Raw genomic sequence first — 230686 nt, 5'->3', positions numbered from 1 at the left:
AGAATCTGATGATAGCGGATACGAAAGAATCGCCCCGAACTCGCGAGTGGCCGGACAGCATAAACTCCGGGACAATCACCCCAAGGTGCTGGAATTCTTTTTTGGAAATAAACCGTTCTTTAGTTTATCATTTTAAAGATTCATATCTGGATGGGCCAAAGAGATACTCATATTTCAAAAATAGCGGGTTAAGAAAAAGGGAAACCGTTGATGTGCCGGTTTCCCTTTTTTCACTTAACTTTTAATTTTTCTTTGTCAATGCCTGTTTTTGTTTTTCATTATTGTAATAACGCATCACGTGATCGACGTAGAAGGGATCCCCATAGCGTCCCCAGCCAAGCTCCTTTGCTTTCCATTCAGAAAATTTCATGGCCAGCGTGGGCGTGAATTTACCGCCGTGCTGCCTGACATAGTCCGTAAACCCGATCCCGAAGTTATAGCTTTGCAGCGCGAGGCGGACATTGCCTCCGGATCGTTCCATCGCCCTTTTAAAATAACTCGTTCCTGCTTTGATGCTTGTCTCCGGACTGTTAATCGAGTTTCTGGGAAGACCCTGACTTTCCGATGCCTGCATGATGTCGGGCGATCGCCCTTTTGACTCTTGCATCGCCAAAGCCATCAACAGGTCAGTATACTGCCCGATGCCGTTTGCCTCGGCGTACTTTTGAAAAATCGGCCGATAGTTTTCAATCGCCGGGCTGATAACCCGGTTATCATTTAAGAGAGGGACATGATCGGCCTGGGGACTGTACATACTGGAAATAATGAAAAGCACAAAATAAGAGATGCCGATCACGGAAAGCAGGGAGAAAAGCAGGGTGAAAAATTTTTTCATGCCAACATCCCTCTGTAGCAAAATAACGATACGCACTCATTATAGCATTCATCGGCAAATTCAGTTTTTGGTCCGTACCTGTCTACAATAACTATTCTGCCAATAAGTTCCGGGCCGGTAATTAAAAGGGGCCATCCGTTCTGTTAACCGAAATCGTTTAACAAAGGGGGGAACAAGGGCTATTGTTGGATACTAAGAGATTATCACTCCAAAGTGCGGAACAATCATTCCGAACGCAAAGATTATCGGCGAAGAGCGATATAATCTGCTGAGCGTCGATATATTTTCGTGAAGGGCGATAAAATCTGCTGAGCGTCGATATATTTTCGTGAAGGGCGATAAAATCTGCTGAGCGTCGATATATTTTCGTGAAGGGCGATATAATCTGCTGAGCGTCGATATATTTTCGTGAAGAGCGATAAAATCTGCTGAGCGTCGATATATTTTCGTGAAGAGCGATAAAATCTGCTGAGCGTCGATATATTTTCACGAAGGGCGATAAAATCTGCTGAGCGTCGATATATTTTCGTGAAGGGCGATAAAATCTGCTGGGCGTCGATATATTTTCATGAAGGGCGATAAAATCTGCTGAGCGTCGATATATTTTCGTGAAGGGCGATAAAATCCGGTGAGCGTCGATATATTTTCGTGAAGGGCGATAAAATCTGCTGAACGTCGATATATTTTCGCGAAGAGCGATAAAATCTGCTGAGCGTCGATATATTTTCGTGAAGGGCGATAAAATCTGCTGGGCGTCGATATATTTTCGTGAAGGGCGATAAAATCTGCTGAGCGTCGATATATTTTCGCGAAGGGCGATATAATTCACTGAGCGTCGATATATTTTCGCGAAGGGCGATAAAATCTGCTGAGCGTCGATATATTTTCGCGAAGGGCGATAAAATCTGCTGGGCGTCGATATATTTTCGTGAAGGGCGATAAAATCTGCTGAACGTCGATATATTTTCACGAAGGGCGATAAAATCTGCTGAGCGTCGATATATTTTTGTGAAGGGCGATAAAATCTGCTGAACGTCGATATATTTTCGCGAAGGGCGATAAAATCCGCTGAGCGTCGATATATTTTCGTGAAGGGCGATAAAATCTGCTGGGCGTCGATATATTTTCGCGAAGGGCGATAAAATCTGCTGAGCGTCGATATATTTTCGTGAAGGGCGATAAAATCTGCTGGGCGTCGATATATTTTCGTGAAGGGCGATAAAATCTGCTGAGCGTCGATATATCTTCGTGAAGGGCGATAAAATCTGCTGAGCGTCGATATATTTTCGTGAAGGGCGATAAAATCTGCTGAGCGTCGATATAATTTCGCGAAGGGCGATAAAATCTGCTGGGCCCCATGATGTGGAAGAATTGCCCTAAACTAAGAAATTACCGACCTAGATACAGAAAAATTATTTAAAAAAAAACATTCTACAGATTATCCTATCTGTATGAGCTATAAAATAATAAATCACCCGAAATAGCAGCAAAGCTGCCCGAAAAACTCAGGCAGCTCTGCTCATCTGAACCGGCTTACTTATCCGAATGTCCCTTTGCTCTCTTATCTGCTGCATCCGCCCGCTTTTGCGCTTCTCGATCATCGGTATCTGCCAGTTCAGATGAGTATTTCTCATATACTCCGTCAGTTTCATTTAATGCTTTCTTGAAAAAATGATCATCATGTTTTTTATTCATGTTTGTGCTCCTATCCTCGAATGATTATTTTCTTCCGGCCGCTCGGTCAGTTCTTTAAAATTATCTCGCATATGTAATCTCTCGCATTTTTTTCAGGCTAAATTATACCTGTCCATTTTCTTTTTATATGCCGAATGATTCACTCCCTGCGTAGTTGGATTTCTTCTAAAGGGTATCCTTAATTCATTGGTTTGATACGCTAACATAAATACCGAATTTAGGGGTCGAATGCGTTTACTTAATGACTGGGATTCTTTGTCATTAATAAAATTGACTTGTTTTTATATCTGGTTTTTCATTTTTCAAGCAAAATTTTACTCCCAAACTGCGGTTTCATTTCCTCAAAACTGACAACTTTATTGCCGCCGCTTATTCTAGGGCATTTTATTTTCAGGGCATCATAAAGAGACTGCCGTCTGCGATAAAAGAGTCAGACAGGATTCATCTTTAATTTGCAGCAGGTTTTCTCACGCGCCCAGAGGTTTTGCATACGATGTTAAGCAGACGGTGGTCAATGAGGATAAGAAAGGATGACCTGAATGTGCGGAATTACAGGCTGGATTGACTGGCGAAAAGATTTGAGAAGCGAAGGAAAGATCATTGAAAAAATGGCACGGACGATGGAACATCGCGGTCCGGACGATCTGAATATCTGGTTGTCACCGAAAGTTGCACTCGGGCATGCGCGGCTGGTGGTCGTTGATCCTGAAGGAGGCGGTCAGCCGATGCAGAAAACGGTAGATGGGCGCGAATTTGTCCTCGTTTATAACGGTGAGCTTTACAATACGGAAGAGATACGGGCGGATTTGTTAAAAGAGGGTTACCGGTTCAAAGGACATTCAGACACAGAAGTGCTCCTGACCGCCTATATTGCATGGCGTGAGGACTGTCTTTACCGTTTTAACGGTATCTTTGCATTCGCTATCTGGGATGAGCAGGAAGAGAAACTGTTTGCGGCCCGGGACCGACTCGGTGTCAAGCCATTCTTTTACAGTGAAAAGGACGGCCGGCTGCTGTTCGGATCGGAGCTGAAGTCGCTTCTGGCGCATCCGGATATGAAGGCATCCATTGACCGGGAAGGGCTGTCTGAAGTATTCGGGCTTGGCCCGTCGAAGACGCCGGGACATGGGATATATACGGGAATCCATGATTTGAGACCGGCGCATGCGCTCACCTTTGCAAAAGACGGTCTGAAAGCGTGGCGCTACTGGAACGTGAGAAGCGAGCCGCACACGGATAATTTAGAAGAAACGATCACCCATATCCGTTATCTTTTAAAAGACGCGGTTGAAAGGCAGTTGTATGCCGACGTCCCGGTAACGACCTTCCTTTCCGGCGGACTGGATTCGAGCGGAATTTCCGCCCTTGCTTCCGCGTATTTTAAAAAGGAACAGCGACCGCCGCTGCATACTTATTCGATCGACTACAAGGAAAATGATCAGTATTTTCACACGAGCAAGTTTCAGCCGAACAGCGATGCTCCGTTTATCAAAGAAGTTTCAGAGTATCTTGGAACGGTGCATCATGATCTGGTGATCGACAATGAACACTTGGTCGCCTATTTGAAAAAAGCGATCGTGGTCCGCGATATGCCGGGCTATGCCGATGTGGATTCGTCACTGCTCTGGTTCTGTGAGGGAATAAAAAAAGAGTTTACTGTGGCTTTGTCCGGTGAATGCGCTGATGAAATTTTCGGCGGCTACCCGTGGTTTCACAGCCCGGAAACCTCCGCAAAAGAAGGCTTTCCATGGATGCGCTCGATCGATGAACGCCAGGCTCTGCTGAACGACAAGTGGGGCAGCATGCTGAGCCTGAAAGACTACGCGCTGACCCGTTTCAATGAGACAATCGCCGAAACGCCCCGGCTGGACCATGAGTCTGCGGTCGACGCCAAACGACGGGAACTGTTCTATCTGAACATGAACTGGTTCATGACGGCGCTGCTTGACCGGAAGGACCGGATGAGCATGGGAGCAAGCCTTGAAGTGCGCGTGCCGTTTGCCGACCACAGAATTGTCGAGTATTTGTGGAATGTACCGTGGGAGATGAAGATGCTGGACGGACGCGAAAAGGGCATTCTTAGAGCCGCCCTGAAAGGCTTTCTGCCTGATGACGTCCTGTACCGGAAAAAGAGCCCGTACCCCAAGACGTATCACCCTAAATATACTGAAGCTGTCTCAGCCTGGCTGCAGCAGGTGGTCGATAATCCGAGCGCTCCTCTGCTCGAATTCGCCGACAAAAATAAACTGCAGTCGATTATTGACACAAAAGGCGCATCGTTTAAGGTACCGTGGTTCGGCCAGCTCATGAGCGGACCCCAGCTGATCGCACACCTTGCTCAAATGAACGAATGGCTTGAGACCTATAACGTTAATGTTGTCGACAACTGAACGAGGCTTTCCCTGCAGGTTTTTTACCGAAGGGCAAAAAGCCGGGCGCAAAGCCGCCCGGCCTTTTCATTTTTAAATTGAAACGCACGATTATTGATTGCTGAAAGCACTGTCCAGCTTTGTGAAATCAATCGTGCCAAGACCTGTCGCCTGATTGTAAAGCGTTCCCTGGGTTCCGGTATAGAACAGGTTGTCGTCGCTTGCACCCGTTGTGTTCAATGGATGGAATGGTGAATCGTTTTCTTTAGCAAAACGGTAAATCTGATCGTTCCAAAAACCGATTCGTGCGGATTTTCCGCTGTTCATCAAGGCCGTCAGCCCGGCCAGCTGAGGCGAAACGACACTTGTTCCTCCAAAAGTCAAAAAACCTGAATGGGTTCCGGGTGTGCCCGGATCGGATATAAAGACTTTGTAGCCGGTATACGGATCCGCATTCAGTGCAACATCAGGCAGGTTGCGGCCGCTGCCGGTTCCTGTGACGAGTTCCGGTTCTGCCGGCCTTGCGACTGATCCAAAATCGGAACTTGGCTGCCACACTTTGACGGCGGTGAAATGGTTCACGCCGGAGATGCCGTTCTGATAATCCGGCGTCGGGAAGATCGAACTGAAACCGCCGCCTCCTCCGACAAAATAATAATTCAGCCAGCCGTCCGGATTATTCAGTCCGAGCGAATCAAAATACGGATAAAGATAATCCCATCCCCAGGCGCGCTCGGCCGCAACGTCAATCTGTACATTGGTACGCGTCGTGTAAGACCATGGAAGCGTTGTTCCGCCGGCCGCCGTAATGTAAGGGCTATCGGCCGGATTGTCGATGGCCAGATTATACGTATTCGCATCGCGTGTCGCATCGTAGGATCCGGCGTCGCCGGCGGACGCAAACATGGAAATGCCCTGAGCGGCTGCCTGTTCAAAGAGCTGGTTAAACACGAGCGCATAGGCCGGATCTTCCGTCTGGTTCTGAACGGCCGATTGAATGGCCGTTTCGCTCAGCCCCCAGCTGACAGAAAGCTGAGCGGCCTTATTCTCGTTTATGGCGGTGGCAAATGCGTCGACAAATCCGGCATCCGTATTCGGTCCGACATAGACATTGATGTCGGACTGGGGGGCAAGGGCACCTGATTGCTGGACATCGAGAGTCGTTTCTTCATACCCGGTATAATCGGATCCGCCGTCAATCGGTTTGACACTGATCCGTCCGGGTTTTGTTGCAATGCCCTCATCTTTCCAGAAAGTATAGGCGTCTTCCGGATTGAAGTTTGCCAGGGTGACGATGCCAATTGTCTGGCCCCGCCCCTGATCGCCTTTATCATAGAGAGGCGAAACATTGTACTGTTTCATGAAATCAGAAGGATTGAGATTAAGCGGACCGCTGCCGTTTTTGGGTGTTATTTTTATCGGCTGTCGGACGGCCCGCGGTGTGAAATTTGAATAGTTGCTTAAACCGAGAACAGCCAGAATGTTTTTGGCAATATACTTAGGAACTTTAGGCCCTTTTTTTGTTGCATGAAATGCTTTCCCTTTATACTTTGCTCTCTGAATCGTCACATTGAAAGCCTGATTGAAGGCGCCAACGGTTCCATTTGCCGTGATGACCAGATTATCGGGATAGACTTTCGTATCAATCCGGTATTTTTTCAGATAATCTGTGATGTCCGACACTGTCGCCGGTAAGGCGCCAAAATTCTTGCTGAATTCACCGACACTTAAGTACGCGTGGTACGATTTACTTTTGGGATCAACCGTATGGTCAATGACCTGCTGCAGATTATTCTCATTGCGTGCTTTCAGAATAATGTCAACTGTTATTGGCGTACTATCGGGCAGATTGCCGAAATAGCTTGCGTTGTCAAGAACGGCAGTTCCTGTTCCCTGACTGACAGGAGCGAGCTGCTGATCATTTGTTGTCAATGAAGGCGCGGCCAAAGCGGGCACTGAAGCAAAAACGAGGAACAGTGAGAGAACGATTGATGATAAATGTCTGAGCGTTTTTTTCACTGGTGATAGTCTCCCTTCTGATGTTGAAAAAGAAAAACAGCATAGAAGCGCTAGAATACGAGATTATCACTCTCCTTTAAAAAAAAAGAGAATATATTGTCAACAATGTTCATCATACCCCGACAAAGTATATCCGTGAAGTTGATATAAAAAGAAAATTTCGATAGTATTTGCCGCATGTCGAAAAATCAGTAAAATTATACTAAACAAAATAGGTTCTTAGACTCTGTATAACTTCCTATTTCACAAAAACAGGCATCTTTTGGTAGAAAAAGGGTGAAAAAGTCCCTCGGAACAAAATTTTCCGCGGGAGCCGACCCTACCGTAGAAAAGGATTAGATTGATTCAAGAAGGACTGCCGCTTATCCGGCTCGCTAATTAAGACAAACCCGGCATTTATGATTAAATAAAAGCGTTTACTAAAACAATGTTATAATAAAAAACAGAGACATCACCTCATGAAAGCGAGGCTTCGCAGGTGGCAACCCTATCGGATATTGCAAAAAAAGCAGCTGTATCTAAGATGACCGTTTCAAGAGTCATCAATCATCCGGAAAAAGTATCGGCCGAGTTAAGGAAGCTCGTCCTGACTGCCATGCGAGAACTGAACTACGTCCCGAACTATGCGGCCCGCGCTTTGGTGAAAAACCGCACTCAAGTGATTAAACTTTTAATCCTTGAGGAGATGGACACAACTGAGCCCTACTATATGAATCTGCTGTCGGGGATTGCCATTGAACTTGATAAACACCATTATGCGCTTCAGCTTGTGACCCGGAATTCGCGTGCAATCGGCAATTGCGACGGCCTGATCATCACCGGTATGCGCGCCGGGGACTATGACGAAATTATCGATCAAATGGACCGTCCTTTCATTCTGTTCGGGCAAAATGACAGGGGTTATGACTATGTCGATGTTGACAATGAAGAAGGGACGGAATTGACAACAAAGCATCTGATTCATCTTGGCTTTAAACGTATTTTATTTTTCGGCATCGATTTGAAAGAACCGTTCATGCTTGCCAGAGCAGCAGGCTATAAAAAAACAATGAGCGCCTCTGGACTTGGCCCGGAGCTCTTTTTCATGAAAAATAGTTCACATGTTGCCCAGGAAGAAGCGGCAAAACAGCTGACAGGCCGCTGCCCCAAGACTGCTGTTGTATGCGCTTCCGATAGGATCGCTATTGGTGTTGTCCGTGCCGGCCTGGCACTTGGCCTGCATATTCCGGACGAGGCTGCAATTACAGGGTTTGACGGTGTTTTCCTTGACCGCATTTCCTGCCCAAAGATAACGACCATCCGCCAGCCTATTATAGAAATGGGAAAGGTTTGTGCCAGACGGCTTTTACAAAAGATACATCAGGGAGGGGACAAAATAGGGAACTTAACATTCGAACCTGAACTTATCATACGGGAATCAACAATAAAGAAACCTAATCTCCATTAAATTGGTCCGTCAAAACGGTATTCCGGGAATGACTAAGATTTCACAACCTTTTTCTGTTTCTGCCGGTTTTCAGGCCGAATTCCAAAGTAAAGATGGGTTGAAATGTTGTTACCGATAACATGTGATAAAGTGGTTGCTTCCGAGCGTTTAAAATGCTAATTTCAAATTGTAGGATTTGAAAGCGGTTACAGCGACACAACCCTTTCATGCTATTTAAGAAAACCAATTTAACAGAAAGAGAGTGAGGTTTCAATGAAGAAAAAGTGGTTTGTAGCGATGTTGAGCCTTTTCCTGATTTTCGCACTCAGCGCCTGTTCATCAAGCGGTTCAGGGAGCAGCGGCGGAAAGGTAACTGTCGATGTATTCCAATACAAGGTTGAATTTAAAAACCAGTTTGCACATCTGGTCTCGCAATACAAAAAAGTGCATCCGAATGTCACCATTAATGTTACAACGGTCGGAGGCGGCAGTGATTATGGAGCGGCACTGAAATCCAAATTTGCCTCAGGCAGCGAACCGGCCATTTATAATATTGGCGGTCCGCAGGATTTGCATGACTGGAAGGGAAAACTTGCCGATCTTTCGGACACACAGGCTGCAAAAGATGCTTTGCCGGGAACTTTGGCCGGAGTGACGGAAGGCAAGGTGGTATACGGCCTTCCTTATAACGAGGAAGGTTACGGCCTGTTATATAACAAAGATGTCTTTAAAAAAGCGGGGATCGATCCTGCGTCCATTAAATCTTCCGCAGATCTGGCCAATGTCGCGGCCGAGCTGGATCAGAAAAAAGCTCAATTAGGCATTCAAGCTGTCTTTGCTTTTCCGGTGAAAGAGCAGTGGGTAACCGGTCTGCACTCGTCGAATGTCTTCCTTTCTCCTGAATTTGGCGAAAATGTTTCTAATGCTTATAAATCGAAGACAGTGTCGTTCAAATACGGGCAGCAGTTTAAACAATATATTGATCTGCAGCAGAAGTACTCGGTTCAGCCAACGGCAAGCATGGATTACGCAACCCAGGTTGAACAACTTTTCTCAAATGGCAAGGTGGCTATGATTCAGCAAGGCGACTGGGTTTCAACAACGATTCAGGGCATTGATAAAAATTTTGAAAAGAATAATGTCGGACTCCTTCCGATTCCTATAGACGGATATAAGACCGACAGCATTCCGGTGGGCGTTCCGATGTATTGGGCGGTGAACTCCAATAAGGATGCCAACACGATCAAGGCTGCGAAGGATTTTCTCGACTGGATGAATACATCCTCTCAGGGTAAATCGATTGTGCTGAATGATTTCCAGTTTATCCCGGCCTACAAGGGGTATGACGCGTCTAAGATCCAGGACTCAATTGCCAAAGAAGTATATAGCTACGCCCAGAAAAAGAAAACAATCGGCTGGATATTTATGGGTTATCCGACGGGGTGGGGAATGAATACACTCGGAGCGGACATTCAGCAATATACAAGCGGCAAGATGTCGTGGAACGCCCTTGAGAAAGACGCGGAGAATGCCTGGAAGACAAACCGCGGTCAGTAAATTGCCGGGCGGAGCGGGATCTTTTCGCTCCGCCTTTTTATCACCATAGAAAAGTATAAAATTTAAAAAATTAGAGTGTAAGCGGTCAAACATAAGCGCCGCGTCCTGCGGCATGTTCGGCATTAGGCCGTCCTGGCCCCCGCAACTAAGGCTCAGCCAGTGCCAAGGGCTTGGCTTTATCAAGTTTTTCTTATAAAGTCCTGGTGAGAGGGGACGATTGAGATGAAGAAGAGTAACACCTGGTTTTGGCTTTTCCTTGCGCCGGTGCTGTTCGCACTGTTCGCTGTTGTTCTTTTGCCTCTGATTTATGGTATCTATTACTCCTTTACGGATTGGAACGGCATTACTTCTTCCCAGTTTGTCGGGCTGAAAAATTATATGAACGTGTTTCAAACCGATAGTTTTATGAACGCGCTTTGGTTTACCGTTAAATTCGCCGTGCTGTCCGTCATTTCCACGAATGTGATCGGCCTTGGCCTGGCGCTTATTGTCACACAAAAGTTCAAGGGAAACAATTTTCTCAGGACTGTCTTTTTTATGCCGAATCTGATTGGCGGATTGATTCTGGGTTTTATCTGGCAGTTTATCTACATTAAAGCGTTCGCGGCAGTCGGAAATATGCTTGACGTGGCTTCTTTGAAAACATGGCTGGCAACACCCGGCACTGGGTTCTGGGGTCTTGTGATTCTTATGAGCTGGCAATACTCGGGTTATATAATGGTCATTTATATCGCCTATCTGGAAAATGTCGACCGAGAGCTTATCGAAGCGGCGGAAATTGACGGAGCGAATATATGGCAGCGGTTCATTCACATTACATTACCGATGATTGCTCCGGCGTTCACGGTTAATTTATTTCTGACTTTATCCAATTCGTTCAAGCTCTATGATCAGAACTTGTCTTTAACAGCAGGCGGTCCGTACAACTCGACACAGATGCTTGCCATGGATATTTATAATACAGCATTCAGCTCAAATCAGATGGCGCTGGCTCAGGCGAAAGCGGTCATATTTTTTGCGATCGTTGCAGCCATCTCGCTAACGCAGGTTTATTTCAGCAAGAAACGTGAGGTGGAATTGTGATGAAGACAAAAAGAAGAACGCGCATATTCTGGGCTGTCGTCGGATTTGTTCTTGCAGCAGGTTGGCTTGTTCCGTTTTACCTGATGCTTACTAATTCTTTAAAGACGCAGAAGGATATCTTCACCAATACGTTGAGTCTGCCCCATCCCCCGACAGTAAGCAACTATCCAATGGCGATGCAGGAGCTGGATTTTATCCGGTCACTCTTCAATTCGCTTCTGATTACGGTGGTCAGTGTGGCGATCATCATTGTTTTTTCGGCGCTCGCTGCCTATGCCCTTGTACGGACGAAGCGAAGAATAAGCGGAATTATTTTTCTCACTTTTGCCGCGGCCATGCTGATCCCTTTTCAGTCGGTCATGATTCCGCTTATCGCGGTTTTTGGTAAAGTCCACATGCTGAATCGTATTGGGCTGATGTTTATGTACCTCGGCTTTGGATCCAGTCTGTCCATCTTTCTGTATCATGGTACACTAAAATCCATCCCGGTGGCTTTGGATGAGGCGGCCCGTATCGACGGGTGCAATCGCTGGCAGACTTTTTGGTATGTCATCTTCCCGATTCTGAAACCGATGACCGTCACAGTGGCTATTCTGAACGCAATTTGGATCTGGAACGATTATCTGCTTCCGTCACTTGTTATTAATCAGCCGGGAATACAGACGATTCCGCTGAAGATGTTTTTCTTCTTCGGAGAATATACAAAACAGTGGAATCTTGCTCTCGCGGGCCTGACGATTTCGATCATTCCGATCATCGTTTTCTATTTCTTTGCTCAAAAACAAATCATAAAAGGGATAACCCAAGGATCAGTTAAATAAGGTGACAGAGATGAATAAACGATTATTTAATATTGACGCATGGAAGCTGGCCACAGACAAACTGCACAAAGAAAATATGCGTTTACAGGAGAGTCTGACTTCGATCGGTAACGAATATATGGGTATGCGCGGAAACTTTGAAGAAACCTATTCGGGTGACCATCATCAGGGAACCTATATCGCCGGCGTTTGGTATCCCGACAAGACACGGGTCGGCTGGTGGAAGAACGGCTATCCGGATTATTTCGGCAAAGTTGTGAATGCCATGAATCTCATTGGCCTGCACGTGTCTATCGACGGAGACGAAGTGGATCTTTACCGTGACAAGATTGACGATTTCCATCTTGAATTGGATATGCAAAAAGGAATATTAACGCATGCCTATGTTGTGACGAAAAACAACAAACAAGCGAGGATCAGCATTGAACGTTTCGTCAGTATTGTGAACAAAGAAATATGTGCTGTGCGTTTTCAAATCACTAGTCTGTCCAAAAGTATGAAGGTGACGCTCGTCCCTTTTTTGGACGGCAATGTCAAAAACGAGGATGCAAATTATGAAGACTGCTTCTGGCTTGAGACGGACAGATGCATAACAGAAAGACACTCCTGCCTCGTTGCGCGCACGATCGATAACCCGTTCGGCGTCCCTGTATTTACGGTGGCCGCATCCATGGGTGTATGCGCGGATCGGGCAGCAAGCATCTCAAGCGAGCAAAGGCCTCTGTATGTCGCCCAATCCTATGAATATGAATTGGCGGACAGAAAAACGATCACTCTCGATAAGATCGTAGCCGTGACAACAAGCAGAGACTATGAATTATCCTGTTTGGAGGAAAAGGCATCCGAACTCCTCGATCAGGCGATTGAGAGCGGATACAGTGAGCTGAAGATGGAACATGTCTCGGCATGGGAGAGAAGATGGGCAAAAGCAAATATCACGATTGAGGGTGATGACGAAGCTCAGCAAGGAATCCGCTTCAATCTTTTTCAACTGTTTTCTACTTATTACGGTGAAGACGAGCGGCTCAACATCGGGCCGAAAGGTTTTACGGGAGAAAAATACGGCGGAGCTACGTACTGGGACACGGAAGCCTATGCCGTACCGCTGTATCTGGCTGTTTCCGATCCGCATGTGACCAGACAGCTGCTGCTTTATCGTTACCATCAGCTTAAAGGAGCTTTCTATAATGCCAGACGGCAGGGATTAAAGGGCGCCTTGTATCCGATGGTCACTTTTACCGGCATCGAATGCCACAATGAATGGGAGATCACATTTGAGGAAATTCACCGGAACGCGGCCATCGCCTATGCGATCTATAACTATGTCAATTATACGGGAGACAAAGCCTATCTTAAAGAATACGGCATCGATGTTCTTGTCGGGATCAGCCGTTTTTGGGCCGATCGGGTTCACTTCTCGGAACGAAAGCAAAAATATATGATCCATGGCGTGACCGGGCCCAATGAGTATGAAAATAACGTCAATAACAACTGGTATACGAATAAAATGGCCGCATGGACACTGAACTATACCCTTCAGGCGCTGAACGAAGTTGATGATGGGAAATATGAGTCGCTTGGTCTGTCCCCGGAAGAAGTCAGCCATTGGCGGGATATCATCGATCAAATGTATCTGCCCTTTGATGAGACACTGGGTATTTTTGTACAACACGATACATTCCTGGACAAAGCTATCCGGCCGGTATCCGAAATTCCTGAAGGTGAGCGGCCGCTTAATCAGCACTGGTCATGGGATAAGATTTTACGTTCCTGCTACATCAAACAGGCAGATGTTCTGCAAGGATTCTATTTCCTTAATGATCAGTTTACATTTGAGGAAAAAAAGCGCAATTTCGAGTTTTATGAACCGCTGACTGTGCATGAATCCAGCCTTTCGGCATCTGTGCACTCGGTTTTGGCGTCGGAATTGAAATTAAAAGACAAAGCACTGGAACTTTATAAAAGAACGGCCAGGCTTGATCTTGACAATTACAATAATGACACGGACGATGGACTGCATATTACCTCAATGACAGGAAGCTGGCTGGCTATCGTCCAGGGTTTTGCCGGAATGAGGACTTTTAATGAAACACTTTCCTTTGCACCGTATTTGCCTGACGGATGGAAAGCCTACTCGTTTAAGGTTAACTATCGGGGACGGCTCATTGAACTCTGCGTTGAAAACGAAGAGGTGTCTCTGAATCTATTGTCCGGAGATCCGGTACATTTGAAACTGTTTGACCGTCCGATTGTTCTTGAGCATCATTTTTCCGAAAAGCTCTCAACCAGTTAAAAGCCGAACACTCGCTGGGACAATGACAGGATCCATGCCGTAAAAAGATCTATAATTAAATTAGAAAACTTGGCGAAGCCAAGCCCTGGCGCAGCCTGAGCCTTAGTTGTGACGGCCAGGACGGCCTAATGCCGAACATGCCGCAGGACGCGGCGATTTGTTCGGTCCCTTACACTATAATCCTTAAAATTTTTATACTTTCCTATAGTGTAAAATAAGACTGTTGGGACCTTCGGAAATTACATGGCGAAAGGGTGGTTAATAGGATGTCTGATTGGTGGAAAAAGGCGGTTGTCTATCAGATCTATCCGCGCAGTTTTAAAGATACAGACGGCGATGGTTTCGGGGATCTGAACGGTGTGATTGAGAAACTGGACTATTTGAAATTTCTTGGTGTTGATGCCGTCTGGCTGAGCCCCGTCTATCAATCGCCGCAGAAGGATAACGGCTATGATATCAGCGATTATCGCAGAATCGATCCCCGCTTTGGGTCCAATGAGGATATGTACAGGCTGATCGATGAGGCTCATCAGCAAGGCATACGGATCGTAATGGATCTTGTCGTCAATCATACGTCCAATCAGCACGAATGGTTTCGGGAGAGCCGCAAATCCAGGGACAATCCTTACCGGGATTATTATTTCTGGCGGGATCCGAAACCGGACGGGTCGGAGCCGAATAACTGGGGCTCGCACTTTTCCGGGTCGGCATGGACCTTCGACAAGGAGACCGGGCAGTACTATTTGCATTATTTTGCTAAGGAACAGCCTGATCTCAATTGGGAAAACGAGAAGGTTCGACGGGAAGTATACGATCTCATGAAGTTCTGGATGGACAAAGGCGTTGACGGATGGCGGATGGACGTCATTGGCGGCATTTCCAAGTATACCGATTTTCCGGAATACAAGGAAACAGGCGGGCAAAAATATTTCATTGGCAAATACCACGCGAACGGTCCTCGCCTCCACGAATTTATTCAGGAGATGAACCGTGAAGTGCTGTCAAAATATGATTGCATGACGGTCGGCGAGGCGAACGGTTCGGATATTGAAGCTGCCAGGAAATATACCGACCCCGGACGGCATGAACTGAATATGGTGTTCAGTTTTGACCACATGAATGCCGATCACCGCCCCGGCACCCCGGCGGGAAAATGGGCACTGAAGCCTTTTGATCTGCTTGAATTAAAGAGAGTATTAACGGATTGGCAGAGGGCGCTTTCCGAAAACGGCTGGAACACCCTTTACTTTGAAAATCATGATCAGGGAAGGGTCATCTCCCGCTATGGCAATGATACGACGTATCGGGTGGAATGTGCCAAAGCGTTCGCTACGGTCCTTCACGGACTTAAGGGGACGCCCTATGTGTATCAGGGCGAAGAGATCGGTATGATTAACTGCGATTACGACTTGGCTGATTATCGCGATGTGGAAACACTCAATGCTTATCACGATCTTGTGATGAATAACCGGATTCTGTCAGAAAGAGCATTTCTCGATGTGGTCAGGAAGATCGGACGGGATAATGCGAGGACACCGATGCAGTGGGACGGCGGTCCGAATTCAGGATTTACAGCAGGTACGCCATGGATCAAAGTGAACCCCAGCTATAAAGAAATCAATGTCGCGCAGGCTTTAAAGGATTCCGACTCCATTTTTTACTATTACAAAAAGCTGATCCAGCTGCGCCATACGCACGACGTGTTCACGGATGGCGATTATCAGCTGCTGCTCGCGGATGATCCGAGTCTCTTTGTTTATACCCGCCATTCAGAGCCTGAAGATCTGCTGATCGTCGCCAACCTCAGCGAACGGGAAGAAAAGTTTGACGACCGTTCAAAAGAGTGGCAGCTTTTATTGGCCAGCTATCCGGATACACCATCAGCACCGGTGGACATGAGTCTGCGGCCCTATGAAACAGCAATTTATCATTGTGTGAATAGGTAAAATAACGATGAAGTGTTCCGGCTTTTCCGCCGGTTGGAGGGGCTGACGCCTGAACCGGGGGGAACCGGAGCACTTTTTATGATCAGAAAGTGTAAAGTTTCCCCGGGTTATCGTATGAGTGCAGCTTAAGCTCAGCCTATGCGCAAGAAGCTTGGCTTTGTCTCAGACTGTGCTTGAAAACTTGCCAATCGGCAAGGCGTTCAATAACAGCCGAACTCGCAGAATCAGAGATAGGCTTGTCGCTATGGCAACAAGTGCCGGGAGGGTGTCGTCTGTGGATGTGAAACGGTTCAAGAAGCATTATCCGGGAACGAGGATTGAGAAAAATCCGTTCGTGCCTGAGAGAGACATGCTGTATTTTTATGAAGATCCTTATTATATCGGCGTTCCTTGCCGCTGTCTGACAGATCGTGAGCAAGCCATGCTCAAGACCTTGCTGAGTCAGGAAATTCCTCCGAAAGTTTCCGAACGGGCCCGTCTGTGGTATGATGTGCTTTTCAATGGGAAAGTGCTGGAACATCCTGACCGGTCGGTAAAAATCAGAATGATCCAGTTTCGGGTCGCCGGCAGTCTCTCGCAAAGTGATCTGTCGGAATGGCGGGAGGCGCTTGAAGCTTTTTTTAAACCATCAGCCTGCTTTATTTATTTATCTTCAAAACAGGGGTTAATTATCGAAGAACAGATGTCGGTTTCAGAGGAGTCACTCCGCGCCATCGCCAATACGTTGGAAAATGATTTCTCGGTTAAATCCCATTTTCAGATCGGCTTGCGCTATCCTGTTTCCGAATGGCTTCCAGAAGCGTATCGGGAAGAAAATCAATTATTCCGCCAGCATATTGCCGGTTCCGGCTCCAAAGAAGTTACAAGTGTCGAATCCAATTTTTTCACCTTGCTCAAACCCTTGGCAAACGAATGGGCTATTCTTGGAGAGTCTCGTGCGATGATTGCGGAAGATACAAGCTGGATTTCCATTATCAGAGCTCTGTGGAACAATCAGGGCAACGTCAGCCTTGCGGCAAAGCATCTGTTCATGCATCGGAACACGCTGCATTACCGGATCGACAAGTTTTACGAACTGACCGGGATTTCGTTGAAAAAAATGGACGGACTGACGATAGCCTATCTGTCAACGTTGTAAGAATCGGAGAAAGAAAGATCCCCGGCAGGCAGTTCCGGGGATCCCTTTTTAGGTTCGGCTGCTTAGCCGGCAGTCAGGCATTTTTCAGTTTCTGGGTCAAAGAAGTGCGTCTTATTGACATTGAAGGACAGCGTAATCTTGTCGAGGGCGTGATAAGGGTTTCGGGCGTCAACGCGGGCAATGAAAGGATGGCTGCCGACTTTAGAATGTAGTATGAACTCCGCACCGGTCAGTTCTGCGATAACGATCTCCGCATGAATCACGCTTTTGGGATTGGACTCGATAGCCACAGGTTCATCGTGAATATCTTCAGGGCGGATCCCCATAATAATCGGCTTGTCGATAAACGCCTTGCTGCGAAGTGTCTTCAGTTTTCCTTCGGGAATCTCCAGATCGATATCGTCGCCTTTAAAATGATTGCCTTCCAATCGGCCATGGAAGAAGTTCATAGGCGGCGAGCCGATAAAACCGCCGACAAACAGGTTGGCCGGATTGTCATAAACTTTTTTAGGTGTGCCGACCTGCTGGATGATCCCGTCTTTCATGATGACGATACGGGTTGCCATGGTCATTGCTTCCGTCTGATCATGGGTGACGTAGATCATGGTTGCCTTAAGATTCTGATGCAGCTTTCCGATTTCCGAACGCATCTGAACGCGCAGTTTGGCGTCAAGATTTGACAGTGGTTCATCCATTAGGAAGACCTTGGCGTCACGTACAATCGCCCGTCCCAGAGCGACACGCTGCCGCTGTCCGCCTGACAGCGCTTTTGGTTTCCGGTCGAGGTAATCTTTAATGCCGAGAATTTCGGCGGCATGTTCAACACGGTTCTTGATCTCGTTTTTTGGAACTTTGCGCAGCTTCAGTCCGAAGGCCATATTGTCATAGACGGTCATGTGCGGATATAGGGCGTAGTTTTGAAAAACCATGGCAATATCACGATCTTTTGGCGCGACATCGTTCATTTTTTTACCGTCAATGTACAGTTCACCCTTTGAAATTTCTTCCAGACCGGCGATCATCCGCAGCGTGGTGGATTTGCCGCATCCGGATGGGCCGACGAAGACAATGAATTCCTTATCGGCAATGTCCAGATTAAAATCGGACACGGCGGTCACATTATGATCATAAACTTTGTACATATGTTTTAAAGACAACTCGGCCATTTTTTCATTCCTCCTTCTTATTGAATAACACCATTATAATGAAAACGCTATCATTTTTATATGGCCGAATGCTGTTGAAATGACTCCGGGTTTTGTGCAGAATGCCGAACCTGTACCAAGCGATTGAAAGTCCGCACATTACTCTTTATAGTTTTCTATCGCTGATCATTTTCGAGTAGTTTTTGAATGAGCGGCAGAAGGTCGTCCCATTGAGACGATGACACCTTATTCACCGTTATAAAATCGTTAATGCCGAACAGGCTGTCTACGCCTTCAACAGCAATCAGCTGCGCGAGCAGTTCGGAGTCAGGCGTATCCCCTTTTTTGACTTCGATCCGTTTTTTAAAAAGCGGGGCGGTAAAAGTGAATTTTATCGCGTTCGGGTTAGGTGTTGCGCTTGATTTGAACGGCATGATTCCGGTCCCTTCTATTATAATTGGCGACGCCTCTTTAATGGATCGTGCCGTACTATTATAACATGGCGGTCCTCATCGGGACAGAGGAGGGGGATAAGAGACGTGACCGGGATAATGCCCGTCCTGATGCAGCGTTAAAGATGAAATCCCGGAGGCAATCGGTTATACTGTAAAAGATCAGGATCAAGGAAGGAGGAGTCTCAATGCCTGAGAATGAGAAGGATGAATTGAAAGACCGGGTGCTTGAAGCACTGGAAGATGTCATTGATCCGGAACTTGGCGTTGATATTGTCAATTTGGGCCTTGTATATGGAGTGGATATAGATGAAGAAAATAACGTCGTTGTCACGATGACTTTGACCTTCATGGGCTGTCCGCTTTCCGCGTCGCTTTCCTACGACGTGAAACGCGCGCTTGGAGAAATTGAAGAAGTAAAGGAAGTCGAAGTGAATTTTGTCTGGGATCCGCCGTGGACGAAGGAGCGGATGTCCCGATACGCAAGAATAGCTTTAGGACTTTCCGAGTGAAGCATCCCGCTGACGGGGTGCTTTTTTCCTTTATCAATCATGATCCTGTAGCAAAAAGCATAATCTTTCTTTAGTGCAATTTGAAGGGCGGGAGAAAGACGTATGGAACGGGCGCTAATTTTCGGCGGGCTGTCGCCGCAGGGATTTCCGCTTTCGGAAGTTCTAATGGAAAAAGGCTTGCAAGTAATCTCGCTGAGTACCGCTTTAAATGAAGATGAAAAACAATCCGAGGAAGAGAGAGAATTTTTTCTAGGCAGAAATTCTCTTTTCCGGGTCGTAAAGGCTGTTCCTGCGGAGCCGTTTGATTATCTGTTTTTGGCGGATACCATTCGGACCTCTCCCGCCGACAAGATCCGCCTTAAAGAAAGATGGAATAGAATGTTTTTTCCGTACAAATTAGCCGGGGCGAAATCGTTCGTCTTTTTGTCATCTCTTGAGATTTGCGGAGGCGAAGAAGGGAGACTGTCGGAAACGATGTCCACGCATCCCCGAACAGCTATAGGAAAAGCCGCAGACGAGATGGAGGCATGCTTTGCCCGTGAACTGAGCAGGGCTGGCGATATCAAAGCGGTCATCTTTCGGACCGACCTTGAGAACTTTGCGGACAGGCGAAAGGGACGGAGAATCGCAGAACTGATGTCGGAACTTGCTTTCGCCGATTTCCCGGGTTTAGAGGTCATTCATTTTATTGACGGTCCAGAGGGGGACACGACATTGAACCGCAAGATAAAAGCAATTTTACGAGGAAAGGTCAGCTGGCTCTGACTCCTGAATCCATTTAATAAAAAGCAAAAAAATCAAGACGAACAGTCGTCTCGATTTTTTAGTATCCAGAATGATTTTCAATCGGGACCGGAAAGATCAAGGCCGTTTGAAAAATTTCAGCAGCGGGGACAACTGTTTCACCGCGGGAGCTGTCTGCTTGATGACGGTGACAAGCTGTGTCGCTCCGTTCATCATTTTTCCAGTATCGAAATGTCCGTTCGGATCGAGAAACGGTTTGAGAAAACCGGGACGCTGGGGCGGCTGCGTGCCGCTTGCCTGCCAGCTGTTGTTCTGATAAAATTCATGTGGCGGCTGAACCGGAGGCCGCTGAGAGCCAAACATGAAATGTGTAAAGGGATCAAACTCACCATCTCTTCTGTTCGGACCGTATTGTACCAAGAATCTCACTCCTTTTGTATTGATCATTTCACGGTAATCAGAACTTTTGACACTGCATTTTATGCCGCAGCAAGGCAACAGGTGATGCTCATCAGCCCGGGTCGGAATTTATGCACGTTTGTGCCGAGACGGGAATCGGAAGCGGGCGGATACCCGGATTGTTAGACAAAGGGTAATTGTAGTATTATATTGTTACCAAGTCATTATATATACTGTTAAGATCTGAGAGGAGAATTGCGGATGTCCGCAGGAATACTGGGAATTGGAAAGTACATTCCCGAGCGTGTGCTCACAAATTTTGATCTGGAAAAAATGATGGATACTTCAGATGAATGGATTCGAACAAGAACTGGGATCGAGGAAAGAAGAATCGCCGATGACAAGACAAACACTTCCGATATGGCTTTCATGGCTGCCGAGAAAGCGATCGAAAATGCCGGACTGAAGGCATCGGACATCGACATGATTCTGGTCGCAACGGTGACACCGGATCAGCCTTTTCCCACTGTCGCCTGCATGCTTCAGGACCGGCTTGGAGCCAGGCATATACCGGCTATGGACATCAGCGCCGCGTGCTCAGGGTTCATCTACGGCATGGTGACGGCTAAACAATTTATTGATTCGGGCACTTATAAGCATATTCTCGTAGTCGGCGTGGAAAAATTGTCAGGGATTACAAACTGGGAGGATCGGACGACGGCCGTGCTTTTTGGGGATGCCGCCGCCGCCGCCGTGCTTGGACCCGTATCCGAAGGAAGAGGAATCCTTTCTTTTGAGCTTGGATCAGATGGAAGCGGCGGAAAAAATTTGTATCAGGATGGAAACATCATCAAGATGAACGGCCGGGAAGTGTTTAAATTTGCCGTACGGCAGATGGGCGAGTCGGCAGTCCATGTCGTTGAAAAAGCTGGCCTGAAAAAAGAGGACATCGATTTTCTGATTCCCCATCAGGCAAATATACGGATCATGGAGGCTTCGAGAGAAAGACTGGGTATTCCCGAAGAAAAGATGATTAAGACGATTCAAAAGTATGGGAATACATCGGCTTCCTCCATTCCGCTTGCCCTTACGGATGCCCTGGAGAACGGGGTCGTCAAAGACGGCGATCTCATCGTCATGGTCGGCTTCGGCGGCGGCCTGACTTGGGGTGCCCTGACTTTACGGTGGGGGAAATAACAGATTTACAATCTATAATATTTTAAGGCATATACGGTTTAAACGTTACCTGTTCTGCTTTATGATTTTACTGGTTAAAGGAGAGAACGCAATGATGAGAAGAGTCGTCGTTACCGGGCTAGGTGCAGTGACACCTCTTGGCAATGATGTGGCAACTACGTGGGAAAACGCAGTTGCCGGAAAGTCCGGCATTGATATCGTTACGCGTGTTAATCCTGATGATTTTCGCGCTAAAGTGGCAGGCGAAGTGAAAGATTTCGACCCTGAGGTTTTTATCGACAGGAAAGAGGTCCTGAGGATGGACCGCTTTGCCCAGTTTGCGGTCGCTGCCTCGAAAATGGCAGTCAAAGATGCGGATTACACAATAGATGATTCAAATGCTTATCGTACCGGTGTCTGGATCGGCTCGGGCATTGGCGGGATGGAAACTTACGAAAAAGAATTGCGAACGGCGATCGAAAAAGGCTACCGCCGTGTCAGCCCCTTTTTTGTTCCGATGATGATTCCAGATATGGCTTCCGGCCAGGTCTCTATCTTATTGGGGACAAAGGGTGTCAATTCCTGCACGGTTACGGCCTGCGCGACAGGAACCGATTCAATCGGAAATGCATATAAAATGATTCAGCGCGGTGACAATGATGCGATTCTATGCGGCGGATCTGAAGCGCCTCTGACCAACATGTCGTTTGCCGGATTCAGTTCTTCCCGCGCCTTGTCGACAAACCCTGACCCGAAAACAGCTTGCCGGCCGTTCGATAAAAACCGTGATGGTTTTGTTATGGGTGAAGGCGCAGGGGTACTGCTGCTTGAATCCCTCGAATCAGCTGTCAAACGCGGCGCAAAAATTTATGCTGAAGTGGCCGGTTACGGCGTGACAAGTGATGCCTATCATGTCACAGCACCCGATCCGGACGGGACAGGTGCGATCCGTGCGATGAAAATGGCGCTTGAAGACGGAGAACTGTCGACCGATCAGGTGGACTACGTCAACGCGCACGGGACAAGCACGAAAATGAATGATTCATCCGAAACCAAAGCGGTTAAAGCGGTGTTCGGCGATCACGCATACCGGCTTGCCATCAGCTCTACTAAATCGATGACCGGACACCTGCTTGGCGCTTCCGGCGGAGTTGAAGCGATTCTGTCCGTCAAAGCGATTGCAGAAGGCGTCATTCCGCCAACGATTAATTACGAAACTCCTGATGAGGAATGTGATCTCGATTACGTCACCAATGGTGCTGTCAGGCGAACTGTAAATGTCGCTATGAGCAATTCTTTTGGATTCGGGGGACACAATGCGACCCTCGTTTTCAAGAAATACGAAGCCTGAATGGAATTAATTAATAAAAAAGACGAAAGCATCATTTTTGCCCGGAGGTGACTCCGGGTTTTTTGTTCTATAAGAAAGTATAGAATTTTTAAGGATTATCAGTATAAGCGACCGAACAAATCGCCGCGTCCTGCGGCATGTTCGACATTAGGCCATCCTGGCCGTCACAACTAAGGCAACGCCCATACCAAGGGCTTGGCGAAGCCAAGTTTTCTAATATATAAAATTTTTAATGATTATAGCATAAGCTGCCGAACCTAGGCGCCGCACCCTGCGATATGTTCGGCGTTTGGCCGTCCTGTTCTCCGCAACTAAGTCAAACGCCTGCGCCTAAGGCTTGCCGAAGCCAAGTTCTAAGGGGGTGGTGCGGACAGAAGATCACGAGAATAGAATGGGATGGACGAGCATAGAGATAATCAAAGAACAAATTCCGGATGTTGAAAAATAGCGCGGAGTCAGAATAAAATCTTTTATCGATGACCATAATGTTTTCAAATCAAAAAAGAGGGGACGAAGCGTTCATGGAGATCATCAGCGATGTCTGGGTCAATTGGTTTGAAGGCGAAGAAAATAGCTACAATGTCTGCGAGTTTTACGAATGGCGCAAGCACGATTTTATCGAATTGCTGGATCAGGTTCCGCTCGTCAAAATAGAAAAATCTCTGTTCGACTACATTGAAAATGACTTGCAGGATTTACCTGGGGATTTGCTGAAGGATGTGCGGAACAAGAGTGTCATCTGCAAGAATAACCAGCGGGAGATCATTGAATACTGTTTCTTGGCGACAGACGGGGAACGCTGTCTTGCCGCGGACACGCTGGGTTATGCGATACCCGTCCGAAAAAGCAGACTGATACCTCGTCAGGAAAACCTAATCCTTGAAAAGGCGGAACAAATGACAGCCGCTCAGTATCCGATTCCGCATGGAGGAAACTGTAAAGCTTATCATCTGCTTTCCTTGAATCCCGCCCTGATGGTCGGACTGACAAGAAAAGAACGCCAAGTGAAGCAGCTTCTGTTTATGGCGCTTGATCAGCTGCATTCGACAGGCAGCGTAGAAGAGATGCGTTATTGGTACACGGAGTGGTTTCCCACACAATATACCGAAAGCCGGCGGATGAGTTTCGAAGAGGCTTGGAACGGGCTCGTTGAAGGAATGAAACAAGGATGGTCGGAAAAACACAGCGACATTTGTGAGCGTTTGATTAAAGGACAATCCTATTTTGAAAAACTGTGGGACTTGGAACACGGCCCGAAAGTTCAGTAATCCCAAGATAGGGAAGGGTTAAATCCAGGCAGTTGATTAAACGTGTCTTGGATGATCGGAATAGAATAGAAGTTTCTATCAACCGGGCATGGATGAGCCCGGTCCTTTACTTTTTCTGGAAAATATGAAAATCGGAGGTACGGTCTGACCCCGCTGATCACAGGGAATGGTGTGTTGAACATCAAGTGAACCAGGCGGATCGTTTCTATATCAGGAATTGAATGCCAAAAAGCTGAGAAACGATTCGCGACGACTGATAAAATCGAGCTGACGACCGATAAAAGCCCGCAACGGCCGGTAAACAGCGCGCGACGACTGATAATTGTGGTGACGACCGATAAACAGCGCGCGACGACTGATAAAATCGAGCTGACGACCGGTAAACAGCGCGCGACGACCGATAAAATCGAGCTGACGACCGGTAAACAGCGCGCGACGACTGATAATTGTGGTGACGACCGATAAACAGCGCGCGACGACCGGTAAAATCGAGCTGACGACCGATAAACAGCGCACGACGACTGATAAAATCGAGCTGACGACCGGTAAACAGCGCGCGACGACTGATAATTGTGGTGACGACCGATAAACAGCGCGCAATGACCGATAAAGTCAAGGTGACGACCGATAAACAGCGCGCGACGACTGATAAAATCGAGCTGACGACCGATAAACAGCGCACGACGACTGATAATTGTGCTAACGACCGATAAACAGCGCGCGACGACTGATAATTGTGGTGACGACCGATAAACAGCGCACGACGACTGATAAAATCGAGCTGACGACCGGTAAACAGCGCGCGACGACTGATAATTGTGGTGACGACCGATAAACAGCGCACGACGACTGATAAAATCGAGCTGACGACCGGTAAACAGCCTGCAACGACCGGTAAACAGCCTGAAGATTGGTTAATTGGACGCCGGGTTTAGGGTTGGATATAGTCAGTTTCTTTTCGCAAGTCCGTAAAATTGTATTATTTTTTTGTCCGCGTTTTCAGTTTAATGAATTCGAAATTTTCTCTTCCATTATTATAAAAAGTGCAAAAAAAGCGGAGCAGTCAAATCATGCTCCGCTTTATTGCCTGTTACCGGCAAATTAATGTCTGCTGATTCGTCCGATGCCCAGCGCCTTTTCTGCCTTTTTCAGTGTTTGCTGGGCGATATCGTAGGCTCTCTCAGCGCCTTCATCGAGAACCTCGTCCAGTTCAGATGATTCAATCAGATTATTGTATCGCTCACGGATCGGTCTCAGCGTACCCGAAACAGCTTCGGCAACATCCGTTTTAAATTCGCCGTAGCCTTTGCCCTGATAGGCGTTCACCAGTTCCTCCACGGAGCGGCCGGAACAAATGGAGAAGATATCCAGCAAGTTGGAGATCCCAGGTTTTTTTTCACGGTCGTAGCGGATCTCGGCCTCGTCATCGGTAGTCGCGCCTTTGATTTTTTTGATAATATCCTTTTCACTGTCAAGTGTGAAAATCGTTGCTTTCCTGTTTGTGTCCGATTTGCTCATTTTCTTTTCAGGTTCTGCCAGGGACATGATTCTCGCACCGACTGGAGGAATATAGGGCTCCGGAATGACGAAAACATCTCCGTACTTGTTATTGAAGCGTTCAGCCAGATTCCGGGTCAGTTCAAGATGCTGTTTCTGGTCCGCACCGACCGGGACTAGTTCTGTGTTGTAGAGCAGGATATCTGCGGCCATTAGAGGCGGGTAAGTGAGAAGTCCGGCAGGAACCGAGGTTTTCCCTTTTGATTTATCTTTGAACTGCGTCATTCGCTCAAGCTCACCCATATAGCTGACGCACTGCATGATCCAGCCGAGCTGTGCGTGACAGGGGACTTCCGATTGAATGAAAAGAATGGAGCGCTTTGGATCGATGCCCATTGCAAGATAAAGCGCCGCCAGATTGCGGATGTTCCGCTGTATTTCGCCTGGATCCTGAGGCAGGGTAATAGCGTGTTCATCCACGATGCAGTAAATGCACTCATTACCGTCTTGGAGCGTGACAAAGTTGCGCATCGCGCCTAAATAGTTGCCAAGATGAGGAATCGAGGTCGGCTGTACGCCGGAAAAAATTTTAGCCAAAATGTTCACCTTCCTGTGATTTACGGATATGATCGGAAAAAGTACCTGTGTTAAAAAAATGTATAAAAAAAGCCCTTCATCCCAAAGGGACGAAAAGACCGTGGTGCCACCCTAATTATTCCCGAATGATCTCAGGAACATCTCTGCCTGATTTTACAGCTTTGCTGCCAATCAGTTCCGCTTTAACGGGCGGAACACGTCAATTCCTACTGTTTCATCATAATTGGTGAGGTTTCGGATTGCACTCAAAAGCCCATTCGGCAGCCATCCGCCGCCCGGTTCGCAGCTTCTCCGGGCTCTCTTCGGACTTCTTGCTGCCTACTCTTCTTCATCATCGTTTTCAGATTTAACTGTGCCGCAACGGAAAGTTATGTGCGGCTTTCAGTGCCATTAATTATACCCAATCCAAGAAGCAAAAGCAAATAACACAGAGCGGCTTTCCAAGGAAGAGTCGACAAATCTATTAAATGAAAACAGACAAAACCAATGACAGACAGAAAAGGAAAAAACTGATCCAGATGAGAGGCCACGTCAGCGGTGGTCGCTGACCGTCACGTTTCCTGTATTCGGCCAGAGGCGCTTCGGCATCGGCTTCGCCAAGCCGGTTTTTACGGATATCCCTTGAGAATCTTTTGAAACTGTACACAATACCGTCAAAAAATCCTCCATGAATAACAAAAATTACCAATCCTATTGTCAGAAAAACAAGGCTGACAACCGAAAGTGCGTTGATAATCGCTATCAAAGAAAATGGCTGCACGGAAAGAAGCTGCGCAAATAGAGTTAATAATAATTCGACAATTATAATAACAAGATAAGAAATTTGCCGCCTTTTTAATTGAATCTTCATAAGAAACACCTCCAGATTATCATAACGGAGCACTGTTGATCCGGCAACCGGAAGTGTAAGAAATTATGACATATACGAAAAAATTTTTTCACGGGAAAATAGCTTATTTACAAGAAATATAGCAAGCAATCGACACGAGCTGAGCTTTACACACAAAAAAAGAATGCACATTGTGAGAATAACTTGTATAATAGCCCATGTAGGTTAATTCCGTCTTCTAAGGAGACCGAAGAATTTTCCAAAAAAAAGATAATATTTATGGGGAGGTCATTGCTTTATGAGGAGTAAGGCAAAATGGTCGTTAGTGCTATCATTTGTTTTGGCACTAAGCCTTGTGCTTTCCGCTTGCGGAAGCTCAAGCAGCAGCGGCAGCAGTGGCAGCAGCAATACGCTGGCCAAAAATCAAGTGTTGAATTTAGCCATCAGTCAGGATATTCCGACGCTTGATCCGACTCAGGCTACGGATACCACATCAACCAACGCAATCGATGAGATGATGTCCGGACTGACAAGAATGCACAACGACAAGTATGAGTGGGATCTTGCGGCGGGCTCACCGAAAGTCAGTGCAGACAAAAAGACGATTACGTTCACGCTCCGCGACTCTAAATGGTCCGACGGCAAGCCGGTAACGGCACAGGACTTTGTTTACGGCTGGCAGCATCAGAACGATCCGGCTGCAAAACCGCAATATAATTATTTGTTTGCTTCGACAGGTATCAAAAATGCGGCAGCTATCGAAGATCCGACAAACAAAGCAATGTATGGCAAGTTCCAACAATTGGGTGTCAAGGCGCTTGACAGCAAAACGCTTCAAGTAACGCTGGATGAACCGATGCCTTCGTTCTTCTACAGCATTCTATCCCAGGCGCAGTTCCTACCTCAGCGCGAAGATTTTGTTAAAGCACAGGGCAAGAACTATGCAGCAGGACCTCAAAATCTTCTCTACAACGGACCTTTTAAACTGACATCCTGGAATAAAGGTGTAGGCTGGACCTATAAGAAAAATCCGGATTACTGGAACGCAAAGTCAATCAAACTTCAAACGGTTAATTTCCAGGTTCAGAAAGACATTGGAACTGAAGTTAACCTGTACAAAACGGGTAAGATCGATACGGCCTTCACTCTGACAGGCGACTATGTCACTTCAATGAAACAAAGCAATCCGAGCGATCTCAAAAACAACCTGACTTCAGGAACGTTCTTCCTCTACATCAATCAGAAGACAAACAAAAACCTGGCGAACCTGAATCTGCGTAAGGCACTTAATGCGGCTATCGACCGCAACAGCTTTGTGAAGGTTCTCTTTAACAACGGATCAATTGGATCGAACTTTGTTGTTCCTAAGGGCTTTACAAAGGGTCCCGACGGCAAAGATTTCCGCGGAGGCAATCCGGTCGACGGGTTCCCTGCGGGCAATGCTTCCAACGCAAAAACGTATTGGAACAAAGCGAAACAGGAACTGGGCATCAAGACTTTGAACCTGAACTTCCTGAGCCCGGATACCGCTCAATACAAGCAATGGGATCAATACCTTGCAAACCAGATTGAAAAGAATCTGCCGGGTGTTACGGTGACAATCAACCAGCAGCCATGGTCGAACTACCTGCAGCTGAATCAGTCGTTTAAATTTGATCTTGCATTCAGCGGCTGGTTCCCTGATTATCAGGATCCGATGACTTATCTCGATATGTGGACGACCGGCAATCCGCAAAACACGACCGGATGGTCAAACAAGACGTTTGATGATCTGATTACTGCCGCCAAGGCTGAAACCGGTCAGCCGCAGAAACGCTGGAACGATATGCTTAAAGCAGAAAAAGTCATGATGGCCGACTATCCGATCGTTCCGGTTTACCAAGAAGGTACTGCCTGGGCACAGAAGCCATATGTAAAAGGGTTGGAACTGCCTTCTTACGGCCCTCAATATGATTTTTCACAAGCTTATATACTCCAACATTAAGGTGAGTATGTGCAACTCTCAAAATGTCAGTAAAATTTTTGTGGGAGGAGAGTATATGTCGGTTCCGGCATATACTCTCTTTTCAATTAAAATCTGTTTATGTAGAAAATTATATGATTTATGAATAATTGTTGTACCGACTATTCTGGAACAAAGCATAGATATATCAAAAAACAGGAGGAAATGGACCAATGGGACGATATGTCTTGAAACGGATCGGATACATGTTCGCCACTTTGTATGTGGTCATTACGCTGACCTTTCTGTCGATGAAATTGCTGCCTGGAACTCCGTTCAAAAACGCCAATCGACTTTCTCCCGTTCAGCTTAACCAGTTGAAACACTTTTACGGGCTGGATCAGCCGATTCCCGTTCAATATGTGAAATACATGTGGAATTTTATCCATGGAGATATGGGCGGGTCTTTTCAATTCGGCATGCAGCCGGTTTCACAGCTCCTTATGGCTAAATTCCCCGTCTCGCTCGATCTTGGATTTGAAGCGATTATTGTTGGGACATTATTAGGTATTCTTCTCGGTATTGTCGCGGGCCTGCATCGCGGCAAAGCACTCGACTGGGGAACAATGGCCGTTTCAATTTTCGGAATCTCCATTCCATCATTTATTTTTGCAGGAATATTGCAGTATCTGTTTGGCGTTCAGGTGCGCTGGTTTCCGGTTGCCGGATGGAGCGGTTTTGCTTCGCATGTTCTGCCGGTAATTTCACTCGCGGTTTATGTACTTGCTCTAGTAGCAAGATTCATGCGATCGGAAATGGTTGAGGTCATGAGTCAGGACTATATTGTGACGGCAGAGGCAAAGGGATTGTCCACTTCTGCCGTTGTCTTTAAGCATGCCGTGCGTAATGCGCTCATACCTGTTATAACAATTCTTGGCCCTCTGACAGCCATGATTATTACGGGGTCGCTCGTTGTTGAGGAAATTTTCGGCATACCGGGAATTGGTGCCCAGTTCGTGGATTCTGTTGTGACCAATGATTATCCGATGATCATGGGAACGACGGAGCTGTACGCTGCTCTCTTTATTATCACCATGCTCATTGTCGATATACTTTATGGAATTATTGATCCGAGAATCCGTTTGTCAGAAGGAGGGCAATCCTGATGGCGATGTCAAATGAAGAACTGACAAAAGAATTGTTTACACCCGCCGATATCAGTCATGCGGCAAGCGAGAAGCTTTCCAGTGAAGTGGTCAGCGCCTGGAAGGACGCATTTCGCCGTTTATTCCGGAATAAAGGTGCCATGATATCACTTGTTATTCTAATCATCATCATCGGGATGTCTATCATTGGGCCGATGACGAGCAAGTACAGCGCTGATGACCAGAGTCTGATACGCTCCAATCTGCCCCCGAAGGTAACCGCATTGTCCTGGCTGCCGTTTCTTAACGGAAAGGAAAATGGGGTTGACATGTATCAGGAACGTGGGGTAAAGCAGGACTTTTGGTTTGGGACGGACACGCTCGGAAGAGATCAATGGACAAGAACGTGGGACGGTACGCGAATTTCTTTGCTTATCGCCCTGATTGCCGCACTTGCCGACATGTTCATTGGTGTGGTTTATGGAGGAATTTCCGGATATTTCGGCGGCGCGATTGACAACGTCATGCAGCGTATTGTAGAAATCATCTCAGGCATACCGTATCTTGTTTGGGTCATTTTGCTCATCTTAATCCTTCAGCCCGGATTGCTGACCATCACGATCGCAATTCTGGCGACCAACTGGATTGCGATGTCGCGTATTGTCCGAGGGGAGATGCTTAAGTTCAAAAATCAGGAGTTTGTGCTTGCTTCAAGAACGCTCGGCGCCGGCAATGGCCGAATAATCTTCCGCCACCTGATCCCCAATTCACTGGGTATGATTATCGTCAATACGATGTTTTCAGTACCAAACGCCATTTTCTTTGAGGCATTTCTCAGTTTCATCGGGCTCGGAATCCGTGATCCGCAGGCTTCGCTCGGTTCCCTGCTGAGCAGCGCTTACACGGTTCTGCAACTTCATCCTTATCAGACATTGTATCCCGGACTGGTGATCAGTCTTCTGCTGATCTGCTTCAATATTCTTGGCGACGGATTACGAGACGCGTTTGATCCAAAATTACGGCGTTAATCAGGAGGTGAGAAAATGGGTAATTTACTCGAAATTAAAAATTTAAATGTTCAATTTGACATTTTTGGTGCTCATGTTCAGGCTGTTCGTGGGGTCAGCTTTGAGCTTAATGTGGGAGAGACACTGGCCATTGTCGGTGAATCGGGTTCGGGAAAATCCGTGACATCCAAAGCGATCATGGGACTGATTCCGAATCCTCCGGGAAAGATTACATCGGGGGAAATATTTTTTGACGGAAGCGACCTCGTTAAATATAGCCAGAAACAAATGCAGAAAATCAGGGGAAAAGACATTTCCATGATTTTTCAGGATCCGATGACCGCCCTGAATCCGACCATGAAGATTGGAAAGCAGATTATGGAGGGCCTGATCAAGCATCAGAATCTCTCAAAGAACGAGGCGAAAACCAAAGCAGCGGAACTTCTGAAACTGGTCGGCATCCCGAACCCGGACAAACGTTTGGATGAATATCCCCATCAGTTTTCCGGCGGTATGAGGCAGCGTGTGGTGATTGCGATCGCACTGGCCTGCAATCCGAAAATTCTGATTGCCGACGAACCGACAACCGCGCTGGATGTCACGATTCAGGCCCAGATTCTTGACCTGATGCGCGACATTCAGAAAAAGACCGGTACGGCGATTATTCTGATCACTCATGATCTGGGGGTTGTTGCCAACCTCGCGCAGCGCGTAGCCGTCATGTACGGAGGAAAGATCGTTGAAACCGGAACGCTTGAAGAAATCTTTTATAATCCGAAACATCCGTATACTTGGGGGCTGCTTTCCTCGATGCCTAAGCTGCATGCGAAGACAGACAAACTGCTGGCCATCCCAGGGACTCCACCCGATTTAAGCGATCCACCGAAAGGATGCCCGTTTGCTCCGAGATGTCCTCATGCGATGAAGGTATGTGTGGATCACATGCCGGATTACACGAAGCTGTCGGCAACGCAGAAAACAGCCTGCTGGCTGCTTGATGAACGGGCGCCGAAAGTCGATCCGCCGGCAACGATAGGTGTAGGGGGAGAATAACACATGGATGAATCAAGAGAAAAGCTTCTTCAGGTTAAAAATCTGAAAAAATATTTCAAGGTCTCCAGAAAAGACACACTGAAAGCAGTCGACGACGTGACGTTCGATGTATATAAAGGCGAGACATTCGGCCTTGTAGGGGAATCAGGCTGCGGGAAGTCAACGACAGGACGAACGATCATCCGTCTGTATGAACCGACAGAAGGGGAAGTTCTTTTTGACGGCGAAGAAATCGGCGGTAAACTTTCCACTAAAGCGAAGAAAAATCTGAGCAGGCGTATGCAGATGATTTTCCAGGATCCATACGCATCTTTGAATCCGAGGATGATGGTTAAGGATATTATCGCAGAGGGGCTCGATATTCATCATCTTGTCAAATCGGATAAGGAAAGAATGGATCGTGTCTATCATTTGCTGGAGACAGTCGGACTCAACCGCGAACATGCCAATCGGTATCCTCATGAATTCAGCGGCGGACAAAGGCAAAGAATTGGTATTGCCAGGGCACTCGCCGTTGATCCGGATTTTATCATCGCTGATGAACCGATCTCAGCGCTTGACGTATCGATTCAGGCACAGGTCGTCAACCTTCTTCAGGAGTTACAGGAACAACAAGGTCTGACCTTCTTGTTCATCGCCCATGATCTTTCGATGGTCAAGCATATCAGCGACCGCGTGGGCGTCATGTACCTGGGCAATATGGCGGAACTCGCACCAAGCGATGAGCTTTATGATCATCCGCTTCATCCCTATACACAGGCGTTGCTGTCGGCAATCCCTGTGGCTGATCCGAAAGTTGAACGTACCCGCGAACGAATCATTCTTCAAGGGGATGTGCCGAGTCCGGTTGATCCTCCGAGCGGCTGCCGATTCCGGACGCGATGCCCTTTCGCCATGGAAATCTGCGCCAAAGCCAGGCCGAAGTGGCATGAAGCGGGAAAAGGGCATTGGGTATCCTGCCATCTTCATGATGATGGATTAAAAAAATAAATGAAATGAGAAAATAGCAGGGCATACAGATGTTAACGAAAAAGAACAGGCCAATGGACGAAATTCTCTATTGGCCTGTTCTTTTCAATTTCGGTATTTGCCGGCTATATGGATCAAGTAGAGCAAAATGGTTAGGACAAGAAGGATGTCAATCAGCAAATCGCTGAACAGATGAAAATAGTACCGCAAAATAATCGCTCCGGTAAGAACGCCTGCAGCAAACATAGTTAGTCGGCGCATCATTCGCGAAGTCATCCTCTCAAATAAAATTTTCACTTTTGCAATCATGACAAGCAAAAAGCTGCATACTTTTTCGCTGCGTTACGTACATTATATAGGAAGGATCCTCTCATCGGACATGCTGAGAGAAAAAAGAGGAAAACAAGGATACAAAACATGTCCGAAATCAGAAGAAGTTATTCGAAAAGCAGTTTCAAATGGAAAGAAGCCAATCGACAATATTCGACGCTTATTGAGAAAATGTGACTGCCTTTGAGAGAAGATCTTTAAGGAACCCTTGACAAGTGCGGCAGGCGGGGTTGACAATAAGAAGAGAAAAAGAAACAATTAGAATGGTGTGGTTGGGCGACCGAGAGAATTTAACACGGTTAAAGGAGGCGAGAACCTGTGAAACCTAAGGATGTTAGGCGCAGGCGTAAACATTCCATCCGGAGATGGCTCAAGGAAACGCTGGGTCAATTGCAGCCAAAATCCAAGGATGCGCCAACAGCAAATCTTAAATTACCTGCGTAACACATAGAAATGAAAGGCATTTCTCACAATAACAATACTTGAGGTTTAGGAGCTTCTTTCGGATCGGGAAGTTCCTTTTTGCTATATAAATACTGTAGGAAAAAACGTTTCAATTGCGGCCGTAAATTGTCGAAAATTAAAGGTGGAAAATGGAGAACAGGAAAATATGGTCTTAAAATGAAGAAAAATGAAAAATTATTTTACTGAAAAAGGGGTATGAAAATTAGAAGTATTATTATATAATAAAATAAGCAACAGAGAATGAGAAGTTGTTATTATCCAAAGGAGGGTGAAAAATGGTCACATTATATACATCTCCAAGCTGCACGTCATGCAGAAAGGCTAAGGCTTGGCTTAAGTCTCATGACATACCTTTCAAAGAACGGAATATCTTCTCAGAACCACTGTCTATTGAAGAAATAAAAGATATTCTTCGGATGACCGAAGATGGAACAGACGAAATCATTTCAACGCGTTCAAAGGCATTTCAGGAGTTGAATATACAGCTTGAAACGATGTCGATTCAAGACTTGTTTGAATTAATCAGAGAAAACCCGGGGTTGCTTCGTCGTCCGATTCTGCTCGATGACAAGCGTCTTCAGGTTGGTTACAATGATGATGAAATACGCCGTTTTCTGCCGAGAAAAGTTCGTACTTTTCAATTGCAGGAAGCCCAGCGGCTGGTTAACTGAGATCCGTTCTGTACAGGTAACGAAAGAACGACAGGGTATCCCGGAAAAAGGGAGTACCCTGTTTTTTATTTGAAGAGCAAGTATCCATTTTAGCAGGCTCAGGCAAATCTATTAATTAGTTTGAATGTTTAAGACTTTCCGGTCATCCGGTTAGAAGAAAATAGATTGGATAGCCAGCCTAAAGCAACCACTGAGACGATCAACAGCGGAGAAAAATAAAACATCAGTTTTTGATAGTTCATGAAAAAGGGTTGGAGCATAGGTTCACCCAAAATCATTTCCGATGCCGTGTAAACAAGTACACCTCCGCCTACATAAATGAGAAGCGGGAGATGCTCCATAGCAATAAGGATCAGTTTACTTCCCCAGACGATAATCGGAACTGAGAAGAACAGCCCGACGGCAATGAAACCAATGTGTCCTTTGGATGCTCCAGCTATCGCGAGCATGTTGTCCAGGCCCATGACAACGTCCGCAAAGACAATCGTGCGTACGGCAGTAAAAAGAGACGTTCCTGCTTTGACATCATGCTTCTCTTCCTTGTTTGTAATCAGACGGAGGGCAATAAGGATCAGAAAAACACCGCCAGCCAGCAGAAGATAGGGGATATTCAGAAGAGAAACAACCATGGCCGTCAATCCGATCCTGAGTATGACGGCCAGACCGGTTCCAATGAATATAGCCCGGTTTCTCTGTCTCTCAGGGAGTCTCCGGCATGCGAGCGCAATCACAACCGCGTTATCGCCTCCGAGGATAATGTCAATGATAATAATTTTCAGGATGGAGATCAGGATGCCGAGATCAAAGGACATACAAGAAAACCCCTTTCGTCTGTTCCGTTTCAGCTTATGCGGACTTGTCCCGGATCATTCCGCAGCTTTTATTTTGGATCTGTACGGGCCGCCCGAGCTAAAAAATCCAACCCAAAAAACCGGATTTTTGATCGTCGCATGCATAATTAAGTGAGCCGGTCAGTAGGATGATAGAAACTTATCCGGACTGTGGGCAAGTGTGGAATATTGGAAAGACCATGCTTTTTTTATTTCATTCGCTAATGATTTGTCATACAATAAAAGTACGAGTAACAAGTTGTCTCATTTATAGACGGTCACTCCCCATGCCATGGACGAAGAAGGGAGAGATAGCGATGAAAATAGAACGGATTAATGAAAATACCCTTAAGTTTTATATCAGTTATCTAGATATTGAGGACCGCGGATTTGACCGCGAAGAAATCTGGTACAATCGTGACAGAAGCGAAGAACTTTTCTGGCAGATGATGGATGAGGCCCACAGTCAGGAATCCTTTTCACTCGAAGGACCATTGTGGATACAGGTTCAGGCGCTTGAAAAGGGCATGGAAATCATTGTCACACGGGCGCAGATCTCGAAAGACGGTTCCAATTTGCAGCTTCCTGTTTCTACAGATAAACAACCGGACAGTCTGAATGAAAACAGTGAGACAGATCCGGATGATCGTTTGCCTGGCGGCGAGGGGGAACAGGAGAAAAGAGAAACATACCTAAAACCGAGACACAATCGTACGACTGTTCACGGAAAAGAGGGTGACGATCGTTCATTTGTCATCGAGTTTGAAGATATAGAAGATTTGATTTTGCTCAGTCATGCTTTTGAGAGCCATGAGGGCGTAGACACGGCCTTGTTCGCCTACGATGAAAAGTATTACCTCAATGTGCTGTTTTCAGAAGAGCTCTCAGACGATCGCCAGGATGACGACTTGAGCACAATGCTGGAGTTTGGTATTGAAACAAACCTGACCTGCTTCACGCTTCAGGAATATGGTAAAGAACTGATCGGAACGCAGGCACTTAAAACGATCAAGTCTCATTTTCCTTTGATTCCCTGAGCTAATCATGTATGAGAGGGAACAAAACGCCCTCAAGGCGTGGAGAAGTCCGTCATGACCGTTGTCTGTTTTCGTATTCTAAGAGGCTGTCCCGTCAGTCGAGTTTTCTTTCGACAATGGAACAGCCTTTTTTCTATTTATATTCCTGATAGAGCAGCATTCTGAAATTTTTGATTTGAATAGCTTATCTCACGTTTTTTTGTTTGGGCAGAAAAAACGTCCGGGTGAATTCATGACCTCGTTATAATTAACTCAACTTTCGCAGCTCAAATTTGGTAGATAAGCCTTGATATAATTAGGTAAATGGCTGATCCATTGCTGGAGTTGACGGGTCACTAACTCTTTGATTGCCTTTTTCGTCTTGGTTAAAGCGTCCTGCAGAATAGCTATTGGGTAAAGATCAGACGAAAAACAAGTTGGGAGAGATAACCGCAGGAGAAGCCAAAAGATTTAACGATGCCTGCCTGACGAAGATGTTTCAAGACGTGAAGTTTATCAAATTGGACTTTAATTTCTTCAGGGAGTTGATTCTTTTGTATGTGATTCGCTATCATGTAGAGGATACCTTTTCTATTTGGTAGTGCATTGCGACAGATTCACTATACCAAAAAGCAAGGTGTCTTTCTATTTAATCAAGCCCCTTAAATGACAACCAATGGATCCCGTGATGCACAGCGTTCGACTCGATTTTTAGACTGCGAAAGTTGAGTAATTAAAAAATGATTATTCCGTTAGCTCATGATCAATCATTGTCTGTGTTGTTGAATGCCGGTACGCAGGTGATAGAAAAGTTCTACAACGCCTTAAGCCTATAGGGAATCAGCCAAAGTGTAGAAGAATCATTCCGAACGCAAAGATCATCGGCGAAGGGCGATATAATCCGCTGATCGTCGATATATTTTCGTGAAGGGCGATATAATCTGCTGAGCGTCGATATATTTTCGCGAAGGGCGATATAATCCGCTGAGCGTCGATATATTTTCGTGAAGGGCGATATAATCTGCTGGGCGTCGATATATTTTCGTGAAGGGCGATATAATCTGCTGGGCGTCGATATATTTTCGTGAAGGGCGATATAATCCGCTGAGCGTCGATATATTTTCGCAAAGGGCGATATAATCTGCTGGGCGTCGATATATTTTCGTGAAGGGCGATATAATCTGCTGAGCGTCGATATATTTTCGCGAAGGGCGATATAATCTGCTGGGCGTCGATATATTTTCGTGAAGGGCGATATAATCTGCTGAGCGTCGATATATTTTCGTGAAGGGCGATATAATCCGCTGAGCGTCGATATATTTTCGCAAAGGGCGATATAATCTGCTGAGCGTCGATATATTTTCGTGAAGGGCGATATAATCTGCTGAACCCCATGAAAGGAAGAGTCGTCCTAAACTTAGAATTTATCGACCTTAGATACAGAAAAAATATATTCTACAGATTATCCCATCTGCATGAATTAAAGGGAACTTACAAAATAAAAAAGCACCTTTCGCAGACAGGAAAAAATTTCTTTTTGTCGAAATATATATCCATGAATAACAAAGATGAAGGTTGTGATGAAATGCTCATTGCCGCAATGGATGACGGACGCCTGATTTCTCTTGTTTCTCCTGACTTTACTAGGAGTGAGCTGAATCTGCTGAGAAACAGGAAGCGGTTCTATTGTCCGGTGTGCCGCTCACCGGTTCGTCTGAGACTCGGAAGTAAAAAAAAGTGGCATTTTTCCCACCACCCGAAATATCCTTGCATTATTGAAACAGAACCGGAATCAACGGCACACTTGAGCGGAAAAGAAGATTTATTTCAATGGACCAAAGCAAATGGCCGTACGCCTGAACTGGAGCATTATATCCCGGAGATCCACCAGAGGCCTGATATTTATCTCCCGGGCATTCATCCGATTGCTCTTGAATATCAGTGCAGCACTATCTCAGAAGAGAAGCTTCACGCGCGCACATGTGGGTACATGAGCGTGGGCATCCGTCCGATCTGGATACTTGGAGGCGCGCGGCAGAAGAAAATCAGATGTCTTGCCAGATTATCGGGCTTTGAGTCTCAGACGATTCAGTTTTCCAATCGAAATGCCCCCAGCCATCCCTTTTTCTCTCCTTATTATGTCAGTTACTACTACCCCGCCGAAAAAAGAATCTGTTTCGCCGGCCACCTTCATCCCGTCTCAAAAACCATGTACATTACCCAGGAAATAAACCATATGATTCCTTCAGCCAGACCTCATCAGTTGATCATGCCCGCCCTTCCCTTTTCACCGGAATCTTTCAAACAGGATTGGGCAGACTGCAAGAGACGCTATCGCCTGAGTGTCCCATCTCATCTTTCACGTGAAGAATACTGGCTGCGCCAGCAAGCCTACCGGTTGAGGATGAACTATTCCGGCTTTCCTTCTTTTGTCGGTCTCCCGCATCGCGATTATATTCATTTTTCCCTTCCGCCCTGCCTGTGGCAGATGTGGATTTATTTTGTAATGACCCACAGTCCGCCCGATTTGTGGCTCACACCGGACATGCTGATGCGAACTGGAAAAATAGGAGGAACTGAGACCGTTTTTTTGAGAAGGAGCCTCCCGCTCTGTCCGAAACGATCACTCGCCGGAGTGATAAAAACTTATCTTGAACAGCTCGTTAAGCTGAATAAGGCAGAAGGGAAAGAAGGAGCCTATCGCTTTCGGGCCTCTCGGATAGCCGGCGACCTGCCTCTGGATCAGCTTCTGAAACAAGACCGGCTTGTTCTCGATTCACTGGAACGCGTTCATGGTCAGATGAATAAATGATGCTTTACCTGGTTTTTGCGCAAAATAAGAAAAAGAAGTACGATAGAATTGGTTTTTATTCAACGGTTAAAAACGTATAAGCATATGGAGGTGGCGTAATGGCCGGCGAAAACACAACAGCCCTTCCGAAAAGGGAGGACATTCCAAAAGAAGAGACATGGGATCTTGAGGCGATTTTTCCTGATATCGGATCCTGGGAAAAAGCTTTTCAGAAAGTTAAAGATTTAGTTCCTGAGATAGAGGCCTTTAAGGGAAAACTGCAGGAATCTTCGGAAACCTTGTTTGCAATGTTAAAGAAACAGGACGAACTGACAGAAATTTTGTACAAAGTATACGTCTACGCCCACATGAAATCCGATGAAGATACGGCGAATTCGACCTACCAGGCTCTTCATGACAGAGCGGGAAATCTGGCTACTGTGGTTGGAAGCAAGCTGGCTTTTGTCACGCCTGAAATATTGGCCATTGATCCGGAAAAGCTGGACAGTTTTCTGAACGAGAACAAGGAGCTTCAGCTCTACCGGCACGCCATTGATGAAATCACAAGGACGAGACCGCATGTGCTTGATGCGGAAAAAGAAGCGCTTTTGGCTGCAGCGGGAGATGTGACGGACGCTTCGTCTGCTACTTTCGGCATGCTGAACAATGCCGATCTGAAATTCCCGAAAATTAAGGACGAAAACGGCGATGACGTGGAAATTACGCATGGCCGTTACGGAAAACTTATGGAAAGCGAGGACAGGCGGGTACGCAAGGAAACTTTTGAAGACACTTATGCGGTTTATGGCGCTTTTAAAAATACATTGGCTTCAACGCTCAGCGGCCAGATCAAGCGCGACAATTTTTACGCGGCGGCGAGGCACTATAAATCGGCACGCAAGGCGGCTCTTTTCGGCAACAATATTCCCGAATCGGTCTATGACAATTTGATAAAAACCATTCATGATCACCTGCCTTTGATGTACCGTTATGTAGCGCTGCGCAAGAAAGCGCTGAAAGTCGATGAACTGCATATGTATGATCTTTATGCACCGCTTGTTCAGAATGCAAAAATCAAAGTAACCTATGAGGAAGCGAAGGAACTTGTTTTGAAGGGGCTCGCCCCGCTCGGCGAAGATTATCTGGATGTGATCCGGGAGGGTTTCAAAAAGCGCTGGATTGATGTCAGGGAAACTCAGAACAAGAGAAGCGGCGGCTATTCAGGAGGGGCATTCGGTACGATGCCGTATATTTTGCTTAATTGGCAGGACAACATCAACAGTGTGTTTACCCTGGCTCACGAACTTGGACACTCTATGCACAGCTATTATTCACGTACCTGCCAGCCGTACCCCTATTCGGATTATTCGATTTTTGTCGCGGAAGTGGCTTCGACGTGCAATGAAGCGCTGCTTAATCATTATCTGCTTGAAACGACGGATGATAAAAAGAAGAAATTATATTTGCTGAATAATCAGCTTGAAGGCTTCAAGGCAACGGTTTTCCGCCAGACAATGTTTGCGGAATTCGAGCATATGATTCATGAAAAAGCCCGAGACGGGGAAGCGCTGACGGCCGATCTGCTGACCGGCATCTATTACGACCTTAATAAAACGTATTTTGGCGGGGAGATTGTTGTCGACAAACCGATCGGACTCGAATGGGCGAGAATCCCTCATTTTTATTATAACTATTACGTTTATCAATACGCGACCGGATACAGCGCGGCCTCGGCTCTCTCGAAGCAGATCCTCGAAGAAGGAACCCCTGCGGTTGAGAGATACAAAAATTATCTGAAGTCAGGCAGTTCCGACTATCCGATTGAAGTTCTGAAGAAAGCGGGCGTCGATATGGCTGAACCGAAGCCGGTTCAGCAGGCAATGGAAGTGTTCGGACAGGTGCTGGATGAAATGGAGCAGTTGATGTTCGGGTGAAACACGGATAAAAAAAACAGCACAAAAAAAGCGGCAAGTCCGAATCCGCTTTTTTTGTGCTGTCATTTGTTTCTCGGCCGAACGGTAAGAAAACGGATCAGCAGAAAAATGATCAGAAACATGAGCCCGCCGGACAAAATGAGTGAATGAAGATGCATCAGACCAAGAAGGTAGTAGAAAAAACAAAGGCCGGCCATGACAGCCAGCGACAGTGCGGTCAGCGGCTTCATATGAATCCATCCTTTAAAATGAATTGTTACAAGCCTATGAGCGCTTAATCCGCAATATACTTCCAGTACGTTCCGCTTCTCAATACGACCGGTTCAATGACCTGCTGCAGCTGGAGTTTGCGAAGTTCCTTCAAAGCATCCTCTTCCGGCAGATCATAGACCACCGAGACTTCTTTGGTTGCGAGAAAACCTTGCTGTTTAAAATACTCTTTCAGAGAAGGAGGGGGGCTGGCAACAGGCGTTTCGCCAAGCAGCTCCGTCAGTATCTGAACGTAAACATCATAGGCATAACGTCCGTTGACCTTGATGGCCTCAGAATCGCCGTCCGCCGTGGAAAAGACAAGAGACGGCAGTTCAGTGATCGACATCTCGTTTGCCAGCCGGCGGTCACACTGCAGCGATTTAATCGGACGGCAGGAATGAAAGTCGCTGTTGAACTCGTCAATGTCCAATTCAGCAAGGCGTGCGACTTCAAGCAGTTCGTGAAATTGATTCATTCCCCTTTTGCGGAAAAAAATCTGCTCTCTTATCCGCCTTAGAAAACGATTGCCGGCGGCCTTTCCCTGAAATTCGGCGGCCTTAATAGATAAGGCGACAGCATAAGGGGAAGGAGGATTTTCAAACCAGACATCGCTGTCGCAGCACATACCTGTCAAGTGAGCGTACTTATCCCATTCCTCAGCAATCTTCTTAGCCTGGTTAAATTGGCAGCGGTTTGCCGTATCATGTTTTGTCGTCAGCAAAAAACGAAAAGTGAAGTAGTCATGATATTCCAGAAAGAATTTTTTCATCAACGGCTCAAGACCCCAGCATTCTGCGCAGAGGGGATCGATAAAAGCCAGAATCTCCACTCGGCGACTATTTCTGGAGTGATTGTACAGTGAACATATCGTGTGGCCCGGTGTTCCCTCACATGTCGATCGGTCATCGTAAAATATCACGGGAAATCACCCCTCCGAGATGATTAATAGCAGGCTGATTGATCATATGATGCGCTGTTTTCGACAATCTTTCGAAGATGATTTTCCGATATTCAGGATCCAGACCAATATCATTCATTGCATGGTCCATACAGGTCAGCCAGGCGTCAGCTTCCTCCGCTCCAATTTTAAAATGAAGGTGGCGTGCGCGGAGCATCGGATGGCCATGTTCCATGGAATACAGCTGGGGGCCTCCCAGCAGCTGAGTCAGAAACTGCTTTTGTTTCCGAACCGTCTCACTCATGTCGTCAGGGAAGAGAGAAGAAATAACCGGATGAAGCTTCACATGATGGTAAAATGCCTCTACGAGCCTGTTTACGGTTTTTTCTCCGCCAATCGCTTCAAACAACGGCAGCCCACTCTTATTCATAATAATAAAATTCAACCTTCCTTTTTTTATTTTATCTATAATCTGTCCAGCAACATGTTTAAGAAAGAACGAAGTCCTCTCCAACATGACGGTTGCACTGGTTTGTTCCGCTGATCGGTTTGAGTATTCGTTTTAAACCAGAGCAGCTTAACGGAAGCCCCGGAAACTTTCTATATTGTAACAAGACTGGATGGCATAGGGCAACTAATCCATACTTTCAGCCGCTTCTTCCGACTTTTTTCAGGAAACACCTTTAAAGATTGAAAAGTTTGTTTCGTCTTATGAATGAAAAAAATAAGACATTTCAACAGGGGGTTGAATCCGATTCGGAAAGTGCTATAATTTGAAACCCCTGGAAGAATGTTCGCCGTTTAATGGGCTTGAGGCCCGTTATACTAAGTACTGATATAATATTATGTCAAGGGAAGACGGAAAGTATGAATACGACGGTTTTGAGAGAACTAGCTAAAAAGTTGCTGATTGCGGTTTGTGCGGCTTTTCTGTGTGCAATGAGTATGAATTTCTTTCTTGTCCCTGCCAAAGTCTATGCGTCCGGAATTAATGGCGCGGCCCAGCTGATTACCGATGTATTGCGCGATTATCTGCACCTGAGCCTGTCAATCGGAGTCCTTGTTCTCCTCTTGAATCTGCCTATTGCCCTGCTCGGATGGTTTAAAGTTGGAAAAAGCTTTACTTTTTTCAGCTTTATTACAGTATTGTTTACTTCATTCTTTTTGTCTGTCATTCCGGTTCATCCGTTGTCGCGCGATATTCTGCTGAATGCGATCTTCGGGGGAATGATTTCAGCGGTTGGCGTCGGTGTGGCGCTCAAATACGGAATTTCAACAGGAGGACTTGATATCATTGCGATTTACCTGACAAGAAAGAACCGCAACGCGTCATCGGGTAAATATTTTTTGATTCTGAACGGTATCATCATTGTTATTGCCGGGGCGGTGTATGAATGGCAATATGCACTGTACACGCTCATATCAAGGTTTGTCAACAGCTATGTGATTGATATGATCCATACAAAATATCAGAAGCTGACGGTGATTACAGTGACAGATCAAGCGGATAAGCTGGTTAGTGCGATGCAGGATCAGTTTGACCGCGGGGCGACGATCATCCCGTCTTACGGAGGCTTTACGAAAAAAAAGCGCTTTTCGGTCATGATTGTCATCAGCCATTATGAACTCTATAAGATGGAGCAGCTGATCAAAGAAGTCGATCCGAATTCCTTTACGAATATCCTGGAAACAAATAAAATTATCGGCATTTTTCACACTGAGGAACAGCAGCGTGCCATCCAGGCGATGAAACATGGAGAAGAATCCGAGAGGGCCAGACATACGCTCGGAGACGAAGATTACCATCGTTTTGAACAATTGTTTCATACAAAGACAAATGTAACGATACCCGGCCGCTTTCCGTTTCAGGATGAATAAAAAAGGACGGTGCCTGTTGTAGGAGCACCGTCCTTTTTTATTCAGCAGACTTTATAATGAGAAAACACAAAACTCTTGAATCGTGAAGCGGCAGGAGAAAGGTAACGATCTTCATACCATGACAGTCCGATCTGACGTTCGCAGCTGGGCCAGCTCACGTGAATCTTAGCGACTCTGCTGCTGTCAATATCCTTTTGGTCAGGCAGCAGTGCGACGCCGAGACCTGCGGCGACAAGACCGGCAAGCGTCGTCACTTCTTCACCCTCAAAAGTAATGTTTGGCGTAAAGTTTGCTTTTCTGCAGAGTTTGTCGGCTATTTTGCGCAGTTCAAATCCCGGCTTGTATGAAATGAACGGTTCGGACTGAATTTCATCCAAGGTGATCGACCCTCTCTTTGCCAGAGGATGGGACGCCGGAACCATGATAAAAAGTTCTTCATTCCATAGTTTTTCCCATTGAATGTGAGGAATATCAAAGGTGTGATGCACGAGACAGAGATCGATTTCACCCGCTTGCAATTGCCTGAGCAAAGACACATTATTGTTTTGGTAAAGCTTGATTTTTGTATTCGGGTGGTTGCACTGAAACGCGCTCAAAATATCGGGAATCATATTGATGCCTAAAGTATGCAGAAAGCCAAGCGAAACTTCGCCATACTCAGGATCAAGAAGTGCCTGAATCTCTTTTTTTGTCTCATCAAACTCCTTAAGAATCCGATTGGCATGCTTCAGAAACAGCTTGCCGTACTGATTGAGAATGATGTTTCGTCCCTGCCTCTCGAAAAGGCCGACGCCAAGCTCTTCTTCCAGGCGGGCAATGGACCTGCTGAGGGCAGGCTGCGAGATGGAAAGTGCTTCGGCCGCCTGGGTCATGTGCTGAAGCCGGGCGACCATCTGGAAATATTCGATTTGTTGCCACTCCATATCAATCACTCCTTGGATGGGTGGGACAGCAGTGATTCGTAAGTAAGAGGGGCTTCTTTCAGAAGAGCTGCTTCCCTTGCCCCCCATATATAAGATACCACAATATGACTGCTGTGCATGAATGGTATGCAAATTATATATTAGACATCATAAATGATTTGTCATAGTATGAAAAATACCAACAAAAGTGAAGGGATGAACATCTCATGGGTTATCTTTCACCAGAGAACAAGGCGTTTAGAAAAACATTGATTGCCTTGTTTCTGGGAAGCTTCATCATGTATGCGGATTTATACAGTACACAGCCGGTGATCGCTGTCATCGCCGAACAATTTCATGTTCCTCCCGCAACAGCGAGCCTGACCCTTTCCGCAGCTACCGGCGCGCTTGCTATTTTCTTATTCTTTGTATCTTTTACTTCAGGTATGTTTGATCGAAAAAAGATCATGACACTTGCACTTGGCTCGTCAGCCGTCCTTTGTTTTGCCGTTGGCTTTATCCACTATCTTCCGCTTCTGATTGCTGTCCGGTTTATGCAGGGCGCACTGCTGGCCGGTTATCCATCTATCGCCATGGCTTATGTCAACGAAGAATTTGATAAACGCTGTCTCGGCTATGTCATCGGAATCTATGTCAGCGGCAACAGTCTCGGAGGGCTGACGGGACGCCTGATTGTCGGCACCTTGAGCGATGCATACTCATGGAATGTGGCCATCGGATTTCTCGGGTTACTGAATATGGTCATGTGTGCGTTGTTTATTATATTTCTTCCCAAATCACGGCATTTTGACGCGAATAAAGTGTCTTTGAAAAGGACGACGGTAGGTTTCATTGAAAATATTGAGTCGCCCGCGCTTGTGCTTATCTATTGTCTTGGGTTTATTTTGATGGGCGGATTTGTAACGGTTTATAACTATATAGGCATTCCATTGATGCAGCCTCCATACAATCTGAGCCAGACTTTTATCGGTTTTATCTTTCTTATCTTTCTGGTCGGCACATTCAGTTCAACCTGGATGGGCAAACTGTCCGATCGCATGAGCCGAACAGGAGTGGTCGCGTTCTGTCTGTCTATGATGGTGACCGGTCTTCTGGTCACGATGAGTGCACCACTCATTCTGAAAGTAATCGGCCTGGCCCTTTTTACCTTCGGCTTTTTCGGCGGTCATTCTGTCGCCAGCAGCTGGGTCGGTATTCTTGCCAATCGACGGGAAAAGGCACAGTCTTCGTCTCTTTATCTTTTGTTCTATTATGTTGGCTCCAGTGTTGAAGGTTCTGTCGGGGGAATTTTTCTCGACCGTTTCGGCTGGGCGGGAGTCGTATCCATGGTTGCGTCTATCTGTTCGATCGGGATCATCCTCGCTTTCACTGTCAGCAAGGTGATTGTTTACAAGGCACAGCATCCTCGCCATCGCAGGCACCATCAGCGAAAAATCGCCGGACAGCACGTTTAATGCACGGAACTTTCACTCCGCCAGGCCGGAAGACCACAGCGGTTTTTTTGTGTTATAGGAAAGTATAAAAATTTTAAGGATTATAATGTAAGCGACCGAACAGATCGCCGCGTCCTGCGGCATGTTCGGCATTAGGCCGCCCTGGCCCCCAACTAAGGCTCAGCCTGCGCCAAAGGCCCCGCTTCGCCAAGTTTTCTAATATAATATAAGGTAATAAGGGTTTTGGGAAGCCAAAAATAAGTGGTTCCGGAGCATATCTTCCTTATTGGACGAACCCGCGGACAGTACATGAGGTTTTTGAAACTTATGTAATCATGAACAAAGAGGTGTTTTTATTGACGACATTTGAAGAGTATAAGTATGAACGGCCGGATGTCGGATCATACGAGAAAGCGTTCGAAGCGGCTTTCGATGAGTTCAGTGCCGCAGGCTCAGCGGCCGAAGCCGAAAGCGCGGCAGAAAAAATCAATGCACTGCGCAAGCATCTTGATACGATGTTTAATCTTGTTGAAATCAGGCATACCGTGAATACGGACGATCCATTTTATAAAGCTGAAAATGATTTTATGGATGAGACCATGCCGATTTTTGAAGGAAAGACGACGGAGTATTACCGGCGGCTTTTAAATTCTCCTTTCAGAGAAGATCTTGAGAAAAAATGGGGAAGTCAGCTGTTTGCCCTTGCAGAAGCTCAGCTCAAATCGTTTTCTCCGGAAGTCATTCCCTTGATGCAGCAGGAGAATAAATGGGCTTCCAAATATACGAAGCTCATTGCCGCAGCGAAAATTCCTTTTGAAGGAGAAGAGCGTACGCTGGCTCAGCTCGAACCGTTTGCCGAAGCTCCAGACCGGACAATGCGGAAGGCCGCTATCGAGGCGCGATTCGGCTATTTTGCCGAAAATGAGGCGGAATTTGACGATATTTACGATCATCTGGTGAAAATCCGTACGGAAATCGCCCACAAACTTGGATTTAAAAACTATGCCGATCTCAGTTATTACCGAATGGCACGCATCGGGTATGATAAAACCATGGTCAGGGAGTACCGCGAGCAGATCAGAAAATACGTTGTTCCGGTTGCGAACCGGCTGTATGAACGCCAGCGAAAGAGAATCGGCGTGGACAAGCTGAACTATTATGATGAATCGTTTAACTTCAAATCCGGCAATGCCGCGCCAAAGGGCGATTCGAACTGGATCATTGAGAACGGGAAGAAGATGTATGAAGAACTGTCTCCGGAAACCGGCGAATTTTTCCGTTTCATGATGGATCATCATTTGATGGATCTGCTGGCGACAAAAGGAAAGGCGGGGGGAGGCTATTGTACCTACATTTTCGACTATGAGTCTCCATTCATTTTTTCGAACTTTAATGGAACATCCGGAGACGTTGATGTTCTGACCCATGAAGCGGGCCATGCTTTTCAAGTCTACTCCACACATTTCGGCAGTCCCGAATATTGCTGGCCGACTTATGAAGGAGCCGAGATCCATTCGATGAGCATGGAGTTTTTTACATGGCCGTGGATGAATCTTTTTTTTCAGGAGGATACAGAGAAACGTAAATTTTCCCATCTGAGCAGTGCGCTCCTGTTTCTGCCTTATGGTGTCAGCGTCGATGAATTTCAGCATGTTGTCTACGAGCATCCTGAACTGACACCGGCCGAAAGGAAACAGGCGTGGAGGGAGATAGAAAAGAAATATTTGCCGCAGCGGGACTATGACGGTTTTGATTACCTTGAGCGCGGCGGCTTCTGGCAAAAGCAGGGACATATTTATGAATCTCCGTTCTATTACATCGACTATACACTGGCGCAGGTATGCGCATTTGAGTTCTGGAAAAAGTCGCAAGAAGATTATAAAGCAGCATGGAAGGATTATCTCCGCCTCTGCAGGCAGGGAGGAAGCCGATCGTTTTTAGATCTGGTAAGGGGGGCCGGACTTGTATCCCCGTTTGAGAAGGGGTGCGTGGATTCCGTGATCGATGCCGTAGCTTCATGGCTGGATCAGGTTGACGACAGCAAGTTTTAAATGCCGGATTGGAGTGACTGCTGTCCTCTAAATATATTAGAAAACTTGGCGTAGGCTGAGCCTTAGTTGTAGCGGCGAGGACGGCCTAATGCCGAACATGCCGCAGGACGCGGCGATCTGTTCGGTCGCTTACACTATCTATAATCCTTAAAATTTTTGTACTTTCCTATAATGTTAAAAAGCCGGAGCAGGGAGCTGCCAACGCTCTCCTGTTCCGGCTTAATTTGTATTCAGTTAGAGATTTATCTGTCATCCATTGAGCGATCATGCTGCATCTGTTAAGCTTGCCGACTTTCTGAGCTGAATCCATCAAGCACGCGTTTGACATAGGCCTGTGTTTCGGCGAAAGGGGGGACTCCGCCGTACTTTGCCACATTGGCGGCGCCGGCATTGTAAGCGGCTAGAGCCAGGCTCACGTTTCCACCAAACTGATCCAGCAGCTTTCTCAAATATTTTGTTCCGCCTTCAATGTTCTGTGCGGGATCATAGGCATCGGAGACGCCCAAAGATTCGGCAGTTCCCGGCATCAGCTGCATCAGCCCCTGAGCTCCTGCGGGGCTTGTCGCCTCCGGATTGCCTCCGGATTCCGCCGCAATCACGGAGGCAATCAGCCCTGGATCAACCGAATATTTTTTGCTCATCTCTCCAATAATCCCGCTGTAGGCAGACTGCCGGGTACTTGATAAGTTTCCCTGCCTGCTGGGAGCGGATGGCAAAGCATTCACTGAATGGCTCCCTCCGCCGGTTGTATAACCAGAAAGAGGGGCGGAAGAAGCGAGCTGTTGCCACAGCATGTCAGCCCCTCCGGCGGCACTGCCGGAGATCAAGCCGGCAGGCTGTCCACTTTGCTCCGGCACCGGCATATCCATGAGAAACATCAGTTCATTCAGAATATCTGAAAACCTCCCCTTCCCTGTTTGAGACGAAAAAGCGTCCGGCGCGGAGGCTTTTCCGGACATTTCCAAGGACAAGAGTTGTGACAGAGTGCCTGGATCAATCGCCACCAAGATCAGCTCCCTTTTTTCTGAAGTGCCTGATAGAGACGTAAAACTTTGTTTTTAGACGGCCTGTGTGGAATCGAGCATTCCGACAATAATTCCTCAAAAAGATGATCGCCTGTGCGGCGATCTTCTGCTTCAAATTCCAGTTCATAATCGTCGTGCTCGAAATAATAACTATGATCAATAAATAATTTACCGCTACTATAAGGAAATTGCGCGCGCAGAGTCGTCAGTTCGCCAATGTGAATCAGCTGATCCACATCAATACCCATCCGGGCGATCGCCTGCTCGACACTCCCGGCAGGTATGATACCGAAATGAATCAGGTTGAGGCTCTCCTCATCGGTGAGCCATTGGTGTGTCTCCAGAATGGCATCCTCATGAGGCTGTTTCAGAGTAAAATCATGCCGGCCGCTTATATGCCGGATGCGCAGCGCCGATTTTTTCCCCCGAAGTGCAAAGGTCGGGGTGTCGAAATAATCATTAATCTGTTTAAAAAAAGAAGAAGAATCCAGACTGAACTTTCGGCAAAGAAATGAAAATTCTTCCGAAGTCAGCATATTTTTAAACTCTATTTCCAATTCCTGAGCCATGCGTGATTACCCCTTGATGATCACTTTCATTTCGGTATGTCCATTTTATAAACTCGTAAGTTCTTCTAAATTATGACATAATGGGGGTGAAGAAACAACAGTTCTTAAAGTTAATTTCTGACCGGGAAGGATGTATGCCAGCTTTTTAACATAAGATGATTGTTGCGGAACTTAGGGTTGGAGTGATCATGAATGGAATGGGACGTTTTTCTGGCGCCATACAGCCAAGCGGTTGATGAGCTTAAGATAAAATTGCGCGGGTATCGCGATTTTTACGAGATTGCGTTGAAGAATTCACCGATAGAATTCGTGACCGGACGGGTTAAACCGGTGCCAAGTATTCTTGAAAAAGCCAGACGCAGGGGTATTCCGCTGGATCAGCTGAATACTCAGATGCAGGATCTGGCCGGCATCCGAGTCATGTGCCAGTTTGTCGACGATATCATGAAAGTGGTGGAGATGATTCGCAACCGAACGGATCTGAACGTTGTTGAAGAAAAAGATTATATCAAAGAAAAAAAGAAGAGCGGTTACCGGTCTTATCATGTTGTTGTTCAATATCCGGTTCAGACAATAACCGGTGAGAAAAAAATTCTTGCAGAGATTCAGGTTCGAACACTTGCGATGAATTTCTGGGCGACAATTGAACATTCACTGAACTATAAATATAAAGGAAATATCCCGACTGATGTGAAAGTCCGCCTTTTGAGGGCTGCTGAGGCGGCGTTTCGGCTTGATGAAGAAATGTCACAGATTCGTGAGGAAATTTTGATCGCTCAGCAGCATTTCTCACAAAAAAATGCAGATGAAGAATAGCGGGTGAAAAGGTTCAGCCTGGGGGTGGGGCAAAAACGCTGCGTAAGGAAGGGGTTCAGACAGGGATGGATGAAAGAGAAGAAACAACATTGACGGATGGTGTTCCCGCGGGCCGGCTTAAATCTTTTGCCGTGGAAACAAGAGACGACCCATTTTCAAATGAGCTCAGAGAACGAATTTGCGGCTACCTGACCGATTTTCAGTTAAGGTATGACGAAAAAGAACCGGATATCGTGATTTCAGTGGGCGGCGACGGAACACTGCTGCAAGCTTTCCACCGTTATATCGGCCGTCTGGAGAATACGTCTTTTGTCGGCGTTCATACGGGCCACTTAGGCTTCTACGCCGACTGGACGGTTGAGGAAGTCGAGAAACTGGTCATCTCCATTGCCAAAAACAGCTTCGATATCGTAGAATATCCGCTCCTGCAGGTGACCATCAGTTATGCGGACAGCGATAAGATCATGAACTATCTCGCATTGAATGAGTGTACGGTAAGAAGCGCCGAAGGGCTGCTTGTTGCCGATGTGATGATACGGGGCGAGAAATTCGAGAGTTTCAGAGGAGACGGGCTCTGCTTTTCGACACCCACCGGTTCTACAGCCTATAATAAAGGCCTGGCGGGAGCAATCATCCACCCGTCGCTTGCATCTATACAACTTACGGAAATTGCATCCATCAATAACCGTGTATACCGGACACTGGGCTCCCCGCTCATCTTGCCGAGGCATCATCATTGCCAGGTCAAACCGGTTACAGATGAACGTTTTAATGTCACCATTGACCATTTATCAACCCTGCATGATAATGTCAGACAGATTGAGTGCTCCGTCGCAAGAGAAAAAATCCGTTTTGCCAGATTTCGTCCGTTCCCGTTCTGGCGCCGTGTAAGGGACTCGTTTATCGGATGAACCGGTCATGACCATAACCTGAAAAACAAGGAAAGGTAAGTGAATGTGAATCGGGCGTCTGGCAGGCGCCCGTAATGGTATGGAACAGCAAAGTTATCACGTTGAAAAGAGAATGGATGCATCGCACCATGGATTGCTGATGCTTGATTTTTTAAGAAAAGAAATGAAAATATCACGCCGGACACTTTCGGCCATTAAATACAAGGGCGGTCATCTGCTCATTGACGGAGAAGACCGGACGGTTCGTCATGTGTTAAAAGAGGGGGAAGTTCTGACGATTATTTTTCCTCCCGAGACGCCGAGTGATTTTCTTGTCGCAAACAGCATGCCTTTGGAGATTGTGTATGAAGACGACTGCTTGCTGGTCATCAACAAATCGGCGGGAATACCAGTGATTCCGTCGCACCAATATCCCTCGGGAACGCTGGCCAATGGACTGCTTGCCCATTTTCAAAAGGAAAATCTGGCTTCAACCGTTCACATCATTAACAGGCTGGACCGCAATACATCGGGACTCATGCTGGTTGCGAAGCACCGGTTCAGTCATGAGCGCTTCTTTAAGATGCAGAAACAAAAGGAGATACATCGCCGTTATCTTGCTTTTATACACGGAATTCTTGAGGAATCTGAAGGAACAATTGACGCGCCGATCGGGCGCAAAGTCGGGAGTGCGATTGAAAGAGAAGTCGACTGGCTGTCGGGAAGGCGTTCAATCACGCATTTTAAAGTGTTACAACGGTATCACGACAGAACGCTCGTCGCCGTTCGTCTGCAGACAGGACGGACGCACCAGATACGCGTCCATTTTGCATCAATCGGCCACCCGCTGCTTGGAGATGATTTATACGGAGGGCCGATGAATAAAATCAGCCGTCAGGCGCTGCACAGTTTTGAACTTGTATTTGTGCATCCTTTTACCGGCCAGCCTTTTCATCTGCACGCGTCTTGTCCTGAAGATATGGCGCTTCTCGCCGATGAACCGATTAATCCGGAAAAGATATGAATCGATCGGCCATGACGGGCATGGAAGAGGGTATGGAGATAATCTGCTGTTCCGGATAGCGAAGCGCGCTTAGGGCGCCGCCGAACACACATCCCGTGTCAAGGTTCAGTGTCCTGTTTTTCCACCTTGGCGTTTTAACCGGTGTGTGGCCATAGACGACAAGGGCTGTCCCATGATAATTTTTCGCCCAGTCACGGCGTTCGGGGAGTCCGCGTTCATCTGTCTGCCCCGTTGTATCGCCGTACAGAATAAAGGATTCGATACGCTTGTCCATGGGCTTGCCGATGTCCTCTTCACGGATTCCGGCGTGGCAGACAACGAGATTTCCCTGATCGAGAATGAGACTGAGAGGCGAATGTTCATAAAGATCAAGAAACGTCTGAACAATAAAGTTTTTTTTCTTCTCAGGCAAAGCGTTCAGCTCCCGGACAGTTGTTTCCAGACCATGTGCCACCCGAACAGGATTTCCTGACATATAGCGATAAAGTTTGTTGCAGTGGTTGCCTGGTACATAAAGTCCGCTGCCGTTTTTCACGATGCCGGAAACGAGTTCGATCATCGCGACCGAGTCGGGGCCGCGATCGGTGATGTCTCCGACAAAAACGAGTTTTCGTCCGTCTGCGTGTACAGGCCGTCCATCTTTCCAGGTATAATTCAGCCGAACCGTCAGATGCTTGAACTCCTGCAGACAACCGTGCACATCACCTAAGATATCGTAAGTCATATTTCCGTCCCCTTTTTCTTCTTTGTCGGTATTTTTCCTCAGGTCGCATTGAAAAATTCCGTCTTCCAGGGCAACAAGGAAGAATTAATCGCCGGACATAAAAGCACCTGTTTCTTTTTTTAACTTTATTATGTGAACATATATTTTTGAGTCCGCAGGCGAATACTTTGTACCAACCCGATGGCGATCTGACTCGAAAACAGCGATAAATATAGAAAACACCGCAATAGGGATAGTTCATCGCAGACAGAAAAGAAACATCAGGACTCACAGTGCGCGCGTCTGATGCCCTCAAAACAGCGCGGACCGTTAGTGATCCGCCGGCTCCGTTAAGCCTTAACGGCCGGACTGAAAAATTCAGCTTGATCCGCTGTATTTTCAGTGCATCTCCCGGAAAGAGCGGCGACTTGCCCGGATATTCATGATATAATAGCCACTGGAAGATAAGAATTCGCAGGAGGTCTGATGATGGATTTAACTCTTGAAGGACGTACATACGTGGTCATGGGTGTGGCCAATAAGCGAAGCATTGCCTGGGGCATTGCTCAGGCTCTTGATAAAGCGGGGGCGCGCCTGATTTTCACTTACAACAACGAACGTTTTCGCGAGGGTGTGGAAAAACTGGCTGCGACGCTGGACGGCAGGAACAGTCTGTTTTTTTCCTGCGATGTCACAAGCGACGAGGAGATTGAAACGGCCTTCGCTAAAATCAAAGAGGAGGTCGGTGTGATCCATGGTGTGGCGCACTGTATTGCCTTTGCCAGAAAAGAGGAACTTGACGGCGACTATATGAACACGACGAGGGAAGGTTTTCTCCTTGCGCAGAACGTCAGCTCCTACTCCCTGACGGCTGTACTGAAGGCAGCCGAGGGCCTCATGACTGATGGCGGAAGTGTTGTGACCATGACTTATCTCGGCGGCGAACGTGTTGTAAAAAATTATAATGTTATGGGTGTCGCCAAAGCAAGCCTCGATGCGAGTGTGAAATACTTGGCCAATGATCTTGGCAAGAAAGATATTCGTGTCAATGCGATTTCCGCCGGCCCGATACGTACTCTGTCGGCCAAGGGAATTTCCGACTTCAACAGTGTGCTTAAAGTCATTGAAGAAAAAGCGCCGCTCCGCCGTTCGATCACTCCGGAAGATGTCGGCAATACGGCGCTCTTTCTGTTCAGCGACCTGTCAAGAAATATTACCGGCGAAACGATTCATGTCGATGCCGGGTTCAACATCGTCAGCATTTAATGAAGAAAGGATCGGGTTCCGTTTTCATACGAATCCGATCCTTTTTACTTATCCCGGCCCGGCCGCCAGACCGTTTTACCGCAAGTACCGCATTTTCTGACTTCGCGGGTCGGAAAAACCTCGGCATTTTGTCCAGAGCCGCTTTTTCGCTGTTTTATCTGGCGATAGAGCGTCTGGAGATCCTGTTTATTCATGATCTGATTCCCCCTGATCCGCTGTTATATCAATTTATTCCGGCTCGATTGAACACGTGCATGACCTTCTCTTTGATTATTTGTTTTCAACGGGGTGTTCGGCATGATTATTGAGACAGACAAGTGCGGCATCACCTTTGGAACTTTTCGACCATTGCTGCTTAAAAATGGGCTCAGGAGATGTGCCAATCCCTATGTCCGATCCATACAATGTAGGGAAACAACTAACCATGCTCTGATATGGCAGGAAAGGAAGGATTATATGGGAAATAAATCGATCTCCAAGCCGATCGGTGAATTACAGGACGAATGCATCAGGGTTCCAAAAGTCTATGATTGGGTAACGGATGCTTTGAAAAAAGAAGTTGAAGTCCGCTTTACCGATGAGCAGCTTGAACAGATTGAAGAGGCACTCGAGGATCCCTATCGCAGGCCGCTGCGCGTAAACGTAAAGACGCCTAAAGCGCCGCCTTTATTCCCGCTCAGCGGTGGCGATTCGGAAAAGGGCACAAATGAAGGGTTCTACTGCGAACAAATAGGTGAAAAACGCCAGGTGACGGTATCGGTTTCAGGAAAGCTTGTCGAAGCTGAGCTTGTCGATCTCCTGTTCACTTCTGATATCAGCGTTCTTGTTCTTGATCGACAGGGAAAAACGGTCGTCAAACAGAATACAAACGTCAGCATAATGGAATCTTTTGTTCTCTGCTATCCGGATGGCACCGATTTATTGTGCCGTGTCTCAAAAATCTGGTCGCGCGTTTCCGGCGGCTCGGTCATTTTGAACGGACCTTTTACACCTAGTGTAAAGCTGGAAGTGGTATTCTGCGTTGACGTTCAGGTCGAAGCAGAGGTTAAACTGGAAGTGCTGGCAAAATACAGCGATCCAAGAAGCAATGATATCAAGGCTCCTGAAGTTGAGGAACAGTGCCCGCAGATATCTTTTCCCGGACAGCGTTCAGAAATCTACCCTGGACTTTCCCCGGAAAAGGTCGCGGAAGAAGAAAGCGAAAGCTAAGACTTGAGGCCGGGTCCTGTCGGCCTCGGGTAAAGCGTTAGGATCAAAAGCATCAAGAGCGGGGAAGAATCCTGCCTTGATGTTTTTTATTAACATCATGCTCAGCTGCCGGTTGTATCCTGCCGCGAGATTTTGCGGACGGCTCAAAGCCGGGAACAAAAATTGGGCAGGCAATGATAAGAGGCGCCATTCATATACTGATTTCAGAAGAAGACATCTTAAGGAGGGCGCCCGCTTTGGCTGATCAAAAGAACACGTTGAACATGGCCTCACTTGCCGACAGACAAAAATTCTACCGGGATAAGGCGCTGAGACTCGAGCAGGAAATAATCTTCGCCAGGGAAGAGGCGCTGCAGCTCAAACAAGAACTGAAGGATTTACGGCTAAAGGAGAAGCAGTCCGGCACCATTCTTCAGGAAGCCGAAGATCGCCTCGGTTCGCTAAAAAACGATTATCATGATCTTCTGCAAAAGTATCAGGAAGCGCAGGAACATCACGCTGAATTCGAAAAACGCATAGCCGATCTGGAAAAAACTCAACGGTCGGACTCCGATATTTCAATCGAGACTTACCGCTATCGCGTGAAAGGATATGAACAGCTTCTTTCAGAAGTCCAGGGGCAGCTCAACGACAAGGAGAAACGGATTGCTGTATACGAAAGACGGCTCGCTATCCTTGAAAAGCGTTTGAAAAGCGAGAGGGAAAAAGTAAGGGAGCCGTCGACAGAGGGGGCGGAAGGAGAAACCGGGCAGCCTGAATACCGGGCGACCGCGCTTTTGGATTACACCTGGATCCTGGATGAAAGAAAAAGTCTGGTTCGGGGACAGGTCCTGATTGAAAATACGGGAACGGCTTCCTTGGAATCGCCGGTGCTCTGCTTTCGTTTCCATCCGGAAGACGCCGCTAATCTGAAGGGACGCGTTTACCGGGAGGAGGATCCGCTGGCGGAGGATGATGCGGGCGGGCAGGTCAGGTGGGTGATTATGGACAGCGACGGGTCGGATGGGGAGAGAAAAGACGGCGATATCTGGATCCGTCCGTCTGATCAGCTGATTGTCGGTCCCGGTAAGATCATAACATTTAACGACTTTCAGATTCCGTTTGATTATCAGTACGCTAACACACTTCATGTAGAATGTTTCGTCTTTTTTAACGAGGGCACCTACAAGATCAAATGCGCCAATCAAATTCTGATTAACGCCTCATTTCATTACGGTTTAGGCGGCTGACCGCACAGTTTAAAGGGCGCCAGCATATAGTGTCACGAAACCATCCCAGGAGGAGATAAAAAATGGCAGAAGATAAGAAAAAAGAACCAAAAACCATTCACGTGGATAAGTTGGTGATTAAGGCGGATGAAGTGATTTTTCAACCGGAAAGGGAGCACCGGCCGCCGTTTTTGGGGAGACCCGGTTTTCCTGGTCCTGAAAATGAAAGAGGCAGGTTCGTCCGCGATTTCTGGGGTTTCCCGCTTCCAAGGACAGTGGAAGAAACAGAAGAACCCAAGGAAGAAAAACACGAGACGGAGAAATAACAATAAAGATATTATTAAAAAGGGCGGGCCGGTGACCTTGGCTGCGTCCTCTTTCTTTGTCGAAAACCCTTCAGGACGGATGGATGGTCTGGACAAAGAGTCCGTCTTCCGGGCGCCATTCTGCGATCATCACCCGTTTCGGATCCTCTATTCCCTTTCTTTTTAATTCATCGCGCAGCCATTGCTCGGTTTTGCCCGCTTTTTTGAGGTTTCTTCGGATGATGACTCCGTCACTGATAAAGGTGGCGGGCAGGGAGACCGTGTGGCCGGGAAGGCGAAGATCGGCCCTTGTCACCATATCAAGTTCCGGCTTTTTTATCACGGAGATTTTCCCGTTTGGCTCAAGAATGGCATATTCAATTTCACGAAATGAAAAAACATTCCTGTCGCGAAGCAGCATCTGGAGATGGTTCATGTCCACTTTATTCTTTTTCAGGACATTCCGATCCACAATTCCTCCGCTGATCACAATCGCCGGCTGACTCTCAAAGAAGCCGCGTGAACGATTGAATTTCAGGGTGATAAAATCAATCAGAAAGATCAGGATACCCCAGAACATGATCGCAAACAGCACTTTAAAAATGTTGGCTTCCGGATCATAAATCGCATCGCTGACAAAATCACCAACGACGATCATCGCGATAAAATCAAAGGGGGTGGCCTCGGACATAGAGGCCCTCCCCATCACTTTTGTGAGCAGCAGCAGGCTGAACAAGCCGACAGTCAATTCCACAATGATGGATAAAAACGATTCCACTTCCCGGACCCCCTCTTGTATGCCGAAAGACTTGGCTGCGCCGTTCATCTAATTTAGGATTGACCGCGGACGTTTTTTTATGCAGGACAGCAGCTTAAGTCACCGGGTTTTTTATCATCGAGAACAAGGGTTCCTGGTTTTAAAATATTTTCTTTTCCCAGAGTGAACCCTTCTCCTTGCTTCAAAGCAGGGCTTTGAGCTATGATAGCGATGCGCCTACACCGAAAACCTTTCAAGCAGAGCACTGCGAACATCGGGTTTCCAAGAACGCCACGTGTGGTCGCCGTCCAGCTCATGGAAGGTATAGTGACTCGGTTTGTACGTGCTCAAGGTTTGATGAAGCACCTGATTCGGGCGGAGAAAATTCTCTACAGTTCCCCGTGTGGTTCGGACAGCCGTCTCTCCTCTTCCAATCGAGTGATAGATAGACAGAGTACGGACAGCCCCGGCGGATCTGATTTGTTCAATGATCTGTTCATTAACATAGGGTGACTGCATGATGACGCCGTGGAACAGATCGGGCCGTCCAAGCGCCGCCATTAGCGAGACTGTTCCGCCGAGCGAGTCCCCGATCAACGTACGGCTCTCGGGATCGGAGTCAATCGAAATCTGCTCCGTGATCCGCGGCACAACTTCTTCGGAAAGTGCGCGAAGATACGAAGGGCGCATCGAACCGTCGGGATGGTACAATTGCCAGCGTGATTTGGGATTTTCATAGGGGATTGCGACAACGACCATTGGCCGGATAATGGTCTTGCTGATCCATTCATCCGCCGTGCTGAAAAGCCGGCCGATTTGCAGATAGTCGCGTCCGTCCTGCGCAATTAATAAAGGATATTTCCGATCCGGGTCGTAGCCTGGGGGAAGGTAGCGGATCACGGGAAGCGTTCGCATCAGGAACTTGCTTTCAACCGCCATGTCCGACATTTTTCCCTGAAGTTTCATCTCTTGCCCCTCCAACGATTCATTTTTTCTTTCATAGTAGCATAAAATGGACAACGGGGAACTGCGCATCGTTTTAATCAATGGATGTGCAGGCATAAAAATTCAGCTCACATCCGAAAAATAATAATATGAGCGGCTTGCATCGAAAGGAGAAATCAATTTATGAGTGAACAGGAATTTACAAAAAGCCTGACCTATGCTCCCGGATTGCCGAAAGATGCCACTTTCTATTCGGGCCATAAAAAAAGAGTAACCTCCCACGCTGTGTCTGAAGCAGCGGAAAATGCGCTGAAGGAACGCGGTGTGGCTGTTGAGGATATTGCCGAAATTGTTTTTGATCTGCAGACACCGTTTATGGCAGGACTGACCATGGAGGCTTGCGTGGAAAATGTGAGAGGCGCCCTGGCAAAACGCGAACTTCAGCATGCTATTCTCGTCGGTATCGAACTCGATAAGCTGGCCGAGAAAAAAATGCTGTCCGAGCCTCTTCAGTCTCTGGTCGATCAAGATGAAGGTCTGTTCGGCGTCGATGAAACGATTGCATTGGGAGCGGTTTCCAGTTTCGGCAGCATCGCAGCAACGACGTTCGGTTATCTGGATAAAGTCAAACCGAAAATTATCGGGCGGCTTGATCAGGAAAAACACGGTAAAGTCAATACGTTTCTTGATGACATTGTTTGCAGCATTGCCGCCGATGCGTCGAGCAGGCTGGCTCACCGTGTAAGAGATCAGGAAGAGCGGCGCCTACCTAAAAAAAGATAGAAATAAAAAAACGCGATCCGAGCCGTTGGGATCCGTTTTTATTATGTTATAATAATTTTAAATTTATTGTAAACCCAGCAGTTAAATGGGTTTGTTTAAATCTTCAGAAGAATGAGGTGCTGGTGATGACGAATTTCCTGATCCTGCACGGTCTTGGCGGAAGTACGGGCGGCCACTGGCAGGAATGGCTGTTTCATGAACTGAAGGCAAGGGGGGAACGCGTCTGTTTTCCTCAATTTCCCGACTGGGACCGTCCCCGGAAAGCCATTTGGCTCGCTCAGCTGAACGACGTCATGGCGTCAATTCCGGAAAAGGAAAAACTGGTTGTTATTGCGCATAGTCTCGGATGCATGCTCTGGATTCACTATGCGGCACAGTGTTTAAAAAGAAAAGTGAGCAAAGCCATCCTCGTTTGTCCCCCCTCCCGGTTTCTGGACGAGGAAGCCATTAAGGATTTTTTCCCGCTTCCCGAAAATACTTCGGCTCTAGCGGAAGGCGCGGACAGAACGTTGATTGTAACCTCTTCAACCGATCCTTTTCTTCCAAAAAACTCGGTTTCTCAATATTTTGAGTACGGTGTTCCCTGTCTAATACTTCCCGGCATGGGGCACATCAATGTCAAGTCCGGATACGGGCCATGGCCATGGATGATTGACGTCTGTCTCGGCAGCACGCTCCCTTTTTCAGACGCCGCAAGCCGGATTTCGCCGGAAGAAGCATCGACGGGAAAGGTGTCTGATTGAGCCGACGTTGTTTCAGAAGGAGAGTTGGTTATCATGAACAAACTTTATATTTTTGCATACAAAGCTCCTGTCGCGCCTATGGATGCCTACGCGGGTTATTTCGACGGCACCTTTCATCCAAAACCGGGTGTGCTGAATTCATTTGATGAACTGATGGATCAGGATTACGTTGAGTTTTTCGGCGACTGCGGTTTCCTGGAACATATTCCCCAGCGCTTTTTTGGGGATCTTTACGCAAAAATGGAGGCTGCCTATACAAGGCTGAACGGAGGGGAAGAGCAGCTGAGCCTTTTTGAAATATGATCCGGATGATTCCATCTACTATTTATAAAAAGATCAATACAAAAACCGGAAGGTGCCATGTCCTCCCGGTTTTTAAGCTGTTTGTTTTCCTTAATGAGCTTTGGCTATTTGCTGGTAGGCGTGTTCCAGTTCACTTAAAGATAACTCGTACAGCTGCTGATTCTTGGTTTTATATATTCCTCTGTCCAGTAATTTTACGATCAGATCATCTTTTTTCTGCTCATTTGCATTCTGAAAATGATTGGGCATAACATGATCTCTCCTCTTAAAGTCCATCTTGATCGGTTCAGGAAAACAGAATGACGTCAGTTCCGGCAGCGCGGTCAGTGATTTTGCACCGACCTGAGGACTTCCGATGCACGTCCGCCGCTGATGACAATCAATTCTTCGTATAATTCGTCGCGTTTGATGTCGAGCTGAATAATTTTTTCTGCCAGACGTTTGACTTGTTCCTGATTCATGCCCCTGCCTCCTGAAAAACTGAATTACAGTTTCTTATTTTTCTTTCTCCATTTTTATTTTAATAATAATTTATTGAGAAGTCTAATAACATGTCGGAATATCTGACAATACGATTGCCAAGTCGGTGTTCTAGATGTAATATTATCTTACAATGAAAATGCCGTGTTTTTTTTAACACTTTAAAAAAGTATAAAATTTAAAGGATTATGGTGTGGGCGACCGAACAAATCGCCGCGTCCTGCGGCATGTTCGGCATTAGGTCGTCCTGGCCCCCGCAACTAAGGCTCAGCCAGTGCCAAAGGCCCCGCTTTGCCAAGTTTTCCTTAAGTGAACGTTAAAACAGAAAGGAGGATCGTTGAATGGCCACGCACTCTCAAAAGGATGCCTATCTGTTTAAAAAAGTGATTTCAATAGGAACAGTTTGTGAACTGACCGGTCTGAGCGAGCGTCAGATCCGTTATTATGAGAAAAGAAAACTGATATTTCCTGAACGTTCTGATCGTGGCAATCGCAAGTATTCTTTTTCAGATGTAGAAACTTTAATGGATATTGCCAACAAAATGGAAGACGGCATGCAGACATCTGAACTGCGCAAGGAAATGCAGAAAAATCAAAACAAGCGATATGACAGCAAATTCAGGGAACGGATGATCCGCGGACAGCTGAATGCCTATTTCAATAAAAGGGATTAGGTAACCGCTGCCGTATTTTAATGGCATGAGATAATCGATGAGTTGCGGACTTGTTTGAACCGGCGAAAATGCCGGGCTTTTTTTTCCCTTTTTCTGGCAGGTCGAGGGGCGTCATTTTCCTGTGAGTATGCCAATTGAACCTCTTAACAAAAAAAGTGGGCGTAAAAATCGGACACCCGATATAATAAGAACGCTGAGGGGGGAGGGGAACGATGAGACTGTACGTTACGGTAAATCCTGATATCGAAGAAGAGACGGTTCGAATGAATGTGAGAAAAATCGGCGATAAGGTGGAACAGATTCGGAAAATTGTCGAGAACGGCAATTCCAAAGACTATGTTTCAGTTATAAAGGAGGACCGTTCCTATATTCTTCCGATTGAACAAATTTCTCACATGGTTTCAGAAAACGGAAAAAGCTTTGCGGTTTCCGGGAAAGAAAAATTCCAGTATAGAGAAACGCTGAAATATTTTGAGGAGAACATGGGAAACGGTGATTTTGTCCGTATTTCCAAATACTGCCTGGCAAATATCAACTGGATGGATTATTTCGAGGCGGGGTTCAGCGGGAATCTGATTTTAAAATTTAAAAACGGCTGGAAAGCGTCGGTTTCGAGAAAGTATGTGAAAAAATTAAAAGAAAAATTTAACTAGGGAGGGGATCGTATGTGGATCTCGAAACTCATTAACAGAATAATGATCGGGTTCGGTATCGGGGCTCTTGCGACTGTTGTTTATTTGATGATTGCTATGCATTTTCAACTGCCGGTTCTCAGCACAGGGCTCATGATGAAAGAACTTCTTGGGTCTATGGCATTCGGCGCTTATTGCTGTGTGACATCATTCATTTACAACTGGGAAAAAATCAATCCTTCCGCGCAAACTGCGATTCATTTTCCGCTTATGTTAATAGGATTTTTCATAGCGGGAACGTTACTGGGGTGGCTGACCTATTTTCCCTTCTGGTCTTTTTTCTGGTTTTTTTTCATTTATTTAATGCTTTGGCTCTATTTTTATCTATATAATCGAAACATGGCAAAACGCCTTAATGAAGGGCTTAAAAAAGAGTAAAATAATTTAGGACGGGATAGCGTCACTTTACGAAAACGTGGATTAGAAGAGACTGGATCAATATCCAGGCTCTTTTTTAATTACCTTTGCTCATCAACGTGAAATACATTGATTAATGAAATTATAGCATGTCACAGAATAGATGCATTATAGGCACAAATCGTTCACTAAATTGCCATGATACGGTCATAGCAGATGGCCGAAGAAGTTGTAAAGTAATAAGTGGATGTGTGACATCTGTTACACTTGTGAAGTTTTCATTTTTAAACCGCTTACACAAATCTGGGAAAGTCTTTTTTCCGGAAAGAAAAGAGGAGAGAGTATGGATGTATTGAGCTTGGCAAGATTTCAGTACGCGGCAACAACTATTTTCCACTTTTTTTTCGTACCCTTATCGATTGGCCTCGTACTCATCGTATCAATCATGGAAACGCTGTATGTAGTTAAAAAGAATGAGATCTACAAAGAGATGACTCAGTTCTGGGGCAAGCTGTTTCTTATCAACTTCGCCATCGGTGTCGTAACCGGTATTTTGCAGGAATTTCAGTTCGGCATGAACTGGTCGGAGTACTCACGGTTCATGGGTGACGTGTTTGGCGCTCCGCTGGCCATTGAGGCGCTTCTCGCCTTCTTCATGGAGTCGACGTTCATCGGTGTCTGGCTCTTTGGATGGGACCGGCTGTCCAAGGGGGCGCACCTTGCCTGTATCTGGCTCGTCACTGCGGGAACCTCGCTTTCGGCTCTCTGGATTTTGACAGCAAATTCCTTCATGCAGCATCCGGTCGGATTCGCCGTTCAGAATGGCAGAGCAGTGATGAATAACTTTTTTGCACTGATTGCCAATCCGCAGCTTTGGGTAGAATTCCCGCATACAGTTTTCGGCTCATTCGCGACGGGTGCGTTTGTTGTGGCCGGTATCAGCGCTATTGCTCTTCTGAAAAAGCAAAATGTTGATTTTTATAAAAGATCGTTCAAAATAGGCATCATTGTCGGTCTTGTTTCCGGAATCGCGCTCGCCTTCTTCGGCCATTTCCAGGCACAGTACCTTGTGCAGACGCAGCCGATGAAAATGGCCGCCAGTGAAGGACTCTGGAAAGACAGCGGCAGTCCGGCGGCATGGACGGTCGTCGCCTCGATCGATACACAGAAACACCAAAATTCGGGAGAAGTTCAAATTCCTTACCTGCTTGACTATCTGTCTTATGGAAAATTCAGCGGCAATGTTCAGGGGATGGATACCCTTCAGAAACAATATGTCGCAAAATACGGTCCAGGTAATTACATCCCGCCGGTCAAGACAACATTCTGGAGTTTCCGTGTCATGACGCTGATGGGCGGACTGCTCTGTATTTTGGGAATCATTGGCGCTATTCTTATGTGGCGGGACAAATTGCTGAAAAATAAATGGTTCCTGCGCATCATGGTGGCATCTATTGCCGTTCCATACATCGGCGGCACGACCGGGTGGCTGATGACCGAAATAGGACGCCAGCCGTGGACCGTTTTCGGTTATATGCAGACTGCGGCCAGTGTTTCACCGAACGTATCGGCAGGGGAACTACTCTTTTCAATTATCGCTTTTCTGACGATGTATACCGTTCTTGGAGCAGTTATGATCTATCTTTTTGCGCGGGTCATCAAACAAGGGCCGGCAATGGGCATTAAGGATACGATTCAGTCAAACGATCCGTTCGATGGGGAGGGATATCATCGTGTTGCTGAGTGAATTGTGGTTTCTACTGATAGCTGTGTTGTTTATCGGGTTCTTCTTCTTGGAAGGGTATGATTTTGGTGTAGGCATGGCCACCCGGTTCGTCGCCCGCGGCGAAACGGAGAGACGCGTGATGATCAATACAATCGGGCCTTTCTGGGACGCGAATGAAGTTTGGTTGATAACGGCAGGCGGAGCGATGTTTGCCGCGTTTCCAAACTGGTATGCCACCCTGTTCAGCGGTTTCTATATCCCGCTTGTCGTCATGCTGCTGCTCTTAATTGCCCGCGGGACGGCATTTGAATTCAGGGCCAAGGTCGGCCATGTGAAATGGGTGGAGACTTGGGACTGGGCGATTTTCATCCCCAGCCTGCTTGTTCCCTTTCTCTGGGGCGTTGTTTTTTCTTCTCTTGTTTACGGACTCCCTATTGACAAGAACATGAACATGCACGGCGTGTTTACAAGTTTCGTCAATCCTTACACGGTGCTTGGAGGGATAACGGTCACGCTGCTGTGCCTCTATCACGGCCTCGTCTACCTTTGCCTGAGAATAACCGACGATCTGCAGCAGCGCGCTCGTGCACTCGCGGCCAAGGTTTTCTGGCTGCTCGCTGCCGCATTGCTCGCTTTTGTCGCAGTGACCTTCTTTGTCACCGATATCTTTACTATACGGGGCGCGTGGCTTTATCCGATTTATTTACTGGCCGTCTTGTCCCTCGTGCTCTCGCAGATTTTTCTGGCTAAAAAGCGTGACGGATGGGCGTTCGGCATGAATGCGGGGCTGATCGCACTGACCATCGCGTCCCTGTTTGTCGGACTGTTCCCGAGGGTCATGATCAGCAATATTAAATCGGCTTATGATCTGACCGTGTACAACGCGTCTTCAGGGTCCTATTCGCTGAGTGTGATGACGATTGTTGCCGTGACCCTGCTGCCGTTCGTTCTTGGCTATTCCATCTGGAGCTACTACGTTTTTAGAAAAAGAGTGACGAAGAAGGAAAAGCTGGAATACTGAGCCTTCATGAGATTTAAGAGAGGATGTGAACGCTTGGCCCTCCTGACAAAGGTCGCGAGTTTTTGCCAAGCCTGTCTATGGATCGCGAAATATTCACATACAAAGGTGCCAGGCGTCTTTTTGCTTTAACAGCTTTGCTCACCGTCGGACAGGGAATCTGTATCATTTTTCAGGCGATTTTTCTCGCCGGTCTTGTTTCCGGCTTGTTTGCGGGCCAATCTGTATCAGCGATCGGCAGCAGGGCCCTTCTTTTTTTTGCCGCGCTTGTCTGCCGATACTTCTTTGTTTTTTTAATCAAACACTTTTCTTATCGTTTTGCCGAACGCACCAGTTCGGACATGAGAAAAAAATTTCTGGCCAAGCTATTTGAGCTTGGCCATGGATTTATCAGGGGGCAGGGAACGGGCACACTTGTTACGCTGACGCTGGAGGGGACAGCCCAGATCAGGCAGTATCTGGAACTCTTTATTCCGAAGATGGCGGCAAACGGCATTCTTCCGCTGATGATTCTTGCCTATGTTTTTGTGGAGGATCGGCTGTCGGCACTGATTCTCTTGATCACAATGCCCGTGCTGATCATTTTTATGATTCTGCTTGGCCTCGCGGCACAAAAAAAGATGAATGACCGCTGGGCCTCATATCGCGTGCTATCGAATCACTTCATTGATTCACTGCGCGGGCTCGCAACATTGCGTTATCTCGGACTCAGCAAACTCCATCAGAAATCGATTGAGCGGGTGAGCGACAAATACCGAGTGATGACGATGGGAACGCTCCGTCTGGCGTTTCTCTCCTCATTTGCGCTCGATTTCTTTACCATGCTGTCGATCGCTTTTGTTGCGGTGTCGCTTGGCCTCAGACTGGTAGACGGGCATATCCTTCTTGGACCGGCCCTGACCGTTCTGATTCTTGCTCCGGAATATTTTCTGCCTGTAAGGGAGCTGGGACAGGATTATCACGCGACCCTGGACGGCCGGGAGGCAGCGCACAAGCTGAACGCTTTAGCCTCACGGGAAGAGAATGATCATACGCAAGGTGACTTAATCCCCGGTACATGGTCGGATCATTCGGTGCTGGCTTTTGAGGAAAGCTCAGTTGATTACCGTGACGGGAAACAGAAAAAAGCGCTGGACTCTATAAATTTCAGCGCATGCGGTTTTGAAAAAATCGGTATCATCGGGGCGAGCGGAGCAGGAAAGTCAACGCTGATCGATTTAATAGGCGGGTTTTTGGGAGCGGCGTCAGGTTCGATTAAGATTAATGGCCGTAAAGCCGATCTCACGGACGCGAAATGGCGCAGGCTGATCACTTATATTCCGCAGCATCCCTATCTTTTCAGTGCTTCGCTTAAGGAGAACATTGCCTTTTACGCGCCTGAAGCCACTGAACAGCAGATTACCGGGGCGGTCCGCTCTGCCGGTCTGGAAACGCTGGTGAGTCAGTTTCCGAAAGGGCTGAACGAGAAAATTGGTGCCGGGGGAAGGCAGCTGAGCGGTGGACAGGAGCAGCGGGTCGCTCTGGCAAGAGCGTTTCTTTGCGACCGGCCGATTTTGCTGCTGGACGAACCGACGGCACATCTGGACATTGAAACCGAGTATGAGCTGAAGGAAGCAATGATACGTTTGTTCCAAGGAAAGCTTGTCTTTCTGGCTACACACCGTCTGCATTGGATGGATCAGATGGACCGGATTGCCGTTTTTAAAGAGGGGAGACTTGCGGAGATCGGAACGCAAAGCGAACTTCTTCAGAAGGACGGGTCATACCGTAGCCTTGTCCGATCGCAATTGGAGGGAATCCAATGAAAACATGGTTTGTCCCGTACATGAAAAAACATTGGCGCGGATTATTACTTGCCGCCTGTTTCAGTGTTGCTGCGCTGCTTTGTGCAGCGGGGCTGCTCTTTACATCCGGTTATCTGATTTCAAGGGCCGCCCAAAGGCCGGAAAATATCCTTATGATTTACGTCCCGATTGTCGGCGTAAGAACCTTTGGCATATTCAGGGCCGTTTTTCAGTACGCCGGAAGGCTGTTCGGCCACGATACGATTCTCAGAATTTTATCGGAGATGAGGACACGGCTGTATAAAACGCTTGAACCGGCGGCCTTTTTTGTCCGTTCGAAATACAGGACCGGTGATGTTCTCGGCATTCTTTCCGACGATATTGAACATTTGCAGGATATTTACCTGAGAACTGTCATTCCTGCGGTATCGGCCCTGATGATTTATGCTTTCTGGATCGGTCTTCTTGGTTATGCAGATGGCTCTTTTGCATTTTTGACCGCTTTATACCTCCTTATTCTGCTAATTATATTTCCGGCTGCGTCCCTTCTATGGACAGGACGGAGCCATGAGCGCCTTTCGCGGAGCAGGCATGATCTTTATGAAAAACTGACGGATGCGGTTCTCGGTGCCGGGGACTGGGTGATGTCGGGCCGCCAGCGGTCGTTTCTCAGTAGTCACGAGGCCCTTGAAAGCCAGGTCGTGGATGAGGAACGGCGTCTCAAAGCCATGAGAAGATGGCGTGATTTTATCAGCCAGATAGTCATCGGCCTATGCGTGATTTCAATGGTCTATTGGACTGGAAACATGGTTTCGGACCATCATATGGACCGGACGCTGATCGCCGCTTTTGTGCTGGCTGTTTTCACCATTGCGGAATCACTGGTTCCCGTGTCGGAAGCAGTGGAAAGATATCCTCAGTACAAAGACGCATTCAGAAGACTCCGTAACCTTGAGACTAATCGGTTCACCAATTTACAGGAAGCGTCGGAGGAGATTTGGGAAAACACGTCGGAGCACATGGATATCCGCGCAGACCATCTCTTCTATCGGTACACAGAAGATGACCGTTGGGCGGTTAACGACATATCGCTGGATATTGCCCAGGGGCAGCGGATTGCCCTGATCGGGAGAAGCGGTGCGGGCAAATCAACTCTGATTCATCTCATCTATGGCGCTCTTGTACCGGACCGGGGCCGTGTCACGCTTAACGGGACACCGGCTCACCGGATCGGGAGCCTGATGTCGAAACAGATATCCGTATTGAACCAAAATCCGCATCTCTTCGATACATCGGTGATCAACAATCTTGCGCTCGGCAGCGAGAAGGCAACAAAAGAGGAGATCATGCATGCCGCCGGACTGGTCGGACTGCATGACTTGATCACCGGTCTTCCGAACGGCTACGAAACGCAAATGCACGAAACCGGCGATATTTTCTCAGGCGGTGAACAGGAACGGCTTGCACTTGCCCGGATTCTTCTGCGGAAAACTCCGGTGGTGATCCTTGATGAACCGACAGTCGGACTTGACCCGATTACGGAAAAGGAGCTTCTGTCGACCATTTTCAGGACGCTGGAAGGAAAAACGCTGATCTGGATTACTCACCATCTGGTCGGGACGGAAAAAATGGATCAGGTTATCTTTATGGAAGACGGGAAGATTGTTATGGCAGGGAAACACGACTCCCTCCTGAAAACGAACAGCCGGTACCGCCGCCTTTATCAGCTGGATGTTCCTGAGCACTTGAAAAAGGTACTGTCCGGACCGGCCGGATAAAATCAATAGAGTCAAAAGGAGGGGCTGCTCAGCTCCTCCTTTTCCTTACAAATGATTAAATTTTTTCCTGTCCGGGGAAATTCCTTTTAACGAGAGATCCTTACTACCATTTCCCGGCCTTTTCGTTAATAAAGCCCGATTGATTTCCGTACGGGTCAAAAACCTTAAATGATTAGGACTGGTTCTGCTCACGCAGAGCTTTCAGTTTCTTAACGATGATTTTTTTATCTGATGAGCGTCCATTTCTGCGACCTTGAACGTGACATTATCGTATTGAAGTGTTGATCCGACCTTGATATTCGGGTCTTCGGCAAGCATCCAGCCGCCGATCGTATCCAGCCCTTCTTCCTCGATGTCGATTTGAAACTGCCTGTTAACATGAGAAATCAGCAGTTTTCCATCAACAAGAGCCTGGTCCGCGTCGATGCGCTTAATCATCGGTTCCTCACCCTCGTCAAACTCATCGCGAATTTCCCCGACAATCTCCTCCAGAATATCTTCAACCGTTACCAGTCCGGAAGTTCCTCCGTATTCGTCGGTCAGAATGGCCATGTGAATGCTTTCCTTCTGCATTTTCTCCAGCAAAGTCCGGATTGGCGTCGTTTCGAGAACGGACAGGATCGGACGAATATAAGTCATCAAGCGAATGGATTTCCTTAGTTAAAATATCCGTGAAAATATCTTTGATATTGATCATGCCGATCACGTGATCTTTGTCCTCTTCCACCACGGGAAAGCGTGTGAACTTCTCATTGTGAAGAATCTCGAGGTTTTCTTCGAACGGGTCCTCTTTGTAGACACAGACGATTTCAGTTCTCGGAACCATGACTTCTCTGGCTGTCCGCTCGTCAAAATCGAAGATACGGTCCATGTAGCGTAATTCACCCTGACTGATTTGACCGCTTTTATAGCTGTCGGAAAGCGTGAGTCTAAGCTCGCCTTCAGTCAGCGCCCGATCATGCCCGGTATCCGGCCGGATACCGAAAAGACGGATGACGCCTGAAGAAAGAGCATTGAGAAGCCATACGAACGGGAAGAGGATTCTGTGAAACCAGATGAGCGGAAAAGCAATCGAAAGAACAATCTGTTCCGCTTTCTGAATGGCAATACCCTTCGGAGCAAGTTCCCCGAGAACGACACTCAGAAGCGTTACGACAAAAAAACCGGAAAGCATTGAAAACGTTACGGTCAGAGTTCCGTTCAGGCCAAACCATGCGTAAATCGGGTGAAACAGGTGCGAAACAGCTGGTTCGCCGATCCATCCTAAAATAAGCGCTGTCACTGTAATACCGAGCTGAGTCGTCGACAGGTAAGCGTTCAGGTCGTCAACGATTTTCTTTGCGGTCCGAGCACGCCTGTTTCCTTGTTTGATCAACTCATCGAGCCGGGTTGAGCGAATTTTCACAATCGCGAATTCGGCAGCGACAAAAAAAGCGGTCAGGAAGATTAAAAGGATGACGATCAGTATCGCCAAGGTATCGTCCAAATGATTCCCGCGCACTGCAATCAATGCACGGGTGTCACCTCCACACGTATATGATAGTTTTATTATACATAAACATGGGCCTGTTTTGAACTGAAAGCGTAAACGAGGCATCGGCGGAAGTCCGTCACATCAGGAACTGTCACGAAATTCCATGCCGGGCGTAAAGGGTAAGCAAAAGATGGAGGTCTTCCGGGGTTTTGCCTGAAAGACTATGATAATGAAAAAATGCTCGGTCGGAACAATACCGCCGGGCATTTTTCTTTTTTTAATCGTCAGTCGTTTAACAAACGAAAGTAGCGCCAACAATGATTAAGAGAATAAACAGGACAACAATCAACGCAAACCCGTGGCCGCAGCCGTAGCCTCCGACAGGATAATGAGGGTAGCAGCCGCAACCGTAGCCATAACCGCCGTAAGCCATATTAGACGGGTATCCGCCCATACCGTAATAGCCCATTCAAGTCACTCCTTTACCACGAGATATGATATTCTATGTAGTCCCGCGGCATTTGGCGATGAATAAATAGCCCGGTTGCAGGAGATGTGCGATCGCCCATGTTCCGTACATCGGCTCAAACGATTTAATTCCTTTGCTAAAGAATGAATCTTAAGGAAATGAATAAGATGCAAAGGAATATCTATCTTAAAAGGGCAACATAAGACAACCGTTGTAGATTGAGGAAAGGATGGTTAAAATGTATCCCTATTATCCATTGTTTGGGAAAAAGATGGTTACAAAAGAGCAGATTCTGACGTTCCCGCCGCAGCATCAGGATCGCCAGCCCGGGTTCGAATATGTGATGAACCCACTGCCGATTTCGGAAAGTCCGGACTATAAAGGAAGCGGAAAACTCACCGGGAAAGTCGCCATAATATCGGGAGGGGACAGTGGAATCGGTCGTGCGGTTGCCCTGGCTTTTGCCAAGGAAGGCGCACGACTGTCCATTGTTTACTTGGACGAAGACCAGGATGCCGATTGGACGAAGCGGCGTATTGAAGCGCTAGGAAGCGAGTGCCTCCTTATTCGCGCGGACTTAAGAAATTCGCAGTCTTCCAAACTGGCGGTCGCCCGGACGATCAATAAATTCGGGAGACTGGATATTATTGTAAACAATTGTGGCGTGCAGTTTGTCAAAAAGAGCCTGCTTGAAATCAGTGACGAACAGCTTTTGACCACGTTTCAGACAAACATTTTTTCCTTCTTTTACTTAACAAGAGAAGCCCTCACTCATCTGAAACCGGGGAGCTCGATTATCAATACGGCCTCAGTCACTGCGTACCGCGGTTCAAAAAACCTGATTGACTATTCGGCGACGAAAGGGGCGATCGTCTCATTCACCCGCGCTCTGTCGCTAAATGTGATCGAGCAGGGTATCCGGGTAAATGCCGTTGCACCGGGCCCGATCTGGACACCTCTGATTCCGGCGACTTTTGCACCCGAGAACGTGGAAACTTTCGGAACCGAGGTGCCGATGAAACGGGCAGGGCAGCCGTTTGAACTGGCTCCCGCCTTTGTTTATCTTGCTTCCGACGATTCAGGCTATGTTTCCGGGCAGGTGCTTCACGTCGGGGGAGGAGAAATGGTTGAATCATGATAAACGCATGAACAAGCGGGTCTAACGGGACCGGTTTGTTCATTTTATTCAAACGCCTTGACAATGATTCAAACTTCGATCACTCTAACTAGAGAACGTTTTATTTGGGGGATTAAAATGGGGAAAATGGATGAACCAATTATCGTAGTCAAAAGAGATATTCTTTTCGGCACCGGGACAGGACATGATCTGACGTTTCAGGGAATGGAGACAAAACCGGAAAAAATTGAAATTATTGAGAAGAGAATGGCCGAGAGCTACAAAATCATGCGCCGCGGCGATGCGGAAGAAGATCCGGAATATAAGCAGCCGATACCCTATGCCGTTCTGCGCAAAGGAACTCAGTTTTTTACATACAAGCGGCTTGGCGGAGGCGGTGAATCGCGTCTCCACGGCAAGATTTCCCTTGGAGTGGGGGGCCACATGAATCAGGTCGGTGGGGCGTCTCATTTCAAAAAAGTTTTTTTGGATAATCTGACAAGGGAACTGAATGAGGAACTGGAGATCCGGGACACCGGAAAACTGGAATTCCGGACGATTGGTCTGATTAATGACGATGCCGCTGAAGTCGGCCGCGTACATGTCGGCATTTTGGTTGTCATCGACCTGCCCGTATCGGCGAAGATTGCCGTTCATGAAAAAGAAAAACTGGAAGGCAAGTGGATGAACATGGATGAGCTTGCCGATCCCGGGATTTATGAACGGCTGGAAAGCTGGTCGGCGTTTGCCCTTGATGCACTTAAAGGGCAATCTTTACTAAAAGACAGACACAGTTGATGAAAAAATGAACAGAAGCAGGCAGATGCCTGCTTCTGTTCATTTTTGGGGGAAAGCCGTGATCCTGCTCAGCCGTCGATCTTTTCAACCGAGCACTCAGTCAGCAGCTTTTTGTAATCATTCAAATGAATATGCGCGGTGTCAAAGGTCATCGCATTAGCGGCTGAAAGAGCGATTGAGTGAAGCAGCATCGTTTCGGGCGGATGTTTCTCGATGAGCGATACGGTAAGAGATGCGACCATCGAATCCCCGCAGCCCAATGTGCTCTTGACCGGAACATCCGGAACTTTTCCGCGCCAGACCCCTTTGCTGCAAATCAGAATCGCTCCGTCCCCTCCTAGAGAAACGAGTACATAATGAATGCCGTCATTGACGACTTTCCGGGCAAACGCGATAATTTCGTCATCACCCGCCTGTTCCCTTCCCATCAGCCCGAGCATCTCAATTCTGTTTGGCTTGATGAGATCGGGCTTTTCTTCAACCGCGCTCTTCAGCCAGACTCCGGAGGTATCCACGATCACAAATCCACCGGGCAGCTTTGCCGAACGTATGAGTTCGCGAAAATAATCTTCGCTTATCCCCCCGGGAACGCTGCCGCAAATCGTGACGGCGGCACTGTTTTCCGCCAGATGTTTAAATTTCTCAATTAAAGAGGCACGTTCCTCTTCACTGACGGATGGACCTTTCTCAAGCAATTCCGTCCGCCTTCCGTTTTTCTCGAAAAGCTGAATGTTGGTCCGGGTGGATTCGCGGATGGGGACGAAGCAGTTTTCGATTTTTTCTTCTTCGAAGCTGCGAACAAACAGATCGGCGACATCACCGCCAAGGAATCCAGTCGCACTGACAGCACAGCCCAGATCCCGAAGCACTTTTGCAACGTCGATGCCTTTTCCGGCCGCAGAAAGTGACAATACGCGTGTCCGGTTCGTTTCCCCGACCTTGATTTCATCGGTTTCAAGAAGCTTGTCAAGTGATGGGTTCAGTGTTAAAGTCGTTATCATTTTATCTCCAATCCCGTTGAAATGTTCAAAAGCCGTTAAAAAATTTTACCTGCTGTTTATTAGTTTCCTTCCGCTTCATTTTTCCCCCACGTGTTCCTGTTCATTGACGATTTTGGAAATTTTACTGAACAAGTTCCGAGAAACGGCTGCTTTTCTATGTCTTGAAAACGCCGGCATTCATTTTCGGTCATGACTCGCTTGTTCCGGAGAGAAACCGGTCAGCTGTATGGCTGAACCGCGGCCAAAATTTTTATAAGAAAAAATGAACGGCCGGGACGCTGAAGCTGGATCATATCCATGTATTTTACCGAATGCGCTGATTGTCAGAACTTATGATTAGGTGTCTGAAAAGGGTGAAAAATTCCATATGAAAACTTTCCCATTATTATAGTAAGGGACGTCCGAAATAAGGTATACTACTATTGCCGGCCGAGTTACGCCAGGGATGCAAAACCTCTGCGGTTTTTCCCTCGCGCTGAACCGGATTTGACATTTTCTTTCAGATCTTTGAGCAGCCGGCAAAAGAGGATAACTGTTTCAAAGGACATAGTCAGGGGTGTGAAGGGACATGCAAAGAGTACGAAAAGCGATAATCCCGGCCGCAGGGCTTGGAACCCGGTTCCTGCCGGCAACGAAAGCGATGCCTAAAGAAATGCTGCCGATCGTTGATAAACCGACGATTCAGTACATTGTCGAAGAAGCGGTTCATTCGGGCATCGAAGACATCATTATTGTTACAGGCAAAGGAAAACGTGCGATTGAAGACCACTTCGATAACGCATTCGAGCTTGAAGAAAATCTGATCAGCAAACAAAAATATAATCTGCTTGAGAAAGTTCGCCAGCCGGCTAAAGTCGACATTTATTATATCCGGCAGAAGGAACCGCGCGGATTGGGCCATGCGATCTGGTGTGCAAGAAAGTTTATCGGAAATGAACCGTTTGCCGTGTTGCTTGGCGACGACATTATCCAGAACGATCCTCCGTGCCTGAAACAGATGACGGATCAGTTTGATCAAGTCCAGTCAAGTATTGTTGCGGTGAAAAAAGTCCCGAAAAATGAGACCAATCGCTACGGTATCATCGATCCGGCTGCGCAGAAGGGCAGATTGTATGATATCCGCGGATTCGTTGAGAAGCCGGCTGTCGAAGAAGCTCCTTCCGACGTGGCAATCATTGGCCGCTACATACTGACGCCGGCCATCTTCGGTTTTCTCGATAAACAGCAAATTGGGTCGGGCGGAGAAATCCAGCTGACTGATGCGATTGCCAAGCTGAACGAAATTGAAAAAGTATACGGATACGCTTATGAAGGCAAACGTTATGACGTCGGTGAAACACTGGGATTTATTGAGTCCAACATTGAAATGGCGCTCTCGCGTGAAGATCTTCGGGACAATATGCTCCGCTACTTGGATGGTCTTCACAAAAGACTGATTAATGAGCAGTTGTGAGCGCTGTTCTAAAATAAAAGAAATGACAACGAAGGCTGGTGGCAACATCGGCCTTGTTCAATATATAATACAGCCGGTTGACTGCAGAACGGCTTCAGCGCGTTAAGGACACGATAAATCTTAAGAGAGTGTGTGTACGATCAATGTTCCTCAAAAACAGCGGAAAGTCTTTTCATGGAAGCATTAATGAATTAGAGACACAGGGGGGTATAATCGGCTTTTTATTTTTGTACGCTTTTTTTATCATGCTTTTTTTTACACAATCCTCCCCCTTATTTGCTCTCAATAATTGGGATGACGCGAATGCTTTTTTTACGGTGGGAAAGGGAATGGCCTACGGGCTTGTACCGTATAAAGATCTTTTCGAACAAAAGGGGCCGCTACTCTACACAATATACGAACTGGCTTATTTGATGTCGCATACTAGTTTTTTCGGCGTCTATCTGCTTGAGAGCCTGGCCATGTTTTTCAACATTCTGCTCGCGTTCAAGACTGCCTGTCTCTACTTAAACAGGATGCCATCGGCGCTCATCTCATTGCTATTTCCATTACTGATCCTCAATCGGTCGGCATTTTACTATGGGGGCAGCGCCGAAGAGTTTGCGATCCCGTTAGTCTTGTTCTTTTTATACTTGATGCTGAAACATTTCAAATTGTGTCACGGAAAACCATTCAGCAAAGTTTTTTATTTAGTCAGCGGACTGACCCTTGGCTGTGTCCTTTGGATTAAGTTCACGCTGCTTGGCGGGTGGATGGGTTTCTACCTGATTGTTCTGCTTGTCTATTCGGGAAAAAGAAAATGGCGAGAACTGGTGCACGCCGCGCTGTATACTTTTGTGGGGCTCGCCCTGGCCAGCTTGCCTTGGTTTGTTTATTTCGGAGTCAATCACGGAATTCAGGCGCTGTTCGGCGTTTATTTTAAATTTAATATGTCCGCCTATTCGTCGCAGCTGAGCGTTCCGGCTAAACTAATTAATTGCGCACTGGCTGTCGGAACAGCGCTCGGTCACAATTTAGTCAGCGAAGTCATGATTTTGACAGGAATGACTTTTTTCTTGTTCACCTGGAGATACTTTCGGTCTATGGAGGAAAAATGGACCTTTTTTTGCTTTGCTGCCGGTTTGATTCTCGGCGTTTATGTAGGCGGAAGACAATATGTCTATTATTTTCTGATCATCACGCCGCTCGCGCTGTTCGGTCTTATTGCGATCGGAGGATTGTTGCAGGATTCAGGGCGCACTTGGGCCAATAATATAATCAGGGAAAATAAATGGCTGACGCCCATCATTTTCGCTGTCACGGCTTTTTTCATATGTTTTGGTTACAACACAAATATTCAGGCATCGAAGTTTTTTGTCAGGAAACCCTCAGTCCAGAAGAACTTTGCGGCAATTATTAACCGGGAACGGCATCCCACACTGCTGAACTACGGTTTTTTGGACGGAGGGTTCTATCTTGCTTCCAACATCGTTCCGAGCACGCGTTACTTTGAGAAACAGAATATTGAGTATAAAATCTATCCTGAAAATATGGATGAGCAAAACCGTTATATCCGAGAGGGAAAAACGCAATTCGTCGTTGTCAGAGCGCAGGAAAGCGCCAAGGCGGGTCGATTGAAAATCCCCGGTATTTACAAAGTGTATCATGTGGCTGCAGAGCAGCTTCAAAAGATGAGCGGCAGGACTTACCGCTATATTTTATTCAAAAAGAATTGACACGCGAACGGATGGCAGGTAGTATCTTGGAAGTACCATTTGGACAATCTGAAAATTTTTTTAATGGATCATTATATTTTTTCTTGTTATGACGAAACAATGGTTATAATTAAAGTAGGAGTGTTTAATCGTGAGAAAAGAATTACCGCTGTTGTCCATTGTCGTTCCATGCTGCAATGAAGAGGCAGTTCTTGATGAAACAACAAAAGAGCTTACGGAAATCATGAGCAATCTGGTCACGGAAGAAAGAATTAGGCCGGACAGCGTCATTCTCTTTGTTGACGATGGAAGCAAAGACAGGACATGGGCAATTATCGAACAAAAGACCAAAATAAACCCTTTTGTGCAGGGCCTGAAACTCAGCAGAAACTTCGGCCACCAAGGTGCGCTTGTTGCCGGAATCGAAACGGCGGGCAAATTTTCCGACTGCGTCATTTCCATTGATGCCGATCTTCAGGATGACGTCCACGCGATTTATGAATTCATAGATAAGTATCACGAAGGCTGCGACATTGTCTATGGTGTCCGGGACAAACGCGAAACGGATACTTTCTTTAAGCGAAACACGGCGCTTGCTTTTTACGGACTGATGAATAAAATGGGCGTTAAACTTGTTCCCAATCATGCAGACTACAGGCTGATGAGCAAGAGGGCGATTCTCGAGTTTGAGAAATACAAGGAAGAAAATATTTTTCTTCGCGGCATCATTCCCCTCTTAGGGTTTAAAACGGCCAGGGTTTATTATAATCGCAAAGAGCGGTTTGCCGGCGAATCGAAATATCCTTTAAAAAAAATGATCGCTTTTGCAATCGACGGCGTGACTTCATTCAGTATTGTTCCGATAAAAATGGTGACCTGGCTTGGTTTTTTCTTAGTGATGATCGGTGCCGGCATCGCCGTCTACTCAATTGCCGTCTGGCTGCTCGACCATACGATCAGCGGCTGGACATCTCTGATTTTGTCCATTTGGATCGTTGGAGGCATGCAGCTTATTGCGATCGGCGTCATCGGCGAGTATATCGGGAAAATATTTAAGGAGACGAAGAGACGTCCGAGATATTCGGTGGAAATCAGCACCATGGACGAATTGAAAATAAAGGAAACGGTCGGCCATGAATGAAACTCAATCACGATCACCGGAGGAACGCGCAGGACTTCAGGCCCAGCTGCGTTGGGTCAAACAGGCCGCCGTGTTCGGAACTGTAGGCGTATTGAATACCGCGGTTGATTTTATCGTTTTTGTACTGCTGACGCACTTTCTATTTGTGTTTTACGTGTTTGCGCAGATACTTTCTTACGGAGCAGGCATGCTGAATAGTTATTTTCTGAACTCCAGATTCACCTTTTCGGGTTCAGTCAGGACCAAATCGCGTTTCATCAGATTCACGATCCTTAATCTGGCGGTCCTGCTGATGACACTTTTTGTGATGCACGGCCTGCTTTTCCTGCCTCTCTATGTCAATAAACTGGTCAGTACACTGGTCGGACTGGTGTTCAACTTTATTCTTAGCAAGTTCTGGGTGTTTAAGGCATAAAAAGAGACGCCCCTGCCTTTGTTCTGATGGCAGGGGGTGTCTCTCTTTTTAGTTTTTTCGGCTGTTCTCCGTTTGATCCTGTCCGGTGACAATCTTATCAAGTTCCTGAATCAGTTTTCGGTAATAGTCGGGTTCATAATGATTGGTTGACTGTCCGTAGGGGTGGTCGAACCTGCCGATATACCCGTAATGATTCAGATCGATTGTGTGAATGTGCGGCAGACGGTGCAGAAGGTAGGACTCCATAAACTGAAAGTACATATTACTTCTTTTCACAAGATCCAGCTGATCGTCAAAATATTTAATTTGATGATTCTTATCGAAGTAACGATTGATCATTCGCGCCTTCTGCAGAACGATCCGCTCCTGAGGAAAGAACTGAACGATTTTGTCGGCAAAAGCGTCGGCTGCCGGGCACCAGTAGTTTAAAAATTCCTTTTCATCATCATGAGAAATGAAACGGGCTTTTCCGGCCAGCGACTGCAGAAACGCGCGGTTTCTTAAGTAAAAGCTGCCTGTGATCATGTGCTGATCGTCATAAACGACCAGATCGCGGACGGCATCCGGATAGAGATCAAAAAGAAAATAATCAGCCTTTGTTTCGGACAGCCTGTCAAAAAAGAGCTTTTCAAAATCACAGGCCAGATAATCTTTTTCTATAGGTTTTTTGTCATCGAAAAAGTTTTCCGGGAAAGAAACAGGCCGGCTCATCAGACTGGGGATGCTTGAGTGAAACTGTGTAAACGTGATCGTATACTTTTCCTTGTAACCGGGATTAAAGTAGGGACTCGAATTAAAAGCCCCGCGTGTATAACACGTTCCTAGAATAGCCAGATTCACCGGACCCTTGTGATGAAAGGTTGTTGAGACGCGATCCGCAATGATCACGTCCATTCCACGCTGCCGTGTCAGTTTGACGGCGGCAGCGAGCTCTTGGGTCAGGTCCAGTTTGCGCGTTCTGATAACAGGCTCGCCATCGATGAACAATGGCATCCATGTTTGAACCCGCGTCATAAGATCTTCAATCCGGATCATGACCATAAACCGGTCGTCTTTTTCGATCTTATAGAGAGCATTCAGGTGTCCGGCCGGAAAAGTGAGGCGGGTCGCCGTCATTCCTTCTTCGACGGAACCTTCCAAGGAGAAACCGCTGAAACGTTCGGTCCATTTTTCAGTGCTGATCTCCAGCCTCGCTCCGATGATCTTTTCATGTTGCAGTCTTTTGCATAGAACGTTTAACTGCCCGTCATCGTCGAATGTCAGGTTTTTTAATTCAAAATAGCGGGGAATTCTTTTCACCCACAGGCCGATACAGCCTTTTTTATTGATATAAAATTTCGCCTGATAGAAAACATTCCGATCGATAACCGAATAATCGTCGTCAAACGTTGCCTTGTTTCTAAGCGGAAGATAGAGCGAACAATCATTCGAATCGTTTTCTAGCTTGACAAATAAATCCCATACTTCTTCATGGGCAATTGAGGAATCAGGGAAAACGGACTGTTTATGTATGCTTACGGCCCAGTGATGATCAGAATGAAAAACAAGCGGTAAGGTTGTCTCATATTTGTACTGGATCGAATTTTTATTGTCTCTTCTTCTGATGGCAAGATAAGCGTGCTGAAATGATCTTCTGTTTATCCCGGCCAGTTCTCCGCTCAGCTGATAGATGCCTGAATTCCCTGCCATCGTGTGTAGACTCGCCCCATTAGCTCCGTTTTTTCTAACGGAGATCGAGAGATTCAGACTCGCGTTTTTGTAAAAGACGATCGACAGACAACCGGTTGACGCCGGATATTTGTCTTCACCCTTTTGGGAAAAAACGATGTTCTGTTTCTCACCTTCGCCGACGAAATAACAATCCCATAGATCCGTGCTGCTTTCCAGATCGGAAAGCAGCGAAAGATCAAAATCAGCTCTGAAAACACCGTGCTTCATCTTGCAAGGGATGCGCAAGTCTCGCGGAATAAATAAATCATTTCCCTTGATGCGCTCTTCAAGCAGCAGGGAACCCGCAACCGTGTTTTTATCGCATCTGCCTTCAAGCAGAACGGTTTGATTTTTGGAAGAAATTTTTAATCGGGAAAGGAACGCAGTCAAAAGTCCATCACTCTTTTCGCGAAATTGTTGACTATTGTTGATTGTACCTCTTTCATTTTACTACAAGCAGACAAGCGCCCAAAATAATCAGAAAAACGCCGAACATTTTTCTCTTGCTGATTTTTTCAGACAGAAAGAAGTAAGAAAAGACAAGCGTCCAGATATAAGTGACGGCGGTCAGCGGGTAAACAATCGTGTAAGGAAGCAGTTTCAATAGCCAAATATTGAGCATAGCGCCGGCAACATAAAACGCGCCGCCGATCCCGAGATTGACGGCAAAGTAAAGTGAAAGACTGAGCCCGCGCGATGTGCAGCGCTTGAAGAAAAAGCCTCCCAACGAACCAAGGAGGGTCATGGAAATCAACAAAAAGGCTTCTGTCATTTGTCGCCGCCCCCGATCAGGGAAGCACCGGCAAAAATAATCATAATGCCTGAAATCTGCACAATCGACAGCTTCTCCCCGAGAAAAAAGCTGCCGAGAATGATTGAAAAGATGTAACCGACACTAAGCAAAGGATGAAGCAACGAAAGATCGCCGAATCGAAAAGCAACAATCATCAGAACAGCCCCGCAAAAATAAAAGAAGAACCCAACAATGAGATAGGCATCAGGAAAATGCTGCGATAGTTTCCAAAGCATCTGCCCGACGGCTGTCGACAACGCCGCCGTGATAATGAGCATGATACCTGTGCGGTTTCTTGAAAGGGAATCCAGCATCTCTCTAAGCATGTTTTTCACTCTTTCCGCCGATCAGGGGGATCAGTAAGAAAAACGGCAGGATAATCAGGTAGTTGCTGAACAGATAGCGCGGGTCCTGTGCGGGAATGGCCGCAAAAATGGTTCCCAGGTTGAGTACGGCTGGCAAAGCCGCGAGAGCCAGTTTCCACTGACCTTTCAATACGATGACGAACAATAATAATAGAGTCAGGTAGAGGTAGAGAGCTGGAAGCACGAGCACCCTTGCCATTCCATTAAGAAAGAAGGAATTGTACCGCTCAATGATTGAGGCCAGCCCTGTATTTGCGTACTGCGTGCCGTACTCGGAATAATAGAATGTCTTGTAATGAATATGATATTGTTTTACCGTTTTTGCAGACAGGAAATAAACCGGGCGGAAGCTCTTGAACGCTTTGTATCGGAAAATCGGACGCATCTGGTTTTGCGGAATATTAAGCTTGTAAACAAGCTGTTCCATATTAAAAAAAGCCTTTGTAGCCGCAGCGGGGTTTTGACGGACGATTGCGAACCAGTTCACTGCGAATCCGGATAGATTTTGTCTAATGTAACTTTTATTGAATTCTGGAGAAAACTTAACTGGATCAACCTGCGTCGGATCATATGTTTTTTCCCAGCGGTTCAATGGAAAAATATGGCTGAAATAGTGTTTCTGCGCCGCGGTCATCTTTCCGTTGTCTTTAATAATACCGCCGATCTGCTGAACGGGTATGGCAAGAGATTCAAGTTTGTCCGCGGGAAACACCTTGAAATAGCTGAAAACGGGACCCGTCACGATCAGGAAAGTAACGGCCGCCGCCATAAAAACGGCGTACATCCGCAGATAATTTTTCCGGAAAAAAAACGGAAAGATGACAAATAGAGCCAGAAGTACCGGCCAGCCATTGTGGCGGAAAAAAATCATGCCCGCTATCGCAAGATAAAGAATGAAAAGATGAACATAAGATTTGAGCCACTTTCCTTCAGAGCGGATGATCTGTATCAGCGCGGTCGTCAGCAGAAGAAGAAAATAACAGAACAGCGTATCTTTCCATATGATCACCGAATAGAGCGCGTTAAGCGGGAAAAAAACAAGAAAAAGCCATCCGGCGGTAATCAGCCATCTGTTGACGCCCATTTTTCTAAATGCATAAATGACGTACCCGGTGATCAAGCCGGCGGTTATAAGCTGCAGAATGACAAAGGCCGCAGGATTATCCCATATTTTGGTTGTGAGGAGGATGATCCAGGTCATCATCACGGGGTGCCAGTCGTTGAAAAACGTGGAATGTGCCTGCTGCCACTGATTGATTGAATCCGTCATCAGAATGCCGGGAAAGAAAGCCCAGAGATAGAGCAGAGACAGCGCAACCGGCAGGCCGGAATAGAGAAGCACAGACCACCTCGAAGGTGCGGAGGCTTTATCAGGCCGAGGAAGCATCATGGTCAGCCGTACGATCGCAAGAAGCAGGAATAAAAGAAACAGGAAAGCTGCGCCGTAAACAGCGGCCGTTACAAGGAGACCATAATCTGATAAATAGAAATGGGGCACTTTCAATGCCGCAGTCAGAGCGCCGGCAAGCAGAAGGAGGAATAGAAAAGAATACCCCTTCATCTTCTTGCTCAACAGCCTGTAGGGTTTAAAAAAAACGTTACTGACCACACCGAAGCTGAGAAAACTCCCGATTACGGCAGACAAAATCACAAAGGATGGAGAGATCTGCCCTGCCGGATGCGAAAGGAACGAAAATCCCGTTCCGATAATCACGCCGGCAATCAGACTGGCAGCGAATTGGAGCAGCGTTTGCTTATTCATCGATTATGACCTGCTCTTTTCTAATTGATGTTCGGTTCTGAGTAAATCGTAGATGCGGTGCAGTTCCATTTCGTACTGTTTTCTGGCATTGCTTACGACGGTATCCAGTACGAGTCCGCAGACAAGCGAAAGCATGGCCATGAGCATCAGTCCCACGGCCAGAACGGCGGAAGGAACTTTGTAGATGTAATGGAACCTGACGAACTCAGCGATGACGGGAATTCCGGCAACTAAACTTAGAACCGCAAGCAGAGCGGCCCAGATTGAGAAAAATTCCAGCGGTTTATAATCTTTGAAAAGTGTAAAAATGGTTTTTATCACTTTGATGCCGTCGCTGAATGTATTTAATTTCGATTCGCTCCCGCTTGGGCGGTCACGATAGTCGATCGGAATTTCCTCAATTTTAAAACGTTTATCAAGCGAGTGAATACTCAGTTCTGTCTCTATTTCAAACCCGGTGCTCGTTACGGGGAATGAGCGGACAAACAGTCTGTTGAATCCGCGGTAACCGGTCATAATGTCGTTGATACGGCTTTGATAGAGTCTGTTGATCAGGCTTTTGACCAGTGTGTTGCCGAAATTATGAAAGGCTCTTTTGTTTTCATTTTCATAAGTTCCGTTAGACAGCCGGTCGCCGATCGTCATATCGGCCCTGCCGCTGATCAGCGGCTCAATCAATTCGTGTACAGCTTCGGCGGGATAAGTGTCATCTCCGTCAACCATGACGTAATAATCCGCATCAATATCGAAAAACATCGAACGAACCACGTTGCCTTTTCCCTGGCGATATTCTTCAACAACAATGGCTCCGCTCTCTCTCGCGATTTCACTTGTTTTATCTGTCGAGTTATTGTCATAAACATAGAGATCCGCCTCAGGGAGCTCCCGCTTAAAGTCACCAATCACCTTGCCGATCGTCAGTTCCTCGTTGTAGCAAGGAATCAGCACAGCAATATTCATCGTCTACACTCCTCGTCCATACTAGCTTCCCAGTTAATCATTATAGATTATATCATTAACAGGCATACAAAATATGTATATTTTTAATTCTGTTTGTGGGAGGCCGGATGTTGATTTATAATAACGAATAGTGATCATAAAATCAATTTCGGCTTTATCCGCTTAATCCGGGATACAGATTCAAGTGTGGAGGAATTATTTTTATAGAGAAAGAGGTTTTTGTCGACATGAAAGTGCCGAAAATCAGCGTTATCGTTCCAATATATAATGTGCAGCGCTATTTGGAGGACTGCCTGGATTCTTTGGACAAGCAGACTTTCAAGGATTTCGAGGTCATTATGGTTAATGACGGTTCAACGGACAGGAGCGGTAAGATCATGCACCGCTACGCGAGCGAGCACGCCCATTTTTTTGCATATGACAAACCGAACGGGGGTCTCGGCCAGGCAAGAAATTTCGGGCTGCAGTTTGCAAAGGGCGAATACATTGCTTTCGTCGATTCAGACGATATTGTGGATCCGGAAGCCTACGAAAAAATGTACGCTCTGGTTGAAGAAACCCATTCGGACATGGTCATCGGGAACGTTGTCCGTTTCAATTCATTCAAAGAATTTCCTTCGGTTCTTCACCAGAAAGTCTTCTCAAGGAAAAAGCTGAAGGCGCATATTACAAGAGACCATGAACTCATTTACGATACAACCGCCTGGAACAAACTGTATCGAAGGTCGTTTTGGGAGGGACACCGCCTGTCTTTTCCGGAGCACATGCTTTATGAGGATATTCCGGTGACTTTTCCCGCCCATTATCTGGCGAATTCGGTAGACGTTCTGGATGATATCGTCTATTACTGGCGCTCACGGGATTTCGGCGATCAGTCGATCACACAGAATCGAACGGATATCAGAAATCTGACGGACCGTTTAAAAGCGGTGGACCTGCTGAACACTTTTTTCGAGGAACATCGTATTGAAGGCGGACTGAAAGCTGCGAAAGATTATAAAATTTTAAATACCGATTTATTATTATATTTGGACAAACTGGATGAAGCGGATGATACTTATATCGATTTGTACTTGGAGCGAGTGTCCCGCTATCTGCAAACCGTTCCTGAAGAAAGTTTGCTTCAGCTCTGGCCGATCGACCGGATGAAGTATTTTTTTGTGAAAAAAAAGGACAAACAGAGAGTGCTTCGTCTGCTCGGCTATCAGCGAAGCGGCGAGATGAGTCGGTGCAAAATCGTGCGTCATGACGGTCATTACTATGCGAACTATCTGTATCATGAGCAGGTGCCGCAGACGGTGCTTATGATCGACGACAACCTGCAGGTGAAGCGGAAAACACGCAAAGTGTTCTGGCAGGGGCGGCAGCTGACTGTTGAAGGGTACGGTTACATTGAAAAGATCGATGTCCCTCATCGATCGGACGTAAAGATGGAATTTTCCCTGGTGAATGAAGAGACCGGTTTCAGGCTGCCGATTGAGCAGACTGGAATGAGACGATGCCTGTCGAATACAATCATGTACGGGGTTTTAGCGAAAAAAAAATATATGCCTTTTAAGTTTGTGTATAACTACAACTGGTCCGGTTTTACTCTGTCCATTCCATTCGACACTGCTCCATTTGATCAGATTCCTTACGGCAGTTATGTGATCGAAGGAAAAATACAGGCGGGCGGGCTGACACGTACATTTCTGGTCGGGTCTCCTGTAGGAGGGATCAAGGCGCGGGCGGACTTTGTCAGCGATGCCAGGCAGGTCATTCATACGGCATACAGCGGCAACTGGGATTTGCACCTTATCAAGGAAAAAATAGACAACGTCATCAAAAATGTTGCCATCGACCGGACCGAAATCCATCTTCTCGGCCGTGTTTCCGATCCTGATCATGCAGACAGCCTGAGCATCAAACATAAAAAGAGCGGTCTGCGCCTCAGTTTTCCTCTGAAAGCCGGACAATCTCAGTTTGAAATCGGTGTTCCGGTTCGGACTTTTTCAGAAGAAAAAAGCTTTGGCGAGTGGGATGTTTCCATTTCAATGAAGGACGGGACAAAAAGTCCGGTCGTCCTGTCAAAAGACAATGAAACAATTGGAGACATCGGTTTTGCCGAAGCGGCGGTCAGAGCGCATCTCAGCGGACACACGTATCTTCTCGTTCAAAATTATGGGGCCGAGCTGCTCGAAGTGGCTGGTTTTAATAAAAAGATGGTCAAAATGTCCGTTGCGGCTCCCTTTCCGATTGGCCGCATGAAGGAGAAGACGGCCAATATGAAGCTGCTCTTTCTCTCAAATGATCAGGGCGAGGCACATCATTTTTCGCTCAATCAGACGAATCATACGGATTCATTTGGCCGTCCGGTTCTTGAAGGATGGATTGATCTGGGCCAAGACATGAACCCGGAAAACTTGAAACATACGGCTTTCAGCCTTTTCCTGACTGATGGTCCGCACGATGGGGCTCCTTCTCAAAACTTCGCGATTTATTCCGACCATCTGCTCAAGGAACCGGTTTCCGTTCTGTTCCATCATGTGATTTATGAATTCAGGCACACTGAGGAGCATTTGCTTTCTCTCAACCTTGAAGCAAAATGGGGATGGATAGAGCGGGGGAGGGTACGCCGCGCTGTTCTGAGGAAACTTTTCTATCCTGTTGCCCGATTGCTGCCGATGAAGAAAAAAACGGTTATTTTTGAAAGTTACTGGGGCAAAAATTTTGAGTGCAATCCAAGAGCGCTGTATGAATATATCGATACGAATTATCCGGAATACAAAACGGTGTGGAGTTTGCGGGATCCTCTGACGCATATTGAGGGGCATGCAAGAAAAGTCAGAATGCATTCGTTAAAATACTACTACTATATGGGGACAGCCAAATATTTTGTCAATAACGTCAACTTTCCGGACTTTTATCAGAAAAGAAAGCATGCGGTTGAGCTTCAGACCATGCACGGAACGCCCCTGAAAACTCTCGGACTTGATGTTCCAGGGGAAATAAGACCTGGGAAACACATGGAGATGTATCTGGCAAAGAACAGACGCTGGGATTATTTGTGCGTTCCAAGCGATTATGTCAAAAACATTGCGGAACGGGCTTTTGCGCACAAAGCCAAGGTGATCGAGACCGGCTATCCGAGAAATGACAAATTGTTCTATGACAATCATCCCGAAAAAATCCTCGAGATTAAAGCACGGCTGGGTATACCGGCGGGCAAAAAGGTGATTTTCTATGCGCCGACATGGCGCGTAAAGAACCATTTCAAAATGGAGATGAATCTGTCGAGACTGAAACAATTATTCAGCGATGACTATGTTCTGCTCGTCAAGTTTCATCATTACGTTGCCGATGCTGTGCATATTGATGAAGAGAAAACAGCGGGTTTTGTTTTCAATGAAACTTCTTATGACGATATTAGGGATCTTTATTTGATTGCCGATGTCTTAATCACAGATTATTCATCCGTCATGTTCGACTACGCCATTCTTGAACGGCCCATTATTTTGTTTACCTATGATCTGGATCAATATCGCGATGATTTACGCGGCATGTATTTTGATATCATCGAGAAAGCGCCCGGTCCGGTCTGTCTGACCAATGATGAATTGATCCATGAACTTCAGAACATTGACCGGTTCAAAGAAACTTATGGCAGCAAACTGGAGGCATTCAGATCCATGTTTACTTCATATGATCACGGGGACGCAAGTGAGAAATGTTTTAAGATCATGTTTCACAAATGACCCATTCTGGCGCGGCCGGATTTTCACGGGCAGATTGAATTTTTCATGTCAGGGAATTATAATGGCTTAATAACCGGATTCAGTCATACAAGTCTTTTTCTGACGCGTCGGGAATTCCCGGGACGAGCTGTTTTTTGAGAGATGGAATGAGAAATACGGGGAGCGATATCATTGAAAAGGGTACTGACATACGGTACGTTCGATTTGCTGCATTACGGACACATAAATTTGCTGAAGCGCGCGAAAGAACTTGGAGATTATCTGATTGTCGGCCTTTCAACGGATGAATTTAACGCCATGAAACATAAGGAGGCCTATCATAGCTTTGAACATCGCAAATTGATTCTGGAAGCGATTCGCTATGTGGATCTTGTCATTCCCGAAAGCAATTGGGAGCAGAAAATCAACGATGTACAGAACTATGATGTCGATGTGTTCGTCATGGGCGACGACTGGAAGGGAAAGTTTGACTTTCTGAAGGAGCACTGCGAGGTCGTCTATCTTCCCCGGACGGTCGGCATTTCAACCACAAAGATAAAACATGATCTCTATTCGGTAAAAAATGATTAGAGAATGGTTTATTGAGAGTTATCTGTTTCTTTTTCGGCTACTGTTTGCTTTCTTTAAGCTCTTTCCGGAAAAGAATAAGACCGTTTTTGTCGCTTCTTTCAGCGGGAATACGAGATATGTGGCCGAGGAATTCAGGCACGAACACGTTCCTTGCGATCTCGTGTTTCTCTGCAGAAAAAGCTGTATTTCCGATTTTCGTGAATATGGCGGGAACGTGGTTCCTTTTGAAACGGCTGATCCTCTCTCCATGCTGCGCTCAGCCTATCATCTGGCCACGGCAAAAGCTGTTTTCGTCGATAATTATTTCGGTTTTCTTTCTGTTGTCCGGTTCAGGAAAGATGTCCGCTGTATTCAGTTATGGCATGCGGCCGGGGCGCTGAAAACCTTCGGACTGGAAGACCGGTCGGCCGCTCTCAGATCGAAACGCGCGAGACGGCGTTTCAGGCGTGTCTACAGCCGTTTCGACAAAGTGATTGTCGGATCCGAGAAGATGGCTGATATCTTCATGCGGTCCTTTGGTATCGGAGAAGACCGGATTCTGCGTACTGGGATACCGCAGACTGATTTCTTCTTTACTTATCGTGATCGTCTGCGATTTTCCGATAACAAAGCTTTTTCGGCACTGGTACGGCGAAGCACCGCTTCACTGGATGTTCTGAACGGACGGATTCTGTCAGAGAAAAAAGCGACTGAACAGGAAAGAAAACGGAGACCGAAAAAAAAAATCCTGTATGCTCCGACCTTTCGAGAACGTGAACGGGATCATTTTCAGCTTCGCCTTAACCTGGATCTTATGAGGCGCTCCCTTGGCGATCGCTATATTCTCCTGATCCGTCTTCATCCTGCCGTCCGCGGTTCCCTCCAAATACCGGACGGGCTCAGCGGTTTCGTCGTTGATTGTTCAAACAACGGTGATGTAAATGAATGGCTGCTGGCAAGCGACATCCTGATCACCGACTACTCTTCGCTGCCTGTTGATTTTGCACTGCTCGGACGCCCGATGATCTTTTATCCTTATGATCTGAAGGACTACGGAGAAGAAAGAGGATTTCAGGAAAATTATCTGGACTGGGTTCCCGGCCCGGTCGCGTACTCAACCAGCGATATCGTTTCCTTCATTAAAAATGAAGCGTATAACCTGGATAAAGTGGCCGTTTTTTCGGCTCAGTGGAATGCGTATTCGAAGGGTCATTCAAGTCGCAACGTCGTTCGTTATGTGAAGAGGATAACAGACTTCGGCGAGTAATCACCCAAACCGGTTAAGTGAAGGCTGATTCGCCGGTTTTAAAAAAGTCTGCGAGTCCTTTTTCAAGTGCCGGAACTCATGAGAACGGGAAAGCCGGATGTCCTGCGGAAGGTGAAAGATTGATGAAAAAGGAAGGGTCAAAAAAAATTTCTCTGAAGTCGCAATCGGGTATTCTTTTAAAGAAATGGGAACGTTTTATCTTCCGCGGCGTTTACAAATGGTGTTTCAGGCTTCTGGGGCTTCTTCCCGCGGACAAAAATCTGGTCATGTTTGAAAGTTTCTTCGGAAGACAGTACAGCTGCAACCCGCGAGCGATCTATGAGTACATGAAGGAAAATTGCCGGGAGTACCGGCTGATCTGGAGCGCAAATCGGAAATATGAAGGACTGTTTGAACAGTACGGTATTCCCTATGTCCGGCGTTACTCGCTGCAGTGGCTGCTCCTGATGAGCCGCGCCCGCTACTGGGTGACAAACGTCCGTTTCCCATCGTGGTTTTCTAAATCAAAGCATACGATTTATTTACAGACGTGGCACGGAACACCACTGAAGCGGCTCGGAACAGATATTGAACACTATCTTATACCGGGAACAAGTGCGGAAAGCTATAAAAAAAATTTTGTAAAAGATTCCGGGATGTGGGATGTCCTGATCTCGCCGAATCGTTATTCCTCCGGCATTTTCAAACGTGCATTTGGTTACGGGAAAACGATTCTTGAAACGGGTTATCCGCGAAATGACTATCTTTATCAAGCGAATCAAGATAATGCCATCAGGAAAATCAAAGAGAAGTGCGGGCTCCCGCGGGATAAGAAGGTGATTCTTTACGCGCCGACCTGGCGGGACGATCAGTTTTACAGTGAGGAACACTATCGGTTTGACCTTCATTTGGACCTGAACCTAATGCGCGACAGACTGGCTGATGATTATGTCGTTATTCTGCGGATGCATTACCTGATTGCAAGCCGTCTCGATCTCGGCACTTATGCGGGTTTTGCCTTCGATTTTTCGCAATATGATGATATACGTGAACTTTATCTGATTTCCGATCTCCTGATTACCGACTACTCATCCGTATTTTTTGATTTTGCGAATTTAAGGCGTCCAATGATCTTTTTCGCCTATGATATTGACAAGTACCGTGACTTTCTGCGGGGTTTTTATTTTGATTTCGAAAATAAGGCTCCGGGTCCGATTGTCAGAACGACAGACGCAGTGATTCGGGCCGTCCAAGAAACAGAAAACCCGGACTTTCAGCCGTCGGAAAATTTCGAAGCTTTTTTCCGGAAATTCTGCTCCCTTGAAGGCGGCCGTTCGTCTGAACGGGTGGTTAAGCGTGTGTTTTATTCCGATGAAGCTCGGGAAGTTTTTTGATAACGGCTTTGCATATTTAAAAAGATGTCCGTTTGTAAATGTAAAATTAAATTAGAATTGTTAAATAATATTCACTTTGAAATAACACTTAAAGTTCCGGAAACGTGGTATAGTATAGATGTAAGAAGAAATAATGGATGAATTATTAAAGAGTATGGGAAGGTTGGTGGTGAGAATGTATAGAATTCTGGTACCTGTCGATGGTTCTGAACCTGCTACCCGCGCCGTAAAGGAAGCGGTTACAATTGCGGAAGGCAAGAAAGAGGCGGAGATCACTCTGATTTATGTCAGTCCTTCTCCGGTATATTTTCCGTTCTATTCAATGGTAGGACCGTCTTTGGATGCAGATGTGAAGGAAGTTGAAGAAAAAGAAGGCAATCAAATGCTGGAGAGCATTATCGAAAAAGAATCCAAAAGCGCGAAGGCTAAATTTCACAAGAAACATCTCTACGGAATTGCCGCGCAGGAAATCTGCGATTATGCGAACGATACGAAGATGGACTTAATCGTAATGGGAAATCGCGGAATGGGCGCCTTCGGGCAAGTGATTCTTGGAAGCGTCAGCAATAAAGTTCTTCATCTGGCAGATTGCCCGGTCATGATTGTTAAATAAATGATGATGAAATGCCGATAGACAGGTTTATCGCCCCTGCAGGGAAAATTCCTTGCAGGGGCGTTTCTGGTCGTGCGCTGATCTGATCGGAGGGAATTTGAGAAGAAACGAATGTGAAGACAAGTTAAAATTTTTTTATTCAAATACTTGAAAGTCAAAAAAGGTCAGACTATAATAGGTACATAAGGTCAAAGATGGTCAAACGAAAGAGCGTTGATCATACTGGCCGTTGGAAAAGCAAAGGAGGTACGGTATGATGCTTTGTGATGAATGCAAGATCAATCCGGCAGTTATAGAAATGAATATTATGATTAATGGTCAACAGAAACAATTACACATTTGCGAGGAATGCTATTCGAAAATGAGAAACAATATGAATATGCCGTCGTTCTTTCAGGGCGGAGGCTCGCCATTTGACGATCTGTTCAAAAGCTTAATGCAGCCGTCTTTCGCGGCCAGGGAAAACAAGGCGCAGGAAAACGGCATGGCTTTTGACGGCGGGCAGGCGCATCCGGCGGGCGGAGGCGGCCACAGGGGCGGTTTCCTTGATCAAATCGGCCGCAATCTGACGGATGCGGCACGCAGGGGGAGAATCGACCCAGTCATTGGACGCAACCGTGAAGTTCAGCTGGTTGTCGAGACGCTCAACCGAAGAAATAAAAACAATCCGGTGCTGATCGGTGAACCTGGCGTCGGTAAAACGGCGATTGCGGAAGGGCTTGCTCTTAAGATCGTCGAAGGAAAAGTTCCGGCAAAGCTGGCGAATAAGGAACTCTATCTGATTGATGTTTCTTCCTTGGTGGCTGGTACCGGAATCCGGGGCCAGTTCGAACAGCGAATGAAGCAATTGATGTCCGAACTGGAGAAACGCAAAAACGTTATCGTCTTTATTGATGAAGTGCATCTGCTTGTGGGCGCGGGTTCAGCCGAGGGCGGATCGATGGACGCGGGTAATATTCTGAAACCGGCCCTCGCCCGCGGCGAACTTCAGATCATTGGAGCAACGACATTGAAAGAATATAGAAAGATTGAGAAGGATGCCGCTCTCGAACGGCGCTTTCAGCCAATCATTGTGAATGAGCCGACTCAGGAGGAGGCCGTTCAGATTTTGAAAGGCCTTCAGTCAAGATATGAAAACTATCACCATGTCCGTTATTCCGATGAAGCGATCAAGGCCTGTGTCGCCCTTTCCTCACGCTATATTCAGGATCGTTTTCTCCCTGATAAAGCAATCGACCTGATGGATGAGGCAGGTTCCAAGATGAATCTTAATCTGACGCCGGTTGATACGGAAAGTGTTAAAAAGAAAATTGAAGAAATCACTGCGGCTAAGGAGCAGGCAACAAAGAATGAACAATTCGAACAGGCGGCAAGACTTCGCGATCAGGAACACGCCTATCAGAAACAGTTGGAACAGCTGGAAAAGATTAAGGCGAATGGTGCTGAACTTCCTGTAACGGGCAAGGAAGCGGTTGTCAATGCGGAATTGATTCAGCAGATCGTTGAAACACGCACCGGTATTCCGGTTCGTAAGTTGCAGAGCGATGAACAGAACAAGATGAGATATCTGGCCGATCATCTGAACGAGAAGGTCATCGGCCAGAAGGAAGCCGTTGAGCGGGTGGCAAGAGCGATCCGCAGAAACCGCACGGGCTTCCGAAAGACAACGCGTCCGATTGGTTCGTTCCTGTTTGTCGGCCCGACCGGTGTCGGCAAGACGGAACTTGCCAAGACGCTCGCTAATGAAATGTTTGGTGAACGCGATGCGATGATTCGCCTCGATATGAGCGAATACATGGAGAAACATTCAGTTTCTAAGCTGATTGGTGCGCCTCCAGGCTATGTCGGCCATGATGAGGCGGGCCAGCTGACGGAAAAAGTGCGCCGCAAACCGTACAGCATTATTCTACTTGATGAAATCGAGAAGGCGCATCCTGACGTGATGCATATGTTCCTGCAGATTCTTGATGACGGCCGTCTGACGGATAGCCAGGGAAGAACGGTCAGCTTCAAAGATACAGTCATCATCATGACGAGCAATGCCGGGATTCGAAACAAATCGGCAACGTTGGGATTCGGTTCGTCAAGCAGCCGGGAAGATATGATCAAGCAGCTGGAAAACTACTTCCAGCCGGAATTTCTGAACCGGTTTGATGCGATCGTCAAGTTCAATTCTTTGACGAAGGATGATCTGCTGGCTATCGTCGACCTGATGCTGAATGATATTGAAAGAGCCGCGCAAAAACAAGGCCTGACGCTGACCGTTACAGATGCCGCGAAGAAGAAACTCGCCGAACTCGGCTATAATCCGGAATTTGGAGCACGGCCGTTGCGCCGAGTTCTGGAGGAAAAAGTTGAAGACAGTATTTCCGATTTGCTGCTGGAAAACGGTCAGGCAAAATCGATAACGGTGGATGAAGCAGGCGGCGAAATCAAAGTCGCGGCAAACAGTTGATAAAATATAGGCTATAAAAGGATTCTCCAGTCGGAGGATCTTTTTTTTGACGGGAAGATGCAGCCATCAAATACGACATACTTACGGCGATCTCTGTTTGACATAGCGTGGAAAACGTGGGAAAATGACTTTACAATATTTAAAAGCAATGAAGGGAATCAGTAGTGGCTGTATTTGTTTTTCAGAGAGCCGGCGGATGGTGCGAGCCGGCAGCGGGCAGCAAGCGAATTACTTCCCCGAGCATCTTTCGTGAAACCAAGTAGCGGAAGACGGTTCTGACCGTTATGGCGATTGAGCGGCTGCATTTTTGCAGTCAGAAGGATGGTACCGTGCGCAAAGCGCTCCTTTTTTGGAGGGCTTTTTTATTTTGCCGGTCTCAGGCAAATGATGATGAAGGGTGTGGCGAAGATGGACATTATTGAGGATTTGAAATACCGCGGTCTGATGAATCAGGTGACGGATGAAGAGGGGCTTCGTGAAGCGCTTAAGAAACCGATCACCTTCTATTGCGGCTTTGACCCGACGGCAAGCAGTCTCCATGCTGGAAATTTGCTCATTATCGTGATTATGATGCGGCTGCAGCAGGCGGGACATCACCCGATCGCTCTTGTGGGAGGCGGAACGGGAATGATCGGTGATCCAAGCGGACGATCAACGGAGCGGCAGCTCAATACAGGCGAGGTTGTCGAAAGCTACGCTCAAAGTCTGAAAAAGCAGCTGTCGCGATTCCTTGACTTTGAGCATGGTCAGGCTACTTATCTGAACAATATCGAGTGGCTTGGCAATCTCTCGACAATTGCTTTTCTCCGCGACGTCGGCAAGCATTTTCCGCTGAACTATATGCTGTCCAAAGACTCGGTCCAGTCACGCTTGGAGGCGGGAATCTCGTTCACCGAGTTCTCTTACATGCTGCTTCAGTCTTATGACTACTTGAATCTTTATGAGAAGGAAGGCTGCAGAATGGAAATCGGCGGCAGCGATCAGTGGGGGAACATCACAGCGGGGCTGGAACTGATCCGGAGACGGGGGCATGAGGAACCGGCATTCGGGATGACTTTCCCGCTGATCACGAAGAGCGACGGAACAAAGTTCGGCAAATCGATGGGCGGCGCCATCTGGCTCGATCCGGAAAAAACCACACCTTATGAATGGTATCAGTTCTGGATCAACGCTTCAGATGACGATGTTGTCAATTACCTGAAATACTTCACTTTTCTTTCAAAAGATCAAATAGAAAGTTTGGCTGTGGAAGTGGAACAGCATCCTGAGGAAAGAAAAGCGCAGAAGACTCTTGCACAGGAAATGACAAAACTGGTTCATGGTGAAAAAGCGCTGCAGGAAGCGGAACACATTTCCGAGGCGCTCTTCAGCGGCGAGGTTTCGCGGCTCACAGCTGAAGAAATCAGCCAGGGATTTAAGGATGTGCCAACGTATGAGGCGCCGTCAGATGCACCGGAGAGACTGATCGACCTGGTTGTAGCTGCGGGCGTCACAACGTCCAAGCGACAGGCGAGGGAAGACATTACGAACGGAGCAATCTACGTAAACGGCCTGCGCCGGACTGAGCAGTCCTATATCCTGTCGGAAGAAGACCGGATTGAAGGCGCATATACCCTCATACGGCGCGGGAAAAAGAAATACACGCTGATCAAATATGCAGCACAAAACCGCAAGTAAAATAAAATTCTGAAGAAAAGCATCTTTTTATGCAAATAACGCACAATATTGTCGAATAAACAATCGAACATTAGACGATGCATGACGAAATTGGTATACTGATAATGGATAGTTTTAATTTCCATAAAGATGAGAAACATGAACGATCACTATCAAAAAATCGGTCATTATAAAAGATCAGGCAATCCAAGGAGGAATGGATCATGGGTTCGGAAAACGGGAAAAAATCGTGCAGCGGACTCGGTGCAAAAGAGCTCTTTATCGGGGGTATCATCGGTGGAATGATCGGGGCGGCGGCTGCGCTGTTTCTCGCACCAAAATCCGGAGAAGAACTGCGCCGGGATCTGTGTGTTAAAGATGTCATAGAAGGTAGCGTTGAAAAGGTTAAGCAGGCGGCTTCAAGTCTAATAAAAAATGACAGCGAACCGTACAGCTAATCAGATGTTGTTTTGAGCTCTTTTGACGGCGGAGAGGCGGGATCGCAGGATCCGTCCCCGCGGTTTTAAGAGCTTTTTATGTTTCTTAGGTGAGGAGCCGCGCTTTAAAAGTGCGGCTCTTTAACATGAAAAATCGATCGATGGGCCGGATTTTTTAAAAATGGTTATAGCTATGATCAATCATTGTCTGTATTGTTGAATTGCCGATACGCAGGTGATAGAAAAATTCCACACCGCCTTAAGCCCATAGAGAATCGGCCCAAAGTGCGGAAGAATTATTCCGAACGCAAAGTCTATCGGCGAAGGGCGATAAAATCTGCTGGGCGTCGATATATTTTCGCGAAGGGCGATAAAATCTGCTGGGCGTCGATATATTTTCGTGAAGGGCGATAAAATTTGCTGGGCGTCGATATATTTTCGTGAAGGGCGATATAATCTGCTGGGCGTCGATATTCGTGAAGGGCGATATAATCCGCTGAGCGTCGATATATTTTCGCGAAGGGCGATAAAATTTGCTGGACGTCGATATATTGTTGTGAAGGGCGATAAAATCTGCTGAACGTCGATATATCTTCGCGAAGGGCGATATAATCTGCTGGGCGTCGATATATTTTCGCGAAGGGCGATATAATCTGCTGAGCGTCGATATATTTTCGTGAAGGGCGATATAATCTGCTGGGCGTCGATATATTTTCGCGAAGGGCGATAAAATCTGCTGAGCGTCGATATATTTTCGTGAAGGGCGATATAATCTGCTGAACCCCATGATGGGGAAGAATCGCCCTAAATTTATAGTTTATCAACCTTAGATACATCAAAATCGTTTTTTAGAAATAAAACGTTCTGCAGATTATCCCATCTGCATGAGTTAGAGGGGTACTCACATTTTTAAATATAATATGTATTTCCTGACGGCAGTTCCAGACAGTTCAGCCGGCCTCCGAAAACACAGCCGCCGTCAATGCCGATAATATTGTTCCGGCCGAAAAAAACCTCGCTTGAAGACTGAAGGGTCATGGTTGGTGTGTGCCCGAAAACAACCGTTTTTTCTCCGTGATAATCGTTCAAAAAAGGCGTGCGTATCCATAAAAAGGTCTGTTCGTCCGTTTCATCCGGAGACTTTTCAGGGTCGACACCTGCGTGAACAAAAAAATAGTGTTCCGTCTGGGCATAGAGGGCGAGGTGCTGTATCCACTTCAGGTCATCCTGCAAATCTTCCGGGAGATTCACCGAACCTTTCCGAATGTCCCGATAAACGGCTTCGAAACTTAAGCCATAGCTTGCAAGTGTCCCTGCCCCTCCGTTTGCTGCCCAGTTCGCGAGCGCATCCGGACTGAGGCCGGTCAGTGCTCTCTCCATCATGTCCTCATGATTGCCTTTTAGCGTGATAGCCCCTTTGCTTTCAAGCTCCCGCGCTTTTTTGACAACAGCTTTCGGGTTCCGGCCGCGGTCAACATAATCTCCCAGCAAGAACAAAAGGTCCTCATCCGGATTATAGTCCGCTAAATTCAGGAGCGCGTTAAACGCATCGATTTCGCCATGCATGTCACTGATCACGAGCAGGCGTCTGACCGTTTGCAATAAAATCCCCCGCTTTCTTGATTCTATCATAGACAAATTGACAGCTGGTATGCAAACGCGGGTCGTAAGTATGGATAATAATCACTATATAACTATTCATTCACTGCCTCAAATCGTTATAATGATAATGTAAACGAATACAGTGGGGAAGACATTTAAATAGTTTCGTGATTCAGTTTATAAAAAGAAGGGATGAGACACATGGAATTCCGAACGGAGCACGATACGCTGGGTGAGGTCAAGGTTCCCGCCGACCGGTTATGGGCGGCACAAACAGAGAGAAGCAGGCATAATTTTCACATCGGATGGGAAAAAATGCCGCTGGAAATTGTCAGGGCTTTTGCTGTTCTCAAAAAAGGGGCGGCGCTGGCCAACCATGATCTGGGGAAACTGGATGCCGAAAAGACTTCGGCGATTGTAACGACTGCCGATGAAATCATTGCTGGAAAGTGGGACAGTGAATTTCCGCTGATGGTCTGGCAGACCGGAAGCGGAACCCAGTCAAATATGAATGTGAACGAAGTCATTGCGAACCGCTCAAATCAACTTTTAAAAGAAAAAGGATCAGCGGTGCGCGTTCATCCCAATGACGACGTGAATAAATCGCAAAGCTCAAATGATACGTATCCGACGGCACTGCACATTGCTGCGCTTCTGGCTGTGGAAGATGAGGTTCTTCCGGCTCTCGACGGACTGAAGGAAACGCTGGACAGAAAAGCCGAAGCCTTTCAGGATATTATCAAAATCGGTAGGACCCATCTTCAAGACGCGACGCCGCTCACTCTTGGACAAGAGATCAGCGGCTGGGCGTACATGCTGGACCGCGCAAAGGCCATGCTCCTTTCCAGCACCGATTATCTGAGGGATCTTGCAATTGGCGGAACCGCGGTCGGAACCGGGCTGAATGCGCATCCCGAATTCGGGGAGCGGGCTGCCGGGGAAATCGGAAAGATTACAGGAAAACCATTCCGTTCGTCCAAAAACAAATTTCATGCACTGACCAGTCACGACCAAATTGTGACTGTCCACGGCGCTCTGAAAGGACTTGCCGCCGATCTCATGAAAATTGCCAATGATATAAGATGGCTGGCAAGCGGACCTCGCTGCGGAATCGGCGAACTTTCCATTCCGGCAAACGAACCTGGAAGCTCGATCATGCCTGGAAAAGTTAATCCGACACAATGTGAAGCAGTGACCATGGTTGCCGTTCAGGTTATGGGTAATGACGCGGCCATCGGCATTGCCGCAAGTCAGGGGAATTTTGAACTGAATGTGTTTAAACCGGTCATCGGTTATAACTTTCTGCAGTCTGCCAGACTGCTTACCGATGTGATGCGCTCCTTCAATGAACGATGTGTTGCCGGCATTGAACCGAATCAGGACAAAATTGAGGAAAATCTCAATCGTTCACTGATGCTTGTGACGGCGCTCAACCCTTATATCGGCTATGAGCAGGCTGCAAAAATATCGAAGCTCGCTTTCAAAGAAGGATTAAGTCTGAAGGAGGCAGCTGTTAAGCTGCATATCTTGACTGCCGAACAGTTTGATGATTACGTGAAGCCCGAAGCGATGATCCATCCGCATGCTTAATGGAAAGCAGGAGCTCATCGAAAGTCGGTGAAATTAAGATTCAAAAAGTTGATGGATCAATATTTTAAGAAGTTAAAGAGGCTGCCTCAGTCGAAAGACCAACTGATGAGACAGCCTCTTTTTGACTTTAATTTTCCTATATACTGTTACACGATCATTCGGATCAAGATTTTTCTCCTGTTTGGCGTTGTCTTCTTTTCCAACAGAAAAACAGTTCAGCGGATCTCTTCCAGCTTTTTTATTCTTTGTTCGTTCTGTCCCGTTTTTTTGACAAGAGCAGGATATCTGAAAAAGAGCATCGTGTAGCGCCCCAATAAAAAACCGGCCATAGAGATGAAGTAAATCACAAAACTTGATGATCCGCTTAATAAAGGGGTCAGCGACAGAAAATGAATGGATACGTATTTTAAGGCGTAGCGTATCGGAATGGAGAGAAACCAGATCAGAACAGCCATGATTGAACCGGATAGATACCAGGCACCGTCATGATTTACGAGCGGGGTGTAACGTCCCTGCATGAGTCCGAGTCCGAACGAAAGAAAGAAGCTTGCAGCCATGATGCACCAGTCCGCCGCCGGCAGAGCAGGCAGGAATGAAAGAGAGTAGCCTGTAAACAGCAAGAGAGCCAGCGGCTGCCGGTACAGTTTGCCTGTCAGAGGTATTTCCCGAAGCAGGTTGATCAGAACGGAAGCCAAGAAAAGTGAACCGATAACAAAGATCATGATCTCACCTCCACCTTGCTTAATGCTCCTTTTCAGTTTATGAATGGTTTAATTTGTCCTACAACGTCGATCTCGCGACTTCATGAAACAATTTTTTTAAGAAGTTTATCAAATTACAAAAAGGTTACAAATAAAAAGCGACAAGATACACCAGTATTCTACTCTATATTACATTTATGTTTCAAAAAGACATACAAGCTTAATATCAGTCATGAAAACGATAATGCTATAATAAAAAAGTCGATTAAATGTGTAAAAAAAAACGAAAGTTTTGCTGAATATGCTTAGATAAATAGAAAAAAAAGAGAATTAACGTCTTGGGGAGGACTATAGCCAATCATGACAATGAGCAAAAAGAAAGTGACAGTGACACTCGCACTGACGGTCGGACTTACATACTCTGCAACGGCTCCTTCTGTTACATACGCAGCATCCTTACAATCAATTCAGGATCAAACGGCATCACAACAGTCACTCAACGGTCAGGTGAGCACACAGAAGAATGCGCTTCAGGCGGAACTGGATCAGATGAATCAGCAGCAGCTGAAACTCACCGGACAGATCAGTGACGCACAGGCCCAAATTAATATAACAAACGATCAGATTTCAACCCTTAAGGATGAAATTCAGGTCATTCAGAAGAGGATTGATGATCGCAAGCATCTTTTGGATACTCGCCTTGTGTCGATTTATAAAAACGGCGGATCAGTGAATGTCATGGATTTTCTGCTTGGATCTAAATCTTTCGGTGACTTTATCGACCGAGCCACTACTTTGAACTTGATCACGGCACAAGATCAGAAAATCATTACCGATCAGAAGAACGATCAAAATGCAGTTAAGGAGAAGAAGCTAAGCATCGAAAAGAAGCAGGCGGAAAATGTGGCTAAACTGGCCGGTCTGCAAAAAAACCTTGCTGAGGTCAATGCGCTTCAAGCTCAGAAAAAGGTCGCGATCAGCGCGCTTAATGACAAGCAGGCGAATATCGCGAAAACACTGAGCGATCTGGCGAGCGCCGCCGCAAGCCTCAAAGCCGCCCAAGCGGCACCGCCCGCATCACCATCGCCTGCCACCCCGGCATCTTATAACAGCAGCACCTCAAATTCAAATTCAGGAAGTTCAGGGAGCTCCCCTTCTTTTACACTATCAGCCTCTGTGTCCTCAGGAGGTATCGCCGGTATTCTGAATTACGGCAACCAGTTTATTGGCCGGTCATCTTATGTGTGGGGTGCCGAGAGCCCGTCTTCCGGCCAGTTTGACTGCTCCGGGTTTGTTCAGGCCGCATTTGCGGCAAACGGCATCAGTCTTGGAAGAACGACAGGGGCTCAAGTTAACGAAGGCACGCGGGTCAGCTACAGCAACGCGCAGCCAGGCGATCTCGTCTTCTTTGACACGGAAGGCCCAAACAGCCATGTCGGCATCTACCTCGGCGGCGGACGTTTTATCGGTTCGCAGTCCAGTACAGGCGTTGCCGTCGTCAGCATGAGCAATCCGTATTGGAGCGCCCACTTCAGCGGCGTCGTCGTCAGAATCTTGAACTGATTTAGTATCTGAATAACTCAATTTGGAAAAAAGAAGCCACGGTTGAAGCCCCGCGGCTTTTTTTGATTTAGGAAAATATATCGGCCTCCGCAGAATTATAAGGTTTCGTCATGTAGTCATCCGCGCCGTTTTCGAGGGCCATGACTTGAACGATTTCACTGTCCCGCGCCGACAGAAAAATAATCGGGCACAGGGATATCATCCGAATCTTCTGGCACCAGTAATAGCCATCAAACTTCGGCAGATTAATATCCATCAGGACAAGCCTTGGTTTTTGCTCGTCGAAGATTACTGCAATACGGCCGAAATCGTCAGCAATATAAGCATCCAAATCATATTTTTTCAAATAGTGCGCTAGCAGTGCCGCAATTTTCGCATCATCTTCAACAATCAATATGCTGGCTAATACGAGCCCTCCTCGTAAAATCGCTGTACCATTCTATTTCAACAAAGTTCTGCTTAAAGATGATCCGTCAGCTCAAATGGTAAACAGCGGACTGCAATCTGTCAAAATAAGTATGGGATTTGAGGGAAACACCGCTGGTCATGTTTACGGAAAACGCATTTCCGAGTATGCTAAAGAAAAGATGTACGAGTGAAGGGAGGTACGGGCACTTGAAGCTTTTTCCCAAATCGACCGGACCCTTTCCTTATGTATGGATTTTACTGGCCTTTCTCAAATAGTTTATAACAAATGAAGTGAAAGGAGAGAGGCGATGTTCACGGTTTTTGTTGTGGAAGATGACCCGACGATGAAAGAAATTATAGTCGAGACCTTGAAAAAGTGGCATTTCAATGGAACCGACGTCAGCGATTTTGATCATATCGTTCAGGCATTCATTGAATGCAAACCGCACCTTGTCCTTCTTGACATTAACCTCCCGGCCTATGACGGCTATTACTGGTGCCAGAAGCTGCGGGAGATTTCCAAAGTGCCGATTATTTTTATTTCTTCACGGGATACGCGCATGGACAAGATTATGGCGATGAATATGGGCGGAGATGATTTTATCCAGAAGCCGATCGATATGGATATTCTGATGGCCAAAATCAATGCGCTGCTGAGACGGACCTACTCTTATCCGGATCACCAGCCGCGCGTTGTGGAATATAAGGGGGTTATCCTGAACCTGAAGGATGACCGGCTCATCTACAACGACCGGCAGATTGAGCTGACAAAGAATGAATTCCGGATTCTGTACATGCTGATGAAGCAGGCGGGCGAAGTCATCTCCCGGGATAAAATCATGAGAGCGCTCTGGGAGGATGAGAGTTTTGTCGACGACAATACGCTGACGGTGAATGTCGTCCGCCTGAGAAAAAAACTGGCGGCGATCGGACTCGCAGCGTTGATTAAAACGAAGAAGGGACAAGGTTACCTGCTGCAATGAGCATTAAAGATTATTTGAAAGATCAGGCGTTTCTTCTTGTTTTTTACATCGTTTCGATGACCTTCATCACTGTTTATCTTTATCTGGAGCCCCTTATAAATCTGAAGGGCGACAGCCTGATTTATCTGCACGCCGTCATTCTCTTTTTATTCCTTGTCTATCTGTCGTATGATTACTTGCGGCGCAGCCGTTATCTGTCCGCCCTGAAGAAAGCAGCTGAGCTGTCGACTGAAGACCGGCTCGTTTCCATGCCTGCTCCAAGAACAACCGAACAGGCGTCTTTTCTTAAAATACTTCAAAGAATCGATCAGGATAATAAGCAAATGGTGCAAAAACTGCAGCTTGAAATCGAAGAAAACAAAGATTTTGTCATGTCCTGGGTTCATGAAGTAAAAACGCCGATCGCGGCAGGGCGAATGCTGATCGGCAATAGTGAGGGCAAAAAGAAAGAACAGCTGCTTGATAAGCTTGAAAACGAGTTTGAGCAGATCGACCATTTTGTAGAACAGGCGCTTTACTATTCGCGAACAGACAGCTTTTCGAAAGACTATTTTATCAGCGAATACCCGCTTCGGACCATTGTCCATGCCAGCCTGAAAAAACATGCCAAGTTATTTATCGCAAAAAAAATAAAGGTTGAAACGTCTCGTCTTGATTTTCAGGTGCTGACTGATAAGAAATGGCTTCAGTTTATTATTGATCAGATTCTCTCGAATGCACTGAAGTATACGGATCATCAGGGCTGGATTGCAATCACCGGGAAAAGAGTGGAGACGGGGACTGAACTGTCAATCGAGGACAACGGGCGGGGAATCAGGGCTGAGGACGTCGGACGTGTTTTTGACCGGGGATTTACGGGTTATACCGGACGGAAAGAGCGGCATGCGACGGGAATGGGGTTATATTTGTCCCGAACCTTGGCCGTGAAACTTGGGCATCGCATATCGCTTGATTCAAGAGAAGGCAGAGGAACAAGGGTAACCCTCTATTTTCCGAATATCGTCGATTACACCGGAATTGGCAAAGAAATGCCAAGATGACAAAAATGTAAGGCAATAGCGTCTGATTGTAAGATAGATCGAGGGAACCCCCCTGTTTTGCGGCTTACAATCATAAGTGTAAGACATGAATAGAAACGGGGGTTTCTCTGATGAGCGAACTATTAAAGGCAGAACGGCTCAGGAAAGTTTACGGCCGGGGAGGAAATACGTATACGGCCATCCAGAGTATTGACATGACCATTGAAAAAGGTGAATTTGTCGGCATTATGGGGCCGTCCGGTTCAGGAAAGACAACGCTGTTAAATATTCTTTCGACCATTGACAAACCGACGTCAGGAAGAGTAACGATCAATGGGACTGAGATTGTCCACATGAATGAACAGGATCTGGCGACCTTTCGAAGGAAGCGGCTCGGTTTTATTTTTCAGGATTATAATCTGCTGGACACTTTGTCGATTGAGGAAAATATCGCGCTCCCGCTTGCTCTGGCGAAAGTCAATCCGGCTGAAATTGTCAAACGCGTGCATCATATTGCGAAAAAGCTGGGCTTGGAAGAGATTCTAAACAAATTTCCTTACGAAGTTTCCGGCGGGCAGAAGCAGCGAACCGCCGCGGCCCGGGCGATCATCGTCCGTCCCGATCTCATTTTTGCCGATGAGCCGACGGGCGCGCTCGATTCCAAATCGGCGACAGCGCTCCTGCAGATGATGTCGCAGCTGAATGAGGAGGAAGAGGCGACGATCATGATGGTCACACACGACGCCTTTTCCGCCAGCTACTGCCATCGCATCCTTTTTATCAAAGACGGCGAACTGTTCACTGCACTGAATAGGGGGAGGCTGGCCCGCAAAGATTACTTTCAAAAGATTCTTGATGTGCTGTCCGCATTAGGAGGTGGCGTCAGTGACATTATTTAAACTGGCCCGCCGCAACATGTCACGAAATTTTTATCAATACTTCCTCTATTTTGCATCAATGATGCTCAGTGTGATGATTTTTTTTACATTCGTTTCCTTGCAGTTTAATCACCAGGTCGTACAAAATTCCACGGTAAAAATCGATACGTCGTTTAAAACCGCATCGATTGTCCTGATTATTTTTGTCTCGATCTTCATCTGGTATTCGAACAGTTTTTTTACGAAGCGCCGGAAAAAAGAAGTCGGCCTCTATGCTTTGCTCGGCCTTCGAAAAAAACAGATCGGCCGTTTGCTCTTCTATGAAAATTTGATTCTCGGCCTGCTGTCGCTGTGTATCGGTATTTTGATTGGCATGCTTCTGTCCAAGTTTTTTGTCATGATCCTGATGAAACTGATGGACACAGCAGTCAACGTCAGTTTTTCAATTGCTCCCCAGGCAATCGTGGAAACGGTCATCATTTTCTTTTTGATTATTCTAGTAACATCGTTTGACGGGTATCGGCTGATTTACCGGTTTCAACTCATTGATTTATTTCACGCGGAAAAAGTGGGAGAGAAAGCGCCCAAAGTTTCCGCCGTTCAGGCGATACTTGCCGTCGTTTTAATTGCGGGCGGCTACTGGCTGGCGCTGCAGGGCCTGAGCTCAAAAGTTTGGCGGCTTGGTCTGCTCCCCATCGCTTTGATTATTTTGTTCTGCACGATTACCGGAACCTTTTTGCTGTTTCGCTCGCTGACGGTCTATCTTTTAAAGCGGTCGAAAAAGCATAAGGCGCATTTTTACAAAGGAACGAACATGATCAGCACCGGGCAGCTTTTCTACCGCATTAAAGGAAACGCGAGAGTCCTGACGGTGATCGCGACACTGAGTGCCATCACACTTTGCGCCGTTGGAACCAGTTACAGTCTCTACTATGAAACGAACAAATTTGCAAGAGAAAACAGTCCTTTCAGCTATGCCTACAGCGTGCAGAAAGAAGCTCAAAATAAAGCGGATCAACTCTTTGATCAAGAAGTGAAGGCTGAAGGCGGCCACAAGATGACCGATAAAATAACGGTGCCGCTCATTCGCGCGAAAGGGACGCTGAATGGATTTAACTCACCGGTATTCTCGGCGAATGCCGAAAATATGACGATTATCTCCACGTCTTCTTTCAAGCGGCTGGCAAAAATAATCGGAATAAACGACCGTTTTCAGCTCAATGCAAATAAGGCAATGGTACTGGATAAATTCTACAGCAGTCAATTTTCACCGAAATATAAAGGGAAAACAGGTGAAATTATATCGGCTTCGGGAAGCAAGACACCGCTTCATTTTGTCGGGTATAAGCCGTACGGTGTTTTAAACGAACCTTTTGCCGGTTTTTCTGTTGTTGTCACGGATACACTGTTTCATCAGCTTGAACGGCAAAATCATCCGATCAGTCTCACCCAAATCAACGTGAGCGACCCGGAGCACTCGAGTCAGCTGACAGCCGGGCTTTCGGCAAAACTGAACCCGGTAATCGGTTCCGCATCTTTTCCAATGAGCAGCTTCTACAAAGTCTATCATGGATCAATGTCAATATACGGACTGATGATGTTTATGGGCGCCTTTCTCGGTCTTGTTTTTCTGCTCGCCACCAGGAGCATCATCTATTTTAAACAGCTGACAGAAGCAGAGCAGGAGAAAGCGCAATACGGCATCCTCAGGAAAATTGGCGTGACAAAAAAAAGAAATCAGAAGAACGATCGCCAAACAGGTCGCCTTTATCTTCGCATTGCCCCTTGTCCTTGGCCTCGCGCACAGCGCGGTGGCACTGACTGCACTCTCAAAAATGATGAATCAGAGTTTGATCGAGCCGGTTGCTGTCTGCATGTTCATCTATTTGCTGATTTATCTCATCTATTATTTGTTCACAGTGCGATCCTATACGCGAATCGTCAAAACCGAGTGAACCGCCCGCTTCTTAACCTATAACGAATTACGATAAAATGAAGCATTAGAAAACTTGGCTTCGCCAAGCCCTTGATACTGACGAAGCCTTAGTTGCGCTTATACTATAATCCTTAAAAATTTTATACTTTCTTATAGTATAAAAAGCAGTCTCAAGAATCTGAGGCTGCTTTTTTTGAGGACCGTGTCGTCAGCTTTTTTCAATTTCTCGAATCGCGCTCACTAAACGACCTACATAGCGAATTCTGGACAAAGTTAGGACTTTATTATTGGGGCCGTACTTATTTTCAATGAGCAATTTTCCACCGAGAAATTTTGATTCTCCGAGATAAATTTCTCCGTTCACTGTTTGAACGATGACATTATCACCATCCATGAACATATCCCGGTTCTCAATAACGAGGATCGTGGCGTGAGAAGTCCCAAAGAAGTCATGCAGCGGCGGTAAATTGCTGATATCGAGTACAAAAGTCTTAGGATAGACCATACCTCGATCCGTTGCTGGATAATCGTAATAATTCAAGATATTCTCAGGTTCCAAAACATGGTCTTGTTTCAGTCGTTTAACAATCGGTAATTTAATAAAATGCACAGGTTCAAGATTCATACTTTTTTTAAAATCCTCCAAAAATTCTTGCTCGTTTCCGTGACTGAACGATCCTTATGGTAATTATAATCCATCGGTTTTTCTTATAATATTTTCTCTGTTTCAGTCTGACAGACGTAGCCTGAACCTTGTCACTGTTCCAGCCGGCCGGAAAGAAGCACTTTGATCGATAGACCTAATCGCTTTTATAAGTCTGTCCATTTACAGCGTAAAATTGTAACAGTCTATCAACGCTCTGTCAATGTTTTTGCAGGAAACACTCCACGCCGGCAGTTTCAAATTTATTTCTGAACCGCAAATAGCTTGCCGCAGCGGGCTGAACCTAGGCACATCAAATGAACGAAAGGCCACTTTTTAAGAGGTATGCCTTTTTTTGGGGAATGATGCGGATGCTGAGCCAAAGCGGAGGGAGACAACATATGCTATAGAAAACAAAGAGGAGGATGTGGAGATGTTCATTCTCATCGTCGTCATGTTTATTCTCCTTGTCATCGTCGGTTTGTTCTTCTAAAAGCAAAGATAAGAAGGATAGCCTGACCCGATATTCAGAGTATTGCCAAGAGCCGTTGAACCGGAAGTACTTGGCATTTTTAATTCATCTATTCAAAAATTTTTTTGCGGGAAACTTCTTCCAAACTAGTGGTACATCGACAAAAAAACCCGGTTCAGTATTTGACGAAAATGTGTGACAATAGAGGTACACAACAATACGAAAGGAAGTGCAGCGGTAATGAGGAACATCATCTCGTTTAAATTTAATCCCTCGAAACTCAGATTGAATAAGTTTATTGACTTTTACGGGTATTGCGAACAGTTGGAGCAGAACATTTATGTCTATGGAAAAACAGAGGCTCATAAAATCCACCGTCTGTCCGAACTTCTTTCGTTTATTTTATTTACTCGTGATGAGGAATGCCTGATTGTTATTGAAGGCAAAGGGATCAGCCAAACGAAAGAGTATATTTCAAAGAATATGTCGGAAGTATTATCCGCATAAGTAAGCGCTTACATTGGTACTGATGCCTGCCGGAATATCTGCCGCTTCATTTGTTTTCGCAACCGTCTTTTTACTATAATAGAGTAATAGAAAAAGAAATTACTGAAGGGCGGCAGAAAATGATCACGAAAACAACGTTGTACACGGCGCCGATCAGCCCGTCGAATGATCCGTGGGAAGCCTATCATGACATGGAAATGTACAGCCATCTTGAACTGACGAATGTAGAATTGACGACGACCACGCTTTGCAATATGAGGTGCGAGCATTGTGCGGTGGGCTACACATTGCAAAAACACGATCCGGAACCCTTGCCGCTGGAGCTGATTATTAAAAGGCTGGACGAGGCACCTCGCCTGCATGCGCTGAGCATCACCGGCGGAGAGCCGATGCTTTCAATGAAGGCGGTAAGGGAGTATGTCGTACCCGTCTTAAAGTATGCCCATGAACGGGGCCTCAGAACACAGATTAATTCAAATCTGACGCTTGATCTCGCCCGGTACGAATTGATTATTCCTTATTTGGATGTACTCCATATTTCTTTTAATTATGGAAGTTTTGAAGACTACTCAACTATCGGTTTCGCGGTTATGGAAAAAAAGCCGAAACGGGATCAGCAGAAACTGTTTTTCGACAGGATGATCGAAAATGCTCGGGAACTGTCGGCCAGAGGCGTCCTGGTATCGGCGGAAACGATGATTAATAAACGTACATTACCGCATCTCGAACGCATTCATGAACAGGTGGTTGCGATGGGGTGCAGGCGGCATGAAATTCATCCAATGTATCCCAGCGACTTTGCCGGCGCGCTTCAAGTGGCGACACTCGACGAGATACGTTCGGGTATACACAGGCTTCTCGATGCCCGCGATGAAAACATCTGGATGCTGTTCGGGACGCTGCCGTTCTATCCGTGCAGCTCGGATGATCGCGATCTTGCTCTGTTAAAAAGACTTTATGAAGCAAAAAATGTAACGATTCGAAACGACCCCGACGGCCGCTCGCGCCTAAATATCAACATTTTCAGCGGAGATGTCATCGTTACGGATTTCGGTGATACACCGCCGCTTGGCAACATTCAATCGACCGGTCTTGAAGAGGCCTACCGACAATGGATGAAAACACCGCTGGCCAAATCATTGAACTGCCACTGTCCGGCCGTGAACTGCCTCGGTCCGAATGTTCTTGTCAAGAACACGTATTATCAGGATACGGATTTTTCGACCCGAGCCGCGCGGATCACGCGGGAGCAGATATAAGTGTCCCTCCCTTTTTTTCGTTTATTTTGTTTCGCGCAGGGACAAAATAAGGAAAAGTTTGAAGGGGTTATGATCTTGAATCTTCTTGAGATACTGGCAAGATCATTGGGCACGTTTTCCGTATTGCTGCTGCTGGTGCGCGTTCTGGGCAAAAATCAGCTGAATCACCTGACTTTCTTTCATTATGTGACCGGCATTACCTTTGGTTCCATAGCCGCCAACATCATTATTGATAAAAACATTCGTGTCATCGACGGATTTACGAGTCTTGGGGTATGGACAGGCGCCGCGCTTCTTGTCGGTTATTTGAACCAAAAATCGGCAAAAGCGCGATTAATCCTTGACGGTGAACCGACCATCGTGATCAAAAAAGGAAGAATAGTTGAAGAAGCCATGCGGGCGATGAGGTTCAATATGAACGATTTAAGCATGCTGCTGAGGAATAATAATGTGTTTTCCATTAAAGATGTTGACTATGCCATACTTGAACCCAACGGACGATTAAGTGTGCTTAAAAAATCCGAATATCAGATGGTCACAAAGAAGGATATACGGCTCCCGGTCAATCAGCCGCTGTATTTGCCGACGGATATCATCGTGGACGGCAAAATCGTTAAGCAAAATTTAAGAAAACTGAACCTGAACAGAGAATGGGTAGATAATCAGCTGAAAAAAACCGGAGTCCATTCGATTCATGATGTTTTTTATGCAGAAATTCAATCTGACGGAACACTTTATATTGACAAAAGAGAAAAGTGATCGGAGTTTTGCTGTATCAGTTGGACGGCCCCCGTTTTTCTTAATCTATTCATTCACGTTCATTCAGACGGCAGGATTTCTTTTACTCATCCGATCGCCAAACACTTTAGATAGTGACATTTGTCATCTCTATGTTGACAAAAGGTCACTATTTTTTTGTCTTCCCGCTTGGTAAGCTATGGATAGATTGGAAGGGGGATGATGAATTGATTATTGAAGTTTCCGATCTTGTGAAACGCTATAAAGACAATCTGGCCATTGACCATCTGAGTCTGCAAGTGAAGGAAGGTGAGATTTTCGGACTGCTTGGCCCGAACGGGGCGGGTAAGACGACTTTGACGAACACGATACTCGGTCTGACAGCGGTTGATCAGGGAACGATAAAGATTTTCGGCCAGGAACTGAGAAAAAACGAACGGGAAATCAAGAGGCATGTCGGTCTCGTACCTCAGGATATCGCCGTTTATGAGGATCTGTCAGCGCTGGAAAATGTCCTGCTCTTCGGCAGACTCTACGGCCTAAGCCGCAAAGCGCTGAAAGAGGGGGTGGACGACGCCCTTGAATTTACGGGACTGACCCACCTGCAAAACAAGAGGCCTTCGCAATTTTCTGGGGGCATGAAACGGCGTCTGAACATCGCCTGCGCGCTCGTTCATAAACCGAAGCTGATCATCATGGATGAACCGACTGTCGGGATCGATCCGCAATCGCGCAATTACATTCTCGAATCGGTCAAAAAATTAAATTCGATGGGCTGTACGGTCATCTATATTTCCCACTACATGGAAGAAGTGGAGTCAATCTGCTCACAAATCGCGATTGTCGACAAAGGGCGGATCATCGCAAAGGGAACAAAGGAAGAATTATCCCAATTGATTGTCGATGACAATGTCCTGCTTGTCGACATTGAATCGCCCAACTATTCGATCATCGACACATTGAAAAGCCTGCCTTCCGTTAAAGACGCCATGATCGATGACCATACGGTACGCATCGTGTCTGCCGATAAGAATATGAACGAAGCTCTGTCGGCGTTTCTCAAAAAGGGCGTGACCGTTACCAAAGTATCGACGAATACGCCGACGCTGGAAGATGTGTTTCTGACGCTGACCGGCCGCGCGCTCCGGGAGGGGTCCAATTGAGGACGATGGTCAACATCTGCTTCAGTACGATAAAGCAAAACTTACGTGACCGGAGAAGTCTCACGCTGATGCTGCTCCTGCCGATTGTTTTGACGCTGATTTTAGGGACGGCTCTAAGCAAGGTCGGTACAAATACGACGACGACATCCCTGAATATCCGGGGCGGAATAGTCAATCAGGACCAGGGGCCCTTGGCGGCATCGATGATCGACTTTTTTCAAGAGAAACAAATCCGTGCGATTATGCAAACACGAATTTATAAAACAGTGGCCGACGCAAATAAGGACTTAAAAAAGCAGAATCTGGATGCGATTATTGTGATTACAAAAGGATTTTCTGCGGCTGCCGAGAGCGGCCAAAGCCATCATCTGGATTTTATCACGAGCGGGGATATGGAGAGCTCGGCTGTCCGGAGCATCACCGACAGCTTTCTGAAGCGAGTGAATGCGGTGCAGGCTCTGGCGGCAATCGGCGTTTCTCCTCAGAAATCCGTCCAGACACATCTGGATCCGCTTTTATCGGACCATGCTCTGAGTGTCAAAGGGAAGGTGCCGGAAGCGAGCGGTTATTATGCCGTCACCATGCTGATCATGATCATTTTATTCGCCTACAATTACGGACTGAATGTGGTCAGAGAGTCATTGCATTCGCCGATCGGCTATCGCATCCAATCGCTGCCCGTTCATCCGATGAGTTATTTCACAGGTAAAGCGCTCGGCCATATTGCGACCGTCTTTTTGCAGATTATTCTACTGATTTCGTTTTTTAAATTCATCTATAAAGCTGATTTCGGCGATCATCTGTGGCTAGTTCTCGGTTTATGTTTTCTTCTCGCATTTATTGTCATTCTGGCGGGCACTGCTCTCGCTTTGCTGTTTACGGAAAAAACGGCCGACGCCCTGATGATGTTTCTTGTTCCCATAGCTACTTTTCTCTCAGGCGGCTATGTGAAACTTAGTTTTTTAGAGACAAATCCCGTCACGTCGGCCATCCGCGGTTTCATGCCCAACTCTCTGGTTCAGACACTGATTTTTCAGGACATATATGGTGGTTCCGGCCTGTCTCCGGCAAGCGCCGTCTTGAAACTCTTGATCATTTTGGCGGCGGTTTTATTGCTCGTTGCGGCCGAGTTAAGGAGGAGAAATTATGGCAGTCTTTCTAAATAATCTGAAAAGGTTTATGAAGAGTAAGCTGACTCTGGGACTCAGTCTGATGATACCGATTGTATTCATCGTCGTCGCGTTTTCCGGCTCTGGGACCCAGAGAGCGACGGTCGGCATTATCGATCATGACGGGACCCGGCTGACAAAGCAAATGATTCAGACAATCAAAGGCCAGGCGGATGTGGCCCGGGTTACGGATAAAAATCAGAGAGATCAGTTGATTAACGGTCATGTTGATATGGTATTGATCGTCGACAAAGGATTTACATCGTCCATAATCGACGGGCGGCCGATGGAGTTGAAAGGATACCATGTAACGGAAAGCAATGTATCGGCCGGATTGGGAGCTTTTATCGGCGGTTATCTTCAGGATATGGAATTGATGGCGAAACAGGCCCAGGGCCGGCAGCAGAGTTTTTATCAGGCTTTGGATCAGTATAACCAGAACCATCTGAGGCTTAATGTTCAAAGTGCGGACGGTCAAGCCAGACAAAAAGAAAGTACACTGAATTCGCTTGGATTCGTGATCTACGGCTGCCTGATCATGCTGATCGCTCTTCCGTCCAAGCTGATCGTTGAAGATAAGGAAAAAAAGATCTTTGATCGCTTTTTCACCACGCCGCTTTCGCTGAAAAGTTATAATGCCCAGCATATCCTGAGCTATGTGCTGCTGGCCAATGTCACGATTTTCACGATGCTGGCCATTCTCGCGGGCGGTTTTCATGCGTCTTTCGGGCCCTCAATCTTTAATGTGTATGTCGTTCTTCTCGTTTTTTCCATCGTTGCAATTTCCATTGGTGTCGCCTTAAGCGCGGTTGTAAAAAACACGAGGCAGTCAAACGCCCTGACCTGGCTGATCACGACACCGCTGGCGATGCTTGGCGGCTGCTTCTGGCCTTTAGAAATTATGCCGTCCTTTATGCAGAAACTCGCGAATTTTACGCCGACGGCATGGGGTGTCAAAGCGCTGACAAAGCTGGTTTACGGGAATGGCTTGAGCGATGTTATAATAGAGTTAAGCGTTTTGAGCGCTTTTGCCGTGATCTTTTTTCTTCTTGCATCATGGCGGAGAACGGATATCGCTCATTAATTGTCCCGGAGGCTGCTTATGATCTATATTTATCAGTTTCTCCTGTTCTGCCTGATGGGTTATGAACTCGTAACCGGCAAAAACACACTGACTCCTTTCGAGGTCGTGTGCTTTTTGTCATTGGTCATCATCAATCTGCTGAAAACCAGATATTTGCCGAAAAAATGGATGGCTCAAGCCGAATGGCTGCTTATTCTTCTGGCCGGAGTCAATCAGCCGATTTTTGCTGCCGGGTTCGCCCTCCTGCTCCCGGAAGCGATTAAGGCAAAGGGGCATCTCCTGACCGATCTCTCTTTCCTAATTCTGCCCCCTCTTTTTATGGGCAATTTCCAGCAAACGCTGCTTTTTCTGATCGTTTTCGGCATCTGTTACTTTTTTGTCAGCCTGATCGATCGGCTGCAGACGACCGAACAGCAATTCAGGAAAATCACCGATGATGAACGTTATTATATTTATGAGCTTGAAAAATCAAAGCGGCAGCTTCAGCAGCAGGCGGAAGGGCGCGCCCATCTGGCCGAACTGAAAGAAAGAAACCGGATTGCGAGGGATCTGCATGATACGGTCGGCCACAGAATCGCCGGGCTGTATATGCAGCTTCAGGCGGCATACAAGATCAGAAATATAAGCGTTGATAAATCTGATAAGCTGATTGAAAAGACTATTGAAGAGCTGTCCGGAACGCTGCAGCTGGTTCACGATACGGCACATGATCTGTTGCCGAAAAGAAGATCCGGATTCGAAAGAATCAGGCAGATGATTCAGACATTTCATTACTGTGAAACATCGTTTGCTTTTTCCGAAGACATGGAAGGGGTTCCTGAACAGCACTGGAAGGTACTGGAGGACAATGTCAGAGAGGCGCTGACAAACGTATTCAAGCACTCCGGGGCGACAAAAGTCGGAATTGAGCTGAAGAAGAACCAACATTTTGTCAGGCTGTTCATTCATGACAACGGCAGAGGGTCCCCCGTCTTTCGGGAACACCTCGGGTTAAACGGAATGAAAGAGAGGGTGAATAAGCTGGGGGGGAGCCTGTCTCTTGACGGACAATCCGGTTTCAAGATTGTCTGTATGCTTCCGCTGACAAAAAAGGAGAGTGGAGTATTTGAGGATTCTCATCGTTGATGACGACGCGCTGATTTGCGACAGCCTGAAGCTGATGATTGAACTCGAAAAGGATATGACGGTTGCCGGTACATGCAAAAATGGCAGGGAAGCGATTCGCTTCTTTGAAACTGAAGCGGCGCCCGATATTGTTCTGCTCGATATCCGTATGCCGGTCATGGATGGCGTGCAATGTTCGGCCGAACTGAAAAGCAGATGGCCTGAGACGAAGATCATCATGCTGACAACCTTTCGCGATGATGCCTACATCAGACAGGCAATCAAAAACGGTGCGTCCGGCTATCTGCTTAAAAGCCAGTCAGGTGAAGCGATCATGGATACGTTGCGTGCAGCGTTCCGCGGCAGCATGGTGATGAGCGGGGAAGTGGCTGAAAAACTTTCCGACATGCTGCACCGTCCGGTCAAGAAGAAAAGTGAAACGCCTCCTATGGACGAATCACTGACCGGACGGGAAAAAAAAGTGCTGACGCTGATTGCGGAGGGCCGGTCAAATAAGGAAATTGCCGAAAAGCTTTATCTGAGCGACGGAACGGTCAGAAATTATATTACACGCATGCTCGAAAAACTGCAATTGCGCACCCGCACGCAGCTTGCCGTCTATTATATGGAATGCAAATATGGAAAGGACAGCTGACAGGGAAAATCATCAGCTGTCTTTTCTTTGCCCGGCACATGTGCTAAATACATTTTCCGTCCCCCTTATCTAAAACCTGAACGCCGACAGCTTCGTTATTCAGCTCCTTGAATGTGTGCCCTGTTGCATACTGGTAAATTTCCACTATTATCCACACATGTAAAGAATTTTACATGAAAAATATGTCGAATGATGTGTTAAACTTTTTAAAGAAGTTGAAAAGAGATTGTAAATCCGGTCTGTTCTGTTAAAATGAAAATTGGGCTCTTTTTTGCACTATAGGAAAGTATAAAAATTTTAAGGATTATAGTGTAAGGGTAATTAAGGCTCAGCCTACGCTAGGTCTTGGCTTCGCCAAGTTTTCTAATACGGTGTGAGAGCGTTCCAATAATTTTCGCTATTTACAGAGAACGGCTGTTTATATATGGCGGAGAGGTGAACTTTGTGCATCTTTTTTCAAAAAATGACAAATTTTTTAATATGCTTTCGATGATCTCACTGAATCTGGAGGAGTCAGCGCGTTTTTTTGTAGAAAGCAAGATCAAAAATGAGTCCGATCTCCACGATTTTTCGCAAAAAATGAAAGACTATGAACGTAAAGGAGATTCTTATGTTCACGAGCTGATCATCGCACTTAACAAAACGTTCGTGACCCCTCTTCAGCGGGAGGATATTCTTGAACTCGCCATGAAAATGGACAATGTTCTCGATGGATTTGAAGAATGGTCGATGAGACTTGAAATTTACGGACTGACTCATACTGATGAATACATGGCCGAGTTTGTAGGTTATCTTTTTGAATCATCCAAAGAGATCGCCCAGGCGATTAATCTTCTGGGTAAAAAGAATTTGTCGGGTATAAGGAACAATGTCATTAAGATAAACGATTATGAAACTGAATGTGACGATCTGCTGGCAAAATGTATTACAAGTCTGTTTAAGAATGAGAAAGATGCGGTCAAAATCATTAAGTACAAGGAACTTTACGAAATGCTGGAAAATGTGGCTGACAGCTGCGAGGATGTCGCGGATATGCTTGAGACGATTATCATGAGAAATGCATGATGTATGGATGTGGCGGCAGGGTAGTGTTCGGTGATACCCTGCCGTAACCTATATTTTTTATTGCAGCCTCAAAAAAGAAAGGATTTTTTATATCATGCAAAGCTTGTTTGCCTTGACTTTGATGATCGTACTATTCGCCTTTATATTCGATTTTCTTAACGGCTTTCATGACACGGCAAACACGATAGCCACTTCAGTTTCCACACGCGCCCTGCGGCCACAGGCAGCCATTATTCTAGCGGGAACCATGAATTTTCTCGGTGCGATAACGTTTACCGGAGTTGCCCAGACAGTAAGCAAGGGCGTCATTGATCCATTTACTATTCATGATGAAACCAAGGGCCTGATTATTGTAATGGCCGCACTGATCGCCGCAATCCTCTGGAATCTTATTACCTGGATCTTCGGTGTACCGAGCAGCTCTTCGCACGCCATAATCGGATCACTGGCCGGCGCGGGAATATCGGCACTTGGGTTTCACTCACTTAATTTATCCGGCTTTATAGAGATTTTTGAAGCACTTGTTTTTTCACCGATTGCGGCCATAACGCTCGGATTTATTATCATGAGTCTATTCACTTTTTTATTCCATAACTTTACTCTGAAAAAAACAAACCAACGGTTCCGCACTTTTCAAATTCTTACAGCAGCACTGCAATCGTTCGCTCACGGTACAAATGATGCTCAGAAAACTATGGGAATTATCACTATGGCACTGGTTGCATCAAAATATCTCTCTGAAGTGGAGATTCCAATGTGGGTTCGTGTCGCTTCCGGGATCGCGATGGCCACGGGCACGTCTTTTGGCGGCTGGCGAATTATTAAAACGATCGGAAGCAAGATCATGAAAATAGAGCCCATTAATGGAGCGGCAGCAGATTTGTCTTCGGCAACGATCATTTTTGGCTTTACAGCGCTTCATTTTCCTGTAAGCACAACCCACGTCATCACGTCCTCGATCCTTGGCGTCGGTGCGGCTGACCGGGTCAGGGGTGTTAACTGGAGTATGGCGATTAATATAATTGTAACCTGGATTATTACATTGCCCATGACTGCAGCGGTTGCGGCTGTCATCTTTAAAATTTTATCCTGGATTTTATGATCGAAAGCGGCGATCGGGAAACGGACGTTTGTTCAATTTATCCAGCTTTTCTAAAGGGAATCTTTTTGCAAAAGGAGTGGTCGTAAGAATTTGAGGATTGATGACAGCGGTTACAATTGTCTCCAAAGGGACGACGCAAAAAGGCAAGAAGAAAAGACCACGAAAAGATACGGATATAGGCGGACTTCATATCTTTACACTTTATCTTATTGTTAAGACCATGGTTTACTACATAAGAGAATTCGTTTTTTAACCTAAATATTAGGAAACAGACGGCATCGACTTATCTATTGAATCAGGAGTCAATCTGAACAGAAAGACACTTCTCCTGAAACTCGACAATCAAGAGGTCCAGTTCCCGGCTGCATCGCAAAGTTTCGGGAGCGTATATACCGTAGGTTTTCGCTGTATGAAAAAGCTGCTTTCGCTTTTTTTCAATTTTTTCTAAACTTGAAGGATATATTTCCTGTGTCTTATTAACTATCGAAAGGCTGGACATACGTCTTTGGTCACCTCCCTGCGATCTGTAAATATACCAAACTAACGATTTTAATTATAACATGCATTATTATTTTGTCCATTGTCTCCAATGAATCCATGCTATTTTTTTCACAAATAATCAGACTTTGATTCTTTTTAATCCAGGCCGTATGATAAATTTAAAAAGATTTTAAGTTAGGCTTATGAAACTTTGGAGGGCAAAGGTCATGCAGCTATCCGATTTTGAATTGATTACCGTGCTTTCCCATGAAGGGAATATGAGAAAAGCGGCGGAGAAACTCTTTGTCTCCCAGCCTGCTCTGAGCCAGAGACTGCAGCATATCGAGCGTGAATGGGGCACTCAAATTTTTTCGCGCTCAACACGCGGAATCAGCCTGACGGCTGAAGGTGAAGCGATCGTGCGGTTTGCCGAAGAAACATTAGAGAAAGCAGCGGAAGTCAGGGCCGAAGTCAGAGCGCACGGATCGGCTATTTACGGAACGCTTAAGCTGGCCGTTTCGTCGGTCAACGGGCAGTACTGGCTGCCGGATATCCTTAAAGATTTTGTGGAGAACTATCCGCTTGTGGAAATATCACTAGTGACTGGCTGGTCAAGTGAAATTCTGGAACGGATGTATCATGCCCGGTGTCACGTGGCCATTGTCCGTGGAAATCCGCTTTGGAGGGGAGAAAAACTTCATCTTTTTTCCGATCCGCTGAATCTGGTCGATACAAAAATGGAAACATTGGACGATTTGATCAAGGATCAGCGCCCTTATATACAATTCAGAAGCGATTCTTCCTATGATCAAATCATACAGGAGTGGTGGCATGATCAAAAACTTAGATCTCCTGTCCGGACGATTATGGTTGATCAGATTGAAACCTGCAAACAAATGGCGACCCACGGAATCGGCTACGCGGTTCTTCCATCGATCAGCCTGACTAAAAAAGACATCGTGCACCAGATTCCGCTGACGGACAGGCAGGGGCTTGCCATAACAAGGGACAATTGGCTGCTGTATGATAAGGAATCTCTGCGGCTGAAACAGGTGCGCGCATTCATTGAGCTTGTCCGGCATAGACTTTTGGCCTGAAATTCGATAAGATAGCTTTGGATATTCATTCATTTTGGGAGGCTGTAAAATGGAGCAAATGGATGCTTTTGAAATTATTTCTTTTCTGCAGAACAGCGTTAAGAAAACACCGGTTAAGGTTTACATAAAAGGGAATCTTGGCGAAGTTGACTTCGGGGCAAACGTTCAGACGTTTATCAGCGGTTCTGCGGGAACCATTTTTGGCGATTGGAAGGTGATTCAGCCGATTCTGGCTGCAAACAAAAACCAGATCGATGACGTCGTCGTTGAGAATGATTGCAGAAATTCAGCCGTACCTTTGCTGGATTTGAAAGGGATCGAGGCACGCATCGAACCGGGAGCCCTGATCCGTGAAAAAGTGGAGATTGGAAAGAATGCGGTGATCATGATGGGCGCCGTGATCAATATTGGCGCCGTGATCGGCGAAGGGACCATGATCGACATGAATGCCGTGCTCGGAGGCCGTGCAACGGTAGGAAAAAACTGTCACATCGGTGCGGGTGCAGTGCTGGCGGGAGTCGTCGAACCCCCTTCTGCAAAACCGGTTGTTATAGAAGATGATGTGCTTGTCGGGGCCAACGCGGTCGTTTTGGAAGGCGTGCGTGTCGGCAGAGGTGCCGTGGTTGCCGCGGGCGCAGTTGTGACCCAGGATGTTCCCGAGAATACGGTTGTTGTAGGTGCCCCGGCCCGGGTGATTAAGACGATTGACGACAAGACAAGATCGAAAACGGAGATCATGAAGGAGCTCCGACAATTGTAATTAACTAACCGTTTGCTGCGCGGCCAGAAAGAAAGGATCTTAGTGATGGATTATATAGCGGTCAGACGTGCCCTGCACCAGATTCCGGAAATCGGGTTTGAAGAAGTGGAAACCCAGGCTTTTCTCTTGGAGCAGATTCAGCAAATGCCCCAGGAGCATATTCAGATCATGAAATGGAAGACGGGTCTCCTGGTCAGGGTACAGGGAACACAGCCGTCACGGACAATCGGATTCCGGACGGATATCGATGCATTGCCTGTCAAAGAAAATACCGGCTACCCGTTCCAGTCGAGGCATGACGGTAAGATGCATGCCTGCGGCCATGATTTTCATATGACCATCGCGCTCGGCGCACTGGAGCAGATCGCACAAAACCCGGTAAAAGATAATGTGGTCTTCATTTTTCAACCCGCGGAAGAAGGACCCGGGGGAGCCGTTCCGATGATGGCAAGCGACTCATTTCAAAAATGGAAACCGGACTTCATTTTTGCTCTTCACGTTTCGCCTGAATTTCCTGCAGGTACTGTTGCAACAAAAGAAGGCATACTCTTTGCTAATACGTCGGAACTTTTTATCGATTTCTATGGGAAAGGCGGACACGCGGCATATCCTCACCTGACTTATGACGCCATTGTCGCGGCAAGCCACTTTGTCGTCGGTATTCAGAGTATTGTTGCCCGCCGTGTCAGCCCGCTCAACTCGGCGGTTCTGACGATCGGCAAAATGAGCGGGGGTACGAAACAGAACATTATCGCTGAGCACGCCCGGGTCGAGGGAACGATACGCACCCTGGATCAGGAGACAATGGCGCTGATCAAAGACGACATCGAACGGCAGGTTAAAGCGATTGAAATCGCTTATCACTGCCAGAGCCGGATTGATTACGGCGCCAACTATTATCAAGTCTATAATCGTAAAAAATATGAACAGCCGTTTGTCGATTTTTGCACTGAAAAAGCTTTCCCCTATGTTATCTGTGGTGATGCGATGACAGGAGAGGATTTCGGCTACTTCCTAAAAGAAATACCGGGATTCATGTTCTGGCTCGGAGTCGGCAAAACTTCAGGCCTGCATTCATCCGATTTTAAACCCGATGAATCTGCGCTTGAGCAAGGCGTACGTGTCGTCAGCGCCTATATTAGGGAAGGCATATGAAACCGGTCAGGATCAGGGTGAACTGCATAAAAGACGAAACGGTTAATGGAAGCCGGAGCAAATGCTGTAAATGATTTGCTCCGGTTTTAATTTCCAGCGTCCTGCCGTTAAAAGGGCTTTTCTTTAGAAACCTGCAGGCTCGCGTGTTATGATAGAGAAAAAGGGGAATATTTCTAATGAATTTGACGGATTCCAAACTGCGAAAATAATTTTTTGATAAAAAATTGTTTAAATGATAATGATAATAATGGTTATTTTAGCTGGATAATCCTTCACTATAGAGTTTTATTTAGATTAAATTTATTATCAAGTAAAATTGACTTAAATTTAAAGGGATACTATAATAAAAATGTTCTCTCATGCAGAGGTTCATGAGACATCCCAATTATTCAGGAGGTTTTTTTAATGGTAGAACGTCTTGTCAGTGCCAAGGCACCGCTCTTTGAACTTGATTGTGTGAATCCCGACGGTTCTTTTGCTAAAGCAAGCCTTGAAGAAAACGTGAAAGCTGGAAAATGGACCATTTTCTTCTTTTATCCAATGGATTTTACGTTTGTATGTCCGACTGAAATTACGGCTTTCAGCGACCGCTATGCGGAATTCGCCGATTTGAATGCGGATATCATCGGCTGTTCCTGTGATACGATTTATACGCACCAGGCCTGGATGAAGACTTCACGCAGAGAAGGCGGCATCGGGAAAATCAATTTCAGACTGGCAGCCGATCATACACATGAAGCTGCAGAAAAATACGGCGTCCTGATTGAAGATGAAGGCGTTGCTCTGCGCGGGCTGTTTATCATCAGTCCTGAAGGCGACCTTCGCTACTCAGTTGTCAATGACAATAATATCGGACGCGATGTAGATGAAACTCTGCGTGTTCTTCAGGCTCTCCAGACAGGCGGTCTCTGCCCGGCAAACTGGCACCCTGGTGATGAAACTCTGCACGTTTGATTTTATAACAGAAAAGTTTTTGACGAATAGGAAAGATCCGGCACTGCTCTTACAGGAACCGGATCTTTTTTTGTACTAATCGGCTCCGCATATTAGGGCAATAGTCTTCAATTTCAGGGCGATTTATTCGTATCTTAGGTCAATAATTTTTGAGTTCGGGGCGATTCTTCCGCACTTTGGGATGATAATCTCTGAGTTTAGGGTGGGTCGGGACCTTTTTCATCACCTGCTTGTTAGCTGTACAACGGCACAGACAGTGGTTATCATGAGCTAGCGGGAGAATCAGTAAAAAATACCGTTCCAGGCAAATCAAGAATGAAAGAGAGCTATCGCTGCGGCCTTTGTTTCGATCCTCTTGTGTTTTGATATAATGAGGGTAGTATCTTAAGAAAGACAGATGTTGAAATGTGGCGGATCCGGCAGGGGAGCCGGCAATCCGGAGAGGGAGTGCGCGTGATGGCTGAACCGCTGGTGTTCGTTGCCCTTTGGATTTTAATTTACAGTTATTTAATTCTTGCTTCCGTGGATTTCGGAGCAAGTTTTTATCTTTTCTACGGTCAGGTGTTTCAGAAAAAGGAGCGGATGTATGCTCTGTTGGATGATTATCTCTCTCCGGTATCGGAGGTGGCCAACATTTGCTTTGTTTTATTGTTTGCCGCTGTCTTAAGTTTCTCACCGGACGTTTCATTGGTTTATCAGACACCGTTCTTATTTACGGGGATCGTTGCAGCCTTGCTGACTCTGTTGAAAGGCACTTTTTATGCCATGGCGGAGCTGCTTTCAAAGAAATCCGGGATCAGAGCTTTTTGCGTGGCGGGAAACGGCCTGACCGGGGTATTGATTCCACCCGTACTCAGTATCGCCATGGTTGTCAGTGAGGGAGGTTTTTCCGGAACAGGAAACGTCGCCTTTTTTATGGCACAGCTCGGCACCAATTTGTATTTTTGGTCCGTCATTGTGATCTCGATCGTCAGTATTTTCTACATAAGCGCGATGTATTTTGCCCATTTTGCCCGTTCCTGCAATAATGAGACACTAAGCGACGGCATGAGGAACATTGCTTTATTCTGGAGCATGCCTACGGTTGCGGCAAGCGGATTTGTTTTCCTCGGACTCGAAAGGCAGAACCCGGATCATTTCATGAATGCGCTGAATTTTTCGTGGATGTTTCTGCTCTCGCTTATCTTTTGTCTGCTTGCCGTGACCCTGCTTTTTTTGAAACGGCATTATCGCTTGTCTTTCCTGTTTGTCATGCTCCAGTACTTATTTGCGTTGATGGGTTACAGCCTGTCGCATCTTCCTTATGTCATTTATCCTGAAATACAGCTTGCCCCTGATCTTATCGGCCTGTCAGGATCCGCATGGTTCATTTCTCTGACTATGGCCCTGGCTGTTGCCGTCGTTGCTTCTTTTCTCATCCTCAAGCGTTCAATAGTCCGCAGAAACGCCGCTTTTAAACGATCAAACAGCAAGTAGTTCGTTCAGACTTGGCTACATCACTTTATGACTGCATGAAGAAAAAAAGCAGGAGCCCGTTTCCCGTACAACGAATACAGATTACAGATCTGTTCTGGACGCTATACGACATTTCTAAAAACATTTATTGATCGGAGGTGGGATGTTGTGAATGGTTTTGTTCTGGTGCTGCCTATTCTATTTATACGTTATGGCCTATTAGCCATTCTGGGCAAGGAAGCGATGAAGCGTGCCGCATTTTATCCACCGACAGAGGGCATAGAAAAGATCGCTTATTTGGTTTATATCATAACGACATTATCTTTGCTGATTATTTCACTTTTTATAAAAACGAGATTGAATAGCTTGTTTAGTTTCGTGGGACTTGGAATTTATGTTTTGGGAATGGTTTTATATTGTATATCCATTGTACAGTTTGCCAAGCCGAACGAAAATGGGTTGAATCTTAACGGTTTGTACAGGATTTCCCGGAATCCAATGTATTTAGCTTTTTTCTTGTATTTTTTAGGCTGCAGCATATTAACCCGCTCTTGGTTGCTATTATCTGCACTCACTTTACTTCAAATTTCAGTGCACTACCTTATTTTATCTGAAGAAAGATGGTGTATTTCACAATTTGGCGAAGACTACAAAAAATATATGAAACAGGTCAGGCGCTATCTATAATCATTATGATTTAATGTGTTGCACTGAAGAGAAAGTAGCCTTCGGGCATACCTGTAATATAAATAAAAGACCGAAAACGCTGATTCTGCCGCGTTTCCGGTCTTTTGTCGGGGTGAAGTTACACCAGGAAAGTATAAGATTGAAAGGATTATCGTGTTATTGGCCGAACATACGCCGCGTCCTGCGGTATGTTCGGCATTAGGCCGTCCTGACCCCGCAACTAAGGCTCAGCCTGCGCCAAAGGCTTGGCTGAGCCAAGTTTTCTTTATCTGCTGTTTTCCACCTGTCTGTTTCCTTTTTCATTGACTTCCATAATAATCGGAAGGATCATCGGCTTGCGTCTCGTCTTTTCATAAAGAAAAGGAGCGAGAATTTCGTTGACTTCACTCTTGATTTCAGACCACTGCAGCGTACTACGGAGAATAGTCTTCTGCAAATGCGACGTCAGCAGCTCCTGTGCCTCGCTGATCAAATCTCCGGATTCGCGCATATAGACGAATCCTCTTGAGATGATATCGGGTCCTGCCAGAATTTTGTGCGCCTCCATATCGACACTGACGACAACAATAACCAGACCTTCTTCCGATAGAATGCGCCGGTCGCGGAGCACGATATTGCCAATATCGCCGATACCGCTCCCGTCAATATAGACGGAACCCGAAGAAATCTTACCGGTTACGCTGGCCTGATTCTGATCCAGAGCGAGTACATCCCCGATATTCATGATAAAGGAGTGATCGTAAGGAATTCCGCAGGCGTGCGCCGTTTCCACATGCTTTTTCAACATCCGGTATTCGCCGTGAATCGGCATGAAAAACTTCGGCTTAAGCAGCCGGAGCATCAGCTTTTCTTCCTCCTGGCCGCCATGACCGGAAGTATGAATATTGTTCAGCTTGCCGTGAATCACGTCGGCTCCCGCCCGATACAGCTGGTTGATCGTCCGGTTGATGCTCACCTTGTTGCCTGGAATCGGAGACGATGAGAAGATGACGGTGTCGCCCGGCTGCACTTGAATCTGGCGGTGGGTTCCTCCCGCAATTCGGGACAATGCGGCCATCGGTTCGCCCTGACTGCCGGTGCACAGAATGGTCACCTGATTATCGGCGAGATGATTGATCTGCTGATGATCGACAAAGGTATCCTTTGGCGCTTTGATATAGCCAAGCTCTTCTCCGATGGTCAGCGAAGCTTCCATACTGCGTCCGAACACGGCTATTTTTCTCCCTGTTTCGACGGCAGCATCAACAACTTGCTGCAGTCTGTGGATATTTGATGCAAAGGTCGCAAAAATGACCCGTCCATCCACTTTCCGAAAAATATCCTTAATGTTTTCCCCGACTTCACGTTCCGTCATGGTGAATCCGGGAACCTCTGCGTTCGTACTGTCAGACATCAGCAAGAGAACGCCTTCTTTTCCAATATCCGCCATTTTTGTTAAATTGGCGATCTGGCCGCCGACCGGTGTGAAATCAAATTTGAAGTCTCCGGTTTCGACAATGTTTCCCTGCGGTGTTCTGACAACAATTCCGTAAGAATCGGGAATGCTGTGTGTGGTTCTGAAGAAACTGACGGAAGTTTTCTGAAACTTGATGACGTCATCTTCAGTGATTTCATGAATGACGGTCTGCCTCAGGAGATTGTGTTCCTCCAGTTTATTGCGGATCAGACCCGCGGCGAGCTTGCCTGCATAGATCGGGACGTTCAGCTCGCGAAGCAGGTAGGGTACACCGCCGATATGATCCTCATGACCGTGTGTAATAAAAAGGCCCTTCACCTTATCGACGTTTTTGACCAGATAGCTATAGTCGGGAATCACATAATCGATGCCGAGCAGATCATCTTCAGGGAACTTGATCCCTGCATCAATCACAATGATCTCATCCTGAAACTGCACTGCATAGGTATTTTTCCCGATCTCACCCAGCCCGCCCAGTGAGAATACGGCCGTTTGGTGGTTTTTAACAAATTTCATAAGATTATATCTTCTCCAGTTTGAATTCAGCAGATTTCTTTTCGTATTCGAGAAATTTACCGCTCAGCGGCTGGATAAATTCAACGTTATACGGCCGTTCTGCCAATTTTTTTCGAACGTCCCGGACATCATTTGCTTCGAGGTACAAAGTCTCCGTGTTCTCCCGTACGGGGACTTCCTCCTTTAATTTCTGATACAGCACTTTGAAAACCATATAGCTTGCTCCTCTCTGAGAAAATGATTCTAAAAACCATTATATATGAAAAGCAAAGGTTTTTCATCGTTTACGCTATCAGTCCTATTACAGGCCTTGATTTCAGTCCAAATCGTTCCACGGCTTCCGGTCCTTAGTTTTGACAAATCCGGAGGAAAAAACCGTAGCAATCAGTTGTTTCCCGCCACCTTTACCGACCTGCTATAATAAAGAGGTGTGTATTTCTTATAGAAAATCAATGGTTGACCCGCGGAGATTATCGGCCTGTCCGCAGGAAGCGGTGCGTTCCATCTGTTTTCCGCAGGTTTGTCGAAAAATCGGATGAGACGATCAATCGACCATTTAGAAAAAATGCTGAGGGGGATTCATCGATGTCCAAAGTGAAAATAGTATTTTTCGACATCGACAATACGCTGTATGATCAGGATAAATCGGTACCTGAATCGACAGCGGAAGCTGTCAGGGACTTACAGAGAAAAGGTATAATTACAGCGATTGCGACCGGCCGGGCACCGTTCATGTTCGAGGGTTTGAGAAAGCAGCTGGCCATTCATTCGTTTGTCAGCTTCAACGGATCCTATGTCGTGCATGAGGACGAGCCGATGTTCAAAAACCCGCTTTCAAAGCCGGCACTTCATGAGTTGGAGAAGGAATCGTCTGAGATCGGGAATCGGCTTGTCTTTCTTAATGAAAGAACAATGAGAATTGACGGCAAAAAAAACAAACGGGTCGAGCAGAGTATCGCAAGCTTAAAGTTGAACCTTCCCTTTCCTGAGGAAGATCCCGACTTTTACAAACAGCATGAGATCTATCAGGCGCTGCTGTTCTATTCAGAACAAGACGATTCGAGTTATTTAGAGAAAGAACCTCTGGATGCATTCAGGTATGTCCGATGGCACCCATACGGGGTTGATGTAATTCCGGAGAGCGGGTCCAAAGCTTCAGGAATCCGGAGCATGCTTGAGAAACTGAATTTGGCCCCCGATGAGGCATGCGCATTCGGGGACGGAAACAATGATGTAGAAATGCTTTCGTTTGTCGGGACGGGTGTCGCCATGGGCAACGCGGTTGCCGATGCAAAGAACGCCGCGGACTTCGTGACCCGTCCTGTGAACAGAGACGGTATATATTACGGCCTTAAAGAAATCGGGCTTTTATAAGAAAAGAATGTTCTGATCGTGTGTATATGAAAAAAGCCCGGATATCCGGGCTTTTTTCATTACAGCTCACTTTCGGCAATGTGATCAGGGATTTTGTACGGGTTGTCTTTATCAATACGATCGAAGAACAGGATGCCGTTCAAGTGATCGATTTCATGTTGAATCGCAATTGCGGGATAGCCTTTCAGCCGCAAGGTCAACGGTTTGCCGTTGATATCGAAGGCTTTGACCTTCACGCGTGCGTGGCGGGGAACGAAGCCGGGAACCTCACGATCGACAGAGAGACAGCCCTCTCCTCCTTCAAGGTACGTATTTTCAACAGAATGACTGACAATTTTTGGATTGAACAGCATGTACTCAAAGTGTTTGCCGTTATCATCGTCCAGAAACAATGCAATCATTCGCTTGCTGATGGCAATTTGGGGTGCGGCCAGGCCAATACCAGCGCGCAAATCGTATTTTTCAGCTGTCTCCTTATCTTGACTGTTTTTTAGAAATTCGAGCATTCTTCTTAAAGTTTCTTTTTCTTCGTCAGTCGCGGGAAGCTGGACTTCCTCGGCTATCTGCCGGAGAATAGGGTTGCCCTCCCGTATGATGTCGTCCATCGTAATCATGATTCGTGCCACTCCTCCATTACTTTCCTTAAATCTGTAAGTACAGTGTATCATTAAAACCCGGGCATGTTTACTATGCTGTTTGAAAAAGGCCCCCCCGATGGCCAGCTGTTGCGCTGAAACGAAGTGTAAGCGCTTGCCTTGCTGGAGACCTCATGTTTGACTTAGCCGAATAAGGTATTATAAACTGAAAATGAGCTTTGTTCTGCTGTCATGTCTTTTTTTCCGTTTAAAAAGGGATGACCTAAAAAATGAAATAGGTACCAATTTGCAGAAAGTGACAACAGGCGGATTAAAGAGAAAAAACGCACTTCCTGAGGGGCAGGGTTGCCGGATGAATCAGCGGCGGTAAATCTCAGGAGATGAAAGCGTTTTTGTGATTTTTGTCATTTTTGTTTTTCAGAAATGAAAAACGTATTCTGAGGGAAGAGGTGAAATATATATGTCTGCAAAAAACTTAGAACAAATCGAGGATCACTTTCAAACATTCCAGATTCTCGATGAACAGGGGCATGTTGTCAATGAACAGGCTATGCCTCAACTGGAAGACGAAAAGCTTAAAGAATTAATGTTCCGTATGGTCTATACAAGGATATGGGATCAGCGTGCACTTTCATTGAATAGACAGGGGCGCCTTGGTTTCTATGCGCCGGTCGCAGGACAGGAAGCATCCATGCTGGCCAGTGAATTTGCTATGGACAGAGAAGACTGGCTGCTGCCGTCCTATCGTGACATCCCGCAATTGGTGTGGCATGGTTACCCGCTTGACAAAGCATTTCTTTATTCACGCGGCCATTTTGGAGGCGGACAAATTCCCGAAGATTGCTGCGCAGTGATGCCGCAAATTATTATTGGTGCTCAATGTACACAAACGACAGGGATTGCGCTCGGTCTGAAAAAGAGAGGGAAAAAGAACGTCGCTTTTACTTATTTTGGTGATGGAGCCACCTCTCAAGGCGATTTTTACGAAGCTCTGAATTTCGCAGGCGTTTATAAAGCTCCGGCGGTCTTTATCAGCCAGAACAATCGTTTCGCTATTTCCGTACCTGTTGAGAAGCAGACAGCGGCGAAGACACTGGCACAAAAGGCACTCGCCGCCGGGATTAAGGGCATTCAGGTGGATGGAATGGATCCGCTTGCGGTCTACGCCGCAGCCAAGGATGCGCGCGACCGGGCGATCGGCGGAGATGGGCCGACCCTGATCGAAACGCTGACTTATCGGTATGGCCCTCATACAATGGCAGGAGATGATCCGACCCGTTACCGGACCAAGGATCTGACGAGCGAATGGGAAAAAAGGGATCCGCTGATTCGTTTCCGGATTTTTTTGCAGAACCTGGGGCTGTGGACAAACGAGGATGAGGAACAGACGGTTGCCAAGGCAAAGGAAGACGTTGCCCTGGCTCTCAAGAGGGCCGATGAAGCACCAAAGCAAAAGGTCAGTGATCTGCTCAATAATATGTACGAAAAACCGACGCAGAGTGTAAGGGAACAACTGGCCGAGTACAGAGAGAAAGAGGGGAAGTAACCATGGCACAGATGACGATGATTCAGGCGATTACGGACGCGCTTCGCACAGAAATGAGGAATGACGACAATGTCCTTGTTTTTGGTGAAGACGTCGCGAAGAATGGGGGCGTTTTTCGGGCGACCGAAGGACTCTATAATGAGTTCGGCGAAGACCGCGTTTTCGACACGCCGCTTGCTGAATCTGGAATCGGCGGTCTTGCCCTTGGGCTTGCACTCCAAAAATACAGGCCGGTTATGGAAATTCAATTTTTTGGTTTTATTTTTGAAGCGATGGACAGCGTCGCGTCGCAGCTCGCTCGCCTGCGTTACCGGTCGGGCGGGGTCTATCAGGCGCCTGTGACGATCCGCTCGCCTTTCGGAGGCGGTGTCAAGACTCCTGAATTGCATGCGGATAATCTGGAGGGCTTGTTTTATGAGTGTCCCGGCTTGAAGGTTGTGATCCCTTCCAATCCCTATGATGCAAAAGGTTTGCTTATTTCCGCAATCCGCGATAATGATCCGGTGCTGTTCCTTGAACATATGAAACTTTATCGTTCTTTCAGGGAAGAAGTGCCGGAAAATGAATATACTGTCGAAATCGGCAAAGCAAAAATTACGCGAGAAGGAACCGATATTTCGATTCTCACTTATGGAGCTATGGTCAGAACATCTCTGAAAGCGGCGGAGCAATTGAAAAAAGACGGCATTGACGTCGAAGTGATCGATCTTAGAACAATCAGTCCGCTTGATGTCGAGACGATCACAAAATCCGTTAAAAAAACAGGCCGGGCCGTTGTGGTTCAAGAAGCGCAAAAACAGGCGGGAATTGCCGCCCATGTGATCGCGGAAATAAATGACCGGGCACTGTTGTATTTAGAGGCTCCTGTCGGACGTGTAACTGCACCGGATACGGTTTTCCCGTTTGCGGCTGCGGAAGATGCCTGGCTTCCGAATGAGAACGACATTGTAGGCAAGGTAAAGGAAATTATCAGTTTCTAACGTTTTTAAATAGAAAAGAAAAAGAGGACGATGCTTGACGCATGAGAAGGAGGGGAAGCGCCATTGGCCTATTTATTTAAATTGCCGGATATTGGTGAAGGGATACATGAAGGTGAGATTGTCAAATGGTTTGTCAAACCCGGTGATCAGGTGAAAGAAGACGACGCGCTTGCCGAAGTGCAAAATGACAAAGCGGTTGTTGAGATTCCTTCACCAGTTAATGGGAAGGTGCTTGAAATAAATGCCGAAGAAGGCGAGACCGTTGAAGTGGGGACCGTCGTGATCACACTTGACTCGGAAGATGATGAAGAGCAAGCGCAGGAGACAGCGGGCGTGTCTGCACAAGTAACTGAATCCCATGGAGACCGGACCGTTGAAAAAAGCGGTGCGAGTGCCGCCGTCTCAGAGGAACAGTCATCCAGTCGTGTAATCGCCATGCCTTCCGTACGAAAATATGCGAGAGAAAAAGGAATCGACATCGGCAAATTGAAGGGAACGGGGAAAAACGGCCGGGTACTTCGGGAAGATGTGGATCACTTTATTGCAGCGCCCAATGAACCGCAGCCTTCTGTTTCAGAACCCATAAAAGAAGCAGAGGAGCCGGCACAGCAACTAACCGGAGAAGGTTTTCACGAGACAAGGGAAAAGTTTATTGGCATTCGGCGGGCGATCGCAAGAGCTACCGCACAATCCGTGTTAACGGCGCCGCACGTGACACTGATGGATGAAGTCGATGTCACCAAGCTTGTTGCACATCGGAAACTTTTTAAAGAAGAGGCGGCGGAACAAGGGGTCAAATTAACCTATCTTCCTTATGTCGTCAAGGCTCTGGTTGCCGCACTTAAAGCTTTTCCGGTCATTAATGCGACTCTTGATGAAGAACATCAGGAAATTGTATATAAACATTATTACAATATCGGGATAGCGGCCGATACCGATGCCGGTCTCGTTGTTCCCGTTCTGAAGCACGCGGAGTCGAAATCAATGTACGAAATTGCCGGAGAAATCAAAGAACTGGCTGATAAAGCCCGTACCGGAAAACTGGCTGCCGCAGAGATGAGGGGCGGGACATGCACAATTACCAATATCGGATCCGAAGGCGGGCAGTGGTTTACGCCTGTCATCAATCAGCCGGAATCCGCGATACTGGGAATCGGTCGTATCGCGGAAAAGGCGATTATCCGTGATGGGGAGATTGTTGCTGCACCAATGCTTGCTCTGTCTATGAGCTTCGACCACCGACTGATTGACGGCGCAACGGCTCAAAGGGCAATGAACAAAATAAAAAGGCTGTTATCTGATCCACAACGCCTAATTTTGGAGGGGTAGAAATGGTTGTCGGGGAATTCACGACGGAAGCGGACACAATTGTCATTGGAGCAGGGCCGGGTGGCTATGTGGCTGCGATCCGCGCGGCACAGCTTGGCCAGAAAGTGATCGTTATTGAGAAAGAACATGTCGGAGGGGTCTGCCTCAATGTCGGCTGTATTCCTTCGAAAGCGTTGATTTCGGCAAGCCATCGTTTTGAACAGGCAAAGCATTCGGAAGATTACGGAATCAAGGCGGACCATGTTTCACTGGACTTTCTGAAGCTCCAGGAGTGGAAAGGAACGGTTGTCAGCCGTCTGACCGGCGGCGTCAGAAGCCTTCTCAAAGCGCACGATATCGAACTTGTCGAAGGAGAAGCGCTATTTGTAGAGCCGGATGTGGTCCGGGTGAATCATGGTTATGAATCATCGCGTTACAAATTCAATCACTGCATCATAGCCACGGGTTCCAGTCCGATTGAAATCCCTGGTTTCAAATGGAGTGACCGGGTACTCTCATCTACCGGAGCTCTTGCTCTCAAAGAAGTTCCTCAAAAAATGGTGGTGATCGGCGGGGGCTATATCGGCATTGAACTGAGCTCTGCTTATGCCGGTTTCGGCACCGAAGTGGTTGTCCTGGAAGGAACCCCTTCTATTCTTCCGGCATTTGACAAGCGCCTGATTGCCCCTGTTAAGAAAAAGCTGAAAGCTAAAGGTGTCACCGTCTTTACAGAAGCACTGGCAAGAGGGGTTGAAGAGACACCGGCAGGCGTAAAGGTGACGGCAGAGATTAAAGGGGAAACAAGGATCTTTGATGCGGACTATGTCATGGTTACAGTCGGCCGGCGGCCGAATACGAGAGATTTGGGCCTTGACATGGCGGGAGTTGAGACAACGGAACGGGGTCTGATTAAGGTCGATAAGCAGGGAAAGACCACATCGGAGAAAATTTATGCAATCGGAGATATTGTCCCCGGACTGGCCCTCGCTCACAAAGCCTCGTATGAGGGAAAGGTGGCCGCGGAAGCGATCGGCGGTGAATCTTCCGAGGTTGACTACCGGGCCATGCCGGCTGTTGTTTTTTCAGATCCGGAGATTGCGACCGTCGGTTTGTCGGAAGAAGAGGCAAAGAAACAAGGTTACGAAGTTAAATCAGGACAGTTCCCGTTCGCGGCAAATGGCCGGGCGCTTTCATTGGGCGAAACGGACGGTTTTCTGAAAATCGTGACCAGGGCTTCGGACGGCCTGATTCTCGGTGCACAAATTGTCGGAACAAATGCGAGCGATATGATCGCAGAATTCGGATTGGCGATTGAATCCGGAATGACGGCCGAAGATGTGGCTCTGACGATTCACGCCCATCCGACACTCGGAGAAATGGCTATGGAAGCAGCCGATGTGGTTCTTGGCAAACCCATTCATATAGCTAAATAATTTTTTTGCGGAAACAGGCAGTTTCTCCACGGCCTGTTTCTTATTTACTATCAACAGTCTTGAAATTTGAAATCAAAACTTTTTAAGGTGAATTTTCAGGTCCGAATACATCAAGGGGTTTATTGCACGTGACAGCCAACGGGTTCCTGCAATCGCCGCACAGCTTGACTTTTCAGAAAAAATGGGTTCAGAGCTTTGGAAAAACAGGAATTTTTAATAGCAATATGAAAGTTTTTTCAGCATAAACTAAAGCAAAACCCGATTAAAAACTGAATATTAAGCTTTATTTTAATGTCCCTTTTTTTGAAAGCCCTTTATTGAGATATTAACGGAAGGGATGTGGCGGCTGCCATGAAGCAACTGAATCAAACCCTTAACAGAAAAGATGCCGAGAAGAGAATTCCGATTGTGCGCATGGAAATTGATTCGGAATTGGCGATTTTACACCAGGCTATACTGCGAAAAGACGCCGAGACGATAAAACGGTGCAAAGAGAAGCTGGAAGAATTAAGACGTGAAATGATCCTTTTAGAAATTTAAGTCAACCCCTGCTTGTGAACGAGATGTCCAGCCGTCCTTTTATGTTTCGTGAATAGCGAAGACAGAGATGAAAACCTTTGCTCTTTCGAATACCAAAGTATTGATCATCGCAGTCAGGCGGTGATTTTTCTTTTTCCGCGAAAATGAGTTACTATTCTAGGTAAGAAGAAGAACACACACAGGGGAGCCTTGGAATATCCGTCCTGGAAACAGGAACTCCGCCTGCGAGGGAGTGGTCGATTGATGAATCAAAAAGAGTGGCTGGTTCTTGAAAAAAGGGTAACCGGGTGGATCAAGGAGGCAGGAGAGAGATTAAAACAGTCACTCTCCGCCCCGCTCGAGGTCAGTTGCAAAAGTGCGCACAACGATCTGGTTACGAATATGGATAAAGAAATTGAAAAATTTCTGGTTGGGAAAATAAAGGAATATTACCCGGGGCATAAAATCGTGTCGGAAGAAGGATTCGGGGATGCTCCGGATTCAACGGACGGTATTCTTTGGTATCTCGATCCGATTGACGGGACGATTAATTTTGTCATGCAGCAGCGTTTTTTTGCCATTTCCATTGGTGTCTACGAGAACGGATCGGGCAGAGCGGCGTTTATCTACGACGTAATGGTTGATGAACTGTTCCACTGTCTCGCCGGAAATGGTGCCTATCGCAATGACGTGCGGCTTGCGCCCCTGAAAAAAGTCGAAGTTGAGGACGCCCTGATCGATTTAAGCGCGACATGGATAAAACCTAACAGACGGATTGATCAAGACGTCCTGACGGAGATCGTTCGCCGTTGCAGCGGCACCCGAGCTTATGGATCGGCTTCTATTGAACTTGCTTATGTTGCGGCCGGACTGATTGACGCCTACTTTACGATGAGATTGTCGCCCTGGGATTTCGGGGCCGGGCTGATTCTGATCCATGAAGTCGGCGGAGTCGCGACAAGGGCGGACGGCACCGCGATTGACACGCTTTCCAGAACGTCGATATTGGCCGCCGGTCCCGCGCTTCACGAAGAGATTGCCCAACACATAGGCCGGCAGGTTGCGGCAGGCAAGTATCTGAATGAACCGGATTAATTCGGCAGAAGGACCGGTTTCACCAGCTTACTTTTTCGTCTGTGACGCCTGCTGCTTCCCTTTGATAAAAAATCCGATCCACATGAACAGGATGACGGCAAAAGCGCTTAAGAGAGCGAGAAGACCATTGCCGTATGCGATCGCTCCGGCGATCCCGATTAAAGCGGCGACGACAAAAACTGCCAGAATAACAAGAATAGCGTTGACCATATTGAGCACCTCCTAAAATAATCATAATCGGTAGATGGAAAAAGTACAACGAGAGAGTGCTTAAATCAGCCATGAAATAATTTTCCGGAAAAACATAATGATTTGACAAAAAGGCTTCCCTTGTGAGAAAATGACTTGCATGTGTATGTTTGTGTATGTTTCGGAAGTAATAATATAGCTAGTTATTGGAAACAAACGAGGAGACTTAGAAGAAATGACAAAACGCAGGGAAGAATTAAGAAATATCGCGATTATCGCACACGTCGACCATGGCAAAACAACACTGGTCGACAAACTTCTGATGCAATCAGGGACATTTCGCAAGAATCAGCAGATTCATGAACGGGCTATGGATTCAAATGCAATTGAAAGAGAACGCGGCATCACTATTTTGGCGAAGAACACGAGTCTGTCTTACAAAGACCACACGATAAATATTGTTGATACACCCGGGCACGCCGATTTCGGCGGTGAAGTCGAGCGGATCATGAAGATGGTTGATGGTGTGCTCCTATTGGTCGATGCCTTTGAAGGTTGCATGCCGCAAACGAGATTTGTTCTCAAAAAAGCTCTTGAAGAACACTTGAAGCCGATCGTCGTTGTGAACAAGATCGACAAGCCAATGGCGAGACCTCAGGAAGTTGTCGATGAAGTGATTGATTTGTTCATTGATCTGGGTGCCGACGAAAGCCAGCTGGAATTCCCGGTTGTCTATACTTCGGCTGTAAACGGCGTAGCCGGGACTGATCCTGACCATGTCGATCAGGACATGAGCGTCGTCCTTGACATGATTCTGAAGGATGTGCCTGCGCCGGTTGACAACCGCGACGAGGGCCTGCAATTTCAGGTGACCATGCTCGACTATAATGATTACGTCGGCCGTATTGGTATCGGGCGGATCTACCGCGGAAAGATCAAAGTCGGCGAAGAAGCGGCACTGGTTAAAAATGGCGGTGAACGTGTTGAAAAATTCCGGATCACAAAGCTTTTTGGTTATCACGCGCTTAAGAGAACCGAAATTCAGGAAGCATTTTCCGGGGACATCATTGCGATTACGGGTGTTTCCGATATCGATATCGGTGATACCATTAATGATGTAGATAAAATCGAGCCGCTCGCCCCGCTCAGAATTGACGAACCGACGCTTAAGATGACTTTCCTTCCGAACACGAGTCCTTTTGCCGGACAGGAAGGCGATTATGTCACAAGCCGAAAGATTGAAGATCGTCTGATGGCGGAAATGGAACGCGACGTCAGCCTGAAAGTAGAATCCGCTTCAGATTCCCACGACTCGTGGGTCGTTTCAGGGCGAGGCGAACTGCATCTCTCTATCTTAATCGAGACCATGCGCCGTGAAGGTTTTGAACTTTCGGTTTCAAAGCCGAGCGTAATCACGAAAGAAGTCGACGGCAAGCTTTGCGAACCCTATGAGTCTGTTCAGATTGACGTTCCTGAAGAATATGTTGGGGCTGTCATCGAATCCATGGGGAAACGCAAAGCCGAATTAAAAGACATGAGGCAGGAACAGCCGGGACAGACGCGATTGGTGTTTATGATTCCTTCCCGCGGGCTGATCGGCTACAATCGTCAGTTCATGGCGGATACACGCGGTTACGGGATTCTGAACCATACTTTTGATCATTTTGCACCCTTTATTAAGGAAGAAATCGGCGGACGGAGAAATGGCGTGCTGGTTTCTATGGATCAGGGGCAGACCACGGCTTACTCTCTGGCGGCTCTTGAAGACCGCGGAGAGATGTTTGTCGGACCTGGCGTTAATGTGTATGAGGGGATGATCGTCGGCGAACACAATCGTGAAAATGATCTGACCGTCAATGTGACCAGAGCAAAGCATGCGTCGAATGTCCGGTCGGCGACCAAGGATCAGACCGTCACGCTAAAAGAAGCAAGAAAAATGTCTCTTGAAGATTCACTTTCTTATCTGAATGATGATGAATATTGTGAAATCACTCCTAAGAGTGTGAGAATGCGCAAAAAGATCCTGAATAAAGGCGAGCGGGAACGCTTCGAAAGACGGGGAAGCAAGATTCCGAAATTTAACGGCTGATCGATTATCGTACATGATTTTATAATAGAAAAAACGTCTGCGGTTTGCTGCAGACGTTTTTTCATGGACAAAATTGCATTTTCATAGAAAATCGTATTTACACGGAATTTCTTCCGGTCGGCCGCTCTCTTTGCTGCATAAAGGCAGTTCGATGGATTATGAGCGCTCTTTATTGTGTTTTTTCCTTTTCACAGGCAAATGAAGGGTGAATTTACCTGTCGCCCAGCGCGCTCTTGTCCGTTCACTGATTCGCGCGGAACATTCTTCGCACATAAAAGTATGAATAGGCCGGTTTCTCAGCCGTTTGGCGAGTACAGACTGATCATCCAGATGGCAGATTTTCCCGCATAAGATGCATTTGACCCGCATATTATAACCCCCCTTTATCCTATCTATTAAGTATAGCAGGTTTTCGTCTGTTTTATGAGAAACATGTTAAAGGTTCGAAAGGTCATTTGGAAGAGTCCTTTCCCATGATTATTCTTGCAATTTCAAGATGGAGAATGTAAGATAAAATTTAGATGTTGAATGAGACAGGGGGGATCAAATTGTCCACCGAAATGGCGATAGGTGAACGCGAAAAAGCCTATGAACTGCTGAAAGCAGATGCGCAGAAAATTTTGCAGCTTATTGGGGTGCAGATGGAGAATTTGACAATGCCCCAGTGCCCGCTTTATGAAGAAGTACTGGACACACAAATGTTCGGCTTATCGCGTGAAATTGACTTTGCAGTTCGCCTGGGTCTCATCCGCGCTGATGAGGGCAGGGAGCTGCTTGGCTCTCTTGAGAGACAGGTTTCTGCTCTGCATGAGGCATCGACACACAAATAAATTTAATCGCTCAAACTCGTACTCGTTACGTTCGTAAGGGGTTGGTTTGGGCTTTTTTGTACGGAACGGCATATTTTCAGATCGGAAAGAGAGACCGATCATCCAGCGCATTATGTTCGGCGGGACCATCCTGCTTTTGCAGCACCGTCCGGCATACTTCCCGGCCTTTGATCGCGCATTGAAGTTGTTCGGATGCGCGGTGTGATGGCAAAGACGCGTATATGGAGAAATGAAACAGACAGGTGGCTGGCATGATAAAGAAGTTATTTCGCTATTACGATTATTCCTTGCTCGTTGTGATGCTCCTTCTTCTGGGGTTCGGGCTTATCATGGTGTACAGCGCCGGCAGTGTTTGGGCAGATCTTGTTCTTCAGAAACCTTCAAACTATTTTTTTGTCAGGCAGCTTTTATGGTGTCTGTTATCGGTTCCAATAGGAATTTTCGGCATGCTGTTTCCCTATCAGGCCTACAGATCTTTTGTAAAGCCCCTAATTATTTTTTCATTTTTTTTGCTCATCCTGCTCTATTTTGCCGGTAAAACCGTGAACAGCGCCCAATCATGGTTCAGTTTGGGTACGGTCAGCTTTGAACCGGCGGAAATCGTGAAAATAACATTGATTTTTTATATGGCTTCTGTTTACTCAAACAAACAGAAATCTATTTCTGATTTTAAAACTTCAGTGCTTCCTCCGCTTCTTATTGTCATGGTTTTCTTTATTTTGGTAGCTATGCAGCCCGACCTGGGGACGGCTCTGATTCTCATTTTTATTTCTGTAGTCATGGTATTGTGTTCCGGATTGAAAATCAGGCATCTCTTTTTTCTGGGTGTATCCACATGCGGATTTATCGGCCTGATGTTTGTTAAATTTCTTTCTCATTATCAAACGGCAAGGTTTCAGGCTGCCTATGATCCGTTTTCGGTTGCAAACACGACCGGCCGCCAGCTGATCAACTCCTATATTGCTATCGCGGCAGGCGGTCTGACAGGCCGCGGATTGGGACAAAGCATTGAAAAAACAGGGTTTCTGCCGGAGCCGCAAACGGATTTTATTATTGCCATCATTGGCGAAGAATTGGGTCTGATCGGGATTCTTTTTGTCATACTCTGCATAGCCTATCTTGTCTTTAAGGGATTTGTAACGGCGATCCGCTGTAAGGATGTGTTTGGCAGCCTGCTGGCCATCGGTATTTCCAGCATGCTCGCCATTCAGACTTTTGTTAACCTTAGCGCCGCTACAGGGCTTATCCCAATCACCGGCGTTACACTGCCCTTTGTAAGTTATGGCGGATCATCACTGCTGATTATGATTTTTTCAATCTGTGTTTTGATGAATATATCCGCTTTTGTCAATATGAGGAGATCAAGTATCAGAACAGAAGGGGAGAGAGAGAATGTCACAACGCTCTATTAGAAAGCTGCTTGTTGCCAACAGAGGCGAAATTGCTATTCGTGTATGCCGGGCATGCAATGAACTCGGCATCCGCACGGTCGCCATCTATTCGAAAGAAGATATCGGTTCCTATCATCGCTATAAGGCTGATGAATCCTATCTGGTTGGCGAAGGGAAAAAACCGATTGAAGCTTATCTTGATATAGAGAGCATTATTGAAATCGCAAAAGCCCATGATGTGGATGCCATCCATCCGGGGTACGGTTTTTTGTCGGAAAATGCGGACTTTGCCAGACGATGCGACGAGGAAGGCATTGTTTTTGTCGGCCCGAAGCCGGAACATCTGGTAACTTTCGGGGACAAATCGGCAGCACGGGCAGCGGCGGAACGTGCAGGAATCCCGGTTATTCCAGGTTCCGGAGGGCCGGTAAAATCCATAGATGATGTCAAAAGTTTTGCCGCGGCGCATGGCTTTCCAATCATTATTAAAGCCGTGCTCGGCGGTGGCGGCCGTGGCATGCGCATCGTCCGCAGCAATAAAAGCCTTGAGGAAGCGTTTGTGCGGGCAAAGTCCGAAGCGAAACAGACTTTTGGCAAGGAAGACGTCTATGTCGAAAAGTACCTCGACGATCCCCGCCATATTGAAGTTCAGGTCATCGCCGATCAATCGGGAGAGACGGTACACCTATTCGAAAGGGACTGTTCCGTTCAGCGGCGCCATCAGAAAGTGGTTGAAGTTGCGCCAAGCCAGGGACTAGGCAGTAAGCTTCGCCATGATATATGCGAAGCGGCTGTCCGTTTGATGAAAAGTGTGAACTATCTGAACGCAGGAACGGTGGAATTTCTTGTTGTTCCTTCCGGAAAATTTTATTTCATTGAAGTTAATCCCCGCGTTCAGGTTGAACACACAGTTACAGAATTAATCACAGGCATTGATATTGTCCAGTCGCAAATACTGATTGCCGAGGGATTCGGGCTCCATGACGATCCGATTCTGATTCCTGATCAGAAGGATATTCAAACTAACGGTTATGCCATCCAGTGCCGCGTGACGACGGAGGATCCAAGCAATAATTTTATGCCGGATACAGGAAAAATTGTCGCCTATCGCAGCGGCGGGGGATTCGGCGTGCGTCTTGATGCAGGAAATGCGTTCACTGGTTCCGTCATCACGCCGTACTATGATTCTCTTTTAGTCAAGCTCTCGACATCAGGAAGAACATTTAAGAGCGCTGCGGCAAAAATGCTGCGCAACCTTAAAGAATTCCGTATCAGAGGCTTGAAGACAAACATTCCTTTCTTAATTAATGTTGTTCAGCATCCGGACTTTTTATCCGGCAATGTTTCGACGACGTTTATTGATACAACGCCTGAACTTTTCGTGTTTGAAAAGAGCCTTGACCGTGGAACGAAGATGCTGACGTATATTGGCAACGTAACGATTAACGGATATCCGGGCATTCAAAAAAACAAAAAGCCGGTATTTGACGTTCCTCCTCTTCCTGACGTAAAACTTTCTGATCCTTTTCTGAGAGGTACCAAGCAAATTCTTGAAGAAAAAGGGGCCAGGGGGGTCTCAGAATGGGTTAAAGCACAGCAGCAAGTCTTGCTGACGGACACCACATTTCGTGATGCGCACCAGAGCCTGCTCGCCACACGTGTCAGAAGCAGGGATATTATCCGTATCGCCTCGCAGACCGCACATCTGCTGCCTCATCTATTTTCGGAAGAGGCGTGGGGCGGCGCGACTTTTGATACGGCCTACAGATTTCTGAGAGAAGACCCGTGGGAAAGGCTGCGGGAAATCCGCAAAAGAATGCCGAATATTCTTCTTCAGATGCTTCTCCGCGGTTCAAATGCCGTCGGCTATAAAAATTATCCGGACAATCTGATTAAAGAGTTTGTCAAAGAGGCTGCTGCAGAAGGCATCGACGTTTTCCGTGTGTTCGACAGTCTTAACTGGCTGGAAGGCATGCGTGTTTCACTTGATGCGGTGATCGAAAGCGGGAAAATAGCCGAGGCCACCTTGTGCTACACAGGCGACATTATGGATGGTTCGCGGACAAAATATAATCTGGATTATTTTAAAAAATTGGCGAAGGAAATGGAAAATGCGGGAGCGCATATCCTCGGCATTAAGGATATGGCCGGTCTGCTGAAACCTGAGGCTGCCTACCGGCTCATCTCAACGCTGAAAGATACTTTGACGATTCCTGTTCATCTCCACACGCATGACACGAGCGGAAACGGCATTTACACGTACGCCAAAGCAGTAGAAGCAGGTGTTGATATTCTCGATGTTGCTGTTGAGGCAGTAGCGGGCACAACCTCGCAGCCAAGTGCGAATGCACTATATTATGCCCTCAGCGAGAGCAGAAGACGTCCGCAGGTGGATATCGGTGCTCTGGAGTCGCTCAGCCATTACTGGGAAAAGGTACGTCAGTATTATTTTCCGTTTGAAAGCGGCATGAAGACGTCCAATGCCGAGATTTATAAACTGGAGATGCCGGGCGGCCAATACAGCAATCTTCGCCAGCAGGCGATCGCCGTCGGACTCGGTGCGCGCTTTGAAGAAGTGAAGGATATGTATCGTCGGGTCAACATTTTGTTCGGCGATATTGTGAAAGTCACGCCTTCTTCAAAAGTGGTCGGAGACATGACCCTCTATATGGTGCAGAATAATCTGACCGAGGATGATATTTTTGAAAAAGGAGAAACGCTGGATTTTCCCGATTCGGTTGTTAATTTTTTCATGGGCGAACTCGGCCAGCCCTATCAAGGTTTTCCGAGGGAGCTGCAGAGTATCATTCTTAAAGGGAAAAAACCTTTGACCGATCGCCCGGGCAAACATCTGGAACCGGTGAATTTCAATGATATTCGGGCGACCCTTCAGGAAAAGTTTGAACGGAACTTTAAGGAATATGAAGTTTTGTCATATGCTCTGTATCCGAAAGTGTATACCGATTATCTGCATTTCTGTGAGACCTACGGCCGGCTTGACGTTCTCGGAACACCGACATTCTTCTATGGACTCCGCCTCGGCGAAGAGGTTGCTGTCGATATTGAGGAAGGAAAAACGCTGATCGTGAAACTGATTTCGATCGGTCATCCTCAAAAAGATGGAACACGTACGTTTTATTTTGAACTCAACGGTCAGCCCCGCGAAGTCACAATCAAAGATATGAGCATCCAGTCAGCGGAAGTGGCCCATTCGAAAGCTGATAAAAACAATCCGATGCAGATTGGGGCCTCGATGCCCGGAACAGTTATCAAAGTGCTCGTTTCTTCCGGAGAACGCGTGAAGAAGGGTGATCATTTGCTGGTCACTGAAGCGATGAAAATGGAAACCACCGTTCAGGCGCCGAATGACGGAGTGATTAAGAAACTTTATGTGAGTGAAAATGACGTTATTGAGACGGGCGATCTGATGATTGAACTCACAGACTAAAAACATTAAAAGACTGCGAATGGAATTCAACAAAAAAAGGAGGGGCAAAGGCTCCTCCTTTTTTCAATGTCTATAATCAAGCGATTCCATTGCAGAAATTCATTCGTTGTTTTACCCGTTAGTCTTTCTAAGGCCCAGCATGAGCAGAATCATCAGTAATCCAAAGAAACAGGTGACGAACAGGGCGTGCAAAATCAACGAATAGAGTGCCATATTCGACTTAATGATGATGATTCCGGAAACGGACTGAAGAAATATGAAAATAAGCGATATAAACAAAACGATGGACAGGCTCGGAATATTTTTATAGCGTTTCAAACAGACGATCAGTGTAATAATCAGCCAGACAAGAATGATGAATGCCAGAACGCGGTGCAGGTACTGGATACCCGCTTTGCTGACCAGCGGTTCCGGGAACAAACGTCCGTTGCAGAGCGGAAAGTCCGTGCATCCAAGGGTGGATTCGGTATGGCGGACGAAGGCGCCTGAATAAATAAGGATATAAGAATAGACACTCAGCAGAATGAAATTCCATCGCATGCCACGGTGAATCGGCGGCACAATCCGGTGGGCGCGCGGCAGCGTTTCCTCAAAAACGATAAAAGCGATCAGAAGCATGCTGGCGAATGAAAGCAGTGATACACCGAAATGGAGGGCCAGGACAGGCGACGACTGTCCCCAGACAACGGCGGCCGCTCCAAGAAAAGCCTGGAGAAAGATAAAAAATACAGAAGCGATTGCAAGGAATCGGATCTCTTTCACTTTTTTCAATTGTATCCATATCCAGATTGCCTGGATGACGGTTAAAATAGAAGCAATTCCGGACACGATCCGGTGGCTGAACTCAATCCATGTTTGCTGCTTGTCGGCAGTCGGAATCACCTGTCCGTTGCAGAGCGGCCAGTTGTTTCCGCAGCCGTACGCCGACCCGGTGTTTGTTACAAGAGCGCCCATCAGGACAACGATCAGAACAGACAATACACCGGCGATGCTCACTATTCTCAAGTAACGGTCTTTCATATGTATCCCCCTGTTTTCCTCTGTTTCCAAGTTTTTCTTGAACATGCAAAGGGTGGTTCAAGAGCCCTTCTACAATTATATTCTAACAGATCAGGCTGCGTTTGGGAGAATGTCGGCTCTTGTTTTGTTTGAACATTGTCGGCTTGCTTTCAAGGCAACGTGATAAATATCATTGTGTTTTATTACAGACAAAGCGGCCGCCATCATATATAATTAAAAATAGGAAAGGAAATTTTTCACTTTTAACAGCAAATTTTGCAGAACGGATCTAAAAAAGAGCTGCTGAGAGATTGAGTATAAGAAGATACAAATTTAGAAGTTTTCGGTACGATGGAGAAAATGCCTTGCCGCACAAAAGAGCGGGTAAAGTACCGGTTATTTCTTGGAAAGAAGGTCTGGAAATGAATAAAACGATTGCATCCAGCCAAACATTTGAGAAGAAAGAGACACTCGAATCCACTGCGGTCGGAATGACGTTTAAAGACGTCCTGACAACGGTGAAAATGGGGATCGTCAATTCAAACCTGATTACTGCTTTTACAGGCGTCTGGCTTGCACTCTATTACACCCAGCAATCTTTATCCAGTTTTATTTTCCCTGTGCTTTTTGTTCTGGCAGGGACAGGGCTGGTTATTGCGGGAGGATGCTCACTCAACAACTATATTGACCGCGATATCGATCAATTAATGAAACGAACGCAGGAACGCCCCTCGGCTACGGGAAAGCTTGAAGGGAGAAAAGTCCTGGCAATGGGAATGGTTCTCTCCCTTACCGGGCTTGCGGCTCTTCTTGCGGCTTCCCAGACCGCCGCGCTATTTGGATTCATCGGTCTGATCGTCTACGTCATGATTTACACGATGTGGCTGAAACGGACTCATTCGATCAATACCATTGTCGGAAGCGTCGCTGGGGCGGTTCCGCCGATTATCGGCTGGGCGGCAATCGATCCTTCATTGAATTCACCTGTTCCCTGGCTACTGTTCATGATCATGTTTCTGTGGCAGCCTCCTCATTTTCTCGCTCTGGCCATTAAGCGTGTTGAAGAATATCGGCGTGCAGGCATTCCGATGCTTCCGGTAGTGGCCGGGTTCGAGATCACGAAGCGTCAGATGATCATTTACGTTGCCGTCCTTGTTCCGACTTCACTGCTTCTCTATTCGCTTGGTGTCATTTATACGGCGGCCGCAGCGATTCTCGGCTTTGGCTGGCTTGCTCTTGCGGTGTACGGACTTTATACAGGAAACACGGTGAAATGGTCGAGAATCATGTTTGTTGCCTCCCTGAACTACATGACGCTTTTATTTATTGCCATGATTGTTTCGACGCTCTTTTAGCGATCAACGGTTCAGATAACAGAAAACATGCGAAAAAGCCGGGGAAGATCTTTCCCGGCTTTTTCGCATGTTCCTCTCCTGAAACAATAGAATAGTATGTAAATATTCAGGGGAAAGGGAGTGAAAGAAATGGCGGTTATCAGAAAAATTACGGCGGCGGATGCAGTGGCATTCCTGCAGCTCAAGCGCGCACTGGACCATGAAACATATTTGATGCTTTTTCAACAGGACGAGCTCTTGACGACCGCAGCGCAAATGAATGAGCGCCTTAAAAAAATAGAAAAGCTGGCGCATACCGCATTATTTGCTGCCGAACGGGATGGACAAATGATCGGTTTCACGGCTGCAATAGGCAATGAACAGAAAAGGATCAGTCATCGTGCCCGGATTGTGACCGGTGTACTTAAAGCGTGGAGACGGCTCGGTTATGGCAGGCTTCTGCTTGAAAAAGCTGAAAACTGGGCAAAAGAAAACGGCATTTTCCGTCTGGAACTGGCTGTCACGGCAAACAACCGTCCGGGGATGCTGTTTTATGGAACAACGGGATTTCAAGTAGAGGGAACGCGCAAAGCGGCGGTTGTCCAGGATGGTGAACACGTGGATGAATTTTATATGGCCAAGCTTCTTTAATGATTGTTTTATAGCACATGGGATACCGCCTTCAGGTGTTTAGCGGCAGCGGGTTTTGGCGAAAATGAAGCTGGATGACGAAGGAGGAAGCAAGATGAAAAGAACAGCCTTTTTCAGGATTCTCAGTTTTTTTTTCGCTGTTTTTACTCTCATTGCCGGTTGCGGGTTGATCACGCACGCAGGGACCGTTCAGACAGCGGAAGAACAATTGACGTCGTCTCCTCAAAGCGGAAATCACTTTTCTCCTGTCTATTTCTCAGAAAGACTGCTGACAAACCGCATTAATAAACAGAGGCAGGCTGCCGCATTGCCCGTGCTCGAAACGGACTGGGATCTGTTCCGGTTCGCGCGTCTTTCGGCCGAAGATCTGGCTGCGGGACGGATCAGGCAGGTCGATGTGCCGAAAATTACCCGACTGTTCGACCATCTTGGACGTCCCGGTGGCCAAATCGCTGCGCTGGTATACCGCGCCTCCCTTAAAGAACGGGTTTCACCGGTCTCTGGACGCTTGTCCGATCATGAAGAACAACTTATAAAAAGGAAAACGTTAAAAAGAATCGGTGCCGGTCACGCAATCGGAAAAGAAGGGCAGGTCTGGGTGGTTCTCCTGTCTGAAGGCGACTATTAATCGTGCTGCTGAAGAGGCTCAGGGAGAAGAAGTTTCGTTACACGGAAGTTATTTTTCCCGTTAAGTAAAAGAATTGATATAATAATGGGAAAAGTACTCAAGGTTTAGAAGGAGGAAATGATGATACGGAAAATCAATCTGATCATTTTTTCCATTGCCGTCATCGTTTTTGCAGGAACATTTCTGATAAGCCTCGTGAGCGATTCTTCAGCTGGCCAAAACATTCAGATCAACAATCATAAGGTGCCTGCCGTTGTACCCCAAATGCATTCCAGTTCGAAAATTCCGAAAAATGGGATACACACATTTATGGGGAAAAGTCAATCCGATATCCTGAAGGTGTTAGGAAAACCGGAACGTATCGATGATACCAAATATGGTTATCAGTGGCTAATCTATGGAACGGGCAGTGAAAGTTACCTGCAGATCGGCATTGATAAGGCGACTCACCAGGTGACCACCATTTACGCGCTTGGGAAAAAACTGATGACACCGCCATTTGTTATCGAAGGGCGATATAAGAAGATTTACGATAACGTGCCGGTTTCGAAAACAGTTTCTTTGACTTACAAGGGAACAAAAATCGATTTTGATTTAAGTGAAGAAGATATGATGATTCGGCCTTTGATCAAGTTTGGCAGCGACTGGGTGCAGTTGAATTATGATCATGTGACAAACAGCCTGGTTGGTGTACGCTACATGTCTTCCGATGTTCTGGTAAGGCAGCATCCATATTCAATGATTTACCTGGGCAGTCTGCCCGCAGAACCTGCTCTTTCCGACTCGGAATGGAAGGCTGTCAATCAGGCTGAGGATCAGGAAATCTTCGACATCAGCAACCTTCTCCGCCTGCGTTTTAAAGAACAGCCGCTGAAATGGAGCGATGCCGCTTACCAGGCCGCGTATCAGCATAGCGAGGAAATGAAGCAGAAAAATTATTTTTCCCATGACTCGAAGTGGTCGGGCGATTTAAAAACGCGTCTTGAAAAGGAAAATATTCTTTTTCAGATTGCCGGCGAAAATATTGCGGCAAGATATCCGGATGCGATCGCGGTCACGCTTGGATGGCTGAACAGCATTGATCATCGAAAGAATCTGTTGAATGGCTCTTTTACTGAGTTAGGTGTCGGATCCTATCAGAATTATTATACACAGGATTTTGTGCAGCCGATGAATCCGTAAACGAGAATGCACCGTGGGAAAATACGAGACGCCGGCTGCCGATATTTTTTTATTTTGGGCGCACATCTTTATTTACTGATGATTATGATGATTGTAGAAAGAGCTGTGGAAGGAGTGTACGGACAAATGGCTGAGGAGAAAACGAATGAAGCAATCAAACGGTTTAAATCTTTTCTGCGCGATCATCCGGAAATCGTCAATCATGTCCGGAGCAAAGACAAAAAATGGAGCGACGTTTTCGATGACTGGGTGATCTTCGGCGAATCGCATGAAATCTGGAAAACATACGGCGTGGACATCGAAAAGAAAAAGAAGGAGACCAGGCCTGTATTTAACTGGAATAATGTGCTGAAAGCAGTTGATAAAATAGATACAAAACAATGGCAGGAAAGACTGGACACGTTGAGCGGCGCACTGACAGGCATTCAGACGTTTATCGGACAGTTCAGGCAGGACGGCGGACAAAATGGCCAGCCAGGGCAGAACAGCGGACAAAACGTGTCCGGTGCCGCGCCCGCTCCCCCGGCTTCGGACAGGACGGGCGATGGGCAAAGACCATTTTTCTTTCGAAGGGATTGAGATTATTGAGGCGGGATGTTCAACGCTATCTGGATGAGAGACCCGAGGAGAGGCTGTTCGTGCGCCTGCATCCTGAATGGTACCGCAGGCTCAGCCGGTCGCCTCAGGATTTGGCCGGGCTAAAACATGAGGCCGATTTTTATTTCGGACGAACATTCGGTCAGAGACTCGACAGACTGAATAATCAGGCGAATATGCTTCTGCTGATGATGAGTGTAGCTCAGGCTATGGGCGCGGAGCGTCAAAAAAAGGCCGAACAGAGCGACACCGGAGAAAATTAAGCGGTTCGCGGGACGGGAACCGTCCACGGCGCAGATATCATATGCCTGAATGGAACTTTCCCTTCATTTGTTGTATATTTTAATTAAGCCGGGGGTGACAAAAAGTGATCGCTACTATAGAAAATGTTTCTCTCCTTGATGAGACAGACGATTTGGCTCAAATGTTTATTCATTCGGAGCCGTATGCGCGCTACGCCGATTGCAGGGCGCAAATTGACCGGGATGAAACGGCGCAGGCACTGATTCGCCACTTTGTTCAGGTCAGAGAAAAGTATAATGAGGTCCAGCGATTCGGACGCTATCATCCGGACTTTAAAGCGGTTGTCCGGCAAATGATGGAAGCGAAACGCGCTGTCGATCTGAACCCGCTCGTTGCCGAGTATCGGAAAGCGGAGAACGAGGTGGGAAGCTTGCTCGGGCAGGTAAGCCTGCAGCTTGCCCGCGCCGTTTCGGATTCCATAAAAGTGCCGACAGGCGACCCGTTCTTTGACCGCTCCTGCGGCACAGGGTGCGGTTCCGGCGGCAAATGCGGGTGCCGATAAGAACAGGCGGGTTTCAAATAAAAAGGAAAGCGGACAAAGATAGGTAAGCTGGTTCAATAGGGGTGGTATGCGGCAATGCCTTTTCAAAAAAGAGACGGGCTGGTTGTCTGGCTCTATAATTTAAAATATTTGCGTGTTCTCAGACGTTACGGATATGTTCATTACGTCTCGAAAAAGATGAAATACGCTATACTGTACTGCAACGGAGAAACAACGGAATTCGTTGTCAGTCAGCTGGCTAGGATGAAATTTGTGAAGAGTATCGAGCAATCGCATCTTCAGGAGGTACGAACAACTTACGAAAAAGGGAAAACAAAACGAGAAGAAAAGGATGAAATCTACAATTACTGAAAAGATGCGGTGAGCGGCAACGGATGAAAAGAACGCATTCAGGGTTAGTTGATGATGTTTGGTACAAGCATTCGGAGAAAAGCCGTTTCAATTAGAAAACTTGGCGAAGCCAAGCCCTGACGCAGGCTGAGCCTTAGTTGCGGGGGCCAGGACGGCTTAATGCCGAACATGCCGCAGGACGCGGCGATCTGTTCGGTCGCTTACACTATGATCCTTAAAATTTTTATTCTTTCCTATAGTGTAAAAGAAACCCGCAGAAATCTGCGGGCTTGTCTTTAAGCATCTATCGATGCAAGACAATGGGAGAGGAGAAACCGGCGGAAAACTTATGGGGAAACGTAAGCATCCGCGGTTGGGTCAACATCTTAAAGGATGCTGCCAGCTCCTATTATTCACTCGTCCTCTAAATTCTATACATGGATTTGCAGCGATTTTTCAGGAAAAGGCTTGGGAGGAAGGATCATTGAGAGTAATTGCCGGAGAAAACAAAGGAAGGGCGTTAAAGCCGGTCGCCGGCCGGCTTACACGTCCGACCACGGACAAGGTTAAAGAAACCATTTTCAATATGATCGGTCCTTTTTTTGAGGGCGGAAGAGTCCTTGATCTTTATGGAGGCAGCGGCAGCCTCGGGCTGGAAGCTTTGAGCCGGGGTGCGGATTGCGCCGTGTTTGTCGATAAAGCCGGCCCTGCCTGCCGCATCATTCACGAAAATGTAAAAAACTGCCGGTATGATGAGCGCTCGGTAATTTTACAGCTTGATTCCGGAAGGGCGCTGGAACGGTTGGCGGATGAAAAGAAACATTTTGATTACGTCTTCCTCGACCCTCCTTATGCGAAGCAGCATCTTTCAAATGACATGACGATGATGCTTGAGAAAGATCTGCTGTCCCGTGATGCCGTTGTCGTCGTCGAACATGAAAACACGGTCTTGCTTCCCGAACGTTTTGATCCGAATTTGATTCGCTGGAAATATCGGACGTATCAGGGAAAAACAGCCGTTTCGATTTACATATTTCAGTTTGAAGATCAGGGAAGTGAATCCGTTGAGTGAAAAAATTGCCGTTTATCCTGGCAGTTTTGATCCGATAACTTTTGGCCATCTGGATATTATCCGTCGCGGCATGACTGTTTTCGATAAAATTATTGTCGCCGTTCTGAATAATTCTCGGAAAGATCCGCTGTTCACGGTGGATGAACGTGTTGACTTGCTGGGGCAGGCAACGAGCGCTTTTCCCGGTGTAACTGTGGATTCGTTTGATGGCCTGCTGATGGATTATGTCCGGGAGAAAGATGTCCATATCGTTCTTCGCGGCCTGAGAGCGATCTCCGATTTCGAATATGAGCTGCAGATTGCTTCTATAAATAAAAGCCTGAGCCCGGAAATCGAGACCTGTTTTATGATGACCAGCAACAAGTATTCTTTCCTTAGTTCCAGTATGGTTAAAGAAGTCGCGAAGTATGGCGGACCTGTTCATGAACTGGTTCCTGAACCCGTCGAAAGGGCGCTGAAGAAAAAGTTTGTATAAGAGTCTGTTCGAAAAGGAGGACAAAAAGGGCCGAGAAGGTCAAGAAAGCGCAGCTTCGAGCTACCTGCGCGTGCTTTCACAGGATGTGATGACTTCAACGTTGCGTACAGGACGTACGCGTTCTTAGTTGAAGTTCCCCTGTTACTACGTGAGGAGCGGAGAAGCAAGTTGACGCAGAACTTCCACAGGATGTGGTGACTTCTGCGTTGTGCACAGGACGTGCACGTTATTAGCAGAAGGTCTTTTCTTAGCTTTTCCCGGACTTTTCGAACACCCTCTATAACGGCTATTTCCGGTGCATCGCCGCCATCATCCGATTCAGGAGAATCATGATGAAAATCAGCAGCACACTTACTGTAACAAGCGGACCAATAGATAAACCTGTGTTTGAAAAAAAGCCTGGCTGCGGACTCAATGCAAATGAAGGTTCGTTTTTCAGTTTTTCGTTTATATGAAAAAATCGGTACAGAAACAGAGCGGCAACGCCGGAAAAGAACGCATGGAAAAGCCGTCCGATGAGAAAGGGTTTTGCGCTGAGCCCGGCCTGAGAAAGAATACTGACGGCCTGGGCCTGTATGGAAAAACCGCAGAATCCAAGAAGAGCGCTCGCCAGCACAACCCGTTCGGTTAGCGGTGCGGGCGATCCCCCGATCTGAAGTGCCCCGATCGTGAGTTCGAAAATACCCGGAACGGCTGCTGAGCCGAGCTCCGGTGCGAATCCGATCATACCAAGAAGCGAACCGAACGCTTTTTCAAGCAATCCCGATACGCCGATCTGTATCATCAGCTGATTCACCATCGAAAAAAGGGCAATAAATCCTCCGATTGTGAGCAGAATGCTGACCGAGGAAGTCACGGCGTCACCGAGCGTTTTTCCAAAAGGCTGATACCGGTTCAGCCGCTCCGCGTGCATACTTCGCAGCGCTTTCGAGAACACTGAACGTGAATCACGTTCTTTAACCGGGCTGCTTTTCCCGGATTTATAGAAGCGCATCATCAGCCCGACACCAATATTTCCTGTATAATGGGCCAGTGCAAAAACGATGCCGAGCACAGCCTGATGAAAGAATCCGACGGCGGTGACACTGAACAGAAAGAGGGGATTGCTGAAGTTTGTAAAACTGGACAGCCGTTCCGCCTCGATCTTTGTCAGTTTCTTCTCCTCGTACAGCCGCGCAGTTATGCGCGCACCGGCCGGAAAACCGGAGATGAGCCCCATCATGAAGACAAATCCTCCTATCCCGGGAACTTTGAAGAGCGGACGCATGACGGGTTCCAGCAGGACGCCGGCAAACGTCACGACACCAAATCCGATCATCAGTTCGGAAAGGACGAAGAAAGGGAAGAGAGCCGGGAACACTTTGTTCCACCATAGCTGCAGTCCCTGAAGTGAGGCGTTTACCGCAGTGGCCGGATACTTGACCATTAATAAAGCAAGTCCCGCAGAGCCCGCTGCGAGAAAATAGGTGACGCTCCTTGAGCGGTTCATTGTCTCCCCTCCTTTTTTGTTTGTATATGGGAAACAGCGACCTGTCCATTCATCACTATACTGGAAAGCGGTCGGAGTTAGACCATTCCGGTATCTGAATAAAACACAAATTATTACATAATTGTCATCATCATTCTGAAATGTGCTAGTCTCAATGGAGTTATTTTTTCAGAGCGACTGTGCAGGTTAAAACGATCATTCACAAAATGGGGGCGGCGAACATCTTACAGCGCAAAAAAAGAATTCTACGTTGGGTCATCCTTGTATCCGTTCTGATTTTGCTTGCGCTTAATTTTGTCAGGCTCCCCTATTACGTCCAGAGCCCCGGGGCCGCCCAATCAATGGCCGGAACGGTGAAGGTGGCCGGCGGACATCCGGTTAACGGGGAATACAGGCTTGTGTATATATACCTTGGACAGGCGGATGTCTATCAATACTTGTGGGCGAAATACGGCGGAAACAAGTACGTGACGCTTGTAAATGAGAATCAGGTGAAAATTCCGAATGAGAGTGATGCTGCCTACAATCTGCGCCAGGAAAATTATATGACCTCCGCGCAGCAGAGTGCGGCTTATGTTGCCTATAAAGCAGCCGGGAAAAAGCCGAAGCTGATCAAGGAAGGCGTTTTGATTCTGGACGTCATGCCATCGATGCCCAGCGCAAAAGTACTGAAACCCGGCGATCTGATCATCGGCATCGAAAACAAAAAGATTTCCTCGACCGGCGACCTGGAGGCTCTCCTAAAAAATAAAAAATTAGGCGATCGCTTGACGCTGACCATTTCCAGAAATCATCAGACAAAACAGGTTGCCGTGCAGATCGCAAAGTTTCCAAAGGACATGATTGGAAACGGAAAAAGCAGCGGGATCGGCATCATTCAGAGCGATCAGATAAAAGTGAACGTAAATCCGCCGGTTCAATTTAAAATTCAAAATATCGGCGGTCCTTCCGCCGGTCTGATGATGACTCTTGAAATTTACGATCAGCTGACACAGGAGGATTTAGCTAAGGGACGGGATATCGCCGGAACGGGAACCATTGAAATGAACGGTGATGTCGGACCGATCGGCGGGATCGAGGACAAGGTAGTTGGCGCGAATAAGTCGGGCGCCGGCGTCTTCCTGGCCCCAACTGCGGATCACGAATATGAAGCGGCGAAACAAACAGCTAAAGAAATTGGATCGCACATGAAAATCGTTCCTGTGAAAACCTTCGCGGACGCCGTAAACTATCTTAAGCGTACAAAATGATTGTCTATAAATGGTAAAAGGACTGTATCCCCGCGCGTCAATCGATGCCGCCGGTGAACAGTCCTTTTTCTTCATCATATCTTACGGGTGCATGGCTTGTTTCGGAACGGGTAGCTGCCGGGTGTCCGCCGCCGGAGAGAAAGTCGTAAAGTGCAGCCGCCCTGATGTCGAGGTCAAGAATGGGATTGCGATGTTTTCTGATTTTGGCGACCAGCGGCACCTGAAGATCCTTGCGGATAGCGGCAAGATAATTCTGTCCTTTTTTGTTCATGCCAAGCAGGCGCAGGTACGGGGCCTCCCCGGCAGCTGCCGGAAGCCGGGCATCGCTTTTGGACGTATTGGTCAGAACGTGAACCGAAAGACGCTGCAGCCTTGCCCAAGTGTAGCGTTTTGTTTTAACAGACGAGATAAAGTTGTAAAAGTTATCCGCCTTTGCGATATAGGAAAGAAGCCGGTGTTCGATGCCTTCTTCCATTTCATAGATTTGAGAGAGCTGCTGTGCGGTCGACGACAGCAATCTGTATTTAAGAAAAGGGAAAAAAGTCTCCCAATCCGTAAATCCATGGAATTCATTCTTCCTGTTCAGAGAAGAATAAACAAAGGACGGAATTTTATTTTGAAGGTTTGTTAAGGATCCCCCGCCAAGAAGATAGCTTCGGATACTTCTCGCACTTGCGATAGATGCCTCGCTATCGAAAGTCCTGTCTCCATGGCCAGTTTCCTTTCGGAGAATGGTGACCGGGATCATAGCACTTTTTCGGTTATGAATCGCTTGAATGTAGTGAAATCCAAGGCTGTTGTTCGGCTGAGTCAGGTCGACCAGCTCTCCATCTGCCGACGAGGAAAGGAGCCTGTAGGCGGCAGCGTGGGCATTCGGGTAGCTCATACCTTCGCGAAGCGCTTCTTTGAGTGCCTGATTGTAGCGTTCTTTATTGTTTTCAATCAGGGAAAGAGTGTGGAAAAAGGGTTCGGTTCGCCCGATCTCGCTCCCGAAAATCAGATGGCTCACGCCGAGCTGATCCAGTACGGATACAGCCCCCCGGGCAAAGATATCGGCCTTTCCGACTGAAAAAATATAAGGAAGTTCAATGATCAGATCAATACCGGCCTGAAGGGCCATGCGGGTTCGGTCCCATTTGGAAACAACCGCCGGCTCCCCGCGCTGCAGAAAGTCTCCGCTCATAACCGAGACGATGAGGTCGGGACGAAGCGTTTGCCGAAGGGTATCCAGCTGGTAGAGATGCCCGTTGTGAAACGGATTATATTCGGTAATGACTCCCGCAATCAGCATCTTTCTCTTCCTTTTTAAGCAAATTTTTATTGAACGACCGGCAGAATTCATTTTACCATATTTTTTCCCCGACAAGAAATTGGCGCCGGCAGGGGCGCTGTGATAATCTAGATTCAGGCGGAATGAGCGGATTGACATTCAGCCAAGCGGGGATTATAATTACATTTGTTGTCTAGAGGTGGTTCATTATGTCTTTATCATGGTCAGTACCCGATTTGCTTCAGTACAGGCAAGAGGGATTGAGTTTTCACGAAGAAGTTGTATTGCCTCTGGAATTGTTTCGCGCAGATCCTGAAATACGGAGAATGTCGCCTGTTGACGTAAAGGGCGTTGTTGAATTTTCAAAACGATCACTCACCTTTCATTTGCAGCTCAGGGGCAAGATGGTGTTGCCGTGTGCTATAACATTGGAAGATGTCGACTATCCCTTTAAAATCAATTCGTCTGAAACGTTTTTGCTGACCGGAGCCGAAGAGGGCGAGGCGGCAAGAGGCGAATTTGTTCACGGTATTGAAGAAGAGCGTATCGACCTCGTGCCCTACTTGGTGGAAGCGATTATGGTTGAAAAACCGATGCGTGTCGTCAGTGAAAAAGCGAAAGCCGATCCGGACTTATCGGGGGAAGGCTGGACATTTGTCGCTGGCAGCCAATCGAAACAGCAAATAGATCCGAGGTTTGAAAAACTGAAGAAGTTTTTTGATGAATAATTGTCCGAGGAGGTGTGAACCATGGCAGTACCTAAAAGAAGAACATCTACGACTCGCAAGAATAAGCGTCGCACACATTTTAAACTGGCCGTTCCAGGCATGGTGAAATGTGACAACTGCGGTGAATATAAACTGGCTCATCGTGTATGCCCGAATTGTGGCTCATACAAAGGTGAGGAAGTCGTTGAAAAATAATTACTTGTTATTCGGATGAGGAGCCACGGCTCTTCATTTTTTTTAACAAAGCTTCATTAATGAATTCTGTTGATTTATGAATCATAGGACCCTTGATGCGTCAAGGATGTATGAAACGTGTTCAAACGCGGGATTCAAAGATCACTTTGATCAACACTATTTTTTTACATAGCCTATAGCAGATCTGGCGGGAGGTTCATAAGAACCGCCCTTTTTTTAACGTCTCTGCAGATCTGTCTCCTCTTTCATGACCCAAAAATGATTGAGAAAAACCCGGTCTTCTCTTCTACCGATCCTATCATCCGCATATTGATGGAAAAGGAGCGATTCTCACGCCTCCGATCTGAGAGAAAAGAGGGGAAATCAATGCCATCCATTCGACAGGATGCCTGGTCACATACCGAAGATGTGAGACTTGCAGAAACGATTCTTCGGCATATCGGTGAAGGAAGCACGCAGCTGGCTGCGTTCAGGGAAGCAGGCGGCCTTCTCTCGCGAACACCCGCAGCATGCGGCTTTCGCTGGAATTCATCTGTGCGAAAGCAATTCGAGAAAGAAATGAAAGAGGCAAAAGAGAGGCGCAGGGAGTATAAAAAGCATAAAAAGACGCCGACAGCCCAGGTGGAGACGGAAATTTCTGCAGAATCCCCGTTCTCTGAAACATCTGTTTCCGAACCATTTATTGATCAGATGATCCGGTTTCTGAGTCAGCTGAAAACAGGTTCAAGTTCCAAGCTTTCACACGATATGAAAACTCAGCTGGACCGGCTCAAAACTGAAAACAGAATGCTTGATGAAGCCTACAGAAGACTTGAAAAAGAATATTCAGGGATGAAAAAAAATTATGCGTCCCTCCTGAATGTCCTGAAAATCGTCGATCAGGCAAGAGCGCAGATGCCGCAGCGTGAAGAAAGAAAAGTCGCCAAAGATCACGCCCGCTGAAACAAATTCTGTAAAACAAGAGCAAAATCCAATACCCAAAAAAGATGAGATGCAGAAGACGAAGGTCCAGGCATTTGATCTTTTTTTTGTGTGTAAGGGTTTTGAGAGTTATTTCATGTGCCCGGCCGAAGCAGAATGACGATCCGGTATATCTGAACATTTTCAGTCACCGGGGAGGAAATCATCAAAATTAAAACGAATACTTAAAATAGTGTGGTGGAAAGTGGGGGATTGTGGTAAAGTAAGACCAAGAGGAGGCGGTCCTGATGTTTATGGGAGAATTCAATCACAGCCTGGACATCAAGGGACGCCTTATTATTCCCTCGAAGTTTCGCGAGGAGCTGGGGGAAACGTTTGTGATGACACGCGGTCTCGATCAGTGCCTTTTTGTTTACCCGATGGGAGAATGGCACCGAATCGAAGAGAAGCTGAAAGCTCTTCCGTTTACGAAAAAAGATGCAAGAGCATTCACACGTTTTTTTTTCTCGGGAGCTTGTGAATGTACATTGGACAGGCAGGGCCGTGCTTCGGTCAGCAATGTGCTTCGCGACTATGCCAAACTGGAAAAAGACTGTGTTGTCATTGGTGTATCGACTCGACTGGAAATTTGGGATGAAGGTGCCTGGAAGCATTATTATGAGCAGTCCGAAGAATCATTCAGCGATATTTCGGAAAGCCTGCTTGATTTGGATTTATAATTCCGTGCAGGAAGATTGGTTTGTCTGTCGGACGGGAGCCGGATAGTATGTTTGAACATATCACAGTATTGAAGCGTGAGGCAGTCGACGGACTGGCTATTAGACCCAACGGGGTGTACCTGGACTGTACGCTGGGCGGAGGCGGCCACAGCGAAGAGATCGTAAAAAGGCTGCGGAGCGGCCGTCTTTATGCATTCGATCAGGATCAGGAAGCGCTGGATGCCGCGGAACAACGCCTGAAGGACTACCGTTCCAAAATAACGTTCATCAAATCCAACTTTCGAAATATGAAGAGCGAACTGGCGAAAAGAGATATCCGCCGTGTCGACGGCATTCTTTTCGACCTCGGCGTCTCCTCCCCCCAGTTCGATCATGCCGAAAGAGGTTTCAGCTATCAGAACACCGGCCCTTTGGACATGCGCATGGACAGGGATCAAAGCCTGAATGCTGAGGTGATCGTCAACGACTGGCCATATGAACGGCTGACCCACATTTTTTTCATGTACGGCGAGGAGCGATTCTCCCGGCAGATTGCGAAAATGATTGAGAAGCGCCGCATGGAAAGCCGGATTGAAACGACCGGGGAACTGGTCGAGATTATCAAAGAGGCGATTCCCGCGCCGGCGCGGCGAAAGGGCGGCCACCCTGCGAAACGGGTTTTTCAGGCACTGCGCGTCGCTGTCAACGACGAGCTTGGAAGCCTTGAAGACGCTCTTTATCAGTCACTGGAGTTGATGGATGTGGGCGCAAGAATTTCTATAATCACGTTTCAGTCACTTGAAGACAGACTTTGCAAACAATTTTTTAAAAAATACAGCGAACCGCCGGAATTGCCGCCGGGACTCCCGGTGCTTCCTCAAAACGCTTTGCCTGTTCTGAAAAGAATCGGCAGAAAACCGATTCTTCCGTCAGCAGAAGAGCTGGAAGAAAATCACCGCGCACATTCCGCAAAATTAAGAATAGCAGAAAAAATCAGAGCGATTAAGGAGGAAAACGTGTAATGAACCAGTCGCAACGCGCACCTTTATTAGAACAGGAACAGGCTGAAACGAGAAGACAGGTTGTCAGTGAACCGGTCATTATTACTCGCCATATCAGCAAAGGAGAAAAGTGGCTTTGGACATTGGCAGGTGCCGTTGTCTTCTTTCTTGCTCTGATTATGGTCGTTAACCAGACCAGAATTTTCATGGCGTCAAAAGATATTGCCATTCTGCAGTCAAAGCTGGACAATCAGTCGAAAATAACACAGCAGCTGCAGGCCGATGCGGACAGCTTGAGCTCTCCTGAACGTATTGTCAGCTTTGCAGAAAAGCAACTGGGTCTGAAACTGGACATACAAAATATTAAGGTGCTTCCATAAGGTGGTTCAGTCGGATGATTCAAAGAAAAAAGAAATCAATGAGTTTTTGGGCAGCAGTAGTCGGCGGAATTTTTATGCTGGCTTTTTTTATCATTATCGGGCGTTTTGTATTTATTGCCCAGGGAAAAGAAATCAACGGCCACAATCTGATACAGGTCGGAAAGAATCAGTGGTCGGATTACAAAGTGATCAATGAAAAAAGGGGTACGATTTATTCAAGCGATGGACGGATCCTCGCAGAAGACGTGCCGGCTTACAACCTCTACGCTGTGGTCAGTCCGAAAGCCGACTCATACGTAAAGGATAAGGTAAAAACAGCGAGCGAGCTCGCCCCGATTCTAAATATGAAGGAATCGGATGTGCTGGCTATCCTAAATAAGAAAGCTTATCAGGTCGAGTTTGGTTCGAACGGAAAAATGCTGAGCGATGTGAAAAAAAGACAGATCGACAATCTTAAACTTCCGGGAATCGGTTACATGACCGAATCGGAGCGGTATTATCCGGAACAATCCGGTGCGGCTTACACGATCGGTTTTACCCGGCCAAATGCCGACGGCAGTCAGCAAACCGGTGTGCTCGGGATTGAGCAGTCGCTGAATCAATATCTGACGGAAAAAGACGGCGTTGTTCGCTATTACAGAAGTCTGGGCGGTGTTCCGATTCCGGATGAAAGTCAGCAGATCACCAAATCGTCGCCTGGCAACGATGTCCATCTGACTTTGAATACTCAGATACAGACCGTGCTCGATCAGGCGATGACCGGAGCTTATAATGCATACAAGCCATCAAGCATGATCGGCATTGTTGCCGATCCGAAGACGGGAAAAATTCTCGCACTCTCTACACTTCCTGATTTTAATCCCAATCTGCGCAATATCACACAATTTAACAACGTCGCCATTTCGTCGCCTTACGAACCGGGGTCGGTCATGAAGATCTTTACCGTTGCTTCCGCAATCGATTCCGGTACGTTCCACGGCACGGCAACGTACAAATCCGGAAGTTATACGACCACAGGCGGAACCATACACGACTGGAACTACACCGGCTGGGGCACCATTAACTTTGACCAGGGTTTTGAGCTTTCTTCCAACGTCGGCATGTCTGTTCTGACGGATCAATACCTGGGGCCGGACAATCTCGGCGCCTATTTAAAAAAATTCGGGTTTATGCAGAAAACAGGCATTGATATTCCGGGCGAAAGTTCCAGTCTCGTCAACTGGAGTTCGAAAATCGATAAATTGGAGACTTCGTTTGGCCAGTCTTCCGCATTCACGGCGATGCAGATTGTCCAGGCGGCGACGGCGATCGCCAACAATGGAACGATGATGCGTCCATATGTGGTTGATAAAGTTGTCAATCCGGACACACATAAAACGATTCTCACGAACAGCCCGACGGTTGCCGGCCGTCCGATCTCGATACAGGCCGCGGAGCAGACCCGGGCACTGATGCGTCAGGTCGTCAGCAATAAAAATGTAGTGAATGGATATGGGGCTACCGGAACGGCATATGACTTGCCGGGCTACGACGTGATCGGAAAGACAGGGACCGCGCAGATTGCGGAGAACGGACAGTATCTGACCGGGAAAAACAATTATGTCTATTCCTTTCTCGGTATGGCGCCGCAGAACGATCCCAAAGTCATCGTCTACGTAGCTGTCAGACAACCGCACCTGAAACCGACAGATACCGGCGAAGAACCTGTGGTGAATGTTGTAAAACCGGTGATGAGCAGCACCCTTGAGTATATGAAGGTTGGGAAACAGGCGGTTGGGACCGGAAATCAGGCGGACTATTCTTCCGCCGTTCTGAATCAATTTGTCGGAAGTCCGATGGATCAGGCCGTCCAGACATTAAGATCTCAGGGGTTCGTTCCGATCGGAATCGGCACGGGTCAGGTTGACAATCAGATGCCTTATCAGGGAGAAAGGCTCATTAAGGGCAGCAAAGTGATCCTTTCAGGGAGCGGGCCGGCACAATTGCCTGATCTGACAGGATGGTCCCTCGCGGACAGCATGAAGCTGGCGCATGTTACCGGTATGAAGCTGACAACTAAAGGGGACGGATTTGTCGCTTCTCAGAAACCGGCTCCTGGCTCGATCATAAAGGCGGGTGACACGCTGGCTATCGAGTTAAAACCAAAATAAATCAATGGCGCAAACGGCACTAAAATCGTCGGCACCGAACTTCACGGGTCCGTCCGTGAAGCATGCCGCAAGAGCCCGTTCTATTTTTCCGGTCCTGAACATATGGGTAGGACAAGGAGAGATGGGAGGGGCTCGTTTTGCGTTTATCGAATGTTATTGTAAAAAAACGGCTGCTGCTGATTTTGATACTGGGTCTTTGCGTATTCGCGGTCTTCATCGGACGCCTCGCCTATGTGCAAATTTTCCAAAATGGCTGGCTGACGGGGAAAGCACTGGATTCATGGAGCCGCGAAATTCCTTACGAAGCAGAACGCGGAGAAATTCTCGACAGCCGCGGCAAAGTACTGGCGACCAATATGAGCAGCCCTTCTGTTCTAGTCGTGCCGAAACAAGTGCGCAATCCGTCGCTTACCGCGGAAAAACTGGCAGGCGTGCTAGGGATGGCAAAACAGACGGCTTTAGCAGACATCACAAAGAAGCAGTCGATTGTCCGGATCACACCTGAAGGCAGGAAAATAGCCAATGATAAAGCGGCGGCACTCAAAGCAATGGGGCTTCCGGGCGTCTTCATCGCAGAAGACTTCAAGCGGGATTATCCGAATGGCAACTATCTGGCCCATGTGCTTGGTTTTGCCGGAATTGACAATCAAGGCCTCACCGGACTCGAATCTTATTATAACGACGGATTGAAAGGACAAAACGGACATGTTTCTTTCTTTTCGGATGCACAGGGGAATCGAATGTCGAGTCTGAAAGATCAGTATATTCCTCCGAAAAGCGGCGCCAATCTGATGCTGACGATTGATTCGCGGGTGCAGTCGATCATCGAACGTGAACTGAACAATGCAATGGCCACTTATCATCCGGACAGTGCGCTTGCGATCGCAATGGATCCAAACAACGGTGATATCCTTGGAATGTCGTCAAAACCGGATTTTAACCCGGGAAACTATAAAAATGTTCCCGCTGAAGTTTATAATCACAATCTGCCGATCTGGAAAACCTATGAACCGGGATCCACGTTCAAAGTCATCACACTGGCCGCAGCCTTGCAGGAAAATGTTGTGGATCTGAATAAAGATCACTTTTATGATTCCGGAGCGATAAACGTCAGCGGCACTCAACTGCACTGCTGGAAAAGAGGCGGACACGGGTCGGAAACCTTTCTGCAGGTTGTGCAGAATTCGTGCAATCCGGGATTCGTCGCTCTCGGGCAGAGACTGGGGAAAGACCGGCTGTTTTCCTATATAAACAAATTCGGATTCGGTGAAAAGACGGGCATTGATTTGCCGGGCGAAGGAAAGGGCATCCTTTTTAATAAAAATAAAGTTGGTCCCCTGGAACTTGCGACAACGGCGTTCGGGCAGGGGGTTTCAGTAACCCCGATCCAGCAAGTTGCGGCGGTCGCGGCGGCAATTAACGGCGGACACCTCTACGAACCGCATCTGGCAAAGGCATGGATTGATCCGAATACGGGGCAGACGCTCAATCGGATTCAGCCGGTGGAAAAGCGGCAGGTCATCTCTTCAGCAACTTCGAAAAAGGTCCGGGATGCGCTGGAAAGTGTCGTGGCGCAGGGAACCGGGCGAAACGCCTATGTAGACGGCTACCGCGTAGGCGGGAAAACGGGAACGGCTCAGAAAGTCAATCCGAACGGTGGAGGCTATATGGCTAATAATTATATCGTTTCCTTCATGGGTTTCGCTCCGGCAAACAACCCCCAGATTGTTGTTTATGTGGCGATTGATAATCCCAAGGGGACCGTTCAGTTCGGCGGAACCGTTTCAGCACCGATCGCCGGGAAGATCATCGGGGACAGTCTGAGCGCGATGGGCGTCAAAAAAACAGGCGGCGGATTGGAAAAGCAAACCAAATGGCCGGATCAGCCATTGATTAAAGTACCCAATTTGGTCGGCATGAGAAAAGAGGAACTGATGAATTCTGTGTCCGATTTAAGGTTGGAAGAATTAGGAAATGGCGATGTCGTGACACTGCAGTCGCCCAAACCGGGCGTTAAGGTCAAACAAGGTTCAACAATAATGATATACTTAGGTGACAAAAAGAAACCGTGAGATTACAATAAGCAATGGACAGAGAGCCGGGCGCCTCGTGCCAGGCTTTTTGACATACATAAGGAAAAATTTGTGCGGGGCACAGATTGACTCTGTATGTTATCCAATTAATCAAGTACAGTTAAGGACGTGTTTTCGATGAAACTGACGGATTGCCTAGAAGCACTGACCGACTTCAGGCAGGATGGAGAAGGAAATCCGGAAATAACCGGGGTGACGGTTGACTCACGAAAAATAAAGCCGGGATCTTTGTTTTTCTGTATCAAGGGCCACCAGGTGGACGGTCACCGATTCGCCGAACAAGCTGAAAAAAACGGGGCGGCGGCAATTGTTGCCGAGGAGAGAATTGCCGCCGACGTTCCCGTTATTTATGTCAATGACACGCAACGCGCTTTAGCCATGATTGCCGATCGTTATTACGGGCACCCGAGCCACAGCCTTCACTTAATCGGCGTGACAGGAACAAATGGGAAAACGACCATCACCTACCTGGTTCAGGCCATTCAGGAGGCGGAGGGGATAAGCACCGGGCTGATCGGAACAATGGGAATGCGTTACAAAGACCATAGTGTTTCCGTTGACAACACAACACCCGAGGCGCATCTCATTCATGAAAACCTCGCGTTAATGAAAGCGCGGGGTGCAGATTCTGTTATTATGGAAACTTCGTCAAATGCACTCTATGACGGCCGAGTCAGAGGATGCGACTTTAATATCGGTATTTTTACAAACCTGACCGAGGATCATCTCGATCTTCACGGGACGATGAAAGACTATATGTACGCCAAGAGTCTGCTTTTCTCGCAGCTTGGCAACCGCTACGGGAATCCCAGGGAACTTAAAGCCGCCGTACTCAACGCCGATGACAAAGCATCCGAAATCTATAAGCATATGACAGCGGCTCATGTGCTGACTTATGCAATCGATCATCCGGCCGATTTTCGGGCAAGTTCGATACAGATCACGCCATCAGGGACTTCATTTACCCTTTCAGTTAAAGGTAAAAATTATCCGGTGTCGATGAAATTAATCGGAAAGTTCAGCGTTTACAACGTGCTTGCCGCTCTTGCCGCCTGTTCGCTGAAGGGTCTGGACATCGTGAGGATGATTCGGACCGTAGAACAGATCAAGGGCGTGTCCGGCCGATTTGAAACAGTGAACGCCGGCCAGAACTTTACCGTCATTGTCGACTATTCTCATACGCCGGACAGTTTGGAAAATGCGCTGGCAACGATTAAGGAATTTGCTGAAAAACGTATCATCACGGTTGTTGGATGCGGCGGAGACAGGGAACGGGGCAAGCGTCCGGTCATGGCGAAAATTGCCGTGGACAACAGCGACCTGGCCATTCTCACTTCGGATAATCCCCGGACCGAGGATCCTGAAGCGATTATTCGCGAAATGGAATCGGGCGTCAAGGGGCGGCCTTATAAAAAAATTGCGGATCGCCGTGAAGCGATCAGATTCGCGGTGCGCCGAGCCGCGGAAGATGATATCATATTAATTGCCGGAAAAGGGCATGAGACGTATCAGATCATCGGGACGGTCAAACACCACTTTGATGACCGGGAGACGGCGAAAGAAGCAATCATCGACTTGATGAATGAGAAACAATCAGCAGAATGATCCGTGTCGACCGGATCACGGCATTCATAACTTTTTTTATAAAAGGAGATTTCCGAATGAGTATTGGCGTGGATTTAATCAAGGGGCAGGCCATTCAGACCAAGGGCGATACAGGCGGCCTGAACCGCCTTTCTGTCATGACGGACAGCCGCGAGCGGATCAAGAACGGCCTTTTTGTCCCGCTGATCGGCGAGCATTTCAATGGACACCGCTATCTGAGACAGGCGATTGAGAATGGGGCTGCGGCTTCCCTCTGGATGGAAAGGGAGCCGCTTCCGACGGATATTCCCGCGGATTTCCCGCTTTTTTTGGTAGGCGATACTTTGGAAGCTCTTCAAAGCATCGCAAAAAGCTATTTGCGTCAGTGCCGTCCAAAAGTCATTGCAATTACGGGATCAAATGGAAAAACAACAACGAAAGATATGGTTTACAGTATTTTGCATCAAGCATTCAGGACGTTTAAAACACAGGGGAATCTGAATAACCACATCGGTATGCCGCTGACGATTCTTTCGATGCCTGAAGACACAGAGGTGCTTGTTCTTGAGATGGGGATGAATCATTTTGGAGAATTGACTTTTCTCAGCCAGCTGGCAAAACCCGATATTGCCATTATTACGAATATCGGTGAATCGCATATCGAATTTCTGGGTAGCAGAGAAGGAATTGCCAAAGCTAAACTGGAGATTACGAACGGTCTCCGGCGGGGCGGGACTTTGATTGTCGACGGGGATGAACCGCTTCTTTCCAATGTTCATACAAAAGCCTTCCGCATTGTTTCATGCGGCTACAGTGAAAACAGTGACTGGAAAATCACCGATGTGAAGGAGCGCGTGGACGGCTATCGTTTTTCTCTCAATCATGGGGAAAATGTCTTTACGGTTCCGGCGCTCGGCCGCCATAATGTAAAGAATGCGGTTTTCAGCCTTGCCGCGGCAAGAACGCTTGATATGGATCATCAGTTAATAAGAGAAGGGCTTAATCATCTGACCCTGACAAGGATGCGTTTTGAAAAAGTCGCCGGCCTGAACGGTGCTTTGCTCATCAATGACTGCTACAACGCAAGCCCGACTTCCATGAAGGCATCCCTGGAAACGCTCAAGGCCCTTAATGGCTTTGAAAAACGCGTGGCCGTGCTCGGCGACATGTATGAGCTTGGAAGCAATGAAGAACAGCTTCACAGAAGTGTGGCCGAAGTGCTGACCTCTCCCCTGACGCATGTCATTACCATTGGCGAAAAGGGAGCATGGATTGCAGGGCCGTTGCGGGAGAACGGGAAATACGGTACGCTGAGCGTCCGGTCTTTTTTAACCAAAGAAGATGCGCTACCGTATTTGAAAACGCTGCTTGATGACAGGACGGTCATGCTGTTTAAAGCATCCAGATTGCTTCAGCTCGAGAGCTTGATCGAAGTTCTGAGCGTCAGCCCGATGTCCCCAAAATTACCGAGTGATTGATAGCGGCGCTGCGCCGGTTTTCATTCTGGAAGAACCCCCGAGTTCAGGAACCTTTTTCCATCAGTTCTGTGCTCGGAAAGACGCCGGCTGTGGGATGCAGATTTCCCGGTTTCCGGATAGAACGGCCTGTTTTTTCTTCCCTGCCGCCTGCCCGCGGAGGGTTGTCTTTTTTCCGGAAGTTCAGCCGCTCTCTCCTTCGGCATTAACTGATTACGCACCTAAAGGAGCGAAACGATTCATGACACTGGTTTTGTTGTTTGGTTTAGCGATATCATTTCTTATTACACTTGTTTTTGCCCCCTTTTTTATTCCCATACTGAGAAAGATGCACTTCGGGCAGTACATCAGGGAAGAAGGGCCGAAAAGCCATATGAAAAAGGCGGGAACTCCGACAATGGGCGGTGTCATCTTCCTTATTGGACTGATGGGCGGCCTCCTGGTCATGGCATTAAAATACCACATGGCGACACAGGAAACCTATATGCTGCTATTTGTCACAGTTGGATTTGGTCTAATCGGCTTTGTCGATGATTTCATAAAAATCGTCATGAAACGCAATATGGGGCTGACTTCGAAGCAGAAAATGCTCGCACAGATCATCATTGCGGTCGTTTTCTGGCTGATCGTGGCGCGTTTGGACTATTCGACGTATCTGTCCTTTCCGGGAACGACCTGGATGATTAATCTGCACTGGCTGTACCCCTTCTTTGCTGTATTCCTGCTGATCGGTGTCCCGAATGCGACCAATCTGACGGACGGTATGGACGGATTGCTCTCCGGACTCGCAGCCGTTGCTTTTGCAGCTTATTCGATCATCGCCTATTTTTCAATGAATCTGGGGGTCGCCGTTTTCTCGGCCGCCATGCTTGGCGCTCTTCTGGGTTTTCTGATTTTTAACGCGCATCCGGCCAAAGTATTTATGGGTGACACGGGATCTTTGGCGATTGGCGGAGCGATTGCAGGCATCGCGATTCTGACGAAAACGGAAATTCTTCTTGCCATTATCGGAGGAGTTTTTGCTATCGAAACTTTATCGGTAATTATTCAGGTCGTTTCATTTAAAACGACGGGAAAACGTGTATTCAGGATGAGTCCGATCCATCACCATTTTGAGCTGTCAGGATGGTCGGAATGGAAGGTTGTGACCGTTTTCTGGTTTGTCGGGTTTGTGCTCGCTATCATTGGAATCTATTTGAAAGTGGGGCTGGGTGGTTGAAAAGGTCAGATAAATACTTAAATAAAAGAGTGCTCGTTCTCGGGCTGGGCAGAAGCGGCTACGCTGCAGCCAAATTATTGAAAAGTCTCGGAGCGGATGTCACCGTGAATGACCGCGGGAGTCTTGAAGGAAACAATCAGGCAGCCGAATTGAGCGCGCTTGGCATCCGTGTGGTCGGCGGCGGGCACCCGCCCGATCTTGTTGACAAAGGGCTCGCGGCCATGATTAAAAATCCCGGGATCCCATATAGCAATCCGCTGGTTCAAAAAGCCCGGCAGCTCGGCATCCGGATCATTACCGAAGTAGAGATTGCGTATGAATTGTCTGATGCGCCGTTCATCGGTGTCACCGGATCCAATGGGAAAACGACGACAACCATGCTCATTGGAGAAATGATGAAGGGATCGGAAAGTGAGCCGATTGTTGCCGGGAATATCGGGACCGCACTATCAGGAGTCATCCAAAAGGGAACGGATAAAAATGTGATTGTTGCCGAACTGTCGAGTTTCCAGCTTCTTGGTACGGAGCATTTTCGTCCGAAAATCGCAGTTGCACTGAACATTTTTGATCATCATTTGGATTACCACGGAACAGTTGAAAATTACGCGAATGCAAAAGCACTCATTACGGCAAACCAGACTGCCGAAGACGCACTCGTCTATAATGCGGACAGCGAAAGGGTGACCTCGTTCATTGCAGAGAAAACAAAAGCACGGAAGGTTCCTTTTTCCTTAAGCCGGAAAGTGGATAGCGGGGCTTATATCGAAGACGGCGTCATTTATTTTCGGGGGGAGCAGATTCTTGAGTGCAGCGAGATGGGACTTCCGGGCGAACACAATCTTCAAAACGCGCTCGCTGCTGTTGCGGCGGCAAAAATATACGGCGTTCCGACGAAACATATCGCCAAAGTGCTTAAGACATTCACCGGTGTTCGTCACCGTCTCCAGTATGTAAATGTCATTCAGGGAAGAACGGTTTACAATGATTCAAAAGCAACGAACATACTCGCGACGTCAAAAGCACTGGCCTCTTTTCCCGGGAAAGCCGTCGTGCTGCTTGCAGGCGGACTGGACCGCGGCAATACATTCGATTCACTGATCCCTTATTTGAAGAAGGCTGATATCAAAGCGGCCCTCCTCTTCGGTCAGACAAAGGAAAAACTTCGTGACGCGTGCGAAAAAGCCGGAATTCCATCAATCGAAATCGTGAAAAATGTCGAGGAAGCCGTTCCAGAGGCTTTCCGCCTTTCCGAGCCGGGTGACGTCGTTCTTTTGTCGCCGGCTTGTGCAAGCTGGGATCAATATAAATCATTCGAGCAGCGCGGTGACATTTTTATCGACGAAGTGAATAAGTTTAGATAAGGACAGGTTGGCCTGCGGGCAATTCAGCGGGCGACTCAAGGCCTGATCTGAACGGAGTGTTGCACATGCCCGAACATCGTTCGTCACCTGACCGTTTGCTGCTTGTCGCCACTTTTGCCCTTTTGACTATCGGGCTGATCATGGTGTACAGTGCGAGCGAAGTCTGGGCCTCTTATAAATTTGGAGGGGATTCGTTCTATTTTTTTAAGCGGCAGCTTCTCTTCGCTTCGATGGGTACTGTACTTATGTTTATGGTGATGAGGATTGATTATCGGATCTGGCGCTCATGGGCGAAAACCGGAATGGCAGCCTGTTTCCTATTGCTGATTCTTGTCGTGATTCCGGGAGTCGGCCTTGTACGCGGAGGAGCGAGCAGCTGGCTAGGGGTGGGCGCTTTCTCCATCCAGCCTTCCGAATTTATGAAAGTTGCCTTAATCATTTACTTATCGAGGTACCTTTCCGAGCATCAGTCAACACTTCTCCATTTCAGAAAAGGTTTGATTCCGGCGCTTCTCCCTGTTTTTCTGGCATTCGGGCTGATCATGCTTCAGCCTGATCTAGGAACGGGGACGGTACTTGTCCTGACTTGTTTAACCATGATATTTGCGGCGGGAGCGAGAACCCGGCACTTTGTCATCATGGGAGCGGTCGGGCTGGCCGGAGCGGCTGCGCTGATCCTTTCGGCTCCATATCGTATCAAGCGGCTGACTTCGTTTGTTAATCCGTGGCAGGACCCGCTCGGAAGCGGCTTCCAGATTATCCAGTCGCTGCTCGCTATCGGACCCGGGGGGCTGCTCGGTTTCGGACTGGGCCAGAGCAGACAGAAATATCAATATCTTCCTGAACCGCAGACCGATTTCATCTTTTCAATCATTTCGGAAGAGCTTGGATTTATCGGTGCTGCGGTTGTGCTCCTCCTGTTTTGCATGTTACTCTGGCGCGGTCTGCTGATAGCGATGAAGGCGGAGGATTTGTTCGGGACACTGCTAGCAGTTGGAATAACGGGCATGATCGCCATTCAGGTCATGATAAATATAGCTGTCGTCACAGGGCTGATACCGGTTACCGGAATTACACTGCCCTTTCTGAGTTACGGAGGATCCTCGCTGACCTTGATGCTTGTGTCGATCGGCATACTCCTGAACATCAGCACGTCCGCACGGCAATAAACGGCGTGAACAGCAAACTCTGTTTTGCTCGGTTTGCATAACAGGGTTTGCTGTTTTTCTAAAAAAAAAATAAAATAGAATTGGCGAAAGAAGAGAGCGGGCAGCGATCAAACATTCCCGATACACAGTACTATCTGATATAGAGAGGGGGAGAGAGCAGTGGACAGGAAAAAAGTCGTGCCTTTGGAAGACCGCCTTCCGCAATTAAAAAAAGAGCGGAAACAAAAGGCAAACCGGCGTTTTATTTTCTACGCATCATTCTTTTTCCTCTTGATTCTGGTCGTGATCTATTTCCAGTCTCCGCTTAGCAAGGTCAGCCAGATTTCCGTTTCGGGCGAGCAGCTGGCCAGTTCCGGACAAGTCATTCAGGCCAGCGGTATTTCTGACCAGACACATATCTGGGATGTCCGTCCCGCAACCGCTGAAAACCGGATCGAAAAGCTTCCGACCGTTCAGACCGCTTCGGTCCGGACCGTATTTCCAAACCGGGTGACGATTCAGATCAAAGAATACGATCGGAAAGCTTACCTGGAAAAGAACGGCGGATACTATCCGATTCTCCAGAACGGAGCACTGCTTGGAAAACTGCCCGGCAGCGGACTGCCTGTTGACGCGCCGATATTATATGGTTTCAGCCGTCAGGCTGAGTTAAGCGCCGTCACCGAGGGACTCGCGAAGATTCCCCAACAGGTTATTCATAGCATTTCCGATATACATTACATACCCGGTCCGACGAACAATGACAACCTGGTACTCTATATGAATGACGGTAATCGCGTGGTTGCAAGTACAACAACTTTTGTAAAGAACATACAGCTTTATCCTGAAATTGCCGCCAATCTGCCGAAGGGTGCGCACGGGACCATTCATCTCAGTGTGGGAAGTTATTTTGTTCCTGACAGCGCCAAGAGCAGCGCCCAAAACTAAAGAGGAGCGGCGGCCCGAATACGGCAGGACGCCTGATGAAGGCCGCCGAATGAGAAGGATCATTTATTTCGAGTCTTTGGCCGGATAAATCGGAACGGATGAAGTTTTCAATTGGATAACGAATCGTAATTATGTCTTTTCTAGTCTGTCAAGTTGGTGTAGACTAAGATTTAGTTCTAGTTTCATCGTTTGTTCTTCTGTATTTAGAGATAAATAGATCGGCTGTCTCTTCATTTTTTTCTCAAGAATGCCGATGAAAACATTTAGAACGGGATATTTTTTGTGCTTTACCAATTAAAATAAAGGGATATGTTCCGTTTTGTAGAATACAAAGATTAAGGCGTGTTTCTATGATCAGGAGCAGAAAGCGTTGGGTTGAAAAATAAAATGAGCCTTTCTTTGTCTTTCAGAAGTCCAGCCATTTATCACTCGATCCAAACATCCCGAAATAGAGGAACAACGGATGCTCAGGTAAAGGGGGTGCCACAGAATGAACAGCGAGGATGTATTTGTTAGCCTTGACATCGGTACGTCCAGTATTAAGGTTGTCATCGGAGAAATGGCCGGCGAATCCCTTAACGTCATTGGTGTTGGCGAATCAATATCGTACGGGATCAGGAAGGGTTCTATTGTTGATATCGATGAAACGGTCCGGTCCATTCAGAAAGCGATCGAACAGGCTGAAAGAATGGTGGGCCTGAATATTAAAAGTGTGATTGTCGGTGTTTCCGGAAACCATATCCAGCTAAGACACTGTCACGGTATTGTTGCAGTGTCCAATGAAAGTCATGAGATTGGTGATGTGGATATCGCTAGAGTGATAGACGCAGCACAAGTCATGTCCATTCCCCCTGAACGGGAAATCATCGATGTCATACCGGAACAGTTCATTGTCGACGGTGTGGATGAAATCCATGATCCAAGAGGAATGATCGGGGTAAGACTTGAGATGGAAGGAACGCTCATCACAGGATCTAAAACCGTTCTTCATAATCTGTTGCGCTGCGTGGAAAAGGCGGGACTCATGATCTCGGATGTCTGCCTGCAGACGCTTGCTCTCAGTTCGGTCGCGCTGTCTAAAGATGAAAAAAATCTTGGCGTTGCACTCATCGACATTGGCGGAGGAGCGACAAGTGTCGCTGTTTTTGATCAGGGGTCTTTGCTTTCCACTTTTGAACTTCCTATCGGAGGCAATCATATTACAAAGGATATATCGATTATCCAGCGTATTCCGATGGATGAGGCGGAACAGCTGAAGATCCAGCATGGTACGGCCTTTGTCGGGATCGCCTCGGATGAGGATACTTTTACGGCTTCCCAGATCGGCAGCGCAAAAAAACAGATGTTCAATCAGGAAGAGCTTGCGGAGATTATTGAAGCAAGGATGGCGGAAATTTTCGATATTGTCCGTGAAGAGCTTCGGAGAATCGGCGTTTATGATCTTCCGGGCGGTTTTGTGCTGACCGGCGGAGTAACAGCAATGCCGGGGGTGCTGGATCTTGCAGTAAATAAACTGGCATCCAATGTCCGTATTGCTGCGCCTGATTATATCGGTGTCCGTGAACCGAAGTATACGGCCTGCATTGGTCTCATCCAGTTCGCCTATCACAACGTCAAAATTCAGGGCAAAGAAGTAGCGGCTGCCATTGCTCCCGAACGCTATGAAGCTGAGCCGAAACAACGAAAGCAGAAACAGAAGATAAATATGGATCGGAGCGACCATGAAGGTGTAACAGCCAAAGTGAAAAACTGGTTCAATTTATTCTTCGACTAATCGGGTGGCGGAATCATTATATGGGAGGAAATGAACAATGTATGAGAACGATGTGGAGATGGAACGCCTCGCAAAAATAAAAGTGATCGGTGTTGGAGGCGGTGGAAATAACGCGGTCAACAGGATGATCGAGAGCGGCATCCAGGGTGTTGATTTCGTGTGCGCTAACACAGACGCGCAGGCGCTCAAATTGTCGAAGGCCGGGGTCAAGCTGCAGCTTGGGGAAAAGCTGACCCGCGGGCTTGGCGCAGGCGCGAACCCTGACGTCGGCAAAAAGGCGGCTGAAGAAAGCCGGGATCAGGTCGAAGAAATTCTGAAGGGCGCCGATATGGTGTTTGTAACGGCCGGCATGGGTGGCGGAACAGGAACAGGCGCTGCACCGGTCATTGCCGAGATTGCAAAAGATGTCGGCGCGCTGACCGTCGGAGTGGTTACCCGCCCGTTTACTTTTGAAGGCAGGAAGCGAGCGAAGCAGGCCTCAAACGGAATCGCGACCCTTAAGGAAAAAGTGGACACATTGATCGTGATTCCTAATGACCGTCTGCTGGAAATCGTCGATAAAAATACACCGATGCTTGACGCATTCAGAGAAGCGGACAACGTCCTCAGGCAAGGCGTTCAGGGCATATCTGACCTGATCGCCGTCCCGGGTCTGATCAATCTCGATTTTGCCGATGTCAAAACGATCATGACCGAAGGCGGCTCGGCACTGATGGCGATCGGCATTGCTTCGGGCGAAAATAGAGCCGCGGAAGCAGCAAAAAAAGCGATATCCAGTCCGCTTCTGGAAAAATCAATAGACGGCGCGAGAGGCGTGCTGATGAATATCACAGGCGGAAACAACCTCAGCCTGTATGAAGTGAATGAAGCAGCGGATATTGTGGCCACTGCGGCTGATGAAGAAGTCAACATGATCTTCGGTTCTGTCATCAGCGAAGAACTGGAAGACGAAATCGTTGTCACCGTGATCGCGACAGGTTTTCAGGAAGAAGTACTGGAACACCAGCAGATCAAACCTGAACAGGAGGCCTATCTTGGCCGGCGGCAGGCTGCAAGCACGGGTTCCGGCACGGAAAAAAAGGCCGGCGGCAATGGCTTGAAACATGAGATCCGCCGTGAAGAAGGACCGATTCACCCGAAACAGGCGGTACACAGATCCCATAGTCTCGTTGAGGATGAAGAGACATTGGACATTCCGACTTTCCTCCGTAATCGGAGAAGTAAAAACCAATAACAACCGAAAACTCAGGATAAGTTTTATCCAGGACAACTGGACAAATTCTCTCAAAAATGATTGTTCCACGCGATTTTTTTTTGCAGGCTCCGGAATGATGATTCTTGCAATCATCATGTTCCGGAGCTTTATTTTGTCTCCGGGAGTGACAAAAAGAGCCAAAATAACAGGGAAAATCCTGCCAAGGAATGACAGACTTTCATGGATAAAGGCCCGTATACTATTCCTAAACATGCAAAGAAGGTGGGAGCTTGGTTCTTTATCTCGATGCGGTCTGGCTTCTTAATCTGCTGATCGATGCCAGTTTGCTGCAATTGACGGCACTCATGCTAAAGCGGAGGACAAATCGGATTCGTTTCTGGCTCGGCGCGTTCACGGCATCGTCCATAGTGCTGATCCTATTCACACCTCTTGCTTTTCTTGTCGACCATCCCTTAGGCAAGTTTCTTTTTTCCCTGTTCATCATATTCGTCACATTTGGATTCCGCCGGCTATCCGTTTTTGTTCAGAATCTTGCAGCCTTTTACTTCCTGGCATTTGGGATCGGGGGAGGGCTTTTCGCCCTGCATTATTTTTTTCAGAGCGATTCATTTTATGCGAACAGCCGATTCTTAACAACACTGAACTATGGGGACCCGATCAGCTGGATCGTGATTGTCACGGGTTTTCCTTTTCTTTGGTTCTTCTCCAAAAAAAGGATCGATCAGACCGTGGTCAGAAAATGGCAAAGCTCTACGGGCGCGGAACTCATCATTCAAATGCATAATTTGACGATTAAAGCGAAAGCCATCATTGACAGCGGCAATAAGCTTTATGAGCCACTGACAAGATTCCCGGTCATGTTTCTGAGCAGGGATGCATGCAAGGATGCGCTCCCCTCCGCACTTTTTCAAACAGCGTCTGATCCGGAAAGTATGCTTATCCGGGAAGATTTGCCGGATGACTTGAAAAACCGTCTCGCTCTGATTCCGTTCATGGCGGTTGACGGCAGCAGGCAGTTTACGGCGGCCATTAGGCCGGATCAAGTTCTGATTATGCACGAAGGGAAACTGATTGAGTGCAGGAAAGTATATGTGGCACTGACGGAGCACACTCTGAGCTCATCAGGTGATTTTGACAGTATTCTTCACCCGGACATGCTGCTTCACGGAAAAGTGATTGAACCGGCATCCTGACAGAGGGGGCCGCAATCAAGGAGGAATGGTCGAATGAAAACTTTTTTTCGAAAAATGTGGTACCGGATTCTTGTTAAACTCCATATAAAGCCTGAAGAAATTTATTATATCGGGGGAAGTGACGGGCTTCCCTCTCCGCTTTCGAAAGAAGAAGAGGCGGAACTGATGAAAAAACTCCCATCCGGCGATAAAAAAGTTCGTGCCACACTGATCGAGCGTAATCTGAGACTCGTGGTGTACATCGCGCGAAAATTTGACAATACGCGGATTAATATCGAGGATCTGATCAGCATCGGAACAATTGGTTTGATTAAAGCCGTTAATACTTTTAATCCCGAGAAGAAGATCAAGCTGGCGACTTATGCATCTCGCTGCATTGAAAACGAAATTCTGATGTACCTGCGGAGAAATAATCGGACACGAACCGAGGTTTCGCTTGATGAACCGCTGAACGTAGACTGGGACGGCAACGAATTGCTGCTGTCGGATGTGCTGGGTACGGCGGTCGACATAACAACAAAGGACATGGAGCGAAAAGTGGACCGCTCGCTCCTGCAAAGAGCGATGCTGATGCTAAGCGACAGGGAAAAAGAAATCATGACCCTTCGTTTCGGGCTTGCAGGCGGAAAAGAAAAGACGCAGAAGGATGTCGCCGATCAGCTTGGCATTTCGCAATCTTATATTTCAAGGCTTGAAAAGCGGATTATTAAGCGGTTGAAAAAAGAATTCAGCAAAATGGCTTAGCCTCTCAGGCTAAAAAAACGCAAGGGAATTGCCGTGCATAAAAAGACACCCGAAGGAGATACTTGACGTTATAGAAAGCTCCGATTATGTGGGGAGGTCATCCTTTATGGCACGGCACAAAGTAGAAATCTGCGGGGTGGACACAGCGAAGCTCCCTGTCCTGACTAACGTAGAAATGCGTAAGTTATTTACAGAACTTCAGTCGGGGACGTCCGAGGCGAGAGAAAAGCTCGTAAACGGTAATCTCCGGCTTGTGCTTAGTGTGATTCAGCGTTTTAATCACCGCGGCGAGTCTGTGGACGATTTATTTCAGGTCGGCTGTATTGGACTGATGAAATCGATTGATAACTTTGATTTAAGTCAGAATGTCCGTTTTTCAACTTACGCCGTTCCTATGATCATTGGTGAAATCCGCCGGTATTTAAGAGACAACAATCCGATCCGGGTATCGCGTTCTTTACGTGACATGGCCTACAAGGCGCTGCAAGCCAAAGAGCGCTATATTGCCAGGCATTCCAAGGAACCTTCAGCCTCTGAGCTGGCGAAGATGCTTGATCTGCCTGTCGAGGATGTCGTTTTTGCGATGGACGCAATCCAGGATCCCGTCTCTCTTTTCGAACCGATCTACAGTGACGGCGGCGATCCGATTTTCATCATGGATCAGATCAGCGATGAAAAACATAAGGACAGAGAATGGGTGGACAAGATAGCACTTAAAGAAGCCATGAGCAAATTGCATGACCGGGAAAAGAAAATTGTCGCCATGCGCTTTTTTTATGGAAAGACCCAGATGGAAGTGGCTCAGGAGATCGGCATTTCTCAGGCGCAGGTCTCCCGGCTTGAGAAAATGGCAATCAAAGAAATGAATCAGGACATCGGCCCTTGAAGGATGTCTTATAAAACAGTGATCCCGCGCTTGCTGCAGCAAGCGCTTTTTTCATTGTAAGAGCGTAGAAAATTTTTGTAAGTATTCCTTTAACAATACAGATGAAATAATCTGTAGAATGTTTTATTTCTCTGTATTAAAGGTCGATAATTTTTGAATTCAGGGCGGTTCTTCCCTATCATGGGGTTCAGCGGAATATATCGCTCTTCGCAAGAAAATATCGCCGCTCAGCGGAATATATCGCTCTTCGCAAGCAAATATCGCCGTTCAGCGGAATATATCGCTCTTCGCAGGAAAATATCGCTGCTCAGCGGAATATATCGCTCTTCGCAAGCAAATATCGCCGCTCAGCGGAATATATCGCTCTTCACAAGAAAATATCGCTACTCAGCGGAATATATCGCTCTTCGCAAGCAAATATCGCCGTTCAGCAGGATATATCGCTTTTCGCCAGAAAATATCGCTGCTCAGCGGAATATATCGCTCTTCGCCAGAAAATATCGCCGTTCAGCGGAATATATCGCTCTTCGCAAGCAAATATCGCCGCTCAGCAGGATATATCGCTCTTCACAAGCAAATATCGCCGCTCAGCGGAATATATCGCTCTTCGCAAGCAAATATCGCTGCTCAGCGGAATATATCGCTCTTTGCCGGTAATCTTTGCGTTCGAAATAATTTTTCCGATTCCCTATGGGCTTAAGGCGGTTGAGAAACTTTTCTATCACCTGCGTACCGGCAGTAACACAGACAATAATTGATCATGAGCTAACGGAATAATCATTAGGATTATAAATTTCGTCTGCGCCAAGGGCTTGGGCAAGCCAAGTTTTTCTAATGTTCGCCGGAAAGATCCTTCCGCTCTGCACTGTTCTGTTTAATGCCCGCCGTTATCATCAAAATCCCGCTTTTATTTTTCACTTCTCAACCCGTCTGCGTCCCCATATATTAGGATAGTGAGAGGGGGGCGGAAATCGTGCCAAGAATTTCGGATTTCCAGACAAAAGAGGTTGTCAATGTAGAGAATGGTAAACGGCTGGGGCATATAGGAGATCTTGATGTCAATTTGTCTTCGGGGAAAATTGAAAACCTGATTATTCCCGGTGCAGGCCGCGTCATGGGCCTTTTTGGGAGAGAAAATGATGTGGTCGTTCCGTGGAGCAACATTGTGCGTATCGGAGCCGATGTCATTCTTGTTCGCTTTTACAATGATAAGGATCCGGCTTCTGGCGGAAAAGAATCATAAATTTGAGCGCCGTTCCGGCGGATATGGTAGAATAAAGGAAAATAATCGTGTCCTTGAATCCGCGAAGAAGGGATGAAAATGATGACTGAACCCTTTTCCATTAAAAAAAAGCTGACTCTAATGATGGAACCGGCTGCTGCAGGGGATAAGGTCATCCTGTCCGGTATTTCAACGCGAACGGGCGGGAGAAGTCGGATCCCTTTTTCTTCGCTGAATCTTGGCCTTCATGTTGGCGACAATCAGGAAAATGTCGTGGAAAACCGCAGGGAGGCTGCCGGAGAGATTGGGTTTCCTCTGGATCACTGGATTTGCGCGGAACAAGTTCATGGCATAAACATCGCCCGCGTGACGGAAGAATTTGCCGGCGCAGGGGCGACAGACCTTGACACCGCCGTTAAAAATGTCGACGGTCTGTTCACGACTGAACCAGGCTTGCTGCTCGCACTCTGCTTTGCGGACTGCGTTCCCGTGTACTTTTACGCTAAACGGCCTGCCACCGTCGGTCTGATGCATTGCGGCTGGCGGGGTACTGTCCGCGGCGGAGCTGCCAAAATGGTTGAAACACTGTGCGGGACACTTGGCCTTTTGCCGGAGGACGTTTACGCGGTCATCGGTCCGGCGATCAGCGGCGCGGACTATGAAGTGGATCAGACGGTCGCCGGCGAAGTGTCAAAACTCGATCGCCAGATCTGGGGCGGCGCGGTCAAGCCGCACGGAGACCAGCATTATTTGCTTGATCTTCAGGCGTTGAACCGGGCTATTCTGATTAAGGCGGGTGTTCCTGAAGAACAGATTCAGGTAACCGGATACACTACCAGCGTTTTTCCGGAACTTTTTTATTCATATCGGAGAGATCAAGGGCGCACAGGACGTATGATGGGATTTATCGGCATGAAGAACGAAGGAGAAGGTATAAGTTGACAGTTGCGGAAAATCTTCGTATAGTAAATGAAAAAATTCAAGAGGCTTGCAGAAAATCGGGCCGCAGTCCGGAAGAGGTGACCGTGATTGCGGTAACGAAATATGTCGGAATCGAACGGGTGAGGGAAGCGGTCGGATGCGGACTGTTAAATCTGGCCGAGAACCGTAAAGAAGGATTGCTCGAAAAGCAGAGCGCAATACATGATGACCGGATCGTCTGGCATCTTATCGGAACGCTTCAGACAAGAAAAGTGAAAGATGTCGTTGGCCGTATCGACTATTTTCACGCCCTTGACCGTTTGAAACTGGCTGCTGAACTCAATAAGCGAATCGAAAGCGGTAAATTGAAATGTTTTATTGAGATGAATCTTTCGGGTGAAGAATCAAAACACGGCATCGGGGAAGACGAGCTGGATTCTTTTATTAATGAGCTAAGGGTCTTTGAACATATTCAGGTGGTCGGCCTAATGACGATGGCGCCGAATACAGAAGACACGGAACGGATCAGGACTGTGTTCCGGGGCCTTCGCCTGTGCCGCGACCGGATCAGAAATCGTTGTCTCGACTATGCACCATGCACGGAGCTTTCGATGGGCATGTCCCATGATTTCCAAATTGCGATTGAAGAGGGAGCAACATTTGTCAGAATAGGAACCTCGCTTGTTGGAAATGAATGGAAAGGGAGCTAAAGAAAATGGGGCTCAAAACGACTTTCAGACGCTTTTTTGATCTCGAAGAAACTGTGGAACCATCGGAGGAAAGCGCCTATTCTAGAAATGAGGACGCTGTTAAAGTGCCTGCGGGCGCCGACAAACGAACAGTTGAAAAGGGAGGCAGAATTGTCGCCATTCAGAATGTTCGCCAGCAGGACAAGGTTGTTCTGGTCGAGCCGAAGTCATTTGAAGAGGTTGAAGGCGTGGTCGGCCATCTGAAGAACAAGCGTACGGTGATCTGCAACTTGCAGAGTGTGACAAGAGGCGAGGGGCAGCGAATCCTCGATTTTATGGGCGGCACTGTTTTTGCCCTGGACGGGCAGATTCGAAAAATAGGGAAGGATACTTTTCTATTTGCACCGGATTATGTCGACATATCAGGGATCATTAACGACTGGCAAGATAACGGACAATCTTTCTGACTGGATTAAGCGAGGTGAATGTATTGTACTTGATTGCAGATATTCTGGCGAGGATAGTTGGTGTTTATTCGTGGATTTTAGTGATCTATATTTTGATGTCATGGCTGCCGAGTGTTCAGGATTCCCAGATCGGCCGGCTGTTTGCAAGGGTGTGCGAACCGTTTCTTTCTCCTTTTCGGAGGATCATTCCGCCGATCGGCGGCGTTATTGACATTTCTCCCATTATCGCATTTTTTGTACTTCAGTTGGCGACGAGAGGCATTTATCAGATTGCCTTATTATTCGGGTGATTCTGCATGTCCGTTTACGAACATTTCCGCCGCGAAGAGCGGCCGATTATTGATCATTTCCTGGATATGAAGGATCAGGTTTCCAGGTACTATGTATCAAAACTGACCGATTTTCTCGATCCGCGCCAGCAGAAAATTCTGCGGTCGGTCATGGGCGGGGATCAAGAGACCACGCTTTCCTTGTCGGGAGGCTATGCTGAGGCGGAGCGTAAGAGAGCGCTGATTCTTCCGCCGTACAGCGAAGTGCAGGATCAGGATTTCGAACTGTCATGCATTGAGGTGGACTACCCTGCCCGGTTTGCGGATCTATCACATGCTCAGTTGCTCGGAGCGTTGCTCGGAACCGGCATTGTCAGAAGCAAACTGGGTGATCTGATTGTTTCGGACGGGCGGATTCAGTTCATTGCCGCAAGGGAAGTTGAAAATTTTCTGCTGATGAATCTGACGTCTGTCGGAAAAACAGGGGTGATCTGCCGAAAAATTGATCAGACATCACTGATACATAGCGGAGAGAACTGGCAGGAGCATGAGGGGACGGTTGCTTCCCTCAGACTGGATGCGGTGATGGCGGAAATTTATCATTTGTCCCGCTCTAAAGTTTCTGAACTGGTTGAGCGTGGAATGGCCAAAGTGAACTGGCAAATTGCTGATCGAAGGGATTTTTATATCGAAGACGGAGACACGCTGTCTTTGCGTGGCCACGGACGAAGCAAAATAATCGCAATAGATGGCTTGACAAAAAAGAACAAAATTCGTTTGCGATATGGTAAACTGAAATAAGCATATTTTATACGCGACACTATATTGACTTGGGGGTGAACCGGATTGCCATTGACACCATTGGATATTCACAATAAGGAATTTTCTCGTGGTTTTCGCGGTTACGATGAAGACGAGGTCAACGATTTCCTTGATCAGATCATTAAGGACTATGAAGCCCTGATCAGAGAGAAAAAGGATCTGGAGCAGAAGGTTAAAAGTTCAGAGGAAAAGCTCAGCCATTTTTCAAACATTGAAACAACACTGAATAAGAGCATTCTGGTCGCACAGGAAACGGCTGAAGAAGTGAAACAAAACGCCAAAAAGGAAGCCAAGCTGATTGTGATGGAGGCAAAAAAGAATGCTGACCGGATCATCAACGAAGCACTTGAGAAATCAAGAAAAGTGACGATCAATATTGAAGAACTTAAAAAAGAGGCTAATGTGTACCGCACGCGTTTTCAGATGCTGATTGAGGCGCAGCTCGAACTCCTGAAGAGTGAGGATTGGAAGAATCTTGCTGCGAGTCCGGATCATGAGTCCGAAACGGCAGATCAGGACAATGGTGTCATAAAGACGCAAGCTTGACGCCAGTGCGGCAAATGCATATACTGGTTTTACCAAGTTTTTTGAAAATAATTTTATTGAGCAAGCGATGACGGAGAGAGTACGCAGTGCGGCGAAACCAAGCGAGCCGGGAAACGGTGTGAGCCCGGTGTTTCCAGTGCTGAAGAAAATCACTCCTGAGTTCGGGCCTGAATGGGCGGGGCAGCCCCGTCCGAGTAGGGAAGACGCTTCATTCGCGTTAAGAATGATTCAAGCGGCAGAAACAGAGCGATTCTTTCTGTCATTAGGGTGGTACCGCGGTCCTTCCGTCCCTTTGGGATGGAGGGGCTTTTTTGATACAAAATTTTGCGACTTACTTTCTAGAAAGATGGAGGCGTAATAACATTGGATTATAAAAAAACCTTGCTGATGCCAAAGACGGCTTTTAAAATGCGCGGCAATCTGCCGAACAATGAGCCGGTGATGCAGCAAAAGTGGGATGACGATCACGTCTACGAGCAATCTTTAAAGCGCAACGAGGGTAAACCGAAGTTTATTCTGCACGACGGGCCCCCATACGCCAACGGGAATATTCATATCGGGCATGCCGAGAATAAGGTGTTGAAAGATATCATTAATCGGTTTAAATCCATGTCCGGTTACCAGACCCCTTATGTTCCCGGATGGGATACGCACGGGCTTCCGATCGAACAGCAGCTGGCCAAACAGGGAATCGACCGCAAAAAAATGTCCGTTGCCGAACTGCGCGAGAAATGCAAAGAATATGCGCTCGGTCAGGTTGAACACCAGAAGAAGCAGTTTAAACGCCTTGGCGTTCGCGGCGACTGGGATCATCCTTACCTGACACTTGAAAAGGAATTTGAAGCGGAACAGATCGAAGTCTTTGGCGCCATGGCGAAAAACGGGTATATCTATAAAGATAAAAAAACCGTTTATTGGTCTCCATCCTCGGAATCCGCACTTGCCGAAGCCGAGATTGAATATAAGGATGTTAAATCTTATTCAATCTATGTCGCTTTTCATGTCACTGACGGCAAGGATGTTCTGAAAAAAGACGAAGAAGTGGTGATCTGGACAACCACGCCATGGACGATGCCGGCGAACCTCGCCATTGCGGTCAATCCGAAATTCGACTACAGCGTTGTTCAGGCGGGGAAAAGGAAATTTGTCGTGGCATCGGATCTGGTTGAAACGCTCACCAAGTCGCTGGAGTGGGAGAATCCTGAAGTGCTTCGGACTTTTAACGGAAAAGCGCTCGAAGGTGTGGTCTGCCGCCATCCGTTTTATGACCGCGATTCGTTACTGATTTTAGGCGATCACGTGACACTTGATGCCGGAACCGGCTGTGTCCACACAGCGCCGGGTTTTGGCGAAGATGACTTTAACGTTGGCAAAAAATATGGTCTCGAGATTCTTTGCCCTGTGGATGATCGCGGCTGTATGACGGACGAAGCACCGGGTTTTGAAGGCCTGTTCTATGAAAAGACTAATGAACCGGTCATCGAGAAACTGAAGGAAGTTCACGCGCTGTTGAAATCCGGAACCTTTACCCACTCGTATCCGCATGATTGGCGTACGAAAAAACCGGTCATCTGGCGGGCGACGAAGCAGTGGTTTGCTTCAATCAAGGCGTTTCGTGAAGATATTTTAAAAGCGATTCATGAAGTCAGGTGGATTCCTTCTTGGGGCGACGTCCGAATGACGAACATGATTAAGGATCGCGAAGACTGGTGCATTTCACGCCAGCGTGCCTGGGGCGTCCCGATTCCGGTTTTTTACGGTGAAGACGGCGAGCCGATCATCACCGATGAAACGATCCATCACGTTGCTGAATTGTTCCGCAAACATGGATCGAACATCTGGTTCCAGTGGGATGCGAAAGATTTGCTTCCCGAAGGTTTTGCTTCTGAGCACAGCCCGAATGGAACGTTCAAAAAAGAGACGGACATTATGGATGTCTGGTTTGATTCCGGCTCGACTCATCAAGGGGTGCTGACGACCCGCCCGGAGCTGCGCCGGCCCGCGGATATGTATCTTGAAGGTTCCGACCAATATCGCGGCTGGTTCAATTCCTCACTGGCAACAGCGGTTGCGGTCACGGGACATGCGCCGTACAAGCAAGTGCTCAGCCATGGATTCACACTCGACGGCCAGGGCTTGAAAATGAGCAAGTCCGTCGGTAATGTCATTGACCCGATGAAAGTGATGAAACAGTTCGGTGCCGACATTATCCGGCTCTGGGTCACTTCCGTCGACTATCAGGCGGACGCCAGGGTCTCTAATGACATCCTTGCACAAGTGGCGGAAGTTTACCGTAAAATCCGCAATACGGTCCGTTTCATGCTTGGCAATCTGAGTGATTTTGATCCGAAAAATGCAGTTGCTATTGAGGATATGCCGGAACTGGAACAATTCATGCTCGTCAAGCTCAACGAATTGGTCGACACGTGCCTGAAAGGTTACAACGATTACCAGTTCCTCAATGTCTATAAGGCGCTGCAAAATTACTGTACGACGGATCTGAGCGCCTTTTACATGGACATCGTGAAAGACGCGCTTTATGTCCAGCCAAAAGCCGGTCTTGCACGTCGGTCGGCTCAGACGGTGCTTTATAAAACGGCGGTTGCCATTACTAAATTGCTCTCGCCGATCATCCCTCATACGGCCGAAGAAATCTGGCAGTTCATCCCGGGCGCGGCGCAGGTTTCCGACTACGTTCAGCTGACCGACATGCCTGAAAAGGATGAAGTTCGAAACGCAGAAGCGCTTGAGAAGAAATGGGAAAAGATTCTTGCGGTTCGTGTCGACGTGCTGAAATCGCTGGAGAAGGCCCGGGATGCCAAGCTGATCGGCAAATCGCTTGAAGCGTCGGTTGCGTTGTACCTGCCTGAGGACATGAAATGGTTGAAAGAACAGCCTGCACTGGATAAACTGTTCATTGTCTCCCATGTTGACTGCTTTGAAGGACAGAATTCTGTCCCTGAATCAGCGGATCGCTATGCATTGGAAGCTGTAAATGTCAGCCGTGCTGAAGGAGAAAAATGCGAACGCTGCTGGGCAATCCTGCCGACGGTTGGACAGGATCCCGAACATCCGACTTTGTGCGCTACGTGCTGTGAAACGGTTAAACATGATTACGCGGGTGTCAGCCTGGACAACTAACTGACCGAATGGCCCGCTGCAAAAGAAAAATTTTTCCTTAAGGCGTAATTATTTCGCCGTCTGAAAATGCTCCCTTTATTCCACACTAAGTATGTGCACGGAATAAAGGGGGTTTTTATTTGTTTGGCTATCAAGGGATAAAAAAGCAGCTGCTCAAACGCAAAGAGATGATTGAGAAGAAAATGAAGAACGACATGGAGACCGCCAAAGAGTTAGGCTCGGTTTCCGATATAGCGTCGGGAGAGCTTTCTGCTTATGACAACCATCCGGCGGAATCCGCGACACAGCTTTATGAACGGGAAAAAGATCTGGCTTTTAGCAAACGTTTGCGGGATGAATGGAACGACATTAATGACGCACTGGAAAAAATGGAAAAGGGCACGTATGGCATTGATGAAAAAACGGGGGGTAAAATTCCGCTTGCACGCTTGAAAGCCCTCCCCACAGCAAGAACCGCGGTTGAGAATGCGCCGCCGAAACACAGCCGGAAGGAACGTCCGGTAGAAGAATCGGTGATCGCCGATTCCGGACGAACGGGGTTCACTGCTGATGATCACAGCGGATTTGATGAACAGAACGCCTTTGATCTGGTCTCAAGGTACAACGATCAGAAGATGATTTACGAAGATACACCTTTCAGTGACGACGAAGAAGGGATCGGTTTCGTCGAAGATGTGGAAGCGATAGCAGCTACGGGTATTGAAGGGTATTCGGGTGACGAGAAAGTCCGATTTTTAAGAAATCAGCATTATGATCATTGGATGGACGGGATCGACGAAATTGATCCCATCGAACGGTAAAAGCGGCGGCGGACAGTATCGTCCGCCGCAATAATACATAATCCGTATTGAAATCGTGCGCCCCTGTTCATATCGGCCGGATCGCCACAAGTTTTATCAGCGAAAGGGATGCCGGGTCAAGGCCAAGTATGCTAAAATGCAGAAAGGACCAAAATCGTTTTTTTCCTAAAGAGAGAAAAAAGCTTGGAGGAATTTAAGTGATCTTTTACATACTCGCAGGAATCATTCTGGCGCTCGATCAGCTATCTAAGTGGATGGTTGTTCATAATATGATTGTCGGAGAGGATTTACCGATTATTCCGCATGTGTTCTATCTGACTTCGCTTCGCAATACGGGGGCTGCCTGGAACATATTGGAAGGACAGTTTGTCTTTTTTTTCATCATTACTGCTATCGTTCTGGGCATCGTCATTTACTACATGCAGAAAGTGGGAAGAAAGCAGCCGCTGCTTGGCACAGCGCTGGCTTTGATTATCGGCGGAACGCTTGGAAATTTTTCCGATAGGCTTTTCAGGGGTGAAGTCGTCGATTTTATACACTTTTACATCATTCACTACAGCTATCCGGTGTTCAACATCGCCGATTCCTCACTTTTCATCGGTGTGGTGCTGATCGTTATTTATCTTTTCGTTGATGGGAGGAAGAAGAATTAAGCAATGGCGGATCTTGAAAAAATTGCGGCTCGGAGCGATGAAGGAAAAAGAGTTGACAAATGGGCTGCCGAACAGCTTGCTTCCGAATCGCGGAGCCGTCTTCAGCAGCTGATTAAAGAAGGGCACATTCAAATTAATGATGTAAGCGTGAAGGCGAATCATCGATTGAAAGAGGGAGACAGGATTACCATTTTTCTGCCGGATCCGGAACCCCTTGACGTTCCGCCGGAAGATCTGCCGCTTGATATTGTTTATGAAGATAATCAGGTTGTTGTTGTCAATAAGCCAAGAGGGATGGTCGTTCATCCGGCGCCCGGCCATATGACCGGCACTCTGGTGAACGCTCTGCTGTTCCATTGCCGTGATCTGTCAGGGATCAACGGCGTGCTGCGCCCGGGTATCGTGCACCGGATCGATAAGGACACCTCGGGTCTGCTAATGGCGGCGAAAACGGACGATGCCCACCGTTCGCTGGCTAAGCAGCTGAAGGACAAGACGACGCGGCGTCTCTATCTGGCCATTGTCCACGGCGAGTTGTCCGATGAGTCCGGGATTATCGATGCACCGATCGGCCGCGATGAAAAAGATCGGAAAAAGATGGCGGTGACGACCCGCAACGGCAAAAAGGCTGTCACGCATTTCAAGGTGCTTGAACGCTTCGCCGGCTATACCTATGTTGCATGCCGTCTGGAGACAGGCCGAACGCATCAGATTCGTGTGCACATGGCCTATATCGGACACCCGCTTGCGGGTGATCCGAAATACGGGCCGAGAAAGACACTGCCTATCAACGGACAGGCGCTTCATGCTGCTGAACTCGGCTTTACCCATCCGGCAACGCATGAATTTATGCTTTTTAAAGCGGCACCGCCGGCCGATTTTCGGCTGCTGCTTGAGAGTCTGCGCCGGTCGGTTTCAAGTTAAACAAAGTGCGGATCCGGCTCATTTTAGTTTGACAATCGAGTAGAATTTTGTCATACTAAATACAGCTGAATGAATTCCTTTTAAATTAGTCCCGAGAGACTAAGAAGGGTGATGAACGCCAATGGTGATTGGTGATAACACAGTCTCTTGCTCTGAAAGGCAAGTTTTTTTTATGGCTGAAAGAGAGCAGCAGGTGAGCTCTGTATTGGAAGAAAAAGAAATCATGAATGAGAAAGCGATGGCGCGGGCACTGACACGACTGGCCCATGAGGTAATCGAGCGCAATGAGGGCGTCTCTTCCGTCATACTAATCGGCATCAGAACCAGAGGAATTTATCTGGCCGACCGGCTGGCTGAACGAATCACCAAAATTGAAAACAGCAAAGTATCTGTTGGAGAGCTCGATATTACCCTTTATCGTGATGATTTGAAGCAGAAGACAGCGGATCCGGAAATTATCGGCAGCCAGATCCCGGTATCTGTTGAAGGAAAAACCGTGATTCTTGTCGATGATGTGCTTTACACAGGACGGACGGCAAGGGCAGCAATGGATGCCCTGATGGACATCGGACGACCGCAGCGTATCCAGCTTGCGGTACTGATTGACCGCGGGCACCGTGAACTGCCGATCCGCCCGGATTACATCGGAAAAAATGTGCCGACGTCGAAAGAAGAAATCATCGCCGTTCAGCTCAAAGAAGTGGACGGAATTGATCGCGTCGTTATTCGGACACGAAACAAATAAAAAAATAGCGTCAGTTAAAGCATCTTTTAAGGACAGTCCGGAGAGACTGATAAAGAGCAGCTTCAGCGCGGAACAGCGGGCATTTTACACCTGAACCTCTTTGTCGGATCTTACCGGCAGAGAGGTTTTTTATTAACATGAAAAACCCGGAGGAGCCTGTGGATAAAACACATACTAAAAAATGGGGAGAATATTGACATGACCAATCTGCTCAGTTTAAACGACTTAAGCGTCGACGAGATTAACGGCATTCTGAATCGTGCGGAACAAATCCTGGAGATGAAGGATCAGGGATGGTTTGACCCGAATCGGACATTGGTTGCCAATCTTTTCTTCGAACCCAGCACAAGAACCCGATTCAGTTTTGAAACAGCGGAAAAAAGGCTTGGATTTCAGGTCCTGAATTTCAGCAGCAAGACAAGCAGCACGCAGAAAGGGGAATCGCTGTACGATACAGTTCGGACGATGCAGGCCATCGGTGCGCGGGCGGTGGTTATCCGCCATCAGAGAGAAGGATACTATCGTGAACTGATGCATGGAATAGACATCCCTGTTCTAAATGCAGGAGACGGTGCGGGAGATCACCCGACCCAGGCCTTACTCGATTTGTTGACGATTCAGCAGGAATTCCTCCTCTTCAAGGGGCTGACCGTCGCCATCATCGGCGATCTCAGATACAGCAGGGTCGCCCGCTCCGATGCAGACGTGCTGTCCCGACTCGGATGCCGGGTGCTTCTTTCCAGTCCTGAAGAGTGGAAAAACGACAGTCTTCCCGGAGAACATGTACCGGTCGATGAGGCTGTGCGGGCCGCCGATGCCGTCATCATGCTGAGAATTCAGCATGAACGGCATGAACAGGCGATGCGGATGACAACGGAAGACTATCACCGCCGATACGGCCTGACGCGCGAACGGGCTTCCGTTATGAAACCAGGCAGCATCATCATGCATCCGGGTCCGGTTAACAGAGGTGTGGAGCTTGACAGTGATCTGGTCGAATCCGACCGCTCGCGCTATTTTAAGCAGATAAGCAATGGTGTGGCCGTGCGAATGGCAAGTCTTGAGTGGGCGCTTCATACAGAAAAGGAGGCCAAAAAAAATGAACGTGTTGCTGAAAAATGGTAAGGCGTTCCTAAACGGTTCGATCCGGAAAGCAGACATTCTGATAAAAGAAGACAAAATAGTAAAAATTGCCGAACATATCGAACCGGAAGAAAACGTTCAGGTGATCCATGCCGACGATAAGCTTGTCTCCCCTGGATTCATTGATGTCCACGTTCACCTCAGAGATCCGGGTCTGGAATATAAGGAGACGATCAAAACGGGATCGAAAGCGGCCGCGCGGGGAGGTTTCACGACCATTTGTGCCATGCCGAACACAAAACCGGTGCCGGATAATACGGAGGCGCTCAAGCTCATCCAAAAACGGATCCGGGAAGAAGCGGTTGTTCATGTGCTTCCGTACGGGGCAATTACGGAAGAGCTGACCAGTGAGCGGCTGACGGACATTGCCGCGCTCAAAAAGATGAATGTGTTCGCACTCTCAGATGACGGGGTCGGCGTTCAGTCAGCACGGGTCATGCTTGAAGCGATGAAAAAGGCCGCGGAAAACGACCTGGCCATTGTCGCCCATTGCGAAGACAACTCGCTGATCTACGGCGGTGTGGTACACGACGGCCCCTTCGCGAGAAAGCGCCGTCTTCCCGGAATACCAAGCGTGTGCGAGTCGGTTCAGATTGCAAGAGACGTTCTGCTTGCCGAAGCCGCCGGCGTTCATTACCACGTCTGCCACGTCAGCACCAAGGAATCGGTCCGTGTCATCCGCGATGCAAAACGTGCGGGCATTCATGTAACTGCGGAGGTCACGCCGCATCACCTGATTCTCTCGGACAGCGACATTCCGGAAATCGATACAAATTACAAGATGAATCCACCTCTGCGTGAACAGGCGGACCGCGAGGCGCTCATCGAAGGCCTTCTTGACGGAACGATCGACGTGATTGCCACCGATCATGCGCCGCATGCTTCCTTTGAAAAAGCGCAGCCGATCGGAAAAGCTCCGTTCGGCATTGTCGGATCCGAGACAGCTTTCCCGCTGCTCTATACCCATCTAGTGGAAACAGGCCGGCTGTCTCTTGTTACACTGCTTGACAAGATGACAGCTAAACCGGCGGAAATATTTGAACTCGGCGCGGGACGTTTGAGAGAAGGAGCAGAGGCGGATATAACAGTTATTGATCTGCAAAAAGAAAAAGCGATTGACGTCAATGAGTTCGCGTCAAAAGGGAAGAACACACCGTTTAACGGCTGGACGTGCAAAGGATGGCCGGAACTGACCATGGTCGGCGGCAGAATTGTTTGTGAAAAAGGAGTGACCGCAGGTTGAAAAGGCAGCTTGTTCTGGAAAACGGGGAAAGTTTTATTGGAGAAGGATTTGGCAGCGATTCGGAAATTAATGGGGAAGTCGTTTTTAATACAGGGATGACGGGTTATCAGGAGGTTCTGACCGACCCCTCTTATTATGGACAGATCGTGACACTGACTTATCCGCTGATCGGAAATTACGGAATCAACCGTTCCGATAATGAATCAGGGCGGCCGAGAATTTCCGGACTGATCGTCAAGGAAGTATCCAAGACACCTTCGCACTGGCAGAAAGATAAAACACTGAGCGACTGGCTTGCCGAGTACGGAGTTCCGGCGATCGAAGGAATTGACACACGCAGGCTGACGAAGATCATAAGAGAGCACGGAACTTTAAGAGGGAGGATTGTTTCGGCGGAAGCAGAAGCGGCAAAAGTAGCAGAAGAACTCAGAAACTGGCCGCTGCCAACCGATCAGATCAGCCATGTTTCGACGAATTCAGCCTATGTGACCCCTGGTTCAGGTCCGCGCATCGTCCTTGTCGATTTCGGGGCAAAGCAGGGCATTCTTCGCGAGTGTATCAGGCGCGGCTGCGATGTCGTCATTGTTCCTTACCGGACAACCGCGAGTGATATTCTGAAGCTTCATCCGGACGGCATTCTGCTCAGCAACGGTCCGGGCGACCCGAAAGATGTTCCTGAAGCGGTCCGGATGGTCGGAGAGATTCTTGGCAAGATCCCGCTTTTCGGTGTGTGCCTCGGCCATCAATTATTCGCGCTGGCCTCAGGTGCAAATACAGTGAAAATGCGATTCGGTCACCGCGGGGTCAATCATCCGGTCCGGGATCTGCACACGGGAAAATTCATGATCACTTCGCAGAACCACGGGTTTACGGTTGAGGAAGAATCCTTGAAAGACACCGAGCTTGAAATCACCCATCTTGCGATCAACGATGGAACGATTGAAGGGTTAAGGCATAAGCGGTACCCTGCGTTCAGCGTTCAGTTTCACCCTGAAGCATCGCCGGGACCGGATGACAGTCAGGGACTTTTTGACGATTTTCTGAAAATGGTCAATGAATATAAGAAAGAAGGTGTCCGGCTTGCCTAAGCGAACAGATATTCATAAAATCCTGGTGATCGGTTCCGGACCGATCATCATCGGTCAGGCAGCCGAATTTGATTATTCAGGCACCCAGGCCTGCCAGTCTCTCAGAGAAGAAGGATTCGAGGTCGTGCTCGTCAATTCCAATCCGGCGACAATCATGACGGATACGGATATTGCCGATCGGGTCTATATCGAGCCGCTGAACGTGGAATTTGTCAGCAAGATCATCCGAAAGGAACATCCGGACGGCCTGCTTGCCACTCTGGGCGGACAGACCGGGCTCAACCTGGCCGTCCAGCTTCATCAGTCCGGCATTCTCGATGAGCTGAATGTTCAGTTTCTCGGAACGAATCTCGAGAGCATTGAGAGAGCAGAGGACCGTGAAAAATTCAGGGAATTGATGATTGAACTCGGCGAGCCGGTTCCACCGAGTGAAACAGTAACCAATCTGGATGAGGCACGCGAATTTGTCCGGAAAATTCATCTCCCGGTTATTATCCGTCCCGCTTTTACATTGGGCGGTACCGGCGGTGGGATTGCCACTACTGAAGAGGAATTCGACACGATCACGGAGAATGGACTCAAGCTGAGCCCGGTTCACCAGGTACTGATTGAGAAGAGTATCGCCGGGTTCAAAGAAATCGAGTTCGAGGTCATGCGGGATGGAAACGACGGCGCCATTTCCGTCTGCCACATGGAGAATATCGATCCGGTCGGTATACACACCGGCGACTCCATTGTTACCGCGCCATGCCAGACGCTGAGCGACCGTGACCTTCAGCGCCTGCGCAGCGTGTCGCTCAGGATTGTCCGCGCCCTGAAAATCGAAGGCGGCTGCAACGTGCAGCTCGCGCTCGATCCGAACAGCGACCAATATTACATTATCGAAGTCAATCCGCGTGTCAGCCGATCCTCCGCGCTTGCTTCAAAAGCGACAGGCTATCCGATTGCCAAAGTTGCCGCGAAAATCGCGGTCGGCTATCATCTCGATGAAATAAAAAATGCGGTCACTGGAACGACCTACGCAAGCTTTGAACCGACACTCGACTATGTGGTGACCAAGATTCCGCGCTGGCCGTTTGACAAGTTCGATGACGCCAAGCGCACATTGGGCACTCAAATGAAGGCGACAGGCGAAGTGCTGGCTATTGGCAGAACGTTTGAAGAGTCGATCCTGAAAGCCGTCCGGTCGCTCGAAAACGGCAGTATGCACCTCGAACTGAAAGAAGCGGCAGACATGACGCTTGTTGATCTCTACGAGAACATCGGAAAAACAGACGATCGAAGACTTTTCTTCATTGCTGAGGCGCTGAGACGGGGATCGACACTTGACAGGCTCTGGGAAATTACAAAAATCAATCGCTTTTTCCTGGAAAAGATTGCCCATATTGTCGCAATAGAAGATCTTCTGAAGGCGCGTCGCCAAGATAAAGCCGCCCTTTTTGAAGCAAAAAGGCACGGTTTTTCCGATGCAAAAATTGCCGATTGCTGGAACATGACGGAAGCAGCCGTTTCCGAATGGCGCAAATCCCAGGGTATACGTCCCGTTTATAAGATGGTCGATACGTGTGCCGGTGAATTTGAATCGGAGACACCCTATTTCTACAGTACCTACGAAGCGGAAAACGAATCTGAAGTTTCAGATCGGGAGAGCGTCGTCGTGCTGGGTTCCGGTCCGATCCGGATCGGCCAGGGCGTCGAATTTGATTATGCGACCGTTCATGCTGTTTGGGCCATAAAACGGCAAGGCTATGAGGCCATTATGATTAACAACAATCCGGAAACCGTGTCGACCGACTTCAGCGTTTCGGATAAACTGTATGTCGAACCGCTGACTCTTGAAGATGTGATGCACGTGATTGATCTGGAGAAACCGAAGGGAGTCGTTGTTCAGTTCGGCGGACAGACGGCGATTAATCTTGCAGCCGGTCTTGCCGCGAACGGGGTTCGGATTCTCGGAACATCGCTTGACGCCATGGATCAGGCGGAAGACCGCGACCGTTTTGAGCAGCTACTTCTGAAACTGGATGTCGACAGGCCGGAAGGTGACACCGCTTTTTCAACGGAAGAAGCTCTAAAGATAGCGGGAAAATTAGGTTATCCCGTCCTCGTTCGCCCGTCCTATGTACTTGGCGGACGCGCCATGGAAATTGTCTATCATGAAAAAGATCTGGTCCATTATATGAACAACGCGGTGCGCATCAATCCGGAGCATCCGGTTCTGATCGACAGATATCTGGTCGGGACTGAAATTGAACTGGACGCCCTGTCAGATGGGAAGGACGTTTACATTCCGGGGATTATGGAGCACATTGAACGGGCCGGTGTCCACTCCGGCGATTCGATTGCTGTTTATCCGACACAGACACTGAGTCAAGAAATTAAAGACCAGATTGTCGATACGGCGATTAAAATAGCCAGAGGTCTTGGCGTGATCGGGCTGCTGAATATCCAGTTTGTGATTCACCGTGACCATGTGTATGTCATCGAGGTTAATCCGCGGGCGAGCCGGACGGTGCCTTTCCTGAGCAAAATTACAGGCGTTCCGATGGCCAATGTCGCCACACAGCTTATTCTCGGCGAGACATTGAATAGACTTGGTTATGGAACAGGCATTCATCCGGAACCGGAGAAGGGTGTCTTCGTCAAAGTGCCGGTTTTCTCCTTCGCTAAACTGCGCCGGGTTGATGTGACGCTCGGACCGGAAATGAAATCGACCGGTGAAGTTATGGGGCAGGATGTGACGCTTGAGAAGGCCTTGTATAAAGGGCTTCTTGCCGGCGGGATGACCATACCGTCCCATGGATCAGTACTGTTCACAATCGCCGACAAGGATAAAGAGGAGGCACTGGCACTCGTCAAGCGTTTCTATGATATTGGCTATAATATCCTGGCTACCGAAGGAACTGCGCAATTGATTGCCGATCGTCATTTGCCTGTGACCGTGGTCAATAAAATCGGCGGAGAGGCGCCGAACCTCCTTGACGTGATCAGACATGGAGGCGCCCAGTTTGTGGTTAATACGCTGACTAAAGGACAGCGACCGGCAAGAGACGGCTTCCGGATCCGCAGAGAGTCGGTCGAGAACGGTGTTGTCTGTCTGACTTCGCTTGATACAACGGAGGCTTTGCTGACCGTACTTGAGTCGCTCGCATTCCGTACAGAATGCATGCCGCAGATGGATGATCGGTCATTGGATGGCCGGCAAAAAAGACAATCAGCGAACGAAGCGGGTGTGATTCAATGAAGCAGGAGGATATGCTGATTACCGGCCATCGCGAAATAGCGGATAACATTTTTGAGCTAAAACTGCAGGGAGATATGGCCGCTGAAGTTTCGCAGCCCGGACAATTCGTCCATATTCGCGTAAGCGGATCGGATTCGATCACCCCGCTGCTCCGCAGACCAATCAGTATCTGTTCGGTCGACAAGAAAGAGAAGGAATTGACGCTGATTTACCGCCGCAGCGGACTGGGAACAGAACGGATGGCACGTGCGGAGAAAGGTTCCCGGCTGGATGCACTCGGCCCACTCGGGCACGGGTTCCCGGTGCCTCAGGAAGATGCCGGAAGCGCACTGATTGTCGGCGGCGGTGTCGGCGTTCCTCCGCTTTACGGATTGTCGCGGGAACTCGTCAAAAAAGGTTTCCGGGTCACACATGTTCTGGGTTTCCGATCAGCAAAAGACGTTTTCTATGAACAAGAGTTTGCCACACTCGGACAAACGATCATTTTGACGGAAGATGGAACAAGCGGTCAAAAAGGCCTTGTCACCGATGTGCTGGACGGCTTGAATTATGAAGCTGCCTTTGCCTGCGGTCCGCTGCCGATGTTGAAGGCTGTGAAAAACAAAGTGACTGGCCGGCCGCTCTACATTTCTTTGGAACAGCGGATGGGCTGCGGAATCGGTGCCTGTCTGGCTTGCGTGGTTCGCGCTTCGGATACAAATGACGGCAAAGGTTACCGTCGTGTCTGCTGCGACGGTCCAGTTTTTAAAGCGGAGGAGGTCGAATTATGCTAGAAGTCCATCTGCCGGGACTCGATTTAAAAAATCCGGTCATGCCGGCGTCCGGCTGCTTTGCCTTTGGTGCGGAATACGGGCGGCTTTACGACTTAAGCAAGCTCGGCGCCATCATCATCAAAGCCGCAACCCTTGAACCGCGTTTCGGTAATCCGACGCCGCGCGTCGCCGAGACGCCGGGTGGCATGCTGAACGCAATCGGTCTGCAGAATCCCGGAGCCGATAAAATTATCAGCCAAGAATTGCCGAGACTTGCCGATTACGATGTCCCGATCATCGCCAACATCGCCGGCAGCGAAATGTCCGACTACGTGGCAACTGCAAAAAAATTATCCGAAAATCCTGTCGTCAAAGCACTCGAACTGAACATCTCCTGTCCGAATGTGAAACACGGCGGGATCATGTTCGGCACGGTTCCTGAAGTAGCGGCTGAACTGACGGCCAAAGTCAAAGCAGTTTCGAAAAAACCTGTCTACGTCAAACTATCGCCCAATGTAACCGATATTGTCGCCATGGCAGAAGCTGTCGAGGCAGCCGGAGCGGACGGCCTGTCCATGATCAACACGCTGCTCGGCATGCGAATTGACCTCAAAACACAGAAACCGGTTCTGGCCAATAAAACGGGCGGATTGAGTGGTCCCGCGATCAAGCCGGTCGCGATCCGGATGGTTTATGAAGTCAGCCAGAAAGTCAAAATCCCGATTATCGGTATGGGCGGCATCCAGAACGCGGATGACGTGATTGAATATTTTCTGGCCGGTGCGAGCGCTGTCGCCATCGGAACGGCGAACTTCGTCGATCCGTTTGTCTGCCCGAAAATTATTGAGCAGCTTCCGAAGAAACTTGAAGCGCTGCACGTGACGGATATTAATGAACTTGTCGGAAGGAGCTGGAGGCCTTGCGTGAAGAAGAACGCATCATCGTTGCGCTAGATTTATCAACGAAAGAAGAGATGTTTCGAATTTTAAAACTGATTAATCGGCCGGGGTGTTATGTTAAGGTCGGAATGGAGCTTTACCTTCAGGAAGGCGCAGATGTCGTCCGGGAACTGAAGGACGGCGGTTATTCTGTCTTTCTTGATCTGAAATTGCATGATATTCCTCATACGGTAAACAAAGCAATGAAAGGTTTGGCACGTGTCGGTGCGGATATGGTCAATGTCCATGCAGCCGGGGGATCAGAAATGATGCGGGCGGCGGTTGACGGACTTGGAGACGGCTCAGTAAAAAAGCGTCCAATCTGTCTCGCGGTGACGCAGCTGACCAGCACAGATCAGAGTATGCTTGAAAATGAGCTGATGATCGGGCATCCAATGCTCAACGTGATCACGCGCTACGGTGAACTGGCTTATCAGTCCGGACTGGACGGGGTTGTCTGCTCAGCATGGGAAGCTGAAAAGATAAAAGCATGTACGTCAGCTTCTTTTCTTGCTGTCACACCGGGTATACGTCTGGAATCAGACGCGGCAGGCGACCAAAAACGAGTGGCAACACCGGCACAGGCACGAAAACTTGGCAGTGATTATATCGTTGTCGGCCGCAGTATAACGTCTGCGGAAAACCCGGCACAGGCTTTTGATCGTGTGCTTGAGGAATGGGGGAAAAGTCAATGGAAAATAACAAACTGATTGCCGAGCATCTTTTAAAAATTAACGCGGTTGTTCTGAATCCTGATGATCCGTTCACGTGGGCATCCGGCATTCATTCACCGGTTTACTGTGATAATCGGATCATTTTGGCGTATCCGGCTATCCGGGCCGACGTCATCAAAGCGTTCGTACAATTAGTCAAAACCGACTATCCGGATGCAGAAGTGATTGCAGGCACTGCAACTGCCGGAATTCCGCATGCTGCGTTGATTGCTGAAGCGATGAATCTGCCGATGGCCTACGTTCGTTCATCCGCAAAATCACACGGCCGAAAAAAACAGATTGAAGGCATCATCAAGCCCGGACAGAAAGTTGTTGTGATTGATGATTTGATTTCGACAGGCGGCAGTGTACTGACTGCGGTTCATGCACTTGAAGAAGCAAAAGCCGATGTGCTTGGTGTCGCGGCTATATTTACATATCAGCTTCCGCAGGCAGACAAGAATTTCAGCGAGGCGAATACGAAGCTGAAGACATTAACAGATTTTGAAACGCTGATTCATCTCGCAGTTGCCCAAGGAGTAATTAGCAACGCCCAGCTTCAGCAATTAAAGAACTGGTATGCGGATCCTACTTCAGAAAGCTGGAGAACCTTAAAACTGTAATCATTTATAATGCATCCAAAAATGAACCGTCCTTCAAGGATGGTTTTTTTATAGTAGGGGAATTAATGAACTATCGAAAATTTCGCTCTTTTTGGAGCAACATTTTATGGTTTAGGATTAACTTTTACATGTTTCGGAGCAACTTCGTCCGGATTAGGAGCAACTTTCCAAATTTGGATGAATTTTACGCGGATTCGGAGCAACTTTTGAAAAGGGAGGATTTTTAATCCATTGTTTTTAGGACACAGTCATTATGATGTTCCACGGCTGTCCCTATTGGTTGTTGAATAATAAAGAATGCGGGATATTTCCAATAAAAAACTATGTTAGATAATCTGACATAAATGATGCGAGTTTAAAAAATCAAGTTATATAATTAATTTGTTAAATTTAACGGGGAGGCTTTTTCAATTTTAAAAATGGAACATCGTTCCGACCAACGGAACGATTGGGCGAATTTGTTTTAAAACACAAATTACAAAAAGAAGGGCAGATTAGCAAATGTCAGAACTGGGTGCAGAGTCAAAGATTAACTTGAGCCAAGAAAATGTAAAAATCGGCAAATACCAACATCAAACGGTTTGGGCTGCTTCCATTGGCTATGCAATGGATGGACTGGATATGATGATGCTTGCATTTGTATTGCCATTAATTATTGCCTATTTTGGAATTAATTCGGCTCAGGCGGGAAGTATCTCTACGATCACTCTGCTGGGGGTTGTTCTTGGCGGATACATATTCGGCGTGATGGCTGATGTATATGGGCGTGTTCGTGTCTTTACATGGACTATTTTAATTTTTTCATTATTTACAGGATTGTGCGCATTCGCACCGAATCTTTCAACGTTTAATGTTTTCAGATTCCTGTCCGGGCTTGGCCTCGGTGGAGAATTCGGGATTGGTATGACGCTTGTTACTGAATCCTGGCCGAAAAAATACCGGACACGCGCGACTTCATATGTGGCGGTTGGGTACCAGGTTGGAACGGTTTTAGCCACGCTGACTGCTGCATTGATCGCTCCGCATTTTGGCTGGCGAGGAGTATTCCTGGTTGGTGTGATTCCGGCAATTTTAGCTTGGTGGTCAAGAAGACACCTTGAAGAACCGGAAATGTGGAAGACGATTAAAAAAGAAAAAAAGAACAAAATTTCCATTTCCGAACTTTTCCATTCTCCAAAAATAACAGCAACGACGCTGGGCTTAATTGTGATTTGCAGTGTACAGAATTTTGGCTATTACGGCATAATGTCATGGATGCCGACGATGCTGGCAAAACAGCACAATTATACGATCAGCGGCACCACATATTGGACGATCTCAACAATCATAGGCATGGTCGTCGGCATCATTTTGTTTGGCTGGCTTGCCGACCGCTGGGGACGAAAACCAACGTATATTACTTTTCAGATCTGCGCCGCATTGATCATCTGGATTTATTTCCAAATTTCAAATCCGACTTTACTCGTTATTTTGGGTTCGGTTCTCGGCTTCTTTGTTAACGGAATGATGGGCGGATATGGCGCGCTGCTTGCTGAACATTATCGTACGGAGGCAAGATCAACTGCCGAAAATATTATTTTTAATACGGGACGGTTTGTAGGCGGATTTGCCCCATTAATCATCGGCGTTTTTGCACTGAATAGCTCTCTGAGTGTTGTACTTGGATTTCTTTCCCTCATATACGGTTTGGCTGCCGCATCGATGCTCTTTCTCGTACCGGAGACAAAGGGAAAAGAACTGGCCTGAGTTTAACAGCAATTGAAAAGATTATTGGATAGGGAGTGTTTTCTATCGAATGGATGGATCGTTTTGTCAAACTGATGAATGTGATCAGCGACTGTCCGTCTTCGGGCATCGGTATTGCGGAGATTTCCAGACGGACACTGCTCAGCAAGGGAACGACTCATCGAATGCTACAGGACATGCTTGCTTACAGACTGGTTATGCAGAATCCCGAGACAAAAAAATATCTGCTTGGCCCCAAGTCTATGAAATGGGGAAGCACATTCCTGAAAATGCAGGATCCGATGGGCCTGCTGTCAAAGTATTGCAATGATATCGGAGAAAAAACGAAATTGTATGCTTTTATCTGTCGATTTCAGGGAGACGAGATTTTCTGTACCTATACACATCAGCCTTCCGAAGTGCGAAACAGTTTTTTCGTTCATGTCGGCCAGCGCATGCCGGTGCATTGTTCAGCAGGCGCCAAAATTATTTTAGCCTATCAGTCTCCAGACATCATTCATCAATTACTCGAAAAGGAATCATTAAAACGATATACAGACTTTACGATAACGGACCAATCAGAAATCTATAAAGAAATTCAGGAAGCTCGCCCGAAACAAATCGCTTTCTGCGAGCAAGAACTGGAATTAGGCGTTACTGCGCTGTCTGTTCCTATTTTTCATAAGGCAAATCAGGCGGTTTTAAGCATCAGCCTGGTTGGTGAGCATCATAACATTGAATCCAGGAAAGAAACACTCATTCAGGACCTGCACGCAGCATCGCTTGAAGCCAGCGATCATTTGATGTCGATGAATTCTCTAAGCTCGGTCATCTGATCTTTTCCGGGAAGGAGGAACAATGATGAACAATGAGATTCGGATGGCGATTACGGGGGATTCGTTTATTACTCAGCGCTTACCCAGAGATGACGAGTCTCTCTTAACGATTCGGGATCTTCTGATGCGTGCGGACGTGCGGTTCACAAATTTCGAAACGACGGTGCATAACTTTGATGCTTACCCATCCGCGGCAAGCGGCGGAACTTGGGCGGCTTCCCGGCCAAGTATCCTGAAAGACTTGCGCTGGCTGAATTTTAACCTGCTGGCTTGCGCCAACAACCATTCTCTGGATTGGTCGCACAATGGTTTGCTGCAGACGATACATTATCTCAGTGAAGAAGACTGGATATTTGCCGGCATTGGCAATAATCTCTCTGATGCAGGTCAGCCGCGCTATCTGGAGACGAAAAAAGGTCGGGTGGCATTAATTTCCGCCACCGCGACATTTGAAAACTGGCACCGGGCAGGAGAGCAGCGTCCTGACGTTATAGGGAGACCGGGGGTAAATCCGCTCGGACATCGTGCCATTCATTATGTTCCCGATGCGTGGATGCATGTTTTGAAACAGATCGATCAGCAAACGGACATTGATGCAAAAGCCAATCTGGACTTAGCAGAAGGATTTAAGTCAAAAAAGAGCGACAGTTTTAACGTCGGAGGAGCAGAATTCCGCTTGGGAAAACCGGGAACATCTACCTTGATGGATAACAAAGACGCCGAGAGGATCGGCCGTTCCATCCGGGAAGCTTCACGCCAGGCAGACATTGTTCTGGTCAGCGTTCATTCTCATGAAATGAAGGGTATGGATAAAGAGCAACCCGCGGAATTTATCAGACAGTTTGCGAGATTCTGTATTGATCAGGGAGCACAGGCGATGATCGGGCATGGACCGCACGTGCTTCGGGGAATAGAACTTTATAAAGGATGCCCAATATTTTACAGCTTGGGCGATTTTATTTTCCAAAATGATACCGTAGAAAGACAGCCGGCGGAGTTCTATGATATTTATCACCTGGATTCGGGAAATACACCAGCGGATGGATTTGACGCCCGCAGTGATCATGGAAGAAAGGGACTCGCTGCGAATCCGAAAGTCTATGAATCTGTTATTGCAACGATGACCTTACGGAATGGCCGGGTTGAAGAAATTCAGTTGACCCCCATCAATATGGGATTTGACAAACCCCGGTCAGGCAAGGGCCGCCCGTATCTTGCTTCTTCTTCTGACGGCAGACGGATCATCGAACGCATAAAAAAGCTGTCGGAACCTTTTGGAACAAAGATATCAATCAGAGAAGGGATCGGCTGCGTTTCAATAAAGGAGAATCAACTGTCTTAGGGAATTAAGCAAGGATGGCGATAGAAATGGTGAAGATGAATCGATTGAAACAGACTTTTGATCACGTCAATCAGTTCGGGAAAACAGATAAAGGGATGACCCGGCTGGCTTATAGTAAAGAAGAGAAAAGGGTGACGGATTATTTCATCGCCTGCTGCCGGGAATCAGGATTAACGGTAACGTTTGATCCGGCCGGAAATGTGATTGCCAGGCGGCCCGGAGAGGAACCCGATCTGCCTGCCGTCGGACTCGGATCGCATCTGGACACCGTATATGAAGGCGGAAAATACGATGGGGTTGTCGGCACATTGGCTGCGCTCGAAATTGTGCGCGATCTGAATGACCGCAAGATTCGGACAAAGCGGCCGATTGACATTTTCTCCTTTGCCTGTGAAGAATCCGCACGTTTTGGATTTTCACAGATTGGAAGTAAACTGATGACCGGTCTGATCAAAAAAGAAGATATAGCAAAATTAACGGATAAACACGGTGAAACGATACAAACGATTTTTGCCCGCCGCGGTTTAGACTTTGACAGAGCGGAAGAAGCCAAACGTTCACCGCATTCACTGGCTGTTTTCATGGAAATGCACATTGAACAGGGACCGATCCTGGAGGCACAAAACAAAGAAATCGGCGTGGTGACCGGTATTGCCGCGCCAACCCGGTTTTCTGTATGCGTCAAGGGACATGCCGCCCATTCCGGATCAACCCCGATGAATCAGCGTCACGATGCGTTAATCGGGGCTGCTGAAATCGCACTCGAACTGGAAAGGGCGGCCAGGCAGGAAATGGCGTACGGAACCGTGGCGACGGTTGGCGATATTGAGATTGAACCCGGAGCGATGAACGTTGTACCGGGCGAGACAAATCTGAAGGTAGACATCCGCAGCATTTCCAGATCTTCGAAAAACAGAGTCGTTCAGCATCTGCGTGAGACGATTGACAGGCTGGAGCAAGCCCGTCACTTAAAGATAGAGTGCACAATGCTCAGTGATGAGGAACCTGTCCGTATGCATGCACAGGTTATCGATTCCTTCGAAAAAGCCTGCGGGGAGCAAAACGCAAGCTACATAAAGATGCCAAGCGGCGCCGGGCACGATACCATGAACATGGCTTCACTCTGTCCTGCCGGAATGATTTTTGTCCCATCCATCGGCGGCATCAGCCATCATCCGGATGAGCACACCGACCTGTCTCAAATCGTCAAGGGGATCGAGATTTTGGAAGAAACGGTGCTTCATTGGGCGGAATTTCCTTCGGATTCTGACGACCGGGAAAGGAAACGGTATGAAAAATCTTCATTCTGAGATTCTCTTCAATCGACCCGTCAATGATCGGTACTGGAAGATGGCAGTTGACGTGACGGCCCTCGAAGAAAGTGTTCGGCCCGGACAGTTTTTCCATATTCAATGCAGTGATGACTGGAGAAATCTGCTTCGACGGCCGTTCAGTGTTTACAAGTTTGACCGCCGCACCCGGATTCTGGAATTTCTTTATCTGATCAAAGGATCAGGGACTCAGGCGTTAATGAAGAAAAGGCCGGGAGAGATGCTCGACATGATCGGGCCGCTTGGCAAACCCTTCTCGCTTCCTGCCGGTGACGCTTCGATTTTGCTTGCAGCCAGAGGCGTAGGAGTGGCGACGCTTCATGCGCTGGCGCAAGCTGTGCCGGCTGAAGGCCGCAGAGCGATCGCCATTGTCAGCGCTCAAAAGCGTGACGACTTGCTTGCTGTAGATGATTTGAGACAATCGGGTGCCCAAGTTTATGCGGTAACGGACGAAGATGGGACAAGTACAATGGATCAGGTTGGAAAACTGGCGGAAATGCTGATTGAAGACTATGGAATTTCGGCAGTATATACGTGCGGGTCCAAGAGACTGGCGAAATTAATGCAGAACTTGGCAACGATTCACAATCTCTACGCTGAAATAGCTATGGAAGCACATATGGCTTGCGGTCTGGGCGACTGTTACGCCTGCGCGTGCCCCATCCGAAAGGAAAAAGGAATTGAAGCGGTGCGCATCTGCAGCGAAGGTCCTGTTTTTCCACTGCGTCAGGCGGTGCTTTCATGACTTGGAGACCGGATTTATCAGTGAAAATCAGCAAGTTGATGTTGAAGAATCCCATCATGCCGGCATCGGGTACGTTTGGGACGGAAATGTCGCCTTTCATCGACTTTAACCGGTTAGGAGCGATCGTTCCGAAAAGCATTACGCTGAATGAACGATCAGGAAACAAGGGCCCGCGTATTTGCGAAGTTGAGGGAGGCATGATCAATTCGATCGGCATTCAGAGCAAAGGTATCGATTACTATACGGAACACATCATTCCGGACTTCGCAAAGTATGATGTGCCGCTTATCGCCAGTATATCAGGCGATACGATTGATGAATTTGCCATCCTCGCGGAGCGTCTGACCGGAATTGACAGAGTCGCGGGTCTTGAGCTGAATATTTCATGTCCCAACCTGCGGAACAATGGCATTGCGTTCGGTATGGACGAGAAGACAACAAATGAATTAATCAGGACAGTCAGACAGGTGACGGACAAACCGCTGATTGCCAAACTATCTCCTAACGTCACGCATATTCAAGATACAGCCCTGGCGGCAGAAAAAGGCGGGGCTGATGCACTGACTGTGGCCAATACATTTCTGGCGATGGCTATTGATACCGAAACAAGAAAGCCGAAGATCGGAAACCTTATGGGAGGTTTTTCCGGCCCTGCAGTCAAACCGCTGATCATCAGGCTGATTTTTCAAGTGCATCAGGTTACAAGTCTTCCGATTATCGGAAGTGGCGGCGCGATGACCGGCCAGGATGTGATCGAAATGATCCTTGCCGGTGCATCGGCTGTACAGGTCGGTACCGCAAACTTCATGAAACCGGCCGCCATGCTCGATATCATTGACGAAATAGCGGACTACATGATGAGGCATCACATCGATAAAATTGCGGATCTCATCGGGAAAATCGATTTAGAATAGAGGTAAGTGACAATGACTTGGGATTACGTCATAAAAAATGGCCATATTGTAACGCCTGATAAGCTGTTTCAAGCCCATATTTATATCAAAGACGGCAAGATTGCGGCAATTTCTGATCAGCAGTTAGAAGGTACGGCAAAAAGAGAAACCGATGCAACCGGCAAATATGTTTTGCCGGGGCTGATCGACATCCATGTGCATTCGAGAGACCCGGGCCCGACCTATAAGGAGGACTTCTTTCACTCCACTCAGGCGGCGGCAGCGGGCGGGATCACGACTGTATTTGAAATGCCGAATACGACCCCACCGACAAACAATGTGGAAAATTTTCGCAGGCAAGTTGCTAACCTGACAAGCAAAGCGCATGTTGATTTCGGTGTCTGGGCACTTTGCCTCGGTCATCTAAATAATGAGGATATTCCGGCTCTTCATGAGGCGGGAGCCATCGGGTTTAAATTCTTTTGGGGTTATGCCATCAACAAAAAAACGTTCCAACTGACGTACAACTATAAACCGGGCATGAATGATGTCATTCCCCCTTTTTCCGACGGCGAAGTGTATGAGATTTTCCAGACCGTTGCCAAAACAGGGGATGTTCTCGCCATTCATGCCGAGGACAGCAGCCTGATCCAGACTCTAACTGAAAAAGTGGAAAAATCCGGACGCAGAGATTATGATGCCTTGTTGGAGGGACGCCCTAATCTGGCGGAGGAGATCACCATTCAAATGGCCCTGTCATTCGCCCGTGAGTCCGATGCCCGACTGCATGTGCTGCATGTCAGCACGGGAGAAGGGATTGAGCTTGTTCAGCAAGCGATGGCAAAGGGTTATCCGGTGAGCGCCGAAACCTGTCCGCATTATCTATTTCTGAGCAATGAAGATTACTCAAAAGTCGGGCCAATCCTTAAAGTCTATCCGCCTGTCAAATATAAGAAAGATCAGGAGCGTCTGTGGAAAGGGATCGCTGACGGCACAATCACTATTGTATCTTCCGATCACGCACCGCACACGGCTGAGGAAAAAGCCGGTGATCTCTGGTCGATCCCTGCGGGGATGTGTGGCACGGAAACACTCGCACCGCTGATGCTTAACGCGGTTAATGAGGGACGTCTTTCGCTTCAGAAACTGACTGCTCTCCTGTCAGAAAATCCGGCCAAGCGATTTGGCCTTTATCCGCAGAAAGGATCGCTTGCAGTCGGAACCGATGCGGATCTGACGATTGTTGATATGAATAAGGAAACAACGATCAAAGCTGAAAATCTGCACAGTAAAAGCAAGGTAACCGCCTTTGATGGCTATCCGATCAAAGGATTGCCGATCGAAACCATTGTCCGGGGTGAAACCGTCATGAAAAATGGAGAAATTGTCCACAGCCCATTCGGCCGCTTTGTGACCTCCAACCAATAAAAAGGAAGGCATAGGTTCTTCGTATCGGGAGAGCTAATGCCTTCCTTTTTTGCGATGTCAATATGCGAAACCGATTACACAGATTGAAACTGAAAAAATTGGTGTGCCAATCCGACATCGGACGAGTGAAGAGTACGAAAAAAAAATAAATATGATTATCCCACTTGCTCATTTAAGTCGGCAAAAAAACGTCTTTAAATATTACAACTAAAGATTATCGTCCGGCTCCCCCGGAATTCGGGCAGTTAGCAGGGTCAAAAAACCCGAACTGAATTCAGACTATTCGCACTTATTGATTGATAGGCCGTTTACTGTTGATTCTTAGCCGGTTACTGTAGATTCTCTGCTCTTTACTGTTGATTCTCTCCTTTTTACTGTCGATTCTCTCCTTTTTACTGTTGATTGTCCTGCTGTGCGCTCCTGCGAGTAGGTGGAAAACGGCTTCCGACTGTTAAGATGATTATTGAATGGTCTCAATTGTCACCAAATGAAGAAAATCCGCCTTTTTTTTCATTGGCTTGTTCAATCTAACTGAGATCTGACATGAGGAAACGGTACAATCAGTTTAAATAAAAAAATGATTATTCCGTTAGCTCATGATCAATCATTGTCTGTGTTGTTGAACTGCCGGTACGCAGGTGATAGAAAAGTTCCACACCGCTTTAGCCTGTAGGGAATCGCCCCAAAGTGCGGAAGAGTCATTCTGAACGCAAGGATTATCGGTGAAGGGCGATATATTCTGCTGAGCCGCGATATTTTTTCGCGGAAGGCGATATATTCCGCTAAGCGGCGATATTTTTTCGCGAAGGGCGATATTTTCCGCTGAGCGGCGATATTTTTTCGCGGAGGGCGATATATTCTGCTGAGCGGCGATATTTTTTCGCGGAAGGCGATATATTCCGTTGAGCGGCGATATTTTTTCGTGAAGGGCGATATTTTCCGCTGAGCGGCGATATATTTCCGTGAAGGGTAATATAATCTGCTGAACCCCATGATGGGGAAGAATCGCCCTAAACTCAGAAATTATCGCCCTTAGATACAGAAAAATTGTTTTTAGAAATAAAACATTTTACAGATTATCCTTTCTGCATGAGTTAAAGGGATACTCACAAAAATAAAACAGAATAAGTTAGCTTTTGCCTGTCTCTCTTTTGGGGACAGCCTTTTTGTACCGCCCAGCAGGGACAAAAAAGAGAAAAAACATAAGAACTTTCAAGGTTAAGCTATTCAAGAGGGGTTGACTGATTCAAGTCTGTTATCGTGATGCTCGATTAATCGGTTGTTTTCGGACGATTTTCATGGATTTTTCACAAATAAATTCTTTGACTGTCGGAACAGGGCTGACAAAAGCATCGAGTTACGGAGAAAGCACAAATTAAATTCTGATTATTCGCGCTCATTGATGCCGCAACGCTTATCGGTGACCATTTCCTAGTTACTTTCGGGTCCACAGTGTTATCGATTCTCTCTTTCTTAAGAAATCCTTCATTCTTTTTGCCTGTTTTTTTAAGAACTGCCATCTACAATAGAACATAAGCGAGTGCACAGGGGGGATGAACAGGATGGAAGATTACAACGTACTTGTCGTCGATGATGACAAGGAAATCCGTGATGTCATTGGAATTTATTTGAAAAATGAAGGGATACATGTCCTCACGGCGAAGGATGGGCTGGAGGCGATTGACCTGCTGCGCTGTTATTCGGTGCACCTTATTTTGCTTGACATTATGATGCCACGGCTTGACGGCATTCAGACGACGTTCAAGATCCGTGAGCAAAAGAATATTCCCATTATCATGATCAGTGCGAAAAGCGAAGATATGGACAAGATTCTCGGTCTGCAGATCGGCGCCGATGACTATGACCATCCGAGTGTAATGGGTCAAAGAATAGCGTGGTTTTATAATTCTTCATTGTCCGAATTAGATTTGTTAAATGATAGGGAAGCACTGGAACAATGGATTCAATCATCCGGTGTTGTACTCTATATAAAAGCAATGAAAGCTGTGTACCAGATAAGGGCTGAAAAAGAAATTGAGAAGTTGCCGATTACGGAACAGGATAAAGAGCTTATTGAACAATTTCTGGTATGATGGAAAAATAAAAGTTGAGATAAAGATTACTATTATACTTCATAGGTTATTTTAAAATTTTAACAATTTGGATAAATATTCAATATGGGCTATAATAAATAAAGGGAATAGGACACTAGCCACACTAATAGAAGATTAGGCCTTAAAGATTAAGTCTGACAAGAATTACATATAAAATCGAGGGAGAAACAATAAATGAAAACACTCATTTATCAGCTCATGAAGCATCCCCAGCTGGTCAGCCAAATTAAAAACGGTACTTTTGTTTTTCCAGAAAAAATCAATGAGGAAGAAAAGCGAGTAATCGTTAAAGCCGTAAAGAATGAAAACACGGGAACGGAAAGCTTTGATTTGTGGATTCATGGTTAAACATCCGCATAAGTATTTATTCTTGCTTTTACTGACTTGCCTGATTTATTCATTGTTCGTTTCCATCTATTTTGTCGCAGTGATTTTAAAGTACCCTCTCGTGGGGATTAATGTGAACACTGAAAAATCTAAAGTGATTGTCGATAGTATTGATTCATATAGCTGGGCATCTGGGCAACCGATTCAGAAGGGAGATATTGTGCAGCTTATTGATGGATACCCAGCCCGGTATAAATTGTCGGTCCAAAATGGGCATTTCATCGATCACGCTGATACAATCACAATTATCCGCAAAAATCAGTCTCATCAATATATTATAAATGGCAGTCAATCAGTCTCCGAAATATTTTACGCTTTTCTCGTACCGGTTCCATCTTTTCTCATCTGTTTTCTTATGGCCTGCTATATGTACAAGTATCATCGAAAAAACACTGCTGTCCCTGTTTTAATTTTGTTTCTGGCAGTGACCGGGCCCATCTTATTAAATATAAGTGCAAATTTTAGAGTATATAATTGGATCCGATACGTTATTACCCTTTCAATGTGTTTTAGTCTCGTCCTGTTTCTTCATTTTCTTAAAGAGTACTTTACACTTTGGTCGCTTACTTTTATCACAAAACATATATTGAGTATTCTTTATATTGGAGCTTTTTTTGTCTTTATTAATAGAGTTTGGCATGCCGCGTATCCTTTTGAATTGATTTATGTCTCCATAGTCTTTATACTTATTGTCTTTCTTATTTTTAGACTGTATATTAAAACAATAGGATTGGAAATCCATAGATCCGTGCAAGTGTTGCTGTTCGGGACTTTTCTCGCACTGTTTCCTTTTGTTGCTCTATATGCTCTGCCCAGGCTTTTTTTTAATGAATCGATCATGCTTTGGGAGTGGACAACGCCTTTCCTCATTTTTCTGCCGGTTACATTAACCTATCTCGTGCTGTCATCGTCGTTGATCGATGTATCTTTTGTGATTAGCCGGTTAGCATACTATAGTTTGCTCAGCCTATTTTTAACCGTCATTTCATTATCCGGATCTATACTTTTGCTGCCTGATCTAGCAGTTAAAGGTTTACTTAGCCTGATTCGCGTGGGATTATTCATTTTTATGTCGGTTTTGATTTTTTGCTATGCTAAAGAATATATCGATTATCGACTTAGAAAACAGCTTTATCCAAAGCGTCAGGACTTTCAGGCAAGTCTTAATCGTTTTATGCAGTGGATGAAACCCCAATATAAACTTTCAGATCTAGCTTTTATCTTGAAACGGGAAGTAGAAAACTGTTTACCTGTGGAAGAAGTAACTTTAGCAAAAGTTGAATCTGAGCGGCAAACAGTCTCCCTGATTGACAATAAAGTTATTCATGTTTCAGACGATCACAGTTGGCCAAAACCTGATCATATTGGTTCTCTCCGCAGCAACACTTTTGGCTTTTCTGTTTTACTCTCCCAAAATAAAAATGAATGTGTTGCGTTGATCGGCAAGTGGAAGAAGCCCCGCCGGCAATTAAATATTGATGAGAAAATTTGGTTTGAGACGCTGATCAATTATGCACAAATTATCATCGAGAACCTGTATCGTGCTGAAGAATTAGTCGGGTTGTTAAGTCAGTCGGAAGAAAGACGGGACACACTACCGCAGACTGTTCAAAGAGCTCTTTTTAGAATGTCGGAACGTGAGCGTAAGCAACTTTCTAATGACTTGCACGATACAACTGTACAGGATCAGCTTGCGCTTGCCCGGGAGATCGACGCAGAGAAAACGCGTTGGTCAGATCTGTCCGTCATCGGGCTGCTTAACCGCATTCGTGAGCGGATCTTAAATAATGTCGATACGCTGCGGCAGGTCATCCATGAACTTCGTCCCGAATTCATACACCAAATGGGTTTAGGGGAATCTCTAAAGGAACTGCTTCATCAAGTTAAGCAGCGTGCGTCTTTTTCACTGCATGCTTATATTGATCAAGATCTTAGGGTTTATGATTCCGATCTTGAACTGAACCTGTATCGTGTCGTACAGGAATTGATGAATAATGCTATGAAACATTCACAGGCCAATCAGGTTACATTGATCGTTTCTCAGAAAAGCGATCATTATTTGCTGTTGTACGATGATGATGGGATTGGCTTGAAAAAGAATCCAATCAGTCCCTCTTTCGGTACGATGGGTCTTTCAGGATTGATCGGACGCGTTGAAAGCACTGGAGGAACAATCACGATGGATACGATAAACGAGGATCATTTTAAAAAAGGACTTCATATTGAAATCATATGGCCGATCCGTCAATCTTGAAAAATTTTTCATTGAGAAAGGAGAATGATGCGGATGGCTTCAATCTTAATTATTGATGATCATCGATTGGTCGCGAGCGGCACAAAAAATCTGCTGCAGGAAGCCGGATTTCAGGCGGAATTGCTTTTTTCAGCGGAAGAACTGCAGAAGTCGGTTGAAAAGACGCACTTTGATTTGTTTCTAGTTGACTGGAATCTGCCAGAGGTCAACGGCATGCAGATTACCGAAAAAATAATTCAGAGGGTTCCTGAAGCAAGGGTGGTCATCTACACGGGTTTTGATAAAGAGATTCCGCCTGTTTTTGATGAATTAATTGACAAAGGCGTATCTGGAATTATCAGCAAATCAGCCGCTATCGAGACATTAATTGCTTCTATTCGTGCCGTTTTGGGCGGCCAATCCGTTTTTCCTCTTTCGATGCTAAGACAAGTACGATCGAGATCCCGACTGGTAAAAGAGGCAGAGTCTGTTTTTGATGAGAGAGAACAGGAAATTATCAAAGGTGTCATTGATCGAAAAACGAACAGAGTTATAGCTGACCAGCTGCATATCAGTCAACGGACAATGGAATATCAGCTTGAAAAAATTTATAGGAAACTGGGAATCCATTCCCGTGATGAAGTACAAAAAAGGGTAAAAGAGATTGGGTTAGTTTTACAAACCAGATCGTTTAAAAATAAATCATGAATCCATGCGGGATGCTTAAGAGCTCTCGCTTTTTTTTGCGTCATCTACTAAAATTTTTGCGCGGCTCACGCAAGAAGATTTCGGTGAAAAAGTGAGAGAGTCAAGTTATGATCAAACTATCATAAGGCCTTATGATAGATTCTTATAAGGGGGAAGCAATAATGAAAAAAAAGTTTGTTTTTTTGCTTGTTTCTCTATTGACTATTAACTTATTAATTTTAAACTCCGGTGCAGCGTATGCTATGGACATGACGAATTCAACGAATAAGCAGAGCTCAAAAGATCAAACCAATTTTGTATCAAAGATGACGTCAGAGTATCAGAGTTTACACGATACGTCAAAAAGCGATAATGGTGATCATCGGTTTACAAACGATATGCTCGAGAAACAAATTGAATCTCAGAGAAAGATTGATACAATCATCAATAATGCGCGAAAAAGTGGTAAAAAACTCTACTCCTTTGATGAAATTGTGAATTCTAATGCCGAAACCTTTGGAATCAGTAAAACAGACTTTGAAAAAATTAAAGAGAGCATTCTAGCAACACAGGCTGAAGATAAATCAATCATTTCAGCTTTTGAGACTGCCGGGCAAGGTAATCACCCTATAGTACAAAACATCAAAAAGAATGAGCAACTGAAAATTCCGGCTTCGTTAATATTTGTTGATCATTCTCTTGACAAACAGGATGGTAATATTTCTGGAGGCGGTTGGCCGTATTGCCTTGATAACAATGGGTGGGGGAATGGCAACTTTATCACTTCTGACTGCTATAAGGCTATTGTTAGCTTCCTTATTTGTGCTTCTGATTCGTCTTTAGGATCCATGAACAGTAATTTACGTTATTGCAAGGCATACGTGCGAAACTGCTCGCCGTTAATTGGTCATAACATCCATTGGCATACTCATCCTTGGTATGAGCAGATTCCGTGAGTTACATGAGTTTTTTTATCTCGTTTCATTTATTAATCTATGATTTAAAAATTAGAACATTTTGAGTCTTATAATAGTTCGCTCTCCTTACCGCTCAGCTCGATGTTGCTGCTTTCGGAAGGCGAGCGCTTTTTCTGGTTTTTTGAAAATCACAAATGCTTTTGTTAAAACAAATAAAGACGAGGTTTATTAAATTCTTTACCATAGGCTCTTATGGCGCTTTTCCTTATTATAGTATAGAGTTGTTTCATTTATACTACTATATTCATTGTAATATGTCTGTATGATTAGCTACAATTTGTTGCTTTATGAGACATAAAAATCACAAAGGGAGTGCGTCATTATGAAAATATCCTTCCGGTTACTATTTATTGTAATCATATCAGTATTCGCTTTTTCAATTTTCCTGTATGGATGCGGCAAAGGAAGCGACAGTAATGGGTCGTCATCCGGAACGCCGAAAATTATTAAACAAAATGAAAAAGGAAAAGAATTTTCCCAGTTTGAAATGGGCGATTCTCTTCATAAGTGGTACAGTCAGGGGATAACAGGTAAAGGCGTTAAAATTGCGCTCTTAGATACTGGAGTGGACAAAACCTGCAAGGATTTATCCGTTACAAAGGGAATAAACTTTGTAGGAGATAATCCAGGCAATTATAACGACGATAACGGACATGGAACGAAAATTGCCGGTATCATTGGGGCAAAAAAGAACGGATTAAATCTTGTCGGCATTGCCTACGACAGCGATTTGTATATTGCTAAGGTCGCGGATAAGAACGGAAATGTTAAGTTTGAAAATTTGATCAAGGGCATTCAATGGGCAATTAACCAGCATGTGGACATCATCAATATTAGCCTTGAATTTGAGCATGACAACGCTGCCCTTCATCAGGCAATTACTGACGCGGTAAAACACAATATTATGGTCATCGCGTCCAGTGGCAATATACGTTTTCCGGGAGATACATACAGTGCTTTTCCCGGTGCATATAAAGAAGTTATCGCTGTAGGCATGTTAAATAGCTATGGAAAAGTTTACAGTAAAGAATTTTTAAGTAAAAAAGTGGATGTATTCGCGCCCGGCGAAGATATCGCTGCGCTTTATCTCCACAATAAGATGACGCTCGATACCGGAGTATCATTTTCAACTGCTTATACGACAGGCTATTCCGGTCTAATCATCCAATCTGACAAAAACAAAGGAAGATCAATTACACGTGACTCATTAATATCGCAGTTAAAAAAGGACTTGGAAATAAATCGTTCATTTAACTTAGGATCTGTCATTAATATTTTGGCTATAGTATTACGGATTTTATTGAATATTCTTGTTGTCACCTTAATTATTCTTACAATTATCAACTGGCTTCGGAAAAAACAGGAGAAAAAGAGAATTCCTTTAAAAATTCTCATGATCACTACAATAATAATATTAATTATGAATGTAGCAGTTTTCATATTGGCTGGTTTGTTACCCACATCCACACCCCTCATGTGAAAAATAAGTTGCGCCCTTTTTCTTAGTTAAGGCCGTTTAATTGTGTAAAGAGTTATTGTGAAAGAGGAAATTTCCTGCTTAAATATGGGATCATTCTTGACGCATGGCGCCCCCTGGTGAGACAATAAAACCTGATAAATATTATAGTGTGTTGGGAAAGCGAGCAGCCGATGCCCGCTTTTTTTGGAAGCGAGGGATCCATTATGTCTTTTGACGGCATTGTCACCCGCGCCGTTGTCCGGAGTCTGCAGGACTTCGTCGGCGGGCGGGTTGCAAAAATATATCAGCCGACGGCGACCGATCTGATTTTTCATCTGCGTTCCCGGAGCGCACGCGGGAAGTTATTGGTTTCTATCAATGCGGCGTTTGCCCGGCTGCATTTGACCCGCCTGATTGAGGGAAATCCACAGGAGCCGCCGATGTTCTGCATGCTGCTGCGCAAGCATCTGGAGGGCAGCGTGATTGACGCGATCGAACAGGTCGGCTTTGAACGGATTGTCCATATTGATTTCCGAACGCGCAATGAACTCGGCGATCTTTCAGAGAAGCAGCTGATCATCGAATTGATGGGCCGGCACAGCAACGTCATTCTGATCGATAAGGAATCGGGACGGATCATCGACAGCATGAAGCATCTGACGGCGGCTGTAAATCGGTATCGGACGGTTCTTCCAGGGGAAACGTATGTCTCTCCGCCCGATCAGGGGAAGCTTAATCCGCTGGATCTGTCGGAGAAAGATCTGCTCAGCCATATCGAATGGAATGCCGGGCGGATCGACCGCCAGATTGTCGGCGCTACTCTCGGCTTTTCACCGCTGATCGGCAGCGAGATTCTGCACCGCGCCGGCCTGCCGCATCAGGAAGCGATCGTCCGTGCTTTTCAGACCGTGCAGACCGCGATCCGGAACGATGATTATCACCCGAATATTATTTACGGCAAGAACGGCAAAGATGAGTGTCATGTGATTGAACTGACTCATCTGCAAGGGAAAAAGGAAGAGTTTCCCAGTGTCAATGATATGCTTGATCACTTTTACGCAGTCAAGGCGGAGACAGACGCCGTCAAGCAGAAAGCCGGAGATCTCGGTCATTTCATAGCGCTGGAACTGAAAAAAAACAAGGTTAAGTTGAAGAAACTTGACAAAACTCTGAAGGATGCGGACAATGCCGATACCTACCGCCTTTATGGAGAGCTTCTGACCGCGAACATGCATCGTTTCAGGAGGGGGGACCGTTCTGTCGCAGCAATAAACTATTACGATGAAAATCAGGGAATCGTAACGATTCCTCTGAATCCGAACCGCACCCCTTCGGAAAACGCCCAGGCATGGTTTAAAAAGTACAGTAAGGCGAAGACCGCAAAACGCATCGTCCGCCAGCAGATCGGCCAGACGAAAGAGGAGGTCGCCTATTTCGACATTCTGATGCAGCAGGTGGAGTCCGCCTCACTGAAGGATATCGGCGAGATCCGCGAGGAGCTTGAAGAAGGCGGCTATTTGAGAAAGAAACGGTCCGACCGGGGCAAAAAGAAGAAAACACGTCCCGAAATCGATCAGTATTTTTCGTCGGACGGAACGGCGATTCTTGTCGGGAAAAACAATAAGCAGAATGATTATTTGACGACAAAAGTAGGCGGACGGGAAGAAACATGGCTGCATGCAAAGAATATTCCCGGTTCGCATGTCGTCATCCGTTCGGAGAATCCAGGCGAGGGGACGCTCGCCGAAGCGGCGGCGCTTGCCGCCTTTTTCAGCAGGTCGCGGCTCGGAAGCAGAGTCCCTGTAGACTATACCAAAGTGAAGTTCGTGAAGAAACCAAGCGGCGCGAAACCCGGGTTTGTCATCTATACAGATCAGAAGACACTCTACGTCACTCCTGACGAGTCCCTCGTCCTGAAATTAAGAAAGAAACCTGAAGCCCATGCGCCGGGCAGGTAGACGGTTTGAGCCGGCCGTGCCGTGCTCAAAAAACAGATCGACATATTTTGCGGCTTTGCTTGCTTCAAAGGCACCGTTTTGTTTAAAATGAGAAGGTGGAAGTGATTGGATGATAAACAGTATGACCGGTTTTGGCGCGGCATCGCTCAAAGAGGGCGAGACGAGTGCAAGAGTTGAGCTGAAATCGGTGAATCATCGCTTTTTCGATCTTTCTCTTAATATTCCCAGGCCTTTTACCTATCTGGAAGATAAAATAAGGAAGACCGTTCGTTCATACGTTAAGAGGGGCGCGGTGACCCTTTTTTTAACGATTGACGGCAGTGATGCCGTTGCACCGAGCGTCGGCACCAATTGGCAGATTGTCAACCAGTATCTGGACGCAGCGAGGGAAATACAGCGTCGCTGCGGCGGGAAAGAATGGGACTTCAGCAATGTTCTGCTTTTGCCCGGGGTTTTTTCCGTTCAGGAGGCGGGCGGGATGTCGGCCAGAGAAATAGAGCCGCTTGTGCTGCAGGCCGTTAATCAGGCGTGCACGCAGCTTGCCGGTATGAGGCAGAGGGAAGGCGGCCAGCTCGATGAGGATCTCCGGAAAAAGGCTGATTTTATCAAAAAACAGATTTCCGAACTCGAGGAGTTTGCGCCTCGTGTGCGTGAAACCTATGAGAAGCGGCTCCGGCAATATGTATCAGATTTTCTTGGAAATCGCTACTCCATTGATGAAGAGAGACTGATGAACGAAATTGCCGTTTTTGCCGACAAATCGGCGGTTGATGAAGAACTGATCCGGATGAAAAGCCATCTCACCCAGTTCCGGACTTTACTTGATGAATCTTTGCCGGTCGGCCGCCAGCTTGACTTTCTGATCCAGGAAATGAACCGCGAGATGAATACAATCGGCTCAAAAGGAAACAGCGCCGGAATGAGCCGGAGGGTTGTATCCATAAAAAACGAGATTGAGAAGCTGAGGGAGCAGATCCAGAATGTTGAATGACGTTACCACGAACAGGGAAGTGATTGTGCGGTGATCAGATTAATCAATATCGGATTCGGAAACATTGCGTCCGCAGGCAGAATTGTCTCGATTATCAGTCCAGAGTCGCAGCCGATCAAGCGGCTGATCAAAATTGCGCGGGACAACAATAAATTGATCGACGCTACGTACGGACGAAGGACAAGGGCTGTCATTGTGATGGACAGTGATCACGTCATCCTTTCTTCCGTGCAGCCGGAGACAGTTTCCCAGAGACTGATCCAGCACGATGGTGTGACGGATGATGCATGAATGGTTGGAGGTCTGTGCATGAGTTTTAAAGAAAAAGGATTGCTGGTTGTTCTCTCCGGACCGTCCGGTGTCGGGAAGGGAACGGTCTGCAAAGCATTAAGAAACAGAGGAAGTTCTCTTCAATACTCCATTTCCGTGACGACAAGAAAACCGAGAGAGGGCGAGATCGACGGGGTTCACTATTTCTTCAGAACGCGTGATCAGTTTCAGCAGATGATCGAAAATGAGCAGCTGCTTGAATGGGCTGAATATGTCGGCAATTTTTACGGCACCCCTATAGATTACGTTAGGAAAACCTTGGATGACGGGAAGGATGTCATTCTGGAAATTGAAGTCCAGGGCGCGCTTCAGGTCAAACATCGTTTTCCGGACGGCCTCTTTATTTTCCTTGCCCCTCCGAATCTGAATGAACTGAAAAAGCGGATTGTCGGACGGGGTACGGAAACGGCCGAACTGATCGAGAGCCGGATGAACGTCGCGAGATCGGAGATGGAACTCATGCAGAACTATAATTATGTCGTTGAAAACGATCAGGTGGAGAAAGCCTGCGACCGGATCGAAGCGATTGTGCTCGCTGAACATTGCAGGGTGGATCGGCTGATCGGAAAATATCAAAATAATGAAGGAGCTGATGGATTATGATGATTTATCCATCCATTGATAATTTACTGGAGAAGGTCAATTCAACTTATACACTGGTCACTCTTTCGGCCAAACGCGCGCGCCAGCTGCAGGACGGTTCCGGCCATTTGATGCTTGAACACCCGCGTTCCGACAAAGCAGTGGGCCAGGCCCTTGAAGAAATCAACGCCGGCCTTCTGTATTATAAAAACTGATCATCCGGATCATCGTCCGGCACGGGCAACAACCTTTCTGCGGGTTGTTGTTTTTTGTACCGAACAAAGCATTTGTATGCAAATAAAACGCCGGGATTCGCCAAGCGGCATAATTATTGAAAATCTTAACTTTGCGAGGAAAGGGGAGGATAAAATGACGCTTTCCGGGAAAAAAATTGTGCTCGGTATCACAGGCGGTATAGCCGCTTATAAAGCAGCCGAACTGGCGAGCCTGCTCGTGAAATCGGGAGCGATAGTCGATGTGGTGATGACTGAATCTGCCAAACGTTTTATTGGTGAGGCGACTTTTCAGGCGCTGACACGCCGGCCGGTTTATGAAAATGTGTTTGTGGAAAAAAAGGAGGGGCAGATTGCTCATATCGATCTTGCTGATACGGCGGATCTGGTGATTGTCGCCCCGGCAACGGCAAACATGATTGGAAAACTGGCCGCAGGTCTGGCAGACGACATGCTTTCGACAGTGATTCTGGCGTCCAGGGCGCCGGTATGGATCGCTCCGGCCATGAACGTGAACATGTACGCTCATCCCGCCGTGCAAAAAAATCTTCGGACACTTGAGGATTACGGCTATCGTTTGATCGGCCCGGATCAGGGAAGGCTGGCATGCGGCTGGACAGGGAAAGGAAGACTCGTCGAACCGGAAGTCATTTTCACGGAAATCGATGCGTATTTCGCTGACGGCATACCAGACGATTTCCCATTAAAAGGAAAAAAGATTCTGGTCACTGCGGGTCCGACACAAGAGGCGCTTGATCCCGTACGTTATTTCAGCAATCATTCGAGCGGTAAAATGGGTTACGCCATCGCCTGTGCCGCCAGCCGGACCGGCGCTGAAGTGACGCTTGTGACCGGCCCCACCCAGCTTGAAGCGCCGCAGGGCGTTTCTGTTGTTCAGGTGAATTCGGCGCGCGACATGTATGAGGCGGTGATCAAACGATTTGAAGCCGCAGATGTTGTGGTTAAAGCGGCCGCGGTGGCGGATTATCGTCCGGAAACAGTCAGCGGACAGAAAATCAAAAAAGGCGATGGCCCGCTGCTCGTGAAAATGGTCCGCAATCCCGATATTCTAACGGAGATCGGCGCCCGGAAGACCCACCAGCTGCTCGTCGGCTTTGCGGCCGAAACGGAAAATCTGGAAGAAAATGCACAGCGGAAACTGGAGAAAAAGCGTCTTGATTTACTCGTTGCCAACCGGGCGGAGGACGGATTCGGAAAAGATACGAACAAAGTCACCTTTTTCTTTGCCGGGGGACGGAGGCAGGCATTTGAACAGATGCCGAAGCGTCGGGTTGCCGAAGAAATTTGCCGGGCAATTGCCGGTCTTCTGGAAACGAGCGTTTTGCATTGATCGCCGAGGTCTACGTCGACATACCGGCAAGCCCTGTCGACAAACCGTTTGATTATCAGATTCCGGAAAAACTTTCTGATTTTGTCAGACCGGGCATGCGTGTGATCGTGCCGTTCGGCAGGACTAAACGGCTCGGTTTCGTGGCGTCACTAAAAGAAGAATCTTCCTTCGGTAAACTGAAAACTATTGAACGCGTCGTCGACAATCTGCCGGTGCTGACCGGCGAATTGCTAGATCTTGGCCGCTGGCTGGCTGACACAACGCTCTGTCCGACCGTTTCTGCCTTTCTGGCGATGCTGCCGGCCGTGATGAAGGCGGAATATCATAAAATTCTGACAGCCGAAAACACCGAACAGTTGCAGCTGCGCTTTCCGCGGCTGGCACAGCTTTTTTTATCCGGAAAGATGATCGAGTGGGACGTGATCGAGAAAAAGCATCCTGAACGGTTAAAAGAGGTCAACGAGGCGCTTGATGAAAACATCATTTCATTAAACAGGTTTGTCGGAAATCAGGCAAATGCCAGGAAGGTTCTCGCTGTTTCGGCGGCTGTTCCGCGGGAACGGCTGATTAAGGCTGCCGAAGGACTTGACGCGCGTTCAATACGACAAAAAGAGGTATTGTCTTTTTTTATTGAAAGTGATCAACAGCTTCAATTACCGGTGAGCGAACTGATCAAAAAATACCATTTTAGCAGAGAGACCTTGGGACGGTTAGTGAAAAAAAGTTTGCTGAAACAGGAATTCATCGAGCAGTTTCGCGATCCTTATGTTCACAGGCCGGGACCGCCGACCCGTCCGCTGCCTTTGACAGGGGAGCAAAAACAGGCACTGACCCCGATTCTTAATTCCATCGAAAAGAGTGAGAATCGCGTGTTCCTTTGCCATGGGGTAACAGGCAGCGGGAAGACTGAAATTTATCTCCAGGCCATACAGAAAGTGATCGCGCTCGGGAAACAGGCGATCGTGCTTGTTCCTGAAATTTCGCTGACTCCGCAGATGGTGGATCGTTTCAAGGGTCGGTTCGGAGCTGAGGTTGCCGTGATGCACAGCGGTCTGAGCCGGGGCGAGAAATACGATGAGTGGCGCAAAATCCGGGAAGGGCTTGTCAAAGTCGCTGTCGGGGCACGCTCCGCCATATTTGCCCCTTTCGAACGGCTGGGCCTGATCATTATTGATGAAGAACACGAAACAAGCTACAAACAGGACGACAGCCCCCGATATCATGCCCGAGACGTTGCCATTTATCGAGCGCACCGCCATGGCTGTCCCGTGGTGCTCGGCAGCGCTACCCCGTCGCTGGAGTCTTACGCCAGAGCCCAGAAAAAAGTTTATACGCTGCTTTCGCTGAAGGACCGTTTCAACCACCATCCGATGCCGCCTGTTGAAATTGTGGACCTTCGCGAAGAAATGAGAGAGGGCAATCATTCGATGTTTTCACGGGTCCTTTTTAATAAAATCCGGGATCGACTGAAAAAGGGGGAACAGATCGTTCTATTCCTGAATCGGCGCGGGTATTCGACATTTGTGATGTGCCGGTCGTGCGGAACCGTAATCAAATGCCCGCACTGTGATATTTCACTAACCTACCATCACGCCGGCCGCCTGCTCAAGTGCCATTACTGCGGCTATGAGGAACGTGCACCCGAAACCTGTCCGGCATGCGGCAGCGATTCCATGCGCTATTTTGGAACGGGGACGCAGAAAGTGGAGACCGAGCTGAACCGTCTGCTTCCCGAAGCGCGCGTGATCAGGATGGACGTGGACACGACGAGGCAGAAAGGGGGTCATGAAAAACTACTGCGTCAGTTCGGCGAGCAGAAGGCGGATATTTTGCTCGGGACCCAGATGATTGCCAAGGGACTCGATTTTCCAAAAGTGACACTGGTCGGTGTTCTGGCCGCAGATTCGATGCTTCATCTTCCTGATTTTCGGGCGTCCGAAAAAACCTTTCAGCTTCTGACGCAGGTTTCCGGCAGAGCGGGGAGGCATGATCTTCCGGGTGAAGTGGTTATTCAAAGCTACACGCCGGATCATTATGCCATCGTCGATGCGGCGCATCACGACTATGCGCGTTTTTATCACGAGGAAATGCAGATCCGGCATCGTCTCGGATACCCCCCGTTCTACTTTCTCGCGCTTATTAATCTGACACATTCGGAACCGGCAAGGGCCGCAGACGCGGCAGAGCGTATCGTCTCGATGCTGAAGAACAATCTGTCCCGATCAGCCCGGATATACGGTCCCGTTGTTCCCGCGATTGCCAGGATAAAAGATAGATATCGCTATCAGTGCATGGTAAAATACAAAAGAGAACCTGCTCTTTTCCCGGTGCTGAGGAAAATCTCGCTGCATTTTCAGAACACGGGGAAAGACGGTCTGCAACTGTCGATCGATCTGAATCCCGTTGTTTTGATGTAGCGCAGACAGAACAGGCGGGATGAAAATAAAGAGGATGATTGGATGAAAGTAATTTTTATGGGAACGCCTGATTTTGCCGTTCCTGTTTTACAAAAACTGCTTGATGACAAGAATTATGAAATTCGCTGCGTCGTGACCCAGCCGGATCGTCCGAAGGGGAGAAAACACACGCCGACACCTTCTCCGGTCAAAATTTTAGCGGAAAAATACCGGATACCGGTACTTCAGCCGGAAAAGGTACGCGATCCGGAGGCGGTGCGTGAAATCCTTTCCTACAGTCCGGATTTACTGATTACGGCCGCTTACGGCCAGATCCTGCCGCAGTCCCTGCTTGAAGGACCGCCGCTCGGCAGCATAAACGTGCATGCGTCCATTCTCCCCGAGTACCGGGGTGCAGCACCGATTCAGCAGGCGGTTATCGATGGAAAAAAGGAATCCGGGGTCACCATTATGTACATGGTGAAGAAACTGGACGCAGGAGATATCCTGACCCAGGTCCGGGTACCCATCGACGACAACGACACGTTCGGTATCCTCCACGATAAATTAAGTGCTGCCGGAAGCGACCTGTTGATGAAAACACTGCCTGCCCTGGCGTCGGGGCGTCTGACGCCGTCGGTACAAGATGAAACGAAAGCGACTTTTGCTCCGAGCATCAGGCATGAGGACGAGGCGATAGACTGGAACAAACCGGCGGAAGCCGTGCGCAATCTGATTCGCGGACTTAACCCTTATCCCGGCGCTTTTACCTTGCTCGGCGGAAAAACCTTTAAAGTCTATTCCGCACATCTCGCGGATCATGAAACCGCCGCAGCACCGGGAACGGTCATCGGAAAAGCGGAGGACGGCTTTTTTGTTGCCGCCGGATTGGGAAGTGTCCTCAAGGTGACCGAGTGTCAGCCCGCCGGGAAAAAACGCATGAGCGCTGCCGATTTTCTACACGGAAAGGGACTTGAAATCGGAACACTGCTGGGGGAAGAGGCATGAAGCGCTCATCGGTGCGGGAGACGGCCCTTGATTTGCTGCTCTCCATCACAAAAAATCATGCCTACAGCCAGCTGGCGCTGAATGATACCCTGTCGGAAAGCAGCCTGTCCGCACGGGATAGAGCCCTTGTGACGACCATTGTCTACGGTGTGCTGCAGCGCAGGCTGACTTTGGATTATGTTCTCTCTGCTTTCGCCGGAAGTGAACGCAGACTGGATGAGTGGGTCAGGCTGCTTTTGCAGCTCTCTTTTTATCAGAAACTCTATCTTGACCGTATTCCGGATCACGCGATCGTCAACGAAGCCGTGTCCATTGCCAATCATCGGGGGCACCGCGGTATAGCGGGATTCGTCAATGGCGTGCTGAGGCAGTTCCTGCGGAAGGGTGCTCCCGATCTTTCAGCCATTCTTCCTGAAGGCAGACGCCTGTCCATTCAGTACAGTACTCCTGAATGGTTACTGGACATGTGGAAGGAGCAGTGGGACATAGAAACGTCGCTCAAAATTGCCGAAGCGGGCAATCTGGCCCCCCACACATTTATCCGCGCGAATCGGCTGAAAATTTCAAGGCAGGCGCTTGCGCAAAGGCTTGCAAAGGAGGGGGTCCGCACATCGCCCGGCGAGCTCTCTCACGAATGTCTGAGGGTTGAAGAAGGCCAGCCGGCAGCGACCGAAGCTTATAAAGAGGGACTGCTGACGATTCAGGATGAAAGTTCCATGCTTGTCGCCGACGCCCTTGCTCCTGCGCCGGGGATGGCTGTTCTTGATGCGTGCGCGGCACCGGGTGGAAAAACCGCCCATCTCGCTGAACGGATGGAGAACTCGGGAAAGATTGTCGCCCTCGATCTTCATGAGCAAAGAACGAAACTCATTGACGCTGCGGCGGCGCGACTTGGAATTTCCATAATAGAAACGAGAGCGATGGATGCCAGAAATGCCCTCGGAATCTATGGTAAGGCGTCCTTCGACCGTGTGCTTCTGGATGCTCCGTGTTCCGGTCTCGGCGTGATCCGCCGCAAACCGGAAATAAAGTGGGAGAAGACATTTGCAGACACTGAGAGACTCGCATCGATCCAGCAGTCGATTCTTGAAGCTGCCGCACCTTTGGTCAGACCCGGCGGATGGCTGGTTTACAGCACGTGCACCATTAATCGTGCGGAAAACGACGATCTGCTGAACCGTTTCTTGTCGGAACATGATGACTTTTACTGGGAACCTGTTTTTTTCTCCCGGTTTCCGGCAGTCATTCAGAACTGCCGTTTAGCACCGCATACATCGATGGTTCAGCTGCTGCCGTTTCAGTTCGGAACGGATGGATTTTTTATCGGATGCCTGAAGAAAAAGAAAAAATGACGGGTCATAATGTTGCGGCATGGGGAGCGTGATACACGGTGAAGGCTGTATACAGCACGGATCGCGGGAAAATCAGAAATCACAACGAAGACAGCGTCGGTGTTTTTTACGGCGACGGGCAGATTCTGGGCGTTGTCGCGGACGGTATGGGCGGACATGCGGCAGGGGATGTCGCAAGCCGGATGGCCATCGAGGTGATCGAGGCAAAGTGGGAGAAAATTTCGGGCCCGTTGAACGAAAACGAGGCAGTGGAGTGGCTGAATCGGCTTGTCCGCTCGATTAATGTGCATCTGTACGATTACGCGGCGGAACACGAGGCGTGCAGGGGAATGGGGACAACCATAGCCGCCGCCTTTTGCCGGGAAGATTTCGTCGCGGTATCCGCAGTCGGCGACAGCCGCATTTACATATGGAAACAAGGGGAGCCGATCCGGCAGGTTACCGAGGATCATACATTGGTTAATGAGCTCGTCAAATCCGGCCAGATTTCTAAAGAAGACGCCGAAATCCATCCTAAAAAACATATACTGATGCGTGCGCTCGGAACCGAACCGGCGATTGAACTGGACACGTCGACACTAAAATGGTCGGAAGGATCCTTGATCATGATTTGTTCGGACGGACTGACGAACAAACTTTCAGATGAAACAATCAGTCAGATCATAGGAAGAAAATGTTCACTGCAAGAGAAAACAGAGGCAATGATCGTAGCGGCAAACGATGCCGGCGGAGAAGATAATATATCGATGATCATTGTCTCCCGTGATGGTGAAGAAGCATGATTGGAAGAAGAGTTGGGGGAAGATACCAGATCCTGTCGCGGCTCGGTGAGGGCGGCATGGCAATCGTATATAAGGCAAAAGATCTGATTCTTAATCGATTTGTCGCGGTAAAAATTCTGCGGCCGGAACTCGCAGGAGATGAGGAATTCGTAAGACGCTTTCATCGTGAGGCCGAATCGGTTGCCAGCCTGTCGCATCCGAACATTGTGGCCATTTACGATATCGGGGAAGAACAGGACTGCTATTACATTGTCATGGAGTATGTGCATGCCATGACGTTGAAAGAATTTATCAAAGATTATTCGCCGATATCGATCAGCGAATCCGTCCATATCATGAAACAGATCGCCAGGGCCATTGCGCACGCCCATGCGCGGGGCATCGTGCACCGCGACATCAAGCCTCATAATATCCTGATTGATGAAGAGGAACATGTTAAAGTCACCGATTTCGGCATTGCGCTTGCGGTCAGTGACTCGACGATTACGTATACGCATTCCATTATCGGCTCCGCTCACTACCTTTCCCCAGAACAGGCACGCGGCGGGAAAGCGACCGTCAAGTCGGATATTTACGCACTGGGCATCGTGATGTTTGAGCTGCTTACCGGAAAGCTTCCTTTCCCGGGGGGTTCCCCTGTTTCGGTGGCACTCAAACATCTCAGTGAACCGATGCCCCTGCCCAGAGATTTTCGGCCCGAAATTCCGCAGAGCCTGGAAAATGTGATCATCAGGGCTCTGGCGAAGCGCCCTCAGGACCGTTTCGCGAGCATGGCCGATCTTTATGAAGATCTGGAAACTTCGCTTAATCCCGATCGTGCCGGGGAAGAGCGGCTGGTTCTGGCAAGGGATTCGGCGGATGATCCCGATGATGAGAAAACAATCAAAATGGCGCCGGTCACGACCGTTCAATCGGAGGATGCGATAGCCGCCGGAGAACCTTCCGCGCCATCAAGCCCTGAAAATAACAATAAAAAGAAAAAAAGCAAAACGAAAAAATGGCTGACTATTTTCGGCATCCTGCTGCTTTTGATTACTGTCGGTCTGGTTATAGGTCTCACTTTGCTGCCAAAACTTTTCTATGTTGAGAACGTCCGTGTTCCGGATGTAACTGGAAAGACCTATGAACAGGCCGCGCAAATGTTAACAAACAAAAATCTTAAAGTCAGCCGGACGGATCAGTCCAGCTCCACAGTGAAAAAAGGAGTGGTTTTTCTTCAGAATCCTGCGGCAGGCACGGATGTAAAAGCTAAAACCGCAGTCGGGCTCTTTGTCAGCACAGGACCAAAACCCGTACAGCTGGAAAATTACGTGGGTTATGACCGGGATTCGGTCGCCAAATCTTTACAGGGTCAGGGATATAAAAAAATTATCTGGCATCAGCAGGAATCGTCAAGCGTCCCGGATGGGCAGATCATCAGTCAGAATCCTGCGGCTGGGGCGCAGATTGTGCCTTCCGATACTGTGCTGGAACTGACATACAGTACAGGCAATCCGAATGTAACCGTTCCGGATCTCAGCGGCAAAACTCAGGACCAGGTAAACCAGCAACTGAAGTCGCTCGGACTCACGGCCATTTTTACATCCAGTGCTTATTCGGATACCGTTCAGAAAGGCAGTGTCCTCAGCCAGGATCCTGCACCTGGAATCCAGATGGCCAAAGGGTCGTCGGTCAGCGTGACTTTGTCGAAAGGGAGCCAGTCCCAGCCAAAAGAAATTGATCAGCCGATAAAAGTTGTCTATTCTAAAGGTAATGGTAATGGTAAAGGTAATGGAGGACAAAGTGCGCAGCCGGTTCACGTTCAGATTTATTATACGGATGCCAATCACAATGATTCACTTTTTACCGATGAAATGATAACAGATACGAAGACTTATACCATTCCCTTCATCCTGAATCCGGGCGGACAGGGATCCTACAGGGTTCTGCTCGATGGAGTCGAAAGAAAAACAGGAACGGTTGATTATCCGAATTAAACGAACTAGATTTCTAAGATAATCCTCATTAAGGAGTTTGAGCATGCCTGAAGGGACGATCATAAAGGCACTTAGCGGTTTTTACTATATTGCAGATGGGAATCGGCAGATCCGCTGCCGGGCGAGAGGCGTTTTCAGAAAACGCAACGTTATGCCTCTTGTTGGCGACCACGTCACCTATGAGGCAACGAAAGCAACCGAAGGGTATATTCTTTCGGTCGGCGAACGAAGAAATGCCCTTAACCGTCCGCCGATCGCCAATGTGGATCAGGCGATCCTTGTCTTTTCCGTCGCCGAACCGGTTTTTGATGATCAGCTGCTCGACAGATTTCTCGTACATATGGAGGCACATCATATTCATTCTCTGATCTGTTTCACAAAGTGGGACCTGCTGGCTGCTGACGAGGATGAGGCGATGCGCCGGGTGATGGCGCGCTACGTCAGAATTGGTTATTCCGTAATCAGGACTTCAAGCCTGAAAAATCTTGGATTAACGGATCTGCGTAAGAACTTGGAAGGAATGATCAGCGTAATAACCGGCCAGTCCGGTGTTGGAAAGTCGTCACTTCTTAACGAACTGGATCATTCGCTGAGTATTGATACTCAGGAGATCTCGCAATCGCTCGGACGCGGAAAGCATACCACAAGGCATGTCGAACTTCTTCCGATTGCAGCGGAGGGATTTGTTGCGGACACGCCCGGTTTCAGTTCTCTTGAGATTCCGGAACTTTCTCTCAATGATCTGGAATACTGTTTTCCGGAATTTTCGGCGTTCCGGACATCATGCCGATTTAGAGGGTGCACTCACCTTGCGGAGCCTGGGTGTGCGGTGAAAAAAGCTGTAGATGATCACTTAATCGATCTGCACCGTTATGCTCACTATCAGGCTTTTTTTCAGGAACTCAGTAGGAGAAAACCCCGCTATTGATTGGGATTTGCCGGCTCCCCATGGTCCGGAAAGCCGAACGCGGCTCAATTATGAGTACAAAAAAACGGAGGGATAAATAAAGATGCGCATCGCAATTGTTGCGGGAGGTCCGGAAACACTGATTCCGGACCTCGGTTCTGACATTTTCATGGGCTGCCGATGGGTTGGGGCCGATCACGGAACATATATTTTATTGAAAAATCATTTGTCTCCCGTCCGCGCTTTCGGTGACTTCGATTCTTTGTCAGATGAGGAGAGGATTGAGGTATTTGGCAATGGTCTCAAACTTGACACCTATCCGCGGGAAAAAGACAAGACGGATCTGGAACTGGCCCTTGACTGGGCGCTCAGTCAGGATCCGGATGAATGTCTGATCCTCGGGGCAACCGGCGGGAGGATGGATCATGCGCTTGCCAATGTCCAGATGCTGCTTAAGGGTGTCAATAAAAAGACAAAGCTGATCCTGCTGGATCAAAAAAATTGTATCACCTTGCTCACTCCGGGCATATATCATGTAAAGAGAAATTCCCTATATCCTTATCTCTCATTCTTGTCTCTGACTGAAAAGGTTTCGGGACTGACGTTGGAAGGGGTAAAATATCCGCTGACTGATGCCGAGCTTCTTCTTGGATCGAGTCTTTGCATCAGTAATGAGGTCGAGGACGAATTTTTCACGGTCTCTTTTTCAACAGGGTTTCTGCTAATGATGCGCTGCAGTGATTGAACCGAATTTATCGTGATCATAGTTCCGGTACACGCCGCATATAGTTTAGAAGCACGCGAAAATGGCTGACGGCGCAAGAAGCAAGGGGGAGCGAATCGATGAAGTTTTATACAATTAAGCTGCCGAGATTTTTAGCAAGTATTGTGAGAGCCCTCCTCGGTTCCTTTCGCAAGGGATAAGGACCTCGCAAATACAAAAAAGGCACCCTTGCGGATCAGGGGGCCTTTTTTGCACGAATAGAACAGGGATGCGGTGATTCTTTTAAACGGATAAATAAAAAAGCGCCTGTTTGAACTGAACGCCCTAAATTGGATTTTGTTTGTCCGAATTAGGAGCTCGGTTCTGTTCAGGTGCTTTTTTATCCAAACCCTATTCTATAATGTCCGGATTCAGATACGTTCAACTTTTCCGGCTTTCAGCGCCTTTGCGGAAACGTAAACACGCTTCGGCTTGCCGTCTACAAGAATGCGCACTTTTTGCAGATTTGCTTTAAATGTTCTTTTTGATTTATTTTCAGCAAATGAGCGATTCTGGCCAAACGTTGTCGTCTTTCCGGTTACAAAACAGCGACGTCCCATTAAAACAACCTCCTTGCCATACTATAATAAAGCAATAGTTTAATCTTAGCATGTGATGCCTTTGCTTGCAATAGGGAAGAAAATCCTGGCCAGGGCAGCAGCCGAATGGATTGTGCTTTCAAATTCAGGCGGGCTAGTGTAAAATAGCCATATTGATTAATACCTTGATTCGGTTCAGCGCCTTTGCTACGATCGCTCACCGGCCAGCGCATCACCAGTTGAAGACGACGATAGAAGGAGGAAACTGTGATGTCAATCTCGATAAATAATACTTATGGGCAAATCGACATATCAACCGACGTCATCGCAAAAATTGTCGGCGGTGCGGCACTTGATTGTTACGGAATTGTCGGTATGGCCTCTAAAAACCAGCTTAAGGATGGATTCGCGGAACTTTTGAAGAAAGATAATTTCAGCCGCGGGGTAATTATTCATTTCGATGAAGAACAAAACCTGATGATCGACATGTACATCATCGTTAGTTATGGTACACAAATATCGGAAGTCGCCGTAAATGTTCAGAACAAGGTGAAGGACACATTGAACGCGACTCTGGGTATTGACGCGGCGG

219 protein-coding genes, 3 pseudogenes and 2 other annotated features (2 of these 224 cut by a window edge) are annotated in these 230686 nt (G+C 47.3%); of the genes and pseudogenes, 170 read left to right on the top strand and 52 right to left on the bottom strand.

Going from position 1 to position 230686, the window contains the following annotated elements:
• A protein-coding gene (locus tag IEX81_RS03905) for an NAD-dependent succinate-semialdehyde dehydrogenase (protein WP_188801795.1) crosses the window boundary here: on the top strand, window positions 1-9 show its 3' end. The gene continues 1413 nt to the left of window position 1, outside the view; 9 of the gene's 1422 nt are visible here — the last part of the coding sequence; its start codon lies off the left edge, out of view; its stop codon occupies window positions 7-9.
• 232 nt (window positions 10-241) lie between these two features.
• Here the strand turns inward: IEX81_RS03905 and IEX81_RS03900 are convergent, their stop codons facing one another.
• From IEX81_RS03900 to IEX81_RS03885, 4 genes and pseudogenes are all read right to left on the bottom strand, one after another.
• On the bottom strand, window positions 242-835 hold the full coding sequence (locus tag IEX81_RS03900) for a lysozyme family protein (RefSeq protein WP_188801747.1): 594 nt from the start codon (window positions 833-835) through the stop codon (window positions 242-244).
• A gap of 157 nt (window positions 836-992) precedes the next feature.
• Entirely contained in the window at window positions 993-1805 is an 813-nt protein-coding gene (locus tag IEX81_RS03895) for a hypothetical protein (RefSeq protein ID WP_188801746.1), read from the bottom strand.
• The gene (locus IEX81_RS03890; protein ID WP_188801745.1) at window positions 1802-2194 is read right to left on the bottom strand and encodes a hypothetical protein; all 393 of its coding nucleotides are present in this window, start codon (window positions 2192-2194) and stop codon (window positions 1802-1804) included. Before IEX81_RS03890 ends, IEX81_RS03895 begins: the two co-directional genes overlap by 4 nt.
• Window positions 2195-2368: 174 nt before the next feature.
• A pseudogene (locus tag IEX81_RS03885) lies at window positions 2369-2485 on the bottom strand (YfhD family protein); the annotation flags it as partial.
• A gap of 584 nt (window positions 2486-3069) precedes the next feature.
• Between IEX81_RS03885 and asnB the strand changes: the two are divergent.
• Complete coding sequence (gene asnB, locus IEX81_RS03880; protein WP_188801743.1) at window positions 3070-4920, top strand: asparagine synthase (glutamine-hydrolyzing); 1851 nt, start codon at window positions 3070-3072, stop codon at window positions 4918-4920.
• 90 nt (window positions 4921-5010) lie between these two features.
• Here asnB and IEX81_RS03875 read toward each other — a convergent pair whose 3' ends face one another.
• The gene (locus IEX81_RS03875; RefSeq protein WP_188801742.1) at window positions 5011-6918 is read right to left on the bottom strand and encodes a S53 family peptidase; all 1908 of its coding nucleotides are present in this window, start codon (window positions 6916-6918) and stop codon (window positions 5011-5013) included.
• Window positions 6919-7396: 478 nt separating this feature from the next.
• Between IEX81_RS03875 and IEX81_RS03870 the strand changes: the two genes are divergently transcribed.
• From IEX81_RS03870 to IEX81_RS03840, 7 genes are all read left to right on the top strand, one after another.
• Entirely contained in the window at window positions 7397-8365 is a 969-nt protein-coding gene (locus tag IEX81_RS03870) for a LacI family DNA-binding transcriptional regulator (protein ID WP_188801741.1), read from the top strand.
• Between the two features lie 252 nt (window positions 8366-8617).
• Window positions 8618-9901 carry an ABC transporter substrate-binding protein gene (locus IEX81_RS03865; protein ID WP_188801740.1) on the top strand — a complete coding sequence of 428 codons (1284 nt, stop codon included), beginning with the start codon at window positions 8618-8620 and terminating at the stop codon, window positions 9899-9901.
• A gap of 222 nt (window positions 9902-10123) precedes the next feature.
• Window positions 10124-10984 (top strand): carbohydrate ABC transporter permease, encoded by an 861-nt coding sequence (locus IEX81_RS03860; RefSeq protein WP_188801739.1) that lies wholly within the window; start codon window positions 10124-10126, stop codon window positions 10982-10984.
• Window positions 10984-11805, top strand: a complete 822-nt coding sequence (locus IEX81_RS03855; protein WP_188801738.1) for a carbohydrate ABC transporter permease — start codon at window positions 10984-10986, stop codon at window positions 11803-11805. Before IEX81_RS03860 ends, IEX81_RS03855 begins: the two co-directional genes overlap by 1 nt.
• Before the next feature lie 10 nt (window positions 11806-11815).
• A complete protein-coding gene (gene mdxK / locus IEX81_RS03850) occupies window positions 11816-14098 on the top strand; it encodes a maltose phosphorylase MdxK (RefSeq protein WP_188801737.1) in 2283 nt (760 codons plus the stop codon).
• A gap of 266 nt (window positions 14099-14364) precedes the next feature.
• Window positions 14365-16044 carry an alpha-glucosidase gene (locus tag IEX81_RS03845; protein WP_188801736.1) on the top strand — a complete coding sequence of 560 codons (1680 nt, stop codon included), beginning with the start codon at window positions 14365-14367 and terminating at the stop codon, window positions 16042-16044.
• A 274-nt stretch (window positions 16045-16318) separates the two neighbouring features.
• On the top strand, window positions 16319-17182 hold the full coding sequence (locus IEX81_RS03840; protein ID WP_188801735.1) for a helix-turn-helix domain-containing protein: 864 nt from the start codon (window positions 16319-16321) through the stop codon (window positions 17180-17182).
• 62 nt (window positions 17183-17244) lie between these two features.
• Here the strand turns inward: IEX81_RS03840 and IEX81_RS03835 are convergent, their stop codons facing one another.
• A complete protein-coding gene (locus IEX81_RS03835; protein WP_188801734.1) occupies window positions 17245-18348 on the bottom strand; it encodes an ABC transporter ATP-binding protein in 1104 nt (367 codons plus the stop codon).
• 155 nt (window positions 18349-18503) lie between these two features.
• Entirely contained in the window at window positions 18504-18761 is a 258-nt protein-coding gene (locus IEX81_RS03830) for a NifU N-terminal domain-containing protein (protein ID WP_188801733.1), read from the bottom strand.
• A gap of 206 nt (window positions 18762-18967) precedes the next feature.
• On the opposite strand from IEX81_RS03830, the gene IEX81_RS03825 reads away from it, so the two are divergent.
• Window positions 18968-19291, top strand: coding sequence for a metal-sulfur cluster assembly factor (locus IEX81_RS03825; RefSeq protein WP_188801732.1), 324 nt, complete (start codon window positions 18968-18970; stop codon window positions 19289-19291).
• A gap of 102 nt (window positions 19292-19393) precedes the next feature.
• Window positions 19394-20056 (top strand): NAD-dependent epimerase/dehydratase family protein, encoded by a 663-nt coding sequence (locus tag IEX81_RS03820; protein WP_188801731.1) that lies wholly within the window; start codon window positions 19394-19396, stop codon window positions 20054-20056.
• 96 nt (window positions 20057-20152) lie between these two features.
• Here IEX81_RS03820 and IEX81_RS03815 read toward each other — a convergent pair whose 3' ends face one another.
• Complete coding sequence (locus IEX81_RS03815) at window positions 20153-20464, bottom strand: YppG family protein (protein WP_229727453.1); 312 nt, start codon at window positions 20462-20464, stop codon at window positions 20153-20155.
• A gap of 231 nt (window positions 20465-20695) precedes the next feature.
• Between IEX81_RS03815 and IEX81_RS03810 the strand changes: the two genes are divergently transcribed.
• From IEX81_RS03810 to IEX81_RS03800, 3 genes are all read left to right on the top strand, one after another.
• Window positions 20696-21631, top strand: coding sequence for a beta-ketoacyl-ACP synthase III (locus IEX81_RS03810; RefSeq protein WP_188801729.1), 936 nt, complete (start codon window positions 20696-20698; stop codon window positions 21629-21631).
• 91 nt (window positions 21632-21722) lie between these two features.
• On the top strand, window positions 21723-22961 hold the full coding sequence (gene fabF, locus IEX81_RS03805; RefSeq protein WP_188801728.1) for a beta-ketoacyl-ACP synthase II: 1239 nt from the start codon (window positions 21723-21725) through the stop codon (window positions 22959-22961).
• A 521-nt stretch (window positions 22962-23482) separates the two neighbouring features.
• Window positions 23483-24229 (top strand): DUF3603 family protein, encoded by a 747-nt coding sequence (locus tag IEX81_RS03800; protein WP_188801727.1) that lies wholly within the window; start codon window positions 23483-23485, stop codon window positions 24227-24229.
• Between the two features lie 205 nt (window positions 24230-24434).
• Here the strand turns inward: IEX81_RS03800 and IEX81_RS03795 are convergent, their stop codons facing one another.
• From IEX81_RS03795 to IEX81_RS03785, 3 genes are all read right to left on the bottom strand, one after another.
• Window positions 24435-24911, bottom strand: coding sequence for a hypothetical protein (locus IEX81_RS03795; RefSeq protein WP_188801726.1), 477 nt, complete (start codon window positions 24909-24911; stop codon window positions 24435-24437).
• Window positions 24912-25330: 419 nt separating this feature from the next.
• Entirely contained in the window at window positions 25331-26323 is a 993-nt protein-coding gene (gene trpS, locus IEX81_RS03790; protein ID WP_188801725.1) for a tryptophan--tRNA ligase, read from the bottom strand.
• 82 nt (window positions 26324-26405) lie between these two features.
• Window positions 26406-26667 (bottom strand) — a binding site (T-box leader).
• 119 nt (window positions 26668-26786) lie between these two features.
• Window positions 26787-27173 carry a DUF3899 domain-containing protein gene (locus tag IEX81_RS03785; protein WP_188801724.1) on the bottom strand — a complete coding sequence of 129 codons (387 nt, stop codon included), beginning with the start codon at window positions 27171-27173 and terminating at the stop codon, window positions 26787-26789.
• A gap of 277 nt (window positions 27174-27450) precedes the next feature.
• Between IEX81_RS03785 and IEX81_RS03780 the strand changes: the two genes are divergently transcribed.
• The 5 genes from IEX81_RS03780 to IEX81_RS03760 all read left to right on the top strand — a co-directional run bounded on the left by IEX81_RS03780 (window position 27451) and on the right by IEX81_RS03760 (window position 33289).
• Complete coding sequence (locus tag IEX81_RS03780; RefSeq protein ID WP_188801723.1) at window positions 27451-29136, top strand: peptide ABC transporter substrate-binding protein; 1686 nt, start codon at window positions 27451-27453, stop codon at window positions 29134-29136.
• A 191-nt stretch (window positions 29137-29327) separates the two neighbouring features.
• A complete protein-coding gene (locus tag IEX81_RS03775; RefSeq protein WP_188801722.1) occupies window positions 29328-30260 on the top strand; it encodes an ABC transporter permease in 933 nt (310 codons plus the stop codon).
• Window positions 30260-31267: an oligopeptide ABC transporter permease gene (gene opp3C, locus IEX81_RS03770; protein WP_188801721.1), complete on the top strand. Its 1008-nt coding sequence runs from the start codon at window positions 30260-30262 to the stop codon at window positions 31265-31267. The genes IEX81_RS03775 and opp3C overlap by 1 nt, the downstream gene beginning before the upstream one ends.
• 15 nt (window positions 31268-31282) lie before the next feature.
• Window positions 31283-32299 (top strand): ABC transporter ATP-binding protein, encoded by a 1017-nt coding sequence (locus tag IEX81_RS03765; RefSeq protein ID WP_188801720.1) that lies wholly within the window; start codon window positions 31283-31285, stop codon window positions 32297-32299.
• A gap of 3 nt (window positions 32300-32302) precedes the next feature.
• Entirely contained in the window at window positions 32303-33289 is a 987-nt protein-coding gene (locus IEX81_RS03760; protein ID WP_188801719.1) for an ABC transporter ATP-binding protein, read from the top strand.
• 84 nt (window positions 33290-33373) lie between these two features.
• Here IEX81_RS03760 and IEX81_RS03755 read toward each other — a convergent pair whose 3' ends face one another.
• Window positions 33374-33532 carry a hypothetical protein gene (locus IEX81_RS03755; protein WP_188801718.1) on the bottom strand — a complete coding sequence of 53 codons (159 nt, stop codon included), beginning with the start codon at window positions 33530-33532 and terminating at the stop codon, window positions 33374-33376.
• Window positions 33533-34338: 806 nt separating this feature from the next.
• Here IEX81_RS03755 and spxA point away from each other — a divergent pair.
• Window positions 34339-34734: a transcriptional regulator SpxA gene (spxA, locus tag IEX81_RS03750; protein ID WP_188801717.1), complete on the top strand. Its 396-nt coding sequence runs from the start codon at window positions 34339-34341 to the stop codon at window positions 34732-34734.
• Window positions 34735-34862: 128 nt separating this feature from the next.
• On the opposite strand, the gene IEX81_RS03745 is transcribed toward spxA, so the two are convergent.
• A complete protein-coding gene (locus tag IEX81_RS03745; protein ID WP_188801716.1) occupies window positions 34863-35546 on the bottom strand; it encodes a TerC family protein in 684 nt (227 codons plus the stop codon).
• A 335-nt stretch (window positions 35547-35881) separates the two neighbouring features.
• On the opposite strand from IEX81_RS03745, the gene mecA reads away from it, so the two are divergent.
• Window positions 35882-36601, top strand: a complete 720-nt coding sequence (gene mecA, locus IEX81_RS03740; RefSeq protein ID WP_188801715.1) for an adaptor protein MecA — start codon at window positions 35882-35884, stop codon at window positions 36599-36601.
• Window positions 36602-36996: 395 nt separating this feature from the next.
• Here the strand turns inward: mecA and IEX81_RS16945 are convergent.
• Window positions 36997-37155: pseudogene (locus IEX81_RS16945) on the bottom strand (IS4 family transposase); the annotation flags it as partial.
• Window positions 37156-37420: 265 nt separating this feature from the next.
• Window positions 37421-37975 (bottom strand): hypothetical protein, encoded by a 555-nt coding sequence (locus IEX81_RS03735; RefSeq protein ID WP_188801714.1) that lies wholly within the window; start codon window positions 37973-37975, stop codon window positions 37421-37423.
• A gap of 160 nt (window positions 37976-38135) precedes the next feature.
• Here IEX81_RS03735 and IEX81_RS03730 point away from each other — a divergent pair, with 160 nt between their 5' ends.
• Window positions 38136-39392 (top strand): competence protein CoiA, encoded by a 1257-nt coding sequence (locus IEX81_RS03730; protein WP_188801713.1) that lies wholly within the window; start codon window positions 38136-38138, stop codon window positions 39390-39392.
• Between the two features lie 98 nt (window positions 39393-39490).
• The gene (pepF, locus tag IEX81_RS03725) at window positions 39491-41305 is read left to right on the top strand and encodes an oligoendopeptidase F (protein WP_188801712.1); all 1815 of its coding nucleotides are present in this window, start codon (window positions 39491-39493) and stop codon (window positions 41303-41305) included.
• 62 nt (window positions 41306-41367) lie between these two features.
• Here the strand turns inward: pepF and IEX81_RS03720 are convergent, their stop codons facing one another.
• The 3 genes from IEX81_RS03720 to IEX81_RS03710 are packed head-to-tail and all read right to left on the bottom strand — an operon-like array spanning window position 41368 to window position 42885.
• The gene (locus tag IEX81_RS03720; protein WP_188801711.1) at window positions 41368-41535 is read right to left on the bottom strand and encodes a hypothetical protein; all 168 of its coding nucleotides are present in this window, start codon (window positions 41533-41535) and stop codon (window positions 41368-41370) included.
• 44 nt (window positions 41536-41579) lie between these two features.
• The gene (locus tag IEX81_RS03715) at window positions 41580-42476 is read right to left on the bottom strand and encodes a DsbA family protein (protein ID WP_188801710.1); all 897 of its coding nucleotides are present in this window, start codon (window positions 42474-42476) and stop codon (window positions 41580-41582) included.
• Window positions 42460-42885: a globin domain-containing protein gene (locus IEX81_RS03710; protein WP_188801709.1), complete on the bottom strand. Its 426-nt coding sequence runs from the start codon at window positions 42883-42885 to the stop codon at window positions 42460-42462. The genes IEX81_RS03715 and IEX81_RS03710 overlap by 17 nt, the downstream gene beginning before the upstream one ends.
• Window positions 42886-43322: 437 nt before the next feature.
• Between IEX81_RS03710 and IEX81_RS03705 the strand changes: the two genes are divergently transcribed.
• On the top strand, window positions 43323-44333 hold the full coding sequence (locus IEX81_RS03705; protein ID WP_188801708.1) for a YitT family protein: 1011 nt from the start codon (window positions 43323-43325) through the stop codon (window positions 44331-44333).
• Window positions 44334-44374: 41 nt separating this feature from the next.
• Here IEX81_RS03705 and IEX81_RS03700 read toward each other — a convergent pair whose 3' ends face one another.
• Window positions 44375-45256 (bottom strand): LysR family transcriptional regulator, encoded by an 882-nt coding sequence (locus IEX81_RS03700; protein ID WP_188801707.1) that lies wholly within the window; start codon window positions 45254-45256, stop codon window positions 44375-44377.
• A gap of 206 nt (window positions 45257-45462) precedes the next feature.
• Here IEX81_RS03700 and IEX81_RS03695 point away from each other — a divergent pair, with 206 nt between their 5' ends.
• A complete protein-coding gene (locus IEX81_RS03695) occupies window positions 45463-46710 on the top strand; it encodes an MFS transporter (RefSeq protein WP_188801706.1) in 1248 nt (415 codons plus the stop codon).
• A 314-nt stretch (window positions 46711-47024) separates the two neighbouring features.
• On the top strand, window positions 47025-48740 hold the full coding sequence (locus IEX81_RS03690) for a M3 family oligoendopeptidase (protein WP_188801705.1): 1716 nt from the start codon (window positions 47025-47027) through the stop codon (window positions 48738-48740).
• A gap of 278 nt (window positions 48741-49018) precedes the next feature.
• Here the strand turns inward: IEX81_RS03690 and IEX81_RS16765 are convergent, their stop codons facing one another.
• On the bottom strand, window positions 49019-49744 hold the full coding sequence (locus IEX81_RS16765; protein ID WP_308424059.1) for a lytic transglycosylase domain-containing protein: 726 nt from the start codon (window positions 49742-49744) through the stop codon (window positions 49019-49021).
• 5 nt (window positions 49745-49749) lie between these two features.
• Window positions 49750-50334 (bottom strand): CYTH domain-containing protein, encoded by a 585-nt coding sequence (locus tag IEX81_RS03680; protein WP_188801704.1) that lies wholly within the window; start codon window positions 50332-50334, stop codon window positions 49750-49752.
• Between the two features lie 192 nt (window positions 50335-50526).
• On the opposite strand from IEX81_RS03680, the gene yjbM reads away from it, so the two are divergent.
• The 3 genes from yjbM to IEX81_RS03665 all read left to right on the top strand — a co-directional run bounded on the left by yjbM (window position 50527) and on the right by IEX81_RS03665 (window position 53064).
• The gene (yjbM, locus tag IEX81_RS03675; protein ID WP_188801703.1) at window positions 50527-51150 is read left to right on the top strand and encodes a GTP diphosphokinase; all 624 of its coding nucleotides are present in this window, start codon (window positions 50527-50529) and stop codon (window positions 51148-51150) included.
• A 65-nt stretch (window positions 51151-51215) separates the two neighbouring features.
• Complete coding sequence (locus tag IEX81_RS03670) at window positions 51216-52061, top strand: NAD kinase (RefSeq protein ID WP_188801702.1); 846 nt, start codon at window positions 51216-51218, stop codon at window positions 52059-52061.
• Window positions 52062-52140: 79 nt separating this feature from the next.
• Complete coding sequence (locus IEX81_RS03665) at window positions 52141-53064, top strand: RluA family pseudouridine synthase (RefSeq protein WP_188801701.1); 924 nt, start codon at window positions 52141-52143, stop codon at window positions 53062-53064.
• Here the strand turns inward: IEX81_RS03665 and prpE are convergent.
• Window positions 53045-53788 carry a bis(5'-nucleosyl)-tetraphosphatase PrpE gene (prpE, locus tag IEX81_RS03660; RefSeq protein WP_188801700.1) on the bottom strand — a complete coding sequence of 248 codons (744 nt, stop codon included), beginning with the start codon at window positions 53786-53788 and terminating at the stop codon, window positions 53045-53047. The two genes, IEX81_RS03665 and prpE, sit on opposite strands and share 20 nt — an antisense overlap.
• A gap of 468 nt (window positions 53789-54256) precedes the next feature.
• On the opposite strand from prpE, the gene fabI reads away from it, so the two are divergent.
• The gene (gene fabI / locus IEX81_RS03655) at window positions 54257-55033 is read left to right on the top strand and encodes an enoyl-ACP reductase FabI (protein WP_188801699.1); all 777 of its coding nucleotides are present in this window, start codon (window positions 54257-54259) and stop codon (window positions 55031-55033) included.
• Between the two features lie 44 nt (window positions 55034-55077).
• Here the strand turns inward: fabI and IEX81_RS03650 are convergent, their stop codons facing one another.
• Window positions 55078-55227: a hypothetical protein gene (locus IEX81_RS03650; protein WP_188801698.1), complete on the bottom strand. Its 150-nt coding sequence runs from the start codon at window positions 55225-55227 to the stop codon at window positions 55078-55080.
• Between the two features lie 262 nt (window positions 55228-55489).
• Here IEX81_RS03650 and IEX81_RS03645 point away from each other — a divergent pair, with 262 nt between their 5' ends.
• The 3 genes from IEX81_RS03645 (at window position 55490) to IEX81_RS03635 (ending at window position 57776) form a co-directional block, all read left to right on the top strand.
• On the top strand, window positions 55490-56242 hold the full coding sequence (locus IEX81_RS03645; protein ID WP_188801697.1) for a BMQ_0737 family morphogenetic spore coat protein: 753 nt from the start codon (window positions 55490-55492) through the stop codon (window positions 56240-56242).
• A 236-nt stretch (window positions 56243-56478) separates the two neighbouring features.
• Window positions 56479-57471 (top strand): hypothetical protein, encoded by a 993-nt coding sequence (locus tag IEX81_RS03640; protein WP_188801696.1) that lies wholly within the window; start codon window positions 56479-56481, stop codon window positions 57469-57471.
• Window positions 57472-57533: 62 nt separating this feature from the next.
• Window positions 57534-57776, top strand: a complete 243-nt coding sequence (locus tag IEX81_RS03635; RefSeq protein ID WP_188801695.1) for a hypothetical protein — start codon at window positions 57534-57536, stop codon at window positions 57774-57776.
• A 70-nt stretch (window positions 57777-57846) separates the two neighbouring features.
• On the opposite strand, the gene IEX81_RS03630 is transcribed toward IEX81_RS03635, so the two are convergent.
• Window positions 57847-58533 carry a DUF421 domain-containing protein gene (locus IEX81_RS03630; RefSeq protein ID WP_229727452.1) on the bottom strand — a complete coding sequence of 229 codons (687 nt, stop codon included), beginning with the start codon at window positions 58531-58533 and terminating at the stop codon, window positions 57847-57849.
• Window positions 58534-58749: 216 nt separating this feature from the next.
• Window positions 58750-59478 (bottom strand): alpha/beta hydrolase, encoded by a 729-nt coding sequence (locus IEX81_RS03625; RefSeq protein WP_188801693.1) that lies wholly within the window; start codon window positions 59476-59478, stop codon window positions 58750-58752.
• A 162-nt stretch (window positions 59479-59640) separates the two neighbouring features.
• On the opposite strand from IEX81_RS03625, the gene IEX81_RS03620 reads away from it, so the two are divergent.
• The 3 genes from IEX81_RS03620 (at window position 59641) to IEX81_RS03610 (ending at window position 61286) form a co-directional block, all read left to right on the top strand.
• Complete coding sequence (locus IEX81_RS03620) at window positions 59641-60240, top strand: phosphatidylglycerophosphatase A family protein (protein ID WP_188801692.1); 600 nt, start codon at window positions 59641-59643, stop codon at window positions 60238-60240.
• Between the two features lie 125 nt (window positions 60241-60365).
• Window positions 60366-60983: an RBBP9/YdeN family alpha/beta hydrolase gene (locus tag IEX81_RS03615; RefSeq protein WP_229727451.1), complete on the top strand. Its 618-nt coding sequence runs from the start codon at window positions 60366-60368 to the stop codon at window positions 60981-60983.
• A gap of 33 nt (window positions 60984-61016) precedes the next feature.
• Window positions 61017-61286, top strand: coding sequence for a hypothetical protein (locus IEX81_RS03610; RefSeq protein WP_188801690.1), 270 nt, complete (start codon window positions 61017-61019; stop codon window positions 61284-61286).
• Window positions 61287-61376: 90 nt separating this feature from the next.
• Here IEX81_RS03610 and IEX81_RS03605 read toward each other — a convergent pair whose 3' ends face one another.
• Both IEX81_RS03605 and ykzB read right to left on the bottom strand, forming a co-directional pair.
• Window positions 61377-61535, bottom strand: coding sequence for a Fur-regulated basic protein FbpA (locus tag IEX81_RS03605; RefSeq protein WP_188801689.1), 159 nt, complete (start codon window positions 61533-61535; stop codon window positions 61377-61379).
• A 74-nt stretch (window positions 61536-61609) separates the two neighbouring features.
• The gene (gene ykzB / locus IEX81_RS03600; RefSeq protein WP_188801688.1) at window positions 61610-61747 is read right to left on the bottom strand and encodes a protein YkzB; all 138 of its coding nucleotides are present in this window, start codon (window positions 61745-61747) and stop codon (window positions 61610-61612) included.
• A 360-nt stretch (window positions 61748-62107) separates the two neighbouring features.
• Between ykzB and IEX81_RS03595 the strand changes: the two genes are divergently transcribed.
• The 7 genes from IEX81_RS03595 to cydC all read left to right on the top strand — a co-directional run bounded on the left by IEX81_RS03595 (window position 62108) and on the right by cydC (window position 69795).
• Entirely contained in the window at window positions 62108-62440 is a 333-nt protein-coding gene (locus IEX81_RS03595; RefSeq protein ID WP_188801687.1) for a MerR family transcriptional regulator, read from the top strand.
• Window positions 62441-62652: 212 nt separating this feature from the next.
• Window positions 62653-63093, top strand: a complete 441-nt coding sequence (locus IEX81_RS03590; RefSeq protein ID WP_188801686.1) for a LytTR family DNA-binding domain-containing protein — start codon at window positions 62653-62655, stop codon at window positions 63091-63093.
• Window positions 63094-63105: 12 nt separating this feature from the next.
• Window positions 63106-63510, top strand: coding sequence for a DUF3021 domain-containing protein (locus IEX81_RS03585; RefSeq protein WP_188801685.1), 405 nt, complete (start codon window positions 63106-63108; stop codon window positions 63508-63510).
• A 322-nt stretch (window positions 63511-63832) separates the two neighbouring features.
• Window positions 63833-65236, top strand: coding sequence for a cytochrome ubiquinol oxidase subunit I (locus IEX81_RS03580; RefSeq protein WP_188801684.1), 1404 nt, complete (start codon window positions 63833-63835; stop codon window positions 65234-65236).
• Entirely contained in the window at window positions 65220-66236 is a 1017-nt protein-coding gene (gene cydB / locus IEX81_RS03575) for a cytochrome d ubiquinol oxidase subunit II (RefSeq protein WP_188801793.1), read from the top strand. The genes IEX81_RS03580 and cydB overlap by 17 nt, the downstream gene beginning before the upstream one ends.
• 77 nt (window positions 66237-66313) lie before the next feature.
• Window positions 66314-68038, top strand: coding sequence for a thiol reductant ABC exporter subunit CydD (cydD, locus tag IEX81_RS03570; RefSeq protein ID WP_188801792.1), 1725 nt, complete (start codon window positions 66314-66316; stop codon window positions 68036-68038).
• A complete protein-coding gene (gene cydC, locus IEX81_RS03565) occupies window positions 68035-69795 on the top strand; it encodes a thiol reductant ABC exporter subunit CydC (protein ID WP_188801683.1) in 1761 nt (586 codons plus the stop codon). Before cydD ends, cydC begins: the two co-directional genes overlap by 4 nt.
• 201 nt (window positions 69796-69996) lie before the next feature.
• Here cydC and IEX81_RS16560 read toward each other — a convergent pair whose 3' ends face one another.
• The 3 genes from IEX81_RS16560 to IEX81_RS03555 all read right to left on the bottom strand — a co-directional run bounded on the left by IEX81_RS16560 (window position 69997) and on the right by IEX81_RS03555 (window position 71738).
• A complete protein-coding gene (locus IEX81_RS16560; RefSeq protein ID WP_229727450.1) occupies window positions 69997-70368 on the bottom strand; it encodes a transporter associated domain-containing protein in 372 nt (123 codons plus the stop codon).
• Window positions 70295-71296 carry a hemolysin family protein gene (locus IEX81_RS03560; protein ID WP_229727464.1) on the bottom strand — a complete coding sequence of 334 codons (1002 nt, stop codon included), beginning with the start codon at window positions 71294-71296 and terminating at the stop codon, window positions 70295-70297. The genes IEX81_RS16560 and IEX81_RS03560 overlap by 74 nt, the downstream gene beginning before the upstream one ends.
• Window positions 71297-71561: 265 nt before the next feature.
• The gene (locus tag IEX81_RS03555) at window positions 71562-71738 is read right to left on the bottom strand and encodes a YjcZ family sporulation protein (RefSeq protein WP_188801682.1); all 177 of its coding nucleotides are present in this window, start codon (window positions 71736-71738) and stop codon (window positions 71562-71564) included.
• A gap of 238 nt (window positions 71739-71976) precedes the next feature.
• Here IEX81_RS03555 and IEX81_RS03550 point away from each other — a divergent pair, with 238 nt between their 5' ends.
• Window positions 71977-72876 (top strand): SDR family oxidoreductase, encoded by a 900-nt coding sequence (locus tag IEX81_RS03550; protein ID WP_188801791.1) that lies wholly within the window; start codon window positions 71977-71979, stop codon window positions 72874-72876.
• Between the two features lie 117 nt (window positions 72877-72993).
• Window positions 72994-73653, top strand: a complete 660-nt coding sequence (locus IEX81_RS03545) for a hypothetical protein (protein WP_188801681.1) — start codon at window positions 72994-72996, stop codon at window positions 73651-73653.
• A gap of 68 nt (window positions 73654-73721) precedes the next feature.
• On the opposite strand, the gene pfkB is transcribed toward IEX81_RS03545, so the two are convergent.
• Window positions 73722-74654 carry a 1-phosphofructokinase gene (gene pfkB, locus IEX81_RS03540; RefSeq protein WP_188801680.1) on the bottom strand — a complete coding sequence of 311 codons (933 nt, stop codon included), beginning with the start codon at window positions 74652-74654 and terminating at the stop codon, window positions 73722-73724.
• Window positions 74655-75222: 568 nt separating this feature from the next.
• Between pfkB and galU the strand changes: the two genes are divergently transcribed.
• From galU to IEX81_RS03520, 4 genes are all read left to right on the top strand, one after another.
• Window positions 75223-76107: a UTP--glucose-1-phosphate uridylyltransferase GalU gene (gene galU, locus IEX81_RS03535; RefSeq protein ID WP_188801679.1), complete on the top strand. Its 885-nt coding sequence runs from the start codon at window positions 75223-75225 to the stop codon at window positions 76105-76107.
• A gap of 329 nt (window positions 76108-76436) precedes the next feature.
• Window positions 76437-77822: a glycosyltransferase family protein gene (locus tag IEX81_RS03530; protein ID WP_229727449.1), complete on the top strand. Its 1386-nt coding sequence runs from the start codon at window positions 76437-76439 to the stop codon at window positions 77820-77822.
• A 130-nt stretch (window positions 77823-77952) separates the two neighbouring features.
• Window positions 77953-78942, top strand: a complete 990-nt coding sequence (locus IEX81_RS03525; RefSeq protein WP_188801677.1) for a glycosyltransferase family 2 protein — start codon at window positions 77953-77955, stop codon at window positions 78940-78942.
• Window positions 78935-79357 (top strand): GtrA family protein, encoded by a 423-nt coding sequence (locus IEX81_RS03520; RefSeq protein ID WP_188801676.1) that lies wholly within the window; start codon window positions 78935-78937, stop codon window positions 79355-79357. The genes IEX81_RS03525 and IEX81_RS03520 overlap by 8 nt, the downstream gene beginning before the upstream one ends.
• 48 nt (window positions 79358-79405) lie before the next feature.
• On the opposite strand, the gene IEX81_RS03515 is transcribed toward IEX81_RS03520, so the two are convergent.
• From IEX81_RS03515 to IEX81_RS03495, 5 genes are read right to left on the bottom strand one after another with little or no spacing between them, the layout of a single operon-like run.
• Entirely contained in the window at window positions 79406-81457 is a 2052-nt protein-coding gene (locus IEX81_RS03515) for a DUF6270 domain-containing protein (RefSeq protein WP_188801675.1), read from the bottom strand.
• Between the two features lie 52 nt (window positions 81458-81509).
• Window positions 81510-81839, bottom strand: a complete 330-nt coding sequence (locus tag IEX81_RS03510; protein ID WP_188801674.1) for an EamA family transporter — start codon at window positions 81837-81839, stop codon at window positions 81510-81512.
• On the bottom strand, window positions 81836-82186 hold the full coding sequence (locus IEX81_RS03505; RefSeq protein WP_188801673.1) for an EamA family transporter: 351 nt from the start codon (window positions 82184-82186) through the stop codon (window positions 81836-81838). The genes IEX81_RS03510 and IEX81_RS03505 overlap by 4 nt, the downstream gene beginning before the upstream one ends.
• Window positions 82179-83987: a DUF6020 family protein gene (locus IEX81_RS03500; protein ID WP_188801672.1), complete on the bottom strand. Its 1809-nt coding sequence runs from the start codon at window positions 83985-83987 to the stop codon at window positions 82179-82181. The genes IEX81_RS03505 and IEX81_RS03500 overlap by 8 nt, the downstream gene beginning before the upstream one ends.
• 3 nt (window positions 83988-83990) lie before the next feature.
• Window positions 83991-84947: a glycosyltransferase family 2 protein gene (locus IEX81_RS03495; protein WP_188801671.1), complete on the bottom strand. Its 957-nt coding sequence runs from the start codon at window positions 84945-84947 to the stop codon at window positions 83991-83993.
• A 227-nt stretch (window positions 84948-85174) separates the two neighbouring features.
• Here IEX81_RS03495 and IEX81_RS03490 point away from each other — a divergent pair, with 227 nt between their 5' ends.
• The 8 genes from IEX81_RS03490 to IEX81_RS16670 all read left to right on the top strand — a co-directional run bounded on the left by IEX81_RS03490 (window position 85175) and on the right by IEX81_RS16670 (window position 97052).
• Window positions 85175-88681, top strand: coding sequence for a bifunctional glycosyltransferase/CDP-glycerol:glycerophosphate glycerophosphotransferase (locus tag IEX81_RS03490; RefSeq protein WP_188801670.1), 3507 nt, complete (start codon window positions 85175-85177; stop codon window positions 88679-88681).
• Between the two features lie 171 nt (window positions 88682-88852).
• On the top strand, window positions 88853-89251 hold the full coding sequence (tagD, locus tag IEX81_RS03485) for a glycerol-3-phosphate cytidylyltransferase (protein ID WP_188801669.1): 399 nt from the start codon (window positions 88853-88855) through the stop codon (window positions 89249-89251).
• Complete coding sequence (locus IEX81_RS03480) at window positions 89244-90497, top strand: CDP-glycerol glycerophosphotransferase family protein (RefSeq protein ID WP_188801668.1); 1254 nt, start codon at window positions 89244-89246, stop codon at window positions 90495-90497. Before tagD ends, IEX81_RS03480 begins: the two co-directional genes overlap by 8 nt.
• A 122-nt stretch (window positions 90498-90619) precedes the next feature.
• Window positions 90620-91870: a CDP-glycerol glycerophosphotransferase family protein gene (locus tag IEX81_RS03475; RefSeq protein ID WP_188801667.1), complete on the top strand. Its 1251-nt coding sequence runs from the start codon at window positions 90620-90622 to the stop codon at window positions 91868-91870.
• A 175-nt stretch (window positions 91871-92045) separates the two neighbouring features.
• Window positions 92046-92483, top strand: a complete 438-nt coding sequence (locus tag IEX81_RS03470; RefSeq protein ID WP_188801790.1) for a universal stress protein — start codon at window positions 92046-92048, stop codon at window positions 92481-92483.
• Between the two features lie 256 nt (window positions 92484-92739).
• The gene (locus IEX81_RS03465) at window positions 92740-94938 is read left to right on the top strand and encodes an ATP-dependent Clp protease ATP-binding subunit (protein WP_188801666.1); all 2199 of its coding nucleotides are present in this window, start codon (window positions 92740-92742) and stop codon (window positions 94936-94938) included.
• A gap of 139 nt (window positions 94939-95077) precedes the next feature.
• Window positions 95078-95287 (top strand) — a binding site (T-box leader).
• 59 nt (window positions 95288-95346) lie between these two features.
• Entirely contained in the window at window positions 95347-96615 is a 1269-nt protein-coding gene (gene tyrS / locus IEX81_RS03460; protein ID WP_188801665.1) for a tyrosine--tRNA ligase, read from the top strand.
• Between the two features lie 203 nt (window positions 96616-96818).
• Complete coding sequence (locus IEX81_RS16670) at window positions 96819-97052, top strand: YtxH domain-containing protein (RefSeq protein ID WP_188801664.1); 234 nt, start codon at window positions 96819-96821, stop codon at window positions 97050-97052.
• 293 nt (window positions 97053-97345) lie between these two features.
• On the opposite strand, the gene IEX81_RS03450 is transcribed toward IEX81_RS16670, so the two are convergent.
• Both IEX81_RS03450 and IEX81_RS03445 read right to left on the bottom strand, forming a co-directional pair.
• Window positions 97346-97855, bottom strand: a complete 510-nt coding sequence (locus IEX81_RS03450; protein ID WP_188801663.1) for a hypothetical protein — start codon at window positions 97853-97855, stop codon at window positions 97346-97348.
• Window positions 97856-97940: 85 nt separating this feature from the next.
• The gene (locus IEX81_RS03445) at window positions 97941-98633 is read right to left on the bottom strand and encodes a metallophosphoesterase family protein (protein WP_268239293.1); all 693 of its coding nucleotides are present in this window, start codon (window positions 98631-98633) and stop codon (window positions 97941-97943) included.
• Window positions 98634-98834: 201 nt separating this feature from the next.
• Here IEX81_RS03445 and fumC point away from each other — a divergent pair, with 201 nt between their 5' ends.
• A complete protein-coding gene (gene fumC / locus IEX81_RS03440; protein WP_188801661.1) occupies window positions 98835-100223 on the top strand; it encodes a class II fumarate hydratase in 1389 nt (462 codons plus the stop codon).
• A 215-nt stretch (window positions 100224-100438) separates the two neighbouring features.
• Here fumC and IEX81_RS03435 read toward each other — a convergent pair whose 3' ends face one another.
• Window positions 100439-100945, bottom strand: a complete 507-nt coding sequence (locus tag IEX81_RS03435; RefSeq protein WP_188801660.1) for a hypothetical protein — start codon at window positions 100943-100945, stop codon at window positions 100439-100441.
• A 339-nt stretch (window positions 100946-101284) separates the two neighbouring features.
• Between IEX81_RS03435 and IEX81_RS03430 the strand changes: the two genes are divergently transcribed.
• Window positions 101285-102487, top strand: coding sequence for a C40 family peptidase (locus IEX81_RS03430; RefSeq protein ID WP_188801659.1), 1203 nt, complete (start codon window positions 101285-101287; stop codon window positions 102485-102487).
• Between the two features lie 67 nt (window positions 102488-102554).
• Here IEX81_RS03430 and IEX81_RS03425 read toward each other — a convergent pair whose 3' ends face one another.
• Window positions 102555-102881 (bottom strand): response regulator, encoded by a 327-nt coding sequence (locus IEX81_RS03425; protein ID WP_229727447.1) that lies wholly within the window; start codon window positions 102879-102881, stop codon window positions 102555-102557.
• A 322-nt stretch (window positions 102882-103203) separates the two neighbouring features.
• Between IEX81_RS03425 and IEX81_RS03420 the strand changes: the two genes are divergently transcribed.
• The 4 genes from IEX81_RS03420 (at window position 103204) to IEX81_RS03405 (ending at window position 107753) form a co-directional block, all read left to right on the top strand.
• On the top strand, window positions 103204-103878 hold the full coding sequence (locus IEX81_RS03420; protein WP_188801658.1) for a response regulator transcription factor: 675 nt from the start codon (window positions 103204-103206) through the stop codon (window positions 103876-103878).
• Entirely contained in the window at window positions 103875-104918 is a 1044-nt protein-coding gene (locus tag IEX81_RS03415) for a sensor histidine kinase (RefSeq protein WP_188801657.1), read from the top strand. Before IEX81_RS03420 ends, IEX81_RS03415 begins: the two co-directional genes overlap by 4 nt.
• A 110-nt stretch (window positions 104919-105028) precedes the next feature.
• Window positions 105029-105796, top strand: a complete 768-nt coding sequence (locus tag IEX81_RS03410; RefSeq protein ID WP_188801656.1) for an ABC transporter ATP-binding protein — start codon at window positions 105029-105031, stop codon at window positions 105794-105796.
• Window positions 105783-107753, top strand: a complete 1971-nt coding sequence (locus IEX81_RS03405; protein ID WP_229727446.1) for an ABC transporter permease — start codon at window positions 105783-105785, stop codon at window positions 107751-107753. Before IEX81_RS03410 ends, IEX81_RS03405 begins: the two co-directional genes overlap by 14 nt.
• Before the next feature lie 166 nt (window positions 107754-107919).
• Here the strand turns inward: IEX81_RS03405 and IEX81_RS03400 are convergent, their stop codons facing one another.
• Complete coding sequence (locus IEX81_RS03400; RefSeq protein WP_188801655.1) at window positions 107920-108357, bottom strand: hypothetical protein; 438 nt, start codon at window positions 108355-108357, stop codon at window positions 107920-107922.
• Between the two features lie 352 nt (window positions 108358-108709).
• Here IEX81_RS03400 and IEX81_RS03395 point away from each other — a divergent pair, with 352 nt between their 5' ends.
• From IEX81_RS03395 to IEX81_RS03345, 11 genes are all read left to right on the top strand, one after another.
• On the top strand, window positions 108710-108847 hold the full coding sequence (locus IEX81_RS03395) for a YjcZ family sporulation protein (RefSeq protein WP_188801654.1): 138 nt from the start codon (window positions 108710-108712) through the stop codon (window positions 108845-108847).
• A gap of 219 nt (window positions 108848-109066) precedes the next feature.
• Window positions 109067-109333, top strand: a complete 267-nt coding sequence (locus IEX81_RS03390; RefSeq protein WP_188801653.1) for a hypothetical protein — start codon at window positions 109067-109069, stop codon at window positions 109331-109333.
• A 119-nt stretch (window positions 109334-109452) separates the two neighbouring features.
• Window positions 109453-110592, top strand: coding sequence for a radical SAM/CxCxxxxC motif protein YfkAB (gene yfkAB / locus IEX81_RS03385; protein ID WP_188801652.1), 1140 nt, complete (start codon window positions 109453-109455; stop codon window positions 110590-110592).
• Between the two features lie 69 nt (window positions 110593-110661).
• Complete coding sequence (locus IEX81_RS03380) at window positions 110662-111351, top strand: YetF domain-containing protein (protein ID WP_188801651.1); 690 nt, start codon at window positions 110662-110664, stop codon at window positions 111349-111351.
• A 206-nt stretch (window positions 111352-111557) separates the two neighbouring features.
• The gene (locus tag IEX81_RS03375) at window positions 111558-112493 is read left to right on the top strand and encodes an ABC transporter ATP-binding protein (RefSeq protein ID WP_188801650.1); all 936 of its coding nucleotides are present in this window, start codon (window positions 111558-111560) and stop codon (window positions 112491-112493) included.
• Between the two features lie 5 nt (window positions 112494-112498).
• On the top strand, window positions 112499-113659 hold the full coding sequence (locus IEX81_RS03370) for an ABC transporter permease (protein ID WP_188801788.1): 1161 nt from the start codon (window positions 112499-112501) through the stop codon (window positions 113657-113659).
• A complete protein-coding gene (locus IEX81_RS03365) occupies window positions 113640-114746 on the top strand; it encodes an ABC transporter permease (protein WP_188801649.1) in 1107 nt (368 codons plus the stop codon). The genes IEX81_RS03370 and IEX81_RS03365 overlap by 20 nt, the downstream gene beginning before the upstream one ends.
• An 18-nt stretch (window positions 114747-114764) precedes the next feature.
• The gene (locus IEX81_RS03360; RefSeq protein ID WP_188801648.1) at window positions 114765-115871 is read left to right on the top strand and encodes a sensor histidine kinase; all 1107 of its coding nucleotides are present in this window, start codon (window positions 114765-114767) and stop codon (window positions 115869-115871) included.
• Window positions 115852-116505 (top strand): response regulator, encoded by a 654-nt coding sequence (locus IEX81_RS03355; protein WP_188801647.1) that lies wholly within the window; start codon window positions 115852-115854, stop codon window positions 116503-116505. The genes IEX81_RS03360 and IEX81_RS03355 overlap by 20 nt, the downstream gene beginning before the upstream one ends.
• Window positions 116506-116949: 444 nt before the next feature.
• Window positions 116950-117570 (top strand): DUF47 domain-containing protein, encoded by a 621-nt coding sequence (locus IEX81_RS03350; RefSeq protein ID WP_188801646.1) that lies wholly within the window; start codon window positions 116950-116952, stop codon window positions 117568-117570.
• 94 nt (window positions 117571-117664) lie between these two features.
• Window positions 117665-118672, top strand: a complete 1008-nt coding sequence (locus IEX81_RS03345) for an inorganic phosphate transporter (RefSeq protein ID WP_188801645.1) — start codon at window positions 117665-117667, stop codon at window positions 118670-118672.
• A gap of 295 nt (window positions 118673-118967) precedes the next feature.
• Here IEX81_RS03345 and IEX81_RS03340 read toward each other — a convergent pair whose 3' ends face one another.
• Entirely contained in the window at window positions 118968-119171 is a 204-nt protein-coding gene (locus IEX81_RS03340; protein ID WP_188801644.1) for an aspartyl-phosphate phosphatase Spo0E family protein, read from the bottom strand.
• Window positions 119172-119379: 208 nt separating this feature from the next.
• Between IEX81_RS03340 and ccpC the strand changes: the two genes are divergently transcribed.
• From ccpC to IEX81_RS03310, 6 genes are all read left to right on the top strand, one after another.
• Entirely contained in the window at window positions 119380-120249 is an 870-nt protein-coding gene (ccpC, locus tag IEX81_RS03335) for a transcriptional regulator CcpC (RefSeq protein ID WP_188801643.1), read from the top strand.
• 49 nt (window positions 120250-120298) lie between these two features.
• Window positions 120299-121009, top strand: a complete 711-nt coding sequence (dapD, locus tag IEX81_RS03330) for a 2,3,4,5-tetrahydropyridine-2,6-dicarboxylate N-acetyltransferase (protein ID WP_188801642.1) — start codon at window positions 120299-120301, stop codon at window positions 121007-121009.
• A gap of 45 nt (window positions 121010-121054) precedes the next feature.
• A complete protein-coding gene (locus tag IEX81_RS03325) occupies window positions 121055-122164 on the top strand; it encodes an N-acetyldiaminopimelate deacetylase (RefSeq protein ID WP_373292322.1) in 1110 nt (369 codons plus the stop codon).
• A gap of 405 nt (window positions 122165-122569) precedes the next feature.
• The gene (locus tag IEX81_RS03320) at window positions 122570-123118 is read left to right on the top strand and encodes a peroxiredoxin (RefSeq protein WP_188801641.1); all 549 of its coding nucleotides are present in this window, start codon (window positions 122570-122572) and stop codon (window positions 123116-123118) included.
• Between the two features lie 456 nt (window positions 123119-123574).
• Window positions 123575-124594 carry a cytochrome d ubiquinol oxidase subunit II gene (locus IEX81_RS03315; protein ID WP_188801640.1) on the top strand — a complete coding sequence of 340 codons (1020 nt, stop codon included), beginning with the start codon at window positions 123575-123577 and terminating at the stop codon, window positions 124592-124594.
• A 147-nt stretch (window positions 124595-124741) separates the two neighbouring features.
• Complete coding sequence (locus tag IEX81_RS03310) at window positions 124742-125260, top strand: methyltransferase family protein (RefSeq protein WP_188801639.1); 519 nt, start codon at window positions 124742-124744, stop codon at window positions 125258-125260.
• 265 nt (window positions 125261-125525) lie between these two features.
• On the opposite strand, the gene rnjA is transcribed toward IEX81_RS03310, so the two are convergent.
• Together rnjA and IEX81_RS03300 are read right to left on the bottom strand one after the other, a co-directional pair.
• The gene (rnjA, locus tag IEX81_RS03305) at window positions 125526-127232 is read right to left on the bottom strand and encodes a ribonuclease J1 (RefSeq protein WP_188801638.1); all 1707 of its coding nucleotides are present in this window, start codon (window positions 127230-127232) and stop codon (window positions 125526-125528) included.
• A gap of 4 nt (window positions 127233-127236) precedes the next feature.
• On the bottom strand, window positions 127237-127446 hold the full coding sequence (locus IEX81_RS03300) for a DNA-dependent RNA polymerase subunit epsilon (RefSeq protein ID WP_188801637.1): 210 nt from the start codon (window positions 127444-127446) through the stop codon (window positions 127237-127239).
• A gap of 371 nt (window positions 127447-127817) precedes the next feature.
• Between IEX81_RS03300 and IEX81_RS03295 the strand changes: the two genes are divergently transcribed.
• Window positions 127818-128606 (top strand): Cof-type HAD-IIB family hydrolase, encoded by a 789-nt coding sequence (locus tag IEX81_RS03295; RefSeq protein WP_188801636.1) that lies wholly within the window; start codon window positions 127818-127820, stop codon window positions 128604-128606.
• Window positions 128607-128665: 59 nt separating this feature from the next.
• Here the strand turns inward: IEX81_RS03295 and def are convergent, their stop codons facing one another.
• The gene (gene def, locus IEX81_RS03290; RefSeq protein WP_188801635.1) at window positions 128666-129220 is read right to left on the bottom strand and encodes a peptide deformylase; all 555 of its coding nucleotides are present in this window, start codon (window positions 129218-129220) and stop codon (window positions 128666-128668) included.
• A 442-nt stretch (window positions 129221-129662) separates the two neighbouring features.
• Between def and pdhA the strand changes: the two genes are divergently transcribed.
• The 6 genes from pdhA (at window position 129663) to IEX81_RS03260 (ending at window position 136083) form a co-directional block, all read left to right on the top strand.
• Window positions 129663-130748 carry a pyruvate dehydrogenase (acetyl-transferring) E1 component subunit alpha gene (gene pdhA / locus IEX81_RS03285; protein WP_188801634.1) on the top strand — a complete coding sequence of 362 codons (1086 nt, stop codon included), beginning with the start codon at window positions 129663-129665 and terminating at the stop codon, window positions 130746-130748.
• 2 nt (window positions 130749-130750) lie between these two features.
• Window positions 130751-131728: an alpha-ketoacid dehydrogenase subunit beta gene (locus IEX81_RS03280; protein WP_188801633.1), complete on the top strand. Its 978-nt coding sequence runs from the start codon at window positions 130751-130753 to the stop codon at window positions 131726-131728.
• Between the two features lie 63 nt (window positions 131729-131791).
• Window positions 131792-133057 (top strand): dihydrolipoamide acetyltransferase family protein, encoded by a 1266-nt coding sequence (locus IEX81_RS03275; RefSeq protein ID WP_188801632.1) that lies wholly within the window; start codon window positions 131792-131794, stop codon window positions 133055-133057.
• A 2-nt stretch (window positions 133058-133059) separates the two neighbouring features.
• The gene (lpdA, locus tag IEX81_RS03270; RefSeq protein ID WP_188801631.1) at window positions 133060-134469 is read left to right on the top strand and encodes a dihydrolipoyl dehydrogenase; all 1410 of its coding nucleotides are present in this window, start codon (window positions 133060-133062) and stop codon (window positions 134467-134469) included.
• Between the two features lie 351 nt (window positions 134470-134820).
• Window positions 134821-135009 carry a YkzI domain-containing protein gene (locus IEX81_RS03265; RefSeq protein WP_188801630.1) on the top strand — a complete coding sequence of 63 codons (189 nt, stop codon included), beginning with the start codon at window positions 134821-134823 and terminating at the stop codon, window positions 135007-135009.
• 243 nt (window positions 135010-135252) lie between these two features.
• Complete coding sequence (locus IEX81_RS03260; RefSeq protein WP_188801629.1) at window positions 135253-136083, top strand: inositol monophosphatase family protein; 831 nt, start codon at window positions 135253-135255, stop codon at window positions 136081-136083.
• A 27-nt stretch (window positions 136084-136110) separates the two neighbouring features.
• Here IEX81_RS03260 and IEX81_RS03255 read toward each other — a convergent pair whose 3' ends face one another.
• The gene (locus IEX81_RS03255) at window positions 136111-136293 is read right to left on the bottom strand and encodes a hypothetical protein (protein ID WP_188801628.1); all 183 of its coding nucleotides are present in this window, start codon (window positions 136291-136293) and stop codon (window positions 136111-136113) included.
• A gap of 214 nt (window positions 136294-136507) precedes the next feature.
• Here IEX81_RS03255 and typA point away from each other — a divergent pair, with 214 nt between their 5' ends.
• The gene (gene typA, locus IEX81_RS03250) at window positions 136508-138361 is read left to right on the top strand and encodes a translational GTPase TypA (RefSeq protein ID WP_188801627.1); all 1854 of its coding nucleotides are present in this window, start codon (window positions 136508-136510) and stop codon (window positions 138359-138361) included.
• A 156-nt stretch (window positions 138362-138517) separates the two neighbouring features.
• Here typA and IEX81_RS03245 read toward each other — a convergent pair whose 3' ends face one another.
• Window positions 138518-138730, bottom strand: coding sequence for a YlaI family protein (locus IEX81_RS03245; RefSeq protein WP_188801626.1), 213 nt, complete (start codon window positions 138728-138730; stop codon window positions 138518-138520).
• 191 nt (window positions 138731-138921) lie between these two features.
• Here IEX81_RS03245 and IEX81_RS03240 point away from each other — a divergent pair, with 191 nt between their 5' ends.
• The 3 genes from IEX81_RS03240 (at window position 138922) to pyc (ending at window position 144030) form a co-directional block, all read left to right on the top strand.
• The gene (locus IEX81_RS03240) at window positions 138922-139191 is read left to right on the top strand and encodes an Fpa/YlaN family protein (protein WP_373292327.1); all 270 of its coding nucleotides are present in this window, start codon (window positions 138922-138924) and stop codon (window positions 139189-139191) included.
• A 251-nt stretch (window positions 139192-139442) separates the two neighbouring features.
• A complete protein-coding gene (locus IEX81_RS03235; RefSeq protein ID WP_188801624.1) occupies window positions 139443-140603 on the top strand; it encodes an FtsW/RodA/SpoVE family cell cycle protein in 1161 nt (386 codons plus the stop codon).
• Window positions 140584-144030, top strand: a complete 3447-nt coding sequence (gene pyc / locus IEX81_RS03230) for a pyruvate carboxylase (RefSeq protein ID WP_188801623.1) — start codon at window positions 140584-140586, stop codon at window positions 144028-144030. The genes IEX81_RS03235 and pyc overlap by 20 nt, the downstream gene beginning before the upstream one ends.
• A gap of 111 nt (window positions 144031-144141) precedes the next feature.
• On the opposite strand, the gene IEX81_RS03225 is transcribed toward pyc, so the two are convergent.
• The gene (locus tag IEX81_RS03225) at window positions 144142-145050 is read right to left on the bottom strand and encodes a COX15/CtaA family protein (protein ID WP_188801622.1); all 909 of its coding nucleotides are present in this window, start codon (window positions 145048-145050) and stop codon (window positions 144142-144144) included.
• Between the two features lie 401 nt (window positions 145051-145451).
• Between IEX81_RS03225 and cyoE the strand changes: the two genes are divergently transcribed.
• From cyoE to coaD, 10 genes are all read left to right on the top strand, one after another.
• Window positions 145452-146384, top strand: coding sequence for a heme o synthase (gene cyoE, locus IEX81_RS03220; protein ID WP_188801621.1), 933 nt, complete (start codon window positions 145452-145454; stop codon window positions 146382-146384).
• A 129-nt stretch (window positions 146385-146513) separates the two neighbouring features.
• Window positions 146514-147014 carry a GNAT family N-acetyltransferase gene (locus tag IEX81_RS03215; protein ID WP_188801620.1) on the top strand — a complete coding sequence of 167 codons (501 nt, stop codon included), beginning with the start codon at window positions 146514-146516 and terminating at the stop codon, window positions 147012-147014.
• Window positions 147015-147108: 94 nt separating this feature from the next.
• Entirely contained in the window at window positions 147109-147642 is a 534-nt protein-coding gene (locus IEX81_RS03210) for a spore germination YkwD domain-containing protein (RefSeq protein ID WP_188801619.1), read from the top strand.
• Window positions 147643-147762: 120 nt separating this feature from the next.
• Window positions 147763-148824 carry a CAP domain-containing protein gene (locus IEX81_RS03205; RefSeq protein ID WP_229727444.1) on the top strand — a complete coding sequence of 354 codons (1062 nt, stop codon included), beginning with the start codon at window positions 147763-147765 and terminating at the stop codon, window positions 148822-148824.
• 126 nt (window positions 148825-148950) lie between these two features.
• Window positions 148951-149403, top strand: a complete 453-nt coding sequence (ylbD, locus tag IEX81_RS03200; protein WP_188801618.1) for a spore coat protein YlbD — start codon at window positions 148951-148953, stop codon at window positions 149401-149403.
• 5 nt (window positions 149404-149408) lie between these two features.
• The gene (locus IEX81_RS03195) at window positions 149409-149684 is read left to right on the top strand and encodes a YlbE-like family protein (RefSeq protein ID WP_188801617.1); all 276 of its coding nucleotides are present in this window, start codon (window positions 149409-149411) and stop codon (window positions 149682-149684) included.
• Window positions 149685-149788: 104 nt separating this feature from the next.
• Window positions 149789-150226, top strand: coding sequence for a YlbF/YmcA family competence regulator (locus IEX81_RS03190; protein ID WP_188801616.1), 438 nt, complete (start codon window positions 149789-149791; stop codon window positions 150224-150226).
• Window positions 150227-150301: 75 nt separating this feature from the next.
• Complete coding sequence (locus tag IEX81_RS03185) at window positions 150302-150577, top strand: YlbG family protein (RefSeq protein WP_188801615.1); 276 nt, start codon at window positions 150302-150304, stop codon at window positions 150575-150577.
• Between the two features lie 463 nt (window positions 150578-151040).
• Window positions 151041-151628 (top strand): 16S rRNA (guanine(966)-N(2))-methyltransferase RsmD, encoded by a 588-nt coding sequence (gene rsmD, locus IEX81_RS03180; RefSeq protein WP_188801614.1) that lies wholly within the window; start codon window positions 151041-151043, stop codon window positions 151626-151628.
• Window positions 151621-152103 (top strand): pantetheine-phosphate adenylyltransferase, encoded by a 483-nt coding sequence (gene coaD / locus IEX81_RS03175; RefSeq protein WP_188801613.1) that lies wholly within the window; start codon window positions 151621-151623, stop codon window positions 152101-152103. Before rsmD ends, coaD begins: the two co-directional genes overlap by 8 nt.
• 286 nt (window positions 152104-152389) lie before the next feature.
• Here the strand turns inward: coaD and spoVV are convergent, their stop codons facing one another.
• Entirely contained in the window at window positions 152390-153592 is a 1203-nt protein-coding gene (gene spoVV, locus IEX81_RS03170; protein ID WP_188801612.1) for a dipicolinic acid transporter SpoVV, read from the bottom strand.
• 206 nt (window positions 153593-153798) lie between these two features.
• On the opposite strand from spoVV, the gene IEX81_RS03165 reads away from it, so the two are divergent.
• Entirely contained in the window at window positions 153799-154842 is a 1044-nt protein-coding gene (locus IEX81_RS03165) for a SepM family pheromone-processing serine protease (protein ID WP_229727443.1), read from the top strand.
• Between the two features lie 37 nt (window positions 154843-154879).
• On the opposite strand, the gene IEX81_RS03160 is transcribed toward IEX81_RS03165, so the two are convergent.
• Complete coding sequence (locus IEX81_RS03160; protein ID WP_188801611.1) at window positions 154880-156133, bottom strand: nucleotidyltransferase; 1254 nt, start codon at window positions 156131-156133, stop codon at window positions 154880-154882.
• Between the two features lie 188 nt (window positions 156134-156321).
• Between IEX81_RS03160 and IEX81_RS03155 the strand changes: the two genes are divergently transcribed.
• From IEX81_RS03155 to allB, 47 genes are all read left to right on the top strand, one after another.
• Window positions 156322-156840, top strand: a complete 519-nt coding sequence (locus IEX81_RS03155) for a YceD family protein (protein WP_188801610.1) — start codon at window positions 156322-156324, stop codon at window positions 156838-156840.
• A 21-nt stretch (window positions 156841-156861) separates the two neighbouring features.
• Window positions 156862-157035, top strand: coding sequence for a 50S ribosomal protein L32 (rpmF, locus tag IEX81_RS03150; RefSeq protein WP_188801609.1), 174 nt, complete (start codon window positions 156862-156864; stop codon window positions 157033-157035).
• Window positions 157036-157401: 366 nt separating this feature from the next.
• Entirely contained in the window at window positions 157402-157977 is a 576-nt protein-coding gene (locus IEX81_RS03145; protein ID WP_188801608.1) for a hypothetical protein, read from the top strand.
• 266 nt (window positions 157978-158243) lie between these two features.
• Entirely contained in the window at window positions 158244-158675 is a 432-nt protein-coding gene (gene mraZ / locus IEX81_RS03140; protein WP_188801607.1) for a division/cell wall cluster transcriptional repressor MraZ, read from the top strand.
• Between the two features lie 47 nt (window positions 158676-158722).
• Complete coding sequence (gene rsmH, locus IEX81_RS03135) at window positions 158723-159676, top strand: 16S rRNA (cytosine(1402)-N(4))-methyltransferase RsmH (protein ID WP_188801606.1); 954 nt, start codon at window positions 158723-158725, stop codon at window positions 159674-159676.
• A complete protein-coding gene (gene ftsL, locus IEX81_RS03130) occupies window positions 159676-160035 on the top strand; it encodes a cell division protein FtsL (protein WP_188801605.1) in 360 nt (119 codons plus the stop codon). The genes rsmH and ftsL overlap by 1 nt, the downstream gene beginning before the upstream one ends.
• 14 nt (window positions 160036-160049) lie before the next feature.
• On the top strand, window positions 160050-162185 hold the full coding sequence (locus IEX81_RS03125; protein WP_188801604.1) for a PASTA domain-containing penicillin-binding protein: 2136 nt from the start codon (window positions 160050-160052) through the stop codon (window positions 162183-162185).
• Between the two features lie 137 nt (window positions 162186-162322).
• Entirely contained in the window at window positions 162323-164257 is a 1935-nt protein-coding gene (locus IEX81_RS03120) for a stage V sporulation protein D (RefSeq protein WP_188801603.1), read from the top strand.
• Between the two features lie 138 nt (window positions 164258-164395).
• Window positions 164396-165883: a UDP-N-acetylmuramoyl-L-alanyl-D-glutamate--2,6-diaminopimelate ligase gene (locus tag IEX81_RS03115; RefSeq protein WP_188801602.1), complete on the top strand. Its 1488-nt coding sequence runs from the start codon at window positions 164396-164398 to the stop codon at window positions 165881-165883.
• 56 nt (window positions 165884-165939) lie between these two features.
• On the top strand, window positions 165940-167340 hold the full coding sequence (locus tag IEX81_RS03110) for a UDP-N-acetylmuramoyl-tripeptide--D-alanyl-D-alanine ligase (RefSeq protein ID WP_188801601.1): 1401 nt from the start codon (window positions 165940-165942) through the stop codon (window positions 167338-167340).
• Between the two features lie 238 nt (window positions 167341-167578).
• Complete coding sequence (gene mraY, locus IEX81_RS03105; protein WP_188801600.1) at window positions 167579-168556, top strand: phospho-N-acetylmuramoyl-pentapeptide-transferase; 978 nt, start codon at window positions 167579-167581, stop codon at window positions 168554-168556.
• On the top strand, window positions 168553-169917 hold the full coding sequence (murD, locus tag IEX81_RS03100) for a UDP-N-acetylmuramoyl-L-alanine--D-glutamate ligase (protein ID WP_188801599.1): 1365 nt from the start codon (window positions 168553-168555) through the stop codon (window positions 169915-169917). The genes mraY and murD overlap by 4 nt, the downstream gene beginning before the upstream one ends.
• A gap of 65 nt (window positions 169918-169982) precedes the next feature.
• A complete protein-coding gene (gene spoVE, locus IEX81_RS03095; protein ID WP_188801598.1) occupies window positions 169983-171086 on the top strand; it encodes a stage V sporulation protein E in 1104 nt (367 codons plus the stop codon).
• A gap of 159 nt (window positions 171087-171245) precedes the next feature.
• A complete protein-coding gene (locus IEX81_RS03090) occupies window positions 171246-172013 on the top strand; it encodes a cell division protein FtsQ/DivIB (RefSeq protein ID WP_188801597.1) in 768 nt (255 codons plus the stop codon).
• Window positions 172014-172503: 490 nt separating this feature from the next.
• Window positions 172504-173787 carry a cell division protein FtsA gene (ftsA, locus tag IEX81_RS03085; protein WP_188801596.1) on the top strand — a complete coding sequence of 428 codons (1284 nt, stop codon included), beginning with the start codon at window positions 172504-172506 and terminating at the stop codon, window positions 173785-173787.
• A gap of 37 nt (window positions 173788-173824) precedes the next feature.
• Window positions 173825-175021, top strand: a complete 1197-nt coding sequence (gene ftsZ / locus IEX81_RS03080; RefSeq protein ID WP_188801595.1) for a cell division protein FtsZ — start codon at window positions 173825-173827, stop codon at window positions 175019-175021.
• A 251-nt stretch (window positions 175022-175272) separates the two neighbouring features.
• Window positions 175273-176196, top strand: coding sequence for a sigma-E processing peptidase SpoIIGA (gene spoIIGA / locus IEX81_RS03075; protein WP_188801594.1), 924 nt, complete (start codon window positions 175273-175275; stop codon window positions 176194-176196).
• A 33-nt stretch (window positions 176197-176229) separates the two neighbouring features.
• A complete protein-coding gene (sigE, locus tag IEX81_RS03070) occupies window positions 176230-176940 on the top strand; it encodes an RNA polymerase sporulation sigma factor SigE (RefSeq protein ID WP_188801593.1) in 711 nt (236 codons plus the stop codon).
• A 106-nt stretch (window positions 176941-177046) separates the two neighbouring features.
• A complete protein-coding gene (gene sigG, locus IEX81_RS03065) occupies window positions 177047-177826 on the top strand; it encodes an RNA polymerase sporulation sigma factor SigG (RefSeq protein ID WP_188801592.1) in 780 nt (259 codons plus the stop codon).
• A gap of 180 nt (window positions 177827-178006) precedes the next feature.
• On the top strand, window positions 178007-178483 hold the full coding sequence (locus IEX81_RS03060) for a hypothetical protein (RefSeq protein ID WP_188801591.1): 477 nt from the start codon (window positions 178007-178009) through the stop codon (window positions 178481-178483).
• A 316-nt stretch (window positions 178484-178799) separates the two neighbouring features.
• Window positions 178800-179069, top strand: coding sequence for a YlmC/YmxH family sporulation protein (locus IEX81_RS03055; protein ID WP_188801590.1), 270 nt, complete (start codon window positions 178800-178802; stop codon window positions 179067-179069).
• Window positions 179070-179147: 78 nt separating this feature from the next.
• Window positions 179148-179990 (top strand): peptidoglycan editing factor PgeF, encoded by an 843-nt coding sequence (gene pgeF / locus IEX81_RS03050; RefSeq protein ID WP_229727442.1) that lies wholly within the window; start codon window positions 179148-179150, stop codon window positions 179988-179990.
• Entirely contained in the window at window positions 179987-180679 is a 693-nt protein-coding gene (locus IEX81_RS03045) for a YggS family pyridoxal phosphate-dependent enzyme (RefSeq protein WP_188801589.1), read from the top strand. Before pgeF ends, IEX81_RS03045 begins: the two co-directional genes overlap by 4 nt.
• Before the next feature lie 5 nt (window positions 180680-180684).
• Window positions 180685-181125, top strand: coding sequence for a cell division protein SepF (locus IEX81_RS03040; RefSeq protein ID WP_188801588.1), 441 nt, complete (start codon window positions 180685-180687; stop codon window positions 181123-181125).
• A gap of 23 nt (window positions 181126-181148) precedes the next feature.
• On the top strand, window positions 181149-181415 hold the full coding sequence (locus IEX81_RS03035; RefSeq protein ID WP_229727461.1) for a YggT family protein: 267 nt from the start codon (window positions 181149-181151) through the stop codon (window positions 181413-181415).
• A gap of 6 nt (window positions 181416-181421) precedes the next feature.
• Window positions 181422-182195: a YlmH family RNA-binding protein gene (locus tag IEX81_RS03030; RefSeq protein ID WP_188801587.1), complete on the top strand. Its 774-nt coding sequence runs from the start codon at window positions 181422-181424 to the stop codon at window positions 182193-182195.
• A 45-nt stretch (window positions 182196-182240) separates the two neighbouring features.
• A complete protein-coding gene (locus IEX81_RS03025; protein WP_188801586.1) occupies window positions 182241-182762 on the top strand; it encodes a DivIVA domain-containing protein in 522 nt (173 codons plus the stop codon).
• A gap of 363 nt (window positions 182763-183125) precedes the next feature.
• Window positions 183126-185903: an isoleucine--tRNA ligase gene (ileS, locus tag IEX81_RS03020; RefSeq protein WP_188801585.1), complete on the top strand. Its 2778-nt coding sequence runs from the start codon at window positions 183126-183128 to the stop codon at window positions 185901-185903.
• A gap of 119 nt (window positions 185904-186022) precedes the next feature.
• Window positions 186023-186703: a TraR/DksA C4-type zinc finger protein gene (locus tag IEX81_RS03015; protein ID WP_229727441.1), complete on the top strand. Its 681-nt coding sequence runs from the start codon at window positions 186023-186025 to the stop codon at window positions 186701-186703.
• Window positions 186704-186900: 197 nt separating this feature from the next.
• A complete protein-coding gene (gene lspA / locus IEX81_RS03010) occupies window positions 186901-187356 on the top strand; it encodes a signal peptidase II (RefSeq protein ID WP_188801584.1) in 456 nt (151 codons plus the stop codon).
• 3 nt (window positions 187357-187359) lie between these two features.
• Window positions 187360-188280, top strand: a complete 921-nt coding sequence (locus IEX81_RS03005; protein WP_188801583.1) for an RluA family pseudouridine synthase — start codon at window positions 187360-187362, stop codon at window positions 188278-188280.
• 205 nt (window positions 188281-188485) lie between these two features.
• Window positions 188486-189025, top strand: a complete 540-nt coding sequence (gene pyrR, locus IEX81_RS03000; protein WP_308424060.1) for a bifunctional pyr operon transcriptional regulator/uracil phosphoribosyltransferase PyrR — start codon at window positions 188486-188488, stop codon at window positions 189023-189025.
• A gap of 198 nt (window positions 189026-189223) precedes the next feature.
• Window positions 189224-190150, top strand: a complete 927-nt coding sequence (locus tag IEX81_RS02995; protein WP_188801581.1) for an aspartate carbamoyltransferase catalytic subunit — start codon at window positions 189224-189226, stop codon at window positions 190148-190150.
• Window positions 190125-191411, top strand: coding sequence for a dihydroorotase (pyrC, locus tag IEX81_RS02990; RefSeq protein WP_188801580.1), 1287 nt, complete (start codon window positions 190125-190127; stop codon window positions 191409-191411). The genes IEX81_RS02995 and pyrC overlap by 26 nt, the downstream gene beginning before the upstream one ends.
• A complete protein-coding gene (locus tag IEX81_RS02985; RefSeq protein WP_188801579.1) occupies window positions 191408-192499 on the top strand; it encodes a carbamoyl phosphate synthase small subunit in 1092 nt (363 codons plus the stop codon). The genes pyrC and IEX81_RS02985 overlap by 4 nt, the downstream gene beginning before the upstream one ends.
• Entirely contained in the window at window positions 192492-195743 is a 3252-nt protein-coding gene (gene carB / locus IEX81_RS02980) for a carbamoyl-phosphate synthase large subunit (protein ID WP_188801578.1), read from the top strand. The genes IEX81_RS02985 and carB overlap by 8 nt, the downstream gene beginning before the upstream one ends.
• Window positions 195740-196516: a dihydroorotate dehydrogenase electron transfer subunit gene (locus tag IEX81_RS02975; RefSeq protein WP_188801577.1), complete on the top strand. Its 777-nt coding sequence runs from the start codon at window positions 195740-195742 to the stop codon at window positions 196514-196516. The genes carB and IEX81_RS02975 overlap by 4 nt, the downstream gene beginning before the upstream one ends.
• On the top strand, window positions 196510-197448 hold the full coding sequence (locus tag IEX81_RS02970) for a dihydroorotate dehydrogenase (RefSeq protein ID WP_188801576.1): 939 nt from the start codon (window positions 196510-196512) through the stop codon (window positions 197446-197448). Before IEX81_RS02975 ends, IEX81_RS02970 begins: the two co-directional genes overlap by 7 nt.
• 20 nt (window positions 197449-197468) lie before the next feature.
• On the top strand, window positions 197469-198143 hold the full coding sequence (gene pyrF, locus IEX81_RS02965) for an orotidine-5'-phosphate decarboxylase (protein WP_229727459.1): 675 nt from the start codon (window positions 197469-197471) through the stop codon (window positions 198141-198143).
• Window positions 198125-198769, top strand: coding sequence for an orotate phosphoribosyltransferase (gene pyrE, locus IEX81_RS02960; protein ID WP_188801574.1), 645 nt, complete (start codon window positions 198125-198127; stop codon window positions 198767-198769). Before pyrF ends, pyrE begins: the two co-directional genes overlap by 19 nt.
• A 501-nt stretch (window positions 198770-199270) precedes the next feature.
• Window positions 199271-200515, top strand: coding sequence for an MFS transporter (locus IEX81_RS02955; RefSeq protein ID WP_188801573.1), 1245 nt, complete (start codon window positions 199271-199273; stop codon window positions 200513-200515).
• A gap of 35 nt (window positions 200516-200550) precedes the next feature.
• The gene (locus IEX81_RS02950) at window positions 200551-201330 is read left to right on the top strand and encodes an IclR family transcriptional regulator (protein ID WP_188801572.1); all 780 of its coding nucleotides are present in this window, start codon (window positions 200551-200553) and stop codon (window positions 201328-201330) included.
• A gap of 25 nt (window positions 201331-201355) precedes the next feature.
• A complete protein-coding gene (locus IEX81_RS02945; protein ID WP_188801571.1) occupies window positions 201356-202672 on the top strand; it encodes a CapA family protein in 1317 nt (438 codons plus the stop codon).
• 26 nt (window positions 202673-202698) lie between these two features.
• Window positions 202699-203982: a Zn-dependent hydrolase gene (locus IEX81_RS02940; RefSeq protein WP_188801570.1), complete on the top strand. Its 1284-nt coding sequence runs from the start codon at window positions 202699-202701 to the stop codon at window positions 203980-203982.
• The gene (locus tag IEX81_RS02935) at window positions 203963-204748 is read left to right on the top strand and encodes a dihydroorotate dehydrogenase electron transfer subunit (RefSeq protein ID WP_229727440.1); all 786 of its coding nucleotides are present in this window, start codon (window positions 203963-203965) and stop codon (window positions 204746-204748) included. The genes IEX81_RS02940 and IEX81_RS02935 overlap by 20 nt, the downstream gene beginning before the upstream one ends.
• Window positions 204745-205662, top strand: coding sequence for a dihydroorotate dehydrogenase (locus tag IEX81_RS02930; protein ID WP_188801569.1), 918 nt, complete (start codon window positions 204745-204747; stop codon window positions 205660-205662). The genes IEX81_RS02935 and IEX81_RS02930 overlap by 4 nt, the downstream gene beginning before the upstream one ends.
• 12 nt (window positions 205663-205674) lie before the next feature.
• Window positions 205675-207069 carry an allantoinase AllB gene (gene allB, locus IEX81_RS02925; RefSeq protein WP_188801568.1) on the top strand — a complete coding sequence of 465 codons (1395 nt, stop codon included), beginning with the start codon at window positions 205675-205677 and terminating at the stop codon, window positions 207067-207069.
• Between the two features lie 600 nt (window positions 207070-207669).
• Here allB and IEX81_RS02920 read toward each other — a convergent pair.
• Window positions 207670-208062 (bottom strand): hypothetical protein, encoded by a 393-nt coding sequence (locus IEX81_RS02920; protein WP_188801567.1) that lies wholly within the window; start codon window positions 208060-208062, stop codon window positions 207670-207672.
• A gap of 569 nt (window positions 208063-208631) precedes the next feature.
• Between IEX81_RS02920 and IEX81_RS02915 the strand changes: the two are divergent.
• From IEX81_RS02915 to spoVM, 20 genes and pseudogenes are all read left to right on the top strand, one after another.
• Window positions 208632-208931, top strand: a pseudogene (locus IEX81_RS02915) (response regulator); the annotation flags it as partial.
• A 426-nt stretch (window positions 208932-209357) separates the two neighbouring features.
• A complete protein-coding gene (locus IEX81_RS02910) occupies window positions 209358-209531 on the top strand; it encodes a hypothetical protein (RefSeq protein WP_188801566.1) in 174 nt (57 codons plus the stop codon).
• Window positions 209532-209643: 112 nt separating this feature from the next.
• The gene (locus IEX81_RS02905) at window positions 209644-211824 is read left to right on the top strand and encodes an ATP-binding protein (protein ID WP_229727439.1); all 2181 of its coding nucleotides are present in this window, start codon (window positions 209644-209646) and stop codon (window positions 211822-211824) included.
• A 33-nt stretch (window positions 211825-211857) separates the two neighbouring features.
• Window positions 211858-212511, top strand: coding sequence for a response regulator transcription factor (locus tag IEX81_RS02900; protein ID WP_188801564.1), 654 nt, complete (start codon window positions 211858-211860; stop codon window positions 212509-212511).
• A 161-nt stretch (window positions 212512-212672) separates the two neighbouring features.
• Window positions 212673-213446 carry a ferritin family protein gene (locus IEX81_RS02895; RefSeq protein ID WP_188801563.1) on the top strand — a complete coding sequence of 258 codons (774 nt, stop codon included), beginning with the start codon at window positions 212673-212675 and terminating at the stop codon, window positions 213444-213446.
• A 343-nt stretch (window positions 213447-213789) separates the two neighbouring features.
• Window positions 213790-214947 carry a S8 family peptidase gene (locus IEX81_RS02890; RefSeq protein ID WP_188801562.1) on the top strand — a complete coding sequence of 386 codons (1158 nt, stop codon included), beginning with the start codon at window positions 213790-213792 and terminating at the stop codon, window positions 214945-214947.
• A gap of 203 nt (window positions 214948-215150) precedes the next feature.
• On the top strand, window positions 215151-216884 hold the full coding sequence (locus IEX81_RS02885; protein ID WP_188801561.1) for an Rqc2 family fibronectin-binding protein: 1734 nt from the start codon (window positions 215151-215153) through the stop codon (window positions 216882-216884).
• Between the two features lie 109 nt (window positions 216885-216993).
• Window positions 216994-217875 carry a YicC/YloC family endoribonuclease gene (locus IEX81_RS02880; RefSeq protein ID WP_188801560.1) on the top strand — a complete coding sequence of 294 codons (882 nt, stop codon included), beginning with the start codon at window positions 216994-216996 and terminating at the stop codon, window positions 217873-217875.
• A gap of 30 nt (window positions 217876-217905) precedes the next feature.
• Window positions 217906-218166, top strand: a complete 261-nt coding sequence (gene remA / locus IEX81_RS02875; protein WP_188801559.1) for an extracellular matrix/biofilm regulator RemA — start codon at window positions 217906-217908, stop codon at window positions 218164-218166.
• A gap of 18 nt (window positions 218167-218184) precedes the next feature.
• Window positions 218185-218808 (top strand): guanylate kinase, encoded by a 624-nt coding sequence (gene gmk, locus IEX81_RS02870; protein WP_188801558.1) that lies wholly within the window; start codon window positions 218185-218187, stop codon window positions 218806-218808.
• Window positions 218805-219002 carry a DNA-directed RNA polymerase subunit omega gene (rpoZ, locus tag IEX81_RS02865; RefSeq protein WP_308424058.1) on the top strand — a complete coding sequence of 66 codons (198 nt, stop codon included), beginning with the start codon at window positions 218805-218807 and terminating at the stop codon, window positions 219000-219002. Before gmk ends, rpoZ begins: the two co-directional genes overlap by 4 nt.
• Before the next feature lie 154 nt (window positions 219003-219156).
• Complete coding sequence (coaBC, locus tag IEX81_RS02860; protein ID WP_188801557.1) at window positions 219157-220371, top strand: bifunctional phosphopantothenoylcysteine decarboxylase/phosphopantothenate--cysteine ligase CoaBC; 1215 nt, start codon at window positions 219157-219159, stop codon at window positions 220369-220371.
• Window positions 220368-222788, top strand: coding sequence for a primosomal protein N' (gene priA, locus IEX81_RS02855; protein WP_188801556.1), 2421 nt, complete (start codon window positions 220368-220370; stop codon window positions 222786-222788). Before coaBC ends, priA begins: the two co-directional genes overlap by 4 nt.
• 42 nt (window positions 222789-222830) lie before the next feature.
• Complete coding sequence (gene fmt / locus IEX81_RS02850; protein WP_188801555.1) at window positions 222831-223775, top strand: methionyl-tRNA formyltransferase; 945 nt, start codon at window positions 222831-222833, stop codon at window positions 223773-223775.
• A complete protein-coding gene (gene rsmB, locus IEX81_RS02845) occupies window positions 223772-225127 on the top strand; it encodes a 16S rRNA (cytosine(967)-C(5))-methyltransferase RsmB (RefSeq protein WP_188801554.1) in 1356 nt (451 codons plus the stop codon). Before fmt ends, rsmB begins: the two co-directional genes overlap by 4 nt.
• Window positions 225128-225165: 38 nt before the next feature.
• Entirely contained in the window at window positions 225166-225909 is a 744-nt protein-coding gene (locus IEX81_RS02840; protein ID WP_188801553.1) for a Stp1/IreP family PP2C-type Ser/Thr phosphatase, read from the top strand.
• On the top strand, window positions 225906-227885 hold the full coding sequence (pknB, locus tag IEX81_RS02835) for a Stk1 family PASTA domain-containing Ser/Thr kinase (protein ID WP_188801552.1): 1980 nt from the start codon (window positions 225906-225908) through the stop codon (window positions 227883-227885). The genes IEX81_RS02840 and pknB overlap by 4 nt, the downstream gene beginning before the upstream one ends.
• 43 nt (window positions 227886-227928) lie before the next feature.
• Window positions 227929-228813, top strand: a complete 885-nt coding sequence (gene rsgA / locus IEX81_RS02830) for a ribosome small subunit-dependent GTPase A (RefSeq protein WP_188801551.1) — start codon at window positions 227929-227931, stop codon at window positions 228811-228813.
• Between the two features lie 82 nt (window positions 228814-228895).
• Window positions 228896-229537 carry a thiamine diphosphokinase gene (locus IEX81_RS02825; protein ID WP_188801550.1) on the top strand — a complete coding sequence of 214 codons (642 nt, stop codon included), beginning with the start codon at window positions 228896-228898 and terminating at the stop codon, window positions 229535-229537.
• Window positions 229538-229635: 98 nt separating this feature from the next.
• Complete coding sequence (gene spoVM, locus IEX81_RS02820; RefSeq protein ID WP_188801779.1) at window positions 229636-229716, top strand: stage V sporulation protein SpoVM; 81 nt, start codon at window positions 229636-229638, stop codon at window positions 229714-229716.
• A gap of 210 nt (window positions 229717-229926) precedes the next feature.
• Here the strand turns inward: spoVM and rpmB are convergent, their stop codons facing one another.
• Window positions 229927-230115, bottom strand: coding sequence for a 50S ribosomal protein L28 (rpmB, locus tag IEX81_RS02815; protein WP_188801549.1), 189 nt, complete (start codon window positions 230113-230115; stop codon window positions 229927-229929).
• 249 nt (window positions 230116-230364) lie between these two features.
• Here rpmB and IEX81_RS02810 point away from each other — a divergent pair, with 249 nt between their 5' ends.
• Window positions 230365-230686 carry the 5' portion of an Asp23/Gls24 family envelope stress response protein gene (locus tag IEX81_RS02810; protein WP_188801548.1) on the top strand. It continues 77 nt past the right edge of the window, so only the first 322 of its 399 coding nucleotides appear in the window; the start codon lies at window positions 230365-230367; its stop codon lies beyond the right edge, outside the window.

Source organism: Sporolactobacillus putidus (assembly GCF_014647035.1).
Lineage (GTDB): Bacteria > Bacillota > Bacilli > Bacillales > Sporolactobacillaceae > Sporolactobacillus > Sporolactobacillus putidus.
This window is presented reverse-complemented; position numbering and strand designations above follow the sequence as displayed.

Coding starts and splice junctions, on each gene's coding strand:
- IEX81_RS03900 (WP_188801747.1), bottom strand. CDS start 835: ATGAAAAAATTTTTCACCCTGCTTTTCTCCCTGCTTTCCGTGATCGGC.
- IEX81_RS03890 (WP_188801745.1), bottom strand. CDS start 2,194: ATGGGGCCCAGCAGATTTTATCGCCCTTCGCGAAATTATATCGACGCT.
- asnB (WP_188801743.1), top strand. CDS start 3,070: ATGTGCGGAATTACAGGCTGGATTGACTGGCGAAAAGATTTGAGAAGC.
- IEX81_RS03865 (WP_188801740.1), top strand. CDS start 8,618: ATGAAGAAAAAGTGGTTTGTAGCGATGTTGAGCCTTTTCCTGATTTTC.
- IEX81_RS03860 (WP_188801739.1), top strand. CDS start 10,124: ATGAAGAAGAGTAACACCTGGTTTTGGCTTTTCCTTGCGCCGGTGCTG.
- IEX81_RS03855 (WP_188801738.1), top strand. CDS start 10,984: ATGAAGACAAAAAGAAGAACGCGCATATTCTGGGCTGTCGTCGGATTT.
- mdxK (WP_188801737.1), top strand. CDS start 11,816: ATGAATAAACGATTATTTAATATTGACGCATGGAAGCTGGCCACAGAC.
- IEX81_RS03845 (WP_188801736.1), top strand. CDS start 14,365: ATGTCTGATTGGTGGAAAAAGGCGGTTGTCTATCAGATCTATCCGCGC.
- IEX81_RS03835 (WP_188801734.1), bottom strand. CDS start 18,348: ATGGCCGAGTTGTCTTTAAAACATATGTACAAAGTTTATGATCATAAT.
- IEX81_RS03830 (WP_188801733.1), bottom strand. CDS start 18,761: ATGCCGTTCAAATCAAGCGCAACACCTAACCCGAACGCGATAAAATTC.
- IEX81_RS03825 (WP_188801732.1), top strand. CDS start 18,968: ATGCCTGAGAATGAGAAGGATGAATTGAAAGACCGGGTGCTTGAAGCA.
- IEX81_RS03820 (WP_188801731.1), top strand. CDS start 19,394: ATGGAACGGGCGCTAATTTTCGGCGGGCTGTCGCCGCAGGGATTTCCG.
- IEX81_RS03810 (WP_188801729.1), top strand. CDS start 20,696: ATGTCCGCAGGAATACTGGGAATTGGAAAGTACATTCCCGAGCGTGTG.
- fabF (WP_188801728.1), top strand. CDS start 21,723: ATGATGAGAAGAGTCGTCGTTACCGGGCTAGGTGCAGTGACACCTCTT.
- IEX81_RS03800 (WP_188801727.1), top strand. CDS start 23,483: ATGGAGATCATCAGCGATGTCTGGGTCAATTGGTTTGAAGGCGAAGAA.
- IEX81_RS03785 (WP_188801724.1), bottom strand. CDS start 27,173: ATGAAGATTCAATTAAAAAGGCGGCAAATTTCTTATCTTGTTATTATA.
- IEX81_RS03780 (WP_188801723.1), top strand. CDS start 27,451: ATGAGGAGTAAGGCAAAATGGTCGTTAGTGCTATCATTTGTTTTGGCA.
- IEX81_RS03775 (WP_188801722.1), top strand. CDS start 29,328: ATGGGACGATATGTCTTGAAACGGATCGGATACATGTTCGCCACTTTG.
- opp3C (WP_188801721.1), top strand. CDS start 30,260: ATGGCGATGTCAAATGAAGAACTGACAAAAGAATTGTTTACACCCGCC.
- IEX81_RS03765 (WP_188801720.1), top strand. CDS start 31,283: ATGGGTAATTTACTCGAAATTAAAAATTTAAATGTTCAATTTGACATT.
- IEX81_RS03760 (WP_188801719.1), top strand. CDS start 32,303: ATGGATGAATCAAGAGAAAAGCTTCTTCAGGTTAAAAATCTGAAAAAA.
- IEX81_RS03755 (WP_188801718.1), bottom strand. CDS start 33,532: ATGATGCGCCGACTAACTATGTTTGCTGCAGGCGTTCTTACCGGAGCG.
- spxA (WP_188801717.1), top strand. CDS start 34,339: ATGGTCACATTATATACATCTCCAAGCTGCACGTCATGCAGAAAGGCT.
- IEX81_RS03745 (WP_188801716.1), bottom strand. CDS start 35,546: ATGTCCTTTGATCTCGGCATCCTGATCTCCATCCTGAAAATTATTATC.
- mecA (WP_188801715.1), top strand. CDS start 35,882: ATGAAAATAGAACGGATTAATGAAAATACCCTTAAGTTTTATATCAGT.
- IEX81_RS03735 (WP_188801714.1), bottom strand. CDS start 37,975: ATGGGGTTCAGCAGATTATATCGCCCTTCACGAAAATATATCGACGCT.
- IEX81_RS03730 (WP_188801713.1), top strand. CDS start 38,136: ATGAATAACAAAGATGAAGGTTGTGATGAAATGCTCATTGCCGCAATG.
- pepF (WP_188801712.1), top strand. CDS start 39,491: ATGGCCGGCGAAAACACAACAGCCCTTCCGAAAAGGGAGGACATTCCA.
- IEX81_RS03720 (WP_188801711.1), bottom strand. CDS start 41,535: ATGAAGCCGCTGACCGCACTGTCGCTGGCTGTCATGGCCGGCCTTTGT.
- IEX81_RS03710 (WP_188801709.1), bottom strand. CDS start 42,885: ATGAATAAGAGTGGGCTGCCGTTGTTTGAAGCGATTGGCGGAGAAAAA.
- IEX81_RS03705 (WP_188801708.1), top strand. CDS start 43,323: ATGAATACGACGGTTTTGAGAGAACTAGCTAAAAAGTTGCTGATTGCG.
- IEX81_RS03700 (WP_188801707.1), bottom strand. CDS start 45,256: ATGGAGTGGCAACAAATCGAATATTTCCAGATGGTCGCCCGGCTTCAG.
- IEX81_RS03695 (WP_188801706.1), top strand. CDS start 45,463: ATGGGTTATCTTTCACCAGAGAACAAGGCGTTTAGAAAAACATTGATT.
- IEX81_RS03690 (WP_188801705.1), top strand. CDS start 47,025: ATGAACAAAGAGGTGTTTTTATTGACGACATTTGAAGAGTATAAGTAT.
- IEX81_RS03680 (WP_188801704.1), bottom strand. CDS start 50,334: ATGGCTCAGGAATTGGAAATAGAGTTTAAAAATATGCTGACTTCGGAA.
- yjbM (WP_188801703.1), top strand. CDS start 50,527: ATGGAATGGGACGTTTTTCTGGCGCCATACAGCCAAGCGGTTGATGAG.
- IEX81_RS03670 (WP_188801702.1), top strand. CDS start 51,216: ATGGATGAAAGAGAAGAAACAACATTGACGGATGGTGTTCCCGCGGGC.
- IEX81_RS03665 (WP_188801701.1), top strand. CDS start 52,141: ATGGAACAGCAAAGTTATCACGTTGAAAAGAGAATGGATGCATCGCAC.
- prpE (WP_188801700.1), bottom strand. CDS start 53,788: ATGACTTACGATATCTTAGGTGATGTGCACGGTTGTCTGCAGGAGTTC.
- fabI (WP_188801699.1), top strand. CDS start 54,257: ATGGATTTAACTCTTGAAGGACGTACATACGTGGTCATGGGTGTGGCC.
- IEX81_RS03650 (WP_188801698.1), bottom strand. CDS start 55,227: ATGAATAAACAGGATCTCCAGACGCTCTATCGCCAGATAAAACAGCGA.
- IEX81_RS03645 (WP_188801697.1), top strand. CDS start 55,490: ATGGGAAATAAATCGATCTCCAAGCCGATCGGTGAATTACAGGACGAA.
- IEX81_RS03635 (WP_188801695.1), top strand. CDS start 57,534: ATGGCAGAAGATAAGAAAAAAGAACCAAAAACCATTCACGTGGATAAG.
- IEX81_RS03625 (WP_188801693.1), bottom strand. CDS start 59,478: ATGAAACTTCAGGGAAAAATGTCGGACATGGCGGTTGAAAGCAAGTTC.
- IEX81_RS03620 (WP_188801692.1), top strand. CDS start 59,641: ATGAGTGAACAGGAATTTACAAAAAGCCTGACCTATGCTCCCGGATTG.
- IEX81_RS03615 (WP_229727451.1), top strand. CDS start 60,366: ATGACGAATTTCCTGATCCTGCACGGTCTTGGCGGAAGTACGGGCGGC.
- IEX81_RS03610 (WP_188801690.1), top strand. CDS start 61,017: ATGAACAAACTTTATATTTTTGCATACAAAGCTCCTGTCGCGCCTATG.
- IEX81_RS03605 (WP_188801689.1), bottom strand. CDS start 61,535: ATGCCCAATCATTTTCAGAATGCAAATGAGCAGAAAAAAGATGATCTG.
- ykzB (WP_188801688.1), bottom strand. CDS start 61,747: ATGAATCAGGAACAAGTCAAACGTCTGGCAGAAAAAATTATTCAGCTC.
- IEX81_RS03595 (WP_188801687.1), top strand. CDS start 62,108: ATGGCCACGCACTCTCAAAAGGATGCCTATCTGTTTAAAAAAGTGATT.
- IEX81_RS03590 (WP_188801686.1), top strand. CDS start 62,653: ATGAGACTGTACGTTACGGTAAATCCTGATATCGAAGAAGAGACGGTT.
- IEX81_RS03585 (WP_188801685.1), top strand. CDS start 63,106: ATGTGGATCTCGAAACTCATTAACAGAATAATGATCGGGTTCGGTATC.
- IEX81_RS03580 (WP_188801684.1), top strand. CDS start 63,833: ATGGATGTATTGAGCTTGGCAAGATTTCAGTACGCGGCAACAACTATT.
- cydD (WP_188801792.1), top strand. CDS start 66,314: ATGGATCGCGAAATATTCACATACAAAGGTGCCAGGCGTCTTTTTGCT.
- cydC (WP_188801683.1), top strand. CDS start 68,035: ATGAAAACATGGTTTGTCCCGTACATGAAAAAACATTGGCGCGGATTA.
- IEX81_RS16560 (WP_229727450.1), bottom strand. CDS start 70,368: ATGCAGAAGGAAAGCATTCACATGGCCATTCTGACCGACGAATACGGA.
- IEX81_RS03555 (WP_188801682.1), bottom strand. CDS start 71,738: ATGGGCTATTACGGTATGGGCGGATACCCGTCTAATATGGCTTACGGC.
- IEX81_RS03550 (WP_188801791.1), top strand. CDS start 71,977: ATGTATCCCTATTATCCATTGTTTGGGAAAAAGATGGTTACAAAAGAG.
- IEX81_RS03545 (WP_188801681.1), top strand. CDS start 72,994: ATGGGGAAAATGGATGAACCAATTATCGTAGTCAAAAGAGATATTCTT.
- pfkB (WP_188801680.1), bottom strand. CDS start 74,654: ATGATAACGACTTTAACACTGAACCCATCACTTGACAAGCTTCTTGAA.
- galU (WP_188801679.1), top strand. CDS start 75,223: ATGCAAAGAGTACGAAAAGCGATAATCCCGGCCGCAGGGCTTGGAACC.
- IEX81_RS03530 (WP_229727449.1), top strand. CDS start 76,437: ATGGCCTACGGGCTTGTACCGTATAAAGATCTTTTCGAACAAAAGGGG.
- IEX81_RS03520 (WP_188801676.1), top strand. CDS start 78,935: ATGAATGAAACTCAATCACGATCACCGGAGGAACGCGCAGGACTTCAG.
- IEX81_RS03510 (WP_188801674.1), bottom strand. CDS start 81,839: ATGACAGAAGCCTTTTTGTTGATTTCCATGACCCTCCTTGGTTCGTTG.
- IEX81_RS03505 (WP_188801673.1), bottom strand. CDS start 82,186: ATGCTTAGAGAGATGCTGGATTCCCTTTCAAGAAACCGCACAGGTATC.
- IEX81_RS03500 (WP_188801672.1), bottom strand. CDS start 83,987: ATGAATAAGCAAACGCTGCTCCAATTCGCTGCCAGTCTGATTGCCGGC.
- IEX81_RS03495 (WP_188801671.1), bottom strand. CDS start 84,947: ATGAATATTGCTGTGCTGATTCCTTGCTACAACGAGGAACTGACGATC.
- IEX81_RS03490 (WP_188801670.1), top strand. CDS start 85,175: ATGAAAGTGCCGAAAATCAGCGTTATCGTTCCAATATATAATGTGCAG.
- IEX81_RS03480 (WP_188801668.1), top strand. CDS start 89,244: ATGATTAGAGAATGGTTTATTGAGAGTTATCTGTTTCTTTTTCGGCTA.
- IEX81_RS03475 (WP_188801667.1), top strand. CDS start 90,620: ATGAAAAAGGAAGGGTCAAAAAAAATTTCTCTGAAGTCGCAATCGGGT.
- IEX81_RS03470 (WP_188801790.1), top strand. CDS start 92,046: ATGTATAGAATTCTGGTACCTGTCGATGGTTCTGAACCTGCTACCCGC.
- IEX81_RS03465 (WP_188801666.1), top strand. CDS start 92,740: ATGCTTTGTGATGAATGCAAGATCAATCCGGCAGTTATAGAAATGAAT.
- tyrS (WP_188801665.1), top strand. CDS start 95,347: ATGGACATTATTGAGGATTTGAAATACCGCGGTCTGATGAATCAGGTG.
- IEX81_RS16670 (WP_188801664.1), top strand. CDS start 96,819: ATGGGTTCGGAAAACGGGAAAAAATCGTGCAGCGGACTCGGTGCAAAA.
- fumC (WP_188801661.1), top strand. CDS start 98,835: ATGGAATTCCGAACGGAGCACGATACGCTGGGTGAGGTCAAGGTTCCC.
- IEX81_RS03435 (WP_188801660.1), bottom strand. CDS start 100,945: ATGATCTTTGTTATCGGTTCACTTTTCTTGGCTTCCGTTCTGATCAAC.
- IEX81_RS03430 (WP_188801659.1), top strand. CDS start 101,285: ATGACAATGAGCAAAAAGAAAGTGACAGTGACACTCGCACTGACGGTC.
- IEX81_RS03420 (WP_188801658.1), top strand. CDS start 103,204: ATGTTCACGGTTTTTGTTGTGGAAGATGACCCGACGATGAAAGAAATT.
- IEX81_RS03415 (WP_188801657.1), top strand. CDS start 103,875: ATGAGCATTAAAGATTATTTGAAAGATCAGGCGTTTCTTCTTGTTTTT.
- IEX81_RS03410 (WP_188801656.1), top strand. CDS start 105,029: ATGAGCGAACTATTAAAGGCAGAACGGCTCAGGAAAGTTTACGGCCGG.
- IEX81_RS03390 (WP_188801653.1), top strand. CDS start 109,067: ATGAGGAACATCATCTCGTTTAAATTTAATCCCTCGAAACTCAGATTG.
- yfkAB (WP_188801652.1), top strand. CDS start 109,453: ATGATCACGAAAACAACGTTGTACACGGCGCCGATCAGCCCGTCGAAT.
- IEX81_RS03380 (WP_188801651.1), top strand. CDS start 110,662: ATGATCTTGAATCTTCTTGAGATACTGGCAAGATCATTGGGCACGTTT.
- IEX81_RS03370 (WP_188801788.1), top strand. CDS start 112,499: ATGGTCAACATCTGCTTCAGTACGATAAAGCAAAACTTACGTGACCGG.
- IEX81_RS03365 (WP_188801649.1), top strand. CDS start 113,640: ATGGCAGTCTTTCTAAATAATCTGAAAAGGTTTATGAAGAGTAAGCTG.
- IEX81_RS03360 (WP_188801648.1), top strand. CDS start 114,765: ATGATCTATATTTATCAGTTTCTCCTGTTCTGCCTGATGGGTTATGAA.
- IEX81_RS03345 (WP_188801645.1), top strand. CDS start 117,665: ATGCAAAGCTTGTTTGCCTTGACTTTGATGATCGTACTATTCGCCTTT.
- IEX81_RS03340 (WP_188801644.1), bottom strand. CDS start 119,171: ATGTCCAGCCTTTCGATAGTTAATAAGACACAGGAAATATATCCTTCA.
- ccpC (WP_188801643.1), top strand. CDS start 119,380: ATGCAGCTATCCGATTTTGAATTGATTACCGTGCTTTCCCATGAAGGG.
- dapD (WP_188801642.1), top strand. CDS start 120,299: ATGGAGCAAATGGATGCTTTTGAAATTATTTCTTTTCTGCAGAACAGC.
- IEX81_RS03325 (WP_373292322.1), top strand. CDS start 121,055: ATGGATTATATAGCGGTCAGACGTGCCCTGCACCAGATTCCGGAAATC.
- IEX81_RS03320 (WP_188801641.1), top strand. CDS start 122,570: ATGGTAGAACGTCTTGTCAGTGCCAAGGCACCGCTCTTTGAACTTGAT.
- IEX81_RS03315 (WP_188801640.1), top strand. CDS start 123,575: ATGGCTGAACCGCTGGTGTTCGTTGCCCTTTGGATTTTAATTTACAGT.
- rnjA (WP_188801638.1), bottom strand. CDS start 127,232: ATGAAATTTGTTAAAAACCACCAAACGGCCGTATTCTCACTGGGCGGG.
- IEX81_RS03300 (WP_188801637.1), bottom strand. CDS start 127,446: ATGGTTTTCAAAGTGCTGTATCAGAAATTAAAGGAGGAAGTCCCCGTA.
- IEX81_RS03295 (WP_188801636.1), top strand. CDS start 127,818: ATGTCCAAAGTGAAAATAGTATTTTTCGACATCGACAATACGCTGTAT.
- def (WP_188801635.1), bottom strand. CDS start 129,220: ATGATTACGATGGACGACATCATACGGGAGGGCAACCCTATTCTCCGG.
- pdhA (WP_188801634.1), top strand. CDS start 129,663: ATGTCTGCAAAAAACTTAGAACAAATCGAGGATCACTTTCAAACATTC.
- IEX81_RS03280 (WP_188801633.1), top strand. CDS start 130,751: ATGGCACAGATGACGATGATTCAGGCGATTACGGACGCGCTTCGCACA.
- lpdA (WP_188801631.1), top strand. CDS start 133,060: ATGGTTGTCGGGGAATTCACGACGGAAGCGGACACAATTGTCATTGGA.
- IEX81_RS03265 (WP_188801630.1), top strand. CDS start 134,821: ATGAAGCAACTGAATCAAACCCTTAACAGAAAAGATGCCGAGAAGAGA.
- IEX81_RS03260 (WP_188801629.1), top strand. CDS start 135,253: ATGAATCAAAAAGAGTGGCTGGTTCTTGAAAAAAGGGTAACCGGGTGG.
- IEX81_RS03255 (WP_188801628.1), bottom strand. CDS start 136,293: ATGGTCAACGCTATTCTTGTTATTCTGGCAGTTTTTGTCGTCGCCGCT.
- typA (WP_188801627.1), top strand. CDS start 136,508: ATGACAAAACGCAGGGAAGAATTAAGAAATATCGCGATTATCGCACAC.
- IEX81_RS03245 (WP_188801626.1), bottom strand. CDS start 138,730: ATGCGGGTCAAATGCATCTTATGCGGGAAAATCTGCCATCTGGATGAT.
- IEX81_RS03240 (WP_373292327.1), top strand. CDS start 138,922: ATGGCGATAGGTGAACGCGAAAAAGCCTATGAACTGCTGAAAGCAGAT.
- IEX81_RS03235 (WP_188801624.1), top strand. CDS start 139,443: ATGATAAAGAAGTTATTTCGCTATTACGATTATTCCTTGCTCGTTGTG.
- pyc (WP_188801623.1), top strand. CDS start 140,584: ATGTCACAACGCTCTATTAGAAAGCTGCTTGTTGCCAACAGAGGCGAA.
- IEX81_RS03225 (WP_188801622.1), bottom strand. CDS start 145,050: ATGAAAGACCGTTACTTGAGAATAGTGAGCATCGCCGGTGTATTGTCT.
- cyoE (WP_188801621.1), top strand. CDS start 145,452: ATGAATAAAACGATTGCATCCAGCCAAACATTTGAGAAGAAAGAGACA.
- IEX81_RS03215 (WP_188801620.1), top strand. CDS start 146,514: ATGGCGGTTATCAGAAAAATTACGGCGGCGGATGCAGTGGCATTCCTG.
- IEX81_RS03210 (WP_188801619.1), top strand. CDS start 147,109: ATGAAAAGAACAGCCTTTTTCAGGATTCTCAGTTTTTTTTTCGCTGTT.
- IEX81_RS03205 (WP_229727444.1), top strand. CDS start 147,763: ATGATACGGAAAATCAATCTGATCATTTTTTCCATTGCCGTCATCGTT.
- ylbD (WP_188801618.1), top strand. CDS start 148,951: ATGGCTGAGGAGAAAACGAATGAAGCAATCAAACGGTTTAAATCTTTT.
- IEX81_RS03185 (WP_188801615.1), top strand. CDS start 150,302: ATGCCTTTTCAAAAAAGAGACGGGCTGGTTGTCTGGCTCTATAATTTA.
- spoVV (WP_188801612.1), bottom strand. CDS start 153,592: ATGAACCGCTCAAGGAGCGTCACCTATTTTCTCGCAGCGGGCTCTGCG.
- IEX81_RS03165 (WP_229727443.1), top strand. CDS start 153,799: ATGGGGGCGGCGAACATCTTACAGCGCAAAAAAAGAATTCTACGTTGG.
- IEX81_RS03160 (WP_188801611.1), bottom strand. CDS start 156,133: ATGCTGATTGCGGGAGTCATTACCGAATATAATCCGTTTCACAACGGG.
- IEX81_RS03155 (WP_188801610.1), top strand. CDS start 156,322: ATGTCTTTATCATGGTCAGTACCCGATTTGCTTCAGTACAGGCAAGAG.
- rpmF (WP_188801609.1), top strand. CDS start 156,862: ATGGCAGTACCTAAAAGAAGAACATCTACGACTCGCAAGAATAAGCGT.
- IEX81_RS03145 (WP_188801608.1), top strand. CDS start 157,402: ATGCCATCCATTCGACAGGATGCCTGGTCACATACCGAAGATGTGAGA.
- mraZ (WP_188801607.1), top strand. CDS start 158,244: ATGTTTATGGGAGAATTCAATCACAGCCTGGACATCAAGGGACGCCTT.
- rsmH (WP_188801606.1), top strand. CDS start 158,723: ATGTTTGAACATATCACAGTATTGAAGCGTGAGGCAGTCGACGGACTG.
- ftsL (WP_188801605.1), top strand. CDS start 159,676: ATGAACCAGTCGCAACGCGCACCTTTATTAGAACAGGAACAGGCTGAA.
- IEX81_RS03125 (WP_188801604.1), top strand. CDS start 160,050: ATGATTCAAAGAAAAAAGAAATCAATGAGTTTTTGGGCAGCAGTAGTC.
- IEX81_RS03115 (WP_188801602.1), top strand. CDS start 164,396: ATGAAACTGACGGATTGCCTAGAAGCACTGACCGACTTCAGGCAGGAT.
- IEX81_RS03110 (WP_188801601.1), top strand. CDS start 165,940: ATGAGTATTGGCGTGGATTTAATCAAGGGGCAGGCCATTCAGACCAAG.
- mraY (WP_188801600.1), top strand. CDS start 167,579: ATGACACTGGTTTTGTTGTTTGGTTTAGCGATATCATTTCTTATTACA.
- spoVE (WP_188801598.1), top strand. CDS start 169,983: ATGCCCGAACATCGTTCGTCACCTGACCGTTTGCTGCTTGTCGCCACT.
- ftsA (WP_188801596.1), top strand. CDS start 172,504: ATGAACAGCGAGGATGTATTTGTTAGCCTTGACATCGGTACGTCCAGT.
- ftsZ (WP_188801595.1), top strand. CDS start 173,825: ATGTATGAGAACGATGTGGAGATGGAACGCCTCGCAAAAATAAAAGTG.
- sigE (WP_188801593.1), top strand. CDS start 176,230: ATGAAAACTTTTTTTCGAAAAATGTGGTACCGGATTCTTGTTAAACTC.
- sigG (WP_188801592.1), top strand. CDS start 177,047: ATGGCACGGCACAAAGTAGAAATCTGCGGGGTGGACACAGCGAAGCTC.
- IEX81_RS03060 (WP_188801591.1), top strand. CDS start 178,007: ATGGGGTTCAGCGGAATATATCGCTCTTCGCAAGAAAATATCGCCGCT.
- pgeF (WP_229727442.1), top strand. CDS start 179,148: ATGATGACTGAACCCTTTTCCATTAAAAAAAAGCTGACTCTAATGATG.
- IEX81_RS03040 (WP_188801588.1), top strand. CDS start 180,685: ATGGGGCTCAAAACGACTTTCAGACGCTTTTTTGATCTCGAAGAAACT.
- IEX81_RS03030 (WP_188801587.1), top strand. CDS start 181,422: ATGTCCGTTTACGAACATTTCCGCCGCGAAGAGCGGCCGATTATTGAT.
- IEX81_RS03005 (WP_188801583.1), top strand. CDS start 187,360: ATGGCGGATCTTGAAAAAATTGCGGCTCGGAGCGATGAAGGAAAAAGA.
- IEX81_RS02995 (WP_188801581.1), top strand. CDS start 189,224: ATGACCAATCTGCTCAGTTTAAACGACTTAAGCGTCGACGAGATTAAC.
- pyrC (WP_188801580.1), top strand. CDS start 190,125: ATGAACGTGTTGCTGAAAAATGGTAAGGCGTTCCTAAACGGTTCGATC.
- IEX81_RS02975 (WP_188801577.1), top strand. CDS start 195,740: ATGAAGCAGGAGGATATGCTGATTACCGGCCATCGCGAAATAGCGGAT.
- IEX81_RS02970 (WP_188801576.1), top strand. CDS start 196,510: ATGCTAGAAGTCCATCTGCCGGGACTCGATTTAAAAAATCCGGTCATG.
- pyrF (WP_229727459.1), top strand. CDS start 197,469: ATGTTTCGAATTTTAAAACTGATTAATCGGCCGGGGTGTTATGTTAAG.
- pyrE (WP_188801574.1), top strand. CDS start 198,125: ATGGAAAATAACAAACTGATTGCCGAGCATCTTTTAAAAATTAACGCG.
- IEX81_RS02955 (WP_188801573.1), top strand. CDS start 199,271: ATGTCAGAACTGGGTGCAGAGTCAAAGATTAACTTGAGCCAAGAAAAT.
- IEX81_RS02945 (WP_188801571.1), top strand. CDS start 201,356: ATGAACAATGAGATTCGGATGGCGATTACGGGGGATTCGTTTATTACT.
- IEX81_RS02940 (WP_188801570.1), top strand. CDS start 202,699: ATGGTGAAGATGAATCGATTGAAACAGACTTTTGATCACGTCAATCAG.
- IEX81_RS02935 (WP_229727440.1), top strand. CDS start 203,963: ATGAAAAATCTTCATTCTGAGATTCTCTTCAATCGACCCGTCAATGAT.
- IEX81_RS02930 (WP_188801569.1), top strand. CDS start 204,745: ATGACTTGGAGACCGGATTTATCAGTGAAAATCAGCAAGTTGATGTTG.
- allB (WP_188801568.1), top strand. CDS start 205,675: ATGACTTGGGATTACGTCATAAAAAATGGCCATATTGTAACGCCTGAT.
- IEX81_RS02920 (WP_188801567.1), bottom strand. CDS start 208,062: ATGGGGTTCAGCAGATTATATTACCCTTCACGGAAATATATCGCCGCT.
- IEX81_RS02910 (WP_188801566.1), top strand. CDS start 209,358: ATGAAAACACTCATTTATCAGCTCATGAAGCATCCCCAGCTGGTCAGC.
- IEX81_RS02900 (WP_188801564.1), top strand. CDS start 211,858: ATGGCTTCAATCTTAATTATTGATGATCATCGATTGGTCGCGAGCGGC.
- IEX81_RS02895 (WP_188801563.1), top strand. CDS start 212,673: ATGAAAAAAAAGTTTGTTTTTTTGCTTGTTTCTCTATTGACTATTAAC.
- IEX81_RS02890 (WP_188801562.1), top strand. CDS start 213,790: ATGAAAATATCCTTCCGGTTACTATTTATTGTAATCATATCAGTATTC.
- IEX81_RS02885 (WP_188801561.1), top strand. CDS start 215,151: ATGTCTTTTGACGGCATTGTCACCCGCGCCGTTGTCCGGAGTCTGCAG.
- IEX81_RS02880 (WP_188801560.1), top strand. CDS start 216,994: ATGATAAACAGTATGACCGGTTTTGGCGCGGCATCGCTCAAAGAGGGC.
- gmk (WP_188801558.1), top strand. CDS start 218,185: ATGAGTTTTAAAGAAAAAGGATTGCTGGTTGTTCTCTCCGGACCGTCC.
- rpoZ (WP_308424058.1), top strand. CDS start 218,805: ATGATGATTTATCCATCCATTGATAATTTACTGGAGAAGGTCAATTCA.
- coaBC (WP_188801557.1), top strand. CDS start 219,157: ATGACGCTTTCCGGGAAAAAAATTGTGCTCGGTATCACAGGCGGTATA.
- fmt (WP_188801555.1), top strand. CDS start 222,831: ATGAAAGTAATTTTTATGGGAACGCCTGATTTTGCCGTTCCTGTTTTA.
- rsmB (WP_188801554.1), top strand. CDS start 223,772: ATGAAGCGCTCATCGGTGCGGGAGACGGCCCTTGATTTGCTGCTCTCC.
- pknB (WP_188801552.1), top strand. CDS start 225,906: ATGATTGGAAGAAGAGTTGGGGGAAGATACCAGATCCTGTCGCGGCTC.
- rsgA (WP_188801551.1), top strand. CDS start 227,929: ATGCCTGAAGGGACGATCATAAAGGCACTTAGCGGTTTTTACTATATT.
- IEX81_RS02825 (WP_188801550.1), top strand. CDS start 228,896: ATGCGCATCGCAATTGTTGCGGGAGGTCCGGAAACACTGATTCCGGAC.
- spoVM (WP_188801779.1), top strand. CDS start 229,636: ATGAAGTTTTATACAATTAAGCTGCCGAGATTTTTAGCAAGTATTGTG.
- rpmB (WP_188801549.1), bottom strand. CDS start 230,115: ATGGGACGTCGCTGTTTTGTAACCGGAAAGACGACAACGTTTGGCCAG.